Origin of the sequence: Pseudomonas anatoliensis, from assembly GCF_017976235.1 — a bacterium.
GTDB classification, from domain to species: domain Bacteria; phylum Pseudomonadota; class Gammaproteobacteria; order Pseudomonadales; family Pseudomonadaceae; genus Aquipseudomonas; species Aquipseudomonas anatoliensis.
The window spans coordinates 346,029-574,768 of the sequence record NZ_JACVHC010000001.1 but is presented as its reverse complement, the minus strand read 5'-3'; the positions used below and the strand labels follow the sequence as shown (position 1 = coordinate 574,768).

Here is a 228,740-nt window from a genome sequence, read left to right as displayed (position 1 = left end):
GACGACACGCGCATGGTCATGGTCGAGACACCGACCAATCCGCTGCTGAGCCTGTCGGATCTGGCCGCCATCGCGCGCATCTGCCGCGCACGCGGGATCATCAGCGTGGCTGACAACACTTTTGCCAGCCCGTACATCCAGCGCCCGCTGGAGTTGGGTTTCGACATCGTGCTGCACTCGACCACCAAGTATCTGAACGGTCACTCCGACGTGATCGGCGGGATAGCCGTGGTCGGGCAGAACGCCGATCTGGCCGAGCGCCTGGGCTTTTTGCAAAACGCGGTCGGTGCGATATCCGGGCCGTTCGATGCGTTTCTTACCTTGCGTGGCGTGAAAACCCTGGCGCTGCGCATGGAGCGTCATTGCAGCAACGCGCAGGATCTGGCGCAGTGGCTGGAACAGCAACCGCAGGTCAAACGCGTCTACTACCCCGGCCTTGAATCGCACCCGCAGCATGAACTGGCCAAACGGCAAATGCGCGGTTTCGGCGGGATGATTTCCGTGGACCTGAACAGCGATCTGGCCGGCGCGCGGCGCTTTCTGGAGAACGTGAAAATCTTCGCCCTGGCGGAAAGTCTGGGCGGTGTGGAGAGCCTGATCGAGCATCCGGCGATCATGACGCACGCCACCATTCCACCCGAAACCCGCGCGAAACTGGGGATTGGTGACGGGTTGGTCCGGCTGTCGGTGGGGGTTGAGGATGTTGAGGATCTGCGGGAGGATTTGGCGCAGGCTTTGGCTAAGATGTGATTCTTTGAAAGGGGCTGCATCGCAGCCCAACGGGGATAAATCCCCTCGCCACAGGGGTAAAAAACAAAGCCCGCACAATGCGGGCTTTGGTGTTTGAGTAGGCGGCCAGTGCTGGTCTCTGGCTTACAAGGTTTATCAGGCTTCTCACAGTACCGGGCCAAATTGAAAAGGTAGTGCCTCGGCTGCTTCACACGGCATAAGGGCTGGATCTCAGCGCGGAGATCTTTCTAACCGTGTACCCTTCGGAACGCGCCCCACGTCCCCTTGCTATCCGTTTGCGCATCAGTCTGCGTCTTCACCTACATCATTGAGCCTAGCAAACGGTCGCAGCGCTGCTGCGGTGTTTTTAGACTGATTTCCTTCTTGTCGCCGTTTGCAAGGAAGCGAAACGCCTATTAAGTCGCAACGCCCCTCACAAAATGCTGATCCCCCATGTAGGAGCTGCCGAAGGCTGCGATCTTTTGATCTTAAAAACAACATCAAAAGATCGCAGCCTGCGGCAGCTCCTACAGGTGACGGTGTGGGGTTATGGATCGACTTGCGCCATCAACTCCGGCACCGATTCCGGTCGCTTCGCATAGCGCTGTGCCAACACCGCGCAAACCATCAATTGAATCTGATGGAACAGCATCAGCGGCAGGATCAACACACCAATGGTGCTGCCGGCAAACAACACCTGCGCCATCGGCACGCCGGTGGCCAAGCTCTTTTTCGAACCGCAAAACAGAATGGTGATGCGGTCTTCCTGACTGAAACCGAAGGCCTTGCCCAGCAACGTCGCCGCCACTAGCACCAGTGCCAGCAAAATGCAGCAGACCACCACCAGCCCGAGCAATTCGATCAGCGGGATCTGCTGCCAGATGCCTTCGTTGACTGCCTCGCTGAACGCGCCGTAAACCACCAGCAGAATCGAACCCTGATCGACAAACTTCAGCCAGTTCTTGTTGCGCCCTACCCACGCGCCGATCCAGCGGCGGGCAATCTGACCCACGATGAAAGGCAGCAGTAACTGCATGCTGATTTTCAGGATCGCATCGAGGGTCGAACCACCTTCACCTTGGACGTCGAGCAGCAGCGTCACCAGCAACGGCGTGAGGAAAATCCCGAACAGGCTCGACGCCGCCGCACTGCAAATCGCCGCCGGAATGTTGCCCCGCGCCAGCGAGGTGAAGGCAATCGCCGACTGCACTGTTGCGGGTAACGCGCACAGGTAAAGCATGCCCATGTACAACGTGTCGCCGATCAGCGGCGACAGCAGCGGTTTCAGCGCCAGCCCCAGCAGCGGGAACAGCACGAAGGTCAGGCCGAACACCAGCAAATGCAGGCGCCAGTGACCGGCGCCGGCGATGATCGATTCCCGCGAGAGTTTGGCGCCGTGGAGGAAAAACAGCAGCGCGATGGCGATGTTGGTCAGCCAGCCGAAACCGACCGCGACCTGACCGCTGGCGGGCAGAAAACTCGCCAGTAGCACGACGCCGATCAGCGTCAGGGTGAAGTTATCGGGCAGGAATCTTGGGCGCGTCATGGTGTGTTCATCCGGGGGTTGCCAGTGCGTGCCGACGACTCTAACGTGAGCGGGAATTACCGACTAACGCCGAAGAGCCTGCAGATGCCGTCTAAAGGACATGAAAAAAGCATACGACGCAGCATTCCCGGGCTACCCAGCCTGCCGCGCCCGCTGTACGGACGCACTGAATCCCTGCCCAATCGCGCACTGACCCGACGCCACAGCCATCCGTGGGTGCAATTATCCTATGCGATTCAAGGGGTGCTCGAGGTCCAGACCAGTGCCGGACGCTTCGTTGCTCCGCCTGAGCGCGCTGTATGGATTCCGGCCGGTGTGCCGCATCGGGTATTCAGCTCGCCACACACTGAAATGCGCAGCCTGTACATCGATTGCAGCGTTGCCGGTTGGGCTGTCGAGCATTGTCATGTACTCGGTGTCAGCGATTTGCTGCGCGAACTGATCCGCGCCTTCAGCCTGGTTCCCGTGGAATACGATCAGTCCGGCCCACACGGACGGCTGGCCCAGGTGATCCTCGATCAACTGGCCGAAGCGCCACAGATCGACCTGATGCTGCCGCTGCCCCAGGACGCGCGCTTGCAACAGATCTACCAGAGCCTGGAGCAGCATCCCGAACAGCAAACCACCCTGAGCCATTGGAGCGAAAAATTCGGCGTCACCGAAAAGACCCTCACGCGCCTGTTCCTGCGCGATACCGGCCTGACCTTCCGCGCCTGGCGCCAACGCTTGCGCCTGCTCGGAGCGCTGACACCACTGGAAAAAGGCGAACGCGTCACCGACGTCGCACTGGCCTGCGGCTACGACTCGACGTCGGCGTTTATTGCAGCGTTTCGTCAGCAGTTTGGGGAAACGCCGGGGGAGTTTTTTCGTTGATCCGCGATCAGCCACGGGGCCGACACTTCGTTAATAACGAACTCTAACCCAGAAATAAACGATTTTTCTTTCGCCCAAACACGTCGCTAGCATGGCCTCGTCTGACCCTAATACAGCCAGAAACAGGGAGCGTGACATGCCAGAAACGAACATCAATATCGGCGAACCGTGGATGTGGGGCGCCTTCATCGTCTTCGTACTTGCGATGTTGGCACTGGATCTTTTTGTGTTCGGCGGGCGCAAGGCGCATCGGGTTTCAGTGCGCGAAGCCTTGGCTTGGGTGATCGCTTGGTGTTTGCTGGCGTTGAGTTTCGCAGGCCTGCTCTGGTGGTATCTGCACGGTGAATTCGGCGGCGAAATCGCCCGGCAGAAAACCCTGGAATTCCTCACCGGTTATCTGATCGAGCAGTCGCTGTCGATCGACAACATGTTCATCTTCGTGATGATCTTCAGCTACTTCGCCGTGCCGCCGGAGTTGCAGCGTCGTGTGCTGCTGTACGGCGTACTCGGGGCGATCGTGATGCGCGCGGTGATGATTTTTGCCGGAGTGTGGCTGGTGTCGCAGTTCGAGTGGCTGCTGTACGTGTTCGGCGTGTTTCTGATCATCACCGGGATCAAGATGCTGGTGTTTGCCGATCAGCAACCGGATCTGGAGAAAAACCCTTTGTTGCGCTGGGTGCGCGGGCATTTGCGCATCACCAGCGGCTTTCATGGCGAACGGTTTTTTGTCCTGCAAAACGGCGTGCGCTGGGCCACGCCGATGTTTCTGGTGCTGGTGCTGATCGAGGCCAGCGACTTGATGTTCGCGGTCGACAGCATCCCGGCGATCTTCGCCGTCACCACTGACCCGTTCATCGTCTTCACCTCGAATATCTTCGCGATCATGGGCCTGCGGGCGCTGTACTTCCTGCTGGCGGACATGGCTGACCGCTTCCACCTGCTCAAGTACGGTTTGGCGATTGTGCTGGTGTTCATCGGCGGCAAGATGACGTTGATGCCGTGGTTTCATATGCCGGTGGAATGGTCGTTGGCGGTGGTGGGTGGGGTGATTTTTGGGTCGGTGCTGCTGAGCCTGATCACGACCCGAGACCCAAAACGCAGCATTCAATGACACCACACAAAAACCTGTAGGAGTGAGCCTGCTCGCGATGGCGCCAGACCATTCAAAGTCGATGTTGAATGACATAACGCTATCGCGAGCAGGCTCACTCCTACAGGGAGGGTGGGTTAATTGCCGGACTTGATGCTGGTCCAGACCCGGGTGCGTACACGCTCAACCTTTTGCGGCAGTGGCTGCACGACGTAGAGGGTTTTCAACGCCTCGGGGGTCGGCGTCAGGTTCGGGTTGCCAGTGATTTCCTTGTTGATCAACGCCATGGAATCCTTGTTCGCATTCGGGTAACCGAGGAAGTCACTGATCGGCGCGATGACCTTCGGATCAAGCAAGGTGTTGAGAAACTCATGGGCCTCGGCGACGTTCTTCGCGCTCTTGGGAATCGCGAACGTATCGAACCAGATCGGCGCGCCTTCCTTCGGCAAACGCCAGTCGACCACCACGCCATTGCCCGCCTCTTTCGCGCGGTTGCCGAACTGATAGAAACTGCCGGAGTAACCGATGGCCACGCAGATGTCGCCGTTGGCGATGTCCGTCATGTATTTGGCCGAGTTGAAGTAGGTCACGTACGGACGAACCTTGAGCATCAGCTCCTTGGCTTTTTCGTAGTCGGCGGGGTTTTGGCTGTTCGGGTCGAGGCCCAGATAATGCAGGGCCAGCGGCAGAATTTCCGTCGGCGAATCAAGCATCGCCACACCGCAGGATTTCAGCTTTTCCATGTTCTCGGGCTTGAACACCAGATCCCAGCTGTCCACGGGCGCGTTCTCGCCAAGGGCAGCCTTGACCTTGGCCGGGTTAAAACCGATCAGCACCGTACCGACCATGTAGGGCACGCCGTACTGGTTGCCGGGATCGTTCTTGCCCAGCAGCTTCAACAGCTCCGGGTCCTGGTGCTTCCAATTGGGCAACTTCGACTTGTCGAGTTTCTGAAACACACCGGCCTTGATCTGGGTCTCGAGGAACTGGTTCGACGGCACCACCAGATCGTAACCGGAGTTACCGGTCAGGAGTTTGGCTTCCAGGGATTCGTTGGTGTCGAAGGTGTCCCAGGTCACTTTGATGCCGCTTTGCGCAGCGAAATCCTTGGGCACCGCCGGCAGGATGTAATCCGCCCAGTTATACACCCGCAGTTCGCGCTGCTCGGCCTGGACCGCGCTGGCCAACAGCGTCAGTCCACACACGGTGGCACCCAGAATACGTTTCATCGTGACCATGGTTGTTTTCCCAAAATGCGACGTGAGTTCGATGGTTTTTATGTTCTGTACACGGCAGTGGCTTTAAAGATAGCCAAGGGTAAAAAGGTCTGGCATTTCGTTGTGGTTTTGATTCTTGCTGACCGCGTAGATGGATCACAGTGGGCGACGGGCCAAAAGGGGATCGATGTGGCCAATTTGAATGACCACCGGGATGCGGAGGGAGGATGTATAGCACCGCTGTAATACTGTTCAGTCGCAAACAGTAGAAGCCAGGAGTCATTGTGGCGAGGGGATTTATCCCCGTTGGGCTGCGAAGCGGCCCCCCTCATCTAAAAGGGCGCCGCGTTCGCCAATTTTACGACTGCTTCGCAGCCGAGCGGGGATAAATCCCCTCGCCACAGCCCAGTTGCGCCGCCCTGCTCTGCTGGGTCTGGCCGCGTGTGGCCAGGCAGTAATACAACGGCACGGTGACCACCAGGCCAACCAGCCACGACAAGTCCGCACCGTCGACCAGATTGGCGTAAGGCCCGACGTACAACGAGGTGTTGGCGAACGGCAGCTGCACGACGATGCCGATGAAGTAAGCGACGATCGCGTGCAGGTTGAAGCGCCCGTAAATGCCGCCATCAGCGCGGAAAATCGAGGTGATGTCGTAGCAACCGCGCTTGATCAGGTAGAAGTCGATCAGGTTGATCGACGCCCACGGCACCAGCACCAGCAACAGCGCCAGAATCAGGCCGATGAACTCTGCAATGAAATCCGCCGACGCGCCAAGCGCCACCACGCAGCAACCGGCAAGGATCACGCTCGACAGCACTACGCGCACTTTGATGCTCGGCGTCCATTGGCTGGCGAAGGTCTGGATCGAGGTGATGATCGACAGCACCGCGCCGTACAGATTGAGGGCGTTGTGACTGATGATATTGAGCAGGAACAGCACCATCAGAATCGGCCCGAGCCAACCGGTGGACTGCTTGACCGCTGCCATTGCTTCGGTGCCTTCCGGCGTCGCCAGCACCGCCACCGCGCCGAAACTGAACGACAGAATCGTGCCCAGCGTAGCGCCCAGATAAGTGGCCCAGAACGGTTTGGCGATACCGATATCCGCCGGCAGGTAACGCGAGTAATCGGAAACATACGGCGAGAAACTGATCTGCCAGATGATCCCCAGCGACACCGTCGCCAACCAGCCAGACAGGTTGAAACTGCCGCGAGTCAGGAAATCCGCCGGCAAGTCATGAGCGAAGATATAGATGAAACCGGCCAGCAGCGCCCCGCCCATCACCCAGGTGCCAATGCGGTTCAGCGTATGAATGAAGTTGTAACCAATGACGCCAATCGCCGTAGCCGCCAACGCACCGATCAGAATGCTCAGCGGCGCCGGCACCGATGGTGCAATGCCGACGATTGATTTACCCGCCAGTACGATGTTGGAAATGAAGAAACCGATGTAGATGATCGCCGCAAAGAACACGATCAACAGCGCACCATAACGGCCGAACTGCCCACGGCTCTGGACCATCTGCGGAATGCCCATGCGTGGGCCCTGCGCTGACGCCAAAGCAATCACCACGCCGCCGATCATGTGCCCAAGCGCAATCGCCAGCAGCCCCCAAAGCAAATCGAGGTGGAACACCTGAACCACCATGGCGCCGGTGACGATGGGCAGTGGCGCAATGTTGGTGCTGAACCAAAGGGTGAAAAGGTCGCGGGCCTTCCCGTGGCGTTCCGCGAGTGGGACGTAGTCGACCGTGTGGTTCTCGATCAACGGATCTTGCCGGGACATCTGGGTCATATCTATGGACTCGAGTTTGTCTGTTCTTATCGTTGTATGAAGCCAAACCGGGGGAGCTTCGTGGCCGCCCCTCAGATGCAGACCATATTATGGTATTCCAAATATTCCACAAGACTGATCCGTAGTTTACGAAGCGATCTGATACGCCATCCTCGCTGATTCCGCGGTCTTCAGGTCACTGGAAAGCCCAATAAACGTTGAGTTTCCGACGAAAGCGCGACGTTTATCGATTCAGCTTGAAAGCCCTTGCAAAGAACAAATACTGGTATACCATCAGACCAATAAACACATAATAATCGCGTCACAACACCCGAGGACTGTCCAATGATCGATGCCGCCATCTACAAACAAGTCATGGGCTCGTTCCCGTCCGGCGTAACCGTCATCACCACCCTGGACGATGACGGCCAGATTGTCGGGCTGACCGCCAGCGCCTTCAGCTCGCTGTCGATCGATCCGGCCCTGGTGCTGTTCTGCCCCAACTACAGCTCCGACTCCTATCCGGTACTGATCAAGAACAAACGCTTCGCGATCCATGTTCTGTCCGGTGGCCAGCAAAGCGAGGCCTACGCTTTCGCCCGTAAAGGCAAGGACAAGGCGCAGGGCATCGAGTGGACATTGAGTGAGCTGGGCAATCCGATCCTGGCCAACGCGACAGCGGTGATCGAGTGCGAGTTGTGGCGTGAATACGAAGGTGGCGACCACGCGATCATGGTCGGTGCGGTGAAGAACCTGATCGTGCCCGAGCAGTGCGCCGGTCCGCTGGTGTATTGCCACGGCAAAATGGGCGCCCTGCCCGTCCTGGCCTGATCGAACATTTTCAGTCCTGTAAAAATGAACTGAAGGCCCCGTCTTGCTCGCGCGAACCTTGTAGGAGCTGCCGCAGGCTGCGATCTTTTGATCTGGTCTTTAAAGCAAAATCAAAAGATCGCAGCCTTCGGCAGCTCCTACAGAGTTCGCCGTGAGCTAGCGATGGCCCAAAATTTTGTAGCCACAACAAAAAGATCCGAGGAAACGTCATGAAATTTTCCCTGTTCGTACACATGGAACGCTGGGACGAAAGCGTCAGCCACCGCCAACTGTTCGAAGACCTGACCGAACTGACCCTGATGGCCGAGGCCGGTGGTTTCAGCACCGTGTGGATCGGCGAACACCACGCCATGGAATACACCATCTCGCCGAGCCCGATGCCGCTGCTCGCCTACCTCGCGGCCAAAACCACCACCATCCACCTCGGCGCCGGCACCATCATCGCGCCGTTCTGGCATCCGCTGCGGGTCGCCGGCGAATGCGCGTTGCTCGACGTCATCAGCAACGGCCGCATGGAAGTGGGCCTGGCGCGCGGTGCCTATCAGGTTGAATTCGACCGCATGGCCGGCGGCATGCCCGCATCAAGCGGCGGCCAGGCCCTTAGAGAAATGGTCCCGGTGGTTCGCGCCCTATGGAAAGGCGACTACGCCCACGACGGCGACATCTGGAAATTCCCCACCTCCACCAGCGTGCCGAAACCGATCCAGAAGCCCAATCCACCGATGTGGATCGCCGCCCGTGACCCGGACTCGCACAACTTCGCCGTCGCCAACGGCTGCAACGTGATGGTCACGCCTTTGATGAAGGGCGATGAAGAAGTGCTCGACCTGAAGAACAAATTCCAGACCGCGCTGGACAACAACCCAGATGTACCGCGCCCGCAATTGATGGTGCTGCGTCATACCCACGTGCACACCGCAGACGATCCTGAGGGCTGGAAAGTCGGCGCTAAAGCGATCTCGCGTTTTTACCGCACGTTTGATGCTTGGTTTGGCAACAAGGAAACGCCGGTCAATGGCTTCCTCGCCCCGAGCCCGGAAGAGAAGTTTGCCGGGCGTCCAGAGTTTGAACTGGAGAGTCTGCACAAGACGGCGATGATCGGTACGCCAGAAGAGATCATTCCGCGGATCAAGTACTACCAGGAACTGGGGGTGGATGAGTTCAGTTTTTGGTGTGACAACAGCTTGCCGCATGAAGAGAAGAAGAAGTCGTTGGCGTTGTTTATCAAGCATGTGGTGCCGGCGTTTCGCTGAAAACCTGGCAGAAAACCAGAACTGAAAAGGGGAGAATTCATCAGGATGAACGCTCCCCTTCTACTCCGTCGAAGACGCTGGTAACGACGGTTTTTCAGTGCTCCACGCCGAACCGGGTCGCTACCTCGTTCGCCGCCAACACGCGACCGTCCGCGGCCTTCAATTCAAGCTTGCAGAGCGGTTGGCGATTCTTCGCATCGACCATCACCGATCCCGCCTCTCCCGGCTCGTACATAAACTCACCGCCCCATTGCGACAGCGCGACAATCACGGTCTGCAAGGCTTTGCCGCGCTCGGTCAGCACGTACTCCTTATAGGCGCCCCCATCGGCCGCCGGCACCGTTTGCAGGATGCCCTGCTCCACCAGCGCCTTGAGGCGGGCGCTGAGCATGTTTTTGGCGATATCCAGATTCTTTTGAAAATCGCTGAACCGGCGTATGCCCTCCAGCGCATCGCGGATGATCAGCAATGACCACCAGTCACCGATCAGGTCCAGTGTCCGGGCAACCGGGCAGGCATTGCCCTGCAGGCTTTTGCGCTTCACGTCAACGTACTCCCTCAAACCAGTGATCGGCCTTGTGGCTCAGGGTTGCATCATACAACCCTGATGCGGAGATCCAACCCAGCACCTGCATACAAGTGAGCGGTTGCGATTGCGTGGATAGTGAAGGCTGCCTTTTCGGCAATCCATGCACGCCCTTCGAAAAACCCTGACGCAAGGAGTTTCCATGAGCACGTTCACCGCACAAGACGGCACCGAAATCTATTACAAGGACTGGGGCAGCGGTAAGCCCGTGCTGTTCAGCCACGGCTGGCCACTGGACGCCGACATGTGGGAATACCAGATGGAATACCTGAGCAGTCGTGGCTATCGCACCATCGCTTTCGACCGCCGGGGTTTCGGTCGCTCCGATCAACCGTGGACCGGTTACGACTACGACACCTTTGCCGATGACATCGCGCAACTGATCAATCATCTGGATCTGCGTGAAGTGACGCTGGTGGGTTTCTCCATGGGCGGTGGCGATGTCAGCCGCTACATTGCCCGGCACGGCAGCGAGCGCGTTGCCGGGTTGGTATTGCTGGGCGCGGTGACGCCGCTGTTCGGCAAGAAAGCCGACTTCCCGCAGGGCGTAGACACGTCGGTGTTCGATGGCATCAAGGCCGGTCTGCTGAAAGATCGCGCGCAGTTCATCGCTGATTTTGCCGCGCCGTTCTATGGCACCAATCAGGGCCAGACCGTCTCCGATGGCGTGCTGACGCAAACCCTGAACGTCGCCCTGCTGGCGTCGCTCAAAGGCACCGTGGACTGCGTGACTGCCTTCTCGGAAACCGACTTCCGCCCGGACATGGCGAAGATCGATGTGCCGACGCTGGTGATTCATGGCGACGGCGACCAGATCGTGCCGTTCGAAACCACCGGCAAACAGGCCGCCGCGCAGATCAAAGGGGCTGAACTCAAGGTCTATGCCGGCGCACCGCATGGTTTTGCAGTGACGCATGCGCAGGCGTTGAATGAGGATTTGTTGGCGTTCCTCAGCCGATAACCCAGGTCAATCAAACCTGACACTAACCTGTGGCGAGGGAGCAAGCTTCCTCGCCACAATCAAAGCTTCATTCTCAAGTGAAACAGCATCGCGTCATGCGGGCCTTCTGCATTGCGCTGTGGTATTTGTTGACGGTCTACAAATACCGGGAGAGGGACATCCAATGCTGCGAATTCTGGGCAAGGCTTCATCAATCAACGTGCGCAAAGTGCTGTGGACCTGCGCCGAACTGCAGATCCCGTTCGAGCGTGAAGATTGGGGCTCGGGCTTCAAATCCACCGACACACCTGAATTTCTCGCACTCAATCCCTGCGCCATGGTGCCGGTGATTCAGGACGGCGATTTCACCCTGTGGGAATCCAATTCGATCATTCGCTATCTGGTAGCGCGTTATGACGGTTCGCACCTTTACCCGACTGATGCGCGCGAGCGTGCGCGCATCGATCAGTGGCTGGACTGGCAGCCTTCGGAGCTGAACCGCTCGTGGTCGTATCCGCTCATGTCGCTGGTACGCAAGTCACCGGATTATCAAGACCCAGGCGCATTGGCCGCCGGCTGCCGAGACTGGTCGCGCAACATGGAAATCCTCGACCGGCAACTGGAGAAAACCGGCGCCTATGTCAGCGGCGAGCAGTTTTCCCTCGCCGACATCCCGATTGGCTTGTCAGTCAATCGCTGGTTCGAGACGCCACTCGCGCATCCGCACCTGCCAGCGGTAAATGCCTATTACGAGCGCTTGAGTCAGCGTCCCGGTTACCTGCTTTACGGTCGCAACGGCACGCCGTGATCAACGCTATTTCGCCTTGAACGCCTCACGCCGCGCCTGCCGTTCGGCGGCGTAGGCTTCTCGCGGTTGGCTGATCAGGTCTGCGCGCCGCAGAGGTTCGCCGCAGTGATCGCATAGCGGGCCCAAACCTGCGTCGTGATCACAGGTTTTGTGGGTCATGTTGACTGCCACTCCCTCTTCCGGTGCCTTGCACCAGGTTTCTCCCCACGCCCGCAACGCAATCAACACCGGATAAAACGCCTCGCCTTTCGCGGTGAGGTGGTACTCGTAGCGTTTTGGCCGCTCGTTGTACAAACGACGCTCGACCAACCCGTCTGCCTCCAGATTTTTCAGACGGGAGGCGACCATCTGCGGGGTGCCAGCGGTTTGCGCCTGGATCTCGTCATAGCGATGGCTGCCCATAAACAACTCGCGCAAAACCAGCACGGTCCAGCGGTCGCCTACGATTGCCTCCGCTCGCGCCACCGGGCACAGCGTGTCAGACGGACTATCGTTTATTGCCATCAGGGCTTGCCTCTTTCATCATTACTATGATTATCATATCAACATGGCAGCGGGACAAGCCCTGCGCACCGTTCAATCTCTTTGCCGGAGCAAACAGTCATGTTGCAACCTCGCTATCCGCTAGACAGAACCGCTTACTTATTGGTCGATCCGTACAACGATTTTCTCTCGGAGGGCGGCAAGGTCTTCCCGCTGATCAAACCGATGGCCGAACAGAACGGTTTACTCGACAACCTGCGCAAACTCGACCGCGCCGTGCGCGGCCTGCAAATTCCAGTAGTCATCGTTCCCCATCATCGCTGGGAAAAAGGCGATTACGAAAACTGGGATCACCCCACGCCGACCCAATGCAAGATCATGCACATGCACCATTTTGCCCGTGGCGAATGGGGCGGTGAATGGCATCCGGACTTCGCGCCGCAGGAAGGCGACATCGTCGTTCAGGAACATTGGGGCTCCAGTGGTTTCGCCAACACTGACCTGGATTTTCGCCTGAAACAAAAAGGCATCACTCACGTGATCATCGCCGGTCTGCTGGCCAACACCTGCATCGAGGCCACCGCCCGCTATGCTTCTGAACTGGGCTATCACGTCACCCTGCTGCGCGATGCCACCGCCGCATTCAAAGCGGAAATGATGCACGCCGCTCACGAACTCAACGGCCCGACCTTCGCCCATGTCATCGCCAGCACCGACGAACTGATCGCCAACCTCAACCCACACGGTGAAGCGCAATGAGCCGATCCGGTATTTGACACGGGTCGTATGCGTGGAAACTCTCGCGACCATCGCCGATGGCTTGTGCCAAAAACCACACTCACACACAGTGCCAATTACTCTTCGGCACGCACCACACCGCGCTCTTCAAGCAAGCGCACGAACATGCTCAAACTGCGCGACACCGTGCCCCGCCGCCACACCAGCCAAGTGGTCAGGTAGCGAAAATCTGCCGTCAGCGGCCAGACACTCACTGTCGCGCTGCCAGGCATGCTTTGCAGCATTTTGCGTGGCATCAGCGCCAGGCCTGCGCCAGCACTGACGCAGGCGAGCATGCCGTGATAGGACTCCATTTCGAAGATCTTGCCGGGTACGGCGGCGTCGGTGCTGAACCATTTTTCGAAATGGTGACGGTAGGAGCAGTTGGAGCGAAACGCATAGATGCTCTCGCCATTCACATCCGCCGCGCGCTGAACTGGCAGGTGATTGAGCGGTGCGATGATGACCATTTCCTCTTCAAACGCCGGCACGCCCTCCAGAGCCGGATGTAACACCGGGCCGTCGACAAATGCAGCGGCCAGACGCCCGGATAGCACGCCATCGATCATTGTCCCGGACGGCCCGGTGGACAGGTCCAGGTCGACTTTCGGGTGCAACTGGTTATACGCCGCCAGCAGCTCAGGGATGCGCACTGCGGCCGTACTTTCCAGCGAACCCAGAGGAAACGCGCCCTGCGGTTCTTCACCCGCAACCGTGGCCCGAGCCTCTTGCACCAGATCGAGAATGCGCCGTGCGTATTCAAGAAAACTCCAACCGGCCGGCGACAGGCGCAAACGGCTTTTCTCACGAATAAACAGATCGACGCCCAAGTCCTGCTCAAGCTGTTTGATTCGCGTGGTCAGGTTCGACGGCACGCGATGGATCTGCGCGGCGGCGGCGCTGATGCTGCCGTGTTCGGCAACGGCTTTGAAGATTTCCAGCTGCACCAGATCCATAGTCATTCTCTAATCGTGAAAGAAACGATCTTTATTATTCAGTTTCCAGAAAACAAACACCACCCTACTCTAGCTCCATCCTTTGAACACGCAGGACGACAGCCATGAGCCAGATTTCCAGCCAGACCCACGCCATTTCGATCAACCCCGCCACCGGCGAGCAGATCGGCCACTACGCGTTTGAATCCGCAGAAGCCCTCGATGCCGCGCTGACCCGCGCCGCCTTCGGCTTCGGCAAGTGGAAACGCAAGCCGCTGCAAGATCGCTCTCGCGCTCTGACCGCCCTCGCCGGTGCACTGCGTGAAACCGCTGAGGCCATGGCCACCATGATCACCCTGGAAATGGGCAAACCCATCGCCCAGGCCCGCGGTGAAATCGAAAAATGCGCGAAGCTCTGCGAGTGGTACGCCGAACATGGCCCGGCCATGCTCGATGCTGAAGCGACTCAGGTTGAAGACGGCAAGGCGCGCATCGAATACCGCCCACTCGGCCCGATCCTCGCCGTGATGCCGTGGAACTTCCCGATCTGGCAAGTGCTGCGAGGTGCCGTCCCAACGCTGATCGCCGGCAATACCTACGTCCTAAAGCATGCGCCTAACGTGATGGGCAGCGCTTATTTGCTGCGCGATGCGTTTACCCGCGCAGGCTTTGCCCCCGGCGTGTTTGAAGTGATCAACGTCACTACCGAAGGCGTCTCCAGCGCCATCGCCGACCCGCGCATTGCTGCCGTTACGCTGACCGGCAGCGTCCGCGCTGGCATGGCCATCGGCGCTCAGGCAGGTGCCGCGCTGAAGAAATGCGTGCTGGAGTTGGGCGGATCTGATCCGTTTATCGTGCTCAATGACGCCAATCTCGACGAAGCCGTTCAGGCCGCGGTGATCGGTCGCTACCAGAACTCCGGCCAGGTCTGCGCGGCGGCCAAGCGTCTGATCATCGAAGAAGGCGTCGTTGAAGAATTCACCCGCAAATTCGTTGAAGCGACGCGCAAGCTGAAAGTGGGTGATCCGCTGTCTGCCGATACTTACATCGGGCCGATGGCGCGTTTTGATCTGCGTGATGAACTCGATCAGCAAGTGCGCGACACCCTCGAAGAAGGTGCGACCCTGTTGCTCGGCGGCGGCAAAACCGCTGGGGCTGGCAACTACTACGAACCGACCGTACTGGCCGACGTCACCGATCGCATGACCTCGTTCAAACAGGAACTGTTCGGCCCGGTCGCCTCGATCATCACCGCCCGCGATTGCGCGCATGCCGTCGCGTTGGCAAACGACAGCGAATTCGGTCTGACCGCGACGATCTACACCGCCAATGTGCAACTGGCACAGCAACTGACCAGCGAGCTGGAAACCGGCGGGGTATTCATCAACGGTTATTCCGCCAGCGACCCACGCGTGACCTTCGGTGGTGTGAAGAAGAGTGGGTTTGGCCGTGAACTGTCGCACTTCGGCGTTCGCGAGTTCTGCAACGCGCAGACCGTGTGGCTGGATCGTAAATAATCCAGACACCACAAAACCACTGCAGGAGTGAGCCTGCTCGCGATGAGGGAGTGTCAGTGAACATTTGACTGGCTGAGACTGCGCTATCGTGAGCAGGCTCACTCCTGCATTTTTTGTATTTCAGGTCTGAAAATCAGTGAGCAGCACCGTTCGAGGTTTTTCGATTGTCAAAAACCGGCAGATCCCGCTGGATGAGCGTCTATAGTGATCAGGTCCCTGACTCGAGCGCTTTTCATGATCGCCCCCGAACAACTGATCATCTGCGAGCACTGCGATTGCGTGTATGAAAAAGCCGTGCTCGGCAAACATCAGAAATCCCTATGCGTACGCTGCGGCGGGGTACTCGAGCGCTTCAACGGACTGACCGTTGAGCAGCGTCTGGCCCTGACGTTCACGGCGGCGATGCTGTGGCTGTTCGCCAATTTCTATCCGGTGATGAGCATCAGCCTCAAAGGCCTGAAAAATAGCGCGACACTGTGGGATTCGGTGCTCGCCCTGAACCAGGGGCCGATCACGTTCATGGCGATGGTGGCCGCAATTTCGATCATTATTGCCCCGGCGTTTCAGTTGGTGCTGCTGATCTGGGTGCTGAGTTTCGCCCTTTCATCCCGACGCGCGCCAGGCTTCAAGGTCTGTATGCGCTGGCTGGAAACGCTGCGCCCGTGGAGCATGCTGGAAGTGTGTTTGCTCGGAGCGATGGTCGCCGTGTTCAAACTGGCCGGGATGCTTGATGTGCTGCCCGGTATCGGCCTGTTCGCCCTGGCCGTGCTGAGCCTGATGATGATCCGCATTGCCGGCCGAGACATCCGTGAACTCTGGGACATCTTATGAAGCGACCGGCGACCGCCAGCGAGCTCAACCTGTGCCTGTGCCACAGTTGCGGCCTGGCCTGCGACATGACCGACGAACCCCATGAGTGCCCGCGCTGTGATGCCCCGCTGCACCGGCGCAAAACCAATTCGCTCACCCGTACCTGGGCCTATCTGATTGCCGCACTGGTGTTTTACGTGCCGGCCAACTTGCTGCCGGTGATGAACACCACGATGCTGGGCAGCGGCGCCGACAGCACGATCATGAGCGGCGTGCTGGAGTTCTGGCAGCACGGCGCGTGGGACATCGCGCTGATCATCTTCATCGCCAGTATTGCCGTGCCGGGCGTCAAGTTCGGCGCCCTGACGCTGCTGCTGATCACCGTGCAGCGTGACAGTGGCTGGGCGCGTCGGGAGCGCTCGAAGCTGTTTCGATTTGTCGAGTTGATCGGCTATTGGTCGATGCTCGACGTACTGGTGGTTGCCCTGGTCGCGGCGCTGGTGAAATTCCAGGCGCTGGGCGATATCGAACCGCGTATGGGCATCCTGTTTTTCGGCATGGTCGTGGTGCTCACCATGCTCTCGGCGATGAGCTTCGACCCGCGACTGATCTGGGACAACGCGCCGGACGACGAACCGCTCAGCGACGCAGCCCCGCAAGCAGCACCTGCAACGGATGGCGCACAGCCCGATCCGACTGGCGCTTGACCTGGCTGCGGCACGAATATCCGGTGGCCAGCGCTTCGCCCTCCTGCTCCGGCGTGTCGATCTGGCGCGCCCACGATTGTTCGTAGATCACTGCCGACGTGTCGCGGTTGCGTGCTTCGTGGCCGTATGTCCCGGACATGCCGCAGCACCCCGTAGCCTGCGTGGTCAGTTTTAATCCCGCTCGTTCGAACACTTGCTCCCACTGCCGGGTCGCGGCCGGTGCATTGGTTTTTTCCGTGCAATGCGCCAGCAGACGGAAGGTCTCGGCGTTGCCTTGGGGTGCCTGCTCCGGCATCACATTGAGCAGCCATTCCTGCAGCAGCGCGACTTGCGGACATGCCTGCATACCGGGGACTTTCTGATATTCCTGGCGATAAACCAGGGTCATGGCCGGGTCCAGTCCCACCAGCGGCACACCAACATCCGCCAGTTCGCGCAACTGCCGCGCATTGCGCAACGCCGCACGATTGAAGGCCGTCAGAAAGCCCTGCACGTGCAGCGGCTTGCCGTTGGCACTGAACGGCGCCAGATAGACCTGATAGCCAAGCCGCGAAATCAGCTCGACCAGATCCGCCAACAATGGCGCTTCGAAGTACCGGGTAAACGCGTCCTGCACCAGCACCACGCTGCGCTCGCGTTGCGCCTTAGTCAGCGCAGACAAGGTCGGCACCGTCGCCGGCTGCACCTGCCAACGGCGCATCGCTGCGTGGAAATCGAAACGGCTGAGCAACGGCACATCCACCATGCCGCCCAGGCGTTCCAGCAGTTGTCGAACCACCAACGCGCCCATCAAACCGTTGTACAGCGCCGGAATCCGCGCCATATAGGGGATGCTGTATTCCAGCGAAGCGATCAGATAATCCCGCGCCGGACGCAGATAACGGCTGTGATACAACTCCAGGAATCGCGAGCGAAACTCCGGCACGTTGACCTTCACCGGGCATTGGCCTGCGCAGGATTTGCACGCCAGACAACCGGCCATGGCATCGTAGACCTCATGGGAGAAGTCTGGCGTTTGCGCGCGGCTGTTGCGCCAGCGCCGCCAAAAAGTGCTGAAAAACGCGGGTCGGCGAACGGCCTCCGACAGCACATCAACCTCGGCCTCGCCCTGCAATCGCAGCCATTCGCGGATCAACGACGCCCGGCCCTTGGGCGATTGCGCGCGCTCACGGGTGGCTTTCCACGACGGGCACATCGCGTCATCAGGATCGAAGTTGTAACAAGCGCCGTTGCCATTGCAGTGCATCGCTGCACCGTAGTCCTGCCAGACTTTCTCGTCGATCTGTCGATCCAGTTCGCCACGCAAGGTCACTTCATCGATCTTCAGCAGCTCAGCGCCAGTGTTGGCCGCCGTAGCGATTTTGCCCGGATTGAATTGGTTGAACGGGTCGAACGCGGCCTTCAGCGCTTGCAGCGCCGGGTACAGCTCACCGAAAAACGCCGGCGCATATTCCGAGCGCAGGCCCTTGCCGTGCTCGCCCCACAGCAGGCCGCCGTAGCGTTGAGTCAATGCGGCGACGCCATCGGACACCGGCCGCACCAGCGTCGCTTGTTGCGGGTCTTTCATGTCGAGAATCGGCCGCACGTGCAGCACACCGGCATCGACATGACCGAACATGCCGTACTGCAAACCATGGCTGTCGAGCAGATCACGCAACTCGGCGATGTACTCGGCCAGATGCTGCGGAGGAACGGCCGTGTCCTCGACAAACGGCTGCGGCCGCGCTTCACCCGCAACGTTGCCAAGCAAGCCCACGGCGCGTTTGCGCATGCCGTAAACCTTGTTCACCGCGGCATGACCTACCGCCAGCGTGTGGCCCAGACGCTCAACGGTAAGATCGTTGCTCAAGTGCTCAACGAACATCTCGACACGGCGCTGCAGATCCTCGGCATCGTCACCGCAGAATTCCACGAGGTTGATCCCCAGCGTCGGCCGTTCGGGGCTCTGTGGGAAATACTCGGCAACGCCATGCCAGACAATGTCCTGCATCGCCAGCAACAACACTTTCGAGTCGACGGTTTCAATCGACAGCGGCTTAAGCGCCATCAGCGCCCGGGCATCGCGCAACGCGTCCATAAACCCGGCGTAGCGAATGTTCACCAGCATCGTATGTTTGGGGATCGGCAACACGTTCAACTTCGCCTCAACCACAAAGCCAAGCGAACCTTCGGCGCCACACAGCACGCTGTTGAGGTTGAAGCGATTGTCCGCCTCGCGCAGGTGCGCCAGGTCGTAACCGGTCAGGCAGCGGTTGAGATCGGGAAAGCGCGCCTTGATCAGCGCACCCTGCTCATCAATGATCTGCCGCGCACAACGATAGACTTCGCCAACCCGATCCTCGCGGGCGCACTGTGCCTGGAGTTCACTCTCCGCAAGCGGCAGACCGTGCAGACGCTCGCCGCCGCGCAGGATCATATCGAGTTCGAGCACGTGATCGCGGGTCTTGCCGTAGGTGCAACTGCCTTGGCCGCTGGCGTCGGTGTTGATCATGCCGCCGACGGTGGCGCGGTTGGAGGTCGACAACTCCGGGGCGAAAAACAGCCCGGCTGATTTCAGCGCGGCGTTGAGTTGATCCTTGACCACCCCGGCCTGCACGCGCACCCAACGCTGCTCGACGTTGATTTCCAGAATACGGTTCATGTGCCGCGACAAGTCGACAACGATACCGTCGGTCAACGACTGGCCATTGGTGCCGGTACCACCGCCGCGCGGCGTGATTACCACATGTTGGTAAACAGGGTCGGCAATCAGCCGCGCGACCTTGGCCACGTCCTCAGCGTCCATGGGGAACACTGCTGCTTGCGGCAAGCGCTGATAGATAGAATTGTCAGTGGCCAGCACCACGCGACTGGCGTAGTCGGCGCTGATTTCACCACGAAAACCGCTGGCCTTCAGCGCATTGAGGAACTGCTGGTAATTGGAGGTTTGCGCGGTTACGGGCGACAGCTGGGCAATCATCGGTCAGGACATCTCGGTAAAAATCGGGCCGTGTGGCGGTGAACAGTTGTACGCAACGAATGATTGCGTCAGGCTCCGCCATCTCATGTTGCCCATATTCATTGCTGACGAACGCTGGGACAACCGTAAATTCGACCCACTATCAATGACTTTTACGAATGAATCCGCGCACGCTCACCCCTTCCATGTCGTTACTGCTGGCTTTCGAGGCTGCCGCGCGCCACGAAAGTTACACCCGCGCCGCCCATGAACTGTCGCTGACGCAAAGTGCGGTCAGCCGTCAGGTGCAAATCCTCGAGAAGATGCTCGGCATGCGTCTGTTCAGCCGCGAAGGCCGGCAAGTAGTCCTGACCGACGTCGGGCGCATGTATCAACGCGAACTCGCCGAAGCACTCGGGCAGATCCGCAGCGCCACTTTGCAGGCCATGGCATTTGGTTCGGGCATCCACAGTCTGCGGCTGGCGACGCTGCCGACCTTCGGCTCGAAATGGCTGTTGCCGCGACTCAAGGATTTCTACACCGCACATCCGGGTATGACCGTGCACTTGCACTCACGCATCGAAGCCATCGACTTTGATACCAGTGAAATCGACGCGGCGATTTGTGTGGGCGGCGGCGACTGGCCAGGGCTGAACGCCCTGCCCCTGCACACCGAGGAACTGGTAGTCATCGCCAGTACGCAGCTGTCCGCCGCCGAGCGCAACGACGCCGGGCAACACATCGCCGGGCAATTGCTACTCAACGTCAGCAATAATGCTCAAGCGTGGACAGAATGGTTCAGCCAGCACGACTTGCCGCATCGCAGTATGCGCATCGGCCCGAGTTTCGAAATGACTGCGCATTTGATTCAGGCGGTGCGGGCGAATATTGGCGTTGGCCTGGTGCCGCGGATTCTGGTCGAGGACGAACTGCTGAATGGAGAGTTGCTGCAACTGGGAGAGCCGATTATCAGTCGGCGCAGCTATTACCTGGTGTACCCACCGCGTAATGAAGCGCTGCCGTCGCTGAAGGCGTTTCGGGATTGGTTGGTGGAGACGCTTTGAAGCATCACGATGACTGCCGGGCAGTCATCAGGTTTCCAAGGATGGCTGGCGCTTCAGGGGTGGTGGCGCGCTCGGCCCTTTGATCAGTGGTTCCGCCAGTGGTTTTCCGTCTGCCCCCCTGAAAAGGCGCTCGTACTCCTTTGGCATGGGTTGTGGTGCTCTGGCGGTCATGATGAACCCTCTAATGCCGGGTTGAATTCAACCCATTTAACTTTCGCCGAATCTATCAGCAAAAATTCGGCACCAAAAGGCACCGATTTGCCATCTTCGTCGAGCCAATGCGGATCCTGCATCACAAACTGCCCATTGGCTGACTCAGGCGGCCACTCAACCGGCCAGCCAAGCACGCGCCTTTCGTCGGTCAAATGCAAAGTGATGAAGCGGTCATTTTGAACGAATGCGCTGAACCATTCGCTTGGGTAGGAAGATTGTTTCGTTACGTTTCTATTGCGCAACCATCCATGCAACTTGTCATTGGTGGCCAAACGACAGGCCAGCAGCCCAAGCAGCACCGAAGAAAAGAATGCCCACACTGCCTCAGCCTCTCCATTCCACTTTCCTACAGAAAATCCCTTTGCACCCACCCACAAACAGGCCACACCAATTCCTGCAACCGCCCCATGAATCACAAACGTGAAAATCAACGCCTGCACAATCTGGCCAAACGTATCCGGCCGCCTGAACGCTGTAAGCGAATAAAAAATCCACGTTGATAGAAAACCGGGAATCAGATACTGCAACAGCGGAATAACTTCTTTGACCAGATCATCCATGATCCGTGGCTCCTTGAAAGACATGTCGGCCTGATTTTCGGCCGGCACTCCAAAGCCTAGCGCACGCTAAAAAAATCCTCGCGAGCAACTGTCACAGCTCATTTCGCCGAACCGCCATCGCGTTGCAAGCCCCCAGAACAATGACCGACATTTCAGACCAAGCGCCCTTTTTAACTACCAACAGGCGAAAAAAAAGCAGAAACCGTTAAAGCGGTTTCTGCTTTTTTTGCACCCGACAATCGCTACAGGCAATCACGCACAGATTGGCGTAGCGACCCGGACTTGGCCCAAGGCGGGCCCTGGTACAAGGACACGCTGCTGCCGTCCTTGTATTTGACGATTTCGAGGATCTCGTCAGCCGTGATGATGCTCGGTGCGGTGATGCGGTAACCGTTGGAGATCGATGTCTGCGAGGTTTTCGCAACATCCTTCTGCCACAACGGTAATACGCACGCGGCATAGTCTTTGGGCGCCTTGCTGCTGGTCTTTCTGACATTGGGCTCACCCGGCACCAACGATGTCGGCAACGAGCACCCTGCCAACACGGCCAACGCCAGCCCCCCGATCCATATCCGCATGATGTTTCCTTTTGCTAAAAAAGTGAATGTACCGCCTAACAGACAACACATCCATCGTGGCATCGCGCCCGCTGTGGAGATTGGACAATTTTTTACACCCATTCAGCAGATCACAGACAAACCACGCGCGACGGGCGAAAAATGCGACTACTCTTTTTTACCGAGAATGTTCCGGAGGTGATCATGCGGCTCAACGAATATGAACACGAACTGCAACGCGACCTGCAAAGCGTTGCGTCGGATCTGCGCTGGTCGGCAGTCGATCTGAAACGCATCGCCGAGCAGTTGCGCAAGTCTGGCAACGAGGCTGACGCGCAGTCAGTACTGAGGTCCTGTGAGGTCTTGCAAAGCGATGAAGAGCGGCTGCAGTTGTATGCCAGGGAAGTGAAGGCACGGGCAATCAGTCGTACCAAAGTCCACTGACGCTAACTGTACCGCTGCAAACCAAAGCCCTGGCGTCAGCCGGGGCTGTTTTTTACAACCCGTCTTCTCGCCTCGCGCCCCTAAACACGCGTTTCGCGTTTTCTGTATCCGCTCGCCCACGCAATCCTGCCCAGCATTTGGCACTTCTCTCAATACTCGACGCTCCAACGTCAAAGGAACCTTTATCCAAAGGCCCGGCTCGAATATTGCAGTTTTATTTCTTTTTTGTGACAGCGGTAACAGGTAACCGATGAAAGTACGTGCAACCGTCATTTGCGAACAGGATCGACATATCCTCCTGGTGCGCAAACCCAGGTGCCGCTGGAATTTGCCTGGCGGCAAAGTTGAATCTGGAGAAACCCGGGCGGACGCTGCCGTGCGCGAATTGCAGGAAGAAACCGGACTGAATGCCGATGAAGTGCTTTACCTGATGGAACTGCAATACGGCGGAACCCGACATCATGTCTATGAGGCTTCGGTGCTAAACATTGAACAGCTGCGCCCGCAGAACGAAATTACCGATTGCATCTGGTTTCCGTTAGACGCGGTGCACAATCTGAATACCAGCGAGGCTACGTTGCACATCGTTCGGGCGTTTCAACGGCGTTTATAAACATCAACCGGCGAAGGCCCTGCGGCCGGCACTCATTTCTGTACGCAATTCGCCGATAAAGTTGGAAATGTCGCGGATCGTGACGAGATGTTCCGGGGAGACGCCATTGAGCAGTAACTCGACGCGTCCGCTGCCGGGTTCATAGACTTTGATTTGCAGCAGCCCCTGAGGCGTTGAAATGCAGTCGCATTTAAACGTGGGAAAGCCGGATTCAACAATGCGGCAAATGTCGGCAATGGCAAGCATGGCTGGGCGCCTCGCAGGCGTTGAATCGATCGATCCGTAGAGCATAGATGGCCGATGACTGCCCCGCTCCCCCGATAAACGCCAACCCGATCACACTTTTCATGCGTCCCGTCAGTGAGCGTCGTGATCCCAGATCCAATTCCATATGCCCGGCAACTGCACCGACTCAGAGCTCTGCTGGACTGTACGTGCCAGCGCAGCCTTCTCCAATTGAGCGTGATCGTCATAAAACGGCTTTTGCGCCAATCTCACGCCGGTGGCTGCGGCGCTGTCGAGCAGGATTTGCAGATATTCGCGCATATGCCGCGCGGTATAGCGGTTGAGATCATGAAAGGTCACCACCACCGGAATCACCCCATCCACAGCGGGAAACTCACCGAGGGCGATGCGCTCACGCACCTGCGATAGCTGCTGCACCATGTTCGCCCTTCGGCGCGGGCTGGCATTGAAGCCCCAGATCTTGCCGTCATTGGCACTCAGATCCGTGAGCAACACGCGCAAGTCATGCTGCTGATAAGCGGCGAAGGTGCGTTTGTCGTAATTCCAGAACGGCGGTCGCAGCAACTTCGGCGGCGCTCCGGTGATGGCGGCAATGTCAGCAGAGCCGTTGATCAGCGATTCGTTGAGTTCCTGCGGGTCGAGCAACCGATGGTTGGTGTGCCAATGGGTCGCTGTATGAAAACCGAGGACATGCCCCTCTTCAAACTCGCGCCGCATGATGCCGCGACCGATTTCGCTGTTACCAGCCCGGGGCGCACGCGTCTGGACGAAAAATAGCGCTTTGATGCCCGGCTGCACCGGGTTGTCCTTGAGGCTGTCGAGCACCGTCGCTGATGGATTCCAGAAACTCGAGGCGCTGGGGCCGTCATCGAACGTCAGCAGAAAACGCACGGGCGCTTGATCCTTCAGCCGGGATTCGGTTTGCGCGGTCATTTCAATGGGCGCGGCAATGCAGCCAGTCAGCACCAGGGCGATGACCGCTGCACAAAAAAGTTTGAATCCGGATGTCATGTTTTGCCTTGCGCCCGACCACTGCGTTCATGTTGTCGATTGGCAAAACTCCCTCGCCCTTATCCCATCCCTGCGCTCGGCTTCGCGAGCCGAGGTTGGATAAGGTACACAGGGTTTGGTTCCGGCGCTCGCTCAGTGCGCCAGTGCCTGCTTAAACGAGGTCAACTAAGCTGATATTTCCTACAGGAGATTCAGCCGATGTGCGGAAGACTCTCGCAGTACCGGGGCATTCACGATTTCGTCGCAGTGCTGAGCATTCCCGATGCGCTGATCAATCATGTCGGCGATGCGCCGCTGGCTCGCTACAACGCCGCGCCGACCACCGCGCTGGCGGTCCTGCATCAATACGAACAACGCGTGTACGCGGACAACCTGCGCTGGGGCTGGCGTCCGCACTGGGCAAAGGATCGCGCCGCACCGATCAATGCGCGGGTGGAGAAAGTCGCGCACGGGCCGTTTTTCCGCGCGATCTGGCGTCACCGCTTGATCGTACCGGTCGATAACTGGTTCGAATGGGTCGATGCCGAGGACAAAACCCGACAACCATGGCTGATTCGTCGGGTGGACAATGGGCCAGTTTTCTGCGCCGCCATTGGGCAATTTCCGACACCGGGTGCGGACGCTCGGGACGACGATGGCTTCGTCATCATCACGGCCGACAGCAAGGGCGGCATGCTCGATATTCACGACCGTCGGCCAGTGGTGCTCAACGCTGAAATGGCGCGCGAATGGCTCGACCCCGCGACGCCCGTGCAACGTGCCGAGCAGATGCTGCTGTTCGAAGGTGAAGACGCGGCGGCGTTTGAGTGGCACAAAGTCGACAAAGCCGTCGGCAACTCACGCAATCAAGGCCCCAAACTGATCGCTGAAGTGGCCTGAAAATTTGCCAGCGCCACACGTTCTCTTATGTAGGAGTTGCCGAAGGCTGCGATCTTTTGCTTTTCCAGATCAAAAGATCGCAGCCTTCGACGGCTCCTACAGGTGGCGCACAGGCTTTACAAATGGTGTTTCAATCTTGAGACAAACGTTAATAAAACAGTCGTTTGAGCGAACTAACCGCTTGTCTGACATTTCAATCGTCATACATACATTTACATTCGCTACGGATAGCATGCGCGCCGCATTTCCGTTTGGTATACCAGTTGACCAAAGAGTCAAGAAGCCAGGATTCCCCATAACTTTTACAAGCCTTGCAGAGAAATAAGTTGCGCGACGATTTTGCAATCAAACAGGTCAGTGGCCTGGAGTGTATTCATCTGTCCACGACAGAACGCTTTCAACTCGAATGTTTTATCGGCCATTACATCAAGACCCGAAACCTGAGTTCAGTCCCTGACATTGAACGTATCCTGCGCACCACCCTTGAGGGTTATCCCGGCCATGCTCCGGTGATGGTCAACGAGCTGAGCGCCTGGATCGACCGAACCCTGGGTTATCGGGCGGCACACCCCGATTTCAAGCAGTTGGAAGACCTTTGAAACGTCAAAGCCCCGTTGATTCGGGGCTTTTGCTATTCATCGTTCAAGGTTTTAGCGGGCGTTCCTGATCCCGATCCGACAGCTCTCTGCTGTCGTCATGTTTCCAGGTCTGCTCCTCTCTCCTCTTCTGTTGTTCGACCTCTTCTTCTGATGGCTCATCCTCATCATCCAGATGCGTTTTATCAGTTGCCATGTCCGCCTCGCTTTCAGAAGTAATTGATCACCGATAAAGCATAGCAATTGCGATAAATCGCGCCGTCCGTGAGGCGCCACTGGCGTACCATGGACCCCCTCACAAATGCGTCAGGGAGACGACATGCTGTACCGAATTGCAGCCGACGGGCTGGTGCTGTTTCATTTGCTGTTCATTCTATTCGTGCTGTTCGGCGGATTGCTGGTGCTCAAGTGGCCGCGGCTGATGTGGCTGCACTTGCCGGCCGCCGCGTGGGGCTTCGCGGTCGAGGTGTTGCACCTGACCTGCCCCCTGACCTACTGGGAAAACCTGATGCGCCACGCCGCCGGGCAAACCGAGTACGCCGGCGGTTTCATCGAACATTACATCTGGCCGATCATCTATCCGGCCGGGCTCACACCGCAGATCCAACTGGTGCTGGGCAGTGTGGTGCTGATGATCAACCTGCTGGTGTACGGGCGATTGATCCGCTCGTGGAAACTGCGCCGAGCCAGCCGTATTCCGTTTTAACGCGACGCAGGTTTCAGGGCCTCCAGCCACGCCGGATCAAGGCGTGGCTGGTCGACATCGAGCCCCAGCGCTTGCATCCGCTCCTTGTGCTGCTCGACTTCGCGATGCAACTGCGCATGATCGCTGGAGTTGCCATCCAGTTCATGCATCTGCGTCAGCCCCTGGTGATAGAAGCGCAATACTTTCATCGCGATCGGGTCATTCTTTTCCACGGCCGCCGTCACCTGATGCATCACATTGGTGACGCTCATCAAATTGCGCTTGAGCCGCCAGCCATACACCGCCGGCGCCATCCAGCTCTGATTCCAGAAACGCCCGCGCAACAACGCCCCCGTCAGCAAGAACGCCAGAAACACCCCGCCGACATTGAATCGCAGGTTATCGCCGTCAGGCTCGCCGAACAGCGCCACCGCCGCCGTCGAAAACAACATCGCCAGCACCAGGAACAGCACGGCGATGATCAGCGTGCTGCGGCGGGTCTGCTGGCGAAAAGTGGCGGCGTCCATCGGCTGAATCTCGAACATCACAAATGACTTCCTTGAGCGAGAAAAAAAGGTGCAACAGAAAAACGGGCCCGCGCATTATCGCCTCTGCGATGGATTTAGCTATGCTGGGGGCCCTTTTCATCTTTTCATCGTCCAACGGGGACATGGCGGTATAGCGCAGATCGTGCCATCTTCATTCATGGATACACACTATTCGGATGCCATCCGCCTGGTTTTGGGATGACATCGTTTTAAGGATCATTGCATGACCCAACGACACGTAATCAATGCTTCGGTCAGCCCCAAAGGCAGCCTGGAAACCCTTTCTCAACGTGAAGTGCAGCAACTGAGCGAAGCCGGATCCGGCAGCACCTACACCCTGTTCCGCCAGTGCGCCCTGGCCATCCTCAACACCGGCGCTCATGTCGATAATGCCAAGACCATTCTTGAAGCCTACAAGGACTTCGAAATCCGCATTCACCAGCAGGATCGCGGTGTGCGCCTCGAGCTGCTGAACGCTCCGGCCGATGCCTTCGTCGATGGCGAAATGATCGCCAGCACCCGGGAAATGCTGTTCAGCGCCCTGCGTGACATCGTCTACACCGAAAACGAACTCGACAGCCAACGCATCGATCTCAGCACTTCCCAAGGCATCAGCGACTACGTCTTTCATCTGCTGCGCAACGCCCGCACCCTGCGCCCGGGTGTCGAGCCGAAAATCGTCGTGTGCTGGGGCGGTCACTCGATCAACACCGAAGAATACAAATACACCAAGAAAGTCGGCCACGAACTGGGCCTGCGCAGCCTCGACATCTGCACCGGCTGCGGCCCCGGCGTGATGAAGGGCCCGATGAAAGGTGCGACCATCGCCCACGCCAAACAGCGTATTCACGGCGGTCGCTACCTCGGTCTGACCGAGCCGGGCATCATCGCTGCCGAAGCGCCAAACCCGATCGTCAATGAGTTGGTGATCCTGCCGGACATCGAAAAACGTCTGGAAGCGTTCGTGCGTGTCGGCCACGGCATCATCATCTTCCCGGGCGGTGCCGGTACGGCGGAAGAGTTCCTCTATCTGCTGGGCATTCTCATGCATCCGGACAACGAGGGCCTGCCGTTCCCGGTCATCCTGACCGGGCCGAAACATGCTGCGCCGTATCTGGAGCAACTCGACGCGTTCGTCATCGCGACCCTCGGTGAAGCGGCCAAGCAGCACTACGAAATCATCATCGACGACCCGACTGAAGTCGCGCGCCAGATGACCCAGGGCCTGAAAGCCGTGAAGCAGTTCCGCCGCGAGCGTAACGACGCGTTCCACTTCAACTGGCTGCTGAAGATCGATGAGGGTTTCCAGCGTCCGTTCGATCCGACCCACGAAAACATGGCCAACCTGAAACTGCACCGCGACCAGCCACCCCATGAACTCGCGGCCAACCTGCGCCGGGCGTTCTCCGGGATCGTGGCCGGTAACGTCAAGGACAAGGGCATTCGCCTGATCGAGGAACACGGCCCTTACCAGATCCGCGGTGACGCCGCGATCATGCAACCGCTCGACGCACTGCTCAAAGCCTTCGTCGCCCAGCACCGGATGAAACTGCCGGGCGGCGCGGCGTATGTGCCGTGCTATCGAGTGGTGGCGTAAGGTTCAGCCACACAAGCCCCCTGTAGGAGCTGCGGCACGCTGCGATCTTTTGATCTTGTTTTTAGAGGTCAAAATCAAAAGATCGCAGCGTGCCGCAGCTCCTACAGGAGTTTGTGTTGGGCAAAGATCTTGTGCTCAACGCAAGACCCTGTGGGAGCTGGCTTTCCAGCGATGACGGCCGAACGTACACCCTCAACCCCGCAGGCCCTCTCAATCCGTCAACCGCGCCGCCAGCGCCTTCGCCTGCAGCGCCACATCCGTCACCGCCGTACTCTCCCACCACATCCCGCGCAATGGCGGCCCGATCGCGAACAAGCGATTCGAAGCTTGCCCTTGATCGTTCACAACGGCTCCATCAGTTGCAGCAGCAATCCCTAACGCCAATGGACCCGGCTGCACCAATCCCCGCGCCAGCAAGTGCTGTGGCAACGGTCGCGCCACTCGACGCCAGTCATATTCGATACCGCTGGAATTGATCAGCGCGGCGCCATGTACCACGCAGGTTTGCGCTTCACCCCGCCGACGAATGCGAATACTCACACCACCCTGCGCGCAAGGCTCAAGGCCCTTGAACGAAGCCGCGTGAATCCGCAACCGCCCTTCGCTATGCAGACGCTCAACCAACTGCGCACTCAGCGGTGGCGAACGATGGTGATGGCTTTCCCACCAAGGCCGCACATGACGTACGAATTGTCGACGCTGCACGTCAGTCGCCTGGCTCCACAGTCGGCCGATGTGTGCTCGCACCGTGTCCAGCGGCGCTTGCCAGTCGATACCTTGTGCGATGGCGTCGCGACAATGCCGTCGCAGCTCGCGCAATAACTGTCGGGGGGAACGAATGCCATGGTCTTCAGCAAGGAAGTCCACCCACGCCGGCGGTTGTCGACGCACATGAGGCAGCAAGCCATGACGGGAAAACACTTCGATCGGCCCACGATGCCCAGCCTGCTCCAGCGACACCACCGCATCGACCATGGTCAGGCCGGAACCGATGATCAGCACGCTCGATTGCGCATCGAGCTGGCGCATGGCCGATACATCCCAAGGATCCAGCGCGGCAGCATTTAGACCGCTGGATTGCTTCTGCGGCGTGCGTGCGGCGGGGAACATGCCGGTGGCGAGCACTGCGTATGTGCCACGCAATTGCTGGCCATCGCTTAAGGTGAGCTGCACCGAATCCTTATTGATTTGCAGGTCGACGGCTTCTGCGCAGATGTGCTCGACGGTCGATCCCATCTGCGCACCAACATTGCGTGCTTCGGCTAAACGCTGCTGCACATAAACGCCGAACAATCCGCGCGGCGGGAACAGTTCACTGACCGGAACCTGCTGCTCGGCAGACTCGGGCCAGCCGCCCGCAGCGATGTGCTCGGCCAGCCATTGCGTCAGGTCATCCGGGTTATCCGGATCGACGCTCATCCGCGCCGCATTGCCATTGAGCGTGTGGCCCAACTCGACTGCACTGTAGGCCTCGCCACGGCCGAGTTCCGCGCGCGGCTCGATGACCAGAATCCTGCGCTGGCCTGGCCGACGCAACAACTGCACCGCCAGCATCGTGCCGCTGAGGCCACCGCCGATAATCAGAATGTCTGCGTGCTGGTTCATTCAAATCACCACATTGCGCACAAACCGCGCCGCCACATCCCCATCATTGCGATAAGCGTGGGGCTGATTACTGGCAAACATGAAGAACTCCCCCGTGCTGATCTGCTGCGCATGATCGCCGAGCATCAAGGTCAGGCAACCCTCGAACACATAAATCTGTTCACTCCAGCCATCGGCGTCCGGTTGCGACGGATAGACCTCGCCCGGTTGCAGGCACCATTCCCATTGTTCGACTTCGCGGGTTGCGGTGGCTTTCGACAGCAACACGGCTTTGCTGCCGGGGATGCTCCCGGCCCACGCCACTTCGTTGATGCGGCTCGGATCGCGCGCGTCGGGGGCCTGGATCAAATCGCTGAAGGCAACGTCGAGTGCTTCGGCGACGCGGTCGAGGGTGGTCAGGCTGACGTTCTTTTCGCCCGCCTCGATCGCCACCAGCATCCGCCGACTGACTCCGGATTTTTCCGCCAGCGCAGTCTGGCTCATGTCGGCAGCGTGCCGCAGGCGCCGGACGTTCTGGCTGACGTGTTGCAGGACGGAGGCGCGTTGGCTGGAATGTTTGTGCACTATATTGCTCACTCGGTGGGGTTGGGCAGTATACTGCGCAACATTTGGCGCATTGTGCGTCGCTCTTTCTCCCGCGCGCAAGGACATGACGTCAGTGAATCGTCCCGACACCTCCCCTCGTTTCTCCCGCTTCAGCAAGGCCGAGTGCGTGCTGGTGGTGATCACCATGATCTGGGGCGGCACCTTTTTGCTGGTGCAGCATGCGATGACCGTCAGCGGCCCGATGTTCTTCGTCGGCCTGCGCTTTGCCGCCGCTGCGGCCATCGTCGCGCTTTTTTCGTGGCGGCACCTGCGTGAGCTGACCCTGTTCGAACTCAAGGCCGGCGCCTTCATTGGCGTCGCAATCATGCTCGGTTACGGCCTGCAGACGGTCGGGTTGCAGACGATTGCGAGCAGTCAGTCGGCGTTTATTACCGCGCTGTATGTGCCATTCGTGCCGCTGCTGCAATGGCTGGTGCTGGGGCGACGACCGGGGTTGATGCCGAGCATTGGCATCATGCTGGCGTTTACCGGATTGATGCTGTTGTCGGGGCCGTCCGGAGCCTCGCTGAATTTCAGCCCCGGTGAAATCGCTACACTGATCAGCGCCGTAGCCATTGCCGCCGAAATCATTCTGATCAGCACCTACGCCGGCCAAGTGGATGTGCGCCGGGTGACCGTGGTGCAACTGGCAACGACCTCGGTGTTGTCATTCTTGATGGTGGTGCCGACTGGCGAAGCGCTTCCGGACTTTTCCTGGCTGCTGCTCGCAACGGCTTTGGGCCTGGGCGCGGCGAGTGCGGCCATTCAGGTAGCGATGAACTGGGCGCAGAAGAGTGTTTCGCCGACGCGGGCGACACTGATCTATGCCGGTGAGCCGGTATGGGCAGGGATTGTCGGGCGGCTTGCTGGCGAGCGTTTGCCGGCGATTGCTCTGGTGGGGGCCGGGTTGATTGTGGCGGCGGTGATCGTCAGTGAGTTGAAGACCAAGGCTAAGCATTCGGAGGAAGTGCTGGAGGATTTTGACCGCGAGACTGAGCGCTGAGGATCTTGAAGATCAAAAGATCGCAGCCTTCGACAGCTCCTACGTTGGAATGCGTTTTCCTGTAGGAGCTGCCGCAGGCTGCGATCTTTTTTCGCCCATGAAACAACGCTAAACACAAATATCCAGACTACTTTGTAGGATTCTGAGACATCCTGGCGTTTGGTGATCGGGGAGCTGGCACGTATGATGCTTCACAAACTTCCGCAGATTAGAAGCCTATGTCCCTGATAGTTCTACTGCTTCTGCCATTCATTGGCAGCTGTCTGGCAGCGGTGCTGCCACATAATGCGCGTAATACCGAATCCCTGTTGGCAGGCCTGGTCGCTTTGATCGGCGTCGTCCAGGTGGCGTTGTTGTACCCGCAGATTGCCCATGGCGGCGTCATTCGCGAAGAATTCATGTGGTTACCCAGTCTCGGGCTGAACTTCGTTCTGCGCATGGACGGTTTCGCCTGGCTGTTCTCGATACTGGTACTCGGGATCGGCTCACTCGTCTCTTTATATGCCCGCTACTACATGTCGCCAGACGACCCGGTGCCGCGATTCTTCGCATTTTTCCTGGCGTTCATGGGCGCCATGCTTGGCCTGGTGATCTCCGGCAACCTCATCCAGATCGTGTTTTTCTGGGAGCTGACCAGCCTCTTCTCTTTCCTGCTGATCGGTTACTGGCACCACCGCTCCGATGCCCGCCGTGGCGCCTACATGGCGCTGATGGTCACCGGGGCCGGCGGACTATGCCTGCTGGCGGGGGTCATGATCCTCGGCCATGTCGTCGGCAGCTACGACCTTGACAAGGTCCTGGCCGCCGGCGATCTGATTCGTGCACATGCCCTCTACCCAATCCTGTTACCCCTCATTCTCATCGGCGCCTTGAGCAAAAGCGCGCAATTCCCCTTTCACTTCTGGCTGCCCCATGCAATGGCGGCGCCCACGCCCGTCTCGGCGTATCTGCACTCGGCGACCATGGTCAAGGCCGGGGTTTTCCTGCTCGCACGCCTGTGGCCATCGCTGTCCGGCAGTGAAGAATGGTTCTACATCGTCAGCGGCGCTGGCGCGTGTACGCTGTTGCTCGGCGCGTATTGCGCAATGTTCCAGAACGACCTCAAAGGTCTGCTCGCCTACTCGACCATCAGCCATCTGGGCTTGATCACGTTGCTGCTGGGCCTGAACAGTCCGCTGGCCGCCGTTGCTGCGGTATTCCATATTCTCAACCACGCCACGTTCAAGGCCTCGCTGTTCATGGCCGCGGGCATCATCGACCACGAGAGCGGCACCCGCGACATCCGCAAGCTCAGCGGTCTGATCAAGCTGATTCCGTTTACCGCAACGCTGGCGATGGTTGCCAGCGCCTCGATGGCCGGCGTGCCACTGCTCAACGGCTTCCTGTCGAAAGAGATGTTCTTCGCCGAAACCGTGTTCATCAATGCCACGGCGTGGGTCGAAGCCGCGCTGCCGATTGTCGCAACCATTGCCGGTACATTCAGCGTCGCCTATTCGCTGCGTTTCACCGTCGATGTGTTCTTCGGCCCACCCGCCACCGACCTGCCCCACACCCCGCACGAGCCGCCGCGCTGGATGCGTGCACCGGTCGAGTTGCTGGTGTTTACCTGCCTGATCGTAGGGATTTTCCCGGCACAAGTGGTCGGCCCGCTGCTCGCCGCTGCCGCGCAACCCGTAGTGGGTGGCACCTTGCCGGAATACAGCCTGGCAATCTGGCACGGTCTGAACGCTCCGATGATCATGAGCCTGATCGCCATGTCCGGCGGCATCGTGCTTTACCTGTTGCTGCGTAATCAGTTCAGACACGGCCGCTTCAAATACCCGCCACTGGTGGGACGCTTCAACGGCAAGCGCCTGTTCGAGCGCAGCCTTGTGGTGATGATGCGGATGGCCCGGCGCGTGGAACGCCGACTCGGCACCCGACGCCTGCAAATGCAATTGTTCCTGGTGGTGTTGGCGGCGGTGCTCGCCGGGTTGATCCCGATGCTGCACAGCAGCCTGAGCTGGGGTGACCGGCCGAAGATTCCGGGCTCGATCGTTTTCGTGACCCTGTGGCTGCTGGCGATTGCCTGTGCCCTCGGCGCCGCGTGGCAGGCCAAGTATCACCGTCTCGCTGCCCTGACCATGGTCAGCGTCTGCGGCTTGATGACCTGCGTGACCTTCGTCTGGTTCTCCGCACCGGATCTGGCATTGACGCAGTTGGCTGTGGAAGTGGTCACCACCGTGCTGATCCTGCTCGGTCTGCGCTGGTTGCCACGACGGATCGAAGAGGTCTCGCCACTGCCGAGCACCCTGCGCAAGGCACGTATCCGCCGTCTGCGCGACCTGCTGCTGTCGATTGCGGTCGGCGCTGGCATGGCGCTGCTGTCCTACGCAATGCTCACGCGGCAGACGCCGAATGACATTTCCTCGTTCTACCTCAGTCGCGCCCTGCCTGAGGGCGGTGGCAGCAATGTGGTCAACGTGATGCTGGTGGACTTCCGTGGTTTCGACACCCTGGGTGAAATCACCGTGCTGGTCGCTGTAGCGCTGACTGTGTTCGCCCTGCTACGCCGCTTCCGCCCACCGAAAGAAAGCCTGCAACTGCCGGCCCAGCAGCGCTTGCTGGCACCGGACGTGGTCACCGACCTGGTCAACCCGCGCTCGGCCAGCGACACCGCGCTCGGCTTCATGATGGTGCCGGCGGTGCTGGTGCGTCTGCTGTTGCCGATTGCGCTGGTGGTGTCGTTCTACCTGTTCATGCGCGGACACAATCAGCCGGGCGGCGGGTTTGTCGCCGGGCTGGTGATGTCGGTGGCGTTCATCCTGCAATACATGGTCGCCGGTACGCAGTGGGTCGAGGCACAAATGAGTCTGCGGCCACTGCGCTGGATGGGCACCGGGTTGCTCTTCGCCACCGCCACCGGGCTTGGTGCGATGGTGGCTGGGTATCCGTTCCTCACCACCCACACCTGGCATTTCACCTTGCCGCTGCTGGGTGACATCCATATCGCCAGCGCGTTGTTCTTCGACATTGGCGTGTACGGCGTGGTGGTTGGCTCGACGCTATTGATCCTCACCGCTCTCGCCCACCAATCGGTGCGTGGTCACAAGAACGCGTCCCTGCCCAAGGCCGTCGCCAGCAAAGGAGCCGTCTGATGGAAGAAGTCATCGCAATCGCCATTGGCATTCTCGCCGCTTCCGGCGTCTGGCTGATCCTGCGCCCACGTACATTCCAGGTGGTCATGGGCCTGTGCCTGCTGTCCTACGCAGTCAACCTGTTCATCTTCAGCATGGGCAGCCTGTTCATCGGCAAGGAGCCGGTGATCAAGGATGGCGTGACCCAGGACTTGCTGCACTACACCGACCCGCTGCCGCAGGCGCTGGTATTGACCGCGATCGTCATCAGCTTCGCCATGACCGCGTTGTTCCTCGTCGTTCTGCTCGCCTCGCGTGGCCTGACCGGCACCGACCACGTCGACGGCCGGGAGCCTAAAGAATGATGGCAATGACTCACCTGATCGCCGCACCGATTCTGCTGCCCCTGCTGACCGCCGCGATCATGCTTATGCTCGGCGAGCGGCACCGGCCGCTGAAGGCGAAAATCAACCTGTTCTCCAGCCTCCTCGGCCTGTTCATTTCGGTGATGCTGCTGCAATGGACGCAAACCACCGGCGTGCCGGGCTCGATCGGCGTATACCTGCCGGGCAACTGGCAGGCGCCGTTCGGCATCGTGCTGGTGGTTGATCGCCTGTCGGCGCTGATGCTGGTGCTGACCGGAGTCATCGGCGTGAGCGCCCTGCTCTTCGCGATGGCGCGTTGGGACGGCGCGGGATCGAGCTTCCACGCGTTGTTCCAGATCCAGTTGATGGGTTTGTATGGCGCGTTCCTGACCGCTGACCTGTTCAACCTGTTCGTGTTCTTTGAAGTGCTGCTGGCCGCCTCTTATGGCCTGTTGCTACATGGCTCGGGCCGGGCACGGGTTTCGTCGGGGCTGCATTACATTTCGATCAATCTGCTCGCCTCGTCGCTGTTTCTGATCGGCGCGGCGTTGATCTACGGCGTCACCGGCACCCTGAACATGGCCGATCTGGCGCTGAAAATTCCGCTGGTTCCGGAAGCCGACCAAGGCTTGCTGCACGCCGGCGCAGGCATTCTCGCGGTAGCGTTCCTGGCCAAGGCCGGCATGTGGCCGCTGAACTTCTGGCTGGTGCCGGCCTACTCTTCGGCCAGCGCACCGGTAGCGGCGATGTTCGCGATCATGACCAAGGTCGGCGTCTACACCCTGCTGCGCCTGTGGACGCTGCTGTTCTCGGCTCAGGCCGGGGCCTCGGCGTTCTTCGGTGGTGACTGGCTGATCTACGGCGGCATGGTGACCATGGCCTGCGCAGCGCTGGCGATTCTTGCCGCGCAACGCCTTGAGCGCATGGCCAGCCTGAGCATTCTGGTGTCGGCGGGGATTCTGCTGTCGGCCGTCGGCTTCGCGCAGCCGAACCTGATCGGCGCGGCCTTGTTCTATCTGGTCAGTTCGACGCTGGCGTTGAGTGCGCTGTTCCTGCTGGCCGAGTTGATTGAGCGTTCGCGCTCGGCCAACGAAATCCCACTGGAAGACGAAAGCGAATTGCTGCCGCGACCACAGGAATCCCTGCAACCGCCCAAAGGCATCAACCTCGACGACGAACAGAAAGCCGTGGTCGGTCAGGTCATTCCGTGGACCATGGCGTTTCTCGGCTTGAGCTTCATTGCCTGCGCCCTGTTGATCATTGGCATGCCACCGCTGTCCGGCTTCATCGGCAAACTCAACCTGATCAGCGCGTTACTTAATCCGCTGGGATTGGGCACCGCCGCGCCGATTTCCAATGCGGCATGGGCGTTGCTGGCGCTGTTGATCCTGTCCGGCTTGGCAGCGTTGATGGCGTTCTCGCGTCTCGGCATCCAGCGCTTCTGGACGCCAGAAGAGCGCCCGTCACCGCTGCTGCGCAAACTCGAATGCGCGCCGATTTTCCTGCTGCTGGGGCTGAGCATTGTCCTGACCTTCAAGGCCGAACCGCTGCTGCGTTACACCCAGGCCACGGCTGATGCTTTGAATAATCCGCAGCAGTACGTCAATGCCGTGCTCGGCACTCGCGCCGTACCGAGCCCGGAAAGCAAGGCAGCCCTGCTGGAGGTGCAGCCATGAAGCGCGTATTTCCGGCACCGTTGCTGTCATTGGCACTGTGTATCTTGTGGCTGACGCTGAACCTGTCGATCAGTCCGGGCAACCTGCTGCTCGGCGCGATACTCGGATTCGCTGCGCCGTTGATGATGCGCAAATTGCGTCCCAAGCAAGTGCGTATCCGCCGTCCATGGACAATCGTGCGGCTGTTCCTCCTGGTTGGTCGTGATGTGGTGACGTCCAACTTGATTGTGGCGTGGGGTGTACTCAACGCAGGTCGCCGCCCGCCTCGTTCGCGCTTTATCAAAGTGCCGCTGGACCTGCGTGACGCTCACGGCCTGGCGGCATTGTCGATGATCTGCACGGTAGTGCCCGGTACGGTGTGGTCCGAACTGGCGCTGGATCGCAGCATTCTGCTGATACACGTTTGGGATCTGGATGACGAAGCGCAATTCATCGAGCACTTCAAGAGCATTTACGAGCGGCCGCTGATGGAGATTTTCGAATGAGCCCATTACTGTCGAACGCGATTCTGCTGACGCTGTTTCTATTCTGTCTGGCCATGGTGCTGACCCTGATCCGCCTGTTCAAAGGGCCATCGGCGCAAGACCGGGTACTGGCGCTGGACTATCTGTACATCGTTGCGATGCTGATGATGCTGACCCTGGGCATTCGCTACTCCAGTGACACTTACTTTGAGGCGGCGCTGCTGATCGCGCTGTTCGGCTTCGTCGGTTCGTTTGCCCTGGCGAAATTCCTGCTGCGTGGCGAGGTCATCGAATGAACGCGGAACTGTCTCTTTGGGTTGAGATTCCAGTGGCGATCCTGCTGGTGCTCAGCGGCGTGTTTGCCTTGATCGGCGCAATCGGGTTGTTGCGGATGAAGGACTACTTCCAGCGCATGCACCCTCCGGCCCTCGCGTCGACACTGGGAGCGTGGTGTGTGGCGCTGGCCTCGATCATTTGCTTTTCAGCGCTGAAGTCCGGGCCGGTGCTGCATGCCTGGCTGATCCCGATTTTACTGGCGATCACGGTACCGGTGACCACATTGCTACTGGCGCGCGCGGCGTTGTTCCGCAAACGCATGGCCGGGGATGATGTGCCGGCTGAAGTCAGCAGCCGACGAACAGAAAGCGGTAGCTAATCCGTTAAAAGACACAGTCCGCGGCAAACGCATTCCCCTGTAGGAGCTGCCGCAGGCTGCGATCTTTTGATCTGGCCTTCACCTCAAACCCAAGCCACCGCCAGCAACCCGCCCCCCAACACCGCACACAACGGCGAATAAACCCACGTATCCAGCCGCGCAAAACGTGAACCCTTCACTTCCTTGAAAAACCCCACCAGATGCGAATCACCAATCGCCCGGGCAAACATCAGCAGCGCAATCACACTGATCACCCACTGCAACGCCTTGTGATGTACCGGCGCCACGCCCCACCCGACCCGCAGACACACCAGCGCGGCAATCGCCAATAAAACAACCGCCACCACCAAGGTAATCCAGCCCGACGGTTTGAATGCCGGTCGCAACGTCGCCACCAAGCCTTCCTCCGGAACTTGCGGAACAGCCGCCACCGCCGCCCATTGCCCACCCAACGCCCAATACACATGCACCAGGCTGATCACCGCAAACGCTGTCACCAGCCATTGAGCCAACACAAAGGTCATGGTTGAAATCCTTGAAAGGGATTTGAACAAATCATCCTAGTCGCATTTTTTTCAAGTGCACGACCGATCAGCGGTACGGTAAAGTGCCGCCCCATGAAATTCTCCCGTTCCGATCGATCACTGCTGGCCTGGATGCTCTATTGCTGCGTCCTGTTCAACGTGTTCGCCTGCAGCATCGGTCACGGGCAAATGGTCGGCATGCAGCTCAACGGCATCGGCGGCCAGTTCTGTACAGTCGACCCGGCGACTCAAGCGCCGCGGGCCTCCAATCCCGGCGAAGAACAACTGCCGACGCTGTCCAAAGCCTTCGGCTGTCCGCTGTGCTCTGTCGGTGGCGGCATGGGCCCGGCGTTCAACTCCAGCCTGACCCTGGCGATCCTTCCAGAACAACACAGCCCGCCGCTGGCGCCCATCGCCAGCGCCGACCTCCCTGCCCGCCTTACCTGGCCATCGGCCAACCCACGCGCCCCTCCGCTCGCCTGAGTGTTCCTGCCTTTTTGATTTGTCAGCCCACTGCGCCAACGCGCGGCGTTTGCCTGTGCGCTGACTCCTAGACATGCATTCAGGATTCAATGATGAAACAACTCACTTTGCTGGCGAGCCTGTGCGGCTGCCTGTCCGTAAACGTCTGGGCGCAATCCACCCTGGATCTGGCGCCGATCACTATTGATGGCGAATCCGGCAGCGAGCCGGGCCTGAGCCTGGATCAATCCAGCGGCATGGCTTCGCGGCTCGGTTTGAGCCTGCGCGACACACCCGCCTCGGTGGCCATCGCCAATCGCAACGACATCGAGCGCCACGGCGCACAGAATTTCCAGGACGCCGCCAACACCCTGCCCGGCGTCAATGCCAGCGCACCGCCAGGCTTCGGCGGATTCGTCTCCTATCGCGGCTTCACCAGCAGCCAGATCACCCAGATGTTCAACGGCATCAACGTCTCCGGGGGCCTCGCCCGCCCTGTCGATGCGTGGATCTATGACCGGGTGGAGTTGGTCGGCGGCCCGTCGTCGCTGATCAATGGCGCAGGCTCGGTCGGCGGCTCGTTGAACTACGTGACCAAACTGGCGACGCGCGATGAACAGGCTGTTGAAGGCCGGGTCAGTTACGGCACCTACGACACCAGCGAAACCGCGTTCGGCCTCAACCATGCGCTGACCGATCCAGGCAGCGAGGTGCAGCACTACGCGCGCCTGGACGTCAGCCACAACACCAGCAATGGCTACATCGACCGACAGGAGCGCGAAGCCTGGAGCGTGGCGTTTTCATTACTCAGCGATCTCACACCAAACCTGTCGCATACCCTGGCCCTGGAGTATCAGGACGAGCATGAAGACAGTCCCTACTGGGGCACGCCGGTACTCAACCCCAAGGCCGGCGAGTTGAAGATCGATAAACACAACCGCTTCAACAACTACAACGTCGAGGACGGCCGCTACGAACAGCGGACAATCTGGGTGCGGTCGATCATCGACTACCGGATCAACGACACCACCACCCTGCGCAACACGCTGTATCACCTCGACAGCCAACGCGATTACCGCAATCTCGAAACCTACCAGTACAACGCCGACAACTCGGCAGTGAATCGTTCGACGGCGTATCAGGTGCGACACCAAGGCGAACAGAACGGCAACCAGTTCGAACTGCGCCACGACAACACTTTGTTGGGACTTGATACGACGTGGTCCGGCGGTTTCGAGTACAAGGTCAACCAAACCACCAACTCGCCGCTCAACATAAAAGGCGCGAGCACGGTAAACCCGAACCACTATCGTCCTGGGTATTTCTACGACATTCCCGGCACCAACCCCGAGCTGATCAGTGACAAGACCAACGAGGTCACCACCAAAGCGCTGTTCGTGGAAAACCGCTTGGCGTTGACCGACAAACTGTCGCTGCTCACCGGTCTGCGTTATGACGACATCGATCTCGACGTGACCAACCACCGCGTCGTGACCGCCGCCAATCCCAGGCACCTCAAGCGCAGTTGGGAGCCTGTCACGGGGCGTGCGGGCCTGACTTACCAGTTCACCCCTTCGGCCAACGTCTACGCGCAATACAGCACCGCGGCCGAGCAACCCAATGGCACACAGGACTTCGACGTATCGACCGGCAAGCAATGGGAAATCGGCAGCAAGTTCGACTACCTGAACGGGCGAGGCTCGGCGACTGTGGCGGCCTACACCATTGAACGAAAGGACTTCGCCGTCACCGATCCACTGGACCCGACCAGCAGTATTCCAGTGGGTCAGCAGACGTCAAAAGGCATCGAGATTGCCAGCTCCTTGCGCATTACAGACAGACTGCTGGCCGAGGGCAATTTCGCCTGGGTTGACGCGCAGTACGATGACTTCACCGAAAAAAACGCCGCGGGTGCCGTGGTTTCGCGCAAGGGCAACACGCCCACCAATGTCCCGGACCGGGTTGGCAATCTCTGGCTGACTTATGATTTTTCGCCGCAATGGCAAGGTGGGGTCGATGCGCGATACGTCGCATCGGTGTTTGCCGACAGCGCCAATACGATGACCGTGCCGTCGTACACGCTGTTCGGCAGCTTCCTCAGTTACAAGATCGATTCGCACACCACTGTCACCGGTCGGGTGCGTAACTTGACGAATGAGGTGTATGCCGAGTTTGCGCATGTATCGCCGGCGTATTACCTGGGTACACCGCGTACCTTCGAGTTGGCCGTACAAACCAGGTTCTAACCGAAAACGCTACTCACTGTAGGAGCTGCCGCAGGCTGCGATCTTTTGACTTTGTCCTTCCAAAGGCCAGATCAAAAGATCGCAGCCTGCGGCAGCTCCTACAGAATCAGCATCAGCATCAGCATCAGCATCAGCATCAGGATCAGGATCAGGATCAGGATCAGGATCAGGATCAGGATTTATTGCAGGCTGGCCGAAACCTTATCCGCCACATCCTTCGGCAACCACGCCTGCCACACATCCGGATGGGCCTTCATGAACGCCTCAGCCGCCTGACGCGGAGCGGTGTGCTTCTCGCTCATGTCGGCCAACGCCTTGTTCAGCGCATCAATCGGGAAATCAACCTTGCTGAAGAATTCGGCAATCTGCGGATACTGCTTCTGGAACGGCGTAGACACCCCAATCGACAGTTTCGACGCCAGCGAGCGGGTCGGTTTCGGGCTGGGATTATCGGCGTCAGTCAACGTCTTCCAGGCCTCGGCATCAAACGGCGGCTCTTCGAGCTGCACCAGTTTGAACTTGCCCAGCAACGGTGTCGGCGACCAGTAATAGAACAGCACCGGTTTGCCGCGACGAATGGAAGAACTGATCTCGGCGTCGAGCGCAGCACCCGAGCCGCTGCGGAAATTGGTGAAGTCGTCCTGCAAACCGTAAGCCGTGAGTTTCTGCTTGTTGACCACTTCTGAAGTCCAGCCAATCGGGCTGTTGAGGAAACGCCCCTTGCTCGGGTTTTCCGGGTCCTTGAACACGTCCTTGTATTTTTTCAGATCACTGACACTGCGCAAGTCCGGTGCCAGCGGCTTGATGCCCTTGGCCGGATCACCCTTGATCACGTATTCCGGCACCCACCAGCCTTCGGTGGCGCCTTTGACCGTATCGCCCAGACTCACGACTTTGCCTTCGGCCTCAGCCTTGACCCACACCGGGCTGCGCCCCGCCCACTCTTCACCTATGACCTGAATGTCATTATTGGCCAGCGCGGTTTCCAGGGTAATGGTAGTGCCGGGCAAGGTGTCGGTTGGCAATCCGTAGCCCTTCTCGACGATGATCCGCAATACATCGGTGATAAGGCTGCCGCTTTCCCAATTCAGGTCAGCGAAATGGATCGGCGCCTGCGCCGCCATCGTCGATTGCGCTGACGTCAGCAAGCCGAATGTCGCCACGCTGGCGGCCAATAACCGTCGAAATCCGTTCATGCATTGCACCTCGTGCTGTTCACAGCAATGGCAGGATGGCCTGACAGAAGACCGCAAGCCTCTGAATACTCAGTCAACTGACTGTAGACGAGGTTCCTGCTTTTTCAGGGCCGGGCCCCAGACGAGGTTAGCTTTCAGACTTTTCCTGCAAGCTTTGCAGCTCGCGTCTGACCATGCTGGCGTACTCCGCTGGACGCAACGCATAGATCTGCGAGGCCACCCATCCCAGCCACGCGCCTTGCAGCTCGGCCTTCAGGGCGAACAATCGCCCGGCCTCATCACGCGCATTGTCGATGTTCTGCGAATGAAAATCGGCGCGACTCAAACCGCCGATCACTCGCTGGCCTTGAAGGTCACCAATTCGCCCTTGCGCCATTTCGCGGCTTTGCCAGTGACGGCTTTCAGGGTCTTGGTCAGGCCTTCCTGCAATTGATCATTGGCGGCGAACACGGTCACCACGCTGTGACCTTCCTTGAACAGGATTGCATGACCATCAGCGGTATCAACGAAGGCGTAATCGCCAAGCCCATAAACCGTGAGTTTAATTTCACGAAAGCGGATATCCAGCTTGCCACCTTCACGGCTGGGCAAGACTGCTGCACTGAAGTGATCGCCGACCTTGAGCTTAAGCCCTGGTTTGTCATCGACCACCAACGCACTTTGCGTGTCGATCTCGGCAACGTAAATGCCTTCAGCGCTTTGCTCGGTGATGTAAACAAAACGCGATTGGAACTGCTTGACCAGCTTTGCACGCAAATCACCCAGCACGAACAAAGCATGCATATCGAGATTACTGACTGCCAAAGAAACATCCCCACATCTGAAAAACCGCACACGGGAAACGCGCACGGCAAAAAACGGCCAGGCCGATGGCACTGCCAATTGACTCAAATAAAAACCCGAACGGAGCAGAGCGCTCGTTCAACGCGAGGTTCGTAAGACTACTGGATTGTCACTCGCGAAACCCACTCCAATGTCGCCAAAGCCTGAAGGAAAAATCCTCGCCCGCCATGAGAGAAAGTTGACTACGAACTTTAGGGAAAATTCTCACGAAAAAAAGCTCTTTTCCGACATATCGCTTGCGAAAAATTGCTTTAGATAAGCGCTGTCGTCAACAGGTACTGGCGATTCTAGAGCAGCGATGCTCATTAAGACTACCCACAACGGCCTGTAAATATCGGCCAACTGATGAAAAGGACTTCATATGTGCACTCTGACTCATTTCGCCATGACCGCTGACGCCCGACTCAAATCGCCTGTGATCCTGCATATCACCGGTATGGAAGATCTGCCGGAATCCGTATCAAACGGCCAGACACCACGCTTTCAGGTGGTACCTGCAGGTAACGCCTTCTTTCACATCAAAGAAAAGTCGACAGGCCGTGTAAGAGGTTTCCGCGAGAATCATAACGAGGCATGCGCACTCGCCCGCTCACTCGAATTACAAATCGAACTCCTGGCCAGCGGCTGCCTCAGATAGAGAGAGTGTCGACTACGCCATCCCGGCGGGCGCAAAAGGAGCACACGATGGATCTGGAAACATACAATCTGAAAACCCTGTTCGATCAGTTGGGTCTGCCTTCAGAGGACACGCAAATCGACGACTTCATCGAACAGCATCCGCTGGACGCCAACACCAAATTGGTTGACGCGCATTTCTGGACGGAAGCTCAAAAACAGACACTTGAAGAGTGGATTGGCAAAGACGACGACAGGGCAATTGTCTTCGATGAACTGAACGTACGCCTGCACGACGGCAAGTGACCCGATCAGTGCAGGCTGTCGCCAACCTCCGCCTTCAACTGCGCGAGCCACGCAGCCCTGCACTCCTCGGCCTCATCGCGACTGGCGAACGCGGTGCCACGGCGCTCACCGTTGAGCAAAACCACCCAGCAAACGCTTTGCCCCATCGCGCGCAAACCGGGGGGCACGCCACTGCCGATCATCACGGCAACATCAACCCTGCATTGCATGCGGACCTCCGAAATTCATTAGCTACCTAACTAAGCGGGCATGTTAATGATTTCGCCACAGCGGAAACAGCAACCCTCGTGCACAGATTCATTGCACCAAACGTAACAATCGATCAGCGCGGACTTTCCGGTTTATAGCCCAAACGCAGACCGCCCCAGTGTCGGCCCTTTATCGTGATCGGCACTGACAGGTCGTGCATCAGTTCGCCGGTGTCACGCGTGTAGGTCTGCAACAACACCGGTTGCTGATGGCTGCCACAGCGAATCCCGGTGCGGTCGGCGAACTTGCGTTTAGTCCGGTTGTTGACCGCATCGACCTGCGCATCGCCAGTCAGTGCCTGGCTGAACACCTGATTGTGCGTCGGCACATACCCCTGCTGCGTGCAGGCAATGGCGAACACCAGACCTTCGTGACGCGGCAACAATGGCTCCTGAATTGCCGGCAGAACCTGATCGGTATAACGGTCGAATCGGGTTTGATACTTGGTCGGTTGAGTATTCGCGATTGCCTGATACTGGCGGTCGAACAGATCTTCGAGACTGATCCGTCCTTGCTCGACATCCGCCTCGAAACGCGCCGCAATCTGACTCGCCCCTTCGCGCGCCAGATCATAGATGCGCTGGTGATAGTCATCCAGACCGACTTCAGCCAGACGCTCGCTGATGGTTTCCGCCTGACCTTCCATCTGCACCGCCGCTTCGGCGAGGCGGCGGGTCTGTTGATCGCTGATCGCCAGATCGCTGCGCATCTGCTCGATGGCCTTGAACAGACTGTCGAGCTGCTCGCGATTGGTCTCGGCACCACGGGCGATTTCACCGACCTGACTTTCCACCCCAGCCGCCAGCCGAGCGATGTTCTCCAAGTGCTGGCCGGTGTGCTCGACCTGTTCGACGCCGGTGTGCAAGTCGCTGGACAACTCACGAATCTGCTCCACTACTTGTGCGGTGCGCCGCTGAATGTCGGCGACCATCTCGCCCACTTCGCCAGTCGCCGACGCCGTCCGCGCCGCCAATCCGCGCACCTCATCAGCCACCACCGCAAACCCGCGACCATGCTCGCCAGCCCGCGCCGCTTCAATCGCCGCGTTCAACGCCAACAGATTGGTCTGGCTGGCAATCGACTGGATCACCAAAGTCACACGTTGAATGTCATCGCTGCGCAGGCTCAAGGCTTCGATCAATTCACGACTGGCATTTGCGCGCTGACTGAGCTGATGCATACGCGAGATCGAATCGATCAATTCGGTACGCCCCGCCGCACTGCTGTGATGTGCCTCGCTGGCAGCTGCGAGTGCATCGCGGCTGAGCTGCGAAGTCGCGTGTTCGGTGGCGATCATCACCTCGGCGTTGCTGACAATCCGTGCCGCGGCATCGAGTTGCGATTCGAGTTTGCTCGCCAGCTCCTTGACCGAAAACGCCACGCCGGCCGCCGACAAGGCGTTATGGCTAGTGGTGTAGGAAAGGTCGCGAGTCAGTTCGGACATGGCGCTGCCGGTGTCGGCAGGCGGTGCATCGGGGACGGCTCGGGTGCGCAGGCGCGGCAGCCACACAATCAGCACCGCCAAGGGCATGCCAACGTAAAGCGACCACTCACCCAGCGTCATGCCGGCCAACAACAGCATCAGGGCGATGCTTTGCAGGGTCGGTGCGATCCAGCGGTTTTTCGGCAAAAGCACTGGTGCAGGCAAAGCCCCAACCAGAGATCCATCTCTCGTCATATCAACACCCCACGCTTGTTCTCATTATTGTGACTGCATTAAACGCCACTACAACGCCATTATCTATGGTCCGTTAGTCGCGGGGTCTGAGTCAGGTCAATGAAACAATCGGGGAATCGCAGACGAGCAAAAACAAAGATCGCAGCCCCTGCAACCCCATGTAGAGTTGCCGAAGGCTGCGATCTTTTCAGAACGACCCGCAATCGGCGGGTCGCCTCAGGAATCAGGCCTGACGCTGGTGCTTATCGATCTGCTCGTGACGCTCTTGAGCTTCGATGCAGTACTTGGTGGTCGGGCTGATCAGCAGGCGCTTCAGGCCAATGGCCTCGCCGCTGTCATCGCACCAGCCAAAACTGTCTTCCTTGATGCGCTCAAGGGCTTGTTCCAGTTGCGGCAGCATGCGCTGGTCGCGATCGATCGCGTTGACCAGCCAGGTGCGCTCTTCTTCAACCGAAGCCGCGTCCGCCGGATCAGCCGGGGTATCCAGGCTCTCGATGGCGATACGGTTTTGCTCAATGCGCTCGTGGGTTTCGACTTTCATGTTCTGCAACAGCTCTGCGAAGAAAGCGTGTTGCTCAGCATTCATGTAGTCATCTGCCGGCATGGCCAGCAACTTGTCCTTTGTCATTGATATCTCTATAAAAAAACGTGCATTAAGGCGAAATAGGGAGCGTTCCGGCGAACCGTGTCCGGTCGACGAAAAGGCATCGTTTATTGCAAATGCCACCCGGCACTCAATTTACGAGGGGCGGCAGTCTAAGGCCCGTTTCAGGCATCAGCAACTCTAAATACTGGGAATTTGTCCGACAAGGCCCGGAAAAGGCTCTGACACAGGCTTCATTGCGGTTATCGGAGTGCGTTTATAGCAAGAAATTCAGTCTAGCGGCTGTATATAGAAGACCAACGGCTAACCAAGCTGCGTTTGATCGCGATTTTTTCGCCTGCCAGTGCATCGTTTCAGCCAAGCAGACCCGGTAAACCACCACTAACATCAGCCACACCTCGCCACAGCGTTATCGATCAGCCAGAAGGATGACTTATGCCCCGCCCCGATCTGCCGGCCACCGACGAGCCCACCCTCGCCAGCCCCCCGATCACTGCCGAGCGTCTGCTGCAACTGATCACCGAGGAATACGAAACCCTGCCGCGCCAGCTTAAGCGCATTGCCAGCTACATGAGCCAGCAGAGCGACCGGATCATGGTCGACCGCATCAGCGACATCGCCCGCGAATGCGAAGTCCATCCGTCCGCCATCGTGCGCTTCTCCCAGCGTTTCGGCTTCAGCGGCTTCAGTGAAATGCAGGCGCTGTTCCGCACCGCCTACACCCACAAAGCCTCGCCAGTGCAGAACTATCAGCAACGCATCCGCAACATGATCGCCAACCAGTCGCAGAAAGCCAGCGACGGCGACCTCGCCCGCGAGTGCATCGACGCGACCCTCAGCGGCATCGAACGCCTGGGCCGCGAACTCGACGACATTGCCTTCGAAAAAGCCGTCGACCTGATCGTCAACGCCGACAACATCTATGTCGTCGGCGTGCGCCGCTCCTTCGCCGTCGCCGACTATCTCGTTTACAACTTGCAACACACTCAGAAACGCATCCACCTCGTCTCCGGCCTGGGCGGCAGCTACCGCGAACAAATGCGCAGCGTCCGCGAAGGCGACCTGGTCATCGCCATCAGCTTCACCCCCTACGCCAAGGAAACCCGACACTGCCTGCGCCACGCCCGCGAACAACAGGCCAACACCCTGATCCTCACCGACAGCCACCTCTCGCAACTGGCCAAACGCGCGAACAGCGTGTTGTTGGTCAATGAAGGAAGTGCGCTGGCTTTTCGTTCGTTGAGTGCGACGTTGTGTTTGTGCCAAGCATTGTTCGTGGCCGTAGCCTATCGACTGGAATTGAATGTCGATGAGATTCACGAACAAGCCGGATTCGACGACTGACAATTCCTTCAACCTCGGCTAGGTTATGCCTACCCCACCGGTTTGACTTGAAGGAACGCGTCATGAAACTGATCGGCATGCTGGACTCCCCTTACGTGCGCCGCGTGGCGATCTCCGCCAAACGCTTAGGGATCGACCTCGAACACGAGTCAGTCTCGGTGTTCCGCCACTTCGAGCAATTCCAGCAGATCAACCCGGTGGTCAAGGCGCCCACCCTGATCCTCGATGACGGCGTCGTCCTCATGGATTCGACCCTCATCCTCGACTACCTCGAAACCGCCTCCGGCAAAAGCCTGCTGCCGAAAGACCTGAGCCAACGCGCCCACGCCCTGCGCCTGATCGGCCTCAGCCTCGCCGCCTGCGAAAAAGCCGTGCAGCTCTATTACGAACGCAACCTGCGCCCGGCCGACATCCAATACCAACCGTGGGTCGAACGCGTCGAAGGCCAACTCGCCGCCGCCTTCACCGCCCTCGAACACGAACTCGAAAAAACCGGATTACCCACCGACGGCACGCTCACCCAGGCCGGCATCAGCCTCGCTGTCGCCTGGAGCTTCACCGACCTCGTCGTCCCCGACCAGATCGATGTGGCGCGCTACCCGCGTATCGCCCAATACACTGCCTACGCTGAGACGCTTGAAGCGTTCGTCAGCACGCCGATGTCCTGATCATGAGCGCACCTGAAACCGCGTCACCGGCACTGAAAGAGATCTTTAACACCGAGCGTTTGCAACACATCGCCACAGAAATGAGCGCTGTGTATCCGGCGTTCAAGGCCAAGGCTTTTTTGAAACACGCCAATGACGGACTCGCCGACCTGTCCGTCATGCAACGCATGGCCCGCGTCAGCGAAAGCCTGCACGCTGTGCTGCCGCTGGACTACGAAGATTCCCTCGATGTGCTGCGCGAACTCGCACCACGACTGAACAGTGGATTCGTCAGCATGTGCCTGCCGCACTACGTCGCCATCTACGGCGGCCACGCATTCGATACCTCCATGGAAGCCCTGAAGTATTTCACCACCTTCGGCTCCTCCGAATTCGCCATCCGCCACTTCCTGCGCAGCGACCTGGAACGCTCGCTGGAACGGATGCACGACTGGACCCAAGACGAAAACCACCACGTCCGCCGCCTCGCCAGCGAAGGCAGCCGCCCTCGCCTGCCGTGGTCGTTTCGGCTGGAATCGGTGCAGGCGGATCCGCAGTTGGCCGCCGGGATACTGGACCGGTTGAAGGCGGATGAGAGCCTGTACGTGCGCAAGTCCGTGGCGAATCACTTGAATGACGTGACCAAGGTGCATCCCGAGTGGGTGCTCGACACGATTGAAGGCTGGTCGCTGGAAAACAAACACACGGCGTGGATTGCGAAGCATGCGTTGCGAAGTCTGATCAAACAGGGGGATTTGCGGGCGTTGACGGTGATTGGTGCCGGGGGGAAGCCTGAGGTTGAGTTGTTGGATGTGAAAATTGAGCCGGCGGTGGTGAGGCTGGGAGAAGCGATTACGCTGTCATTTGTGGTGAAGTCGACGGTGGCTGAAGAGCAGCGGTTGGTGATTGATTATGCGATTGACTATGTGAAGGCGAATGGCGGGGTTTCGGGGAAGGTTTTCAAGTTGAAGACGGTGGTGTTGCCGGGGTTTGGGAGTGTGGTTGTGGGACGGAGGCAGGTGATTAAGGATTTTACGACGCGCAAGCATTTTGTTGGGGGGCATGGGGTGAAAGTGATGGTTAACGGGGAGGTGTTGGCAGCTACCGCGTTTAACATCATTGCGGGATGACGCCGTAAATGGATTTAGTGGGGCTGGAGAAGGTTGAACAGGTGCGAGATTGAGGGTGGGCCAGTTTTAGCCCAGATTAAGCCGCTATCCATCAAGGACTGCTAACGGTCGGAACAGGACGATGAAGTCCCAAGGTTTTTTCAACAAACGGAGTCCCCCTACATGGAAGTCATCAATCATTTGCAGCCAGAAGCGTGTGCAGGCATGGAGGAAATCCGACGCGAGATCGATGCCCTTGATCAGGCTGTCATTCAGCTGTTGGGCAAGCGCTTTCACTACGTACTCGCGGCCTCGAAGTTCAAGACCTCGGCGACTTCAGTTCGTGCACCAGAGCGGTTCAAGGCCATGCTATTAACTCGACGCGAGTGGGCAGAGGCGGAGGGCCTAAATCCGGATGCAATCGAGAAAATGTACAGCGACCTGGTGAATCACTTCATTGCAGAAGAGATGAAGCATTGGGCTGCTCAACAAGATGACACTTGAGACCAGTGGCCGGGGTCAGTCATGACAGGCAGCAATCGGCCAATACCGGACGTTCATGACGACCGCTTCCGCCCCAAAGGTGACAGTGGACGATCTGCGGTTGCTTCGACGCTTGTCAATGAGCAATATCAGTACTCGACAAGGAGACGTCCCCCATGACTCAACCAATGCTTCATTTGATGTCAGGCAAGATTGCATCCGGCAAATCGACGCTGGCCAAGTCCTTGGCATCTGAACGGTCGGCTATTCTAATGAGTGAGGATTATTGGCTCTCAAGGCTTTATCCTGACCAAATCCATTCAGTGGCCGATTACGTGCGGCTTGCACGTCAGATTCGGGCACTGGTGGGCCCGCTTGTCACCGATGTGCTGAAGGCTGGCGTGACTGTGATTTTGGATTTCCCGGCCAACACTCCAGAGGATCGGCAATGGTTATGCGGTCTGGCTGACGCAGCCGAAATTCCCCACTGTTTCCACTACATCGAAGTGGATGATGAGACCTGTCGGGGCCGGCTACATCAGCGCAATGGCCGCGCAGAGCATGAGTTTGCAGCAAGCGACGCTGAGTTCGATTTGATCACGAGCTACTTTCGTGCTCCGGATGCAGATGAGGGAATCCAGATTAAAATTCACCGCTTCTGAAGGGCAGTGATACCTGAGCAAATTATCTAAAAAGTCCGCTTTTGGCCGATTACAGCCATTCGTAACAGGCCACAATCGGCCAAGCACTCATGACGTCGTCCGGTAAACATCAAAACCCAGCGTGCTCTCGATAGTGAGCAGACAGGGCTGAACGCCCCCCTAACCTCATATCAGTGCTGACCCGCGTTTACATTCGAGGCTTTCACCTAAGCCACGGATCATCTCCATCAATGCCTTCACCCGCAGCGGCAAATTTCCGGCCGGGTACACCGCGTGCATCTGTGGGCTCTCGCCGCTGCTGGAGGTGAGTTTGTACTCCGGACAAACCCGGCACAGGCGCCCTGCTTCCACTTCGGGCTCCGCCATCCAGTCCGCCAAGCGGGCGATTCCGACGCCTGCCAGGGCTGCCTGGAATACCGCCAGACCGGAGCTGAAACGAAATTTGGGATGAACCCGAAAGCTGATGGCCTGCTCCTCACTGCGAAAATTCCACTCCTTGAGAATCCGTGGCGCCGTGTGCAGGATCAGCGAGTGCGACTCCAGTGCTTCGATGGAGTCGGGCATGCCGTTGCGCTCCAGGTAGTCGGGGCTGGCATACAGATAACGTGAGTAACTCCAGAGCGCAAAGCCGATCAATTCGCTGGATTGTGGAAACGCGCCGCGAATCGAGAAGTCCAGCTTGCTCTTGGCCGGGTCGATGATCTCATCGGTGAAAATCACATCGATGTTGACGTCTGGATAACGCTCGCAATATTGCGCGATCAACCGGGGCAATACCCCGTTTCCGAGAAACTCGGGGGCGGAAAAACGGATCCAGCCGGAGGCCAGGCCGCTGAGACCGGCCAGGTCTTCATCCACCTCACGTTGCAGATCGAGCATTTTGTACGCGTGGGGCAATAAGCATTCACCCGCTTCGGTCAAGCTCACGGCATTGGACGAGCGATTGAACAACTTGAGCCCGACACTTTCCTCCAGGGCTTGAACGGCGCGGGTCAGCGCGCTGGGGGAGCGCCCCAGAGTCCGTGCCGCGGCGACGAAGCTGCGCTTGCGAGCCACGGTCGCGAAGGCTTCAAGTTCCCCCAACATATTCAATGCCACTCTCCACCTCATTGCGTTTTTCACAACGCGGCATTGCAACACAAAAAAGTCCCTTCCGTTAACCTTCCCGCTCAACCCACAAGGATTGGGCAAACAGGAGCGCACGGACGTGTCGAAGCTGGATAAAGAAATCGGGAAAGCCGCAGCTTGTGTTGATGAAGTCATTCATGAATGGCTGGAAAAACAATCAGTGACTTCGATCCGACGGGAGATACCGCAAATTCATCTGTCGCTCGAAGAACAACACACACTTCAGGCCGGTCTGGCATTGCTGGACGTGACCGATAGCGCCTCGGGTATCCGCCACATGCCGATCCTGGGGCAGTTGCTGGAAAGTGTCCTGTGCGTCGAGAAAATCCAGCAGCTACGCAATTTTCCTAAATCCCGTGACGTGGCGATGATCGTAAGGGGGCTGCCGCTGGACCCGCAACTGCCCGCCACGCCCTATGACCTGGAGCCGGGTATCGAGAACTTGTCGACTCTGGCCGGAGCTATTTTGTCCGTGCTGCAAACGCTGCAAACCCGTCCGTTGGCGTACGAGGGTGAAAGCAGCGACACCGTGTTCCGTCACGTATCGCCCAAGCAAAAGCGAGAGACCGAAAAGAGCTCCTATGGCTCGCGTGCGGATCTGGACATGCATGTCGACAACCCTCACCTGCCTTTGACCTGCGAACCCGTCTCGCAGTTGTCGGCCTGTCCGGAGTACCTGTCCCTGACCGGCCTGCGCTGCGAGCTCGACGTGCCGACGCGCATCGTCGCCATTGACGAGGTGCTGGCCATTCTGCCGGCCTGGGTCGAAGAAGAACTGTCACAACCGAAATTCACCGTTCGCCGACCGGCCTCCTTCGGCAAACAGGGCAACGTGCTGGAAAACGTCCCCTTGCTGTACAGAAGCGCAACCGATGGCCTGTATTGCCGTTACAACAAAGCGAGTGTCGAAACGACCTGCGCCAGTGCGCAGTTTGCCCTCCAACTGTTCGCCGCCGCCGCCAATCATGCCGATGTCGTGCACCACATATTGCTGCAACCAGGCGACATGCTGATCTTCAAGAACCAGCAAACCCTGCATGCCCGGGATGGTTTTACACCCCGCTACGACGGCCGTGATCGCTGGATGTTACGCGTCTTCGGGGTCAATGATCCGGCTCGCGTGCTGCCGCTGGACCCTCATCAACCCTTTATAGTCAGAGCCTGATTCATGGTCGATATTGTCATCCTTTGCGTGTTCGCCTTTGCCGCCGGCCTGATCGATGCGGCGGTGGGCGGCGGCGGACTGATCCAGATTCCCGCGCTATTCAACGTGCTGCCCACCGCTCAACCGGCGGCGCTGCTGGGTACCAATAAGGTCGCGGCCGCCTGCGGCACCGCATTCGCGGCCCGGTCCTTCGTGCGCAAGGTGGTAATCGACTGGGGTCTTGTGATCCCCGCCGCCTGCGCGGCTTTTATCATGGCCTTCTTCGGAGCCGCCACGGTGTCGTTCGTACCCCAGTCGATGATCCGGCCGGCGGTGCTGGTGTTGATCGTACTGATGGCGATCTACACCTTCTGGAAAAAGGATTTCGGCGCCCTGCACAAACCCATGCACATCGGTACCAAGGAAAAACTGCTGGCGATCGTCATCGGCGGTGCCATCGGTTTCTACGATGGTCTGTTCGGTCCCGGCACTGGCAGCTTCCTGATCTTCCTGTTTATCCGCTGCTTCGCCTTCGACTTTCTTCATGCCTCGGCATCGGCCAAGCTTGTGAACATCGCGACCAACGTAGCGGCACTGATGTTCTTCATTCCGACGGGTAACGTGCTCTACCTGATCGCAATCCCCATGGCGGCATTCAACATCCTGGGCGCGCTCACCGGCACCTGGCTGGCGGTTCATAAAGGCGTGCCCTTTGTCCGGGCTCTGTTCCTGGTGTTGCTGGTGATTCTGATCAGCAAACTGTCCTACGACCTGTTCCTGTAAACCAGAGGAAAACTACATGCATCCCATGTTCGATCGCCTCGTGGCACTACTCGATGCCCGCTCAGCCTCCTACCGGGTGTTGATGCACGATGCCGAGGGCCAGTCGGCGCGCGTCGCCGAAATCCGTGGCACCGAGCCCGGCCAAGGCGCGAAGGCCATGCTTTGCTCCCTCAAGGGTCAGGCCGAACCCTATGCACTGGTGATACTGCCGGGCGACCAGAAGCTGGACATGAAGAAAGTCGGAGCGGCCCTGGGCGGGAAAAAAGCCGAGCTGGTAAAGGCCGAAACCGCCATGGAACTGACCGGGTGCCGGATCGGCGCCATCCCTCCTTTTGTTTTCGATGAGCGGATTCAATTGATCGTCGATCCGGCCTTGACCACACGCTACGCCGAAATAGCCTTCAACGCGGGGCGGCTGGATGCATCGATGGTGCTCGATACAAAGGATTATCTGGCGATTGCCATGCCTCGATTGCTGGATATCAGCCAGGCTTGAGCAGATGTTTTCAGGGACGGATTTATTTTCATACTTCTTAAAAAACGGATCTTGAAAAATGGATCAGTCTCCTGGGCTGTAGCCATCGGCGAGAAGCGGCTTTTCGCGGCCGACGGCAATCGGGCAATATCCGACATCAGAATATCTGGCCCACCCACGCAGAAGATGAGGCCGAAAAATGTGAGCATCGTTGCCGATAAGGAAATCGCCATGTCACCGAACAAGGCCTGTCCCGTCATCCTCTCCAGTTTTCCCGCCACCCATATCCTTCTGTTCCGCCATCCAACAGCAGGTGTACAACTGGTAAAAGGGACAATTGAGTCAGGTGAAACTCCAGCTCAGACCGCGCTGCGTGAATTGAGCGAAGAATCCGGCATAGGGGCTGCCTCGCTGGTCAGCGATATGGGCTGCTGGAATGCAGAGCATCTCGACCAGATATGGTCATTCCAACTGTGTTTCACGCAGGAATACTTGCCGCAGCAATGGAACCATCTCACGCTCGATGACCACGGCCATAGCTTCAGCTTTTTTTGGGCTCCATTCGATAATTTACCTTATGCCGACTGCCACCCGGTCTTCCGTCGAGCATTACGGTTCCTGACTGCCAAGTTGACAGCGAAAGGATATGTGTTGGCTCACGATCATTCGCAAAGCAATGCCCTCCTCACTACAATCTCGGCAGATCGACCAATCCAAAGGTGAACCGTGGAATTCAAACGGGACAGATTCAACGGCATCATTGTCGACGCCGCTTCGCTGCCGGACGACCCGCAAGCGTTGTGTGGCGCCGTCGACGCGTTAGTCGCCCTCATCGAGCACGAGCGCCTGGCTCTGGCCTGGGTCACACTGCCGATCAGCAACGCTCAAGGCATTCCGGTCTTCACCGCCGCCGGTTTCTCCTTCCATAGCTGTCTGACCGATCAGCTGACCCTGGTGCGCCGTCCATTCGAGCAGGCATTCGTCCCATTCATACCCACCCATACCATAGGGGCGGGCGCCATCGTCATTAACGACGCTGGGGAACTCCTCGTCATAAGGGAGCGAGGTACCACCGGGTTCAAGCTACCGGGGGGCCATGTAGACGCCGCCGAGCGAATTCAGGATTCGATCGAGCGCGAGGTGCTGGAGGAGACTGGGATCGAATCGAAGTGCGAATCCATCGTGGCATTTACCACCAAACACCCCTACCAATTTGGCAAATCGAACATTCACTTTATCTGCCGAATGACGGCCTTGACGCAGCGTATCAACGTACTGGACACCGCCGAGATCGAAGAAGCTAAATGGGTAGCGCTGCAAGCCTACCTGGCAGACTCTGGCAACAGCCTGTCCAACCGGCAGCTGGTCAGCGACGTAGCGTTCAGCCAAGGGCTCGTGTGCACCGAGTATTCCGCCAACATCGGGCTCCACAAAAAACAAGAGATTTTCACGGCGGCTTGCTGATTAATCGAAATAGCCGCCTCCACCTTCAGGTAATAGGGCTCGGTAAACGCCAACTCCCAAGACTCGGATTTGGGATCGGTTTTGCCTGAATAGCGGATCTGAAGATTGGCGTCCGGCCAAGAACAATGTGCATGGCAGCGTGATGCTCAGCTTCATTGGTCCACCGATTACCAACTTCCGTACGGGATGCCGTATTTCTCGATATAGCGCTTGGACTTTTCACTGACCGGGTATGCGTAACGCCCTTGGTTTTTGCCCTGACTAGGGCCTAACGGTTCGATCTCGGCTTTGGCTTTGCCCACTTTGACCGGACGGTGGCAGGAATCTCGAACAAATATTTGCACGACGCCTCCGGGAGCCAGGCCCAAGTAAATAGACGAGCTATAGCTAGCCTGTTCCTCTGGAGTCTCAGGGCATCGCTGATTAACGGAAGCCGTCATCAGTTGTCTCGCTTCTTCGGGCACATCCACCCAAACCTGATAGGTCTGCGGCTCTACAATGGATTGCCAGCGCACGTAAATGCGCTTAGGCAAATCTGCGCCGATCACAGCTTTTGCGGCTGCCCCTACAGCGTGCCAACCACGCGCGGATTCTTTACCGTTTTCTGGCTCCCCGCCGGCGGCCGTACCTCCTCCCGTGCGTTTGAACAGTTTGCCGTTTATGTCTTCGACGGCACTATCCTCAACCCACACCTTCATGTAATAGGGCTCGGTAAACGCGAGTTCCCACGACTTGGATTTGGGATCATTTTTGGCTGAAAGGGGGTCAGCAGCTTGGCAGCCGGCCATGATCAGTACGCACAGCAGTGTTACAAGAACTTTCATTACCAAAGCTTCCAGTCAGCAACGTGTGGGTGTTGCACGCGGATCGAGTCTTCCGTCGGGGCGTTGATGTAAACAGCCCTGATGCCGCTGCCATCTCTTCGACCGAGGGGATGGTTCCAGTTGGCGGACGTGTGAATGTACTTCAGTTTCAGAAGTTGGTCTTCTTGCTCTGTGACGGAGTAGTCACCCGCTAAAAATTTATCGCATAGACCTTGAAGCTCTGCGGGAATGGCCAGATCCGGGGTGTCTGGAATATCGTTGAGACGAGCGCCCTTTTCTTTCGCCAAACGGTGCATCACGCGCAAATAAACCCTGGACAACAGGCCGCTCACTGGGCGTTTAAGTTGCAGTGCTGCGTACACGCGTTTTTGACTTGGGCTTAGCCTGTCCTGCGGGCCATTTGGCATCGGATGCGCGTCAGGGGTCACAACTTCGAGCATGTCCGCAGGCCAGCCTTTGGCCAACCATTGGCTCTTGGCGCTAACAGCATCGCGGTAGATCGAGGTGGTAGTGACATCAGTATTCAGAGCCACGGTCAGTGTTTGCATGGGAGTGACCAGAACACATTCTTGCGCCTCTTCGAGGTATCCGCCTCCGATGTCAGAGTGCACGCCCGGAAGGGTTATTTCCAGATGATCGGCTTTGACGCGACTGAGTGCGAAGTTGGCTCGACACTCATCACGGGCGGACAATTGAACTACGTCTGAAAAAAATCGCCGGTCGAGATAAAGCTTGATGCCCGTCGCCACGGAGCTCTTGATGTTCCCAAAATTAGACCAGCCGGCAATCGATGGGACAGTATCGAACAAGCCGATAAATCCCATATTGATGTCGCTTTTATATTGGTCGTTGAATTTGGAACTGAAGGCTCTCGGCAAGTTTCGCAGAACGGTGCCAAGTGGTCCGCGACTGGTGCGGACTATCTCGTTGGCAAAATGGCGGGCCGCCGCCGCACCACGACTGAATCCGAAAGTATCGAAGGTCAGGGACGTAATTTCACTTCCAGGGTTATCAATTAACACCCGACTGATAGCTTGTTGAATGATTGGAAAAGAGGATTCGACTCTTCCAGCAACACCCGTTTCTCCGCGCCCAGTGCCCGCTCCGAACGTACTATCCTCTTCTCCGGATCGTGTGCCGATACCCTCGACATAGACGACGCGCGAGGTGCTCTTTTGCGAGCCCTCGCCTACCGCCTCTGGTATAGCGTCATATAAGTCGCTCAGTCTTTTCACATTGCTAAAGTCGTTACCGTAACTGCTGTCCGGATCACTCATGTACGGCATGCAACTAGCAGGAATATCCTCAGGCGCAATCGGATGCTGCGCACCACACAGCAACCCAGCCGCCGTGTTGTTCGCATTATTTCCAGTGCCATCAAAGAACACGCCAATCCGCAGCGCGATGCCGATTTTCTCAGGCTCGGGTGCGGGTTCTTTCCCGTGTTTTTCGTATTCAGCCCAGCGCTGGGCGTGGATATCGACGGGTTTGGCTTCTTCGTAGCGATAGTTTTTCGGGGGGTTGGGGACGTAGCCGCTCAATCCTTGATTCCTTGCTCTGATCCTTGAGAACGGCCCGAAGGGTGACAGCCGAGGCCTGGGGGCGCAAGGCATGGCCGTGTGCCAGCCCGGTTGAGACCGCGAGATGTGACGAGGGTTTCCCCTCGTCTTGGTGAAGGGTTATTTCGTGATTACGACGTTGTCCAGCGCTTGGTTTACGGCCAGTTCGCCGAGCATTACGACCTGCGCGATTCCCAGCGCAGTTTTGCGGTGGGAGATGTCCAGCATGGCGGCGAAGTTGTTGAGCATTTCGCTGGCCGAGCCGAGGGTTTCGCTGGCGTTGGCTAGCAGCGATTCGGTGTCGTACTTCGGGTTGGCGAAGTACATGCGGTCGGGCTCGTTGGTGCTGGCCATGATTTGGTCGGCAGGCTTGAGGTAGTGGTCGAGGGCGCGTTCGGCGGCTTCGTGAAATTTCCTGGAATCGGGGGATTCGTAGGGGGATGTGGGGTCGGTTTCTGGCGGGTTGGGCGTTACTTTGAACATGGTGAAACTCCTGATTTTTCACTAGGAGCTACCAGCATCACTTGCAGATGATGGGTGGCAGCTATGCGCGGGTCTGCAAGACCGGGAAACCAGGCACCCGGCAGACCCTAGGGTCTCCCGCACAAAGCCGCCATTGAGCGGACACAAATGAGTGTCCCTTGGCAGGGCTATGCGACTGGTTTCGGCGGGCTTGCAGACCCGATCACTGATGAGCAGTGACGGGAATCAAGTTACGGGGGGAGTTCCAGACGCACAAGCCGGCGGATTCTGGCTTAGTCGTAGCCGATGGCGCAAGACGTTGTAGGGCTTTGGTGGTTACTAGAGGCTTCGTTTAAACAGTGTCGGAATTGTCTGTTTATTTTGGTCTGGGATTCAGGTGGTGGCTGGGCCGGCGTTATCGCTGGCAAGCCAGCTCCCACAAGGTTTTGTGGTTGGTTTGGGATTTTTGGTGGCTGGTCTGACGTCTTCGCGAGCAGGCTCACTCCTACAGGGGTAGTGCCTGGCTTTGGACAGATGTTGGCTGGGCTGGCGTTATCGCTGGCAAGCCAGCTCCCACAGGAGTTGTGGGTTGCTCAGGATTTGTGGCGTGTCATCTGGATCAGGGCTGTTCGGCCGCCATCAGGTGCGGGGCGTTCTTCAATGGCGAATGGGACGAAGCCGAGTTTTGGGTAGAGCAACAAACCTGCGGTGTTTTCGTTGAAGCACGACAACTGCACTTCGTTAGCCTGGTACTTTTCGAAACCCAATGCAGTCATGGTTTCGATGATGTATCGGGCCACACCTCGGCCGCGGGCACTCGGCGCGACGATGACGTTGCCGACGCAGCAGATGCCGTTGTGTTCGGCGCGGTAGAAATTGGCGAAGCCGACAACTACACCATCATCTTCGAAAACCGTGGAGTCGAAGCGTTGGCTGATTGCGCTGTGCAGTTGTTCTTCCGTCAGCGGGTAGTTTGCTTTCGGGAACATGAAGAACAGTTCCTGAATGCCCTGCGGAAAACTGCAGACGGTTTTGACATCTTCGGCCAGTACGGGCCGGTGAGTGAAGTTCATCGCGCCCTGCCCTCACTTTTTGCCGTTGGCCAGATGATGCGCAACCAACGCATTGGCATGCCCGTGGCCCATGCCGTGTTCTTCCTTGAGCCACGCCACCAGTTCCATGTGTTTCTTGTCGCTGACGCCGGCGAGCAGGGTCAGCCAGTGGTCGATGGGCTGGCCGTACTTTTTCTCGATGGAGGGGAAGTACGACGCCGGGCCTTTTACTTTGTTGTCTTCGTTCATGCTAAACGCTCCGTGGGTCGCGACGGAGGGTCGGCGGACGCTCCTTGTCGGCAAGGCCTAAGCGTGGACGCGAAGTGCGGATCCGGCAACTGCCTTGCTCTACCAGACGCTGAAAAAACTGTAGGAGTGAGCCTGCTCGCGATCGCGGTGGTTCAGTCAACATCGATGCTGACTGAACAGGCGCCATCGCGAGCAGGCTCACTCCTACAGGGGGTTAGCGGGAACCTGCGCGCCCTGGCAGCATCCGCACCAGCGTGTTATCGCGCACCCAGTAATGGTGAAACAACCCCGCCACCGCATGCAGGCCAATCAGCCAGTAGCCGGTGCTACCGATCAGTTCATGCCAGTACTTCAGGCGTTTGGCGAAGTCCGGGTCGATGGCCACGGGGGCCGGTACGTAGAAGCCGAAGTACGGGAACGGTTTGTCGCCGGCGGCGAGCATCAGCCAGGCGAGGATCGGGGTGGCGATCATCAGGCCGTAGAGGGCGAGGTGCGTGAGGTGCGCGAGGCCGGTTTGCCACGCTGGGGGTTTGGGGGTGATCGGTGGGCGTGGGGTAAGGCGGCCGAGCACGCGGAGCCACACCAGGGCGAAGATGCTGGCGCCGAACAGGCCGTGAAAGCCCATCAGCAGGCCGCGCGCTTCGCTGCCCTTGAGCATGTAGCCCTTGATTTCGACGCAGGCGTAAACGCCGACGAACAGCACCAGCATCAGCCAGTGCATCGTGATTGAGAGTTTTCCATAACGGGTTGCGGCGTTGTCGCGAGTCATAAGATGCGCCTCGTGATTGTCGTGGATGACGGTCGATGGGGTCGACGGTCACGTTCCTTTGGCCGGGCGAACCGACGGTGTCACCCTGCCCGGCCAGTCTTAAGACAGTCTGAAGATCGGCCCGTGGATTAACCTTTTTTCACCTTCAGACTTCGTTAAGAAATGGCTCGGATACTTCGCTCAAATCTTTGAGGGAGGCGTTCTGCCCATGCCCGATTTCGACTGGAACATCCCCCTGCCCCTGCACTTCGGCCAAACCGAAGCGCCGCAGATGATGCTGACGAATACTTTGCCCGACGACGCACAACGAACAGCGTTCGAAGCGTTCATTCAGCAACGCTTTCGCAAGGCCCACGGCGCCGACATCCGCCACTTCATGCCCGAGCTGTTCGGCGTGCACAACGCCGCAGGTGAGCTGTGCGCGGTGGCCGGTGTACGTCGTGCCCATTTGGAGCCGCTGTTTCTTGAGCGCTATCTGGATGAGCCGATCGAACCACTGATCAGCGCGGCGGCGGATCGCCCGGTGACGCGCAACGGCATTGTCGAAGTCGGCAACCTAGCCGCCAGCGACACCGGCAGTGCGCGCCTGAGCATCATCGCCATCACCTATTTACTGGCCATGGGCGGTCTGGAGTGGGTGACGTTCACCGGCAATATCGGGTTGGTCAACAGCTTCCATCGTCTCGGCCTGAATCCAGTGACATTGTGCGCCGCAGACCCGGAGCGACTGGGTGACGAGCGTCAACATTGGGGCAGTTATTACGAAAGCAAACCTTGGGTTCACGTCGGCAACATCCGCGCCGGGTTTATCCATTTGCGCAATATCGGACTGTTTAACCGGCTGGGATTGCCGACTTCGATTGAAGGAGCTTTCCATGTCGCTTGAACTGCAACGTTTTCAGGAAACCCTGCGCAGCCATGCCGGGCGCAACGACAACGCGGTCGCGCTGTGGGGCGATACGCTGAAAATCGATTACACGACCCTGTACGCCGAGGTGCTGTATCGCCAGGAGCGTTTGCGCGATGAACATGTGCGAGTGGTCGCACTGGTGCTGGATAACGGCGTCGACGCGATGCTCTGGGATTTGGCGGTGCTGTTCGAAGGCCTGACCTGTGTGACGCTGCCGCCGTTTTTCAGCCCGGCGCAACGCGCCCATTGTCTGGAGCTGAGTCAGGCTGAACGGGTGATTGTCGAGCCAGAGCTGGAGGCCGAGTTGCTCGGCGCCGGTTATGTGAAGAACGGCGAGTTCTGGTGCCGCACATTCAGTGGACCGAACCGCATGCCCGCCGGCACCGCAAAACTGACCTTCACTTCCGGCACCACCGGCACGCCGAAAGGCGTGTGTTTGAGTGCCGAGAGTTTTTTGCGTGTGGCCCGTGAGCTGGATCAGGCCAGTGAACCGACTGATCCACAACATCATCTGGCCCTGCTGCCGCTGGCGATTCTGCTGGAAAACCTCGGTTGTTATGCGGCGCTGTATGCCGGTGCGATGTTGAGCCTGCCGAGCCAGAAAACCCTCGGCATTCAGGGCGCCAGCGGCGTCGATGTGCCGCGTCTGCTGGGCTATCTGGCCAGCCGTGCACCGGAGAGTCTGATTCTGGTGCCGCAACTGTTGCTGATGCTGGTCAGCGCCGCCGAACAAAAAGCCTTCAATCCACAAAAACTGCGTTTTGCCGCCGTCGGCGGCGCGCGGGTTTCCGAGGATCTGCTGCACCGTGCGCAACGTGTCGGCCTGCCGGTTTACGAAGGTTATGGCTTGTCCGAATGTGCGTCGGTTGTGTGCCTCAATCGCCCCGGTGCCCGGCGCCCAGGCAGCGTCGGCAGGCCCCTGCCGCATGTCGAAGTGCGGCTGGCCGAAGACGGCGAAGTGCTGATCAAGGGTTCGCCGCTGCTGGGTTACCTGGGGGATGCGCCGTACGCCGAAGAATGGTGGCCGAGCGGCGATCTGGGTGAGTTCGACCCGGAAGGTTTCCTCTTTCTCAAGGGTCGCAAGAAGCATCAGTTCGTCACCAGTTTCGGGCGCAACGTCAACCCGGAATGGGTCGAGTCGGAGCTGACCCAGCGCCGCCACATCGCCCAGGCCTTCGTCTACGGCGAAGCGATGCCGCACAACCACGCCCTGCTCTGGCCGCATCGCGCCGATTGCAGCGACGCCGATCTGGCCGCGGCCGTCGCCGAAGCCAACGAAGCTTTGCCCGATTACGCCCAGGTACACCGCTGGACGCGTCTATCCCAACCCTTCACCGCCGCCAATGGCTTGCTCACCGCCAATGGCCGCCCGCGCCGCGAAGCCATCGTCGCGCAATACCACGCCCAATTGACCGAATCCGTTATCTGCGAGGCATCCGCATCATGAGTTTTTTCGACACCCTGCAAGAAGCCACACAACGGGAACGCCACGAGCTGTTCAACCTGCCGATCATCGTTGATGCGCTGCAAGGCAAGGTCAGCCTTGAGAGCTATCGGGAATTTCTCGCCCAGGCCTATTACCACGTGCGCCACACGGTGCCGTTGATGATGGCTTGCGGCGCGCGTTTGCCGACACGCCTGGAGTGGTTGCGCAAAGCGGTGTGCGAGTACATCGAGGATGAATACGGCCATGAACAGTGGGTGCTCAACGACATTGCCGCCTGTGGCGGTGATCGTGATGCGGTGCGTGATGGTCAGCCGTCGCTGTCGATCGAGTTGATGGTCAGCTTCCTGTACGACCTGATCGCCCGGGGCAATCCGGTGGGGCTGTTCGGCATGGTCAATGTGCTTGAGGGCACCAGCATTGCCCTGGCCACCCACGCGGCGGGCAGCATTCGCGAGCGTCTGGGGTTGCCGGAAACGGCGTTCAGCTACCTCAGTTCTCACGGTTCGCTGGACATCGAGCACATGCAGACCTACCGCCGACTGATGAACCAGCTCGAGGACCCGCAAGACCAGGCCGCCGTGATCCACGCCTCGAAAGTCGTGTATCGCCTGTACACCGATATGTTCCGTGGCTTGCCGCGTGAAGTGCAGGCTCAACATGCAGCTGCATGAAGCGCGTGTTGTCCTGACCGGCGCCAGTGGCGGTATCGGCATGGCCATCGCCAGTGCCTTGTGCGCCGCCGGTGCGCGGGTACTGGCCGTGGCCCGGCATCAGGAAGCGCTGCTGCCGTTGCTTGAGCGTTATCCGCAAAATCTGTATTGGATCGGCGCCGACCTGACCTTCCTCAGCGACCGGCACAAAGTGCTGGTCGCCGCCGAAGCCATCGGCGGCATCAACCTGCTAATCAACGCGGCAGGGGTCAACCACTTCGCCATGCTCGAACAGCTCGATGACAGCGACATCAACGCCATGCTGGCGGTGAATGTCAGTGCGCCGATTTGCCTGACGAAACTGCTGTTACCGCTGCTCAAGCAGGCGGACAGCGCCATGGTGGTCAATGTTGGCTCCACTTATGGCTCGATCGGCTATGCCGGTTATGCCAGTTACTGCGCGAGCAAGTTTGCCTTGCGCGGTTTCTCCGAAGCGCTGCGCCGGGAGCTGGCTGACACGCGGGTCAGCGTTCTTTACGTCGCGCCGCGTGCCACCCGCACGTCGATGAACAGCACGGCCGCGCAAGCCTTGAACGATGCACTCAAGGCCAACGTCGATGATCCGCAAACCGTGGCGTCGGCGGTGATACACGCAATCGCCGGCGATCGCCGCGATTTGTATCTGGGCTGGCCGGAGCGGTTCTTCGTACGCCTGAACAATTTACTGCCGCATCTGGTGGATCGTGGCCTGCGCAAGCAGTTGCCGCTGATCCGACGCTTCAGCGAAAAAACCGACAACGAGACCCTCAAACCATGAAAAAAGCCTTCGCCTGCCTGCTGCTCGGTGCCCTCAGCCAATCTGTCTGGGCGCTGGACGCCGCCGATCAACAACGCCTTGCCGGGATTCAGCAGAGCTGGGCGCATATCCAATATGAAGTCGCGGAAAAACAGCGCGCCGCCGCCTTCGAACAGCTATCAACCGAGGCGACTGCCTTTACCACGCAACGCCCCGCCGTGGCCGAAGCGTGGATCTGGAAGGGCATCGTCACCAGCAGTTGGGCCGGTGCCGAGGGTGGGCTCGGCGCCTTGGGCAAAGCCAAGGACGCCAAGGCTGACCTGGAAAAATCCCTGACCCTGGATCCCAAAGCCTTGAATGGCTCGGCCTACACCAGCCTCGCCGCGCTGTACGACCGAGTGCCGGGCTGGCCGATCGGTTTTGGTGACAGCGACAAGGCCGAGCAATTGCTCAAGCAGGCGTTGCAACTGAACCCCAACGGCATCGACAGCCTGTACTTCTGGGGTGATCACCTCTACCGTGAAAAACGCTACGCTGAAGCCAAGGCAGCGCTGCAAAAAGCCCTGCAAGCCGCTCCGCGCCCAGGCCGGGAAAGCGCCGACGCCGGGCGCCGCAAAGAGATCGCCGCCCTGCTGGTGGACGTCAACAAGAAACTCGACTGAAGGAATGCGCGTGCGTTTATTACTGATTGAGGATGACGTCGCGCTCGGTGAAGGCATCCATCAGGCGCTGGGGCGTGAGGGTTACACCGTCGACTGGCTCAAGGACGGCGCCAGCGCATTGCATGCACTGCTCAGTGAAACCTTCGACCTGGCGGTACTCGATCTTGGTCTGCCGCGCATGGACGGCATCGAAGTGCTGCGCCGTTTGCGCGACAGCGGTTCGAATCTGCCGGTGCTGATTCTCACGGCCCGCGATGCCACCGAAGACCGCATCGCCGGGCTCGATGCCGGGGCCGACGATTATCTGGTCAAACCGTTCGATCTGGCAGAACTCAAGGCGCGTTTGCGCGCTCTGTTGCGGCGCAGTGCCGGGCGCGCTCAGGCGCTGATCGAACACGCTGGCATCAGCCTCAACCCCGGCACCCAGCAGGTCAGCTATCAGGGTCAACCAGTGGCGCTGACACCCAAGGAATATCAGTTGCTGCACGAATTGCTCTCGCCGCCGGGTCGGGTGATGACCCGCGATCAGCTGATCCAGTTGCTCTACGGCTGGAATGAGGAAGCGGAAAGTAACACTCTGGAAGTGCATATCCATCACCTGCGCAAGAAATTCTCCACCGACCTGATCCGCACCATCCGTGGTGTGGGTTATCTGGTGGAGGAGCGCCGATGACTTCAATCCGACGCCGCACGCTGACGCTGATCATCGGCCTGTTGCTAACCGGCCTGGCGGTGCTCAGCACATTCAACGTGCATGACAGTAACCACGAAATCGCTGAAGTCTACGATGCTCAACTGGCGCAGAACGCGCGTCTGTTGCAAGGCGTGATGCGCATGCCGATGGCGAGTACCGAGCACGCGCAATTGTATCAAGCGTTCAATCAGGCCTTGGGCGAAGCCAAGCCACGGGTTGATGGTCATCCTTACGAAAGCAAGATCGCCTTTCAGGTATGGAACCCCAAAGGCGAAGTGCTGGTACACACCGCCAGCGCGCCCTCCTTCACCGCACCGCCGACCCGACCGGGCTTCAGCGACGTGGTGGATTTGAAAGGCCGGCAATGGCGGGCGTTCATGCTGGAAGACAAGCAGAACGGCCTGCGCATCTGGGTTGGCGAGCGCGATGATGTGCGCGCCGATCTGGTCGACCGCATCGTCCGGCACACCCTGTGGCCGAACGTGCTCGGCAGCCTGATTCTGGCGGCGATGATCTGGCTCGCCATCGGTTGGGGCCTTAAGCCTCTGGCGAACATGGCCGCCACCCTGCGCGCCCGCCACAGTGGTTCGCTGGAGCCATTGCAACTCACGCCGCTACCCAGCGAACTGGAACCGATGCAGGCAGCCCTTAATCGCATGCTCGCGCAGATTCAGGAAGTGCTCGGCCGCGAACGCCGCTTCATCGCTGACGCCGCCCACGAAATGCGCACCCCGCTGGCGGTGCTGCGCGTGCACGCGCAAAACCTGCTGGAGGCCGGCACCGAGCAGGAGCGCCGTGAATCCCTGGAATTTCTGATCTCCGGCGTCGACCGCACCAGCCGTCTGGTCAACCAGTTGCTGACCATGGCACGCCTCGAACCGAAATCCGACCCGCCGCCGCTGCAACGCATCGACCTCAGCGAAACCGTGCGCAACAGCCTGGTGCAACTGACACCGTGGCTGCTGAGCAAACAGCTGGAACTGACCTTCGAGGACAGCGCCGAACCGTTCCACGTCATGGCCAGCGCCACTGCCATCGATATTGCCCTGAACAACCTGATCACCAACGCCGCCAACTTCTCACCGGAACACGGCGTGATCACCGTCACGCTGACTGAGGACAACGGCTTCTGCCATTTGCGTGTCGAAGATCAAGGGCCAGGCATTGATGAGGAGGATCGAGAGCGGTTGTTCGAACGTTTCTACAGCCGTGGCAATCCTCAGGGTGCGGGATTGGGGCTGACCATCGTCAACACCATCGCAACGCGTTTGGGTGGACGGATTACGTTGGTCAATCGAGCTGAGGGCGGCCTGCGCGCGACGTTGTCGGTACCACATGGACAATGATCGGCCAGGCCCGGCCCGCTTATCCTGAGCGTCAGCTGTGCAGGACCGCGGTGGCCGATGAGACCACCAGCAACACGGCCAAAATCCGGTTCAACCACCGCAACTGCGCCGGATTACTAAGCCATCGCGCAGCGCCCCGCCCCAGCAACGCCCAGATCGCGAGGCACGGCAACGACACCAGAAAGAACACCAGACACAGCGCATTCAGCCCTTGCCCTTGAGCGGTGAACACACTGATCACGGCAATCGCCATGAACCACGATTTTGGGTTGACCCATTGCAACAACGCCGCGCCAATCAGGCCCATCTCGGCTTTTTCTTCCCCAGCAGCGGCGCCGATGTCGGTGACCGGCGCACTGAAAATCTGCCACGCCAGCCACAGCATCCAGCACAACCCGAGGCCGCTGATGATCGGGCGTACGCCGGGCAGCATCAGCGTGCTGGCGCCGGCGCCGGCGACCCATACGAGTGAAGCGGCGCCAATACCGGCGCCGAGGATGATCGGCAGGCACGGTCGCCAGCCACGTCGGGCGCTGGTGCTGAGGACGATCAGATTGGTCGGGCCCGGGGTGATGGAGGCGACGAAGGCGAAGAGGATGAACGCAAGCATGGCACGGCCCTTTAGGAAGTCAGGGCCTACTTTGGCAATTGGCTGAGCGGCAGTCTTGAACGTTTGTTCAGCGGCGGATGATGCCTGTGGCGCGCTGTTGATAGGCGCCGGGGGTGATGCCGTAGGCGCGCACGAACCAGCGGCCGAGGTGGCTTTGGTCAGAGAAGCCAAGTCTGCTGGCGACGTCCACCGGTTGCACGCCGGCGGCGAGCATCTGGCGGCCACGGCTGAGGCGCAGCTGAATCAGCCAGGCGTGCGGTGCCAAACCATAAGCGGCCTTGAACGCCCGGGTCAGGCGGAAGCGGTCGGTGCCGCAGACTTGCGCGAGGGTGTGCAGGCTGATGTCTTGTTCGTGATAGGCCATGAGGTAATCCCGGGCCTGTCTGGCGATCAGCGGTGCCCGGTTGGCGGCGGATACCTGCGGGCGCTTGTACAAATGCGAAGCCAGGCGTTCGAGCAACGTGTCCAGCGCCACGTCACGGACCATTTGCACGTCTTGTTGATGCAGCGCGTTGAACGCAAACAACGTTGCCCGAGCCAGTTCCGGGTCGTCATTCAATACGCTGCCAATGCCCGGCAAACCGCTGCCGTAACTGCCCAGGTGCAAACCGTCCAGCGCCTGTTCCAGCCACGAAGGTTGCAGGTACAGCATGCGATAGGTGAAACCCTCAGGACTCGGCGCATCGCCGTCATGGATGTCGCCCGGTTCGAGCATGAAGACCTTGCCCGGCGTGCTGTCATGCCGAGCTCTGCGGCTGTTGAAGCGCTGTACGCCTTGCTCGGTGAAGCCGATCAGGTAGGTTTCGTGCCAGTGCGGATCGTACGCGTGCGCGTGCCCGGCAAAATGCGCGTGCAGGGTTTCGATGCCGGTGTCGCGGTCGTGGCTGAGGTTGATCCAGTTGCTCATGGCTTGCATACAGTGATGGGCTGCACGCAGTAATCCACAATCGGCTGCGTGCGGCTAGAAGGTTTGTGCAACGTTCGTCGGGTTGCCCCTCAAATCGAACGCTGGTTGACCCGCGCCATCAGTTGCTCGGCGCTTTCCTTGCGCTCCGAATAGCGATCAACCAGAAAGTCCTGGCGGTCACGCAGCAGCACGGTGAACTTCACCAACTCTTCCATCACATCGACGACACGGTCATAGAACGGCGACGGTTTCATCCGCCCCGCTTCGTCGAATTCCATCCAGGCCTTGGGCACCGAGGATTGGTTGGGGATGGTGAACATGCGCATCCAGCGACCCAGCACGCGCAATTGATTGACGACGTTGAACGACTGCGAACCGCCGCACACCTGCATCACTGCTAGGGTTTTGCCCTGAGTCGGGCGAACCGCGCCAAGCTCCAGCGGCACCCAGTCGATCTGCGCCTTGAACACCGCCGACATCGCGCCGTGGCGTTCCGGCGAGCACCAGACCTGGCCTTCCGACCACAGCACCAGTTCGCGCAGTTCCTGCACTTTCGGATGGTCGACCGGGACGTCGTCAGGCAGTGGCAAACCGGACGGATTGAAGATGCGCGTCTCGGCGCCGAAATGTTCCAGCAGGCGCGCGGCCTCCTCTACCAGCAAGCGGCTGAACGAGCGCTCGCGGGTCGATCCGTAGAGCAACAGAATGCGTGGTTTGTGTTCGCCCGAGGCTGAGGTTGGCAAGCCGTCGAACAGGGTTGAATCAAGATTGGGCAAGTGGTCGGACATTGTCAGTCCTCCTTAAAGCGTACCGATTCGGTCGAGTTCGAGTTTGAGTTCGTCGCGGCTGAGGCGGTTGAAAGGCAATGCCAGGAAGGCTTTGCAGCGTTGCTCGATGCGCGCCAGGGTGGCGTGGAAAGCAACGTCGATCGCCGCTTCGTCGCCCGTTGCTTCAGACGGATCTTCCAGCCCCCAATGGGCCTTCAATGCCGGCCCGAAATACACCGGGCAGCTTTCGCCAGCGGCTTTGTCGCAGACCGTGATGACGATGTCCGGCGGATTGCTTTCGAACGCATCGTTACCCTTGCTGTACAAGCCGTCGATGGCAATGCCGGCCTGCTGCAAGGTCGAAAGGCTGCGCGGCAACACCTGGCCTTTGGGGAAACTCCCGGAACTCAGCGCTTCGAAACCCGACGGCGCCAGGTGGTTGAACATTGCTTCGGAGAGGATGCTGCGGCAACTGTTGGCCGTGCACATGAACAGGATTCGCATGGGTTGCTCCAGCAGATATAAATGATTTAGCAGCACGCCGCTTCGCGGACAGGACGTCCATCCATCTTGTGCAGACGCGAGGCGTTGTCTTTGAGCCAATCGGCATTGGCTTTGCACGTCACTTGCAGGATTTCGCGAACCCAATCCGGCAGGTCCGGATTGAGGCGGTAATAGACCCATTGGCCTTGGCGGCGATCGAGCAGCAGACCGTTGCTGCGCAGTTGCGCCAGGTGACGGCTGATCTTTGGCTGGCTGTCGTCGAGGGCGCACATCAGCTCGCAGACACACAACTCACCCTGATCGGCAATCAACAGGGTGGCGCGGACGCGTGTCTCATCGGCCAGGCTTTTGAAGACTTCGGTGGGGGTGATCATGGGACCGGACTCGTACATATGGAAAACCGAATATACGGATATCCATATATCAGTCAACCCCTGATGTGAGTCATAGGATCAAAAGATCGCAGCCTTCGGCAGCTCCTACAGAGATCGGGGTAGGAGCTGCCGAAGGCTGCGATCTTTTGATCTTAAAGGTTCAGCAACAACCCCTGCTCCGCCTCACACAACCCCACCACATAATCCCAAACCACCCGCAACCGCACCGACTTGTGCAACTCGCGCCGCGTGCTGATCCAGTAACTGCGCTCGATGCTCTCATCCGGCAGCAATGGCACCAGATCCGGGTCGGACGCCGCCATATAACAAGGCAATACCGCAATGCCCAACCCCGAACGCGCCGCTTCCTGCTGAGCGATGACGCTGGTGCTATGGAACACAACCCGAGGGCTGCGGCAGAAGCTGTTGAGGAACATCAGCTCCTGACTGAACAGCAGATCATCGACGTAGCCAATCCACGCATGTCGCCCGAGGTCTTCGCGGCTGAGCAATGGCGGCGCGTTATCGAGGTACTTCTGGCTGGCGTAGAGCGCAAGTCGATAGTCGGTGAGTTTGCGAGTGACCAGCATGTCCGCCGCCGGGCGCTCCAGATGAATGCTGATTTCCGCCTCGCGATTGAGGATGCTGACGAAGCGCGGCACCGCGACCAGTTCCACTTCCAGGCCCGGGTAACGCTCGAACAGACCGATCATGCGACTGGCGAGAAACTTGACGCCGAGACCTTCGGTGACACCGACGCGAATCTTGCCCAGCGGTGCGGTGGATTGGGTGATTTCTTCCTGAGCCAGCAGCGCGACGTTTTCCATGGCTTCGGCGTGCTTGAGCAGCGCCTCCCCGGCCGGGGTCATTTCGTAGCCTTGGGCGTGCTGAACGAACAGCGCAGTGCCAAGGCTTTTTTCGATGGCCTCGATGTGACGGGCGACCGTAGCGTGGGTGGTGTTCAGACGGCGGGCCGCAGTGAGCAAGCGTCCGCTGCGTTGCAACTCGAGAAAAAACCGCAGGTCGTTCCAGTCGAACATGGCGTGTCCTTGTCAGCGAGGGTCAATCAAGGCTGTTCGAAAACGCACAGCGGCTGCGCAAAAACTAACATTCTTTTAACGAAAGCTAACAACTAGAGTGTTCGACAATAAAAACAAAAAGCGAGGTCAGGGAATGCAGACTTCCCTCGATGAATACGATTACATCGTGGTCGGCGCTGGCCCCGCCGGGTGTTTGCTGGCCAATCGGCTGTCGGCTGATCCACAGCAGCGCGTGTTGCTGCTCGAAGCTGGCGGACGCGACAACTATGCGTGGATTCATATCCCCGTCGGTTACCTGTTTTGCATTGGCAACCCGCGCACCGATTGGTGCTTCAAGACTGAAGTGCAACCCGGCCTGCAAGGTCGCAGCCTGAGCTATCCGCGCGGCAAAGTGCTTGGCGGCTGTTCTTCCATCAACGGCATGATCTACATGCGCGGCCAGGCCAACGACTACGACGGCTGGGCGGCGGAAGGCAATCCGGGCTGGGCCTGGAACGACATGCTGCCGCTATTCAAAAAGAGCGAAAACCACTTTGCCGGCAGCGCTGAATTTCATGGCGCCAAGGGTGAATGGCGGGTCGAACAACAGCGTTTGTCGTGGCCGATTCTGGATGCCTTTCGCAGCGCCGCTGAACAAAGTGGGATTGCCTCTGTTGAGGATTTCAATCAGGGCGACAACGAGGGTTGCGGTTACTTTCAGGTCAATCAGAAGGCCGGCGTGCGCTGGAACGCGGCCAAAGCCTTTCTCAAACCGATACGTGACCGGGCGAATCTGACGGTGCTGACCGGGGTTGAGGTCGATCGTGTTTTGCTCAAGGACGGTCGCGCCTCTTCTGTCAGTGCGCGTCATGAAGGCCTGGTCAAACAGTTCAAGGCGCGCAAAGAGATTGTGCTGTGCGCCGGCTCCGTAGGCTCGCCAAGCATTCTGCAGCGCTCCGGGATTGGCCCGCGACCGCTGCTGGAACGCCTCGGCATTGGCGTGATTCATGATTTGCCGGGGGTTGGCGGCAATTTGCAGGATCACCTGCAACTGCGCCTGATCTACAAACTGGAAAACGCCCGCACCCTCAACCAGATCGCCGGCAGTGTGTGGGGCAAGATGGGCATGGGCCTGCGTTATCTGTATGACCGCAGCGGGCCGTTGTCGATGGCGCCGAGTCAGTTGGGCGCGTTTGCCCGCTCGGGGCCGGAGCAGACGTCGGCAAACCTTGAATACCACGTGCAGCCGCTGTCGCTGGAGCGTTTTGGCGAGCCGTTGCACAATTTCCCGGCCTTCACCGCGTCGGTCTGTGATTTGCGTCCGCAGAGTCGTGGCCGCATCGAAATTCGCTCGGCGGATCCGCAAGAGGCGCCGCTGATTCAACCCAATTATCTGAGCCACCCCGAAGACCTGCGCGTGGCCGCCGACGCCATCCGCCTGACCCGACGTATCGTCAGCGCTCCGGCCCTGCAAGCGTTCAAACCAGTCGAGTATTTGCCGGGCGACAGCCTGCAAAGCGAAGAGCAACTGCACGAAGCGGCGGCGCGGATCGGCACGACGATTTTCCATCCGGTCGGCACCTGCCGCATGGGCGATGACGGCGATGCGGTGGTCGATGCGCAGTTGCGCGTACACGGCGTGCCCGGTTTGCGCATTGCCGACGCCTCGATCATGCCAAGGATCATCTCGGGCAACACCTGTTCGCCTACGCTGATGATTGCCGAGAAGGCCGCGCAGCTGATCCTCAACCCGGAAAAAAGGAGCCAAACCCAAAAACCCGAACTCACCGAAACCCTGTAGGAGCTGCCGCAGGCTGCGATCTTGTGACCTTGCTTTTGATTGTAAAAAACAAAATCAAAAGATCGCAGCCTGCGGCAGCTCCTACAGGGAACCGCGTTAATTCAAGGCATCGCGCAGCACCCGGACACGCAACACCAGTGGAACAACAAAAACAATCACTGTGAGGGAACCGATATGTCAGAACACGCTCAGCCGCTGGACGCCGCGTACAACGCGGACACCAGCCCGGATACACGCAAAGTCATCTTCGCTTCATCACTGGGGACGGTGTTCGAGTGGTATGACTTCTTCCTCTACGGCGCCCTCGCGGCGGTGATCAGCAAACAGTTTTTCGCCGGGGTCAACGACACCACGGCGTTCATCTTTGCGCTGATGGCGTTTGCCGCCGGATTCATCGTGCGGCCGTTCGGGGCGCTGGTGTTCGGTCGGTTGGGGGACATGATCGGGCGCAAATACACCTTCCTCGCGACGATCATTCTGATGGGCGTAGCAACATTTTGCGTCGGTCTGTTGCCGACCTACGCCAGCATCGGCATCGCCGCGCCGATCATTCTGGTGGTGCTGCGCATGCTTCAGGGCCTGGCGCTCGGTGGCGAGTACGGCGGCGCCGCAACCTACGTCGCAGAACACGCGCCGATGGGTAAACGCGGGTTCCACACCAGCTGGATTCAATCCACCGCGACCCTCGGCCTGCTGCTGTCGCTGCTGGTGGTGCTCGGTTGCCGCTACTTCACGGGCGACCAGTTTGAAGTGTGGGGCTGGCGGATTCCGTTCCTGCTGTCGATTGTGCTGCTGGGCATTTCCACCTGGATTCGCCTGAGCCTGCACGAGTCGCCGGCCTATCTGAAGATGAAAGAGGAAGGCAAAACCTCGAAAGCGCCGATCCGCGAATCCTTCGGCAAATGGGAAAACCTCAAAGTCGTGCTGATCGCCCTGTTCAGCATCAACGCCGGGCAAGCCGTGACCTTCTACGCAGCGCAATTCTACGTGCTGTTCTTCCTCACCCAGTTTCTGAAAATGGACCCGGCGCTGGCCAACACCTTGCTGATTATCAGCGTGGTGATCGGCGCGCCGTTCTTCATTTTCTTCGGCTGGCTGTCGGACAAGGTCGGGCGCAAACCGGTGCTGATGCTCGGCCTGCTGCTGGCGACGGTGCTGTACTTCCCGATTTTCAAATCCCTCGCGCATTACGCCAACCCGGCGATCGATCAGGCCAGCCGTCAGGCGCCAATCACGGTGCTGGCCGACCCTGCAACCTGCACCTTCCAGTTCGATCCGGTGGGCAAGGCGAAATTTGACAGCCCGTGCGACAAGGTCAAAACCTTCCTGGTCAAACAAGGCCTGCCCTACTCAAGCGCCGCCGCACCGGCCGGCAGCGCCGTACAGGTCAGTGTTGGCGACGTGAAACTCGACGGCTTCGATGAATCGGCCTTACGCGGCGCAATCACCCTCGCCGGCTATCCGCAACAGGCCGATGCGCAGCAGACCAACAAACCGATGATCGTCGCCCTGATCGTGGCGCTGATCATCATCTCCGCCATGTGCTACGGCCCGCTCGCGGCGCTGATGGTCGAACTGTTCCCGACCCGCATCCGCTACACCTCGATGTCGCTGCCGTACCACATTGGCAACGGCTGGTTCGGCGGATTTCTGCCAACGGTGTCGTTTGCTTTGGTGGTGTACACCGGGGATATTTTTTATGGGCTGTGGTACCCGGTGTTGATTACCGGGGTGAGCCTGGTGGTGGGGATGATCTTTCTGCGCGAGACGAAGAATATCGATCTGGACAAGAACTGAAAGTTGCCTCTCGCCACAGATGACCCTGTGGTGAGGGGCCCTGTGGCGAGGGGACTTATCCCCGATGGGTCGCGGAGCGGCCCCCTTAAAAAGGGCCTGCTGCGCAGTCCATCGGGGATAAATCCCCTCACCACAGAATCCCCTCACCACACAATCACCTCACCACAGAATTCACCCCCCCACTTGAACCTCCTCAGCGAGAGGTCAGGCATCTGCCTTGATCACCTCAAACTTCACCTGATCCGGATAAAACGCCACATAGTTTTTGATCTGATCGACCGATATTTTCGGTTTCTCGTAAGTCCACACCGCATTCGCCCCCCATGCCCCGGCACCTGCAGGCTGAAGTAATTGGCGTCGCCCTTGTACGGGCAGTAACTGGTGTGGTCGGTGCGGGCGAAATACTTTTCGTCGATGTCTTCGCGAGGGACGTAGTAAACCGGCGGGTAGTTGGCCTCGTTGAGGATCATCGCGTGGGAGGATGCGGCAACCTGGATGCCATGGAATTTCACCAGCAGGCAACCTGTAAGTTGTTCGAGGGTGATGACGGGGCTGGGGCCGGAGGTTTTCATGGGGCTCTCCTGATACGGCGAACAGACCGGTTCAGGTATAGCGCATGTGTCAGGTTCAGGTGGACTTCACGGCCGAACGGCAATCTTGAACGCTAACCGCGTCCCGACGATGCCAGTCACTTCCCGCAACCCTTTTATCTGTATATCCATACAGATAAAAGTTGCCCATGGGCGTAAGTGCGGCCATTCTGTGCACCTCTTCGGACATTGATCGACGTGGTGGTTATGCGGCTGTACCTCTGTGAAAAACCTTCTCAGGCCAAAGACATTGCGGCCGTACTCGGTGCCAGGCGCCGGGGCGACGGCTGCTGGCTGGGAACAGACGTCACGGTGACCTGGTGCATCGGCCATTTGCTGGAAACCGCTCCGCCGGACGCCTACGACGCACGCTACAAGCGCTGGGTACTGGCAGATCTGCCGATCATTCCGGACAAATGGAAAATGACCGTCAAGCCGCGTACGGCCAGTCAGTACAAAGCAGTCAAACGCCTGCTCGGCGAGGCCAGCGAACTGATCATCGCCACCGACGCCGATCGTGAGGGCGAGATGATTGCCCGGGAACTGGTCGAGCATTGCCGCTATCGCGGGCCGATCCGCCGCTTGTGGCTGTCGGCACTGGACGAGGCGTCGATCCGCAAGGCCTTGGCCGCGCTGAAGCCAGGTGCAGAGACGTTCAGCCTGTATCACTCAGCACTGGGTCGCTCCCGGGCCGATTGGTTGATCGGCATGAACATGAGCCGCCTATTCACCCTGCTCGGCCGACAGTCGGGTTATCAAGGTGTGTTGCCGGTCGGTCGAGTACAGACGCCGACGTTGCGCCTGGTGGTGGATCGTGATCGCAGCATCGCCGACTTCGTGCCGGTGCCGTTTTGGGCGATCGACGTGCAACTGCTGCACAACGGCACGCCGTTTACCGCGCAATGGCGTGCGCCGCCGGACGTCTGTGATGATCAGGATCGTTGTTTGAATCAGGCACTCGCGCAACAAGCCGCCGCCGCGATCGGCAGCGCCGCCACTGCTCGGGTCGTCAAGCTGCGCACCGAGCGCATGCGTGAAGTGGCGCCCCTGCCCTTCGACCTCGGTACGTTGCAGGAAGTCTGCTCGAAGAAACTCGGCCTCGGTGCGCAGGAAACCCTCGACATCGCTCAGGCACTCTACGAGACCTACAAAGTCGTCACCTATCCGCGCAGCGATTGCGGTTTTCTGCCGCTGAGCCAGCACGGTGAGGCACCGGGGATTCTCGCGGCACTGCGTCAGGCCGACCCGAGTCTCGAAGCGCTGCAAGGTTTTCTAGAGCCGCAACGTCGCTCCCGGGCGTGGAACGACAGCAAGGTCACCGCGCACCACGGCATCATCCCCACCGCTGCGGCAAAGAACCTTGAACGCCTGACGGGCAAGCACCGCGCGGTCTACACACTGATCCGCGCGCGGTATCTGGCGCAATTTCTACCCAACCATGAATACGACCGCACCCAGGCTGATTTCGATTGCGCCGGTGAAGCGTTGCGTGCGGTCGGTAAACAGATCATCGAACCGGGCTGGAAGCGCGCATTGCCCGAGGCACTGGCACCGAGCAAGGGCCGTGAAGCGCCGGCACCGCAAACCTTGCCGACGCTGAGCCAAGGTATCGACTGCGCCGTCGCTGATGTGAAACTCAAGGATTTGTGGACGCAGCCACCCAAGCCCTACACCGAAGGCGATCTGATCAAGGCGATGAAGAACGTTGCCAAACTGGTGGAAGATCCGCTGCTCAAACAGAAGCTCAAGGACACCACCGGCATCGGCACCGAAGCCACCCGTGCGTCGATCATTCAGGGTTTGCTTGATCGCGGTTATCTGGTGAAAAACGGCAAGGCACTTGCGGCAACACCGGCGGCGTTCAGCCTGATCGACGCCGTACCCCGAGCGATTGCCGACCCCGGCACCACGGCGATCTGGGAGCAGGCGCTGGACATGGTGCAGAGCGGTGAGATGAGCCTGGAAGAATTCGTCACCAAGCAAGCGGCGTGGATGAGCAAGCAGGTGACTCGCTGTTCTGCTCTGAGCCTGACCATCAGTGGCCCGCCCCCTGCCGGAAAGGCTGCTACGCCGTGGAAGAAAAAACGCAAATCAACGCGCAGCAAGACTACCGGCACAACCAAACGCACGGCCAAATAACAACGTTTCTTATGGTGAGGGGATCCTGTGGCGAGGGGATTTATCCCCGATGGGCTGCGCAGCGGCCCCTCTCTTGATTCAAATAAAGGCCTGCTGCGCAGGCCGTCGGGGATAAATCCCCTCGCCACAAAGTCAGAGTCCACAATATTGGAGTCATCACAGTGGGAGATTCGCCAAAATGCCCAACATCGAACTCCACCTCGCCCAGCGTGACGAACTGCAAATCATCGAAAACCTGATGCAGTTCTACGCGTACGACTTCAGCGAATGGCTGCCGCTGAAGCTCGCCGGGCATGGCTTCTTCGCCCTCCAGCCAAAAGACGCTTACTGGCGCCACCCGGCCACCCGCCCCTTTCTAATCCGCGTCGATGGCGAACTCGCTGGCTTCGTCACGGTGGATAACGAAACCCACATCGACGGCGCCGAATTCAACATCGGCTACTTCTTCATAACCCGACGCATGCGTGGCCAAGGCGTCGCGCAGTTTGTCGTCTCTGCCCTCTTGAGCCAAATCCCCGGTCGGTGGCAGATTTTCCATATCGACGCCAACCTGCCCGCACAGCGCTTCTGGGCCAGGCTGATGCCGGAATTGGCCGGCGCCGAACTCACCTTGAGCCATCGCGATGTAGACGGCTATCCGTGCACGTTCTATACCCTGCGCAGCCCCGTTTCCGTCGCCTGAACGGATCCGTTCTCATTCCAAAACAGCTTTGTCCGACAATATGTAGTGCTCAAAAATAATCACTACAAAACCGTTGACGGCGTCGTTTTGCTTTTGCATGATGAAGACGTTCCCCGATCGGGAACACGGGTAACACGCTTGAGCAAACTCGTCTGACCGCCGAGTTGTTTTTTCCGGATACACGCTGCCCACAAGGCAGATTGAAGAAGCTGACCTGGCCTGAACGTCCAGTACAAGGACGAGAAGCGCTGGCGAAAATTCTCAAGACGCTTGTGCGTCGACCCTGAAAACGTCGACAAGGGCCTCCCGGTTTTCGCTGCTTCTCCTCGTTGTGACGCTATCGCGTAGCAGTTATTCAACACGACTACATGCAACAGATGCACGACCCCGTACTTCAAACGGGCGACCGCTGACGTCCTGGTTTCGGTGCCAGGGATCAACTAACCGATGGGCTACCTGTATTAGCGAATCAACTTAGAAAGATCACCAAACTGGTCAAGGGGCAAAATCATGAATCTGAACAATCAACCTACTATCGAAGAACTGGCTCGTATGTTCGCTGCGCAAAAAGACAGCCTCGACAGCCATATTCTGTGGATCAGCAAGTCGGGCCAAGTGCATATCGACTGCCTGGCGCCCCACGCTGGCGAAGAAGAGTTCGACCGCAACAATCAGAACCTGCTGGCCCGCCTGAAGATGTACCGCCGCGGCCAAGGTTATGTCGGCAAAAAAGCCGCGGCCGACAAGGACTTCATCGGTAATGTTCTGCAGACGCTGAAACAAGCGTGGGACTCGATGCAGAACAAGAATGAAGTTCGGGTGATTGATCGGTTCTGCTAAGCCACAACTTCAACATTAAAAAGGGCCTGCTTCCCAATGGAAGCAGGCCCTTTTTTACTATCCCCTGTAGGAGCTGCCGAAGGCTCGGGCCGCAAAGGACGATCTTTTGATCTTGTTTTTAAAAACCAAAGTCAAAAGATCGCAGCCTTCGGCAGCTCCTACAGGTGGGGATGTGTTTTGAGGACAAGGTTGGTGAACGCCTGCGCCGCCGCACTGTGATAATTATTCTTGCGCCGCAACAACGCCGCCCCGCGCTGCGGCGCTTCGCTTTCTACCCGCAGCCTGCGCAAAGCGCGATCCTCAGTCGCAATCGCCTCCGGCAACATCGTCGCAATCGGCGAATGCCGCACCACCTCCAGCAGCGTACTGACCGAATTCACTTCAATACGCACCTTGGGCGTGATGCCGTGCTGACGGAAATACTCATCCACCGATAAGCGCGTGATGAAGTCCGGCGCCAGCAAGGCAAAATCCAGCTGTGCGATGTCATCCGGTGTCAGCCTCAACGTGCTGTCGTACAACGGGTGCTCGCGCCCGACCATGATTCCCAACACTTCGGTGAACGCCGGAATGCACTCGATATCGGCATTGCGCACCGGGGTGAAGGCAATGGCGATATCCAGAGAGTCATCCGCCAGCCCCGCCTCAATGTCATCCATCGACAACTCGAAAATTTCCAGATGAATTCCCGGAAATCGCGCCGTGTAGTCGCGCACCAGCGGCCCCACCAGATACGCCATGAACGTCGGTGTCATGGCCAGGCGCAAGGTGCCACGCGACAGATCCTTCACGTCATGCAGCGCCCGCTTGCCCGCCTCCAGCTCCACCAGCACCCGTCGCGCACATTCGATATAGGCCTCACCGGCGTCCGTTGGCTTGACCGACCGGGAGGTGCGATCAAACAGGTTCACCCCGAGGGTTTCCTCAAGTTGGCGAATCTGTTGTGACAGCGTCGGCTGTGACACATGCAGCGCTTCAGCAGCGCGGGTGAAGCCGCCGTGATCGGCAACGGCAAGCAGATAACGCAAATGTCGCAACAGCATCGTGCACACCATCTATAGGCAGGGCTTATACGAAGCATTGTATATGGGTCTTGGACGCTATGGGTCAATCAGCAGAAGATCAGTCCCACACAGCAAGCCAACCCCTGAAAGGAGTGACACCATGCAACAGTCCCACGCCTACAACGACACCAGCCTGGCCCTGACCACCCGCATTCTCGACGCCAAGGCAGGCAAAAATCTGTCGTGGCAGGATCTCACCGACGGCACCGGTCTGAGCCTGGCTTTCGTCACCGCCGCCCTGCTCGGCCAGCATCCGCTGCCGAAAAACGCTGCCCAAGTGGTTGGCGACAAACTTGAGCTGGATGCAGACGATGTATCGGCGATGCAGATCATCCCGTTGCGCGGCAGCCTCAGCGGTGTGCCGACCGACCCGACCATCTACCGTTTCCACGAGATGATCCAGATCTACGGCACCACCCTCAAAGCCCTGGTTCATGAGCAATTCGGCGACGGCATCATCAGCGCGATCAACTTCAAACTGGACATCAAAAAAGTCGAAGACCCGGAAGGCGGCTCCCGCGCCGTGGTCACCCTCGACGGCAAATTCCTGCCCCTGCGTCCGTTCTGATGCGTCCCGGCCCGCACCTCACGTGCGGGCCCACCGATCTCCATTGAAGAGGACATACACATGAAAGCCCTGATCGACGGTTTCCTGAAGTTCCAGAACGAAGCCTTCCCGCAACGCACCGAACTGTTCAAACACCTGGCGACCACCCAACAGCCCGGCACCTTGTTCATCACCTGTTCCGACAGCCGTGTCGTGCCGGAACTGCTGACCCAGCAAGAACCCGGCGAGCTGTTTGTGATCCGCAACGCCGGCAATATCGTGCCGTCCTACAGTCCGCATCCGGGTGGGGTTTCGGCGACGGTGGAGTACGCCGTGGCGGTGCTCGGCGTGACCGACATTGTGATCTGCGGCCATTCGGACTGCGGTGCGATGACGGCGATTGCCCAGTGCAAATGCATGGATCACCTGCCCGCCGTCAGCGTTTGGTTGCAGCATGCCGAGTCAGCGAAAGTGGTGAATGAGGCGCGGCCGCATGCCAGTGACGCGGCGAAATTGAGTTCGATGGTGCGCGAAAACGTGATCGCGCAACTGGCGAATATCCAGACCCATCCGAGCGTGCGCCTGGCGCAGGAGAAAGGCCTGCTGAATTTGCATGGCTGGGTGTACGACATCGAGACTGGCTCGATTGATGCGTTGTCCTCGGACCGCCGCACCTTTGTACCGCTGGCCGAGCAACCGGCAGTTTGCGCAGTTCAAGCAAAAGCCGCTGCCTGAACAGACAACAAAATTCCCTCGCCACACGTGCGATCTACACAATGAACAGCTCACCCCTGTAGGAGCTGCCGAAGGCTCGGGCCGCGATCGGACGATCTTTTGATCTTGCTTCTAAAAAACCAAAATCAAAAGATCGCAGCTTGCGGCAGCTCCTACACAAGGTACTCAGCGTTTTACGGTGAGGTTTGTTTGAGTCATGCGACTGCGGACAGTAAATACGCCATCCCCCGAAAGAATCGCACTGCGCGCAAACAAGCGTCCGCTCTCCCAGTTCGAAAGCCCCAGCTCCGGCTTGTTCAGCGCGTACTGGCCATCGACCCAACGGGTGATGCCGTTGCCCACGAACGGCGCATTGACTGCGTTGTAAAAACGCTCCTGAACCTGCGCACTTTCGCTGATCAGCGACACGGTGAATTGCGGGCTATAACGGTTGAACAGCGCAATCGCCTGATCCAGATCTTCAACGATCATCAGGCTGACTTCCGGCGTTTCCTCCCATTCCCACTCGCGGCCCAACGCGGATTCCGCCAGTGGTTCGGCCAGCGCTTCAGTCTGATAACCCTCGGCGCGATAAACCTGCACCGTCGCGCTCTGCCATTCAGTCGGCAGGCAATTTTCACTGCCTTCGACGATGTGCAACTTGCAGCCCTGCCCGCGTGCGGTGCCGGCCTGTTGTAACGCATCAAGGAACAGCGGCACCAGTTCAGCAGCACGTTCGCGCTGAATCAGGCAGACATTCAGGGTGTTGCAGACCTTGCGATCCAGCGAGTTGCGCACCACTGCCGCGAAGCGCTGAGCGTCAGCGTCTCGATCGGCAATCAACCACGCGCCACCGGTGCCATGCAGGCTGACCGCAGTCCCCGCCTGCTGCGCAATGCTGCCCAACTGACTGACCGCACGCCCCGATCCGCGAGCCACCGCCAGCGACAGGCGCCGATCGGCAAACATCGCCCAACCGGCCGCGTGATTGACGCTCTCGACCAACGACACGGCGCCCGCCGGAAGACCCGCCGCTGCCAGCGCCGGGTTCAACGCGTGAGTGACGATGGCTTGCGCCGTGCCCAACGCATCGCTGCCAATGCGCAGCACCGCTGTATTGCCGGTGCGCAGTACACCGGCGGCATCGGCGAATACATTCGGGCGACCTTCGAAGACAAACGCGACAATGCCCAGCGGCGAAACCACTTGCTCGACCTTCCAGCCGTCGTGCTCGACGCTGCTGATGACTTTGCCGCGCGTCGGTGGCGCATCACGCCAGGCCCGCAGACCGGCAATCATGTCGCGGCGCATGCGCTCATCGGCGAGCAGCCGTGTAGTGGAACGTCCGCGAGCCTTGGCGCGCTCGATATCGGTGAGGTTGGCGGCTTCGATCTGCGCCCAGCATTCGGCGGTTTGCAGACGTTGCGCGAACAGATCGAAGAATTGGCTGATCGCCTCGTCCGACACCGCCGACAATGCGCTAAACGCCGCAGCGGCGCGCTCGATCGCAACCGAGGCCGCTTGTTGATCCACGACCGGAATCAGCAATAACTCGCCACTCATCTGCTCCACCAAAAGATGGTCTCCGGGCTGAAAACGCGCAGCCAGTTCGGGGCTGACCACAGTGACGCGGTTACCAGCGAAAGGGATCGGCGTGCCAGCGACTAGACGTTCGAGCGCAAGAGACATGAAGCGGATTCACCATGCAGAGGGCGGCCGGAAAATGTATAGGATTCTTCGCTGAAATACACCTTCCGCAAACATGACCAACCCTGTGGGAGCTGACTTGCCAGCGATGAGGCCGGCACATTCAAAATTGATGTTGCCTGATACGCCGCCGTCGCTGGCAAGCCAGCTCCCACAGGTTTTTTCAGCGTTCGTGCTATAGGGTTAAAACACCGACCAGCCAATCCGCGAACTGAGCATCTCCAGCGCCGCCATCCCCGCCAGCGAATTGCCCGCGGCATTCAGCTCGGGCGACCATACGCACACCGTGAACTGCCCCGGCACTACCGCGACGATCCCGCCGCCGACGCCGCTTTTCCCCGGCAGACCGACGCGATAGGCAAAGTTACCCGCCTCGTCGTACAGACCGCTGGTAGCCATGATCGAGTTGACCTGCTGAGTCTGGCGCCGAGTCAGAATCTGTTCGCCGCTGTGTTTGCAATAACCGTCATTGGCCAGGAAGCAGAACGCCCGGGCCAGATCGATGCAGTTCATGCGCAGGGCGCAGTGGCTGAAGTAACTGCGCAGCACCGCTTCGACGTCATTGTGGAAGTTGCCGAAGGACTGCATCAGGTAAGCCATCGCCGCATTGCGCGCGCGGTGCTGATATTCGGAGTCGGCGACTTTGCCGTCGATCATGATCTGCGGGTTGCCCGACAGGCGCCGGACGAAGTCACGCATCGACAGGGTCGGTGCGGCGAAACGCGACTGGTTGATGTCGCAGATCACCAGCGCGCCAGCGTTGATGAACGGGTTGCGTGGGCGCCCGCGCTCGAATTCCAGCTGCACCAGCGAGTTAAACGGCTGACCGGACGGCTCATGGCCAAGGCGTTCCCAGATCGCTTCGCCGGAATGATCGATGGCCTGCACCAGGCTGAACACCTTGGAAATACTCTGCACCGAAAACGCCGTTTCGGCGTCGCCAGCGCAGTACATCTCGCCATCATTGCCGTAGACGGCGATGCCCAATTGATTGGCCGGCACGGTGCCGAGGGCGGGAATATAGTCAGCCACCTTGCCCTGCCCGATCAGTGGCCGGACAGCGTCAAGGATCTCGTTCAACAGCGCTTGCATGCCGGGTTCCGAAGTCTCGCCCCATGGGATTGCGGGGACACAGGGGCTAGACGCTGCGGGCGCGCGTCGAATCACACCGGCAGGCACCCGGCACAATGATCTAGGCTCAAGCGTTCAACCCTGCTATCGGAGAGCACCCATGCACCTCGAAGGCTCCTGCCATTGCGGCGAGGTTTCGTTCAGCCTCACCAGTGCCCACCCCTACCCTTATCAACGCTGCTATTGCTCGATCTGCCGCAAGACCCAGGGCGGTGGCGGCTACGCGATCAACCTCGGCGGCGACGCCACGAGCCTCAAGGTTCGGGGTCGCAAACACATCAGCATCTACCACGCACGAATGAAAGACGAAGGCGAAAAACGTGCTCACCGCAGCACCGCCGAACGGCATTTCTGTTCGCTGTGCGGCACTGGATTGTGGCTGTTCAGCCCGGAATGGCCGGAGCTGATCCACCCGTTCGCTTCGGCCATCGACACACCGTTGCCGGTGCCGCCGGAACACACTCACCTGATGCTGGGCTCGAAAGCGCCGTGGGTCGAGGTCGATGCCAGGCCCAAGGATCAACAATTCGAGCTTTACCCTGAAGAATCCATCGCCCAATGGCATGAACGCCTCGGGCTGACCCAATAAATCACGGATCCTTGGCGAGCATTTGCAAACGCAACCCAAGTGTAGGAGCTGCGGCACGCTGCGATCTTTTGATCCTGGTATTAAAGGCCAGATCAAAAGATCGCAGCGTGCCGCAGCTCCTACAGTTTTTTGTGTCTGCCCCGGCCAGCATCGTTAATCCAGATGCGCCCACGTCATCCGAAACGACGCTCCGCCCCATGGCGAATCGCCGACTTCAACCTGACCGCCATGGGACTGCGACACCCGCCGCACCAGCGCAAGTCCCAATCCAAAACCACCGGTACGCCGATCGCGACTGGCATCCAGCCGCGAGAACGGTTCGAAAATCTTCTCCCGGCCATGCACAGGCACGCCTGGCCCGTCGTCGTTGACCCGCACTTCGTAATAGTCCCCGGTGCGCACCAGCGTCACTTCCACGCGCTGCTCGGCATAGCGAATGGCATTGCGCAGCAGGTTGATCACCGCCCGCGCCATGAAGCGCGGTTCGATGCGCACCGTGTCGAGCCGGCACTCACCAATCAACAACTGCACCCCCGCCGCTTCCGCCTCCAGCGCCACGCTGCCGACGACGCTGTCGAGCCAATTGGCCGCTTGAATGTTCTCGCGCTTGATGACCGTCGCACCCCTTTCAAGGCTGGCGTAGGTGAGCAGTTCCGAAACCATTTCCTCCAGCTCGCCAAGGTCGGCGTACATGTCGGCAATCAGTTCGCGGTTCTGACTGGCGTCCGGCAACTGCTTGAGCTGGTCGAGTTCGAACGACAGCCGCGCAATCGGTGTGCGCAGCTCATGGGAGACGGCGTTGGTCAGTTCACGCTGATTGGCGATCAAGCCTTCGATGCGCGCCGCCATCAAGTTGAAGTGCTCGGCCAGGTCGCGGATGTTCGAGCGTTTGGACAACTGAATGCGCGCCGACAGATCGTTGTCGCCAAAGCGCTCTGCCGCCAGACGCAGCTTCTCCAGGTCACGCCAGTGCGGGCGCACCCAGAAAAACAGGACGATACCGATCAACACCGCCAGCATCCCGTAAGCGGCGGCGATGTAGAACGGCATCAGGCTCGGTTCCGGCGGCAGCTTGATGCTGAGCACCTGCGAACCGCCGTCTATGTTGCTGATGAACTGGGTGTAGTTGTCGCGGATCACCAGCACATCCTGCGCCAATTGGGCTTTTTCCTCTGGCGTCAGGGCCAGTTGATCGGCTTCGACCAGTTTCAGTGTAAGACCGTAATGCGGCCGTAAGCTCTCCAGTCGCTGCTCACGATCGGCGCCCTGCCGCCCGCGCAAATGATCTACCAACGACCACGCCTGACCGCGCACCGCCTCGCGGTTGTAGGCCTGCATCTGGTTGTCGAGCAACGCGTTGAAGGTGTGTTCGACCGTCTGCAACGCCAGCACCAGACCGACCGTCATCACCAGAAACAGCCCGAGGAATAACCGCAGCATCTACAACTCCCACGCAAACGGATTGAACAGATATCCCTTGCCCCACACTGTCTTGATGCACACCGGTTCGCGAGGGTTGTCCTTGAGCTTGTTGCGCAACTTGCTGATGTACACGTCGACGCTGCGATTGAGCCCATCGAAGGCAATGCCGCGCATGCGATTGAGGATGTCATCGCGCGACAGCGTATTGCCGGCGGCACTGGCCAGCAGCCACAGCAGCTCGAACTCCATGGTAGTCATTTCGATGATCTCGCCCCCCAGGCGCACTTCGCGGCAACTGCGATCAATGCTCAACTGACCGAATTCAAGGAAATGCACCACGCCGCTGTCCGGCACCTGCCGGCGCTGCAAGGCGCGCAATCGAGCCAGCAACACCGGCGGTTTGATCGGCTTGATCACGTAGTCATCAGCACCGGACTCCAGGCCCAGAATATGATCGAGGTCGTCTTCTTTGGCCGTCAGAATGACAATCGGCGTGTCCGACACACTGCGGATTTCCCGGCACACGTGCAGACCGCTCTGCCCCGGCAGCATCAGGTCGAGCACCACGACTTTGGGCCTGAACGCCAGAAAAGCCGCCACGGCGAGATCACCGCGATGCACCGTGCGCACCTCGTAGCCATGTTGTTCGAGGAAGTGTGCGATCAGTGTGGCGAGGCGCTCATCGTCTTCCACCAACAGGACTTTGCCAAAACCCAGGTTATCCATAACGACCATCTGCCAACCATCTGTGAAGTGGGCGGCATTATGGCGGCAATCAGGGGCGAGACGTTTATCCCAGGCAGCAAAAACCGGCCGCGGGGGCCGGTTTTCGGTGATGTTTCATACTCTTAAGAGTTTTTAACAATCACGAAACAACATCGCCGCCTGCATTTGAAATGCAACCCCCTGTAGGAGCTGCCGAAGGCTGCGATCTTTTGATTTTGATTTTAGAAGCAAGATCAAAAGATCGCAGCCTTCGGCAGCTCCTACATAGACGGTTTCACAAGGTTATACAGCGGCAGGCACGCCACTGTGAAAGCGGAATTCCGTATCCGGCGATTCGATCAACTCCTGCTCGGCGGCGCGGACTCTTTCGATCACCTGCGCAACATCCTTCGCCTCACCATATTGATAAGCCAGTTTCAGATAACCCTGAAAATGCCGTGCCTCGCTTTTCAACAAACCAAAGTAGAACTTGCCGAGTTCTTCGTCCAAATGCGGCACCAGTGCTTCGAAACGCTCGCAACTGCGCGCTTCGATAAACGCGCCGACCACCAGCGTATCCACCAGCTTCACCGGCTCGTGGCTGCGCACCACTTTGCGCAGGCTCGAGGCGTAGCGACCGGCGTGGAGCTGGCGCAATTCGATCTTGCGGCGTTTCATCAGGCGCATGACTTGTTCGTGATGCACCAGCTCTTCCCGGGCCAGACGCGACATCATGTTGATGAGGTCGACGTGGGAATGGTACTTGGCTATCAGGCTCAGCGCGGTGCTGGCAGCCTTGAACTCGCAGTTCTTGTGGTCAATCAGCAGGGTTTCCTGATCGGCCAGTGCGGCCTGGACCCAGGCGTCGGGAGTGCGGCAGCCAAGGAATTCGTGGATTTCGGGAAGGATCATGGGGCTCACGGCAAAAGGTGTTCGAGCGAAGGGCGCCGATTATACCGGCCTGCGGGCAGACCACCAGCGGCTGGCGTTGATATGCATCAAGTCGCAGGTGTTCAAGCAGCAACTATAGTTGTGCAACGCCGTGCCTTTTCTTTGCTGGAGACTCCGCTCATGCAAGCCATTCGCAGCATTCTGGTGGTCATCGAACCCGAACATTCGGAAAGCCTGGCGCTCAAGCGCGCCAAACTGATCGCTGGCGTGACCCAGGCCCATCTGCACCTGCTGGTGTGCGACAAGAAGCATGATCATGCCGGCATGCTCGGCGTGCTCAAAACCGCGCTGCTGGCGGACGGTTACAGCGTGACCACCGAACAGGCGTGGAACGAGAGCCTGCACGAAACCATCATCGATGTGCAGCAAGCAGAAGGTTGCGGGTTGGTGATCAAACAGCATTTTCCCGACAGCTCGTTGAAAAAAGCGCTGCTGACGCCCGCCGACTGGAAACTGCTGCGTCACTGCCCTACCCCGGTGCTCTTGGTGAAAACCTCAACTTCGTGGAAGGACAAGGTGATTCTGGCGGCGATCGACGTAGGCAATACCGATGGGGAGCATCGGCATCTGCACACCACAATCATCGATCACGGCTATGACATTGCCAGCCTGGCCAAGGCGCATCTGCACGTGATCAGCGCCCACCCGTCGCCAATGCTGTCGTCGGCCGACCCGACGATGCAGCTCAGCGAAACCATAGAAGCGCGATATCGCGAGCAGTGCCGGGCGTTTCAGGCCGAATTCGACGTTGATGACGCGCACCTGCATATCGAGGAGGGTCCGGCGGATGTGTTGATTCCGTTTATAGCCCACAAGCTGCAAGCGGCCGTCACGGTGATTGGCACCGTCGCGCGTTCCGGATTGTCAGGGGCGTTGATCGGGAATACGGCTGAAGTGATACTGGATGCGCTGGAGAGTGATGTGCTGGTGCTCAAGCCGCAGGAGGTTGAGGATCATCTGGTGGAGTTGGCGGTGAAGCACTAAAGATCAAAAGATCGCAGCCTTCGGCAGCTCCTACAAGGGAATGCGTTCTACCTGTAGGAGCTGCCGAAGACTGCGATCTTTTGCCTTCAAGCGCCAAAGGCGTCCTTAAGAAATCCTGGCGCGATGTAGCGCTCATAGTGCGCTTCAGACAGCAGGAAGAATTCCCGATCAATGGCATCGCGCAATTCCGGCAGATTCCATTCGCGAAACTCCGGCAGCAACACCATGCCGTAGGCTTCCAGATTAATGATCACCCGCGCGCCACGGGCAATCAGCTGATAGGCCCAGCAATATTCCGACTGATGCGGCACGAAGCGGATCTTGCGCTGTTCGAGCTGCTGGCGCAGCCGCGCCGGGTCGAAAATCTCGACCTTGCCCGCCATCACTTGTGACAGCAACTGCTCCAGACGCAGCCATACCGCACGCTTTTCCTCCTCGCCGTAACCATTCCAATTGATCACTTCGTGATGGAAACGCTTGCAGCCACGGCACACCAGATCACCGTAAACAGTGGAGCAGAGGCCGACGCAGGGAGTCTTGATGGTCTGATTGGGCATATAAAGTAGGCAAAGGCACTGAAACGCGGAACAGGTCGGCATGTTAGCCCTTTGTCAGGCATTGATCACCCCTCAAACGTCAGGGGCAAGCGCTGGCCCGGTGTTTGGACCGGCTACGCACAACGCCACCAAAGTCCAATAGAGCCCGACTTACCTTTAAATTTTTTTTGCCGTAGAATCAGCCAGCCTTTTAAGGCGCAAATGTCCGTTAGAAGCTGTTTTCAAAGCGTCACGAGCACAGTCGTTCCTTCAGAGCGGTGTTGGCGACGGGTTTTTCCAGCGGGGAAAAGCCCAACGCCAACCCTCATCAGCTCCCCCTCTGCAGGCGTAAAACTTTGAAAGCAGCTTCTGTAAGGAATGGTCGGTAATTCTGGCTAAGTGGCCCACAACGCCACGCAGCGCATGAGTACGAGCATTTCGCGACGAGCGTCCCGGACACCCATTTGGGACCACTGATGAGGGTAATAACTGTGCTTGAAGCCTACCGCAAACATATCGAAGAGCGTGCAGCACTGGGTATCGTTCCCCAGCCGCTTAACGCCGAACAAACAGCCGGCCTGGTTGAGCTGTTGAAGAATCCTCCGGCTGGCGAAGAAGCTTTCCTCGTTGACCTGATCACCAATCGCATTCCACCAGGTGTGGACGAAGCTGCCTATGTAAAGGCCGGTTTCCTGTCTGCTCTGGCCAAGGGCGAAGTCTCCTCCCCTCTGCTGGACAAGAAGCGCGCTGTAGAACTGCTCGGCACCATGCAGGGCGGCTACAACATCGTGACCCTGGTTGACCTGCTGGACGACGCCGAACTGGCGCCAGTCGCTGCCGCGCAACTCAAGCACACCCTGCTGATGTTCGATGCGTTCCACGACGTAGCCGAAAAAGCCAAGAACGGCAACGTTCACGCCAAAGCCGTGCTGCAATCCTGGGCTGACGGCGAGTGGTTCAAGAACCGCCCGACCCTGGCCGACAAGATCAGCCTGCGCGTGTTCAAGGTAACCGGCGAAACCAACACCGACGACCTGTCCCCTGCTCCAGATGCCTGGTCGCGTCCAGACATCCCGCTGCACGCACTGGCCATGCTGAAAATGGCACGCGACGGCATCGTTCCTGATCAGCAGGGCGCCATCGGCCCGATGAAGCAGATCGAAGAAATGCGCGGTGAAGGCTTCCCGATCGCCTACGTCGGTGACGTGGTCGGTACCGGTTCGTCGCGTAAATCGGCAACCAACTCGGTGCTGTGGTTCTTCGGCGACGACGTTCCTTACGTGCCGAACAAGCGCGCTGGCGGTTTCTGCTTCGGCAGCAAAATCGCTCCGATCTTCTACAACACCATGGAAGATGCCGGCGCACTGCCAATCGAGTTCGACGTTTCCAACATGCACATGGGCGACGTGATCGACCTGTACCCGCATGCTGGCAAAGTCTGCAAACACGGCACCGACGAAGTCCTGACCACCTTCGAAATGAAGACTCCGGTGCTGTTGGACGAAGTTCGTGCTGGCGGCCGTATCCCGCTGATCATCGGCCGTGGCCTCACCGAGAAGGCTCGCGCCGAACTGGGTCTGCCAGCGTTCGATCTGTTCAAGAAGCCGGATGCTCCAATTGAAAGCACCAAGGGTTTCACCCTGGCGCAGAAAATGGTCGGCAAGGCTTGCGGTCTGGCAGAAGGCAAAGGCGTTCGTCCTGGCACCTACTGCGAACCGAAGATGACCACCGTAGGTTCTCAGGACACCACCGGTCCAATGACCCGTGACGAACTGAAAGACCTGGCGTGCCTGGGCTTCTCCGCTGATCTGGTAATGCAGTCGTTCTGCCACACCGCGGCATATCCAAAGCCGATCGACGTGACCACCCACCACACCCTGCCTGACTTCATCATGACCCGCGGCGGCGTTTCCCTGCGTCCGGGCGACGGCATCATCCACTCGTGGCTGAACCGCATGCTGCTGCCGGACACCGTCGGTACCGGTGGTGACTCGCACACCCGTTTCCCGATGGGCATCTCGTTCCCGGCCGGTTCCGGTCTGGTCGCGTTCGCCGCAGCCACCGGCGTTATGCCGCTGGACATGCCGGAATCGATCCTGGTGCGCTTCAAAGGCAAAATGAAACCTGGCATCACCCTGCGTGACCTGGTTCATGCCATTCCTTACTTCGCTATCCAGAACGGTCTGCTGACCGTCGAGAAGAAAGGCAAGAAAAACGCCTTCTCCGGCCGCATCCTGGAAATCGAAGGCCTGGAAGGTCTGACGCTGGAACAGGCTTTCGAACTGTCCGACGCCTCGGCCGAACGTTCGGCTGCCGGTTGCACCATCAAGCTGTCGAAAGAGTCGATCACCGAGTACCTGAACTCCAACATCACCCTGCTGCGCTGGATGATCGGCGAAGGCTACGGCGATGCACGTACTCTGGAACGTCGCGCACAAGCGATGGAAGCCTGGGTTGCCAACCCTGAGCTGATGGAAGCCGATGCCGACGCCGAATACGCCGAAATCATCGAAATCGATCTGGCCGACATCAGCGAGCCTGTGCTCTGCGCACCAAACGATCCGGACGACGCCCGTCTGCTGTCCAGCGTTGCTGGCGAGAAGATCGACGAAGTGTTCATCGGTTCGTGCATGACCAACATCGGTCACTTCCGCGCTGCCGGTAAACTGCTGGATCAGGTCAAGGGTCAGCTGCCAACCCGTCTGTGGCTGTCGCCGCCGACCAAGATGGACGCTCACCAACTGACCGAAGAAGGCTACTACGGCATCTACGGCAAGGCTGGCGCGCGCATGGAAATGCCAGGCTGCTCGCTGTGCATGGGTAACCAGGCACGTGTAGAGCCAAACGCGACTGTCGTGTCGACATCGACCCGTAACTTCCCGAACCGTCTGGGCGACGGCGCTAACGTTTACCTGGCTTCGGCCGAGCTGGCGTCGGTTGCTTCGATCCTGGGTCGCCTGCCGACCGTCGAGGAGTACATGGAATACGCTGGCAAGATCGACAGCATGGCGGCCGATATCTACCGCTACCTGTCCTTCGACCAGATCGCCGAGTTCCGTGAAGCTGCTGCGAACGCCAACATCCCGGTCGTTCAAGCCTAACGTTACAACGCCATGAAAAACGCCGCCCATCGTGAGATGAGCGGCGTTTTTTTATGCCTGCAGAATCGCCGCCGCCTGCTCCGGCCTCATCGCTGGCAAGCCAGCTCCCACAGGGATTGCGGGTGTCTGCGCATTGGTGGGCATCACACAGAACCCTGTGGGAGCTGGCTTGCCAGCGATAGCGGTGTGTCAGCCACCATCGTATTTGAATGAGCCAACGCTATCGCGAGCAGGCTCACTCCTACAATATTTGGTGTGATGCCCACCATGGCGCAAACACCCGCAAACCCTGTGGGAGCTGGCTTGCCAGCGATAGCGCCGTGTCAGCCACCATTGTCTTTGAATGTGCCACCGCTATCGCGATCAGGCTAGCTCCTACATTATTTTGTGTGATGCTCACCATGGCGCAAACACCCGCAAACCCTGTGGGAGCTGGCTTGCCAGCGATAGCGCCGTGTCAGCCACCATCTTTTTAAATGAGCCACCGCTATCGCGAGCAGGCTCACTCCTACAATATTTGGTGTGATGCCCACCATTGCGCAGACACCCGCAATCCCTGTGGGAGCCAGCCTGCTGGCGATGGCGGTGTATCAGCCACCATCGTATTTGAATGTGCCACCGCTATCGCGAGCAGGCTCGCTCCTACAATATTTGGTGTGATGCCCACCATGGCGCAAACACCCGCAATCCCTGTGGGAGCTGGCTTGCCAGCGATAGCGCCGTGTGAGCCACCATCTTTTTTAAATGAGCCACCGCTATCGCGATCAGGCTCGCTCCTACGTGGCGGTTTCATCCAGACGAAAAAAAACCACTGCACACATCGTGTGCAGTGGCTTTTCTGTTGATCTTGCTTTACATCGTCAGTTTGTAAACCACCGCCGAAATTGCCACAAGACCTACCACGGTGACGAACACATTGGACGCTTGACCACGAAAGCGCGCCATCGCCGGCACTTTGCGGATCGCATACATCGGCATCAGGAACAGGATCGCCGCGATGACCGGGCCACCGATGGTCTCGATCATGCCGAGGATGCTCGGATTCAGCGTCGCCACGATCCAGCACACCACCAGCATGAAAGCCGCCACGATGCGATCCAGCGCCTTGGCGCCGGGACGCTTGCCGCTCTTGATGATCAGACCTTTCAGACCTTCACTGGCACCAATGTAGTGACCGAGGAACGACTTGGAAATCGCCACGAACGCAATCATGGGTGCCACGAATTCGATGGTCGGGTTGCTGAAGTGGTTGGCCAGGTACGACAGGATCGACAAGTTCTGGTCCTTTGCTTCAGCCAGTTGTGCTGGTGACAGGGTCAGCACGCAGCTGAACACGAAGAACAGCACCATCACCACCATCAGCAGGTGCGCACGACAAAGGATTTGCGAGCTGCGCTCATCGGCGTGGGTGCCGTAACGGCGCTTTTGATCGACCGCGAACGCCGAGATGATCGGCGAGTGGTTGAACGAGAACACGATCACCGGGATCGCCAGCCACAGCGTGTGCAACAGCTCCGACGGCGCAGGGACTTGCGACACGGTGGTGAGGATGCCGCCATTCCAGTGCGGAATCAGGTACACCGCGAGAAACAGCAGCGCGACGATAAACGGATAGACCAGCAAGCTCATCGCCTTGACGATCGCCTGTTCGCCACAACGCACCACTGCCAGCAAACCAAGAATCAGCACGAACGACAGCAACGCGCGTGGCGGCGGCGTGATGTGCAGTTGATGCTCGAGGAAACTGGCGACCGTGTTGGTCAGGCCGACGCTGTAGATCAGCAGGATCGGGAAGATGGCAAGGAAATACAGCAGCGTGATCAGCGCCCCGGCCTTGATGCCGAAATGCTCTTCGACCACATCAGTAATGTCGGCGCCTTCTCGACCGGACAGCACAAACCGGGTCAGACCGCGGTGTGCGTAGAACGTCATCGGGAAGGCCAACAGCGAGAGGATCACCAGCGGCCAGAAGCCACCGATCCCTGCGTTGATCGGCAAGTACAGGGTGCCGGCGCCGATGGCCGTCCCGAACAGTCCCAACATCCAGGTGGTGTCCTGGCGATTCCAGCTCGAAAGTTCAGCGGGTGCTGCTGCATCAAAGCGCTCTTCGACGCTATTGGCCTGATCATTCATCCGGTCGGATCTCCGCATTCCGGTCACTTGCCACTCGGTCAGGACGCGTCGGAAAAAACCGACAGACATGCTCCGGCCGAAACAGGGGCGCGATTCTCCGTGATAAATGAGCAGAAGCAAAGACTTAGCTGAGGAATGGTTGTGCGGAGCAGATCAGAGGGATGTCGTTTTTGGGAAATTAGCTGTCGGCGATGGGTACGTACAGTGTCGTTTTCTGGCAAGCACCAGCGCCGAATATGATGGGCGACTTGATCAGATCGATCGAGCCAGGATGAATCCAAGTGACATGCAAAAAATGCCGAACCCCAGCATCCCCCAGACTGGATACATATCGTCCTTGTCCTTGATACGCATTTTCTCAACCCATTCATCGTGCTCTCGATCTAACTGTTCAATCATGGCTTTGCGGTCAAATGTACTCATGTTGATTTCCTTTTTGGGTCATGGGCCTGACTGTTGAGAAGCGCGAACACTCAAAACTTGAAAAAAACGCCTGCTACTGCAGTGATTGCGGTCACCACCCCACCCAACACGGCGAGTGGATATAAATTCGTCTCCCTCTCTAGCTTTTTTGCTTCCGCTAGCAGCTTTTGTCTCTCAGCCGCGAGTTTCCGCGTTTCGTTCATTAGCCTTTGGAGTTCCAGATTGTCGCGATCATCCTGAAGCATGCGCCTTCCTTGGCTATTGGCACTGGCTGCCGAGCTGCTTTGTACCCTCATGATTTCCTATTCATCCCGTGCCAGATAGCAGATGAGTCCGGCGATTTCGTAGGCAAAATCCGCGAGTTGAGTAGGCCGCCTCATACAAAGTCGCTACTGAGATTACGGCGGGCCAATCGCCCTGCCACCGCCTGTGGTCTGCTCCGGCGGCGCCCGGTTATCGAGCACTTGATTGACAGCCGCCCAACACGACCAGCATGATCGACCTCATGAACCTTCGCTCGCTGCACTTCACCCGCACCACCACGACCGCCACCGGCGGGTCGTGGTGTTTGCGTCTGAGGTAAAAACCAGCGCAGCGAACCCAAGGCCCCGCCAGCAATGGACGGGGCCTTGTTGTTTCTCCCGTCCGTGCGGCATCAGCTACCCCGCTCGTCAAAAGGAGAAACACCATGTCTGCTGCGCTGTTGATCATCGATATGCAGGTCGGTCTGTTCCACGGCCCGGAAAAACCCCACAAGGGCGAACCGGTTCTCGCCAACATTCAGCACCTGATCAAAAAAGCCCGCCAACAAAACGTGCCCATCTACGCCGTGTGCCACACTGGCTCCCAGGGCTCGCCGGTTGCTGCTGGCAGTCCATTCTGGCAATTGCTGCCAGCGCTGGAGCTGGACGCTGACACCGACATTATCTTCAACAAGTCCAGACCCAACGCCTTCCTCGGCACCAAACTGGCGCAGCAACTCAACAGCCGAAAAATCGACGATCTGTACCTCGTCGGCATGAAGACTCAGTTCTGCATCGACGCCACCTGCCGCGCCGCCGCTGACCTGGGCTTCAAACCTGTAGTGGTCGCCGACGCTCACACTTGCATGGATACCCCGGTGCTGCCTGCTCAAGCCATCATCGAACACCACAACGCAACCCTCGGCGCCGGCTTTGCGAGGCTGATCGACAGCGCCGACGTGACCTTCTGACGAAGCGTCCGCGCGCTCCCCGTTTCAGCTCCTACACTGGCTGAAACGGGGCAGCGCTCAGCCATTGCCAAACAGCTCTGGAATCAGCACTCTGCTACGACTTCGCGACCGAACCGCCATTGTTCAAAGGAGCCGCGCAATGCCCGCCACCGTTCTGGTACTGGTTGAAACCATCAATGACTATCTGCCGATTCTCGAGCATCAAGGTTTTCACCTGATCCTTGCTCCCACCCCGGCCGAACGTGCGCAAGCCATTGCCACCCACGGTGTACGGATCGATGCAGTGCTGACCCGTGGCCCGCTGGGCCTGACCGCCGCTGAAATTGCCGCGCTGCCGGCGTTGAAAATCATCACGGTGATCGGTGCCGGTTACGAACAGGTCGACCTGCAAGCCGCCAGTGATCGTGGGATTACCGTGACCAACGGCGCCGGGGTCAACGCCTCGTCCGTGGCTGATCATGCGATGGCAATGCTGCTGGCGTTGGTGCGCGATATTGCGCGCTGCGATGGCGCTGTGCGTCGGGGGGAATGGCCGAAGATCATGCGTCCATCCCTGGCTGGCAAACGGCTGGGCATTCTTGGCCTCGGTGCGGTGGGTCTGGCGATTGCCAAGCGCGCCAGCCTCGGCTTCGACATGCAGATCAGCTACCACAGCCGCCAATTGCGTAGCGAGGTGCCTTATGCGTTCTGCTCGACCCCGACCGAACTGGCGCGAGCCTCGGACTTCCTGATCGTCGCGACGCCGGGCGGGATCGGCACTCAGCACCTGGTGACGCGTGCGGTGCTCGATGCGCTGGGGCCGAACGGTTTCATCATCAACATTGCCCGGGCCAGTGTGATCGCCACGGCAGACCTGATCACCGCGCTGGAGCAACGGCGCATTGCCGGCGCCGCGCTAGACGTCTTCGACCATGAGCCGCACGTAGCGGATGCGCTGAAAACCCTGAGTAATGTGTTGCTCACGCCTCACGTCGCCGGTCTGTCACCGGAAGCCACCCAAGGCACAGTAGAACTGGTGGGGAAAAATCTGCAGGCGTTCTTCTCCGGGCAACCGGTGCTGACACCGATTCAGTTACCGCCGAAAATCAGCAGCCAGCGCGTGCACTAAAGCACGCCAAGCAACGTCCACAAGCGCCGCGATTCAGCATCGGCGCTGATCAACTCTCCGAGCAATTCACTCAGCGGTTTGTTGCCCCACTCGACTCCACGCCGGATCAGATACGGCACTGGACTATGCGGTTCGGTGCGGGCGAGGTATTCGGCGATCAGCAGCAATTGGCGATAGGCCTCTTCGCGATTCGCAGGCTCACGAAAGGCCTGCGCGATTGGCGCGTCCTCGACGGATGGCGCAACGGCAGCAGGGACTTCGACCACAGGGGGGGGCGGCGCCGGTTGTTGTGGGTGCATGGCGATAAACTCCTGAACCAGCTTCAGTAACGCTTCAATGGTGTCCTGCAAGGGGCGCAGTCCCGGCGCCTGATCACCCAGATAGGCATCGCTCCAGCTATCGAGCCGTTGCAGGTGTTGCAGGCTCAGCAACAGGTTGCCCTGAGTGCGTAGCCAGAACGCCAGCGGCGTGACGCGAATCTGTTCGTTGAGTTTTTTCTGTTCGTTGCGCGCGGCTTCCGCTGAGGTCTTGGCGTTCTTGCTGTCGTTGGCCTGCACTTGCTGAACCTGCAAACGCCGCCAGACTTCAAGGGTATAAGCCTCAAAATCGCTGTTACGGCTGCCGAATAAAGGCACGCGGGTGAGCAACACTTCACTGTACCGACGCACCAGCCACTCCAGCGGAATAACCCGCCACGACTGGTCGCCATCCTCGGCGCGCGGATGCAAGTCTTCGGGGAAGCGCTCACACAGACCGGCGATCAGCGCCAGACTGCCGGGCAGGCCGTCCAGGGCCTGCAAATGCAACCACGCCTCGCCGAGCCAGGCGCTGAGCATCAGATCCTTGCTGCGCTCCAGCAATAACGTCGTGGTGAGTTTCTCGACATCGGGCCAATTCGCCCGCTTGAGTGTCGACTGCCAGACCCCGGTGGGCAGGCTGGCATCGTCTTCGCGGCGCAGGTCGCGCAACTGGTCGAACTCACGTTCATAGCGCAAATCGACGCCGCAAGGCGCGTCCGCACTGATCGGCGCGAGCAACTGATCAATCAGGTCCGGCAACGTAGTTGATGGCAGGCTCACAAGCCCTCCTTCCGGGATTCAAGGGCGGCGGTGCTGCCGGTTGCCTGAAACGGCGAGCGCGGCGCGCGGGTCGGCAACGGCGCAATCGACAAAGGCAGTTTCGAACCTTGGCTCATCAACGAAACGCGCACGAACATCCGTGTGAATTCGTTGGTGACGCTGTCGGGGGCGCCCGTTACCGGCAAACGCAGGGTCAAGGGGAAGTCGGTGTAGTCCATGCTTGGCTGGCGCTGCACCGAGAAATGCGCGCGCATCAGCCGCAGCAGCGACCACGGCCCGCCATACTCCCAACCGGCTTCCAGATCACGCACCACCAGGTTCGGTTGCAGCGGATCGTTGACCGGCCGCTCCTTGCCGTTGCGCGCCCAGCGCAGGGTCAGGCGCATCGGTTGGCCAACCATCCAGCGCAGGTTCGGTTGCTCGGCCGGCATCGGATAATTGATTTGCTGACTGCCGGCAAGCAAGCCCCAGGCAATCACCTGATCAGCGCCCTGCTCGTCATCACGATCGGTGCGCCAACGCACGTCCAGCTCAACGCCGAGAATGCCGCTCTTGTCGCGTACAAACAGCGGCGTCAGCCAGGTGCTGGCCTGCTTCAAGCGATTGAGAAAATCAGCCGCGGCCAGGCGTTCTGGAGTCTGATTGGTAGCCAGTCCGGCCTGGGCGATCGGCAGACGTTTGTCGATCAGTTGCAGAAAATATTCAACCCGCGCCGGATCGGCGTCTTGCATCTGCACGCCATTGGCGAACGGAAAGCGATCGGCCAGGTATTGGTTGAAGTAATTGGCCAATTCATTCCACGCCGCCGCAGCCTGTTGCACTTGCAGCATCTGGCAACGCTGCATGGCTTCCTGCTGCAACTCCACGCCGCGCATCGCCAGGGTGCCGCGCCCGCCAGTGAGGTTGGCGGTCTGCAACATTTGCAGGCAGGAATTGACGTCCATTTCAACGAAGTCTCGGCTGACCAGTTGCTCGATCTGCGCCGGCGAACTGGCCGGATTGGCTTCCTTGTACTTGAGCAGTTCGTCGTTGAGCGCGCTGAACTGTGTCACCCGTTCGTAATCGAGCGCCGACAGATTGGCTTGCTGGGTCGTCAGCCACTGCAACGAAGATGTCCGCCGCTCAGTGATGCCAAGCATGGTGTTGAATTGCTGCTTGAGGCTCAGTTTCAGGTCCTGCACATCGCTGGCACCGAACAGTTGCAGGCCGAGGTTTTTCGAGCCATCCCACTGGCTGATTTCGCTGCGTCCGCCAAACAGCGGTTGCTCGGTGACTTCACTCAACGCGTTGGTGATCTGCGCCAGGGCGCGGCGATTGAGTGCCGATTGCAGCTGTGTGGCCAGATCCGTGCGATGGACTTCGACGAACGCCTTTTGCAGGGCCATGGCTTGCTCGGCCTGCACGTTGAACACCGCATAAGGATGCGCCTGATCGTTGTGATCCTTGAGGCTCAACCACATTGCCTGGGCGGCGGCGCCCTCGGCGGCTTTAAGCAGCGCGCCGCGATAATCCGGCGGGATGCGCGGCAATTCTTCAGCGATATAGCGGCTGTAGTCGGCGAAGTATTTCAGTGATTCATTGAGGTCATCGCCATCGACGGTCTGGCCCTGCAAGTTGATGTTGTCTTCGCTGGCACGCAAGGCCGCTGAAACGAAGTCACGCTTGAACAGCGCCTGTATCGCGTTATCGAGCTTCACCACCTGTTCTTGCAGCGCCAACTGCCCACTGGCCTGCTGAACGAGAAGATTGTCGCGCGAGCCGACCTGGGCGATCCATTGATCACGAAAACTCTGCTGCAAGCGTGTCGCTTGTGTGTCGAGGTCCTGTTGCACCTGTGGCCCCAACAGCGAACTCTTGCCCACCTTGTCGAGAAAGTCCCGATAACCCGGCACGAGCTCCTGGCCCTTGCCGCGGCTCCAGGTCGAATTGGTCAGGGCAATCGCCGCTTGCAGATCGTCGACCAGCGCGGTCAGGTCTTCAAGCTCGGTCAGGCTGTTACCACTGCCGGCCTCCAATTGATCAAGGTGCAACTTGAGATAACCGGCCTTGCTGACAAAATTGTCGGCGAGAAAATATTGATCGAGCCAGCGCTGCATCAAGCCGGAAAAATTACTGACGATCAGCGGCCGGTCGGCGCTCAGGTCAAGCGCCTGCAAGCTGCCGTCCTCGCCCGCCACCAGCAGACGATTGTAGAAAGGCGCATACGCCAGGGTGCCTGCGTTGAGGTTCAGGGACAGCGCGTTATTGCTCAGTTGCACCAGATCTTCCAGCGGTGCGCGCTGATTGTTTTGCACCTGATTGAACAGTTGGTTTTGCTGTTCCAGACGCAGTGCCCGATTCACCAGATCGGTTGCCTTTTGATAGTTCTGCCACTGCGCCGGGTCGTCGCCTTCGACAGTGCTGCGCCGATCAGTGCTGCGGATCGCCTTGATTTGCGCCAGCTCCGCGCTCAGCAGTTGTTGCAGAGGCAGGATCATATGGCGCCGGGTGGACTGAAAAACTTCCTGTTCAAGCTGGTTGTCGAGCGAGGAGAACCACGACGTCGGAAACACCAGCGAAACGTAGTTCCAGTGCGGGGCGCGTTCCAGTACCCGCCAGAAAGCCTGCACGTTGCGCCGGGTCGAGTCGATTCGCTGCGCCTCATCGGTGACCGCCACGTAACTCTTCTGCGCTCCCTGCATCTGCCGCGCCAGTTCATGGGCATCCCTGACCGATGCGTGCCAGACCCACAGCATCGCCACCGCCCAGACCACCCCCACCACCAGCGCCACCCCGGCAGTCAGCCGTTGCCAACGTTGACGCAGGCGCAGCAAGCGCGGCACACCGTGCGCCAGTCCCTGTTCGCCAACCAGGCGCTGGCGCCACAATTGCCGGGCGAACGCGCTGCGCTGCAAGCCGTTGTCTTCCAGGCTAAAACCATTCTGCGCGTCTTCCCCCGCGACATTGGCGGTGAAATACACGCCGCGAAAACACGGCGCCTCGCCTTGCGCATTGCCCTGAAATACCGGCTCCAGCACGTTCTGCAAACCACGCCGTAAAGTCTCGAGACGGTCCGGCAAGGCATACAGATCGGCACTCAATTGCCCCGACAACGTTCCGATTTCAATCACCGCTTCGGCCACGGCGCGGTGCAGTTGATCCAGCGCCTGATCACTCCACGCGCCTTGCCACACGGCGTCGCGGGCGTAGGGCGACGACCAGCCCAGCGTGGCTTCGCGAGCCTCTTGCGGCAACGCACTGATCAGTTCCTGAAATCCCGGCAATTCCTCGAGCCCGGTCACAATCACGTAGACCGGGACGCTCAGGCCGAAGCGTTGCAGCAGGTCGATGAAACGTCGACGTGCGGCCAGACCTAACTGCGTCGCTTGTTCAAGATTGTCCAGGCGACTGACCGGCACCGTCCAGATCACCGCGTCCAGCGGCCGTTTGCTGCGCAAGCGCAGGATCAGGCCGAGCAGCCGCCACCAACTGCCGCGCTGCAAATGCATGCCGTCATCCGGCAGGAACAATGCCTGCGGTACCACCAGCACCGCGCCTTCGGGGTCCGACCACCAGCGCCCGAACCACGCCGGTTTGTCGGTCGGCTGCAAGCGCCACTCGCTGACCAGTTGCGTACCCTGGACCTCGTCACCGAGCATCAGCAGCCATGGCATCTGGTAGCGGTCGAGATTGCCCTGGTCGCGCTCCATATGGCGCACCGAGGCATAAAAACTGCGGATCGCTGCGCCGCTTTGAGTGCGCAGCCACCACACCGCCACGCCGATGATCACCAGCACCAGCAGAATGGCGACGACCCACGCGACAATCGTCAGCGGGCTCATGAGTCTTGCTCCGGCGCATCCACCACATCGCTGGTTTGCAATACCGGCGCCAACTGTTGGCCGATGTCACGCCACAACCAATGCCCGAGCCCGGTCAGTAACAGCACAATAGCCAGAATGCCCAACGCCAGACGAAAGCCGTCCGGCAGCGCGGTGCGTACCGGCATCTGCAACGGTATCGCCAGCGAGGGCTGCGCCAGTCGGCGGCTGACATCGGCGTACGTGGCTTCCGCTTGCCAGGCAAAGTTGAACAGCGCCAACCGCCATTTTTCCAGTTGTGCCTGGCTGTGCTCGCCGCGCAGACGGCCATGAAAGCCGAGAATCAGGCACTGCAAATACACGTTGGCCAGATCGCGGGTGGTCGGTTGCTGCTCGTCGAGCAGGGTTTGAATCGCCGCCGGCACCTGCTCGCCAGCCTGACGACTGGAATACAAACGCGACTCCAACGGTTTGTCCTGCCATGCGCCCTGCCCCGGCCACGGCGTGAACAGCAGGGTTTCGTCGACCAGTGCGACGAACGCATACACCACGGCTTTGACCTGTTCGGTGGCCGAGTCGCCGACCCGTGAATACGCGGTGCGCCACAGTCGTTGCGAGGCCTGCGTGGACAGCTCGACCACGGTTTCGACCAGTGCCGCTTCGTCCTCGCTGTCCTTGGGCAATTGCAGCCAATCCTGTTGCCATTGCTGCCACGCCTGCCGGAACGCGCTGCTCAACGGTGCGTCCTGCAACCCAAGGCTTGCGGCACTTCCTTGCGACATACGGCGTTCCTTGTGTGATCAGGCACTTTCGCTGTTCTGGGCGACAAACAGCACCACTTGCCACGGGCTGCTGGTCAGCTTCGCTGCTGGCGCGGCGATCATCAGCGGCAGTTGCGCGTCGAACCACGCGCCCTCGGCCGTGACCACGAACAGTCGCGTGTCCTCACCGACGCTATAGGCCACTTGCTCGGTGCGGCTCATGGCCTGGTGCGTCAAACCGCTCATGCGTTGGCGACTGAGCAAGGCGATATGCGGCGCAGAAGCGATGATCGCGCCGCGCAACCAGTCAATCGCCGCTTGCTCGCTGGCGCCGTTGGGCATGCGCAAACCGATAACCAGGCGCTGGCTCGGCTGTTCGTCCGGCAACTGGATCGAAAAGCTCTGCTCGCTGCGTTCGAACGGCAGACTGCGATAGCCGGCGCGGATCAGTTCGAGGGTGCTTTCGAGCCATTGCAGCACGGCGTCATAACCGCGCTGCAACTCGAGAAAATCCAGCGGCGCGAACGCTGGTACGCCGGCCAGCGGATCGAGCGCCGACCACGCGCCGGCAAGGCCCAGCAAATGCACATACAGGGTTTGCGGGTGCGCGATGCGGCTGTTCAGTGTGCCTTCGACTTCCGGCAGGCGCGCCCACAACGCGGTCAGCTGCCGACGGATTTCCAGCGCATCATCCTGATTGCCGGCCTGTTGCGCCTGACGCAGGCGACCGCCGAGAAACAGACATTTTTCCCGCGCCCGTGCACAGAGCCCTGCGATGCGTCGACCGAGGGCAGATTCCGGCAACAGGACGGGCGTCGGCGGTGTGTAGGCAAGCGGTAGAAAACCGCCGCCCTCCTTGCGGATTTTCAGCAATGGCAGGCAAATCGAATCGGCTCGGTTCAGTTGCGTGCACAGGCGTGGATTGGGGCGCCACACGGTGATCGTTTCGGGGAATTGACCGCTGGTGAGATCCGGCAACGCTTCACCGACCACCGATTGCAAACGGCCCCTGAGCGGCAGCAGTTGCCCGGCGCGCCACATCGGGCTGATCGCCAGATACACGGTGACAGTGGCATCGTCAGTGGCCTCGATCGCCGCGCTGACATCCAGCTCCAGCGTCTCGCCGACACCGGCCTGCACATCCACCGGCAAACCGTCGGGCAGCGTGCCTTGCAGCGACAACACCCGCACCACGCCTGCGCTCAGCGCCGAAGGGTCGAACTCCATGTGGCTGACGCCCCAGAACCACGGGTTGCACGCCTGCGCCAAATGCGCGCCGAGCGCTTCGGCCCGCAGCCCCTGCAACTGAAAATGCTGCGGCAGCAATTGCATGCCTTCATGCCAGCAGACCGCGTCGGGTAGCAGACTCATACGACTCCCTTCGACCATGCCGCAAGCCGGCGGCGGGCGGATTTTTTATTTGTCCTGGCTGACCAGATTCATCTCGCGGCTGTCGAATTTCAGCCATGCCTCGCGCTGATCGTCGAGGCGTAATCGGTGCGCTCCGGGAGTGTTATAGCTGGCGAAGACTAAAAGTCCAGCGGCCTTCTTGCCCTCCAGCGGGAAGGGCTGACGGTCGATGAATTGCCCCGGCACCAGCTCCAGTCCCCACACGCTCATCAGCTGACGATAGTCGCGTTGATACTGCTCGCGTTGAGCAAACCACTGACTGGCATTGATGCCGGACAATTGCTTGAGCAGGTCCGGGTCATTGACCGCGATGAAATCCACGGCAATCGGCGTGTCGTCATTGGCCTTCGGTGCGACGTCGAGAGTCAGGCTGTCGAGGTCCACCTTCGGCCCGAAGAAGGAACAACCCGTCAGCAGCACAAACCCCAACGTTAGAAAAAATCGTCCAGGCAAAATGAATTTTCCTTTTCGTGATTCTGTCCAAAAATGTTTTCGCTTGCTTTTTTATAGACCTGTTCTAGCGTCTTGGGTAGTTCGGTTCCTACAGCCGAATCCAGGAAGGTTTGTCAAAGGAACGACAGGTCATCTGCCTCCCTTTCTAACCTACGGTCCAGTAAGGGAAAGCGATGAACGGGCCTCCCCGATGCATTGCGCCCGCTCATCGCATCGGAGTCCGCCGACATGGCAGAAAGTACGCAACACAAGCTCGACCGGGTGCGTCCGCCCCGGGTGCAAATCACCTACGACGTCGAAATCGGCAATGCCATCGAGAAAAAAGAGTTGCCGCTGGTCGTCGGAATTCTTGCCGACCTGTCCGGCAAACCGCTTGAGCCATTGGCAAAACTGACCGAACGACGTTTTACCGAAATCGACCGCGACAACTTCAACGAAGTGCTCGCCTCGATTGCCCCGCGCGCCACGCTGCAGGTCAACAACACCCTCAGTGGCGATGACAGCAAGCTCAACATCGAACTCAATTTCAAACACATCGACGATTTCGACCCGGTCAACGTGGTGGAGCAAGTCACGCCGCTGCGACGTCTGTTCGAAGCCCGTCAGCGCCTGCGTGACCTGCTGACCAAACTCGACGGCAACGATGACCTGGACAAGTTGTTGCGCGACGTGATCGCCAACACCGAAGGCCTGCAGGAAATCAAATCGGCTCGCCCAGACACCGCTACCCCGGCTCCAGACGCCGGGGCTCCGGCCGAACCGCAAGCCTGATCGTCCACTTGAATAGAGGGAGAATTCGCCATGCCCGCCGCCGCCAAGAACCAAGCCAGCGACAGTACGACCGAGACACTTTCCCTGCTCGACCAGATCATCCTCGATGGCCGCATGGCCCACGATGACAGTCAGCAGGATTACGCCCGCGACATGCTCGCGGAGTTCGCCACCCAGGTGCTTGACGAAGGCATGGCCATCGACAAGGACACCGTGGCGATGATCAACGACCGCATCAGCCAGATCGACGAACTGATCAGCGCCCAGCTCAACGAGGTGCTGCACCATCCCGATCTGCAAAAACTCGAAGCCTCGTGGCGCGGCCTGCACATGCTGGTGAAGAACACCGAAACCAGCTCCCGGCTGAAACTGCGCCTGCTCAACGTCACGCAGAAAGAGCTGCAAAATGATCTGGAAAAAGCCGTTGAATTCGACCAGAGCGCGCTGTTCAAGAAGATCTACGAAGAGGAATACGGCACCTTCGGTGGCCACCCGTTCAGCCTGCTGGTGGGTGACTACACCTTCGGCCGGCACCCGCAGGACATTGGCCTGCTGGAGAAACTGTCGAACGTCGCCGCCGCTGCGCACGCGCCATTCATTGCAGCCGCCAGCCCACGGTTATTCGACATGAACAGCTTCACCGAACTGGCCGTGCCGCGTGATCTGTCGAAGGTGTTCGAGAGCCAGGAACTGATCAAGTGGCGCTCGTTCCGTGAGAGCGAAGACTCGCGTTATGTGTCGCTGGTGCTGCCGCACTTCCTCCTGCGCCTGCCTTACGGCCCGGATACTTCGCCGGTGGAAGGCATCAACTACATCGAGGACGTCAACGGCACCGACCACAGCAAATACCTGTGGGGCAACGCCGCATGGGCGCTGTCGCAACGCATCACCGAAGCGTTTGCCAAGTACGGCTGGTGCGCGGCGATCCGTGGCGCTGAAGGCGGCGGCGCGGTGGAGGGCTTGCCGGCGCACACCTTCCGCACCAGCTCCGGTGATTTGTCGCTCAAATGTCCGACTGAAGTGGCGATCACCGACCGCCGCGAAAAAGAACTCAACGACCTCGGTTTCATCGCCCTGTGCCACAAGAAAAACAGCGACGTCGCCGTGTTCTTCGGCGGCCAGACCACCAACAAATCCAAGGTCTACAACACCAACGAGGCCAACGCCAACGCGCGGATTTCGGCGATGTTGCCGTACGTGCTCGCCGCGTCGCGTTTCGCCCATTACCTGAAGGTGATCATGCGCGACAAGGTCGGCAGCTTCATGACCCGTGACAACGTGCAGACCTACCTCAACAACTGGATCGCCGACTACGTGCTGATCAACGACAACGCGCCGCAGGAAATCAAGGCGCAGTACCCGCTGCGTGAAGCGCGAGTGGATGTGACCGAGGTGGCCGGCAAGCCAGGCGCTTATCGCGCCACGGTGTTCCTGCGCCCGCACTTTCAGCTTGAGGAACTGACGGCGTCGATTCGTCTGGTGGCGACGTTGCCGCCGCCGGTTGCGGCCTGACCGCGGTGATATTGAATGGCAAAAACTGAGCTCTGGGGGAGCCCCCTCTCACAGGCCCACTGAATTACCTGTGGCGAGGGGATTTATCCCCGATGGGGCGCGCAGCGGCCCTGTTTTTTTGGGGTGGTTGCGCAGCCCATCGGGGATAAATCCCCTCACCACAGGGTCCGCGCTCCACGCACTGACCCATTTGCCCAATTTGAATTTTTCAGGAGTTTCAAGCGATGGATGCAATCATTCTCGACCTCGGCGGCGACATCAAAGGCGATAGCCTGCTCGAGGGTTTTGCCGACAAGATCGAAGTCATGTCCTACAGCCATAACGTGGCGATGCAGGTGACCAACGACGTCAGCAACTCGGAGCGAACCTCCGGCAAACCGCACATCGGCGAGTTCACCGTAACCAAGTTCGTCGACAGCTCGACGCCCTCTCTCAACGAATATTGCTGCGCCGGCAAACCGATTCCCGAAGCCATCATCACCATCGGTCGCAACGCCGCCGAAGGCAGCGGGCAGTTGATGCCCTTTATCGTCTACACCCTGACCAACGTGGTGCTGTCGAACGTCAGTGTCAGCGGCGGCACCGGTGGCAAACCGGTAGAAACCGTGTCGCTGAACTTCACCAAAATCAAATGGGAGCTCACCGCGCAGAAAGACGATGGCACCAAGGAAGGCACCGCCGCGTCGACGTGGGACATGGCCGCCAACAAGCTTGTCAGCTAACCCGGCATCGCGGCCATGGCAGGCACCGGCATACTCGCTCCGCTGTTCGAACGCCTCGCCTCCAGCGAGGCCGACGACACGCGGGAATTTGATCGCCAGGACTTGCTCGACTCGGTACACGCCGAGCTCGGGCGCCTGTTCAACACTCGCCGTGGCCCGCGCACGCTGACCAACCCACCCAGCGTGATCGACTACGGCATCGCCGACTGGAGCGCCCTGCAACAGCAGCGCAGCGATGACCGTCGACGCCTGGCGCGGGACATCCGCGAAGCCATTACTTACTTTGAACCACGCCTGAAACTGGCCGAGGTTCAGGTCAATCCTCTGCCCGCGCACCCACAGCTAATGAGCATTCGCTTGCTCGGCGAGCTGCGCAGCGGCGAGCAACACTGGCCGGTGGCGTTTGTCATCGAACCCGGCGGCCAAGGGCTGGAGGTGCGCCATGAGCGACTCGATTGACCCGCAACTGCTCGACTACTATCAGCGCGAACTGACTTGGCTGCGCCACGCCGGCAGCCAGTTTGCCGAGCGCTACCCGAAAGTCGCCCGACGTCTGCAACTGTCCCCCGGCGAATGCCCCGACCCGCATGTCGAACGCTTGCTCGAAGGTTTTGCGTTGCTCGCGGCGCGGCTGCAACGAAGGCTGGATGACGATTACGCCGAATTCAGCGATGCGCTGCTTGAACAGCTCTACCCGTTGGCCATGCGCCCATTGCCCTCCTGCGCAATCGTTCAGTTCGAACCAGACCCAGGCAAAGGCAATCTCGACGACGGCTATCCCCTGCCCCGCGATACGCCGTTGTTCGTGACCACCAGCAAAGGCGAGAGCATCCATTTTCGGACCACGGCCGCCGCGTGTCTGTGGCCCATTGAAGTGAGCGAAGCGCTGCTGCTGGGCAGCGACGAAGCCCAGGCGCTGACCGGTGTCGCGCAGTCGCGTTCGGCGCTGCGCCTGAGTTTGCGTTGCCTGGGTGAAAGCCAGTGGTCAGCGCTGGGTATCGAGCAACTGCGGATCCACCTTGCGGCTTCGCCCGTGGTCAATGCCTGCCTGTATGACTTGCTCGGCGCCCGGGCGGTCCAAGTGCTGGCAGGGTCGCCCGGCAGTGTCCCGACTGCGCTGAAAGGCTTGCCGAAAATCGTTGGTTTCAGCGATGACGAAGTCATGCTGCCCGATGAAGACGGCGTGCATCCGGGCATGCGTCTGCTGGCCGAATACTTCGCCTTCCCGGACAAATTCCATTTCTTCGACCTGCCGTTGAGCGGCGTCGCCAGTGACAGTCAGACGCTTTATCTGTACATCGTTTTCGACCGTGCGCCGACCAGTCGCCTGCATTTGCAGGCCAGTGATATCGCCCTCGGCTGCGCGCCGGTGATCAATCTGTTCCCGCGTACCTCCGAGCCGCTGCGCCCGGACGGCACCCGCAGCGAGTACCGTTTGATTGCCGACAGCCACCGCGAAAACAGCGTCGAGATCCACAGTATTCGCGGCATGCGCGCCAGTTCCCGCGCTGGCGTACAACGACTGCCGGCCTATTACGGCAGTCAGCACAGCGGCGGCGATCAACAACGTTATTGGCATGCTCGCCGGGTCAGCGGCATGACCCCGAACCGCCTCGGCAGTGACCTGCTGGTGAGCGTGGTCGACACCCGTTTTGAACCGCAAACCAATCTGCCCGATTACAGCCTCACCGCCGAGTTGCTTTGCACCAACCGTCACCTCGCACAGAGTTTGCAAGCCGGCACGCCGTTGGGTTTCGAGCGCCCCGGCCCGGTGGCGTGGGCGCGCCTGCGCAACCCGCCGAGCCCGCAGAGCATGCCGCGACTGGACGGCGATTCGCGTTGGCGGCTGGTTTCGCAACTGACCCTCAATCACTTGTCACTGGTCGAAGGCCCGCAGGCGCTCGATGCGCTGAAAGAGATTCTGCACCTGCATAATTTGCGAGATGAGACCAGCGCCATACGCCAGATCGAAGGTCTGTCGAGCCTGGGTTGCGAGCGGGTAATCGGCCATGTCGGCGCGGATGCCTGGCGCGGTTGGCGCAATGGTCTGGAGGTGCAACTGCAGCTTGATCCGCAGCATTTTGTCGGCAGCAGCGCAGTGTTGTTTTCAGCGGTGCTCGCACAGTTCTTTTCGGTGTACGCCACTGCCAATCGCTTTGTGCGCACGGTATTGATGCAGGACGACAAGGAGGTCAAGGCATGGCAACCCCAAGCCGGCATGCCGCTGTCGCTCTGACGTTGAGCCAGCGACTGCGCCGCGATCCGCAGGCGTTCGAGTGGTTGCAGGCGTTGCTGCTGCTGGAGCGCGAGCAGCCACAAGCCGCCTCCCTCGGCAGCGGTACCGCGCCGCAAGCCGAAGCGCTGAAGTTGCGCGGGCCGCTGACGCCGTTGTTCGCCGCCAGCCAGATCGAAAACCTGCGCGAAGAGCCCGGCGAACCGTTGACCCTCGACACACCGATCTTCGGCCTCGGCGGCCCCGACGGTCCCCTGCCCTACGCCTATCAGGAATGGCTGCAACAACGGGCGCGGGCCAAAGATCATGCGCCGGCCGCGTTCCTCGATCTGTTCCAGCATCGCCTGCTCAGCCTGCTGTACAAGGTGATGCGCAAACACCGCATCGCCCTCGGCTTTGTTACGCCTGGCACCTCGCCGGTGCAGGCGCAACTGCGCGCACTGACCGGGTTGCTGCCCAAATCCTTGCAGGAGCGTCAGGCCATTCCCGATTGCGCGGTGTTGGCCTGCACCGCGTTGTTTGCCGATGGTCGCCGGTCACTCGCCGGGTTCGCCGCGATTGTGCGTGAGCAGTTCGGCGTTCCGGTCGAGTTGAGCGCTTATGAAGGGGCGTGGCGCGAGATTCCACTGGCCAGTCGCAGTCTGATGAAGCCCGGTGGCCGCAATCTGCAACTCGGTCGCACGGCCGTCGCCGGGACACGCGTCTGGGATGAACACGCCGGTATTCGTCTGACCCTCGGGCCGTTGCCCTCGGCGCAGGCCGGGCGTTTTTTGCCGGACGGTGAAACCCATCCGGCGCTGGCCAGTCTCGCGGCGCTGTATTTCGGTCCGGATCTGGACGTGACCCTGGTGCTGCTGATACGCGGCGCCGGGCCAATGAAACTCGTGCGCCAGGCTCCAGTGCAACTGAGCTGGAACGGCGGTTTGCAACGCCAGGCCAGTCTCGCTGTGCAACGCATCGAAACCCGCCTACGTCAGCTGGAGATCACCTGAAATGGAACTGGCCAGCCTGATCGGGCGCCTCAACCCGGACAACCGCCGCGCCCTCGAACGCGCCGCGCAACGCTGCCTGCAACGGGGGCATCACTATGTCGAGATAGAGCACCTGCTGCTGGAACTGCTCGACATCGAGGGCGGTGACTTTGCTTTTCTGTTGCCGCGTTTCGGTCTGGAACGTGATGCGCTGACGGCGGAAATCAACAAGGCGCTGGAGCTGTTCAAATCCGGCAGCACACGCACCCCGGCGCTGTCTTCCCATACGCTGGGTTTACTGGAAGATGCCGTGGTGCAGGCCAGCGTGTTGGGGCTCGACAGCATTCGCTCCGGCCTGCTGTTGCTGGCGCTGATCGATCGCGAAGAACGCCGCAGTTTGTTGCTCAACAGCGCGTCGTCGTTGCTGCGCATTCCCAAGGAAGCGCTGCGTGCGAATCTGCTGGAGTGGACGGAAAACTCTCGTGAGCACGTCGGCCCGCGTTCCATGGCTTCTGGACACCCTGCGCCACGGCAGGATTCTGTGCTCGATCAATACACGCAAGACCTGACCGCCGACGCTCACGCCGGGCGCATCGACCCGATTGTGGGGCGTGACGGCGAGATTCGTCAGTGCATCGACATTCTTCTGCGCCGCCGCCAGAACAATCCGATTCTGGTCGGCGCACCGGGCGTGGGCAAAACCGCCGTGGTCGAAGGCCTGGCCCTGCGCATCGCCGCCGGTGATGTGCCGCCGTCGTTACAGGAAGTCAGTTTGCGCGTGCTCGACCTTGGCTTGTTACAGGCCGGCGCCGGGGTCAAAGGCGAGTTCGAACAACGGCTCAAAGGTGTGATCGACGCGGTGCGTAACGCCGACAAACCGATCATCCTGTTCATTGATGAGGCCCACACGCTGATCGGCGCGGGTGGGGCCGAGGGCGGCAGCGATGCAGCGAACCTGCTCAAACCCGCGCTGGCCCGTGGCGAGTTGCGCACCCTCGCCGCAACAACCTGGATGGAGTACAAAAAATATTTCGAGAAGGACCCTGCCCTCGCCCGTCGCTTTCAGCTTGTGCAGGTAGAGGAGCCGGACGAAATCACCGCCGTGGAAATGCTCCGTGGTGTGGCCGCCAAACTTGAACAGCATCACGGCGTGCAAGTGCTCGACGCGGCGATCCATGAAGCAGTGAAACTGTCGCACCGCTACATCTCCGGTCGTCAGTTGCCGGACAAAGCCATCAGCGTGCTGGATACCGCGTGTGCCCGCGTCGCCCTCGGCCAGCATGACGTGCCGCCACCGCTGGAAAGCCTGCGCCATCGGCAGAACAGCCTCAAGGATGAAGCCGATCGTCTGCGCCGCGAACAGGCCACCGGCCTCGATCACCGCGAGCGCATCACCCTGCTGGAAACCGAATCAGCCAGTAACGTGCAAGCCATCCGCGAACTGGAAACCCGCTGGAGCGAAGAACGCGTGGCCGTGCGCGAGCTTCTCGATACGCGCCGGGAATTGCTGGCGTTGAGCGAACGCGCCGACAGCGACAAACCTGATGAAGCCACCGACAGCCGCATCGATCATCTGGCCGCTGAATTGCTACGACTTGAAGCCGGACTGGACGCGATTCGGCAGGACGATCCGCTGGTGCCCGAGCAAGTCGACAGCAAAACCGTCGCCGCCGTGATTGCTGGCTGGACCGGCATTCCCGTCGGCAAAATGCTCGCCGACGAAGCCCACGCGGTACGCACCCTCGGCCAGCGCATGGGCCAACGCGTCATGGGTCAGAGCACCGCGCTGAATACCATCGCCCAGCGCTTGCAGGCCTATCGCGCCGGGCTGACCGATCCGCAAAAACCGGTCGGCGTATTTCTGCTGGTAGGCCCTACCGGCGTCGGCAAAACCGAAACCGCCTATGCGTTGGCCGACGCTTTGTATGGCGGCGAACGCAACCTGATCAGCATCAACCTTTCCGAGTATCAGGAGGCGCACACCGTCAGCCAACTCAAAGGTGCCCCGCCCGGTTATGTCGGGTATGGCAGTGGCGGCGTGCTGACTGAAGCGGTGCGGCGCAAACCCTATTCAGTGGTGTTGCTGGATGAAATCGAAAAGGCCCATCCGGATGTGCTGGAGGCGTTTTACAACGTGTTCGACAAGGGTTTGATGGAGGACGGCACCGGGTTGGTGGTGGATTTCAAGAACACCGTGATGCTGGCCACCAGCAATGTCGGTGCCGAACTGTTGCTCGAAACGGCAGTAGCGCAACTCGGCTCTGACGCCTTCAACGAGGCGCTGCATAAAGTCCTGCTGAAAACCTTCCGCCCGGCGTTTCTGGCGCGCATGACTGTGGTTGCGTATCGACCACTGGATGAGGCGACGCTGGAAGGGATTGTGTTGGCCAAGCTTGAGAAGTTGCGTGGTCGGTACAAAGCGGCGACGGGCAAGCAGTTCGAGTTTGATTCAGGGATTGTTAAAGCGGTGCTCGCCAAATGCAGCGCGGCGGGTGCTCGGGATGTCGAGAATGTGTTGATGACGCAGGTGACGGGGAAGTTGGCGGAGTGGGTGTTGGAGTGATCCCTGCAAATGAGGATAGTCGGTAAAGAAGGAGCAGCTCAATTGGCCAAATATATTGTTTTTAGCCGTGCGACAAACGACATCCAGATTACCTCCGATAAAAACGAGGATTACATCAGTGAAAATATCTACTTCACCGGCTATTGTTTCCCGGTCTGGTTTGACAAAGATGATAAAGCTGCACTGGATCAGATAAAGCCACTCATAAAAGTTCGCAGCGACCCACTACTTAAGGACGTGGAAGTGGTGTGCGATCAATTGATTGCGAAATACCCTGGATCAGGTTTCCTTTCCTTGGGCGCCAGCCCAAAACTGGTCAAGTGGCGAATGAAACAAAAAGGCGTCACCGTAAAAGCAGTGAATGTCAGCTCTATTGCCATCGGTGCGACTCCCTCACTGGCATTCACCACCTATCTGAACGGAAAACTTCCCACCCTGCCGAAAGATAAGCCCATTGTTGTGTTCGATTTCACGGACAGCGGAGCCAGCCTGTACCAAGTCAAAAGAAACGTGCAGGCTCTAGTGCCCGGTACCGAGGTAAAGACTGTTGCAGTAGGCCACTCGGAGAAACTGCTGAAGGGAATCAATAGAACATACAAAGACGATCTCGATCATATCTTCAACGAGACCATTCCCACTCTGTCGCGATTGCTATTCACCCAATCGACGAAAGGAACACTAGGACGTGCCAAGCCGAAAAACCCTTATGGCTCGTGGGCACAAAGCAATCGCGGGGCGGATCCAACGGCGGAACAGTATCGGCAGGCCAAAATTCAGTATCAGGCAGCCTTTACGGCAGGACGGTTTTTCTTCACGGAGGAGAATTTGATTGAGATCGTCACGACCATCGCCGAACAAACCGCCCCGGCCGAGGATGGTGCCGACGACTTTGAGGGAGGTTACGCAAGCGGTGACGATCATGACACGTTCTTTTAACGACGGAGCCTCTGGCGAATCAAGGCAGAACACGCGTACCACCGCGTGCCCCGATTTTTTCCCCGCCTATTTCTCCCTGGACAACAGGAGACAAAAATGACCAGCTGCTATTTTGCTCTCATGCAACGCCATCCCTTTCGAAAACAGGGCAACACCCTCCCGGCCGACTCTTACGCGCAACCGGAAATACGTGTTCAGCAAATTGAGGAGATGATCAAAAACGCCGAAGTCAGTATCACTTCCGAAAGTCTGCCGGCTCCAGATGTCAAAATAGCGATATGTCCAGAGCATTTCCTTGCACGACAGCATGGAAAAAAAATCGCCAGACCGACAGACGGAAGGTTTTTCAATGAAATGCACGAAGTAATACCCATACTCCAACAACTAACCTTGATCAGTCGGAGCAGACCTGACTGGTTGATTATCCCAGGCAGCATTACCGTGTTCGGTCTTAACCCTGTCAAATCAGGGGATCTGGAAAAAGACATTCTATACACCCACGACATGCTAACCAAGACAAATGACGCCGGTCATAACGCCACAATGCAGAATATTGCCTTACAGAAAGAACTGGACGTGACGCATTCATATTTAAAAAAACAAGGCGAACAGTTACTTCGACCGTGCTACAACATTGCCCCCATTTATCTTGCAGGAACAATAATAAAAATCAGACGAAAAAAGTTTGAAGCCTACGGAGAACAAGGCAGCCTCGACCTTATCGGTGAAGGGTCGGAGGCGGGTTTTTTCCCGATGAGCGATCCAAAGGCGGTTTTTGAGTTCAAAGGGCTGACCATAGGTGTTGAAATTTGTGTGGAACATGAACACGGTTTACTGAAATCCGAAGCACCTGATGGTCTTGATTTGCACATCCTTATTTCAAATGAGGTCACCCCCTTCACCGAACACGCAGCGCTTAAAGCAAACGGCGCGCTTGTGCATGTAGATACAAATTCCACGGGGGTTTACAGAAAAAACGAGCTGGTGGGTGCCTCTAACCCATGGGACTTCATCCCAAAAAACCACAGCGTACAAAAAAGTCATTTCGTCCGACAAAATGTTGGCGTCGAGGATGCTATTAGATTAGAGCTCGGAAAATGAACGCTCTTTTTGTTGTTTCTTGTCGAGATCTATCAGGCGAACGCAGTCTGTCAACGAATATCTCGTGCAAGAATTCGCGAAAAACATAACGCCGCTGTTTGGTACGGAATGCTTTTATTCGAGAGCACACTATGCCCCGCTCAACAGACTGCAATACCAGTATTTCACTGACCGCCTCTTCGCTGTCGGCGCTTTACCCTGAGTCGCTGACCGGCGACGAATCGCTCAATCTGTTGGGTGTACAAATCCTCAACGGCCTTAACGACGGCGCCTCGCTCACTCTGAGCAGCGCTATTGCCACACACGTCACCACCACCTTGCACAACGATGCGCAACTGCGTCCTTTCGATGCGCTGGTAGCGGAAATCCGCCAACTGCCGGCCGATGCCACCGCCGAGCGCTATCAACTTGTACTCAGGCCGTGGCTGTGGTGGTTGACGCTGGCAAGCAATAACCGCGTATTCCAGAACCTCGCCACCTCGGACATTGTCACCACGATCTTCAAGGCCCACGGTTTCACCGATTTCAAACTGTCGCTGACCGGCAGCTACACCCCGCGTGAATACTGCGTGCAGTACGGCGAAACCGATTTTGCCTTCGTCTCGCGCTTGCTCGAGGAGGAAGGTATTTTCTGGTTTTACACCCACGATGCCGGCAAGCACACGCTGGTTTTGGGCGATAGCAACGATGCCTTCGTACAGATTCCCAACGGCCCGACAGTCAGTTATCTGGGGCAAGGATTGGGCGAGCGTGAGTTGCACGGCATCCGTTCCGGGCAGGTGTGTTTGCAAGCGGTAGCCGGGGTGTATCGGGCGACGGATTATGAATTCACCACGCCGACCACCTCGCTGTACGACCAGGCTGAAGCGGTGGCCGGGCCGCTTTCAATGTATGAACATCCGGGCGGTTACAACGCCAAGGCGCGCGGCGATGCGTTGACCAAGCAGCGAGTCGACGGCCTGCGCAGTGAGGAAAAACGCTTTGTTGGTGAGAGCGACTGCCGTTGGTTGGTTCCGGGGCACTGGTTCACTCTCGACGGCCATGATGATGCGAGTCTGAATATCGATTGGGTAGTGACGCGGGTGACCCATGACGTCAGTCACGAGCGCTATCGCAACCGTTTCGAAGCGATTCCCAAAGCCACTCCGTTCCGTCCGCAGCGGGTCACGCCGAAACCACGGATGCACCCACAAACGGCGATTGTCGTGGGCAAGTCCGGCGAGGAAATCTGGACCGACGAATACGGCCGGATCAAGTTGCAGTTCCCGTGGGATCGCGATGGCAATAATGACGAAACCAGTTCCTGTTGGGTGCGCGTGGTATTGCCGTGGAGCGGCAAAGGGTTCGGCATGCAGTTCATTCCGCGGATCGGCCAGGAAGTCATCGTGACCTTTATCGACGGCGATCCGGATCGGCCGCTGGTGACCGGTTGCGTCTACAACGGCGACAACGCCCTGCCTTACGCGCTGCCGGCCAATCAGACGCAATCGGGGATCAAGACGCAGTCGTCCAAGGGTGGCGGCGGCTTCAACGAGTTGCGTTTCGAAGACAAAAAAGACGCCGAAGAGGTGTTTTTGCAGGCGCAGAAAGATCTGAATATCAACGTGCTCAACGACACCACCGCCACCGTCGGCCACGACGAAACCCTCACCGTGCAGAACGCCCGCACGCGCACGGTCAAGGACGGCGACGAAACCGTGACCCTGGAGAAAGGCAAACGCAGTGTGACCATCCAGACCGGCAGCGACAGCCTCGATGTGAAAGACAGCCGCACGGTGACGGTCGGTGCCGATCAGAACCACAGCACCGCCGGCAACTACACCGACAAAGTCACTGGCGATTACAGCCTGACCGTGGACGGCAACCTGACCATCAAAGTCAGCGGCACCCTGACCCTGCAAAGCGGTGGCAGCTTCACGATCAAGAGCGGCGCTGACCTGGCGACTTCGGCCAGTACCTCGATCACCCACAAGGCCGGCACCGCCCTGACCAATCAGGCTGGGACTTCACTGGACAACAAGGCCGGTACCACGCTGACCAACGACGCCGGCATCAGCCTGACCAACAAGGGCGCGGCCTCACAGACCGTCGATGGCGGCGGCATGCTGACCATCAAGGGCGGCTTGGTGCAGGTCAACTGACGAGAGACGCCATGGCGATCACACCACTGGATCTGCACCAGGATGACAAGCAACTCAAGGGCCGTTTGCAGGAAGGTCAGCTTGAGGGGCCGCTGAACATCAAGGATGACGGGCGCAAGCAGGCGGATTTGCAGTACAGCCACGGTGAATTGCAGGGTACTTCCCTGCTCTATCACCCCAACGGCAAGGTTTCGGCGCAGATGCCCTTCGTGCGCGACAAGCTGCAAGGGGTGGCGAGTTTTTATGCGCCTGAGGGTTGGTTACAGCGCAAGGCGACGTATCGGCGCGGGTTGCTGCATGGCGAGGCGTTCAATTACTTCCCCGACGGGCAAGTGGCGGAGGCCGAGTTCTATCGCGACGGGGTCCGTGAGGGGCGCTATCAACGTTTTCATTCGAACGGGAAAACCGCGGTAGAAGCACGGTACGTGAATGGGCAGTTGTTGGAGCCGGAGCAAGGGTTTGCCGAGGATGGGCGGCCGTTGGGGGCGGATGGCAAGCCGATTTCGCGGGTGCGCTGGTGGTATCAGCGCTGGATGGATCCGCAGCAGGCCTGAGGTTTTTCGGGTGACTGGAACGGCCCTTCGCGAGCAGGCTCGCTCCCACAGTTGATTGCATCGCTTTGCACTTGAAATGCACTCCACTGCTGAAAGACATCTCCCTGTAGGAGCTGCCGAAGGGGTGGTTGGTACTTCGGGGTCACGGAATCAACATCTGCATCTGCCCCGGCACGACAATCTTGATCACCCCCGCCCAGTTGCACATCAACGTGCTATTGGCGTCGATTGCCGGCATCCCGCCCAACAACAAGGTCGGCGCTCCACCGGGAATCCACGGTGTGGCCGTCGCCGGAATGCACGGCATCGGCGTCAACACCCCCAATGCCGCCGTGGTCGCCGCCGCCACCATCGGATTGGCCAAACTCATGCACACCCCGAACGGCAGAATGTTCACCAGCGGAATGTGATCCATGATGTTCGCCGCCGGTAATCCGCCGGTCAGCGTGCGGTTGACTGGCAACACGTTGAGCATCGCCGGCGCGGCGCCGAAGCTGCATTGCAATGTGGCGGTGGCACAGACTTGCGGACAGCCCATTTGCAGCCTCCTTCAGGGACACGACATACCCGCTAAACCTTAGTCTGCCACGGCCCGTCCTGCACATTCCCAAAGGTGATTATCCGGCAACACGCTAACCTATAAGACCGACCCGCGCTTGTGACCGACCGGGCGCACCATTAGATTAGCCAATGATGTCTGGCCTCCAAAATAAGCAGAAGGGATAAGCATGGCGCTTACTGACCAGTCCACCCGTATCCGCTCTGGCGAAGAACTCGATGCCAGCCTGATCGATCCGTACCTCAAGGCACACATTCCGGGCCTGAGCGGCTCCCCGGCGATCAGCCAGTTTCCCGGTGGTGCGTCGAACCTGACTTATCTGCTGGAATACCCGCAGCAGGAGTTCGTCCTGCGCCGGCCGCCGTTCGGCCACAAGGCCAAATCCGCCCACGACATGGGCCGCGAATTCCGCATCCTCAATCAACTGCGAGACGGCTTCCCGTACTGCCCCAAAGCCTATGTGCACTGCACCGACGAATCGGTGATCGGCGCCGAGTTCTACGTGATGGAGCGGGTCAACGGAATCATCCTGCGTTCAGAACTGCCGTCGGAACTGGGCCTCGATTCGGCGAAAACCGAAGCGCTGTGCAAGGGCTTCATCGACCGCTTCGTTGAACTGCACCAGGTCGACTACAACGCCTGCGGTCTGGGCGATCTGGGCAAACCCGAAGGCTACGTTGCCCGCCAGATCAAAGGCTGGAGCGAACGCTACGAAAAAGCCCTGACCCCGGATGCGCCGCACTGGGAAGCAGTCAAAGCCTGGCTCAACGAGAAGATGCCAGCCGACCACCCGACCTCGAGCATCGTCCACAACGACTATCGCTTCGACAACGTCATCCTCGACCCGCAAAACCCGATGCAGATCATTGGCGTACTCGACTGGGAGCTGACGACCCTGGGCGATCCGCTGATGGATCTGGGCAACACCCTCGCCTACTGGATTCAGGCGGACGACCCGGCACCGGTGCAACTGATGCGCCGCCAGCCAAGCCACGCACCGGGCATGCTGACCCGCCGCGAGTTCGTCGACTACTACGCCGAGCGTTCGGGCATCCAGATCGACAATTTCGACTTCTACTACACCTACGGCCTGTTCCGCCTGGCCGGCATCGTGCAGCAGATCTACTACCGCTTCTACCATGGCCAGACCCAGGACAAACGCTTCGCGCAGTTCATTCACATGAACAAACTGCTGGAGCAGATGAGCTTGCAGGTCATCCAGAAATCCAGCCTCTGATCCAGGCCCTCCAACAAGACTTTTCACAAGGGAATCCCATGTCCAAGACTCAGTTGTTCGACCTCGACGGCAAGATCGCTTTCGTCTCCGGCGCCAGCCGTGGCATTGGTGAAGCCATCGCCAAACTGCTGGCCCAGCAAGGCGCCCACGTGATCGTCTCGAGCCGCAAACTCGACGGCTGCCAACATGTCGCCGACGCGATCATCGCCGCTGGCGGCAAAGCCACTGCGGTTGCCTGCCACATCGGTGAAATGGAGCAGATCAGCCAGGTGTTCGCCGGGATCAAGGAACAGTTCGGGCGCCTGGATATTCTGGTCAACAACGCCGCGACCAACCCGCAGTTCTGCAATGTGCTGGACACCGACCTCGGCGCTTTCCAGAAGACCGTCGACGTGAACATTCGCGGCTACTTCTTCATGTCCGTGGAAGCGGGCAAGCTGATGCGCGAAAACGGCGGTGGCAGCATCATCAACGTCGCGTCGATCAACGGTATTTCGCCGGGCGTGTTCCAGGGCATCTATTCGGTGACCAAAGCGGCGGTGATCAACATGACCAAGGTCTTCGCCAAGGAGTGCGCGCAATTCGGCATCCGCTGCAACGCCCTGCTACCGGGTCTGACCGACACCAAGTTCGCCTCGGCACTGGTGAAAAACGACGCGATCCTCAAGCAAGCATTGACGCAGATCCCGCTCAAGCGCGTGGCGGATCCGAGTGAAATGGCTGGGGCGGTTTTGTATCTGGCGAGTGATGCGTCGAGCTACACCACAGGGGTTTCGCTGAATGTGGATGGTGGTTTCCTGTCCTGATTTTCGATCGTGATCCCTGTAGGAGCTGCCGAAGGCTGCGATCTTTTGATCTTGCTGTTAAAGATCAAAAGATCGCAGCCTTCGGCAGCTCCTACAGGGGTAAGGGGTTAGCCTGCGAGTTTGGGCAACTGCCAGCCAAAGTGCACCGCCAGCAACAGCCGAGACCTGCGCCCCGCCGGCGTTATTGAGTGACGCAACGGGTAGTGGTGATGTGCCGAGTCACCTGCTCGTCGACATAAGCATCGCCCGCCACCTCAGTGTTCTCGATGACCTGACAAGTACGTTCCGGCGGTGGAGGTGGCGCCACGGGTTGAGGCGGCGGCGGACTGGCACAACCGGCCAACAACGCCACACCAAAAGCCAACGACAACGGCGAACACACGCGTTTCCCAAGACTGTTCATAGGACGACCCGCGATAAAAGGGAGACAAACTTCCGCGACCGAACCGACCACGGAAAACCTGACCACTCATTCTTTATAGACGAGACCTTCGTGAGCGCCAGTAAACCGGTGGTATGCGGGGACATTGGCTGTCGATTTTGCTTTGGAGTTCGAGAGATCAAGGCTCAAATCTCTCGTCGCCGGTGAAGCCGCCATCGCTGGCAAGCCAGACTCCCACAGGGATTGAGTACATCTGCTGGAAATTAGCTGGCTGTCAGGCCTCATCGCCAGCAGGCTGGCTCCTACAGGGATTGAGTACACCCCTGGCAGATACAGGTCGGCTGTCAGGCCGCTATCGCCAGCAGGCTAGCTCCCACAGTTGCACCCGGGTACACAAGCCCAGAGGCCGCCATCGCTGGCAAGCCAGCTCCCACAAGGATTTGAGTACACCTGACAGACACAGGTCGGCTGTCAGGCCGCCATCGCCAGCAGGCTGGCTCCCACAGAAAAGCAAAAACACACCCCCCCACCACCCTCGCTTCTAACCACTCAACACAATGAGCGTTAGCTCGAGTGCAGCTCTTGATCTAAAGGCCCGTCGGGAGGCTGAGTGGAGGGATTCATCCGGGGAGGACATCGAAAGGAGGTGCAGCGAAGCAAACCGGAATCGATGCCCCGGATGGATTCCGGAGCGAAGGAACCCCGAGCTTTAGCGAGCGGGCCGGACGTCAGGGCACAGACCTTTTGGTTACTTTTGGGGCGTTTGCCAAAAGTGACCCGCCGTAAGGGCGGAACCCCAATCCGCCATCACCAAAAAACCGGATATTCACCCAAAACCACCAAGAACATGGTCGGCCCAGAGGCCGCCATCGCTGGCAAGCCAGCTCCCACAGGGATTGAGTACATCTGACAGACACATGGCGACTGACCGGACGCCATCGCTGGCAAGCCAGCTCCCACACACATGCCTAGGCCAAATCAGCATCCCGCGAAGAGCGCAAAGAATTACTCTCCAATTCATACCGCAATTCATCGATCAAAGCCGCCACCGACTCAGGCGTACGCAAGGCATTCAGCTTCAACCCACTGATCACCAGATCCACCTGCCCCGACACCGGGTGATAAAGCTTCACCGTCAGCGAATGATCCCCATCCACCGAACACTCACACGCCAGCGGCGCAAAACTGTGCTCAAGCTGGGCGCGCAACTGCGCAAGATTCATCATTGAGGCCATTCCTTAATCCGTTTCGAAGGGGCACGATCCCAAGCCAGAAAAGGCTCGTACCGCACCCCAACAGACTAAAAAAAGCCTCCTCGCCCCAACACATCAATTTGCACCCTTCCCACTAGTGCATTTGCACCTAACGTTGCCCCTTGGTGCGCCACTCACCGGAAAACAGCCCACGCTCCCGCGCCCACACGATCGCCTCACTGCGGCTATGCACATCGAGCTTGGAATACACCGTCGCCACATGATTACGCACAGTGTTCGGCGCCAGTTTTAGCCGCGCCGCAATCTCCTTGTCCGCCAGGCCTTCGCAGATCAGGCCAAGCACATCACGTTCCCGTGCCGTCAGATCGGTGAACGACACGCTCGGCAATTGCGGTGAATTGATGTTCTTCACATTCGCCAGTTTTTCGATCAGCGTACGACTGAACCAAGAGGCGTCTTTCATCACCTCCTCAATCGCCGCCACCAGTTCAAGCTCGGTGCGTTTGCGCTCGGTGATGTCCATCAGCACCAGCAAGTAGCACGGTATGTCGTGAATGTTGACGGTATCGGCGGACACAGCGCATTCCAGGATGTCCGCATCCTTTTTGCGCACGCGCAAATCTACCCGGTCTACCCGACCGCTTTTTGCCAGCGCCGTCAGCAGGCGGTTGCGGGCGCCCTCGTCGGCGATGAAGTCCAGTTGCGTCACGGTTTTGCCCAATACGTCATCACTGGTATAAGCCAGGGAATCGAGGAAAGCCTGATTGACGTCCATGATCTGCTGCTCGTCGGCCGTGCAAATCAGAATCGGCACCGGGGTCAGTCGAAAAGCCGTGGCGAAGCGTTCCTCGCTCTGGCGCAGCGCCACCTCAGCCCGGCGGCGCAGCTCCACATCAACGAAGGAAAACAGCATGCACTGCTCGTCGTTGAGCAACAGGGGTTGCCCGGCGACAATCACTTGCTTGCTGCTGCCGTCAGGCAGGCGCAGCTCGGCCTGCATCTGCGGAATGGTCGCGACGTCGCGCAGGCGCTGGATGGCCAGATCTCTTTTCTCGGCATGCTCGAAAATGTCTATTTCATAGGCCGAAGTGCCGATCACTTGTTCGCGGGTATAGCCAGTCATCTCCAGAAACCCTGGATTGACCTTGATGTAACGCAAGTCGCTGAGACGGCAGATCACCGCAGGCGCCGGGTTGGCGTTGAAGGTTTTTTCGAAACGCAGCTCTGCGTTGGCCCAATCGGTGACGTCGCTCATGATCAACACCAGCGACTCCGGCTGCCCTTCGCGGTCGGTCAGCACCATGCTGCGCACGCTGTGAACCCAGACACGCTCCGGATCATCCACCGCGAACACCTCGATCAAAACGTCGCTGAAGACTTCGCAACGCGCAACACGGCTGATCGGGTAACTCTCGGGCGGCACCAGATGGTTATTGCGATAGCGCAAACTAAAGCGCTTGGCGTACTCGTCGGCATTCACGCCCAACTCACCAATCCGGCTGACACCGTGCATGGCCAGCGCTGCTTCGTTGGCCCAGAGGATGCTCTGATCAAGTTCAAGCAAAATCACACCGTCGGACAGCCCGGCGATGATCTGCTGTAACTGACGACGATTGGTTTCGCGGGTCAGGACTTCCTGGCTCATTGGATCTCCACAAGTGATACGCCCATGTGAAGGTTACGACCGCACGGCACCGTGATCGTGCGCCGCTATTTTGCACAACACACATCCCCTGTATTCGCACGACAGACATCCCCTGTATTCGCACGACACACATCCCCTGTACTCGCACGACACGCATCCCCTGTACTCGCACGACACGCATACCCTGTACTCGCACGACACGCATACCCTGTAGGAGCTGCCGAAGGCTGCGATCTTTTGATCTTGTTTTTAAAAACCAAAGTCAAAAGATCGCAGCCTTCGGCAGCTCCTACAGGGGTTTAGGGGTTTTCGCGCAATTCACGCAAGGTATCGAGAAACAGCTTGAGCACCGGCGAAGCATCGTCCGCGCGATAGGTGGCGTACAACGGCACTTCCGGCAACGCCGGGGTCAAGTTGCGGAACACCAGTCCCGCCGGCGCCAACTGTTCGATGGACGCTGGCAACAGCGACACGCCAAAACCCGCACGCACCAGGCTGAGCAGGGTCTGCACCTCGATCACTTGCTGACGGATCTGCGGCGTGAAGCCGGCCTGAATGCAGCACTGGTAGAGGAAATTGGCAAACCGTGACTGCTTCAGCTCCAGCGCGACAAACGGCTCCAGCGCCAGATCCGCCGGGGCCAACACTTCGCGGCCAGCCAACGGATGATCCGCTGGCATCACCACATGAATCGGCTCGTAGATCAGCAATTCATTGCGCAGTTGCGGGTCGTCATAGCCCACGCGGAACACACAGGCGTCGATGCGTTTCTCCTTCAATGCCTTGACCTGCGCCGCCGGGGTCATTTCATGCAAACGCCAGGTGACTTGCGGATAGCGCTCGCGAAAAAGATGCAGCGCCTTGGGCAGCACGCCGACCATCACCGAGCTGATCATGCCGATTTCCAGCTCACCGAGCTGCCCGCGCCCGGTTTGCCGGGTCAGGTCCAGGGCGCGTTCAAGCTGTTCGAACACCAGCGGCGCCTGCTCCTTGAGCATCTGCCCCGCTGCGGTCAGCTCGACGCGATGATGACTGCGCTCGAACAGCGGCGTGCCGAGTTCCTCTTCCAGCAGACGAATCTGTTGGCTCAACGGCGGCTGACAGATGTGCAGCCGCTCGGCGGCACGGCCGAAATGCAGCTCATCGGCCAGGGCCATGAAATACCGCAGCAGACGCAGGTCCATGGCCGCTTACCCCAAACTCAACGGTGTCGAGCGCTGCCGCACGCCGGTCAGTGCGAACAGCGCATTGGCGATAGCCGGCACCACGGACGGGCTGCCCAGTTCACCAACGCCGCCGGGTTTACTCGGCTCACCGTCCAGCACAACGATGTCGGTGGCCGGCATGTCGGACATGCGCGCAACGCGATAGTCGTGGAAATTGCTCTGCACCACCCTGCCCTGTTTGATATCGAGCTTGTCAAACAACGCATGCCCCAAGCCCCACATCAGGCCGCCGTAGATCTGTTCCTCGACACCGCCCGGCGACACGGCCAAGCCACAATCGACCACGCAGGTGAGTTTCTCGACGCGGGCCTTGCCGTCTACCGTCGTAACTCGCGCTACCACTGCGATAAAACTGGTGTAACCCTGATTGGTCGCGATCCCCAGGGCCGTGCCCGGCGGCAACGGTTGGCCCCATCCGGCGCGCTCGGCGGCCTGCTTGAGCACCGCTACATGGCGCGGCCGCTCCTGCATGTTGGCCAGGCGGAATGCCAGCGGATCGGCACCGGCCGCGTGGGCCAGTTCGTCCATGAAGCTTTCCACGGCGAACACGTTTGGAATGAAACTCACCGAGCGATACCAACCGCTGGGCACGTTGCTTTCGTGCTTGACCCAATTCAGTTGCAGATGCGGTGGACGGTAGGCGAAGTCCCACGCTGTGATGGCTTCGGTGGTGCTGTAATCCATGTGATCCGGGCGCTGGAAGTAACCCGGTTCCCACTGCTCCGGCGAGGCGGGCGACACCGCGTGCAATTGCAATGCGCTGAGTATCCCCTGAGCGTCCAGCGCACCTTTGATCCGGTTCAGCGTTGCCGGGTGATAGAACAGCGCGTGCATTTCGTCTTCGCGGCTGTTGAGCAGCTTCACCGGCACAGCGGTTTTCTGCGCCAGATAGGCCACTTCGAACAACCAGTATTTGGCCTCCCGCGCACCAAAACTGCCGCCAGAGACCAACTCATGGATGGTCACGTTGGCCTTGTCGATCCCACACACGGTTCGCGCCGCTTCCAGCGCCGAGGACGGCACCTGCACGCCGCCCCAATAGGTGATGGCCTTGTCTTTCACTTGTGCGGTGATGCAGATCGGTTCCAGCGGGTTTTGCACCTTGTAGGGCATGGTGTAATCGGCTTCGAGCAGTTGCGCTGCGCCCGCCCATTGCCCGGCGACATCGCCTTGAGTCATGGCGTTGACGACTTGCGCTTGCGGATCGCCGATGGCTTTGGCTTGCGCGCTGAACAACTGGTCGCTGTCGAACCCGGCCAGCGCCGAATCACTCCACTGGATGTCCAGTAGCTTGCGCCCCTCCTGCGCCGCCCAGTACGTATCGGCCAACACCGCGACACCTTCCAGATTGCCGCCAAGCACGTCGGGCCGCCCGGGAATCGCGATCACTTTGCGCACGCCGGGCACCCGTAACGTTGCCGCCGAGCCCACGCTGAGCACTTTTGCTCCCACAACCGGCGCACGCTGGATCACCGCCACCAGCATCCCCGGCAACTGCACGTCGATGCTGTACTTGAACTGGCCGCAGACCTTGGCCGCCGCGTCGCGTTTATGGCGTAATTTACCGATGTACTTGAACTGCGACGGATCCTTCAGCGTGACCTTGTCGGGTGCCGGCAGATGCGCCGCCACGCCGACGAGTTCGCCGTAACCCAGGCTGCGTTTGCTCGTTGGATGAACGACCCGACCTTCCTCGGTGGAACAACTCTCGGGGCTGACTTTCCACTGCCTGGCCGCCGCCGTGATCAGCAACGCCCGCGCCGTGGCACCGGCCATACGCAAGCGGTCGTACTCCAGCGAAACGCTGGTGCTGCCGCCCGTGGAGAAGACTTTCCAGATCGGATGAATGTAGGTTTCGAAGAACGGATCTTCCGGAGTAATCACCTGAACGGTCATCGGATTTACGTCCAACTCCTCGGCCACGCACGCGGCTAGCGCGGTATGCGTACCGGTGCCGGAATCGTGCTTGTGCACCACCAGTTTCACCGTGCCATCGGGCAACACGCGCACCCAGGCATTGGGCTCGAATTCGCTGGCCGGGGCCGGGGCCTTCGGGTCTGTCGCCATGCCGCTCGGCAGATACAGGGCAATCGCCAGACCTGACGCGACCGTGACCGCTTGTTTGAGAAACACCCGGCGCGGCAGCTCGGCACAGCTATCATCGAGAAGGCTCATCAAGCCTCCTTCGGCGCAGTCGCCGCGCGTTTGATGGCTTTGTTGATGCGCCCGTAGGTGCCGCAGCGGCAGATGTTGCCGGACATGGCGTTGCGGATCGAATCATCAGTGACTGCCGCGCCAGTGTTGAGCAACGCCGCCGCCGACATGATCTGCCCCGATTGACAGTAGCCGCATTGCGGCACATCTTCGGCGACCCAGGCCAGTTGCAACGGATGGTTTTGCGTCGGCGACAAGCCTTCGATGGTGGTGATGCTGTGGCCCGCGACGGCGGCCAGCGGCAACTGGCAGGAACGCACGGCTACACCGTCCAGATGCACGGTGCAGGCACCACACAGGCCCATGCCACAACCGAATTTGGTGCCGGTGAGTTTCAACTGATCACGCAAGACCCATAACAAGGGCATGGAGGGGGACGCCTCATCCAGCTCGCGTCGTTCGCCATTTACCGTGAATGTAATCATTGTCAGGCTCCAAGAGAGCGGCCCGTCTTTGTGCGGGCCTGGTCACCGATTATTGGAAGCCACGGCAATCCCCGGCCAGCGACGATTTCTGCCAACCGGTGTAAGCAGGACTAACAACATGTACAAGCGATACCCGTCGGTGCAGTCCATGAGCGCGTTTATTCACGCGGCGCGCAGCGGCAGTTTTTCGAGCGCTGCGCGCAAACTCGATTTGACTCATAGCGCGATCAGCCAGCAGATCCGTGCGCTGGAAGATTTCATCGGCCAGCCGTTGTTCGTGCGTGAAGGTGGCGGCAGCAACCTGACGGACGCCGGGCAGTTGTTTGCCAGCGTGTTATCGGACGGGCTGGCGCAGATTGATCGGGCGTTGTCCTCGGTAAAAAACCGCAGCGTGGCGCAGCGGTTGACGCTGGATGTCGACAGTGAACTGGCGCAGAGCTGGCTCAATCCCCGCCTGCCCCAGTTGCTCGATGGCCTGCCGGATTACGAGGTGACGCTGCTGTCGATGCCGCGCAGTGATCGCAGCACGTTTGAACGGGTCGATCTGGCGTTGCGTTACGGATATGGCGATTGGGACGACTGTGAGATAACGCAAATCTGTGGCGACCGGGTGATGGCGGTGGCTTCGCCTGAGTTGCTGGAACGGCATGGTTTGCAGTTGCCATTGAGTCCGGCGCAAGTGCTTGAGTTACCGTTGCTGGGGTATACGCGGCGCTCGTGGATTCCCTGGCTGGATGCTGCCGGGATGACACCGGCCGAACCCACGGCACGGGTGATTTTTGATAACGCGGCAAATCTGATTGCCGCCGCCGAGGCTGGCGTCGGCGCGGGACTGGTGCGTGGATTACTGGCCGCCGATGCATTGCGCAGCGGACGGTTGGTGGCGCTGAACGAGGCGCAGATTGCGGCGCACTACAACCTCTACGCCGTGTGGCCACACGGGCAGGCTGAGCGCGTGGCGCCGGTGGTTGAGGTGATTAAAGAATTGGCCTTGCGTACACAAACTTGACGCTATCGCGAGCAGGCTCACTCCTACAGTTGGAATGCGTTCCCCTGTAGGAGTGAGCCTGCTCGCGATAGCGCCGGTGCAGTCTCTACAGAAGCAAAAACCAAAACCATATCGTTCAAGTATCACCACCGCGCCCAATTAATATTGTACGAACCCCTCCCCCCTTTCCAATACTCGCCCTCAGCAGCCACCCACCCGGGCCGGATGCGACCAGGCGAGGGAATGCGCGTGTCTTGCGCATAGAAATGGCCGATTGCCCGGGACGTGGTTGCCGAGAGCCGCAAGGCTCCCTTCCCCGCTATCAGGAGATCGACTTCAATGATCATCGATATCAGCTGCTATCCCACCGATCTGGTGGACCTCGCCTGGAGGCATGACGGAGACCCGTTCACCGGCGAGCGTCTGCTGGAGATGATGGATGGCCCCTACATGGTCAACGGCAAGCCTCGCCGCATCGACAAAGCCTTCATCCAGCCGCCGCAGGGCAACACCATCTACACCTGGACCGACGGCGACCTGACCGGCCGTGAATCCATCGACGCCTACATGGCCTACACCCTGAAAATGGTCCAGACCTACCCGGACCGGTTCATCGGCTGCTTCGTCTATAACCCGCGCTGCGGCGTGGAAAACGGCGTCGAGGCAATCGAGCGCTACGTCAAGGAACACGGCTTCAAGATGGTTCAGATGCAGGCCAACATGCACGCCTATCGCCCGGACCGTGCGCTGGACTGGGTGCGCCCCTGCTTCGAGAAATGCGCCGAGCTGGGCATCCCGGTCAAGCTGCACACCGGCGACGGGCCGTACAGCATCCCGTCGGAATGGGTGCCGATGATCAAGGAGTTTCCCAACGTCGATTTCATCATGGCTCACTTTGGCGTGCAGACCGGTGGCGTCTACGTGTTCGAACCGATGCAATGGGCGATGGAATTGCCCAACGTCTACTGCGAGTCGGGCTGGTGCCTGCAATCGCGGATCGTCGAATTCGCCAAGGTCCTGCCGACGCACAAAATCCTCTTCGGCACCGACACCCCGCCGAATGAACCGGGCATGTGGCTGCGTCTGCTCGAAGTGCTGTGTCATGAGCCGCCGCAGGGCCTCAACCTCGACGAAGACACCCTCGAAGAGTACCTGGGCAACAACACCGCGCGGATGATCGGCCTCGAGCCAACCCCGCCACCGCGTTCCGTTTCCGAAGCAGAGGCGCAACTCAAGCGCCCCGTCACCACTCAACTGGCCAGGAGCTGAACCGATGATCATCGACACCCATCTGCACCCCACCAACCTGGTCGACGAGGCCTGGCGCCACACCGGCGAACCGTTCACTGGCGAGCGCATGCTCAAGTTGATGGACGGCCCGTACATGATCAACGGCAAACCTCGCCGCATCGACATGGGTTTCATCCAGCCGCCACCGGGCAACACCGGTTATCGCGACGGCAACCGCCGTGGCCGTGAGGGCGTGCGCGACTACATGTCGTACATCGCCGAACTGTGCATGAAGTACCCGGACCGCTTCATCGGCAACTTCAACTTCAACCCGCGCTGGGGGCCGGAAAACGGTGCGGCGGAGCTGGAATTCCATATCAAGGAATACGGTTTCAAGATGCTCAAGCTGCACGCCAACATGCACGGCTATCGCCCGGACCGGGCGCTGGACTGGCTGCGTCCGGCGATGAAAGTCTGCGCCAAATACAACATCGTGGTGCTGATCCACACAGGCGATGGCCCGTACACGATTCCGACGATGTTTTACCCGATCATCCGCGAGTTCCCGATGGTCAATTTCATCATCGGCCACTTCGGTATTCAGACCGGCGGCAACTACTCGTTCGAAGCGTTCTGGATGGCGATGGACACGCCGAACGTGTACTGCGAATCGGGTTGGTGCTTCCAGTCACGGATCGTCGAGTTCGCCAAGGAGCTGCCGCGCAACAAGATTGTGTTCGGCACTGATTCACCGCCGAACGAACCGGGCATGTGGCTGCGTGAACTGGAGGTGCTGTGCTCGCCAGCGCCGCAGGGTCTGGGGATCGATGAGGATCATCTGGAAGACTACCTGGGCAACAACATTGCCCGGTTGTGCGGGATCGAACCGACGCCACCGCCCAAGGATCTGGTTGAAGCCGACATACGCCTGACCACGACGTACCTCTGACTTTACGCAAACCTTAGTGTGGAAATGGAGTTTTCTGTGGTGAGGGGATTTATCCCCGATGGGCTGCGCAGCGGCCCCAAAACCTGCCACCGCGTTGTATCAGGCAAACCGCGTTGACTGGTTTTACGACTGCTTCGCAGCCGATCGGGGATAAATCCCCTCGCCACAAAGGCCCTCGCCACAGGGGATCCGCGCACAGAGCACACAGCGACTTTACAGGCACGAAGATGACCCGGCGTTCGCTCGACCGGCAGGCCAACGGCTTGTCGATCGAACGCCCTCTCACCCCTGCGTGCCTGCTTTTTACGAGGTGAAACCATGACCCGTTCGACGCTCGGCGATTCTCAGGATTTTCACGTATTCATCGATGCCTATCGCCGCGAGTACCCGGACGATGTGCTGACCATCACCCATCCGATTTCTGCCGATCAGGACGTCACCGCCCTGGTCGACGCCCTCGCCGCCCAGGGCCGCGATCCACTGCTGATCTGCGAAAACGTCGGCAGCCTCGGTGTGCCGGTCGCGACCAACCTGTTCGCCTCCCGCACCCGCATCGCCCGGTTGTTCGGCGTAACCCCTGCGCAACTGCACGAAACCTTCCAGACCCGCGCCAACCAGCCAATCCCGCCGCGCTATGTAGAGAGCGGCCCGATCCTCGATGAGGTCTTCGAAGGCGAGGCGCTGGACCTGGCATTGCTGCCGATGCTCAAGCATTTCGACAGTGATCGCGGGCCGTACATCACCAACGCGATCATCATTGCCGAAGACTCGGTGACCGGCATCGCCAACATGAGCTACCACCGCTCGATGCGCCACGCCCGCCAGGCCCTCGCCACCAGTCTGCACTCACGCGGGCACCTGTGGCGGATGCTGCAAACCGCCCGCGAGCGCGGCGAAGAACTGCGCGTGGCGATGGTGGTCGGCGCACATCCATTGTTCATGCTCGCCGCTGCGGCGCGCCTGCCCTATGGCAGTGATGAACGCGCGGTGGCTGGCGGTTTGTTCGGTGCGCCGCTGGAGCTGGTGAAAACCCCGCGCTATGGCATTGGGGTTCCGGCGTATGCCGAGTTTGTGCTGGAAGGCGCCATTGATCCGGCGGCCTACGCCGAGGAAGGCCCGTTCGGCGAATTCAGTGGTTACTCCTCGGATCGCTCGACCAACAATGTGCTGCGCGTCGACACCCTCCTTCGCCGCAAGGATGCCTGGCTGGTTGACGTGATGGGCGGTCGTTACGCCGAACATCTGACGCTTGCGCGCCTGCCGCGGGAAGCGGAGATGAGCGAGAAGCTCAGGGCACGTTTCCCCGCCGTCACCGCCGTGCACTATCCGAACTCCGGCACGCATTTTCACTGCTACGTGGCGCTGGATCAGAGCCGCGACGGCGAGGCGCGGCAGATCATGCTGGCCCTGCTCGGCTGGGACCCGTATCTGAAAACCGTGATCGCGGTGGACAGTGATATCGACATCAGCGACGACAGCCAGGTGCTATGGGCGCTGGCCACGCACTTCCAGCCGCATCTGGATATTTTCACTATCGATGGTTTGCCGGGCAGTCCGCTCGACCCGTCGTCCTCGGTCAATGGCACCACCTCGCGGATGGGGCTGGATGCAACGCGCGGTTCCGGGTTTGACGGAATCAAGGCGCAGCTCGATCAGGACGTACTCGAACGCGCGCGGCAATTGCTCAAGGGGCTGGAATCGTGATCCGGCAACGGATGGTGGTCGGCATCAGCGGCGCGTCCGGCTTCATCTACGGCGTGCGCCTCCTGCAATTGCTCGCCGAACTGGACATCGAAAGCCACCTGATCATCAGCCGCGCGGCGCTGCTGACCATGGCCCACGAAACCGACTACAAACTGGCCGACGTTACTGCGCTGGCCAGCCACTACCACCGCGCCGATGACGTCGCCGCCGGGATCGCCAGCGGTTCGTTTCGCTGCCTGGGGATGGTCGTTGCGCCGTGTTCGATGCGCACATTAGCGGAGATTGCTACCGGCACTTCATCAGGGCTGATCGGCCGCGCCGCCGACGTCACCCTCAAGGAGCGCCGCACGCTGGTGCTGATGGCCCGCGAAACCCCGCTGACCCTCGCGCACCTGCGCAACATGACCGCCGTCACCGAGATGGGCGGGATCATCGCCCCGCCGGTGCCGGCCTTCTATGCCCGCCCCGACAACCTCGCGCAAATGGTCGACCACAGCCTTGGCCGCGTGCTCGACCTGTTCGGCCTCGATGCGGGCACCGCCACACGCTGGAGAGAAAACATAGAAACAACTGTAGAACCGAATCCTTGTGGTGAGGGGATTTATCCCCGATCGGCTGCGCAGCAGTCGTGAAGTCAGCACACGCGGTCAGCCTGAAATAACGCCAATGCAGATTTGGGGCCGCTTCGCGACCCAACGGGGATAAATCCCCTCGCCACACAGGTCAATTAAAGGAGCTTCATATGAACACCCCATTCAACGCCCCAACCCCGAACACCAAAATCCCGGTAACCATCCTCACCGGCTTCCTCGGTGCCGGTAAAACCACCTTGCTCAATTACATCCTCAAGGAAAACCACGGCCGCAAGATCGCCGTGATCGAAAACGAGTTTGGCGAAGTCGGTATCGACGGCGATCTGGTGCTGAGTTCGGAAACCGAAGAAATCTACGAGATGGTCAATGGCTGCGTGTGCTGCACCGCCGAGGTTCGCGAGGATCTGGTGCGCATCGTACGCGAACTGGTGGCGCGCCCGGTGCGGCTCGACCACATCCTGATCGAGACCAGCGGTCTGGCCGATCCGTACCCGGTGGCGCAGAGCTTTTTCATCAATGACCCAATTGCCGATGAAGTCGAACTCGACGCCATCGTGACCATGGTCGACGCCAAGCACATCGCCCAGCACCTGGAAGATCTGCAACTGGACGGCGTCGACAATCAGGCGGTCGATCAGATTGTCTGTGCCGACCGCATCGTCATCAACAAGGTCGACCTGGTCAGCGCTGAAGAAGTCGAAGCCTTGCGCGGCAAGATCCGTGGATTGAATGCCACGGCGGATCTGGTGACGTCCACCCACGCGCAAATCGACCTGACGAAGATCCTCGGCATCGGCGCTTTCGAATGCACGCAGAAGCTTATGGAAATCGGCGCTGAACCTGAGCATCACGATCACCACGACCATCACCATGAGCACACCATCGAAGAGCAGGATCACCAACACGACCCGAGCGTGTCGTCGGTGGGCATCGCCGTGGACGGCGCGGTCGATCTGATGGCGTTCCACCGCTGGATCAGCGAACTGCGCTCATCCCAGGCCGACAACCTTTACCGCATGAAAGGCGTGCTGGCGGTGGCCAACGAAGACCAACGCTACGTGCTGCAAGGCGTGCACAGCCTGGTGGAATTCCGGGCGTCGACCGCGTGGGGCACGGAGCCCCGCTCGAGCAAGATCGTGTTCATCGGCCGCGACCTGGATCGTGCGGCGCTGAACCAGGGCTTCGCCGCCTGCCTGGCAGGCTGAACAAGGCGTCGGAGCCGGTGGATGGCGGCTTCGCAGCACGAATGACTGATGCCCGCCGAGCACTGTAAATCTGTGGAATGAACTTTGTGGTGAGTTCCCTTGTGGCGAGGGGATTTATCCCCGATGGGGTGCGAAGCGCCCCCAAAACCTGCCAACGCGGAATATCAGACAATCCGCATTCACAGGATTTGCGACTGCTGCGCAGCCGATCGGGGATAAATCCCCTCACCACGGGCCCCCCACTGAACAAATGACCTCATTCCAACAAGGGATCTTCAGTGTTCCTGGATCAAAAGGCATCAGACGAATACCCCTCTCTACCGCATAAAAACAGCCAGAGGTGTTTCCCCATGTCGTCAGACACATCCCCATCGCAAAGCGCTTCCACCGTCCATCCCGTCGACCAGGTTTTGCCGGTGCGACAGATGCTCACCCTCGGCCTGCAACACATGGCCGTCTCGTACATCGGCGCGATCGCCGTGCCGTTGATTGTCGCCAGTGCCCTGAAAATGTCCCACGCCGAAACGGTGGCGCTGATCAGCACCACGCTGTTCTGTTCCGGCATCGCCACCCTGCTGCAAACCGTCGGGTTCTGGAAATTCGGTGTGCGCTTGCCGATCCTGCAAGGCGTCGCGTTCAGCAGCGTAGGCCCGGTGATCGCCATCGGTAGCAACCCGGAGGTGGGGTTTGCCGGCGTCTGCGGGGCGGTGATCGGTGCCGGGATTTTTACCATGCTGATAGCGCCGTTCGTGGGTCGATTGCGGCGGTTTTTCCCGCCGGTGGTAACCGGCTGCATCGTCACGGTGATCGGTTTGCAGCTGTTCCCGATCGCCTATGAATGGGTCGGCGGCGGGCGCAATGCGAGCAACTTCGGCGCGCCGGCCTTCCTCGGCGTGGCGGTGGTGGTATTGCTGACGATTCTGCTGGTCAACCGCTATGGCAGCCCGCTGCTGCGCAACATGGCGGTGCTGGTGGGCATGCTGGTCGGCGCCGGTCTGGCCTACGGTTTAGGCATGGGCAGTTTTCATAGCGTCGAAGAAGCGCCGTGGCTGACCGTGCCCTATCCGTTCTACTTCGGTTTGCCAACGTTCAGCCTGATCCCCATCGCGACCATGGTGGTGGTGATGATCGTGCAGATGGTCGAGTCGATGGGGTTGTTCGTGGCCATCGGCGACATCGTCGAAAAACCCGTCGAAGACAAACAGGTCATCAACGGTCTGCGCGCCAACGGTCTGGCCAGCACCATCGCCGGGATGTTCGCCGCGTTCCCGTTTATTGCCTTCATGGAAAACGTCGGCCTGGTGATCCTGACCGGCGTGCGCAGTCGTTGGGTGGTCGCGGTCAGCGGTTTGCTGATGTGCTCGGTTGCCTTGGTGCCCAAGGCCGGGGCGATCATCGCGTCGATGCCGACGGCCGCACTGGGCGGTGCCGGTATCGCCATGTTCGGCGTGGTCGCGGCGGCGGGGATTCAGACCCTGGCCAAGGTCGACTACGAGCGCAATCGCTACAACGTGCTGATCGTTGGTTTCACCCTCGCCGCCGCGCTGGTGCCGGTGCTCGCGCCAACCCTGTTCAAACAATTACCCGAGTGGTCGCAGCCGTTCCTGCACAGCAGCGTGGTCATCGCCTGCCTGGTGTCGGTGCTGCTCAACGCCGCGCTGAATGGCGTCAGCGTGCCGCAAACCACCGCCGCCAAATCCGCCTCGCACATCCTTTGACTGGAGCCTGCCCATGACTCAACTTCAGAATATCCTGATCAAGAACCCGGTCGCGGTCATGACCGGCCTGCGCGGTCCGCGTGCCCGAGCGGGCGCCGTGGACATCCGCGTGGTCAATGGTCGCATCGCCGAAATGGCTGCCGATCTTGCCGCGCAACCCGGCGAACGGGTGATCGACGCGCGCAACTGCGTGGTTTATCCGGGCTGGATCAACACCCACCATCATCTGTTTCAGAACTTGCTCAAAGCCGTGCCCGAGGGCCTGAATCAGGACCTGCAAGGCTGGCTCGCCAGTGTGCCTTACCCACGTTTGAACCGTTTCACCCCGCAACTGGCGCGGATCGCCGCGCGCCTGGGGATGGTCGAATTACTGTTGTCCGGCGTCACCACCTGCGCCGATCACCATTACCTCTACCACGCCCAGGGCAGCACCGAGACCGGCGACTTGCTGTTCGACCTAGCGGATGAATTCGGCCTGCGTTTCGTCCTGTGTCGGGGTGGCGCACTGGAGTCGGCCAGCGCCCATCCGGGTTTCTCCAAAACCGCGCTGCAACCGGAGAGTCTCGACCAGATGGTCGGCGATATCGAACGGCTGAAATCGCTGTATCACCAGGACACGCCGGACGCATTGCGCCGCGTCGTGGTCGCGCCCACCACGCCGACCTTCTCGCTGCCACCCACCCTGCTGCGCGAACTGGCCCACACCGCGCGCGGCCTCGGTCTGCGCCTGCACACGCACCTGTCGGAAACGCAGAATTATGTGAATTTCTGCCGGGAAAAATACAACTGCCTGCCCGTGGAGTTCGTCGCCGAACACGAATGGCTCGGCCCTGACGTCTGGTTCGCCCACGCCGTGCACCTGCAACCCGGTGAAATTCGCATGCTGGCGCAGACCGGCACCGGCATTTCCCACTGCCCGGTGAGCAATGCACGCCTGGGCAGTGGCGTTGCCCCGGTGCCGCAGATGTACGAGGCGGGCGTGCCGATCTCCCTTGGAGTCGACGGCGTCGCCTCCAACGAATCCGGGAGCATGGTCGGCGAAGCCAACACCGCATGGCTGATCCACCGCGCCGAACAAGGCGCCTCGGCGACGACAGCCGAAGATGTCATCCACTGGGGTACGGCGGGCGGCGCGCAGGTGTTGGGCCTTGGCGCCGTCGGTACCCTGGAAGTCGGCCAAGCGGCGGATCTGGTGATCTACGGCCTCGACCACCCACGCTTCTACGGCTTCCACGACAGGGCCGTCGCACCGGTGGTGGCGGGCGAACCGATCACGGTGAAATACAGCCTGGTCGGCGGGCGGATCGTCGTCGATAACGGCGTGATTCCGGGGCTGGATATCGAACGCATGCGCGCCGAGGCATGGGAGGGGGTGCAGGCGATGATGAAGGTCGACGACTGACCAAAATCCCCTGTAGGAGCTGCCGGAGGCTGCGATCTTTTGATCTTGATCTTGATCTTGATGTTGATCTTGATGTTGATGTTGATGTTGATGTTGATGTTGATGTTGAAAAACAAGATCAAAAGATCGCAGCCTCCGGCAGCTCCTACACGGGGTACGCATTCGCACGATACGGGTTTGTCGTCTAGGGTTATTACCTCATCGGACAGAGTCCCTGCCAGCAACACCGGGCTCTTGATCAAGGAGAGACTGATGACGTCCCGCCGCAACATCGAACAGACCTATCGCACTTGGTCCAGCCCCATTCTGCTGGAACTGAAAAAGCGCGAACACCAAATGAAGCCCGTCGAGCGTCAGGCGCTGGAGAACGTATTGGTGGAAAGAAGATTGCTCGACACTGGCAATCCTGAAGGCAGTGAGCGCCGCCAGAGCCCGGCGAATAAAAACGGATAATTACCTGTAGGAGTGAGCCTGCTCGCGATGGCATCGGCCCAACCAAAATTTGTGTCGCCTGACACACCGCTATCGCGAGCAGGCTCACTCCTACAATTTCCGTGGCATGGCTGAGGATTCAGCACACGCCCGAGGCCCCTGTGGGAGCTGGCTTGCCAGCGATGAGGCCGACAGCCATTACATCAATGTTGCCTGACCCAAGGCAATCGCTGGCAAGCCAGCTCCCACACTGATTGGCAGTGTTTTCACACTCTGAGGTCAACACAAAACCCTGTAGGAGTGAGCCTGCTCGCGATGGCGTCGGCGCAGCCAAAATTTGTATCGCCTGACACTCCGCTATCGCGAGCAGGCTCACTCCTACAAAGTCCGTGGCATGGCTGAGGATTCAGCACACGCCCGAGAACCCTGTGGGAGCTGGCTTGCCAGCGATAATGGCTCAGGTCAATCCAGTAATCCGGCGCTCTTTAGCAAATCGCCCAATCCCTTCGGCACCAATAGCGCCTGCTCGCTGAAGCTTGAGCTGTCATGCCAGCGCACGGTAAAGGGCGCGCCGTCGCTTTCGTGGCCTTTGATTTGCGCATGCGTGTACACACCTGGATCGGCAAACGACGCGTCGTAGACCTGGACGATCTCGTGTCCCGGTTTGCCGTTATAGATGAACAGGCTTTCCAGCGTGCCAAGCAGGCGCAGGTCCGTTATTGACTTGCCCAACTCTTCCTGCACTTCGCGCACGATCGCTTCGGCGCTGGTCTCGCCGAAATCGATTCCGCCGCCGATAGGCCGAAAGCAGGTTTGCTGGCTGACAGGGTCACGAAACTCGTTAACCAGAATGCTGCCGTTGTGGTGAAAAACACAGAGTGCGAGGGCGCGGATACGCGGTTCGGCCATGGGGGTAAATCCATTTACAGGTGTGAGGCGCGGCATTTAAACATGATTTGCGCGGCACACCTGTGGCCGTCATTTGCAGCACATCACCTCAGACCGGAGAAATCGTCGCGAGCATGCCAATCAGAACGGTGAGAACCAAAAATCCACCCAGAAAATACGCCATCTTGTTCATGTTGCTCTCCTTAATGCTGAGCTTGCGGTGCACTGGACGCTTCGGGATGAAGGACTGTCGCGAGTGACCGAACTGCGGGGGAAGTTTGATCCTGCATCTGAACCGAATACAGAGGCAGATTGAAACGAAAAAAGCGTATCAGATGGGATCTGATCTGTAGGAGCTGCGGCACGCTGCGATCTTTTGATCTTGTAAACAGGATCAAAAGATCGCTGCCTCGCTTCGCTCGAAAGCTCCTACAGGGAATGTCATAGAGCGATATCAGGCAGCGACATTAAACTTGCCCTGCCGGCGCTTTGATCTAGAGTCGAAGAACAATAAAAATCCAGAGGTGCAAATGACTGATCTGAACCTGCAACCCGTTGCCGCCGAATCCCTGAACCGCTGGCACGAGATGATCCGTACCGGCGACCTGAGCGCCCTGCCCGCGCTGCTTGATGCCAACGCCGTGTTTCGCTCGCCGATGGCGCACACGCCTTACCCTGGCGCGCAGGTCGTGGCGATGATTCTCAACACGGTGTTTGAGGTATTCGAGGACTTTGAATATCACCGCGAACTGGCGACAGCTGACGGTTTGAATGTGGTTCTGGAGTTCAGTGCCAAGGTGGGCGCGAAGGAACTCAAGGGCATCGACATGATTCGCTTTGATGAGCGCGGCAAGATTGTCGAGTTCGAAGTGATGGTGCGGCCACTCAGCGGCCTGCAAGCGCTGGGCGAAGAAATGGGCCGACGCCTCGGTGCCTACCTGGCTGCCGCCAAAGCCTGAACTCAGCACAATCCCCTGTAGGAGCTGCCGAAGGCTGCGATCTTTTGATCTTGCTTTTCAAAGCAAAGTCAGAAGATCGCAGCCTTCGGCAGTTCCTACATGAGGGCACAAAAAAAGCCCACTGACCGTCGCCGGTTCAGTGGGCTTTGTGCGTCAGGGATCTAGTTACAGAGCCATGTCACGTGCAGCGTTTTCCTTTGGTGCTTCAGCTTTTTCAGCTGCAGGCGCCGCCGGAGCAGCAACCTGACCGATCACTGGAGGCGTCGGCAGTTCGAGGATTTTAGCGGTGTAAGCCCACTCTGCAGCCACTTTGGCTGGATCGCTGTTCAGCTGAGTGCCGTAGCTTGGAACGATCTGGTGCAGCTTGGATTGCCACTCTGGGGTCGCGACTTTGTCTTTGAAGACTTTCTGCAACACGCTCAGCATGATCGGTGCAGCGGTCGACGCGCCTGGCGATGCGCCCAGCAGGCCGGCGATGGAGCCGTCTTGCGAAGCAACGATTTCGGTGCCCAGTTTCAGCACGCCGCCAGCCGCTTCATCACGCTTGATGATTTGCACGCGTTGGCCGGCCTGCCACAGGCGCCAGTCTTCGGCTTTGGCGTTCGGGAAGTATTCCTTCAGCGCGTCCAGACGGTCTTCATCCGACAGCATCAGTTGACCGGCAAGGTACTCGACCAGCGGGTATTCCTTGATGCCGACCTTGGTCATAGGCCAGATGTTGTGGGTGGTGGTGCTGGTCAGCAGGTCCAGATACGAGCCTTCCTTCAGGAACTTGGTGCTGAAGGTCGCGAATGGGCCAAACAGAATGACGCGCTTGCCGTCCAGGACACGGGTATCCAGGTGCGGAACGGACATCGGCGGTGCGCCAACCGAAGCTTTACCGTAGGCCTTGGCCAGGTGCTGCTCGGCGATGGTCGCGTTGTCGGTCACCAGGAACGAGCCGCCAACCGGGAAGCCTGCGTATTCCTTGGCTTCAGGAATGCCCGACTTTTGCAGCAGGTGCAGTGCACCGCCGCCCGCGCCGATGAACACGAACTTGGCGTCGGTTTCGGTTTTGGTGCCGTCTTTCAGGTTTTTGTAGCTGACGCGCCAGGTGCCGTCTTCGTTCTTGGTGATGTCCTGCACTTCGCTGGACAGTTTCAAGTCGAAATTAGGCTTGGTCTGCAGGTAGCCGGCGAACTGGCGGGTGATTTCGCCGAAGTTCATGTCGGTACCCAGCGGGCTCCAGGTGGCCGCGATTTTCTGGTTCGGGTCACGCCCTTCCATCATCAGCGGGACCCACTTTTTGATCACAGCCGGGTCTTCGGAGTACTGCATGCCGGCGAACAGCGGGCTCGCTTGCAGGGCTTCGTAACGCTTTTTCAGGAACTTGATGTTGTCATCGCCCCACACAAAGCTCATGTGCGGAGTGGTGTTGATGAACGAGCGAGGGTTCTTCAGAACGCCTTGCTGAACCTGCCAGGCCCAGAACTGACGGGAAACCTGGAACGCTTCGTTGATCTCGACGGCTTTCGGGATCGTGACGTTGCCTTTGTCGTCTTCCGGGGTGTAGTTCAGCTCAGCGAGAGCCGAGTGACCGGTACCGGCGTTGTTCCAGCCGTTGGAGCTTTCCAGGGCGACGCCATCAAGGCGCTCGACCATTTCCATCGACCAGGTCGGTTCCAGCTCATTGATCCACACACCCAGGGTGGTGCTCATGATGCCGCCGCCGATCAGCAGTACGTCGACTTTCTTGGCCTCTGCCGCATGAACGGAGGTCAGCCCCATCGACAAAGCCAGCCCTAGCAAGGCCGTGTTCACTTTTTTAAACATCTGTTGCACCTATGATAAAACGCCTTCCGCCCGCCTCTGTTATCTGCATGCGATCCGCTTTGATGACGCTCAGGCTGGCGTCGCAGATTCCGGCACACTTCAATTTTGACGGGTGGGCACACAAGGCCGACATGCCGCATCGACCTCAGTTAATGTCCCTTCTGAACTGACTTCTTATCATTATTGGCTCAGCTACTTGAGCGACAGGGATTCCATCTGCCCGCCCGTAAGGCAAGCAAACTGAATAAGGTCAAACCAAGTTGGCGCGCAGAATATCACGTCAGGGCAAACCCGCGCGTCTGTTCCCGACCTGAGAGTCTTTTTCCGCTCAGGGACTTATCGGCAGCCGGGCGCCGAACATGACCCTGATGATAGTTGCCGGCTGAAAGCTCTCTGCACTCAAGTGTAGTTACCTGTGTTGAAGCGCCTTGAGCCGCTGTGTAATCAATTAATAAGCTGCTACGTTGTACGATGACTGATGAATTCTATCGAGTAATCAGTCATCAACCTCATAACAACAAGGAAACAGCACTCATGACCAAGTCCCGCCTCCTGATCGGATTTCTTTGCGCCTTCAGCGGCTACGCCATGGCCGCCGCTGCCCCGGCCGAGAAGGATGTTGCCCAAGCGGTCGATCATCTGACCCAGGCGATGCTGCACAAAGACATTGCCGAACTGAATGCCCTCACCGCGCCCAACCTGACCTACGGCCATTCCAGCGGCAAGATCCAGGACAAGAAAGCGTTCATCGCCGATATCGAAACCGGCAAGAGCGCCTTCAAAACCCTGGAGATGCAAAACCAGACCATCACCCTGTCAGGCGACACCGCGCTGGTGCGCCATCACTTCTCCGCCCAAGCATTGAAGGGCAATGAAGTGATACCAACCGAGATCGAGAACTTTCAGATCTGGCAGAAGCAGGATGGCAAATGGTTGCTGGTGGGTCGGCAGGCTTTCAAGTTCTGATTGATGTGAATATGGCCTGAATGATTGTGGGCTGATATGGCCCCATCGCGAGCAGGCTCACTCCTACAGGGGTCGGTGGTGTTACGCACCAAACCTGTGGGAGCTGGCTTGCCAGCGATGAGGCCGGCACATCCAGCATCGATGTCGACTGACTCACCGCTATCGCTGGCAAGCCAGCTCCCACAGGGATTTGTGGTGTACGCAGGATACGTATACACCGCTTAAAAATGTGGGAATGAGCCTGCTCGCGATGACGGCCGACCGGACTCCACAAATCCACGCTCAACCATCACAACCGAAACCGATCCACCGACTGCGCCAACTGCCCCGCCAGGCTCGACAACTCATCCGTGGTATTCGCCGTTTGCCCAATCACTCGACTATTGCCCTCGGACATCCCCGCAATCATTTCCACCTGATGGGCGATTTCGTTACTGGCCAGGCTCTGCTCTCCGATCGTGCGGGTGATGTCGTTGACCAGTTGCGTGGTGCTCAACGTCGCTTCAAGGATTTCGCGAATCGCCCGCTCGACGTCGGCGGTCACCGCCATGCCCTTGTCGACCTGCGCCACGCCTGCCTCCATGCTACTGACGGCCTCGCGCGTGCTGTGCTGAATGCGTGCAACCATCGCGGCGATTTCCTGGGTTGATGCACTGGTTCGCGCGGCCAGACTGCGCACTTCATCAGCCACGACTGCAAAGCCCCTGCCCTGCTCGCCCGCCCGGGCCGCTTCGATGGCGGCGTTGAGCGCCAGCAGGTTGGTCTGGTCGGCAATGCCCTTGATCACCTGGATGATGTTGAAAATGCCTTCTGACTCCTGATCCAGTGTGCGAATAACCTGCGCCGACTGTTGCGCCGAACGAGCGATATCGTCCATGTCGCTCACCACCTGATGTATCACCTGGCCACCATTTTTCGCCAGGGACTGCGCCTGATTGGCCATGCCCAGAGCGCGTTCGGCGTGGCGGGTAATGTCCTCGATACTCGCGGTCATCTGGCTGGCGGCGGCAGCCATGGTCCCGGCGGCGGCGCTTTGCTGCTGGCTGCTGTCGGCAACCTGATGGCAGCCGTGGCTCAGTTGTTCGCTCATGCCGCTGACGCCTTGGGCATTGCGCCGCACCACATCGATCATGTTGCGCAGGTCCCGCTGCATGGTTGCCAGCGTGCGAATCAAGACGCTGGCCTCGTCCTTGCCTGAGGGCTCGACGATCGGCTCGCTGAGGTTGCCGTGGGCGATGCTCTCAGCGATGCGACTCGCAGACTTCAATGGCCCGAGAATACTCAGCATCACCCAGCGCCCCTGCGCCAGCAGCAAAAGCAAACTGGCGACCAACACAACGCCGAGTGCGATATTGGCATTGTGGATCGCCGCTTCAGTACCTTGGCTGGTCTGTGCCGTATTGGTTTCAATCAACTCACTCAAAGCGCCCATTTGCTCTTCGAGCTGACTGAAAACATTGTTGAAACTGCCGAGTTGCTGCTGCGCCGCTTCCGGGTTATCCAGCGCCAGCCCGACAATGCGCTCACCAGTGCTTATATACGTGTCGAGGCTGGGCTTGATCTGCTCCAGCGCCGTGCGCAATGCCGGGTTGATCGGCAGCTTGATGTTCTCGTCGAGCACTTCGCGAAAATGCCCCGCGTGTTCACCAATCGAAGCGCGTACCTCGGCCGCCGTGCTGGTGCTTTTACCCAGGCCCACCAGCATCGCCGAGTAGACATCGGCACGCAGGGCGTCGTGCATCATGTCGGCTTCCATGTGGTTGCGCAGCGCGCTCATGCTGACCGCGTTGTCGCTGACCGCCGTGGCCATCCGCAGGTTGCCGACGTAGCTGACCAGACTGACGATCAATGCCGTCAGCAGACTGGTAACAATCAGCAACACTAAACGCAGTTTGATCGTCACAGTGGAATCCTCTCTGGGTACGCTGAAAAAGCCCTTATCAGCCCTTCAGTTAAGCCTGTTTGCGCCGTTCTGCCGCGCCAGAACGTGTCAGCAGTTGTCTGCGCGAAGACGCAACCCCGGCAAAACTTTCGGAATGTGCGACGAGTCTCATTTTGCAACGTAGCCGAATCCAGCGTTCATCGCCCGTTAATGCGCATTGGTTATTGAATCGGCCTTCTGAAAATCGTGTAGCAAAAGGAAACGCTTATGAAACGCGCAGTCTGGTTGGGTTTGCTCGGCACCTTGGCCATCGGTACCGCTCAGGCGGCAACTGAAAAAGTCACCATCAATCTGGTTAGCGCTGACGGTGCACCGCAGGCAATCGGTGCAGTGACGATCAGCGAGACGCCTTATGGCCTGCTGTTCACACCGGATCTGAAGTCCTTGCCGGCTGGCGTTCATGGCTTTCATGTGCATGAAAACGGCAGCTGCGAGGCCGGCATGAAGGACGGCGTCAAAGGTGCTGCACTGGCCGCTGGTGGCCACTTCGATCCACAGAAAACCGGCAAACACCTCGGGCCCTATGCAGACGGTCATTTGGGCGACCTGCCGGCGGTTTACGTGACCGCTGACGGTATCGCCAACTATCCGGTGCTGGCGCCACGCCTGAAGAAAATCTCCGAAATCAAAGGCCACGCCCTGATGATCCACGCCGGCGGCGATAACCACGCCGACATGCCCAAGCCTTTGGGTGGTGGCGGTGACCGTATGGCGTGCGGCGTAATCTGATAGCCATCAGGCCGGGTGACTCGCGACAGTGTCACCCGTGTCTGTCATGCGCACCCTCAGGGAACTCCCGCCCCTCGCGCCCCTCTCACCTATGTAGTACTTCCCTTTTGCTTCGCGCTTGTGGAGGAATACCGTCATGCGCAAGTTAGTGCTCGTTTCTTCTTTACTCTTATGCCTGCCCGTGGGTACTGCTCTGGCCAAAGTTGATGCCGGAGATGTCGCGACCTCTGCAGGTGTCTCCGCGTCGCTGTATTCGACCTTCAAGGATCACAAAATGGTGATTCCGGCTCGTGACGACCTGTCTGCATTTGTCGCCAGTGGCGGGGCCATTCGTGGGGTTTATCTTGAATCGGTGCTGCAACAGGTGCGTCAGGACAATCCCGGCATCAATGCCAGCGATGAAGACCTGGCCAACGCGATTCTGGTGCATTACGAAGGGTTGAATCAGTAGCTGTCACGGACGAAGCCGCCGATGGACGGCAGCTGAAGGCGCATAGGCAAAATTGTCCGACGGCCTCTATGATGGAGGCCATGACGACTCCTGCGCCAATGCGCTCACCCTGCCCCCCCGGCGCCTGCAATTGCGGGCGCGACCCGTTGGTTGAGAAACCCGATGCAGATCTGCGCATCCTGCTGCTGACCCGCGAGCAGGAAAAAGTCTTGCTCGCACGACTGGAAAAGCTCAAAGACCTCGCCGATCTCCGACATCTGCAAAACCGCATGTTTGAGCAGTTGGGGATTCGTGTAGACATATCGCCCGGTTTTCACGAAGTCCGCACCATGCTCGGCATCGACATTCAGATTGAGGAAATTCCGGGACTGTGCCGCAAGACGCGCAAGTCGATACCGGCAGCCATTCGCCGGGGACTCAACAATAATCCCGAAATTGCCTTCGAACTGCTCAACGCCCACGACTTGCTGCGCGGTACCTGATCACTTCTTCATGCCCACCCGTTTACGCATCTCGGCAGTGATGCTCTGACGGGTTTTCTTCATGCCCGCCCAGGGCTCGTCGCCGACCTCCGCCAGCCGCTCATGGACGTTGTGGATATTCCACTGATTGCCACCCTTGATCTCGGCGACCTCCTCCCGAAACAGCGGCACCGATACCGGCAGGCCTTCGCGAGTACGCGCCGCATAAGTGCAAATAGTCGTGGCTCCGAGGCCGTTACGCAGGTAATCAATGAAGATCTTCCCGACGCGATTTTTCGGCCCGGACACCGCCGAGAAACGATCCGGCAACAGCTTGGCCATATGACTGACAATCGCGTGGCTGAAATCCTTGACCTCGTCCCAGCCCAGTTTGCGCGTCAGCGGCACCACCAGATGAATGCCCTTGCCGCCGCTGGTCTTGAGGAACGCCTTGAGCCCCAGTTCATCCAGCACCGTGAGGGTCAGCGCAGTGGCTTCGACCATGCTTTTCCACGGCAGCGCCGGGTCCGGATCGAGGTCGAGAACGAAGCGGTCGGGCTTGTCCAGGTCAACCGTGGTGGCGTTCCAGGTGTGCAATTCGACGGTGCTCATCTGCACCGCGCCAATCAGCGCTTCGGCGTTATTGATCAGCATCACCGGTTGGCCGGTGATGTCCTTGTCCAGCGTGGTGATTCCGGGTATCGCCAGGCGCTCGGCGTTTTTCTGGAAGAACAGTTCGCCGGCGATGCCATCCGGCGCGCGGACCAAGGCGACCGGGCGATCCTTGAGTTGCGGCAGAATCCATTCGGCGACGCTGGCGTAATACTCGGCCAACTGCATTTTGGTGGTACCACTGACGGCATCGATCACTCGATCGGGGTGGGTGATGCGCACTTTGCCATTGGCCAGGCCGAGCTGCGATGGCGCGGTTTCGGCCGATGCAGGTTTACTCGCCGCGGCTTTTTTCGCCGGTTTCTTCGCGGGGGCTTTCTTCTCTGAAGTCTTCACGGGCTTGGCTCGCTCCTCAGTGATGTCCTTCGCCGGTTTGTCATCGCGCAAACCATGAAACACTGCGTGACGCACCGAGCCATCCTTGGTCATTTCGGCAAACGCCACTTCTGCCAGCAACTTCGGCTTGAGCCAGTGCACGCCTTTGGCCTCGAAACCGCTGGGTGGATTGACCACTGCGGCGGTCTTTACCTGCAACGGTTTGAGTTGAGCGAGGATGCTTTTCAGCGTCGTTTCATTGAAACCGGTGCCGACCTTGCCGGCATAGCGCAACTCACCGCTGTCGCGATCGTGCAGCCCCAGCAACAATGCGCCAAACGCACTGCGCGCACCTTTGGGATCGGTGTAGCCGACGATGACGAATTCCTGACGATGTTTGCACTTGAGCTTGATCCAGTCACCGCTGCGCCGCGACACATAAGGCGAGCCGAGGCGTTTGCCGATCAGGCCTTCCATCTGCATCTGGCACGCGCTGTTGAGCAGCGCATCCGGGGTCTCATCAAAGGCTTCGGAGAACCGCAACAAGGGCTGCTCATGGGCGCCGAGAACCGTGGACAATGCCGCGCGGCGTTCCTCGACTGCGACTTCACGCAGGTCGACGCCGTTGAGATAGGGCAAGTCGAAAAGGTAATAGAGGATGTTGGTGCTTTTGCCGGAATCGAAAGCATTTTGCAGCGCCTGAAAATCCGGTACGCCCTGCTCGTTGGCAACCACCATTTCACCGTCGAGCCAGGCCGATTCCAGTCCCAGCGCGGCAATGGCCTCGGCCTGTTTCGGTAACTTGTGCGTCCAGTCGTGACCGTTGCGCGTGAACAGCTGCACCTGATCATGATCGATCCGCGCCATGATCCGGTAACCGTCAAACTTGATCTCGTAACTCCACTCGCCGGCCGGGGCGCTGTCGACCAAGGTTGCCAACTCGGGTTTGAGCTGCGCGGGGATCTTCGCCTTGTGTGCGCCGGCCAAGGTGCCCGAAGCCTTTTTGCGGGTCTTGGGGGCGGCCTTCTCCAGCGGTTTGACCTGCTTGGCCGCAAGCTTCGGTTTGTCGACCAACGTACGCTCGCTGAGCACGCTGTCCGGCTCGGCCACCAGCACGTCGTAGTCGTCCTGCGGGCGGGCGGCGCTGTCCTGATGTTTGATCAGAAACCAGTTTTCCTTTTTGCCCGGCATGTGCGTACGCACCAGATTCCAGATGCCGGCGAGTTTCTCACCTTGCAGTTCGAACTTGAGCTTGCCTTTGGCGTAGGCCTTTTGCGGGTCTTCCAGCGGAATCCATACGCCGCGATCCCAGACAATCACATCCCCGGCGCCGTAATGCCCTTCAGGAATACTGCCCTCGAACGTCGCGTAATCCAGCGGATGATCTTCGACATGCACCGCCAGACGCTTGACCTTGGGGTCGAGCGACGGCCCTTTCGGCACCGCCCAACTCTTCAGCGCGCCATCAAGTTCCAGACGAAAATCGTAATGCAGGTGCGAGGCGTCGTGCTTCTGGATGCAGAACTGCAAAGCGTGATCACCGGCCGTTTTCTTGCCCGAGCGCTTGGCCGCCGCCGGTTCAGACGTCGCCGAGAAATCGCGCATGCGGTTGTAGTCATCGAGGTTCCTGCTCATGGCGCACCTGCCTTGTTTCAGCCAATACGGGTCACGGTCAATGCGACCACGGCAATCCGGTCGACTCGCTGATAACCGGGGTTTATCAGTTCTTCACCGAACACATCCGGGTCGAGCTCGCGGTACGTCCAGCCAAAGCGCGATTCATCGAGTCGTGGCAACACGGTGTCGAGAAACGGGTCGCGACCATCGACCATCGCCACTCCGGTGTACAGCACCAGGGAACCGCCAGGAGTCAGCCGGTTGAGTGCCTGCTCGACGATGCGCAGCGACAACCCGGCGCCCAATGTGCCGCCGCCATGCCGGTAGGCGCGAGCGGCCGGATCAGCCATGTACGGCGGGTTGGCAACGATCAAATCGAAATCGCCGTCGACGCCTTGCAGAATGTCGCTGTTACACGCTTCGACGTTGGCCACTTCCGCCAGTGCCGCATTGATCGTGGTCAGGCGCAGCGCGGCGGGGTTGATATCCAGCGCCAGCACTTGCGCTTCACGACGGGCACGGGCGATCAGGATCGCGCCGACGCCGGCGCCACATCCGATGTCGACGGCGCGGTGGATCGGCGCGAAGTTCTGCTGCAAATGCGCGTGAATCAACTGCGCGAAACGGTAGGTGTCCGGGCCGAAAAACACCGAGTCGGCGGCATCCGTGGGAAACGCCGAATGTACAAACAACATATCGTCCAGGCTCGACCAGCGCACCCGACTCTTCAGATGCCCTTCGTACGTGTCGATGACTTGAGCGTCCAGCAGTTGCTGCTGCTCATCAGCGGACAACAAGCCCGGTTCAAACGGCCGTGACCAGCCAAAGACATCGCGCAGAGAGTCGGCGAACTGACCTTCGTCGCGCTGGTTGACCCGCTGATGGGTCAGCGGCGTCGGGGTGGTGAAACGGTAGCCGTCAGCCTGCAAGCGCCGGCCCAATTGCAGCAGCGCGAGGTCATGGGTGGACAGTTGATCTTCCTGAGTCATTGACGATTTCCTTAAGGCAAACGGGATTTGAGATCGATGAACCGGCGGGTCGCGAGCAACCCCGCCGGGTGCGCATGCCGGGCCGGCGCGAGCCATGGGATGAGCGTCGCCATTTGAGCGTGGCCATCCTGCCCTTGCAGCGTGTCGTTGAGCTGCTGCACATCGGGGTCCTGTTCAGGCACCTCGATCGGGGAGTTGGCGGGGGCGTGTCGACGTAACGCGGTGGGTTTGTTCGCGGGTTTCCAGTCGCCGGCAATCCAGTCATGCACCAGTTGTTTTTCGTAGGCGCTGAACACCCCGAACATGGCCGCGCCATCGCCGTCGATCAACTGCCAGAAACGGCTGGCCTGCGGGTCTTCGTGGCGTTTGATCCAGCCCTTGTTCTGGAGCGCTTGCAGGAAGCCGGGCAGATGCTCGGGTTCGGCCAGCCATTGGTTGACGGTCTTGCCTTCAAAGCGGCAATAGTCCGAGTGCATGTGCTGAGCGAACGGGCACTTGCGCTCCAGCATCGCCAGCAATTCGCGCTCAAGGTCGAAGCCTTCGATGATCGCGCGGCTACCCTGCCCCAGATCATTGAGCCGATAACCCAGCGATACCCGACGCAGAAAATCGGCGCGATCCGCCTCAAGCGGCAACAGATCCAGAACGGCCTGCACGGCTTTTTGCGCATGGCCGGTGCTGGCGTTGTCGATGGTCACGTGGAGGGTGAAATAGTACGGATCAATGCCCAACTCGCTGAGTTCGTAACTGCTGATCAGCAAATGCAACGGCAGTTGTTCGTAGCCGAGGTTGTAGCCGATTACCTCGGGCAAAAATTCATCGCCGCAGGCACCGAGAGCCAGTTGCAGCGCGCCCTGCAAATAGCGCTCATCTTCCAGTGGGCTGGCGTGGTCCAGATCATGCTCGGCCAGCAATTTGCGGTAAATCACCACATGGTTTTGCGCCGGATTACCCTCCCCCAGTTCTTCCAGATAGGTGCAGAGCAAACCGCTGAAACGTGGATCGCGCCAATGCTGCAGCAAGCCATACAGCCACGCGCCATCGACCAGTTTGGTAGGCGCAACCGCTTGCAGAAAGTACAGCGCATGAGCCTTGCTGGTGAAGAATTGCCGTGACCCACCGGCCTTGCGTTGTTGCAGATACTCGGCGTATTGCCGGGCGACGTCGGCGCAGTGCTCGGCCACCCAGGTGTGCCAGGCCGATGGATCGTGCGAGAGTTCCTCCGGCAACGCTGCGGCGCGTTGCAGTTGTTCGTTCAAGAACGCTTGCGCGAGGCCTTGGGAGTTCTCCTCGCGCAATAGCGTTTCGTAAATGCCACGCAGATTGCCGGCAGGTGTGATCGCTTGTGCTTGGGCCGGCACAGATTGCAAACGTGTCAGGACAGTCATGGCAATATTCTCGGTCGATTGGTACGGCGCTGTTTCGCGCCTCTACAGCAGCAGAGGGGCTGCGCGTGCCAAAAATTCAATCGACCTCAAAAACGCCCTGACGGACGGCGTTCCACCGTCGCTGACCACACTCCCCTGTAGGAGCTGCCGAAGGCTGCGATCTTTTGATGTTAGCTTCTAAAAATCAAAAGATCGTCCGATCGCGGCCCGAGCCTTCGGCAGCTCCTACAGAGTTACATGGTGCAACGGTTCGAAATCACGGAGGGCTGGGCCTCGGCTAACGTTGAGGGACTTGTATGCAATGGAGGGCAATGGAATGCCTGTAGCTGCAAAAGCGTGTGGCTTGCGCAAGGGGCGGTGTAGCGAGATGGGTCGTGTTTATCTGCTGACTGCGGTTGTGTATGAACGGCGGCCGGTGTTTTCAGACTGGCGTGTGGGGCGGTTGTTGGTTGAGCAGATGCGCGCTGTTGATGAGGAAGGAATGGCTCAGTCGCTTGCCTGGGTGGTGATGCCGGATCATTTGCATTGGCTGGTAGAACTGAGGCGCGGTTCGTTGGCTGAGCTTATGCGTCGCGTCAAATCGAGGAGCTGCCGGGCGATCAATCTGAAGTGCGGGAGTCAGGGGCGGCTGTGGCAGCGGGGTTATTTCGATCGGGCATTACGCAAGGAGGACGACCTGAAAGCGGCTGCGCGCTACATCGTCATGAACCCATTGCGGGCCGGATTGGTTCAGCGGTTGGGGGATTATCCACTTTGGGATGCGATCTGGCTTTAAGATCAAAAGATCGCAGCCTTCGGCAGCTCCTACAGGGGATTGGGGATTTCCTGCTTGGGGGTGCCGTCTGGTTTTAAGATCTAAAGATCGCAGCCTTCGGCAGCTCCTATACGTAGATCCCTGTAGGAGCTGCCGAAGGCTGCGATCTTTTGATGTTATGCCGTGCCGCTGGCCTGTTGTTCCAGATGCACCTGCAACTCGGGATCAATCCCCAGCGCCGCTGCCAGCTCGTCCAGATAAGTGCGTTCGGCATCTTGCTGGTCGTCCACCAGCAGGATGCTGGCCAGGTACATTTCGGCCGCCACCGCCGGGTCGTCGTTTGCGGCTTGTGCGACTTCGGCGGCATTGAGCGGCTTGGCGACTTCGGCGTCCAGCCATTGCTGTAGTTGCGGATCATCGGTGTGTTTGCCGATTTCACTGCTTATAAGATGTTTTTCCGTTTCGTCGATGCGCCCGTCCGCCTTGGCCGCAGCGATCAAGGCGCGCAACACCGCGTGGCTGTGCTCTTCGATTTCCGGGCCGGCGAGCAGATTGGCCGTCTGCGGCGTTTGTTGCGGTGCCGTGCTGGCCTGATTGCTTTGCCAGGCTTGATACGCCTGCCAGGCCATCATCCCCAGTGATGCCAGCGCCGCATAATTAGTGCCGCCGGAACGGCTTTGCGTGCCGCTACCCAGTGCGCCGCCCAACCCACCGCCACCGCCGCCGAGCAGCCCGCCGAGCAAACCACCCAACCCGCCAAGCCCGCCAACCGCGGCGCCGCCACGTGTACCTGTGGAATTTGCGCCACCGAGCAAGCCACCCAGCAAACCACCGAGGCCGCCCAAACCGCCACCGGCCGCCGCACCACTTTGTTGACCCGCCGCGCCCTGGCCCCGCAGCAGTTGTTCAAGCAAATCGCTGGTGTTCATGACGTCATCCTCAAGCATTGAGATTTACTGCGTCTGGCAACGATAGACCGCTGCGGGCGTTGCGCCAGCACCGTTTGGCCGATGCCGAAGCCGCTGAATTATTTCGCTCGCGTATTTTTTCGATGGACAGCTAAGATTCAGGGTAGGTGAACCTTATCCCGGCCCGACCGGTCGATAGCTGCAACCCGACCCGGTTTGCCGGCGCCCTTGCTGTCCAAGGGTGATACCCGGCTTGCTTTAATTTCTGGAGAACGCCCCCGTGATATCCACCGTCCACATAGCCAGGCTAAAGGCCTGGGGCGCCCATGGTTTTACCGCGACCGGCGTGGTCACTGCATTTCTGGCCACCCTCGCCCTGCTGGAAAACCAGCCCACCCACTGCCTGATGTGGCTGGGGGTGGCGCTGATCGTCGATGGCCTTGACGGCGCACTGGCGCGCAAGGTCAATGTGCAGTCGGTGCTGCCGAGTTTCGACGGCTCGGTCCTTGATCTGGTGATCGACTACCTGACTTACGTGTTCATTCCGGCACTGTTCATCTATCGCTACATTCCGCTGCCGGATTACACGCTGTTACTGACGGTGTCGCTGATTCTGGTGTCGTCACTGTTCTGTTTCTGCAACGTCAACATGAAGAGCAAGGACAACTACTTCGTCGGCTTCCCCGCTGCGTGGAACGTGGTCGCACTGTGCCTCTACATCATCGGCCCTGGGCCATGGATCACCTTTCTGACCGTCATCGGCCTGGCGCTGCTGACGGTGACACGAATGAAGTTCCTGCATCCGTTTCGCGTGCGTCGGTTCATGCCGATCAACATCGCCGTAACGGCGATCTGGCTGTTGTGCAGTCTGTCACTGGTGCTCAACCATCCGGTGATCAACCCATTGGTGATGGGTTTGTGGTTGCTGATGTCGGCGTACTTTCTGGGGATCTGCATTTGGCGTACGGCGCTGGAGTGGTTTGATCGGTCGCAGGTGAAGTAGTCCTTCACTTCAAAACATCTCTCATTGTAGGAGTGAGCCTGCTCGCGATTACGGTGTATCAGCCAAGTTTTATTTCGACTGAATAACCGCTATCGCGAGCAGGCTCACTCCTACACGGGTTCATCTCTGAATGCACTAGCGCTTGTTGATCACCACCTCAAGATACTCACTCGGCACCACCAGTGAGTCTTCCCCCGCGCGGTTTAACCGGTTGAGCAAATCCGCCAGATCACTTTCCAGCGCCTGACCGCTTTCCGGTGGCAGCGCGGCGAAAGCCTTGTGCACCGGCCCGTACCAGTGCCGAAAGATGTCGATGAAATGCGCCGCCGAGCGATAACGGAAATTGAATTCGCGCCGCGTTACCTGCACGACAAAATCCTGATCATCGAAATGTTTGTGCAGCCACACCTCCGTGCCCCAGTTCGACGGCGGCTGTGCGCCGGCCGGCGGTGGCAGATGCCGGCCGAGGGTCTTGAACATTTGCCCGACAAAACCTTCCGGGGTCCAGTTGGCCAGACCGATCCGTCCACCACGCCGGCAGACCCGTGCCAACTCGGCAGCGGCCTTGTCCTGATCCGGCGCAAACATCACCCCGAACGTCGATAGCACGGCCGCAAAACTGCCATCGGCGAACGGCAAGGCTTCGGCGTCGGCGACTTGAAACGTCACGTCCAGATGTTCGGCGCGGGCGCGATCCTGGCCGCGCTCCAGCAGTGCCGCGACGTAATCGGTCGAGGTGACCAGACAACCACGTCGCGCCGCCGCCAGCGTCGCATTGCCGTTGCCGGCAGCCACATCCAGCACGTCTTCATCGCAGCGCAGGTCGCAGGCTTCGGCGAGGTTTTCGCCGACAATTTGTAGTGTGGTGCCGATCACGGCGTAGTCGCCACTGGCCCAGGCGACTTTCTGGCGTTCCTTCAAGGCAGTCAGATCAATCGGGGTACTCATAACTACGAGCTCCGTTGTTTTAAAGGGCAGCGCCGAGGGCCCTGCTCAGCCACTATCGCGCCGAGTCAGGCCAGCGTCCCTGCCGGTCGTCTGGAGGCCTCGAAAACAGCCGTTTTGCCGATAAGTGGTGGAGATCTGTAAAGCGTCTGCAACAGATCAGGCATCAGGCAGCCGGGGCCTTGGCCTCTTCCAGCAACTGCTTGATCATCTGCTCCTGCGCTTCGTAGCGACCTTCACCGAAGTGGCTGTAACGCATCTGCCCCTTGGCGTCGATCAGGTAGTGCGCCGGCCAGTACTGATTGTTGAAGGCGCGCCAGATCGCATAGTTGTTGTCGATGGCCACTGGATAAGTGATGCCGAGTTTCTCCACTTGATCGCGGACGTTATCGATGATCCGCTCGTAACCGTATTCCGGGGTGTGTACGCCAATCACCACCAGGCCATCCTTCTCGTACTTCTTCGCCCAGTCCTTGACGTACGGCAGGGTGCGCTGGCAGTTGATGCAGTCGTAGGTCCAGAAATCCACCAGCACGACTTTGCCACGCAGGGATTCGGCACTCAGCTGCGGTGAATTGAGCCATTGCACGGCACCGGACAGCGACGGCATCGCGCCTTTACTCTCGTCCATCATCGAATCTGCGCGAACTTTGCTGACGAGGAAGTCGACCACTTTCGGCACGTTCTCCAGCACGTTTCTCTCGACGCTGGTGACGCCTTCGGACGACGTGCCGGCCAGCAAGGTTTTATCGGCGCCAGTGGAAATCACTGCCACAGCGGCAAGCACTGCGACACCTGCGCCGCGACGAAACCACCCGGTGAACGGAATCGAGGGTTTCAAGCGATTGACCAAACCACGACCAGCGAAGATCAACGTCCCCAGCGACAGCGCACTGCCCGCGCCGTAGGCCAACAGCAACAAGCTGGTCTGGGCGTTGGCGCCTTGCAGCATGGCGCCAGTGAGGATCACGCCGAGGATCGGCCCGGCGCAGGGTGCCCAGAGCAACCCGGTGGCCACGCCGATCATCACCGAACCCGTGGGCCCGGCCTTCTTGCTGGCGTCCGGGTCGAGGCGGTTGCCGAGCAACACAAACGGTCGCGCCAGCCAGTCACCCACGCGCGCCGAGATCAGCGACAGCGCAAACAGCGCCATGACGATCAAGGCGATGTGGCGGCCGGTGTTGCTGGCCTGAATCACCCACTCACTGCTGACCACGGCCAGACTGGAGATCAGGGCGAAGGTCAGGGTCATGCCGCCGAGGGTCAGCAGAACCGAGGAACGTTTACGGTCGGCGTTGGCGAACAGGAACGGCACCACCGGCAAGATGCAGGGGCTGAGCACGGTCAACAAACCGCCGAGGAACGCGATCAAGTACATAAAATCACCTTGGGTTGGCGAGGAGGAACCGAGAGACGTTGTTCATCGGTTCTGCCTGTAAAAAAGTGATATTCAGTTGCCGTCGTTGCAACCGTCAGCGAATTTGCTGTAATCGAGTACGCGGGTTTTGCCGGCCGAATCCAGATAGGTCATGCGCGCATCGACAATCCCGCAGGTCACCGAGTTGTCCTGGGTCAGCGAAACGACTTTCTGGATATCCAGGTGGGTGCCGTAGTTGTAAGTTTGCGCGGTGACTTCGGCTTCGGCGCGGGCCGACAGGGTGCAGATGTTCAAAGCGGCAAACAGGCAGGCGGCGATAACGGACGAGTTTTTCATGGCGTGTTCCTCATGGCTGCAAAGGGTTTGAGCCGAGGCGTCATGGAGTGCCTCGATGGAGCCTATTTGAGGCTCACGAGGTATCGCGCATGTGTCGGGAAATGGCGGCTAACCCTCGCTGTGTATCTGCGCCGCCCGGGGATACACAGCGATACAAAACCCTGAAAAATCGCTTTTTTGCGTCTGCGTGTATCGCTTGTAACGCCAGATACACTGCAATACAAAGGCAGGCAGGCGAGCACCCGAAGGCTCGATAGACTGCGTGACATTCCCCCTTTGCCAGAGGCCAGGCCCCATGGAACATGTCGATCACATTCTCATCGTCGACGACGACCGCGAGATCCGCGAACTGGTCGGCAACTACTTGAAGAAAAACGGCTTGCGCACCACCGTCGTCGCCGATGGCCGGCAGATGCGCAACTTTCTCGAAACCAACACGGTCGACCTGATCGTGCTCGACATCATGATGCCCGGCGACGATGGCCTGCAGTTGTGCCGCGAATTGCGCGTGGGCAAGCACAAGGCGACGCCGGTGTTGATGCTCACCGCACGCAACGACGAAACCGATCGCATCATCGGTCTGGAAATGGGCGCGGACGACTACCTGACCAAACCCTTCGCCGCCCGCGAACTGCTGGCGCGGATCAACGCCGTACTGCGGCGCACGCGCATGCTGCCGCCGAATCTGGTAGTCACCGAAGCCGGTCGCCTGCTGGCGTTCGGTCGCTGGCAACTAGACACCTCGGCCCGGCACCTGCTGGACAAGGACGGCACCATGGTGGCGCTCAGTGGCGCCGAATATCGCTTGCTGCGGGTATTTCTCGACCATCCGCAACGGGTACTCAGCCGCGATCAATTGCTCAACCTGACCCAGGGCCGCGACGCGGATCTGTTCGATCGGTCCATCGATTTGCTGGTCAGCCGTTTGCGCCAGCGCCTGCTCGATGACGCCCGTGAGCCGGCCTACATCAAGACGGTGCGCAGCGAAGGTTACGTGTTCTCGCTGCCGGTCGAGTTACTCGGTGCCCCGGCATGACACTTAACCTGCACTGGCCGCGCACGCTGGCCTCGCGCTTGTCGCTGATTTTTCTGATCGGGCTGATTCTCGCCCAGGCGCTGTCGTTCGGTGCGCAGTATTACGAGCGTTATCAGAGCGCGAAAAGCACCATGCTCGGTAATCTGCAAACCGACGTCTCGACGTCAATTGCGATTCTTGATCGCCTGCCGGCCGAGGAGCGTCCGGCCTGGCTCGAGCGCCTGGCGCGGAACAATTACGGCTATCTGCTGAGCGAAGGCGACGGCGGTATGCCGATCAAGTCCGCCGACGTGCCCATTGCGGTCACCTCAATCACTGAGGTCCTGGGCGATAAATACCCCCTGACCTTCACCGATATTCCCGGCCCGAAAAAGCATTTTCAGGGTCACCTGCGCCTGAGCGACGGCAGCCCGGTGACCATCGACGTGCGCCCCGCGATGACGCCACTGTCGCCATGGTTGCCAGTGGTGCTGCTCGGGCAACTGGCGCTGATGATCGCCTGCACCTGGCTGGCCGTGCGCATCGCCATCCGGCCCTTGACGCGGCTGGCCAACGCCGTGGAAACCCTTGATCCCAACGCGCACCCGATTCAACTGGACGAGAAAGGGCCGAACGAAGTGGTCTACGCCGCCCGTGCCTTCAATACGATGCAAGCGCGGATTGCCACCTATCTCAAGGAGCGCATGCAACTGCTGGCCGCGATCTCCCATGACCTGCAAACCCCGATCACGCGGATGAAACTGCGGGCCGAGTTCATGGACGACTCAGCAGAGAAGGAAAAACTGTGCAACGACCTCGGCGAAATGGAACACTTGGTGCGCGAAGGTGTGGCCTACGCCCGCAGCATCCATGGCTCGACCGAAGAAAGTCGGCGCACCAACATGGATTCGTTCCTCGAAAGCCTGGTGTTCGACTATCAGGACATGGGCAAAGAGGTGCAGCTTGTCGGCAAGAGTGAGGTGGTCGTCGACACCCGTCCGCACGCGTTGCGCCGGGTGTTGGTGAACCTGACCGACAACGCCTTGAAATTCGCTGGCGCGGCCGAAGTGTGGGTCGAAGCGAACAAGGGAAGGCTGTCGATCACCGTCATGGATCGTGGCCCGGGCATCGCCGAAGCCGAACTGGCGCAAGTGATGGAGCCGTTCTACCGCGTGGAAAACTCGCGCAATCGCAGCACTGGCGGCACAGGTCTGGGCCTTGCCATCGCCCAGCAATTGGCAATAGCCCTCGGCGGCTCGCTGACCTTAAGCAACCGCGAGGGCGGCGGGTTGTGTGCTGAACTCAAGCTGCCGCTCTAAACCCGCCCACCACAAATCCCCTGTAGGAGCTGCGGCACGCTGCGATCTTTTGATGTTGCTTTTAAAGTTCAAAACCAAAAGATCGCAGCCTCGTTTCACTCGACAGCTCCTACAGGGGGTTTGATGTGTTCAAGTAATACCGATTACGCCGTCTTCATGCATTTGCTGCAACAACGCCAATCCACTGGCCATGAACGACTCGTCTGCGAAATGCCTGGCCTCTTGCGCCAGACCCTGCAACTGCTCACGCCCGGTCAATGACGGCAACTCGCCGATGCGCTGCAGCAACCGCCACGCCAACGAGCTCAACTGTGAAAACTTCACGCTGAAATCCGCCTCCCGCCGTACCAGTAACAGCGTCGGATGCGCCGGGGCGGTTGAGGGCTGATAATCCGGGCCAAGCCGCTGCACCGGCCACGTGTAAGCCAAAGGCCAGGCGAGCGCCGAGACCCGCAATGGCCGTTCCAGCAACAAGCCTTTATCCGTCGCAGGCAAGGGATCGGCGTCGGATTGCTGCAAGACCATCTCCACCCATTCGTAATGCGCCAGCTCCAGCAAAAACGCGGGCCACGGCCCCTCGCTCAACACCGCAAGCTGCGAGGCGAGATAGTCGAGGAACGCCTCGGCGATCTCAGCAAACTTCGGCGTTTGCGCGCGGTAATCGCGCAAAAATCCACGAATCAATGTTTGCCAGCGTCGATCGCCGATGATCCGGATCAATACTGGAAAGGTGCCACTCAATAATTGCGAGAGATTGTTGAACACCAAGTCGCGGTACACATTGACCCGCGCGGTATTCATTTCAGCAGGAGGCACGTGGTGGTCGGGATCACGCAGATAACCCGTCAGCGCCCGTTGTTGCCGTTCAAGGCTATCCACGCTGAGCTCCTTCGCCTTGCAGACGGCGAATGGTCTGTAGCTCGGCGACCAGTTCGGCAAATGCCGGGAAATTGAAATCACGCTCCAGCAGTGTCGGCTGCGCGCCGAACCGTGCGTAGGCTTCGGCCAGCAACGACCACACCTGCGGTTTCACCGAGGCACCATGGGTGTCGATCTTGAGGCTGTCGGACTCATCGAAGTGCCCGGCCACGTGCATCCCGACCACCCTGCCCGGCTCGATCCGCGCCAGAAAATCCTGTGGATCAAAACCGTGGTTGATGGCATTGACGTAGACATTGTTGACATCCAGCAGCAGGTCGCAATCAGCCTCGCGCAACACCGCGTTGGTGAAGGTCACTTCGTCCATGTCCTGACGCGGAGCGGCATAGTAGGAGACGTTTTCCACGGCCAGGCGGCGACCGAGAATGTCCTGGGACTGGCGGATACGCGCGGCGACGTGGTGCACCGCTTCCTCGGTGAACGGCAAGGGCAACAGATCATAGAGATGGCCGTCGTCGCTGCAATAACTCAGGTGTTCGCTGTAATGCTCAACACGGTGATGATCAAGAAAACCCCGCACTTCCTGTAGAAAACCGCAGTCGAGTGGCGCCGTGCCGCCGAGCGACAACGACAAACCGTGACAGGACAACGGATAACGCTCGGCCAGTTCGCGTAACGCCGCGCCATGGGCGCCGCCGACGCCGATCCAGTTTTCCGGGGCGACTTCCAGAAAGTCGAAATCGCCGGTGGGGGCTGCTTGCAGATCTTTCAACAGACCACGGCGCAGACCCAGCCCTACGCTGGGTTGCCTTGATACATGAGGGGTTTGCATGGTGGCTGACCTCGGTGGTTGACCCACTCAGTTGAGCCGGTGGCTGTATCGGCACTGTGTTCAACCCTCCCGATATTTGCAGCCTCCTGTATCCCCCAGCCCCTCAGATACAAAGCAATACCCACCCTCTCGCATCAACACAGATCCCCTGTAGGAGCTGTCGAGTGGAACGAGGCTGCGATCTTTTGATCCTGATCTTATAAACAACATCAAAAGATCGCAGCGTGCCGCAGCTCCTACAGGAATTTCAGTGATTACAAATACGGCGTGCGTCCCATTCCAGGGCTAGACTCATTCATGACCCAGTCGAGGGGGCCGCAGGACTTTTGCCGTGACCTGCCTGTTTCCATGACCACCGCCCGGTGGCGCATGCCTCGACGCTCAACGCCGCCGGACTGTGATCCTGTTTCAGGAGCACACATGATGGACGAGGCCCGACTCAACGAATTCATGGGCAAACTGGTCAACGACATGGGCGGCGCGGCAATGCTGGCCAATGTCATCGTCGGCGAGGAACTCGGGCTGTACCGGGCGATGGCCGACAGTCAGCCGATCAGCCCCGAAGCCCTCGCGGCAAAAACCACCTGCAACCCGCGCCTGGTGCGCGAATGGCTCAGCGCTCACGCCGCCTCCGGCTACATGGAGCACCACGACGGGCAGTTTCGCCTGCCAGAAGAACAGGCCATGGCGCTGGCCGTCGAGGACTCGCCGGTTTACGTCGCCGGCGGTCTGGGGGTGGTGGCGTCGTTTTTCCACGACAAGGACAAACTGGTCAAAGCCATGCGCGGCAACGGCGCCCTGCCTTGGGGCGATCACCATCCGTGCATGTTCACCGGCACCGAACGGTTTTTCCGCCCCGGCTACAAAGGCCACCTGATCGCCGAATGGCTGCCGGCATTGAACGGTGTCGTGGCCAAACTCGAAAACGGCGCGAAAGTCGCCGACATCGGCTGCGGCCACGGCGCCTCGACCGTGATCATGGCCCAGGCGTATCCCAACTCGCGTTTCGTCGGCTACGACTTCCACGCACCCTCGATCACCGTCGCTACCCAGCGCGCCGAGGAAGGTGGGGTCAGCAGTCGGGCGACTTTCTTCCAGGGCTCTGCGAAAAACTACCCCGGCAATGACTATGACCTGATCTGCTATTTCGATTGCCTGCACGACATGGGCGACCCGGTCGGCGCGGCGCGCCACGCCTACGATTCGCTTAAAGACGACGGCACGGTGTTGCTTGTCGAGCCGTTCGCCAACGATACGCTGGACGACAACATCAACCCGGTGGGGCGGCTTTTCTACGCGGCATCGACGTTCATTTGCACGCCCAACTCGCTATCCCAGGAAGTCGGCCTGGGCCTTGGTGCGCAGGCCGGTGAAATGCGCTTGCGCAAAGTGTTTACCGAGGCCGGATTCAAGCAATTCCGGCGAGCGACGCAGACGCCGTTCAACCTGATTCTGGAGGCTCGCAAATAACCGCGATTCTGTGGCGAGGGAGCTCTCTCCCTCTCCACGGATGTCAGTGCTAACCTGCATGGCACTCATCGCTAATGGATGCCAGCCATGCTCGACAGCCCGATCCGCGAATACCTCGACACGCTGCAACAGGCGATGATTGATGGCGACTTTCTGGTGCTCACCGGAGCCGGCATCAGCACCCCCTCGGGCATCCCCGACTACCGCGACAGCGACGGCGTGCGACGTGGCCGGCAACCGATGATGTATCAGGAGTTCCTCGGCGCCCCCGAATCACGCCGCCGCTACTGGGCACGGGCGATGCTTGGCTGGCCTCGGGTGCGTCAAGCGCAACCGAATGCAGCGCATGAGGCGCTGGCCAGTTTGCAGCGTCATGGCAGGATCAGCGGCCTGATCACGCAGAACGTCGACACCTTGCACGATCAGGCCGGCAGTCATGATGTGATCGAACTGCACGGCAGCTTGCACCGCGTGCTGTGTCTGGATTGCGGTCAGCGCAGCGAGCGCGATTCGATTCAGCAACTGATGGAACAGCAGAATCCGTATCTGGCCGGCGTCGATGCAGTGCAGGCGCCAGACGGCGACACCCTGCTCGACCCGGCGTTTGAAGCACGTTTTCAGGTACCGCACTGCCCGTTTTGTGCGGGCGAGCGGATGAAACCGGACGTGGTGTTTTTCGGCGAAAACGTCGCGCAACCTACCGCTGCTCGGGCCATGGATGCAGCGCAGACGGCGGCGGGAATGCTGGTGGTGGGGTCTTCGTTGATGGCCTATTCGGCGTTTCGCCTGTGCCGGGTGATCGCCGATCGCGGCAAGCCGTTGATTGCGATCAATCTGGGCAAGACACGGGCAGATGATTTGCTGGATTTGAAGATTGAGGGGGCTTGCGAACAATTGCTGCCCTTGCTGACACAACACCTGACGACTGAACCCCGGTAGGCGTTGATGCAGGTTGCGGGTCCGTCAATTGCCGAGGTGACAAGCACATTGCGACAAGCCTTCAACCCAGGCAACCCTTGAAAGTCGTCGCTGGCTACTGTTTCAAATCATCGACCAGTTTGTTCATGACCAAGTCAGACACATGGGTAAATGCCTTTCGCAACGTCTCGGGATCGGTGGCGTATTGCTCAGGCGTATAGGCGATTGTGTTGGCGTCATTGAACACAGTAACCGTCTCGAAATTTCGCCACACCGCCGAGCCGTTGCGTTTGATTGAAGCCGTGGCGCCGATAACCGGATACAGCACGGTGCTGTAGTTCTTCAGGCACAGCCCCCATTGCGACACCAGAATTTCGATCTCGGCGTCGGCTGCTTCGCCTTCACCTACCAGGGTGAACAGGCGTTCCTGTTCTATCCGCTTGGCAAAACTTTGCCGGATCAACTTGCTCAGGTCGATATCGTTGTTTTTCATATTGTTGAGGATGGCCCGAGAAATATCCCCGGTCGCCACATCAGCCACTTGCGTCCCGGCGACGGCGCCGACGCCTGTCAGGGCCGTTGTCCCCACTGCCGACGCACCGGACGCCATGCCGGTCGCGGCCCCGACCCCGGCACCGAGCCCCGCTCCCCATGCCTGAGTCATGCTGGTGTACTTGAAGTTATCGACGGCAACATAAACCGGAAGCACTTTCAGAGTCTTGATCTGTTGCCGGTCTTCATTGCTCAGATCCTTGGTCACACAGCCAGAGAGCAATGCCAGTGCACAAACAATACCGACGAGAGTCTTCATGTCATTCCATTTATCAGGGCTTGGGTGGCAAGCATATCGCCCGAACAATCCGATTCTTGAATCTCCATGGACTCTACAGCCGGCGACTGCGCAACGTGCAAGCACTAAGATCTGAGCGGGTTGACCACACAGGCCATCAACCAAATCCCACTGTAGGAGCTGCCGCAGGCTGCGATCTTTTGATCTTGATTGTAAAAAACAAAGCCAAAAGATCGCAGCCTTCGGCAGCTCCTACAGGGGGATTGTGGAGGTCAGCTGGATTGTTACTCGGGGAAGGTCTGCAGGTACGCCAGCAAATTCTCAAGCTTCTCCTCATCACTCAGCCCCCAGAAAATCATCCGTGTACCCGGCACCACGCCTTTCGGATCTTTCAGATAAGCCTTCAGCGTTTCGTGGTCCCAGGTCACGCCTGAGTTTTTCATCGCATCGGAATACACATAGTTCGCCGACGTCCCGGCCGGGCGGCCGATGATGCCGTTGAGTTCCGGACCGAAACCCGGGCGGGCGGATTCGCCGACTTGATGGCAGCCGCCGCACAGGCGCGGGAAGATTTTTGCGCCGGCCTCGGGGTCGCCTGCTGCGTGGGCCGGTGCGCTGAGCAGGCCAGCGGTGAGGATCAAGGCGAGGGACAGTGAAGCGGGGTTTTTCATCGGACGATCCAAAGCAATTTGATGCGATTGCGCCAAGGCTAACATTTTGTGGCTCGGGATTTTGCTCCCTCGCCAAAGGTTCTACAGGTAAGCGCCGACGACTTTTCTGACGGTGATCAACGCTTGGCGCAACACGTTCATATCCACCGAACCCAATGCCAACCGAATCGCATGCGGTGTATGCGTCGCCACCGAAAACGGTTCGGCGCTGGTGACCGAAATCTGTTCGTGCATCAACTCCATGACAATCCGATCGGCGCGCACATCTTCCGGCAGCGGCAACCACAAGAAATACGAGGATGGATGTGCGAAATAGGGCAACCCGTTGAGCAACTCGGCGGCCAGTGCCTGACGAGCCTTGGCGTCATTGCGCTTTTGTTCTTCAAGCAAGGTGACGGTGCCGTCGTCGAGCCAGGCGCAAGCAATGGCGGTCATCACGCCGGGAGTGTTCCAGGTGGTGGCGCGGATGATTCGCTCCAGCGCCGGCACCTTGGCCTCCGGCGCAGCGATGAAGCCGACGCGCAAACCGGTGGCGATATTCTTGGAAAGTCCCGACACATAAACCGTGCGCTCCGGCGCCATGTCGACCAGCGCTGGCGGCGGGTTTTCCACCAGAAAGGCGTAGGCCGCGTCTTCAATGATCGTCAGATCATGCTGACGGGCAATCGATATCAACTGCTCGCGTTGCTCGGTCGGCAACACCCAGCCCAGCGGATTGTGCAGGGTCGGCATGCTGTACACCGCGCGCACCGAGCGGCTGCGACAGAGTTTATCCAGCGCCGCCAGATCCGGCCCGTGGTCACCGATCGGAATCGCCACCACCTCCAGATGCAGCGCTTCGGCCAGCACCTTGAACCCGGAATAAGTCAGCGCATCTGCCGCAATCACATCGCCCGGTTTGAGCAGTGCCATCAGCGTCACCGCCAGCCCTTGCTGGGCGCCGTTGACGATCAGCACTTGCCCGGCCTCAACGCTCACCCCGCGACTCAGCAGATGCCGCGCAACCGAAACGCGCTCGTGCTGGCGGCCGGCGTGTGGTTGATAGCGCAACAGCGCTTCGAGGTCACCGGACAGCGCCAATTGGCGCAACGCCGTGCGTAACAGCTCAGCCTGACCGGGCAATGACGGGTAGTTGAAATTGAGGTCGATCATGCCGACCGCGACATCCTTCTGATCGATGCCCTGCCCCGGCGACAACGAGGTTTCCCGCACAAAGGTGCCGCGCCCGGTTTCGCCACTGACCAGGCCCATCGCCTCCAGCTCGGCGTACACCCGCGAGGCCGTGACCAGCGCCAGCCCTTCGCTCATGGCCAGTTGCCGGTGGGTCGGCAGTCGTGTGCCGGGCGCCAAACGTCCCGAGCGGATGTCTGCCGCATAGGTATCAACAAGGTTCTTGTAGCGGGAACGTGGCATGTCGGGATGTATCCATGACAATTTTTTGATTGTCCTGATTCTCACTCCTAGGATTCGCCTGACGCAACCCCACTTCTGAGCGACCTCGTATGGAACGGACTTCAAACCTGGCTAACCCGACAATGGAAAAAACCAGCGGCTGGATCAACGGTTTTATCGGCGTGGTGATCTTCAGCGGCTCGCTGCCAGCCACGCGCCTGGCGGTGCTGGAGTTCGACCCGGTGTTTCTTACCGTGGTGCGTGCGGCCATCGCCGGGGTATTGGCGGTGGGTCTGCTGTGGCTTTTTCGCGAGCGCCGTCCGGCGCGCAGTCAGTGGCTCTCGCTGTTCATTGTCGCGATGGGCGTGGTGTTGGGTTTCCCGCTGTTGACCGCGTTGGCGTTGCAGCACGTGACGTCAGCGCATTCGATTGTTTTCGTAGGATTGCTGCCTCTGGCCACGGCGATTTTCGGCGTGCTGCGCGGCGGTGAGCGTCCGCGCTCGGTGTTCTGGTTTTTCTCGATTCTGGGCAGCGCTCTGGTGGTTGGATTCGCGTTATCCCAGGGGCTGACCGCTTCGCCCACCGGTGATTTGCTGATGCTCGCGGCGATCCTGGCCTGCGGCCTCGGTTACGCTGAAGGCGCCAAGCTGTCGCGCACCCTTGGCGGCTGGCAGGTGATCTGCTGGGCGCTGGTGTTGTCATTGCCGCTGATGACGGTGCTGAGTCTGTGGCTGGCGCCCGCCTCGTTCAGCAACATCAGCCTGTCGGCATGGCTGTGCCTGGCCTATGTCTCGCTGTTCAGCATGTTGATCGGATTCGTGTTCTGGTATCGCGGACTGGCGCAGGGCGGGATCGCGGCGGTTGGGCAGTTGCAGTTGCTGCAACCGTTTTTCGGCCTGGCGCTGGCGGCGACGTTGCTGCATGAACAGGTCAGCATCGGCATGCTTGCGGTGACATTGGGGGTGATTTTGTGTGTCGCCGGGGCGAAGAAATTCGCCAGGTAACGCTCAGATCCCGGCCTTCCACTCCCGAGGACTGAGGCCGGTTTTGCGGCGAAACGCGCGGGCCAGCGCCGAAGGACTTTCGTAGCCGACCTCTTCGGCGATCAACGCAATCGGCCGGCCTTCGCGCAGACGTTTCTGCGCCAGACTGACCCGCCAGCTCAGCAGATAATCGCCCGGTGTCTGCCCGACAACGCGGTGAAACTGCTCGGCAAATCCTGCGCGAGACAGGTTGGCAGCCGCCGCCAGATCGGCCACGCTCCATGGCTTTTCGGGCTTTTCATGCATCAGGTTCAAGGCGCGTGACAGGCGCGGATCGGCCAGCCCGGCCATCATCCCGGGTGCTTGATCACGACTATTGATGAGGTGGCGCAACAGCAGAATCACCAACAATTCGAACAACCGATCCATCACCGCCACACGTCCGCAATGGCCTTCGAAGGCTTCCTTGAACAGCCATTCCAGGGTGCTGGCCAATTCTGGAATCTCGGTGAGTGCGAGCACCAGATAATCCGGCAGCGCCGCCGCCAATGCATTGCCCGAACCGCCGTCAAACGTCAGCGTTGCGCAGACCAGTTTCGTCTCCATGGACGCGTCCGCAACCATGCGGTGGGCAAAGGGGCCGGGAAAGAAAATCAGCGACGGCTGATCGAGGCGGATCTCACGTTCATTGCCAGGCTTGAGCAGCAACTCACCCGCCTGCAACAGATGCACGTACCCACTCGGTTCACCCTCATGAACACCGACGCCGCAAAAGTCGCCGCTGTGAAACGTACCGGCATGCACAGCGAAATGGCTGAGCAACGTGGAAAGGCGATCCATGGGCGACTCCCGAGCGAATATCTGGACTATCTGCCGCATATCCTCGACGATTTGACGCCAAAGCACCACTAGCGCTGATTAACATCACCTCCATCGCCGGTGCACTTCGCACCGGATCTTCGGAGAATCACCATGAGCCGCATCAACGCCATCAGCCTGGAATCTGCCACCGACAGCACCCGCCCGGTACTGGAAGGCGTGAAAAAGAAAATCGGCTTCCTGCCCAATCTTTTCACCACCCTGGCCAAGGCGCCGGTAGCGCTTGAGACCTACGTACAAGCCTCGGCAATCCTCGGTAAAACCTCATTGAGCGCCAAGGAGAAAGAAGCGGTTTATCTGGCAACCTCGCAGGTCAACGGTTGCGATTATTGCCTGGCGGCGCACACCCTGTTTGCCGGCAAGGCCGGGCTGTCGGCGCAGGACATCGTCGCAGCACGTGAGGGCGAACTCAACGCCTACGCCGCCCTCGCCCAGCAACTCACGCAAAGCCGCGGCCACTTGAACGACGAACAAATCACCGCCGCCCGCGCTGCCGGAATCGACGACGTAAAAATCATTGAAGTGATCGCACTGGTCGCCGTGCAAACGCTGACCAACTACCTGAACAACGTGGCACTGACCGATATCGATTTCCCGGCGATCTAAACCTGGCCACACACAAAACCCTGTGAGAGCTGGCTTGCCAGCGATGGCGGTGGATCAGTCGACATCAATATTGACTGTGCCGGCCTCATCGCTGGCAAGCCAGCTCCCACAGGGTATCGCGCGTTGGCCGCTAGCTTGAGTCGGGCACGGTCAAATGTGGGAGTGAGCCTGCTCGCGATAGCGGTGGATCAGTCGACATCAATATTGACTGTGCCGACCTCATCGCTGGCAAGCCAGCTCCCACAGGGTTTTGTGTGTGGGCCGCGAGTTTGAGTCGATCACAGTCAAATGTAGGAGTAAGCCTGCTTTTCGCTCTTCACCACTCAACACAATGAGCGTTAGCTCGAGTGCAGCTTTTGATCTCGAAGGCCCGTCGGCAGGCTGAGTGGAGGGATTGGTCCGGGGGTGGGAGCGCAGCGACCGTTCGACGGAGTCGAACACATCGAGAGGAGGTGCAGCGAAGCAAACCGGAGGCGATGCGCCCGGATCGATCACGGAGCGAAGGAACCCGAGCCACAGCGAGGGCCGTACGTCAGGGTAAAGCCTTTTGGGTTACCTTTTCGGCGTTTGGAAAAGGTGACCCGCCGTAAGGGCGGAACCCCAATCAGCCCCACCCGCAGCAACGGATATGCCCCCCTCAATCGTGATCAACGCCACCGCGCTTAAGCAACTTCTTACAGCGCTCCGACAAATGAAACACCCGCAAATGCTTGCCCGCCTTCGCATAGCGCTCGCGCAGGGTCTTCAGGGCAGCAATGGCCGAATAATCAACAAAACTCAAATGCTGACAATCGAGCGTTACGAGCGCCGGATCATTGGCCGGGTCAAACCGATTGAGGAACGGCGTGGTCGAAGCGAAAAACAGCGTCCCGTGCAGTCGATAAAGTTTGCTGCCGTCAGCTTCCAGATGCTCATCGGCATACAACTCGCGAGCCTGCTGCCAGGCAAAATTCAGCGCAGCGATGATGATGCCGCACAACACGGCCGTGGCCAGATCGGTGAACACGGTGATAGTGGTCACGGCGATGATCACCAGCACATCGTTGAGCGGCACTTTGTTCACCACCCGCAACGACGCCCAGGCAAATGTCTGCTGCGACACCACAAACATCACGCCGACCAGCGCCGCCAGCGGAATACGCTCGATCAGTGGCGAGAGAAACAGGATAAACAACAGAATCAACACGCCCGCGACGATGCCCGACAACCGTCCGCGACCACCGGAGCTGAGGTTGATCACGGTCTGGCCGATCATCGCGCAACCGCCCATACCGCCGAACGCGCCCGAGACCATGTTCGCCGCGCCAAGCGCCACGCACTCGCGATCCGGGTAGCCACGGGTTTCAGTGATCTCGTCGGTAAGATTCAGCGTCAGCAGGGTTTCCAGCAAACCGACCAGCGCCATCAGAATCGCGTACGGCGCGATGATGCCCAGGGTTTGCAGGTTCCACGCAATGTCCGGCAAGGCGAAAGTCGGCAGGCCACCGGCAATGTGCGCCATGTCGCCGAGGGTGCGGGTCGGCAGGCCGAACAGATAAACCAGCAGGCCCACGCCAAGAATCGCCACCAACGCCGGCGGCACTGCGCGGGTCAGGCGCGGCAGGATGTAGACAATGGCCATGGTCAGCGCCACCAGCCCGGTCATCAGGTACAGCGGCGTACCGCTGAGCCAGTCTTCACCGCTTTTGAAATGTTCCAGTTGCGCCAGCGCAATGATGATCGCCAGGCCGTTGACGAAGCCGAGCATCACCGGGTGCGGCACCATGCGCACCAGTTTGCCCAGGCGCAGCAGCCCGAACGCCATCATGATCAAACCGCCCAGCAACACGGTCGCCAGTAGATATTGCACACCGTGCTGCACCACCAGCGCGACAATCACCACCGCCATCGACCCCGCCGCACCGGAGACCATCCCCGGGCGACCGCCGAACAATGCTGTCAGCGTACAAATGATGAAAGCGCCATAAAGGCCCATCAGCGGATTGAGGTGAGCCACCAGCGCGAAAGCAATGCATTCGGGCAACAGGGCAAACGAGGTGGTGAGTCCGGCCAGGACATCGGCGCGCAGACGTATCGGTTTCATGGCTTACCTGACTGAGCGGCCGCCGGGCGCGGCCGCGGATTTGCTGAACAGAGTGCAGCGGATAAAGAGGGTTGCGGATATTACGGAAATGTCCGGCATCGAGCCAGCAATACACTGACACATGGCGGCTCACGCCTTATGCTGGCGCGTTCCTGTACGCATCGAGTCCGAGCATGTCTGCATTTCTGACCGCCCCTGAGGTTTGCCAGCGACTGCGCGAGGCTGCGCTGGGCGTACTGGCGTTCAGCTGCGAGGCACGCACCGAGGCCGGACTGGTCACGGTCGATATCGACGGCTGGCGCCTGGTGCTGGATTTTGAAGGCGAACGGTTGCATCACTGTGAATACGCCCGCAACGGCGATGGTGATGAAGGTGCACTCGATAGCTGGCAGCGCTTCGGCACCGATCCGGTGAGTCTGCTCAGTACCTGGGAACTGGCGCAGATCGAACGGCTGCTGATTGAGTCCGGTCAGCCCTGCGCTTCTAACAAATGACAGATCCGGCAAAGCGCCAGCGCGCCGCGAGCTTTTCGTCGAGCCCCGAAAGGTAAGCGTCGGCACAAATGGCTTTTTCAGTTTTGCCGCTGGCGCTGGCGCAATCGAAACTGCTGGCGTTGACGAAGGGTGCAAAAGCGAGAGATGTCAGCAACAAAACGTGACGGGGGTTGAAAGGCAACATCGAGAGATTCCATTCTTCAGACGGCGGGCAGTATGCCAGTGCTGTCGTCGGAAATCCTCGGTGGGCGCAGGGGCTTGGCCGAACACAAATCCTGTGGGAGTGAGCCTGCTCGCGATGGCGTCCTGTCAGTGAGTGATGTTCTGGATGACAAACCGCTATCGCGAGCAGGCTCACTCCTACAGGTTTTTGTGGTTAGAACTGGATTTCTGCGGCGGGTTTTACATCGATCCGCGCCACCGAGCCGGTCAGGTGCGCCAGATCCTTGTTGTGCTCGCCGATGATGTCTTCGGCGCTCATGTTGCCGTTGTCGACGGTGGAATGGGCGTCGGCCGCCAGCACCACGTCGTAACCCGATTCATGGGCCTGGCGCACGGTGGCGTTGACGCAGTAATCGGTTTGCAGACCGCAGATCACCAAACGCTCGAAATCTTCGCTCGGCAGCAGTTTGCGCAGATCGGTCTGGTAAAACGAATCCCGGGTGGTTTTGCGAACGCGCAGATCTTGCGGGGCCGTCTCAAGCCCTTCCGCCAATTGCCAGCCTTCGGCACCGTGGGCCAGTGGACTGTCCTTTTCTTCATGCTGAATCAACACAACCGGAACGCCAGCCTTTCGCGCGCGGTTGCTGAGATTGTTGATGGTGTCGATTACGCGGTGGATGTCGTGGCATTGGTATTCGCCCGAGCACAGAGCGCGCTGGACGTCGATGATCAGTAATGCGGTGGTCATGATGGGCCTTCCTTGATCAGTCCTTGAAACAGGGGCGGACGTACGCCCGCCCCCTTTTTACGCCTCTCAGTAACCCAATGACAAGCCTGTATTGCGCCGTGGATCGTTGGCGCCGTAGAAGCGGTTTTTGCCGACCGGTTTACCGCCAAGCGACGGTGCGCCCACCAGAATCGCGGCGATATGGTTGGCATCCTGCGGCCCGGCGAACTTGTGGCCCCAACTCTCGAGAATCTTCTTCGTGTCGGGACTGGCGGCGAAGTCTTCGAGGTTGGTTTCTTCCGGCATCCATTGCTGATGGAAACGCGGCGCATCGACCGCTTCCTGCAAGCCCATGCCGTAGTCGATGACGTTGAGCATGGTCAGCAAAGTCGCGGTGATGATGCGGCTGCCGCCCGGCGTACCAACCACCATGACCACTTTGCCATCCTTGGTGACGATGGTCGGGCTCATCGACGACAGCGGTGCCTTGCCCGGAGCAATGGCATTGGCTTCGCCCTGCACCAGGCCGTACATGTTCGGCACGCCGACTTTCGAGGTGAAGTCGTCCATCTCGTCATTGAGGATCACCCCGGTCTTGCTCGCCATTACACCGGCACCGAACCAGTCGTTGAGCGTGTAGGTGACCGAGACCGCGTTGCCCCACTTGTCGACGATCGAATAGTGAGTGGTGTTGCTGCCCTCATGGGGCGCTGTGCCGGGTTTAAGTTCGGCGGAGACACCGGCCTTTTGCGGCTGAATGGCGTCACGCAGCTTGGTCGCGTAGTTCTTGTCCAGCAGGTGCTCGATCGGGTTCTTGACGAAATCCGGATCACCCAGATAGCTGTTGCGATCAACATAGGCGTGACGCATTGCTTCGATCTGATAGTGCATACCCTGGGCTGAATGGAAGCCCAGATCCTTCATCGGATAACCTTCGAGAATGTTCATGATCTGGCAGATCACCACGCCACCGGAGCTTGGCGGTGGCGCCGATACCACGTGATAGCCACGGTAATCACACTCCACCGGGGCCAGTTCGCGGGTCTTGTATTTGTCGAGATCGGCCTGGGTGATGATGCCTTTGTTCGCCTGACTGGAGGTCACGATGGCGTCGGCCACCCAGCCTTTATAAAAGCCGTCAGCGCCCTTTTCGGAAATGGTTCGCAGGGTTTTGCCGAGGTCTTTCTGCACCAGTTTCTGCCCGACCTGCATCGGCTCGCCATTGCTGAGGAAGATCGAGCCGGAATCGCGCATGTCCTTCTTGAACACGTCGGTGGCGTACTCCAGCAACTCGACGTCGCCTTGCTCCAGCTCAAAACCGTCTTCAGCCAGTTTGATGGCGGGGGCAATCATGTCCTTGCGCTGCTTGGTGCCGTACTTGCTCAGCGCCAGTTCCATACCAGACACAGTGCCCGGCACGCCGACGGCCAAATGGCCGCGGGTACTCAGCTCCGGGATGACGTTGCCTTCCTTGTCGAGGTACATATTGGCGGTGGCCGCCAGTGGGGCTTTTTCGCGGAAATCGAGGAACGTCTTGCGCCCGTCTGCCAATTGAATGGTCATGAAACCGCCGCCACCGAGGTTGCCCGCAGCGGGATAGACAACCGCCAGCGCATAACCGACCGCGACCGCCGCATCCACGGCGTTCCCACCGTTTTTCAATACATCGACACCGACATGCGTGGCCAGATGTTGCGCGGTGACCACCATGCCGTTTTCCGCGGCAACCGGTGCCACCGAGGCGGCGTGAGCCATGAGACAGCTGAGTGCCAGTGAGGTCGCTATCAGCGATTTGGCCAAAGGTTCGTACTTCATGAGTCGATCTCTTTTTTGTTTTTGGGGGCTGTGCAAAACAGAGGGGAACGCGTCAAGAGCAACAAGCAGTATGGTCGGGATTGCGTATTGCGCCTCCCCGATCAACCCGTATGCTGGGCGCTGTTGCCGCACCGATTCGGAGTTTGCTCGCATGTCTTTTACCTTCATCACCCTGCCCTCGCCGGTCGGCGAACTGAAGCTGGTCGCGAACGGCGCTCGACTGGCGGCCATCCTCTGGGAAAACGACCGACCGAACCGCGTGCGACTCGGGCCGATGACCCAAGCACCGGACAATCCGGTCCTGCTGAAAACCGCTCGGCAACTGGAAGAATATTTTGCCGGGACGCGCAATTGCTTTGAGCTCGAGCTGGATTTTGTCGGTACGGATTTTCAGAAACAGGTCTGGGCCGCCTTGCTGACTATCCCGTTCGGGGAGACCCGCACCTATAGCCAGATTGCTCAACAGATCGGCAACCCCGCGGCAGTGCGTGCAGTGGGCGCAGCGAATGGGCGCAACCCGATTTCGATTGTTGCGCCGTGTCATCGGGTGATTGGCGCGTCCGGGAAATTGACCGGGTTTGCCGGGGGGCTTGAGGCGAAGGAGCGGTTGTTGAGGCTGGAGGGTGGTGATTGGTCGGGAGCGGGTCAAACGGGAGATTTATTTTAATACGCGCAGAAAGATCAAAAGATCGCAGCCTGCGGCAGCTCCTACAGGGGAACACCGAAGGCTGCGGCCGTTGCTTTACAGGTTGAACAGGTTATTCATCGCCGCGTATTGCAGCAGCATGATGGTCTTGGCATCACAGATCTCGCCGCGATGGAAGGCTGCCAGCGCTTCATCGAATGACCACTCCAGCACCTCCAGTTCTTCGGTTTCTTCTTCCAGACCGCCACCGTCGCTGACCTTCGAGGCCGAGTCGTACTCGGCAATAAAAAAGTGCAGTTTCTCGGTCACCGAACCGGGGCTCATGTAGGCCTCGAATACCTTCTTCACGTCATGTACGCGATAGCCGGTTTCTTCCTCGGCCTCATCGCGAATCCGCTGTTCCGGGGCGGCACCCTCCAGCAAGCCGGCCGCCACTTCGATCAGCAGACCATCATGGCCGTTGACGAACACCGGCAAACGGAACTGCCGGGTCAGCACCACAGTGCGCTTCTCGCGGTTGAACAGCAAAATGGCAGCGCCATTGCCGCGGTCATACACCTCGCGCGTCTGACGCTGCCATTCACCGTTATTGCGGTGGTAGTCGAAGGTAATTTTCTTCAGCAAATACCAGTCATGGGACAACACCTGAGTGTCGACAATGTTGACCCGCTCGGCTGTGTCGCGCATGACGCCTGATCCTTTTTTCATCGAGAGGCCGCCATGGTCGAATAATCGCGCCAATTAAAAAAGCCCGGCAGCGCTACCGGGCTTGTTTATTTTCAGCTATCGAGCAGTTGCCGCAGCTGCCGTTATTTGAAGTCGACGTCGAACGCCTGATAGAAGGCGTTACCGGTGTTGGCAACGATCCACATCAGCACGATAACGTGATGGCCTTTCTTGCTCGCCGGCAGTTTCACCGAGTGGTTGACCTTGGCTTTCAGTTCTGCCGAATGACTGTAGTAAGGCACCTGAGTGTAGAAGTCCTCAAAGAACGGTTGTGCTTCCAGCTGCGCACGGGTGATGCGTAGTTTCGGATCCCAGCCGTCCTTGGTGATCAACCAGCGATAGCCACGGGTGGTGTGCGGCGCGGTGTACACCCATTTGACCTCGAGGATCTGACCCGGGGTGACATTGAGCAGCGGCCACGTGAATGGACGATTGAGTTTCTTGCTCATTTCCTCATGGGTGAAGTTCACGCAATCGCGCGCATCAGACTTGCCGCCGCTGAGAATGTAGCCGTCTGCGGGCGGGGCGACACTGGCGGAGTCGGTTTGGTAGGGTGACGGAAACGGTCCGGCAATCAGCGCCGGAAAGTTCTTGCCCCCTTCCATTTCATTGACCTGCCAGTCGCCCAGCAGCCCTAGATCAATGGCCACCGAGCCGCGGCTTGCTGGAGATGTGACGCGACCGTGTCGCAGTTGGGTTTCAGTGTTTGCCTGATTCATGTTTTTCACTCCGTTGATTTAAGAACTCTCCTTCCCGAGGAGAGGCCTTCAAGCTAACGGAGGTGATTTTTTTGTCCATCGGCGGTTTTGACGCGCTCGTCGACCGTCACGCTCAAAACACCAACAAACACTGTATGCATATACAGCACCCTGCGAAAACACCCACACCGCGTATGGCAAAAGGATTACACGCCGACGCTGCAAAAGCCGCCCTTCTCAACTCAACCTAACTGAGCGTTGAACTCCTTTTCGTATTCCCCGGCCAATTGTTCTTTCTGCTTTTCGCTAAGCAGTTTGCCGGCCATCTGGAAGAACTTCTGCTCCTCTTCCTTGAGGTGGTGATGGACCTTGTCCGAAAGCTTTTTGGCAGTCGCCAGCCATGCCGGGCTGGACATCTCGGTCTCGTCCAGCTCTTCCATCATTTCGTCCATCTCATGGTGCTCGGCGATGGCGTGCCGGCTAAGGTCAACACCGTTGTCGAACGCCATCAGCGGGATATAGAAGTGGCGTTCCTCGGCAGTTTCGTGGGCTTGCAACTCGGCTTTGAGCTGCTTGTACGCTTCGGCCCTTTCAGGGGTATCGCCACTGGTTTTGATCAGGTTTTCGGCGTAGCTGCGCTGGCGATCATGGCTTTCACGAAGGGCTTCGAAAATATTCATGGAGGGTCCTCATCAATCGCGTTCTGAAATGACGCTGTGAATGCTAGACCGCAGCGCGGGAGCGACGGTTCCACGGGGTTGAACGGGACTTGGAGGACACCCCTTGCGCAGGATAGGCTGGGGGCTCACACCACAAGGAAGTCCTGCATGAACTTGCGCATCGAGTTGTCGCAAAACCCCACGGAAGAACAACGTCAGGCCATTCTCCAGCCTTTGATCGCCTACAACGACGCCCAGACGGGTGGCTCGAAATCGGAGCCCTTCGCCCTGATGGTGCGCGATGAGCACGACGCGATTCTCGGTGGATTGTATGGTCGGGTGATTTTTCAGTGGATGTACGTTGAATTGCTGTCAGTCCCGGAGCAGGGTCGGGGACAGGGAATCGGCTCGGAGCTGATGGTCATGGCCGAAGCGATGGCCAGGGACAAGAACTGCCTGGGCATCTGGCTGGACACCTTCAGTTTTCAGGCGCCGGAGTTCTACAAGAAGCTGGGGTTCTGCCAGTTCGGGGAGATCGTTGACTATCCGCCTGGGCACAAGCGGCATTATTTCCAGAAGCGCTTGATGGGTTGAATCGACTGGCCCCATCGCGGGCAAGCCTGCTCCCACAGGTTTTGTGAGCGACACATACATTGTGGGAGCGGGCTTGCCCGCGATGGGGCCATTGAAGTCACCGCATAGGGCAACTGACTGACATTAGAGACAAGTCGCCAACGCCGCCAACCGTCGCTTGGCAACAAAATCATCCTTCTGCGCGTAGTAGTTCAACACCGTGCCGGAAGCATCCGTACTCACATCGACAAACGACTCCGCCGAGCGCGTGTACACCGTCGAACCGCCCTTCTTGCCCGGCTGCAGATAAGCCCCGGCATCGACGCCGAACACCGCTTCGTCCTGCCAGGCGAATTGCACGCACTGGGCCACGTTTTTTTCGGGTTTGTTCGAGGTCAGAACCTTGTTTGGGGTTTGGGTGCGGGCATTGTCCATCACCGAACCCGCGCAACCGGCCAGCACCGTCGCGGCCAACGCCACCATCAGAATTCGCATTGCATTCGCTCATTCACAAAAAAGCGGACTGTATCACCGCAGCAGCGGGAATCGTTCTGCTTTACTGCATTTATAGCGCGACACGCGCGGGCAGCTGCGGCAACCTAAGGTCATCAGCCTCACAAGGAAAACACATGGCGCCTATCGACCAGCGACATGAACACGCTCTGAAACTGTTTCTCGACGCGCACCCCGACTTGCGCGAAACCCTCGACCATCTCAATCCATTGCTGGCCCAGGCCAAAGGTGAAACCCAGGCGCAATATAGAGAGGAACGCCTGCACGAAGCGTTTGAGGCCGAGGCGGAAAGTCGAGGCTTGTTTGCCTGGGAACTGACCTTGCAACTGACGGCCGAGACGCCTGAAGAGTATCAGGCGCAACGTCTGGAAGTGCATCGCGAAGTCGCGGAAATGGCCGGGATGGATTGGCTGGAATACTGCGATCTGTATGGCATAGAACCGTAATCATTGCTCAAGGATATCCGCACCGATGCTGCCCTCAACCTCGACCCACCGTGCCAGTCCCGGCCATCTGCACAAGCAGAAATGGCGCGGTCGTGTGGGACTGGCGCTGGTGGCCAGCCTGTCGGTGCTGGCCGGGATGACGGATGCTATCGGCTTTATGGCCAGCGGCGATTTCGTCTCGTTCATGAGCGGCAATACCACACGCCTGGCCGTGGCGATCAGTGATGGCGACATGGGGCTGACGTTGCGTCTGGTCATTCTGGTGGCCACGTTTGTCCTCGGTAATGCCCTGGGCGTGGTGGTCGCAAGGCTGGGCGGGCGGCGAACGCTACCCTTGCTGCTGTGCATCGCCACCCTGCTCTGCATGGCGGCAGCGTTACCGATTGAGGCACAACTGCCGGCGCTGCTGGCGGCAATCATCGCGATGGGCATGCTTAACGCCGCCGTCGAGGAAGTGAACGGCCTTCCGGTCGGGCTGACCTACGTGACCGGGGCGCTGTCGCGATTTGGACGTGGACTGGGCCGCTGGATGCTCGGCGAACGCCGCGGCGGTTGGCGAGTGCAGTTGGTGCCGTGGAGCGGGATGTTCATTGGCGCGATTCTGGGTGCGCTACTGGAACATCATCTGGGGCTCAAGGCGATGTTCGTCAGCGGTTTGCTAGCGGCAGTGGTGGGGTTGCTGTCCCTGACAATTCCCCGACGCTGGCAATTGGGCTACATGCCCCGTTGAGAACACGATCCCCTGTAGGAACTGCGGCACGCTGCGATCTGTTGATCCTGCTTTTCAAGATCAAAAGATCGCAGCCTCGTTTCACTCGACAGCTCCTACAGGGTTATGGCCAGAAGCAACTTGGGTTTCGCGACTGCGCCGATAAAGCTTTATCATGCCCGCAGTTTTGCTGATCGAGTCCGTCATGAAGTTCGCCATTGCGCTGTTTTCCGCCGCCCATGCGCCCTCCTCGCGCCGAGCCCTGCTGTTTGCGCAGGCCGCACTGGCCGGCGGGCATGAGATTGTCCGGCTGTTTTTCTATCAGGACGGCGTCTACAACGCCTCTGACGCGGTGGTCACGCCGCAGGACGAGCTGGACCTGCCCAAACAATGGCGCGCATTCATCAGCGAGCAACAACTGGATGGCGTGGTGTGCATCGCCGCCGCCCTGCGCCGCGGGGTGCTGAATGCCGAAGAGGCCCAGCGCTATCAGCGAGATGCCGTGTCCGTCAGCGCACCATGGGAATTGTCTGGCCTCGGTCAGTTGCATGACGCGGTGCAAGACGCCGACCGCCTGATCTGTTTCGGAGGGTCTTGAGATGGCCAAATCCTTGTTGATCATCAGCCGCCAGTCGCCGTGGTCCGGCCCTGCTGCCCGCGAAGCGCTGGACATCGTGCTGGCCGGCGGCGCTTTCGATCTGCCGATCGGTCTGCTGTTTCTCGATAACGGCGTGCTGCAACTGGCCGCAGGGCAAAACGCCAAGGCTGTGCAACAGAAAGACCTGAGTGCCAACCTGCAAGCGCTGCCAATGTTTGGCGTCGAAGAGCTGTTCTATTGCGCCGACAGTGCCAGCGCTCGCGGCCTTGGCAAATTGTCGCTGGACGAAGCAGCACCGCTCGCCGCCGAGCAAATCACCGCCCTTATTGACCGTTACGACCAGGTGATCACCCTCTGATGTCGACTTTGCATGTGTTGTCTCATTCCCCGTTTGGCGACGATCGCCTGAGCAGTTGCCTGCGCTTGATCGGCAGCGCTGATGCGTTGCTGCTATCCGGCGACGCGGTCTACGCGTTGCAACCGGGTACCGCGCCGTTTACCGAACTGCAAAGCCGCCAGATCAAATTATTGGTTCTGGCCGAAGATATGGAGGCTCGCGCCATCGACACTCCGGACTGGGCCGAAGCCATCGATTATCCGGCCTTCGTCGAACTGTCGATTCACCACGACAAGGTCAACAGTTGGCTATGAATTCCATGACCGTCGGCGCCCGCACCATCGAACTGGACAAGGACGGCTTCCTCGTTGACCTCAGCGACTGGTCACACGACGTCGCCAGTGCCCTCGCTGCCGCTGAAGACATCGAATTGACCGCCGAGCACTGGGAAGTCCTCGAACTGCTGCGCAGCTTCTATGCAGAATTCCAGCTGTCCCCGGCCACGCGGCCGCTGATCAAGTACACCGCGCTGAAACTCGGCGTGGACAAAGGCAACAGCCTGCACCTGAACCGACTGTTCAAAGGCACCCCTGCCAAACTCGCCGCGAAACTGGCGGGCCTGCCCAAACCGACGAATTGCCTATGACCGACTATCCAGCGCTGACCCTCGAAACGCCCGCCGAGCATCCATTCGCCCAGTTCGTGCGAATCCTTGGCAAGGGCAAGCGTGGCGCTCGCGACCTGACTCGCGTCGAGGCCCGGGAAGCAATGGGCATGGTGCTCGACGACAAGGTCGAAGACACCCAGCTCGGTGCCTTTTTGATGCTGCTGCGACACAAGGAAGAAAGCGCCGAGGAAATGGCCGGTTTCACCGAAGCGCTGCGTGAGCGTTTGCAGGCACCAGCCTTGAATGTCGATCTGGACTGGCCAACCTACGCGGGCAAGAAGCGGCATCTGCCGTGGTATCTGCTGGCGGCCAAGTGCCTGGCGCAGAACGGCGTGCGCATCTTCATGCATGGCGGCGGCGCGCACACTGCCGGGCGTCTGTACAGCGAGCAACTGCTCGGGGAGCTGAGCATCCCTTTGTGCCGCAACTGGCAGCAAGCGGGTACGGCGCTGGACAACGGCGGTCTGGCGTTCATGCCACTGGTGGACTGGGCGCCGCAATTGCAGAAGATGATCGATTTGCGCAACACCCTGGGCCTGCGCTCGCCGATCCACTCGCTGGCGCGGATTCTCAATCCGCTGGGCGCGCGCTGCGGTCTGCAAAGTATCTTCCACCCCGGTTATCAAGCCGTGCACCGCGATGCCAGCGGTTTGCTCGGCGATACGGCGATTGTGGTCAAGGGCGATGGCGGTGAAATTGAAATCAACCCGGATGCTGACAGCCATCTCTACGGCACAACGGGCGGCGAGAGCTGGGACGAGGAATGGCCGCAATTGTCGGCGCAACGTCACGTCAAACCAGCCTCGCTGGATGTTGAGCATCTGAAAGCCGTATGGCGCGGCGATGTGGTCGACAGCTATCCGCAGATGGCCCTGATTTCGACCATGGCGTTGGCGTTACGCGGTCTCGGCCAGCCCCGTGAGCAGGCGTTCGAAACGGCCGAGCAATTCTGGGCGGCGCGGGACAAATCGATTTAACCGATCATTCGCGCCCGATCTTTGCGCTTTTTGTTCGAACTCATCGGAATAGACTCCACTCCAACGCTTATTGGTTTACGGAGTCTTGATCATGGGTTTACTCGTCGATGGCCGCTGGCAGGACAAGTGGTACGAAAGCAGCAAGGACGGCGCGTTCCAGCGCGAACAGGCGCAACGGCGCAACTGGGTCACCGCGGACGGCCAGCCAGGCCCGAGCGGCGAAGGCGGCTTTGCTGCCGAGGCCGGGCGCTATCATCTCTACGTTTCGCTCGCCTGTCCGTGGGCACATCGCACGCTGATCCTGCGCAAACTCAAAGGTCTGGAAAGCCTGATCGACGTTTCCGTGGTCAGCTGGCTGATGCTGGAAAACGGCTGGACCTTCGACACCGCGCTCGGCTCGACCGGCGACAAGCTCGACCACTTCGACTTCATGCGCCAGCGCTACACCGCCGACACACCGGACTACACCGGGCGCGTTACCGTGCCGGTGCTGTGGGACAAAAGACTCAAACGCATCGTCAGCAATGAATCGGCGGAGATCATCCGCATGTTCAACAGTGCATTCGATGGTCTGACCGGCAATGATCTGGACTTCTACCCGGCGCCGCTGCGTAGCGAGATCGATGCCTTGAACGAGCGGATTTATCCGGCGGTCAACAACGGTGTCTATCGCGCCGGGTTCGCCACCTCGCAACAGGCTTATGAAGAGGCGTTCGATGAAGTGTTTGCCGAACTCGATCACCTGGAACAGGTATTGGATGCCAACCGTTATCTGTCGGGTGAGTACCTGACTGAAGCGGATATTCGTCTGTTCACCACGATAATCCGGTTTGACGCGGTGTATCACGGCCACTTCAAGTGCAACCTGCGGCGGATCGCCGATTACCCGAATCTGTCGAACTGGCTGCGTGAGCTTTATCAGTGGCCGGGGATCGCCGAAACCGTGGATTTCCAGCACATCAAGAACCACTACTACGGCAGCCACAAGACGATCAACCCGACAGGGGTTGTGCCGAAGGGGCCGGAGCAGGATTTCACTGTGGCCCATGACCGGGCGCGGCTGAGCGGGAAAGGGGTTTGGTCTAAGGGCTAACCACAAAAGCAAAAGATCGCAGCCTTCGACAGCTCCTACATGAGAATGCGTTCCCTGTAGGAGCTGCCGAAGGCTGCGATCTTTTTGCTTTGACTCAGACTTGCGCCTGAGCCCCTTCAAACCACGCCAGTTTCTCGCGCAGCTGCACCACTTCGCCGACGATCACCAATGTCGGCGCATGCACTTCATGCTCCGCCACCAAACGCGGCAAATCGGCCAGCGTGCCAGTAAAGACCCGCTGATTGACCGTAGTGCCCTGCTGAATCAACGCCGCCGGGGTATCCGCCGAGCGACCATGCTTGATCAACTGCTCACAAATGACCGGCAAGCCCACCAGGCCCATGTAGAACACCAGCGTCTGCGCCGGCGCGACAAGGTCGGCCCACGGTAGATCGGTGGAGCCGTCCTTCAAATGCCCGGTGACAAATCGCACCGACTGCGCGTGATCGCGATGAGTCAGCGGAATCCCGGCATACGCCGCGCAACCGCTGGCCGCGGTAATGCCCGGCACCACTTGAAATGGAATGCCGTGGGCCGCCAGCTCTTCAATCTCTTCGCCACCACGGCCGAAGATAAACGGATCGCCGCCCTTCAACCGCACCACCCGCTTGCCGGCCTTGGCCAGATCGACCAGTTGCTGATTGATCTGATCCTGCGGCACGGCGTGATCGGCGCGGCGCTTGCCGACATAAACCCGCTCGGCATCGCGACGGCACAGGTCAAGAATCGCCGGTGCGACCAGACGGTCGTACAACACCACATCGGCTTGTTGCATCAGACGTAAAGCCTTGAAGGTCAGCAAATCCGGATCGCCCGGACCTGCGCCGACCAGATACACCTCACCGGTCGTGATGGTCGCTTCGCCGTCGATCTTGGCTTGCAACAGACGTTCGGCTTCAGAGCCTTGGCCGGCCAGTTGCCGATCGGCAATCGGGCCTTGAAAGACGTCTTCCCAGAACCCGCGACGCTGCTGCACATCCGGAAACAGGTTTTTCACCTGATTGCGGAAACGCGCCGCCAGACCGGCCAATTGGCCGTAGGTGGAAGGAATCCAGGTTTCGATCTTGGCGCGGATCAAACGGGCCAGCACTGGCGCGTCGCCGCCGCTGGAGATCGCGACGATCAGCGGCGAGCGATCGACGATGGCCGGGAAGATCACGCTGCACAAGGCAGGCGCATCGACCACGTTGACCGGCACGCAACGCCGATGAGCATCGGTGGAGACCTGTGCATTCAGCGTTTCGTCGTCGGTGGCGGCGATAATCAGCACGCAGCTGTCCAGATCCGCTTCGGCGTAACCGCGCAACAGGCACTCGCCACCGCTGGCGACCACCAATTCACGCAGTTGCGTTTCGATTTCAGGTGCTACCACCCGCAGCAGCGCACCGGCGTCGGCCAGCAGGCGGGATTTGCGCAAGGCAATTTCCCCCCCACCGACGACCAACACACGACTGCCGCGCAGGTTGTGAAACAGCGGCAGATATTTCATTTAGCCGATGACCTCAAGGCCACCCATGTACGGCTTCAGTACGTCCGGCACGCGGATCGAACCGTCGGCCTGCTGATAGTTTTCCAGCACGGCAACGAGGGTACGACCGACCGCCAGGCCAGAGCCATTCAGGGTGTGTACCAGCTCAGGCTTGCCGGTTTCCGGGTTGCGGAAACGCGCCTGCATGCGACGGGCCTGGAAATCGCCGCAGTTGGAGCACGACGAAATTTCGCGGTACTTGTCCTGGCTCGGGATCCACACTTCCAGATCGTAAGTCTTGACCGCGCTGAAGCCCATGTCGCCAGTGCACAGCGCCAGGGTGCGGTAAGGCAGGCCCAGCAACTGCAGGACTTTCTCGGCGTTGGCGGTCAAGCCTTCCAGCGCTTCCATCGAAGTCGATGGCTCAACGATCTGGACCATTTCAACCTTGTCGAACTGGTGCTGACGGATCATGCCGCGGGTGTCACGACCCGACGCGCCCGCTTCGCTACGGAAGCACGGCGTGTGCGCAACGAACTTGATCGGCAGCAGTTTCGAATCGACGATTTCGCCAGCAACAATGTTGGTCAGCGACACTTCGGCGGTCGGGATCAGGTACAGATCGGCTTCGCCTTCGCGGGCGATCTTGAACAGGTCTTCTTCGAACTTCGGCAGTTGACCGGTGCCTTGCAGCGCCGGGGCCTGGACCAGATAAGGCGTGTAGGCCTCTTCATAGCCGTGCTCGTTGACGTGCAGGTTGATCATGAACTGCGCCAGTGCGCGGTGCAGACGAGCAATCGGGCCACGCAACAGGGCGAAACGTGCGCCGGACAGCTTGGCGGCGGTTTCGAAATCCAGCCAGCCGAACTTCTCGCCCAGGGCTACGTGGTCTTTGACTTCAAAATCAAACGCAGTCGGCGTGCCCCAGCGGCGCACTTCAACGTTGTCGTCTTCGTCTTTGCCGACCGGAACGGATTCGTGTGGCAGGTTCGGGATGCCGAGGAGGATCGAGTCCAGTTCGGTCTGGATCGCGTCCAGTTCGACTTTACCGGCGCTCAATTCGGCTGCCATGCGCTCGACGTCCGCCATCAACGGCGCGATGTCTTCGCCGCGCTGCTTGGCCTGACCGATGGATTTGGAACGCGCGTTACGCTCAGCCTGCAGTGCTTCGGTGCGGGTCTGGACGGTCTTGCGCTGTTCTTCCAGCGCTTCGATGCGCGCGGTATCCAGGGCATAGCCACGGGAAGCCAGGCGGTCCGCTACGTCCTGAAGGTTGCTACGTAACAGTTTGGAATCGAGCATGTCGGTTTCTCGTTATCAAAGTTTGGTCAAAGACAGGCCGGCCCACGTTGCGAGCAGCCCGCCGAATACGCTGAGTGCCGCATAGCCCAGAGCCAGCGGTACTTGCCCGCTTTCCAGCAGGCGCACCGTATCCAGTGAAAAGGATGAAAAAGTCGTCAGCCCCCCGAGGAAGCCAACCATCAACCCGGCGCGTACCTCGATCGGCACTTCCGGGCGTATCAAAAACAGGCCGTACAACACGCCAATCAGCAGACAGCCCACGATATTAACGGCCAGCGTCGCGGTATAGAAGTGCCGCGGCCAATTGGCGGTGACCCAATTGCCGGTGGCGAAGCGCAACAACGTGCCGGCGACCCCGCCGACGGAGACCGCAACAATCAATGGAATCACTATTTTCTCCGCTGTCTTGGGCTTAAACGATCGAGTTGCGCGAGGTGATTGAGCTTTTCGCCGATCTTCAACTCAAGGCCTCGGGGCACTGGCTGATAGAACGGGATCGGCTCAAGCTCTTCCGGAAAATAGTCTTCGCCGGCGGCGTAGGCGTCCGGCTCGTCGTGGGCGTAGCGGTATTCATCGCCATAACCCAGTTGTTTCATCAATTTGGTCGGCGCGTTGCGCAGGTGCAATGGCACTTCCAGCGAACCGTTTTCCGCGGCGGCGCGCAGTGCGGTCTTGAAGCCCATGTACACCGCGTTGCTTTTTGGCGCGCAGGCCAGATAGGTGATGGCCTGGGCCACCGCCAACTCGCCTTCCGGGCTGCCGAGGCGCTCCTGCACTTCCCATGCAGCCAGACACAGGCTGAGGGCGCGTGGGTCGGCGTTGCCGATGTCTTCGCTGGCCATACGCACCACGCGCCGGGCCAGGTACAGCGGATCACAACCGCCGTCGATCATCCGCGCGAACCAGTACAACGCACCGTCGGGATTGGAGCCGCGCACCGATTTGTGCAGCGCGGAGATCTGGTCGTAGAACGCTTCACCGCCCTTGTCGAAACGCCGACGGGTGTCGCCGAGCAGGCTTTGCAAAAGTTCGGTGCCAATCTCGCTGTCATCTTCGGCAAGGTCGGAGGCGTTTTCCAGCAAATTGAGCAGACGTCGGCCATCACCATCGGCGGCGGACAACAACATCTGGAAGCCTTCGTCGTTCAACGTCAGGTTACGTTTGCCCAAACCGCGCTCTTCCGTCAGCGCGCGATGCACCAATTTACGCAGCGCCGCTTCGTCGAGGCTTTTCAGAACGTAGACGCGGGCCCGCGACAACAGCGCGTTGTTGAGTTCAAACGAAGGATTTTCAGTGGTGGCGCCGATGAAGATCAGCGTGCCGTCTTCAACGTACGGCAGGAACGCGTCCTGCTGGGACTTGTTGAAACGGTGCACTTCATCGACGAACAGAATCGTGCGCTTGCCGTACTGGCCGGCCTGCTGCTTGGCGATTTCAACGGCCTGACGGATCTCCTTGACCCCGGCGAGCACCGCCGAGACCGTTTCGAAGTGCGCATCCGAGACTTCCGCGAGCAACCGCGCCAGTGTGGTTTTACCCACGCCCGGCGGCCCCCAGAAAATCATCGAATGCAGAGCACCCTGCTCCAGCGCCTCACGCAGAGGTTTGCCGCGAGCCAGCAGGTGCTCCTGACCGACGTACTCGTCCAGATTGGTCGCACGCAAACGCGCGGCCAGTGGCTGGGCAATCGGTGCACTGCGAAACAGATCCATCACTTAGCGTTGAAACCTCTGATTTTCTGAAACCTGTTGATGACCCTGTGGCGAGGGGATTTATCCCCGATCGGCTGCGAAGCAGTCGCCGCTCTTGGGGCCGCTCCGCAGCCCATCGGGGATAAATCCCCTCACCACAAAAGCCCACCAGGCAGGCCTTTATCACAAAGCCCGCCTCCCACAGGTTCGGGGTTTATTCCTGAATAACGTCAGCGCCCTTAGGGATGTCGAACTTGAACTTCGAAGCCGGCACCGGCTCGTTGGCCTTCACCCCGGTGAACAGGATGTTGGTGCGCTGACCAACGCTGTCGATCAGTTGCATGTCGTTGAGCAGACCGTTGCGGAACGACAGGCGCAGGTTATCGAACAGCGTGTCCTTGGTTTTCGGCTTGAGGGTGAAGTCGATCACGCCGCCCGCCTCTTTCGCACTGATGTCGAAGCTCTGGCTGATCTTCGACACGTCACCGGACAGCAGCAGCGCCGGGGTCTGGGTCAGACGCTCGTCGAGCTTCTTGATGGTAGCCTGCTCAAGATCCGGGTCCCACAGGGTGACTTTCTTGCCGTCGGAAACCATGGTCTGCTCGGCCGGCGCATTGGTGTGCCAGTAGAACAGGCCCGGACGCTGCAACGTCATGTTGCCAGTGGTTTCCTGCAACTGCGTGCCGCCGCCATCGAGGGTCAGCTGCGAGAAGTTTGCGCTCAGGGTCTTGGATGTTTCCAGCAATTGGGTCAGACGCGCCACGTCCTTGTCATCGGCGTGGGCCGTGAGGGTGGTCAACGCCAGTACTGGCAACAGCATGCGGATAAGACGCATGGGAGTCCTCTTGAATACTCGTGGGAGAGCGGCGGAACATCATTGTCCCGCCTTTTGCTTTGTTATCAGTCGCGTACCGGGCCCGGGGCCAGGACTTCACGCGAACCGTTGGTGTTCATTGATGTGACGACGCCGGCCATTTCCATGGCTTCGATCATTCGCGCGGCGCGGTTGTAGCCGATCTTCAGCTTGCGTTGTACAGCGGAGATCGACGCGCGACGGCTTTCCAGCACGAACTGCACGGCTTCGTCATACAGTGCGTCCGCCTCAGGATCGTCACCGTCGCCGCCACCGCTGCTGCCTTCAAAGCCGCTGCCCGCCTCTTCGACACCGTTGAGGATGTCGTCGTTGTATTCCGGGGCGCCGCGCAGCTTCCACGCTTCGACCACACGATGGACTTCTTCGTCGGACACGAACGCACCGTGAACCCGGATCGGCAGACTGGTGCCCGGCGGCATGTAGAGCATGTCACCGTGGCCGAGCAGTTGTTCGGCGCCGCCCTGGTCGATGATGGTTCGCGAGTCGATCTTGCTCGATACCTGAAACGCCATACGGGTCGGAATGTTGGCCTTGATCAGACCGGTGATCACGTCCACCGACGGCCGCTGTGTCGCGAGAATCAAGTGAATACCCGCCGCACGCGCCTTCTGGGCGATACGGGCGATCAGCTCTTCAACCTTCTTGCCGACGATCATCATCATGTCGGCGAATTCGTCGACGACCACGACAATAGTCGGCAGCTTTTGCAGCAACGGTGCTTCGTCGTGAATGCTTTCGCGCTTGTACAGAGGATCGCTCAGCGGCTCGCCGGCGTCCTGGGCTTCCTTGACCTTGGCGTTGAAGCCGGACAGGTTACGCACGCCCATCTTCGCCATCAGCTTGTAGCGACGTTCCATCTCGGCGACGCTCCAGCGCAAGGCGTTGGCGGCGTCCTTCATGTCGGTCACTACCGGGCACAGCAGGTGCGGAATGCCTTCGTAGATCGACAGCTCGAGCATCTTGGGGTCGATCATGATCAGCTTGGCGTCTTCCGGGCCGGACTTGAACAGGATCGACAGAATCATCGCGTTCACACCCACGGACTTACCGGAACCGGTCGTACCAGCCACCAGCAAGTGCGGCATCTTCGCCAGGTCTGTGATGACCGGTTTGCCGCCAATGTCATGCCCCAGCGCCAGCGTGACCGGCGATTTGAAGTTGTCGTACTCGGGCGTCGACAGCACTTCGGAGAAGCGCACGATCTGCCGGTCTTCGTTGGGAATCTCGATACCGACGGTAGTCTTGCCGGGAATGACCTCGACCACCCGCACACTGGTCACCGCCAGGGAGCGCGCCAGGTCTTTTGCCAGGTTGGAGATACGGCTGACCTTGACGCCCGCAGCCGGCTGGATTTCGTAACGGGTGATCACCGGGCCCGGATGGATCGAGTCTACAGTGACTTCGACGCCGAACTCCTTGAGCTTGATCTCCAGCAAGTGGCCGACCGCTGCCAGCGACTCCGGCGAGTAATTGAGTTGTTTCTTTTCCGCAGGATCAAGGATCGAGATCGGCGGCAAGGTGCCTTCCACAGCACTGTCGACAAACAACGGTGCCTGTTTCTCTTTCTGCACGCGCTTGCTCGGCTCGGGCGCTTTGGTCGGCGCCGGGGCGATGACCGGCGGCACCTGTTTCTCGCGATCGGACATGTGCTTGCTCAGCGCCTGCTCACGTTCGATCAGGCGTTCCTTGACCTTGGCCTGTTCACGCTTGTCGGTGACTGTCGGTGCGACCACATCATGTACGCGATCATCGACTTCACGCAGTTGCGCAACCAGTTGCTTGCGCTCGGTGCGTGCCGACCACCAGCGGTTGAGCGCGCCCTGAAACAGTTCGAACAGGTCGAGGGTGATCTTGCCGGTGATGTCCATCACCTTGAACCACGACAGGTCGGTGAACACCGTCAGGCCGAACAGAAACAGCGCAATGAACAGCAACGTGCTGCCCTGAATATTGAATGCGTTCTTCGCCAGATCGCCAAGGCTTTCGCCCAGCGCACCACCCGCGCCGGCTGGCAGACCGGTGGCCGCGTGAAAATGGATATGTGCCAGCGCCGCGCCGGACAGCACCAGAAACACCAGACCGATCAGGCGCCAGGAGAACAGCCAGCCGCTCCACTGCCATGGCTCGTGGCGCTGACGGAAGATCTGATAGGCCTTGACCGCAAGCAACAACGGAAAGATGTAGGCGAAGTAACCGAGCACCATGAACAGGATGTCGGCGCTGTAGGAGCCCGCCGGGCCGCCGAAGTTCTGCACGTCGTCGATCTTGCTGTTGTGGCTCCAGCCCGGATCGTCCTTGCCGTAGGTCAGCAAAGCCATCATCAGGAACAGGCACAGCGCGCCGATGGCGATCAATGCACCTTCCTTGAGCCGGTAGTGCAACTGTTGGCGCCAGAGCGGAACGACTGTTTTTGGTGCTTCGGTGGATTTCTTCAAAACGCTACTTTTCCTGCGCCCGAGGCGCGTCCATCTATTGAATGACGATAAAAAACTGCCCAATCCAGGCAGGTAAAAAAGTTGACGGGCACAACTGAGACTACTTTTAACACTGAGCCGCGGCTTTTACATACACAGCTATAAACACGTCGCCCAGCGAATATTCTGTAACAGCCCGGCATTGTACGGGTTTGTGCGTCCGATGCCATGCTTCAGACCCGCAGCATTGAGCATAGCCAAGCGCACAAGACCTGCGACTCAATTTGAGCATGCATTGTCTTTTGTGACAAAGGCTTATGAGGTGTATTTGATGAACGTAGCGAAGCATTGACACCCAGCCCCTGCGAACTGCCGCAGATCGCCCGCCAGGCCCGCTGCAGACATGTTCCAGGCCGGCGCGCAGCGCTCGCTTACGACCGCATCCAGCGCGCCAAGTTGCAACACCGCGAATGTCGATCAGGATCGACACGACATTCGCCGCATTTCGCGGCACACTTTACTGCGGGCAGAACAGCCCGCACCGCCCTCCCCTTCTGCAAGCCTGGATGCCATGCTGACTTGGTTACAACGTAATTCCCTGACTTTTCCGCCGCTGGAAAAGGCCATGCGCGAACCCAACGGATTGCTCGCCGCCGGTGGCGACCTCTCCGCCGACCGCCTGATCCAGGCGTATCGCCATGGCTGCTTTCCGTGGTTTTCCGAAGGCCAGCCGATTCTCTGGTGGTCGCCTGATCCTCGCACCGTACTGTTTCCCGACGAACTGCATGTTTCGCGCAGTCTGGGCAAATTGCTGCGCAAGGAGCGCTATGAGGTGACTTTCGATCATGACTTCGAAGCCGTGATCCGCGCATGCGCCGCGCCACGGGATTACGCCGACGGCACCTGGATCACTGAGGCCATGCAAGACGCCTACGTTGAACTGCACCGGCGCGGCTTCGCTCATTCGGTGGAAGTGTGGGATCAGGGTGAACTGGTCGGTGGCCTATACGGGCTGGCGATGGGGCAGCTTTTTTTTGGTGAATCGATGTTCAGCCGCGCCGACAATGCCTCCAAGTACGGCTTTGCCACGCTGGTCTGGCATCTGCAAGAGTCAGGATTCGTGCTGATCGACTGCCAGATGCCAACCGACCACCTGCACAGCCTCGGCGCCCGGGCGATTCCCCGCCACGAATTCGCGGATTATCTGGCACGGCATCTGGATCAACCCAATCGTGCCACCTGGGTTTGCTGAGCGACTTTTGCGCGCGTGGCTTACACTTAATTCACCAGCTTATCCCGAGGGTTGATCATGACCGAGTTGGCGCGGTTGAAGTTCTATGCCACTCAGCCTCACTCTTGCAGCTATCTGCCCGAGGAACAGGCCACGACCCTGTTTCTCGACCCTAGTCAGCCCATGGATGTGCACGTCTACGCAGACCTGTCGGAAATGGGCTTTCGTCGCAGCGGCGATCATCTGTACCGCCCCCATTGCCAGAATTGCAATGCGTGCGTGCCTGCGCGCATTCCGGTGGCGCAGTTCACCCCGAATCGTCAGCAGAAGCGGATTTTCAAGCGCAACGCCGACTTGCAGATACAGCCGGCGAAACCGGGTTTCAGTGAAGAATATTTCGAGCTGTACCAGCGCTACATCGAACAGCGTCACGCCGACGGCGACATGTACCCGCCGAGCCGGGATCAATTCTCGACTTTTCTGGTGCGCGATCTGCCCTTCTCACGCTTTTACGAGTTCCGACTCGACGGACGGTTGCTGGCGGTAGCCGTGACCGATTTGCTGCCGAACGGCTTGTCGGCGGTTTACACCTTTTACGAGCCGGCCGAAGAACGGCGCAGCCTGGGACGTTTCGCGATCCTGTGGCAAATCGCCGAGAGTCAGCGCCGCGGACTTGAAGCGGTCTACCTTGGTTACTGGATCAAGAATTGCAAAAAGATGAACTACAAGACTCAATATCGCCCCATCGAACTGCTGATTAATCAGCGCTGGGTAATCCTGAACTGAAGACAAGCCGTAAACCCCTTGGCGTAAACACCATTTTTCGGGCACAATGCACGCCGCTTTTGCCTGGCGCAGTTGCACCGGGCCATTCATTGGATACCGAGGGCTTTACTGCATGTCGAAAGAAGACAGCTTCGAAATGGAAGGCACTGTCGTCGACACCCTGCCCAACACCATGTTTCGTGTGGAGTTGGAAAATGGGCACGTCGTAACCGCGCATATTTCCGGCAAGATGCGCAAGAACTACATTCGTATTCTTACCGGTGACAAAGTGCGCGTCGAGCTGACGCCCTATGACTTGAGCAAAGGGCGCATTACTTACCGCGCTCGCTAATCAGGTCAATACAAGACGCCCGGCTTTATGCCGGGCGTTTTTGTGTCTGGGGTTTTGGGTTTTGGGTGTATATCCGTTGCTGCGGGTGTTGCTGATTAGGGTTTCGCCCTTACGGCGAGTCACCTTTTCCAAACGCCGAAAAGGTAACCCAAAAGGCTTTGCCCCGGCGTACGGCACTTCGCTGAGGCTCAGTGTTCCCTCGCTACGGTGTCCATCCGGGGGCATCGACTACGGTTTGCTTCGCTGCACCTCCTCTCGATGTATGCGGCTACGCCGCACGGCGCTGCGCGCCTACCCCCTGATGAACACCTACGCTCGGCCTGCCGATGGGGCAAAAGATCAAAAGCCGAAGCAAGATCAAAAGCCAGATCAAGAGCCCCTCACCCTAGCCCTCTCCCGGAGGGAGAAGGGACTGACCGGGGTGCTTGGGCGAACTACGCCCACGTGCGATACCGAGTCGAACTCAGGCTTTGAAAAGCACACAAATCGGCTCCCTCTCCCTCTCTCTCCGGGAGAGGGTTGGGGTGAGGGGCGAATCCACTACAAAATCAAATCCGAACACCCGCTCCTCACCACTCAACAGGATGAGCGTTAGCTCGGCTGCAGCTCTTGATCTTGATCCACGGGCGACGTCGGAAGGCTGAGTGGAGGGATTGATCCGGGGGTGGGAGCGCAGCGACCGTTTGGCGAAGCCAAACACAGCGAGAGGAGGTGCAGCGCAGCAAACCGGAGACGCTGCGCCCGGATCGATCCCGAAGCGAAGGGACCCCGAGCCCCAGCGAGCGGGCCGCACGTAGGAGCAAGCGTTTTTTGCTTACTTTTTTTGGCGCTTGAAAAAAAGTGAGTCGCCGTAAGGGCGAAACCGTAATAAGCCATCACCGCAGCAACGGATATTCACCCAAAAAACCCAAACGACAACTAACAAAAAGGCGCCCGAAGGCGCCTTTCGCTTACAACAGGCCGTCAGGCCATCTCAGCCGTGGTTTCGAAGTCAAAGGTCATCTCACCATCCTTGATATCGATATGCACAACACCACCATGCTCAGCCAACTCGCCAAACAGGATCTCCTCCGCTAGCGGACGCTTGATCTTGTCCTGGATCAGGCGCGCCATCGGCCGTGCGCCCATTGCCGAGTCGTAACCACCGGCCGCCAGCCAACTGCGCGCCGCGTCGGTCACTTCCAACAGCACCCGCTTGTCTTCCAGCTGCGCCTGAAGCTCGGTAAGGAACTTGTCCACCACACTCTTGATAACCTCATGACTGAGGCGACCAAACTGGATAATGGTGTCCAGACGGTTACGGAATTCCGGCGTGAAGCTCTTCTTGATCACTTCCATTGCATCAGACGAGTGATCCTGATGAGTGAAACCAATCGAAGCACGCGCGGCAGTTTCGGCACCGGCGTTGGTGGTCATGATCACGATTACGTTGCGGAAATCCGCCTTGCGCCCGTTGTTATCGGTCAGCGTGCCGTGATCCATCACTTGCAGCAGCAAGTTGAAGACTTCCGGGTGCGCCTTCTCGATTTCATCGAGCAGCAATACGCAATGCGGCTGCTTGGTGATCGCCTCGGTCAACAGACCGCCCTGATCAAAGCCGACATAGCCCGGAGGTGCACCGATCAGACGCGATACGGTGTGACGCTCCATGTACTCGGACATGTCGAAGCGAACCAGTTCGATACCCAGCGCCTTGGCCAATTGTCGCGCGGCCTCGGTTTTACCGACACCGGTTGGCCCTGCGAACAGGAACGAACCGACTGGTTTGTCAGGCGACTTGAGGCCGGCACGGGACAGCTTGATCGCAGTCGACAGCGAATCGATCGCCGCGTCCTGACCAAACACCGTCAGCTTCAGATCACGCTCGAGGTTACGCAGCAGTTCCTTGTCGGAGCTGGTGACGTGCTTCGGCGGAATCCGTGCAATCTTCGCCACTATGTCTTCGACGTGCGGCACTTCGATACGCTTGGCGCGTTTCTCGACCGGTTGCAGGCGCTGGTAAGCGCCGGCTTCGTCAATGACGTCGATGGCTTTGTCCGGCATGTGCCGGTCATTGATGTAGCGCGAAGCCAGTTCGGCAGCGGCGCGCAACGCCTCATCGCTGTACTCGATGTTGTGATGCGCTTCGAAGCGCCCCTTCAGGCCGCGCAGGATGCCGATGGTGTCTTCCACCGACGGCTCGACGACATCGACCTTCTGGAAGCGTCGTGCGAGGGCACGATCCTTCTCGAAGATGCCGCGAAATTCCTGGAACGTAGTCGAACCGATGCAACGAATGTCGCCAGACGAGAGCAAAGGCTTGAGCAGGTTCGAAGCATCCATCACGCCACCCGACGCAGCACCGGCACCAATAATGGTGTGGATCTCGTCGATGAACAGAATGGCTTGCGGACGTTTTTTCAATTCATTGAGTAGCGCCTTGAAGCGCTTCTCGAAATCGCCGCGATACTTGGTGCCCGCGAGCAGAGCACCGAGATCAAGGGAATAAACAACGCTGCCAGCCAGCAGGTCAGGCACCTGGTTGTCGACAATACGCTTGGCCAGGCCTTCGGCAATCGCGGTTTTACCCACGCCAGCCTCGCCTACCAGCAGCGGATTGTTCTTGCGACGACGCGCGAGAATCTGCGCGACGCGCTCGACTTCCAATTCGCGTCCGACCAACGGATCGATACGACCCTGGCGTGCCAGTTCGTTGAGGTTGCTGGCATAAGCATCCAGAGGATTGCCTGAAGAAGAAGACTCACCGCCCTCGTCGTCCTGCATATCTTGTTCACCTTCAGAGTGATCGCCATGCCCCGGCACTTTGGAAATGCCGTGCGCGATGTAATTGACGACATCGATGCGCGCAACGCTCTGCTGTTTCAGCAGAAACACTGCCTGACTCTCTTGCTCACTGAAGATTGCAACCAGCACGTTGGCGCCGGTTACTTCACGCTTGCCCGAGCTCTGTACGTGGAAAACAGCACGTTGCAGGACACGCTGAAAGCCCAGGGTTGGCTGGGTTTCGCGATCCTCGTCATGAACGGGGATCAATGGCGTGGTGGAGTCGATGAACTCCTGCAGGTCGTGCTTGAGTTTGTCGAGGTTCGCGCCGCAGGCACGCAAAACGGTGGCGGCAGCCTCATTGTCCAATAGGGCCAGCAGCAGGTGTTCGACGGTCATGAATTCATGACGTTTCGAACGAGCCTCCTTGAAGGCAAGATTGAGGGTGACTTCGAGCTCGCGGTTTAACATAGCTTCACCTCATACCCAAGTGGTCGGCGATTAACCGTCCTTCTCGATTTCACAGAGTAGCGGATGCTGGCTTTCCCTGGCGTACTGGTTGACCTGCATGGCCTTTGTCTCGGCGATGTCGCGGGTAAACACTCCACATACTGCCCGTCCTTCTGTGTGAACGGCCAGCATGACCTTGGTCGCCAGCTCGCGATTCAGGTTAAAAAACACCTCGAGCACTTCGACGACGAAATCCATCGGTGTGTAGTCATCGTTGAACAAAACCACCTTGTACATCGGCGGCGCCTGTAACGCAGGCTTTGCTTCCTGAACAGCAACGCCCGCCGAATCGTCGTCGCGTTCCTCCGGGTGATCCTTTTGGAGAGTCGGGCGATCCTGATTGAATGTTAGTCGAATCTGGCTGATTGCATGCATGGAAAGAAAGGTTCGTCAGTTGTGCAAATACAGTGGTGGGGGCGGTTGTCCACGTTTTCAACTCCGACTGCCCGGTCACCTTGACTATCGGGAAAACGGTGTTACAACCAATAGAGCCCACAGTGGGTAAAAAAGATCCGCGGAGTCAATCCTTTTAACGGATTAGATTGCGGATGACTTGGATGATACTCCAGCGATGGAGTCTGTTGCAGAGGGATTTGAGCATGGCTGTCGGCAAGGTGAAATGGTTCAACAATGCCAAGGGGTTCGGTTTCATTAATACCGACGCCCGCGAAGGTCGCGATGAAGACGGCAAAGACATTGATTTCTTTGCGCACTACTCCGCCATCGAAATGGACGGGTACAAAACCCTCAAGGCAGGGCAAGTGGTGAAATTCGACATCGTGCAAGGCCCGAAAGGCTTGCACGCCGTGAAGATTGGAGCCGTCGATTCCGAAAAAGAAACGTCCCCCGTCGACGCCAAGCAACAAAAGGTAACCAGCTGACGCCCAGCACCTTCGGCCATAAAAAAACCGCCCGGCTCGATTATTTCGAGCCGGGCGGTTTTGTTGCAGGGTGTTGCTCTTACATGTGCGAGATCAGCGCATCACCGAAGCCCGAAGACGAAACCAGCTTGGCCCCCTCCATCAGACGTTCGAAGTCATAGGTCACGGTCTTGGCACTGATGGCGCCGTTGGTGCCCTTGATGATCAGATCCGCCGCCTCGGTCCAGCCCATGTGCCGCAGCATCATTTCTGCCGACAGAATCAACGAACCCGGGTTGACCTGGTCCTTGCCGGCATACTTCGGCGCGGTCCCGTGGGTGGCTTCGAACATCGCTACGGTGTCGGACAGGTTGGCGCCCGGCGCAATACCGATACCGCCCACTTCCGCTGCCAGGGCGTCGGAGAGGTAGTCGCCGTTGAGGTTCAGGGTCGCGATCACATCGTATTCGGCCGGGCGCAGCAGGATCTGCTGAAGCATGGCGTCGGCGATGGCGTCTTTGACCACAACGTTCTTGCCGGTTTTCGGGTTTTTGAACTGCATCCACGGGCCGCCGTCGAGCAGGGTCGCACCGAACTCTTCGGCCGCCACCTCATAGGCCCACTCTTTGAAGGCACCTTCGGTGAACTTCATGATGTTGCCTTTGTGCACGATGGTCAGCGAATCGCGGTCGTTGTCGACCACATATTGCAGAGCCTTGCGCGCCAGACGCTTGGTACCTTCCAGGGAAACCGGCTTGACGCCGATGCCGCAGTTTTCGTCGAAACGGATCTTGGTGACGCCCATTTCTTCTTTAAGGAATTTGATGACCTTGGTCGCTTCCGGCGAACCGGCCTTCCACTCGATACCGGCGTAGATGTCTTCGGAGTTCTCGCGGAAAATCGTCATGTCGACGTCGCCAGGCTTTTTCACCGGGCTTGGCACGCCTTCGAACCAGCGCACCGGGCGCAGACAGACGTAGAGGTCGAGTTGCTGACGCAGGGCCACGTTCAGCGAGCGGATGCCGCCACCGACCGGGGTGGTCAGCGGGCCTTTGATGGAAACCACGTAATCCTTGACTGCGTCCAGGGTTTCCTGAGGCAGCCAGGTGTCCTGATCGTAAACCTGAGTGGCTTTTTCCCCGGCGTAGACTTCCATCCAGGAAATCTTGCGCTTGCCGCCGTATGCCTTTTGAACTGCAGCATCGACAACCTTGATCATCACCGGACTGATGTCGACACCAATGCCGTCACCTTCGATGAAGGGGATGATCGGGTTATCAGGAACATTGAGAGAATGGTCTGCATTGACGGAGATTTTGTCGCCGACGGCTGGAACCTGAATCTTCTTGTAACCCATGCTGAACTCCATTGTTTGGATTGAACATCTGGCTTGGTTCGAGCGTAACCCAGTTAAATCAACACGCAAACCCTCTGTTCGCGGCGCAGGCACATCTGGTTTCGTACAAGCCTGAAAGCAAAGGGAAAAGCGCCAAACTCAAGCATTCGCGACGACTCTACGCCCCACCCTGCCCTGCGACCTTTAGACCAATGGACGAGAATCGTTGCATATGAACCATCGGCAGATTGCCAGCTACCTATGTATAATGCCGGCCGCTGACCACAGGGTCACGACGGCTGGCCTGTCTAGAACGAGACTTTCCGCCCTATAGCCAGGTTGTTATCGCAACCTGACTGCTCGACGCTCAACGATGCACCCAACATCACCGCGAAGATTCTCGACATTCGGTTCATGGATGACTTTGAACGAACGCGCTTACCCGGCGCCCCTCGAGTTTCTGCGCACGCTTAGCAAAGAAGAGAGAGTTAATCCGAATATGCCCACCCGCTCGAAGATCATCTATACCTTCACCGACGAAGCCCCAGCCCTCGCCACCTATTCCCTGCTGCCGATCATCGAGGCCTACACCGCCTCGGCCGATATCGCCGTGGAAACCCGCGATATCTCTCTTGCAGCGCGCATCCTGGCCAGCTTCCCCGAGCAACTGGGTGACAAAGCCGTAGCCGACCACCTCGCCGAACTGGGCGACCTGGCCGTTACGCCTGAAGCCAACATCATCAAGCTGCCGAACATCAGTGCTTCGGTTCCTCAGCTGCAAGCCGCGATCAAAGAGCTGCAAGCTCAGGGTTACAACCTGCCGGACTATCCGGAAACAGTGACCAGCGACGCCGACAAAGACGCCAAGGCGCGTTACGACAAGATCAAGGGCAGCGCCGTGAACCCGGTTCTGCGCGAAGGCAACTCCGATCGTCGTGCACCGCTGTCGGTCAAGAACTATGCGCGCAAGCACCCGCACAAAATGGGCGCCTGGGCCAAAGACTCCAAATCCCACGTCGCTCACATGAGCACCGGCGATTTCTACGGCAGCGAAAAAGCTGCCCTGATCGACGCCGCTGACGCTGTGAAAATCGAGCTGATCGCCAAAGACGGTACCGCTACCGTCCTGAAAGAAAAAACCACCGTTCAGGCTGGCGAGATTCTCGACTGCGCCGTGATGAGCAAAAACGCCCTGCGTGCGTTCATCGCTGCTGAAATCGAAAGCGCCAAGGCTCAAGGCGTGCTGCTGTCGGTTCACCTGAAAGCGACCATGATGAAGGTCTCTGACCCGATCATGTTCGGCCAGATCGTTGCCGAGTTCTATAAAGACGCACTGACCAAGCACGCTGACGTGCTGGCCCAGATCGGCTTCAACCTGAACAACGGCATCGGCGATCTGTACGCTCGCATCAAAGCCCTGCCAGCCGAGCAACAAGCGCAGATCGAAGCTGACATGGCAGCGGTCTACGCTGCGCGTCCATCGCTGGCGATGGTCAACTCCGATAAAGGCATCACCAACCTGCACGTGCCGAGCGACGTTATCGTCGACGCCTCGATGCCGGCGATGATCCGTGACTCCGGCAAGATGTGGGGCACCGACGGTCAGTTGCACGACACCAAGGCTGTGATCCCGGATCGCTGCTACGCGACCATCTACCAGGCCGTGATCGAAGATTGCAAAGCCAACGGTGCTTTCGATCCGACCACCATGGGCAGCGTGCCAAACGTTGGCCTGATGGCTAAAAAAGCCGAAGAATACGGCTCCCACGACAAGACCTTCCAGATCAAGGCTGACGGCGTGGTTCGTGTGACCGACAGCAAGGGCACCCTGCTGATGGAACAGGCTGTTGAAGCCGGCGACATCTTCCGCATGTGCCAGACCAAAGACGCGCCGATCCAGGACTGGGTCAAACTGGCCGTCAACCGTGCTCGCGCCAGCAGCACTCCAGCGATTTTCTGGCTGGACCCAATGCGCGCTCACGATGGCGTTGTGATCGAGAAAGTTCAGGCTTACCTGAAGGATCACGACACCGCAGGTCTGGACATCCAGATCATGGCGCCGGTCGACGCAATGAAGTACACCCTGCAACGCACCCGCGACGGCAAGGACACCATCTCGGTGACCGGCAACGTACTGCGCGACTACCTGACTGACCTGTTCCCGATCATGGAACTGGGCACCAGCGCCAAGATGCTGTCGATCGTGCCGCTGATGAACGGCGGTGGCCTGTTCGAAACCGGCGCCGGCGGTTCGGCTCCGAAGCACGTGCAGCAACTGGTTGAAGAGAACTTCCTGCGTTGGGATTCGCTGGGTGAGTTCCTCGCCCTGGCAGCCTCGCTTGAGCATTTGGGTGTGAACTACAACAACCCGAAAGCACTGGTGCTGTCCAAGACCCTGGATCAGGCCACTGGCCAGTTCCTCGACAACAACAAGTCGCCATCGCGCAAAGTCGGCAACATCGACAACCGCGGCAGCCACTTCTATCTGGCGATGTACTGGGCTCAGGCTCTGGCTGCCCAGACCGAAGACGCTGCACTGCAAGCGCAGTTCGCGACGCTGGCCAAGACTCTGACCGAGAACGAGGCAACCATCGTTGCCGAGCTCAACGCCGTTCAGGGCAAGCCAGTCGACATCGGCGGTTACTACCACGCCAATGCCGAGCTGATCAGCAAGGCCATGCGCCCAAGCGCAACCCTCAACGCGGCGATTGCTGCGCTGGTTTAAGGTTGTAAAGGGAACATCACAAACCCCGGCCAGGTGCCGGGGTTTGTGTTTTTGGCGAAGATCAAAAGATCGCAGCCTTCGGCAGCTCCTACACCGGTCCTTGTAGGAGCTGCCGAAGGCTGCGATCTTTTGATCTTCAATGCGCTGAAGACTTTACCGAGGAAACCCTATGGAATGGCTCCCCCACATCACCGTCGCCACCATCGTCGAGGACAACGGTCGCTTTCTGATGGTCGAAGAGCACAAGGCCGGCCGTAACGTGCTCAACCAGCCCGCCGGTCATCTCGATCCGGACGAGACACTGATTGATGCCGCCATTCGTGAAACCCTCGAAGAAACCGGCTGGGACGTCGAACCCACCGGCGTGGTCGGCATTTACCTGTACACCGCACCCAGCAACGGCGTGACCTATCAACGCGTCTGCTTCGTCGCCAAAGCACTGAAACATCACCCGGATTATCAGCTCGACGACGGCATTGTCGGCGCCAAGTGGCTGACCCGCGACGAATTAATCGAGCAGCGCGAACACTGGCGCAGCGAGCTGATCATCCGTTGCATCGATGATTATCTGGCCGGCCATCACTTCGGCCTCGAATTGATCCGCCCTTCTCTTTAGCCTTGAGGCCGCGAGCCTGATAGAATCGCGTCCTTTTTAAAGACACTCATTGAATCCCTATGCGTGATCCAGCCCCTTCTGACACATCCAAGAAGCGCGTCATTGTCGGCATGTCCGGCGGCGTGGACTCTTCCGTTTCCGCTCTCCTGCTGATCGAGCAGGGCTACGCGGTGGAAGGCCTGTTCATGAAGAACTGGGAAGAAGACGACGGAACGGAATACTGCACCGCCATGGACGACCTGGCGGATGCCCAGGCTGTCTGCGACAAGATCGGCATCAAGCTGCACACCGCCAACTTCGCTGCCGAGTACTGGGACAACGTGTTCGAGCACTTCCTGGCCGAATACAAGGCCGGGCGCACGCCGAACCCGGACATCCTGTGTAACCGCGAGATCAAGTTCAAGGCGTTCCTCGACTACGCCATGATGCTCGGCGCCGACCTGATCGCCACCGGCCACTACGTGCGCCGCCGTGACATCGACGGCCGCACCGAGCTGCTCAAAGGCCTCGATGCGAACAAGGATCAAAGCTACTTCCTGCACGCCGTCGGCGGCGAACAGATCGCCAAGACTCTGTTCCCGGTCGGCGAACTGGAAAAACCTGAAGTCCGCGCAATTGCCGAGAAGTACGAGCTGGCCACTGCCAAGAAGAAGGATTCCACCGGGATCTGCTTCATCGGCGAGCGTCGCTTCAGCGACTTCCTCAAGCAGTACCTGCCGGCACAGCCGGGCGAGATCAAAACTACCGAAGGCGAAGTCATCGGCCGTCACCACGGCTTGATGTACCACACCATCGGTCAGCGTCAGGGCCTGGGCATCGGCGGCCTGAAAGATGCCGGCGACGAGCCGTGGTACGTGCTGCGCAAGGATCTGGACACCAACGAGCTGATCGTCGGCCAGGGCAACAACCATCCGTGGTTGTTCTCCGGCGCCCTGCTCGCTTCGGAAATCTATTGGGTCAACCCGGTCGATCTGAGCCAGCCACGTCGCCTGACCGCCAAAGTGCGCTATCGCCAGAGCGATCAGGCCTGCACGCTGGAGCAGACTGCAACCGGCTACCGTGCCGTGTTCGATGAGCCGCAACGCGCGGTCACACCGGGCCAATCCGTGGTGTTCTATGACGGTGAAATCTGCCTCGGCGGCGGCGTGATCGAAGTCGCCGAGCCATGGAGCGGTCAGGCATGAGCCCGACTCAGGAGCAACTGACGGCGCTGGGCGGCGTATTTCTCGCCGCCGTGCTGGTCGACCGGATCGCCAAAAGCGGCCAGACCAGCGAAGCCGGCCTGACCTGCATGCTCGGCAGTCTGTTGGTACGCGACCCGAAAGACACGCTGGACGTGTACGGCGGCGACGACCTCAATCTGCGCGAAGGCTATCGTGCATTGATCGGCGCTCTCGAACGCGATCCGAGCACGTTGCAGCGCGAACCGTTGCGATATGCCCTGTCGATGCTCGGTCTTGAGCGCCAACTGGCCAAGCGCAACGACATGCTCGATGCGATCGGCAAGCGTCTGCCGCAGATCCAGTCGCAGGTCGAGCACTTCGGCCCGGCGCACGAAAACGTCATTGCCGCCTGCGGCGCGCTGTATCAGGACACCTTGAGCACGCTGCGCCAGCGCATTCAGGTGCACGGCGACATGCGCAACCTGCAACAACCGAGCAACGCCTCGAAGATTCGCGCCTTGCTGCTCGCCGGGATTCGCTCGGCGCGCCTGTGGCGTCAGCTCGGCGGCCATCGCTGGCAGTTGGTCGTCAGCCGGCGCAAGCTGCTCAAAGAGCTGTATCCGCTGATGCGCAGCGAGTAAATCGCCTGCAACAAACGCTTTGAAGTCTGTAACGCGTAATACGCCGGTCAGTTGGCAACGGACCGGCGGATTTTTTCATGTATGATACGCGCCCCATTTCGTTGCCCGACTGTCCGAGAACACCCCATGCAGCTTTCTTCGCTCACTGCGGTTTCCCCTGTTGACGGCCGCTACGCCGGCAAAACCCAGGCCCTGCGCCCGATTTTCAGCGAGTACGGTCTGATCCGTGCCCGTGTTCTGGTTGAAGTGCGCTGGCTCCAGCGCCTGGCCGCCCACGCCGGTATTCCTGAAGTGCCAGCCTTCTCCGCCGAGGCCAACGCCGTTCTCAATGAACTGGCTGAAAACTTCTCGCTGGAGCACGCCGAGCGCGTCAAAGAGATCGAGCGCACTACCAACCACGACGTCAAGGCGATCGAATACCTGCTCAAAGAGCAAGCTGCCAAGCTGCCTGAACTGGCCGCGGTCAGCGAATTCATCCACTTTGCCTGCACCAGCGAGGACATCAACAATCTGTCCCACGCCCTGATGCTGCGCGAAGGCCGTGATGACGTGATGCTGCCGCTGATGCGTCAGACCGCTGAGGCCATCCGCGAGCTGGCGATCCGTTTCGCCGACGTGCCGATGCTGTCGCGCACCCACGGCCAACCAGCCTCCCCGACCACTCTGGGTAAAGAGCTGGCGAACGTGGTTTACCGCCTCGAGCGTCAAATTGCTCAAGTCGCTGCCGTGCCGCTGCTGGGCAAGATCAACGGCGCTGTCGGCAACTACAACGCTCACCTGTCGGCTTACCCGCAGATCGACTGGGAAGCTAACGCCCGCGCCTTCATCGAAGACGAGCTGGGTCTGGGTTTCAACCCGTACACCACGCAGATCGAGCCGCACGACTACATCGCCGAGCTGTTCGACGCCATTGCGCGCTTCAACACTATTCTGATCGACTTCGACCGTGACATCTGGGGCTACATCTCCCTGGGTTACTTCAAGCAGCGCACCATCGCTGGCGAAATCGGTTCGTCGACCATGCCGCACAAGGTCAACCCGATCGACTTCGAAAACTCCGAAGGCAACCTGGGCATCGCCAACGCGCTGTTCCAGCACCTGGCGAGCAAACTGCCGATCTCCCGCTGGCAGCGCGACCTGACCGACTCCACCGTACTGCGTAACCTCGGTGTCGGCTTCGCCCACAGCGTGATCGCGTACGAAGCCAGCCTCAAAGGCATCAGCAAGCTTGAGCTGAACGCACAGAAGATCGCCGCTGATCTGGACGCTTGCTGGGAAGTTCTGGCTGAGCCAATCCAGACCGTGATGCGTCGCTACAACATCGAAAACCCATACGAAAAGCTGAAAGAACTGACCCGCGGCAAGGGCATCAGCCCTGAAGCGTTGCAGACTTTCATCGACGGCCTGGACATGCCAGCCGAAGCGAAAGCCGAGCTGAAACAGCTGACCCCGGCCAACTACATCGGTAACGCTGTAGCGCAAGCCAAACGCATCTGATCGACCGCTTGAACCGTTTGAGACGCCCGGCCGCGCCGGGCGTTTTTATTCCCGTCTGAAAAGTGCTTTTTTTCAATAGGTTACATATGAATTCCGATATTCCTCTTCAACTTCTGGGCGGCATCACGGCGCGCGAATTCCTGCGCGACTACTGGCAGAAAAAGCCACTGCTGATCCGTCAGGCGATTCCTGACTTCGAGAGCCCGATCGACGCCGACGAACTGGCCGGCCTGGCCCTGGAAGAAGAAGTTGAATCGCGCCTGGTGATCGAGCACGGCGAGCGCCCATGGGAGCTGCGCCGCGGCCCGTTCGCTGAAGACGAATTCAGCAAATTGCCGGAAAAAGAGTGGACCCTGCTCGTTCAGGCAGTCGACCAGTTCGTGCCGGAAGTCAGCGAGCTGCTGGAAAGCTTCCGCTTTCTGCCGAGCTGGCGCGTCGACGACGTGATGATCAGTTACGCCGCCCCGGGTGGCAGCGTTGGCCCGCACTTCGACAATTACGACGTGTTCCTGCTGCAAGGTCACGGCAAGCGCAACTGGAAAATCGGCCAGATGTGCGATTCCGAGAGCCCGCTGCTGCAACACGCAGACCTGCGCATCCTCGCTGAATTCGAACAGACCGAAGAATGGGTTCTGGAACCGGGCGACATGCTTTACCTGCCGCCGCGCCTGGCCCACTGCGGTGTCGCTGTCGACAACTGCATGACCTACTCGGTCGGCTTCCGCGCACCAAGCGCATCCGAAGTGCTGACCCACTTCACCGATTTCCTCAGCCAGTTCCTGACTGACGAAGAGCGCTACACCGATGCCGACGCGCAGCCAGCGGTCGATCCGCATCAGATTCAACACGACGCACTGGATCGCCTGAAGAGCCTGCTCGCCGAGCACATGAGCGACGAGCGCCTGCTGCTGACCTGGTTCGGCCAGTACATGACCGAGCCGCGCTACCCGGAACTGGTCGTCGGCCCGGAAGAAGTCGAAGAAGAAGACTTCCTCAGCGCCCTGCAGGATGGCGCCGTGCTGATCCGCAACCCAAGCGCACGTCTGGCGTGGTCGGAAGTCGATGACGACTTGCTGCTGTTCGCCAGCGGCCAGAGCCGCTACCTGCCGGGCAAACTGCGCGAGCTGCTGAAACTGATCTGCGCCGCCGATGCCCTGCATGTCGACAACCTCGGCGACTGGCTGAACGACGAAGACGGTCGTGGTCTGCTGTGCGAACTGGTCAAGCAAGGGAGCCTGGGGTTCGCCGATGAATAAGATTCGCGTACGTGTCGCAGATTGGCAAAAGGACATCGCCGAGATCCGCCGCATTCGTGAGACGGTATTCATCGCTGAGCAATCGGTGCCACCTGAGCTGGAGTGGGACGCGGATGACGCGAGCGCCGTGCACTTTCTGGCGTTTGAAGGCGACTTCCCGATCGGCACCGCACGACTGTTGCCCGACGGGCACATCGGCCGTGTGTCGGTGCTCAAAGACTGGCGCGGCATGAAGGTCGGTGATGCGCTGATGCAAGCGGTCATCGCTGAAGCTGAAGCGCGCGGTCTGAAGCAGCAGATGCTCAGCGCTCAGGTGCAGGCTACGGCGTTTTATGAGCGCCTGGGTTTCAGCCTGGTCAGTGAGGAGTTCCTGGAAGCAGGGATTCCGCATGTGGACATGGTTCGCCATTCAGCCTAACCGCTAGCTGAATGAAACCTTGTGGCGAGGGGATTTATCCCCGATGGGGCGCGAAGCGGCCCTAAAATTTTGGGTCTGCTGTGCAGCCCATCGGGGATAAATCCCCTCGCCACAAGAGCAATATGCAATCTTTAGCAAACGCCCCGACATCGAACGATGCCGGGGCGTTTTGCTGTCAACGATTCAACTTGCCCCACCCCGGGCCGACAAACTGGCAATATCAAGCCTTTCGAAAGCGGAGATAACGGACATGTCCCTACGCACCCTGCTCACCACCCTGCTGCTCGGCTGCAGTTTTTCGGTGATGGCAGCCACAGAAGTCGTCCCCCTCAAGTACCGCACCAGCGCCGACATGCTGCCGATGGCGCAAGACTTCATCGGCAAGGACGGCCAGGTCAGCGCCTATGGCAATCAACTGATCATCAAGGCCGAGCCGGACAAGATCGAGGAACTCAAGACGCTGATCACTCAGCTCGACACCGCGCCAAAACGCCTGCTGATCACTGTCGACACCAATGAAAACAACGGCCGTGGCGATGAAGGTTACTCGGTCAATGGCGCGCAGACCCGCATCATCAGCCGCAGCACCGCCAGCCGTGACGGCGGCGTCCAGCAAGTCCAGGCCACCGACGGCATGCCGGCGCTGATCCAGGTCGGCCAGAGCGTGCCGATCACCAGCAGCCAGAGCAACTCCTACGGCGATTACAACAGCCAGACCGAGTACCGCAACGTCACCCAGGGTTTCTACGTCACCGCCAGCGTCACCGGCGACATCGTTCACCTGGCAATCACGACCAATCGTGACCGTATGAGCCAGGAACGTCCCGATGTAGTGAACGTGCAAAGTACCGACACAACCGTCAGCGGACGCCTCGGCGAGTGGATCACTCTAGCCGGCGTCAATCGCCAGACTCAGGCCGACAAACAGGGCCTGGCCCGCAGCTACTCGACTCAAGGCCGGGATGACATGACCTTGAAGGTGAAAGTCGACGCCTTGGACTAAACCACCGAAAACTGACTGATTAGTCGTATTAGACGAAAGATGTAGTGCTTGAAAAAAAGCACTACAAAACGTTTGACGAGGTCAAAAAGCGAAGGCATGATGGCCTCGCTCCCGCTAATCAGAGGCCCTGGCAAGGGCCTTCGAAGCGATGTTCGCATCTACCCCGCGAACCGCTTCGTGTCTGTACCGCCCATAAGGTGTGTTTGACGAGGTTGCCGACTGGAACGAAGTTGTCCCGAGGGACGGAAGCGTAATTAGGTAACCCGGCTTCACGCTGTAGTTCGTACAAAGGCCCACGACGCCCGAATGCGCCCGCAGTCCGCCCTTACCTGCTCACTTCCCCTCGAGCCCATCGTTCATCCCGTCGCCTACCCCGCCGAATCCGACTTGACCGCCTAAGCTTCTGGTCAGCGAGCGCAGGAATTTTCCACCGCAGAACAACTTTTCATAAAAGACGCGACGAGGTTTATCTCCATGGCACTGACACGCGAACAGCAAATTGCAGCCCTCGAAAAAGACTGGGCTGAAAACCCGCGCTGGAAAGGCGTGACCCGCGCTTACTCCGCTGCTGACGTCGTCCGCCTGCGTGGCTCGGTTCAACCTGAGCACACTTTTGCAAAACTCGGCGCCGAGAAGCTGTGGAACCTGGTCACCCAGGGTGCCAAGCCGTCCTTCCGTCCAGACAAAGATTTCGTCAACTGCATGGGCGCCCTGACCGGCGGCCAGGCTGTTCAGCAGGTCAAGGCCGGTATCCAGGCCATTTACCTGTCCGGCTGGCAAGTCGCTGCGGACAACAACTCCGCAGAATCGATGTACCCGGACCAGTCGCTGTACCCGGTGGACTCGGTTCCAACCGTGGTCAAGCGCATCAACAACTCGTTCCGTCGTGCTGACCAGATCCAGTGGAAAGCCGGCAAAGGCCCTGGCGACGAAGGCTACATCGACTACTTCGCGCCTATCGTGGCTGACGCCGAAGCCGGTTTCGGCGGCGTGCTGAACGCCTACGAGCTGATGAAGAGCATGATCGAAGCAGGCGCCGCCGGCGTTCACTTCGAAGACCAACTGGCTTCCGTGAAAAAATGCGGCCACATGGGCGGTAAAGTACTGGTTCCTACTCAGGAAGCCGTACAGAAGCTGACCGCTGCACGTCTGGCTGCTGACGTTGCCGGTACACCGACCATCATTCTGGCGCGTACCGATGCGAACGCTGCGGACCTGCTGACTTCCGATTGCGACCCGTACGACCAGCCGTTCGTGACTGGCGAGCGTACTCAGGAAGGCTTCTATAAGGTTCGTGCCGGTCTGGACCAGGCAATCGCCCGTGGCCTGGCTTACGCACCGTACGCCGACCTGATCTGGTGCGAAACCGCCAAGCCGGATCTGGACGAAGCCCGTCGCTTTGCTGAAGCGATCAAGAAGGAATACCCGGACCAACTGCTGTCGTACAACTGCTCGCCTTCCTTCAACTGGAAGAAAAACCTGGACGACGCGACCATCGCCAAGTTCCAGCGCGAACTGTCCGCCATGGGCTACAAGCACCAGTTCATCACCCTGGCCGGCATTCACAACATGTGGCACAGCATGTTCAACCTGGCGCACGACTACGCCCGCAACGACATGACTGCCTACGTGAAGCTGCAAGAGCAGGAATTCGCTGACGCTTCCAAGGGTTACACCTTCGTGGCGCACCAGCAGGAAGTGGGCACCGGCTACTTCGACGACATGACCACCGTGATTCAGGGTGGCTCGTCCTCGGTAACCGCGCTGACCGGTTCGACCGAAGAAGAACAGTTCCACTGATTCTGCTTCGCCTGAGTAAACGGCCGTTGCGGACCGAATAAAAGCTAACCGCAGCGCTGCACATCTGACGCCCCGACTGGTTCGGGGCGTTTTTTTGCCTGCAGAAACCGCGTTACTCCCGTGTAGGAGCTGCCGAAGGCTGCGATCTTTTGATCTTGCTTTTGATGTTGAAAGCCCAAAGTCAAAAGATCGCAGCCTTCGACAGCTCCTACAGGGGGGGGCGATTACTCGGACATCGCAAACCCGTGCCAGACCTTTCTGAAAAAACATTGATCCAGAGCCGTATGGGCGTAGGAAAAATCAGCTAAAACGGACGCCGCCGCTACTTGCAGTAACGGGTATATAAGACAACTTCCCAACTACTGCGCCGCTAAATAGTTACAAAACCACCCCAAACGATATTAATTATCATTCAGCCATAACTATGTTCGTTACATTCCCGACAAAACATTATTCATTGAAAGCCGGCTAATGCCCGCAACGCATGGGCCTCAGGGCATTCGAGGTGCGCTATGTCCTTATTCCAATAAATAATTTCGCTATAGGAATTTTACTTGCTGGGTGTTTAGCCATAAAATCAGCGCGATTGATTGCTGCGACATATCGTCACTGCCTATTTCTTTATCAAGCTCAGAGACCTTTGCTCTCTGTTAAGGATTACCAGCATGCCCGAAGCGACAGGACTCATGGCCCACAACTGGGGCTTTGCCATTTTCCTTCTGGGTGTCGTCGGCCTGTGTGCCTTCATGCTTGGCGTTTCCAGCCTCCTCGGGTCAAAAGCCTGGGGCCGCAGCAAAAACGAACCGTTCGAGTCGGGCATGCTACCTACCGGTGGCGCCCGCTTGCGGCTCTCAGCCAAATTCTATCTGGTCGCGATGCTCTTCGTGATCTTCGATATCGAAGCCCTCTTTCTCTTTGCATGGTCTGTGTCCGTCCGCGAAAGCGGCTGGACCGGATTCGTCGAAGCTCTCGTTTTCATAGCAATTCTGTTGGCAGGTCTTGTCTACCTGTTCCGAGTGGGCGCCCTTGACTGGGCTCCGGAAGCTCGTCGCAAGCGGCAGGCGAAGCTGAAACAATGAGGCTTTGGCAATGCAATACAATCTCACCAGGATCGACCCCGATGCTCCTAACGATCAGTACCCGATCGGCGAACGGGAAACCGTTTCCGATCCGTTAGAAGATCAAGTTCACAAAAACATTTTCATGGGCAAGCTCGAAGACGTGCTGAGTGGCGCGGTCAACTGGGGACGTAAAAACTCCCTGTGGCCGTACAACTTCGGCCTGTCGTGCTGCTATGTGGAAATGACCACCGCCTTCACGGCGCCCCACGACATCGCGCGCTTTGGCGCCGAGGTTATCCGGGCATCGCCGCGCCAGGCCGACTTCATGGTTATCGCCGGTACCTGCTTCATCAAGATGGCGCCGATCATTCAGCGTCTCTACGAGCAAATGCTCGAACCGAAATGGGTTATCTCCATGGGTTCGTGCGCCAACTCCGGTGGCATGTACGACATCTACTCCGTGGTTCAAGGGGTGGACAAGTTCCTGCCGGTGGACGTCTACGTACCTGGCTGCCCGCCCCGTCCAGAAGCATTTCTGCAAGGCTTGATGCTGTTGCAGGAATCGATTGGCAAGGAGCGTCGCCCGCTTTCCTGGGTCGTTGGTGATCAAGGCGTTTATCGCGCCGACATGCCTTCGCAGAAGGAACAGCGCCGCGAACAGCGAATCGCAGTGACCAACCTGCGCAGCCCTGACGAAGTCTGATCCAGATCTGTTCTTACAAAGAAACGAGAAGCTGGCTTCATTCTTTACGTTGACCGAAAGCGAATAAATAACCATGACTACAGGCAGCGCTCTGTACATCCCGCCTTATAAGGCAGACGACCAGGATGTGGTCGTTGAATTGAACAACCGTTTTGGCCCGGAGGCGTTCACCGCCCAGCCAACCCGCACCGGCATGCCGGTGCTGTGGGTGGCGCGTGCCAGACTCGTCGAAGTCCTGACTTTCCTGCGCAACCTGCCCAAGCCGTACGTCATGCTCTATGACCTGCACGGCGTGGACGAGCGTCTGCGCACCAAGCGTCAAGGGCTGCCATCGGACGCCGAGTTCACCGTGTTCTATCACCTCATGTCGCTTGAGCGTAATAGTGACGTGATGATCAAGGTCGCCTTGTCCGAGAGCGACCTGAGCTTGCCGACCGTCACCAGCATCTGGCCGAACGCCAACTGGTACGAGCGTGAAGTCTGGGACATGTACGGCATCGACTTCAAAGGCCACCCGCACCTGTCGCGCATCATGATGCCGCCGACCTGGGAAGGTCACCCGCTGCGCAAGGACTTCCCGGCGCGCGCCACCGAATTCGATCCGTACAGCCTCAACCTCGCCAAGCAGCAGCTTGAGGAAGAAGCAGCACGCTTCCGTCCTGAAGACTGGGGCATGAAGCGTTCCGGTGTGAACGAGGACTACATGTTCCTCAACCTGGGCCCGAACCACCCTTCGGCTCACGGTGCGTTCCGCATCATTCTGCAACTGGACGGTGAAGAAATCGTCGACTGCGTTCCGGACATCGGTTACCACCACCGTGGCGCCGAGAAGATGGCCGAGCGTCAGTCCTGGCACAGTTTCATTCCGTACACCGACCGTATCGACTACCTCGGCGGCGTGATGAACAACCTGCCGTACGTGCTCTCGGTCGAGAAGCTGGCCGGCATCAAGGTGCCTGAGAAGGTCGACGTCATCCGCATCATGATGGCCGAGTTCTTCCGGATCACCAGCCACCTGCTGTTCCTGGGTACGTACATCCAGGACGTGGGCGCAATGACCCCGGTGTTCTTCACCTTCACCGACCGCCAGAAGGCGTACACGGTGATCGAAGCCATTACCGGTTTCCGTCTGCACCCGGCCTGGTACCGCATCGGTGGCGTTGCCCACGACCTGCCGCGCGGCTGGGAAAAACTGGTGAAAGACTTCGTTGAATGGCTGCCAAAACGCCTCGACGAATACACCAAGGCGGCCCTGCAGAACAGCATCCTCAAGGGTCGTACCATCGGCGTTGCCGCCTACAACACCAAAGAGGCCCTGGAATGGGGCGTCACCGGTGCAGGCCTGCGTTCGACCGGTTGCGATTTCGACCTGCGTAAAGCGCGTCCGTACTCCGGCTACGAGAACTTCGAGTTCGAAGTACCACTGGCCGCCAATGGCGATGCCTACGACCGCTGCATGGTGCGCGTTGAAGAGATGCGCCAGAGCATCAAGATCATCGACCAGTGCATGCGCAACATGCCGGAAGGCCCGTACAAGGCGGATCACCCGCTGACCACGCCGCCGCCCAAAGAGCGCACGCTGCAGCACATCGAAACCTTGATCACGCACTTCCTGCAAGTTTCGTGGGGTCCGGTCATGCCGGCCAACGAATCCTTCCAGATGATCGAAGCGACCAAGGGCATCAACAGTTATTACCTGACGAGCGACGGCGGCACCATGAGCTACCGTACCCGGATCCGCACTCCAAGCTTCCCGCATCTGCAACAGATCCCTTCGGTGATCAAAGGCAGCATGGTCGCGGACTTGATTGCGTACCTGGGTAGTATCGACTTCGTTATGGCCGACGTGGACCGCTAAGCATGAACAGCACGCTTATCCAGACAGACCGTTTCACCTTGAGTGAAACCGAGCGCTCGGCCATCGAGCACGAGCTGCATCACTACGAAGACCCGCGCGCGGCGTCGATCGAAGCCCTGAAGATCGTTCAGAAAGAACGTGGCTGGGTGCCGGATGGCGCCCTGTACGCGATCGGCGAGATGCTCGGCATCCCGGCCAGCGATGTTGAAGGTGTGGCGACGTTCTATAGCCAGATCTTCCGTCAGCCCGTCGGCCGTCACATCATTCGCGTCTGCGACAGCATGGTCTGCTACATCGGCGGCCACGAGTCGGTGGTCAGCGAAATCCAGAACAATCTGGGCATCGGCCTGGGTCAGACCACCACCGACGGTCGTTTCACCCTGCTGCCTGTCTGCTGCCTCGGCAACTGCGACAAGGCACCGGCGCTGATGATCGACGACGACACCTTTGGTGATGTGCAGCCTGCTGGCGTCGCCAAACTGCTCGAGGGCTACGTATGACCCTGACATCTTTCGGTCCTGCCAACCGCATTCAGCGGTCGGCCGAGACTCACCCGCTGACCTGGCGTCTGCGTGACGACGGCGAAGCCGTGTGGCTCGACGAGTACCAGGCCAAGAACGGTTACGCCGCTGCGCGCAAAGCCTTCGCCGACATGGATCAGGACGCCATCGTCCAGACCGTGAAAGACGCAGGCCTCAAAGGTCGCGGCGGTGCAGGCTTCCCCACTGGCGTTAAGTGGGGCCTGATGCCCAAAGACGAATCCATCAACATCCGCTACCTGCTGTGCAACGCGGATGAAATGGAGCCGAACACCTGGAAAGACCGCATGCTGATGGAGCAACTGCCCCATCTGCTGATCGAAGGCATGCTGATCAGTGCTCGCGCGCTGAAAACCTACCGTGGCTATATCTTCCTGCGCGGCGAATACACCACCGCCGCCAAGCACCTCAACCGTGCAGTGGAAGAAGCCAAGGCAGCTGGCCTGCTGGGCAAGAACATTCTGGGCTCAGGCTTCGATTTCGAACTGTTCGTGCACACCGGCGCCGGGCGTTACATCTGCGGTGAAGAAACCGCACTGATCAACTCCCTCGAAGGCCGCCGCGCCAACCCGCGCTCCAAGCCGCCCTTCCCTGCCGCCGTCGGCGTGTGGGGCAAGCCGACTTGCGTGAACAACGTCGAAACCCTGTGCAACGTGCCGGCGATCATTGCCGACGGCGTTGACTGGTACAAATCGTTGGCCCGCGAAGGCTCTGAAGACATGGGCACCAAGCTCATGGGCTTCTCCGGCAAGGTCAAGAATCCGGGTCTGTGGGAATTGCCATTCGGCGTTACCGGTCGCGAGTTGTTCGAAGACTACGCCGGCGGCATGCGCGACGGTTTCAAACTCAAGGCCTGGCAGCCAGGCGGGGCCGGTACCGGTTTCCTCCTGCCTGAGCACCTCGACGCACAAATGTACGCCGGCGGCATCGCCAAAGTGGGCACCCGTATGGGTACCGGCCTGGCGATGGCGGTGGATGACAGCGTCAACATGGTCTCGCTGCTGCGCAACATGGAGCAGTTCTTTGCCCGTGAGTCGTGCGGCTTCTGCACCCCGTGCCGCGATGGTTTGCCATGGAGCGTCAAGCTCTTGATGGCCATCGAAGAAGGCCGTGGTCAGCCAGGCGATATCGAGACCCTGCTGGGTCTGGTCGGTTTCCTCGGCCCGGGCAAGACCTTCTGTGCTCACGCACCGGGTGCCGTGGAGCCGTTGGGCAGTGCCATCAAATACTTCCGTCCAGAGTTCGAAGCCGGTATCGCGCCTGTCAGCGCCGCCGTCCCGCCTCTGGCAAGGCCGATCGTAATCGGCGCGTAAACGCTTAATAAAGGTGAAGGGCCCGTGCTCTTCACCTCCTGCGATGACGCCTTTCGAGGCTGGTTTGATTCGCACGGATAACAAGATTCCATTAGCCACGCCCGCTGACACCGGGCCAACGAAGACCTTTGAACCATGGCCACTATCCACGTAGACGGCAAAGCGCTCGAAGTCGACGGGGCAGACAACCTGTTACAGGCATGTCTGTCGCTGGGCCTCGACATTCCATATTTCTGCTGGCACCCCGCGCTAGGTAGCGTCGGGGCTTGCCGCCAGTGCGCGGTCAAGCAGTACACCGACGAGAACGACACCCGTGGTCGCATCGTCATGTCCTGCATGACCCCTGCCACCGACAACACCTGGATCTCCATCGAAGATGAAGAATCCAAGGCGTTCCGCGCCAGTGTTGTCGAATGGCTGATGACCAACCACCCGCACGACTGCCCTGTGTGCGAAGAAGGCGGTCATTGCCACCTGCAAGACATGACAGTGATGACCGGCCACAACGAGCGCCGTTATCGCTTCACCAAACGTACCCACCAGAACCAGCAACTTGGCCCGTTCATTTCCCACGAAATGAACCGCTGCATCGCTTGCTACCGCTGTGTGCGTTTCTATAAGGACTACGCTGGCGGCACCGACCTCGGTGTGTTCGGCGCCCACGACAACGTGTACTTCGGTCGCGTTGAAGACGGCACCCTCGAAAGCGAGTTCTCCGGCAACCTCACCGAGGTCTGCCCGACCGGTGTGTTCACCGACAAGACTCACTCCGAGCGTTACAACCGCAAGTGGGACATGCAGTTCTCCCCGAGCATCTGCCATGGCTGCTCGAGCGGTTGCAACATTTCCCCGGGCGAGCGTTACGGCGAACTGCGTCGCATCGAAAACCGTTTCAACGGTTCGGTGAACCAGTACTTCCTGTGCGACCGTGGCCGTTTCGGTTATGGCTACGTCAACCGCACCGACCGTCCACGTCAGCCGCTGCTGGCCGACGGCACCAAACTGGGCCTCGACGCTGCGCTGGATAAAGCCGCCGATCTGCTGCGCGGTCGCAACATCGTCGGTATCGGTTCGCCGCGTGCCAGCCTGGAAAGCAACTACGCGTTGCGTGAACTGGTAGGCGCCGAGCACTTCTACTCGGGTATCGAAGCGGCCGAACTGGAGCGCATCCGTCTGGTTCTGCAAGTGCTCAATGACAGCCCGCTGCCAGTACCGAACATGCGCGACATCGAAGACCACGACGCCATTTTCGTGCTCGGTGAAGACCTGACCCAGACCGCCGCCCGTATGGCGTTGTCGCTGCGTCAGTCGGTCAAGGGCAAAGCCGAAGAAATGGCCGACGCCATGCGCGTCCAGCCATGGCTCGACGCCGCGGTGAAGAACATCGGTCAGCACGCGCTGAATCCGCTGTTCATTGCCAGCCTGGCTGAAACCAAGCTCGACGACATCGCCGAAGAATGCGTTCACGCAGCTCCCGACGATCTGGCGCGCATCGGTTTCGCCGTGGCTCACGCTCTGGATGCCAGCGCACCGGCCGTTGAAGGTCTGGACGCTGAAGCACTGGAACTTGCCAAGCGCATCGCTGATGCCCTGCTCGCCGCCAAGCGTCCGCTGATCATCGCCGGTACTTCGCTGGGTTCAAAAGCCCTGATCGAAGCCGCAGCGAACATCGCCAAAGCCCTGAAGCTGCGCGAGAAGAACGGTTCCATCAGCCTGATCGTGCCGGAAGCCAACAGCCTCGGCTTGGCGATGCTCGGTGGCGAATCGGTCGACGCTGCGCTGCAAGCAGTGATCGATGGCAAGGCCGACGCTATCGTCGTGCTGGAAAACGATCTCTACACCCGCACCGCCAAAGACAAAGTCGATGCAGCCCTGAACGCCGCGAAAGTGGTGATCGTCGCTGACCATCAGAAAACCGCTACCAGCGATCGCGCGCATCTGGTTCTGCCAGCCGCCAGCTTCGCTGAAGGCGACGGTACTTTGGTTAGCCAGGAAGGTCGCGCCCAGCGCTTCTTCCAGGTTTTCGATCCGCAATACCTGGACGCGAGCATTCTGGTGCACGAAGGCTGGCGCTGGTTGCACGCCTTGCGCGCCACCTTGCTGAATCAGCCGATCGACTGGACGCAACTCGACCACGTCACCGCTGCCGTTGCTTCGAGCACCGCGCAACTGGCGCGTATCGTCGATGCTGCGCCGTCTGCCGCATTCCGCATCAAGGGTCTGAAACTGGCGCGTGAGCCGCTGCGTTACTCCGGTCGCACCGCGATGCGCGCCGACATCAGCGTTCACGAACCACGCACGCCGCAAGACAAAGACACCGCGTTCTCTTTCTCCATGGAAGGTTACTCGGGCTCTGCCGAACCGCGTCAGCAAGTGCCGTTTGCCTGGTCGCCGGGCTGGAACTCGCCGCAAGCCTGGAACAAGTTCCAGGACGAAGTCGGTGGTCACATCCGCGCTGGCGATCCGGGCACCCGCCTGATCGAAAGCACGGGCGATTCGCTGAACTGGTTCGCTGCTGCTCCGCGTGCATTCAATCCGGCGCCGGGTACCTGGCAAGCCGTGCCGTTCTTCCACCTGTTCGGCAGCGAAGAAAACTCTTCGAAAGCCGCGCCGGTTCAGGAACGCATTCCGGCGGCTTACGTTGCACTGGCCAAATCCGAAGCGGATCGCCTGGGCGTCAACGAAGGTGCACTGCTGAGCCTGAACGTGGCCGGTCAGACCCTGCGTCTGCCGCTGCGCATCAATGAAGAACTGGGCGCAGGTCTGGTGGCATTGCCTGCGGGCATCGCCGGCATTCCACCGGCATTCGCCGGCGTATCCGTCGACGGTCTGCAGGAGGCAGCGCAATGACCTGGTTCACCCCTGAAGTGATCGATGTGATCCTGACGGTCGTCAAAGCCATCGTGATTCTGCTGGCCGTTGTGGTCGCGGGCGCGTTACTCAGCTTTGTCGAACGTCGCCTGCTGGGCTGGTGGCAGGACCGTTACGGTCCGAACCGCGTTGGCCCGTTTGGCATGTTCCAGATCGCTGCCGACATGCTGAAGATGTTCTTCAAGGAAGACTGGACGCCACCGTTTGCCGACAAGGTGATCTTCACCCTGGCACCGGTTGTGGCCATGTCGGCCTTGCTGATTGCGTTCGCGATCATCCCGATCACCCCGACCTGGGGTGTCGCGGATCTGAACATCGGCCTGCTGTTCTTCTTTGCCATGGCCGGTCTGTCGGTCTACGCAGTGCTGTTCGCCGGCTGGTCGAGTAACAACAAGTTCGCCCTGCTGGGTGCCTTGCGTGCCTCGGCGCAGACCGTGTCCTACGAAGTGTTCATGGGCCTGGCCCTGATGGGCATCGTGGTGCAGGTCGGCTCGTTCAACATGCGCGACATCGTCGAGTACCAGGCGCAAAACCTGTGGTTCATCATTCCGCAGTTCTTCGGCTTCTGTACTTTCTTCATCGCTGGCGTCGCCGTGACTCACCGTCACCCGTTCGACCAGCCGGAAGCGGAACAGGAACTGGCTGACGGTTACCACATTGAATACGCCGGCATGAAATGGGGCATGTTCTTCGTTGGCGAATACATCGGCATCATCTTGATCTCGGCGCTGCTGGTCACCCTGTTCTTCGGTGGCTGGCACGGTCCGTTCGGCATCCTGCCGCAACTGTCGTTCCTGTGGTTCGCCCTGAAGACCGCGTTCTTCATCATGCTGTTCATCCTGCTGCGCGCCTCTATCCCGCGTCCGCGTTATGACCAGGTGATGGACTTCAGCTGGAAATTCTGCCTGCCACTGACCCTGATCAATTTGCTGGTGACCGCTGCGGTCGTGTTGTGGAACACGCCTGCAGTTGCGGTTCAGTGAGGATTTGACCCATGTTCAAATATATTGGCGACATCATTAAGGGTACCGGTACCCAGTTGCGCAGCCTGGTCATGGTCTTCGGCCATGGCTTTCGCAAGCGCGACACCCTGCAATATCCGGAAGAAGCGGTCTACCTGCCACCCCGCTACCGTGGTCGCATCGTCCTGACCCGCGACCCCGATGGCGAAGAACGCTGCGTAGCCTGCAACCTGTGCGCCGTGGCGTGCCCGGTGGGTTGCATCTCGCTGCAGAAAGCTGAAACCGAAGACGGTCGCTGGTACCCGGACTTCTTCCGTATCAACTTCTCGCGCTGCATTTTCTGCGGTCTCTGCGAGGAAGCCTGTCCGACCACCGCAATCCAGCTGACACCGGATTTCGAGATGGCCGAGTTCAAACGTCAGGACCTGGTGTACGAGAAAGAAGATCTTTTGATCTCCGGCCCCGGCAAAAACCCTGATTACAACTTCTATCGTGTTGCAGGTATGGCAATCGCTGGCAAGCCGAAAGGCGCTGCACAGAACGAAGCCGAACCGATCAACGTGAAGAGCTTGCTGCCTTAAGGAAGAACGATGGAATTCGCTTTCTATTTCGCATCGGGTATCGCGGTTGTGGCCACGCTTCGTGTGGTCACCAACACCAACCCTGTGCACGCCCTGCTCTACCTGATCATCTCGTTGATCGCCGTGGCCATGACCTTCTTTGCACTCGGCGCTCCATTCGCCGGCGTGCTGGAAGTGATCGCCTACGCTGGCGCCATCATGGTGCTGTTCGTGTTCGTGGTAATGATGCTCAACCTCGGCCCCGCCGCGGTTCAGCAGGAACGCGTCTGGCTCAAGCCCGGTATCTGGGCCGGACCGGTAATTCTCGCCGGTCTGCTGCTGGCCGAATTGCTGTATGTGCTGTTCGCTCACCAGAGCGGCCAGGCCATCGGCCACACCACCGTCGATGCAAAAGCCGTGGGCATCAGCCTGTTCGGCCCGTATCTGCTGGTGGTCGAACTCGCCTCGATGCTGCTGCTTGCCGCAGCCGTCACGGCGTTCCATTTGGGCCGCAACGAGGCGACGGAGTAATTTATGCCTGCTATCCCTCTTGAGCATGGTCTGGCGGTTGCCGGCATCCTGTTCTGCCTAGGCCTCGTCGGCCTGATGGTTCGTCGTAACATTTTGTTCGTGTTGATGAGTCTGGAAGTGATGATGAACGCCTCTGCACTGGCCTTCATCGTTGCAGGCGCCCGTTGGGGCCAGCCGGATGGACAGATCATGTTCATCCTGGTGATCAGCCTTGCAGCCGCCGAGGCCAGTATTGGTCTGGCGATCCTGCTGCAGCTGTATCGCCGCTTCCACACGCTCGATATCGACGCTGCCAGTGAGATGCGCGGATGAACCTAATCTTTCTGACTTTCGTATTCCCCCTGATCGGGTTCCTGCTGCTGTCGTTCTCTCGTGGACGCTGGTCGGAAAACCTCTCGGCGCTGATCGGCGTGGGTTCCATTGGCTTGTCGGCGATTGTCACCGCCTACGTCATCTGGCAATTCAACGTCGCGCCTCCCGAAGGCGGTCACTACACCCTGGTGCTGTGGCAGTGGATGGCGGTGGAAGGCTTCAAGCCTGACTTCGCGCTCTACGTCGACGGCCTGTCGATCACCATGCTCGGCGTGGTGGTGGGCGTAGGTTTCCTGATCCACCTGTTCGCCTCCTGGTACATGCGCGGTGAAGCCGGTTACTCGCGCTTCTTCTCGTACACCAACCTGTTTATCGCCAGCATGCTGTTCCTGGTCCTGGGCGATAACCTGTTGTTCCTGTACTTCGGCTGGGAAGGCGTGGGCCTGTGCTCGTACCTGTTGATCGGTTTCTACTACAGCAACCGCAACAACGGTAACGCCGCACTCAAGGCCTTCATCGTGACCCGGATCGGCGACGTGTTCATGGCCATCGGCCTGTTCATCCTGTTCCAGCAAGTGGGCACGCTGAACATCCAGGAACTGCTGGTGCTGGCACCGCAGAAATTCCAGGTCGGCGACTTCTGGATCACCCTGGCGACTCTGATGCTGCTGGGCGGTGCGGTCGGTAAATCGGCGCAACTGCCGCTGCAAACCTGGCTCGCGGACGCGATGGCCGGTCCGACCCCGGTTTCGGCACTGATCCACGCCGCGACCATGGTGACCGCAGGTGTTTACCTGATCGCGCGTACCCACGGTCTGTTCACCCTGGCGCCGGACATCCTGCACCTGGTCGGCATCGTTGGTGGTGTGACGCTGGTACTCGCCGGTTTCGCCGCTCTGGTTCAAACCGACATCAAACGTATCCTCGCCTACTCGACCATGAGCCAGATCGGCTACATGTTCCTGGCGCTGGGCGTTGGCGCATGGGATGGTGCGATCTTCCACCTGATGACCCACGCGTTCTTCAAGGCGCTGCTGTTCCTTGCTTCCGGTGCGGTGATCGTTGCCTGCCACCACGAGCAGAACATCTTCAAGATGGGCGGTCTGTGGAAGAAACTGCCACTGGCCTACGCCAGCTTCATCGTCGGCGGCGCGGCACTGGCTGCTTTGCCACTGGTAACCGCAGGCTTCTACTCCAAGGACGAAATCCTCTGGGAAGCGTTCGCCAGCGGCAACCACGGTCTGCTCTACGCAGGTCTGGTCGGCGCGTTCATGACCTCGCTCTACACCTTCCGCCTGATCTTCATCACGTTCCACGGTGAAGCCAAGACTGAAGCGCACGCCGGTCACGGTATTGCTCACTGGTTGCCACTGTCGGTGCTGATCGTGCTGTCGACTTTCATCGGCGCCATGATCGTTCCACCGCTGCACGGCGTACTGCCAGAAAGCGTTGGCCATGCCGGTGGCGAAGCCAAGCACAGTCTGGAAATCGCTTCGGGCGCCATCGCTCTGGCCGGTATCCTGCTGGCGGCCCTGCTGTTCCTCGGCAAGCGTCGCTTCGTGACGGCGATTGCCAACAGCGGCGTCGGGCGTTTCCTGTCGGCCTGGTGGTTCGCTGCCTGGGGCTTCGACTGGATCTACGACAAACTGTTCGTCAAGCCGTACCTTGCGATCAGCCACATCCTGCGCAAAGACCCGCTCGACCAGACCATCGGTCTGATCCCGCGTATGGCCAAGGGTGGACACACTGCTCTGAGCCGCACCGAGACCGGTCAACTGCGTTGGTACGCTGCTTCGATGGCTGCTGGTGCCGTGCTGGTTATTGGCGCCATCGTGCTGGTAGCGGTCTGATATGAACCTTGCGAATTTGCGAAAGGAAACGAGCCCGTCATGATTCTGCCTTGGCTAATCCTGATCCCCTTCATCGGCGGCCTGCTGTGCTGGATGGGTGAGCGCTTCGGCGCTACCCTGCCCCGCTGGATTGCGCTGATCACCATGTCCCTGTTGCTCGCGATCGGCCTCTGGCTGTGGGCTACCGGCAACTATTCATTTGCCCCGGCGCCTGGCGCCGATCCGACCTGGGCGCTTGAGTTCAAGCATATCTGGATCGCGCGTTTCGGCATCAGCGTGCACCTGGCCCTCGACGGCCTGTCGCTGTTGATGATCCTGCTGACCGGTCTGCTGGGTATCCTCTCGGTACTCTGCTCGTGGAAAGAGATTCAACGTCACGTTGGCTTCTTCCACCTGAACCTGATGTGGATCCTGGGCGGTGTTGTCGGCGTGTTCCTCGCCCTCGACCTGTTCATGTTCTTCTTCTTCTGGGAAATGATGCTGGTGCCGATGTACTTCCTCATCGCGCTCTGGGGTCACAGTTCTTCGGACGGCAAGAAAACCCGGATCTACGCAGCAACCAAGTTCTTCATCTTCACTCAGGCTTCCGGCCTGATCATGCTGGTGGCGATCCTCGGTCTGGTACTGGTCAACTTCAACAACACTGGCGTGATTACCTTCAACTACGCCGACCTGTTGAAAACCAAGATGTCGATGACCACCGAGTACATCCTGATGCTCGGCTTCTTCATCGCCTTCGCGGTCAAGCTGCCAGTCGTACCGTTCCACTCCTGGTTGCCTGATGCTCACGCCCAGGCGCCGACCGCAGGTTCCGTCGACCTCGCCGGTATCCTGCTGAAAACCGCTGCTTACGGCCTGCTGCGTTTCGCCCTGCCGCTGTTCCCGAATGCCTCGGCCGAGTTCGCGCCGATCGCCATGACCCTCGGTCTGATCGGGATCTTCTACGGTGCGTTCCTGGCGTTCGCGCAAACTGACATCAAGCGTCTGATCGCCTTCTCTTCCGTTTCCCACATGGGCTTCGTGTTGATCGGCATCTACTCCGGCAGCCAACTGGCCCTGCAAGGTGCAGTGATCCAGATGCTGGCGCACGGTGTTTCGGCAGCCGCACTGTTTATCCTCAGCGGTCAGTTGTACGAGCGTCTGCACACTCGTGACATGCGTGAGATGGGCGGTCTGTGGTCGCGTATTGCTTACCTGCCGGCGATCAGCCTGTTCTTTGCAGCCGCGTCGTTGGGCTTGCCGGGCACGGGTAACTTCGTCGGCGAGTTCCTGATCCTGATCGGTTCTTTCGCCAGTTGGCCTTGGATCACTGCGATTGCCACCTCCGGTCTGGTGTTCGGTTCGGTCTACTCGCTGATCATGATCCACCGTGCGTACTTCGGTCCGTCGAAATCGGATTCGATTCTGCACGGTATGGACGCTCGCGAACTGATCATGGTGCTAGGCCTTGCGGTGCTGCTGATTTACCTCGGCGTCTACCCGCAACCGTTCCTCGACACTTCTGCCGCCACGATGCATGGCGTACAGCAGTGGCTCGGCACCGCCTTCACTCAACTCGCTTCGGCCCGGTAAGAGCGCTATGGAATTCACGATTCAACACTTTATTGCGCTTGCGCCACTGTTGATCACCAGCCTCACCATTATCGTGGTGATGCTGGCAATCGCCTGGCGCCGCAATCACTCGCAGACCTTCCTGATCTCGGTCGCCGGTCTGAACCTGGCCTTGCTGTCGATCCTGCCTGCCTTGAAAGTCGCGCCTCTGGCCGTGACCCCATTGCTGCAGATCGATGCGTTCGCCTGCCTGTACATGGCGCTGATCCTGGTCGCCACCCTCGCCTGCGTCACGCTCGCCCACGCCTATTTGGGCGACGGCGGTTCGGGTTACCCGGGCAACCGTGAAGAACTGTACCTGCTGATCCTGATGGCCGCCGCCGGTGGCCTGGTTCTGGTCAGCGCGCAGCACCTGGCCGGGTTGTTCATCGGTCTGGAACTGCTGTCGGTGCCGGTCTACGGTCTGGTGGCTTACGCCTTCTTCAACAAGCGTTCGCTGGAAGCCGGCATCAAGTACATGGTGCTGTCGGCCGCCGGTTCCGCGTTCCTGTTGTTCGGTATGGCACTGCTGTACGCAGACGCTGGTTCGCTGAGCTTCACCGGTATCGGTCAGGCACTGGCTGCCACTGGTCTGCCTAGCCCGCTGGCACAACTGGGCCTGGGCATGATGCTGATCGGTCTGGCGTTCAAGCTGTCGCTGGTACCGTTCCACCTGTGGACGCCGGACGTGTACGAAGGTGCTCCGGCACCGGTCGCCGCGTTTCTCGCGACCGCTTCCAAGGTTGCCGTGTTCGCGGTGATGGTGCGCCTGTTCCAGATCTCCCCTGCTGCAAGCAGTGGCGTACTGAGCGACGTGCTGAGTGTGATCGCCGTTGCCTCGATCCTGTTCGGTAACCTGCTGGCCCTGACCCAGAGCAACCTCAAGCGTCTGCTCGGTTACTCGTCCATCGCGCACTTCGGCTACCTGCTGATCGCACTTGTGGCGAGTAAGGGTCTGGCGGTGGAAGCCATCGGCGTGTATCTGGTTACTTATGTGATCACCAGCCTCGGCGCTTTCGGCGTGATCACCCTGATGTCTTCGCCTTACAAGGGCCGTGACGCAGACGCGCTGTACGAGTATCGCGGCCTGTTCTGGCGCCGTCCATACCTGACCGCCGTACTGACCGTGATGATGCTGTCCCTGGCCGGTATCCCGCTGACTGCTGGCTTCATCGGCAAGTTCTACATCATCGCTACCGGTGTCGAGTCGCACCAATGGTGGCTGGTGGGTTCGCTGGTACTGGGCAGCGCCATCGGCGTCTTCTACTACCTGCGCGTGATGGTCACCCTGTACCTGATCGAGCCGAACCTGCGTCGCCACGATGCCGAGTTGCACTGGGAACAAAAGGCGGGCGGCGTAATGCTGCTGGCCATCGCCCTGGTTGCGTTCTTCCTCGGCGTTTACCCGCAGCCGTTGCTGACACTGGTTCAGCAGGCGGGTCTGGCGGGCTGATTGCTCGGCTGGATTTAGCTGCAAATGGAAACGGCACCTTCGGGTGCCGTTTTTGTTTTTGTGGATATACGTGCAGCACCGGTCCCTTCTGCGCCTGATACCTACCCTTCTGTAGTTGTAGGAAAGCCTTCAATCAGCGCAAGGAAAACTCATTACCTGCGATGGAAAATTCCCGGGAGCTGATTGCCAGACCCTCTTTTCCCAAAAAAACCGCTGAAATATCCCACGTCCCCTCAGCAAGAAACCCTCTCGGGCACACCAAATCCCCCAGAAAAATAACAACCGTGCCCCTCGGAAAAAGCCGCTGAATCCTGACTATCCCGCATTTCAATCACAAGATGATGTGTACGCATTTCACCCTCCCATCCATCCCGGAACTGAAACTTCCGGACATTTTTGACCCATCACAGCCCGCCTTATAGATTCGGTCCGTGCAAGCAAATGCACTTTCATCCAAAAAGAAAAAGGAATTGACCTATGGGCTACATGGCCAGCTGGAACGCCAACAAAATCGTTGAACTGGACGAGGAGCAAGCTCGCGATCCGGAGCACATCGAAGCACTGCAACTGAGTGAGGAAGAACTGGCCGAACTCGACGCGCAGTGAGTCAACGAACGGGGGTGAAAGCCCCCGTTCTTTTTGAGGATGGATAGCATGGACAGTATCAGGATGATCGAGCGAGAACTGACAGCAGATCAGGCATACCAGCGCATTCAAACTGAATTGAGTCGACTGGGAATGACACCCGCTACGCTCACCTTGGGTCAGGACGTTGTTGCGGTACAGGCGACCTTTACTGACAGCAAAGGTCTGCCTGTCGCGCGCGGCGCCGGCAAAGGTTATGCAGTTCAGGCAGCCATCGGTGCGCTCTACGAAACGCTTGAACACTATTGGACAGACTCGTTCCCGGTTGAGAATGCCCACGCTATTCCCGTGGACTACTTCGCAGACAACGCGATGTTCAACGAAGACCCGGTGCGACTCATTACCCGCCAGCAGAACCGCCGAATCGCCTGTCGACGCTACACCTGCCCTCAACGACACGACCCTTTTTATTACCCGCTCGCGCTGACGTCACCCAACACGCAGCAGTTGTTTGATCAGCAGACCGCGGACTGCCGCGCCTTGCGCCGTTACTCGAGCAACAGCGGCACGGCCATCGGCGCCAGTTACAACGAAGCCCTGCTGCATGCCATCAATGAATGCATCGAACGGGACGCTGTTTCGTTGTTTTTGCTGGATCATTTTTATTATCAGAATCACCCGCCAGTGCGCCGGATCACCCGCCCCGACCATGGCGATACCCTGGGCCAACTGTGGGCGGATGTCGAAAGGGAAATCGGCGCAGAGGTCGTGCTGGTGGATATCAGTACCGAATTCGTTGCGCGCACTTTCCTGGCTTTTTGCGCCACACCCGGTGCCCGGATTCATGTATTCGGTTCAGGTTGCTCCCTGGATCCGCGCCATGCTGCCTGGCGGGCGCTGACGGAACTGGTGCAGTTGCATCACGCCGCGGCGGGGCCCGAATACACGCAGCATTTGCTCAACGCGAAGCGCCACTTAAGTCCCTTCCCCCGACTATTGCGCTGCCTGCTATTCAATCCTGAGGATCTGCTGCATCGCTGCGCTCACTCCACGGTGACCTTGCCCGAGGCCAGCCCGCAAAGACCATTGCCCCTGCAGATTGAACAGCTGACTACCGATCTTCAACAACACGGGCGCCACCTCGGCGTATCCACTGTGCATCAAACGAGCCTCGGCACCAGCCTGGTCAATGTGGTGATACCCGGTCTGGAACGGTTCTTCGTCGTGTCCAGCGGCAACGTGGTGATTCCCCACGCCCGAGGTCGAGGGTTGGACAAACAGCTTCACGGAGTGAGCTCATGAACAACCAAGCCATCGTCTGCTCAAAGGGGCATGAACTGGAACTGGCAAAAAACCTGTCCGACCACATCACAAGCGCCGGCCCGATCGGTTGTTTCGTCGAATCGACTCGCAACGGCCTGCATCAGGTATTTATTCTGCGGGTCCGCGACCGTGACTGGGTCGGCCGCAAAGTCTTGCAGCGAGACCCTTGCAATCGCTGGGGCCTGAGCAGCCTGTTGAACCCCACCATGTTGCTCGGCCCCCACAGGCAGTCGCAATGGGGCAACGACGGCGTGTCGATCTATTTTCAAACATCAACGTTGAAAGAAAGAATCGAAGCCTTCGAAGCCGCGCTGAACAGCCCGGACAGCGAGATACATTTCCCCTTTGCTGTCATCGATGATTGTGGTGACGAGGCCGTTTGCCCCGCCGATTACTGGCAGGGAAACGAATTGCTGGCTGCGCAACTGAACGCAGACGAGTGCCACTTTCGCGAACACTGCGTGAGCGTACTTCGTCCATTGCTCAAACCGGACGACCTGGTTTACGACCCGGCCTGCTCGACAGGTGACTTCATCGCCCATCTGGCTGCCGAACTCACCGACGGCCGCTACCTCGGCACAGACCGTTCGGCCTCGATGATTGAATATGCGCAACAGCGTCACGCAACATCCACTGCGCAGTTTCGCGTGATGGAGGCGACAGCGTGCATCGACGCTCATATTCGCTGCGACGTGCTGATCCTTCGTTTCCTCAATGCCGAAGTCATGACCCGCCGCGAAGCACACAGCGCGTTTGAAAGCCTGGTGCGTTGCGTAAAGCCCGGTGGCACGATCCTCGTGTTTGGTCATACGCCGGTGTTGCTTGCCATGCCCTGGCTGGCTCACACCTTTGGTCTGGTGATTATTTCCAGTGTGGCGGCGCGCAGCGGGCGGCAAGAGTTGTTCCAGTTTTACCGCCTGACGCTTCCCGCCGCATGACCCGCCTCAACGGATACCTTCTCACCGCTGACGGCCATCAACTGTACTGGGAGCGCCACGGAACACGCGGTGGTGAGCCCGTATTCTTCTTGCACGGGGGCCCGGGTGGGCGCTGCAGCCGTCATCACCTGGAGTTCTTCGACCTGAGTTGCTTCGACGTGATTTTGATTGATCAGCGCGGATGTGGCCGATCACGCCCGTACGGGCAGACTCGCGACAACACCACCGCCCTGAATGTCGAAGACCTCAACGCCTTGCGCCTGCACCTTGGTTTGCAGCGCATCAGTTTGCTGGGTGTCTCCTGGGGCACCTGGCTGGCCATTCAATACCAGCAGCGATACCCCGCCACTTTGCTGAAAACCACGTTGGTGTCTGTTTTCGTTCCGTTTGCAGCGAACACTTACGCCTATGAAGAAGCAATAAACGCAGCCTTGCGCCATA

223 protein-coding genes and 2 pseudogenes (2 of these 225 cut by a window edge) are annotated in these 228,740 nt (G+C 59.3%); 134 read left to right on the top strand and 91 right to left on the bottom strand.

Features of this window, described 5'->3' with window-relative positions; translation table 11 throughout:
- Positions 1–750 carry the 3' portion of a cystathionine gamma-synthase gene (locus ICA16_RS02595; RefSeq protein WP_210699858.1) on the top strand. 423 nt of this gene lie to the left of the window's left edge, so 750 of the gene's 1,173 nt are visible here — the last part of the coding sequence; its start codon lies off the left edge, out of view; the stop codon is at positions 748–750.
- Between the two features lie 526 nt (positions 751–1,276).
- Here the strand turns inward: ICA16_RS02595 and ICA16_RS02590 are convergent.
- Positions 1,277–2,275: a bile acid:sodium symporter family protein gene (locus ICA16_RS02590; protein WP_150615378.1), complete on the bottom strand. Its 999-nt coding sequence runs from the start codon at positions 2,273–2,275 to the stop codon at positions 1,277–1,279.
- An 84-nt stretch (positions 2,276–2,359) separates the two neighbouring features.
- On the opposite strand from ICA16_RS02590, the gene ICA16_RS02585 reads away from it, so the two are divergent.
- Positions 2,360–3,148 (top strand): AraC family transcriptional regulator, encoded by a 789-nt coding sequence (locus tag ICA16_RS02585; protein WP_210552932.1) that lies wholly within the window; start codon positions 2,360–2,362, stop codon positions 3,146–3,148.
- 136 nt (positions 3,149–3,284) lie between these two features.
- Positions 3,285–4,259 carry a TerC family protein gene (locus ICA16_RS02580; protein ID WP_210699857.1) on the top strand — a complete coding sequence of 325 codons (975 nt, stop codon included), beginning with the start codon at positions 3,285–3,287 and terminating at the stop codon, positions 4,257–4,259.
- Positions 4,260–4,375: 116 nt separating this feature from the next.
- Here ICA16_RS02580 and ICA16_RS02575 read toward each other — a convergent pair whose 3' ends face one another.
- Positions 4,376–5,476, bottom strand: coding sequence for a polyamine ABC transporter substrate-binding protein (locus ICA16_RS02575; RefSeq protein WP_150602779.1), 1,101 nt, complete (start codon positions 5,474–5,476; stop codon positions 4,376–4,378).
- Positions 5,477–5,813: 337 nt separating this feature from the next.
- On the bottom strand, positions 5,814–7,253 hold the full coding sequence (locus tag ICA16_RS02570) for a purine-cytosine permease family protein (RefSeq protein WP_210699856.1): 1,440 nt from the start codon (positions 7,251–7,253) through the stop codon (positions 5,814–5,816).
- Positions 7,254–7,577: 324 nt separating this feature from the next.
- Between ICA16_RS02570 and ICA16_RS02565 the strand changes: the two genes are divergently transcribed.
- Entirely contained in the window at positions 7,578–8,063 is a 486-nt protein-coding gene (locus ICA16_RS02565) for a flavin reductase family protein (protein ID WP_047301703.1), read from the top strand.
- Between the two features lie 209 nt (positions 8,064–8,272).
- On the top strand, positions 8,273–9,316 hold the full coding sequence (locus ICA16_RS02560) for an LLM class flavin-dependent oxidoreductase (protein ID WP_210552935.1): 1,044 nt from the start codon (positions 8,273–8,275) through the stop codon (positions 9,314–9,316).
- A 94-nt stretch (positions 9,317–9,410) separates the two neighbouring features.
- Here ICA16_RS02560 and ICA16_RS02555 read toward each other — a convergent pair whose 3' ends face one another.
- Positions 9,411–9,860 (bottom strand): winged helix-turn-helix transcriptional regulator, encoded by a 450-nt coding sequence (locus ICA16_RS02555; protein ID WP_150602783.1) that lies wholly within the window; start codon positions 9,858–9,860, stop codon positions 9,411–9,413.
- Between the two features lie 184 nt (positions 9,861–10,044).
- On the opposite strand from ICA16_RS02555, the gene ICA16_RS02550 reads away from it, so the two are divergent.
- Both ICA16_RS02550 and ICA16_RS02545 read left to right on the top strand, forming a co-directional pair.
- Entirely contained in the window at positions 10,045–10,863 is an 819-nt protein-coding gene (locus tag ICA16_RS02550; protein ID WP_210552937.1) for an alpha/beta fold hydrolase, read from the top strand.
- A gap of 163 nt (positions 10,864–11,026) precedes the next feature.
- Positions 11,027–11,650 (top strand): glutathione S-transferase family protein, encoded by a 624-nt coding sequence (locus ICA16_RS02545; protein ID WP_210699855.1) that lies wholly within the window; start codon positions 11,027–11,029, stop codon positions 11,648–11,650.
- A 6-nt stretch (positions 11,651–11,656) separates the two neighbouring features.
- Here the strand turns inward: ICA16_RS02545 and ICA16_RS02540 are convergent, their stop codons facing one another.
- Positions 11,657–12,154, bottom strand: coding sequence for a winged helix-turn-helix transcriptional regulator (locus tag ICA16_RS02540; protein ID WP_210552939.1), 498 nt, complete (start codon positions 12,152–12,154; stop codon positions 11,657–11,659).
- A gap of 99 nt (positions 12,155–12,253) precedes the next feature.
- On the opposite strand from ICA16_RS02540, the gene ICA16_RS02535 reads away from it, so the two are divergent.
- A complete protein-coding gene (locus tag ICA16_RS02535; protein WP_210699854.1) occupies positions 12,254–12,892 on the top strand; it encodes a cysteine hydrolase family protein in 639 nt (212 codons plus the stop codon).
- Positions 12,893–12,987: 95 nt separating this feature from the next.
- On the opposite strand, the gene ptrR is transcribed toward ICA16_RS02535, so the two are convergent.
- The gene (gene ptrR / locus ICA16_RS02530) at positions 12,988–13,866 is read right to left on the bottom strand and encodes a putrescine utilization regulator PtrR (protein ID WP_210553197.1); all 879 of its coding nucleotides are present in this window, start codon (positions 13,864–13,866) and stop codon (positions 12,988–12,990) included.
- Between the two features lie 104 nt (positions 13,867–13,970).
- Here ptrR and ICA16_RS02525 point away from each other — a divergent pair, with 104 nt between their 5' ends.
- The 3 genes from ICA16_RS02525 to ICA16_RS02515 all read left to right on the top strand — a co-directional run bounded on the left by ICA16_RS02525 (position 13,971) and on the right by ICA16_RS02515 (position 16,879).
- On the top strand, positions 13,971–15,362 hold the full coding sequence (locus ICA16_RS02525) for an aldehyde dehydrogenase family protein (RefSeq protein ID WP_210699853.1): 1,392 nt from the start codon (positions 13,971–13,973) through the stop codon (positions 15,360–15,362).
- A gap of 234 nt (positions 15,363–15,596) precedes the next feature.
- Positions 15,597–16,193, top strand: a complete 597-nt coding sequence (locus ICA16_RS02520; protein WP_150615366.1) for a paraquat-inducible protein A — start codon at positions 15,597–15,599, stop codon at positions 16,191–16,193.
- On the top strand, positions 16,190–16,879 hold the full coding sequence (locus ICA16_RS02515; RefSeq protein WP_150615365.1) for a paraquat-inducible protein A: 690 nt from the start codon (positions 16,190–16,192) through the stop codon (positions 16,877–16,879). The genes ICA16_RS02520 and ICA16_RS02515 overlap by 4 nt, the downstream gene beginning before the upstream one ends.
- Here ICA16_RS02515 and ydiJ read toward each other — a convergent pair.
- Positions 16,812–19,838, bottom strand: a complete 3,027-nt coding sequence (gene ydiJ, locus ICA16_RS02510) for a D-2-hydroxyglutarate dehydrogenase YdiJ (RefSeq protein ID WP_210699852.1) — start codon at positions 19,836–19,838, stop codon at positions 16,812–16,814. The two genes, ICA16_RS02515 and ydiJ, sit on opposite strands and share 68 nt — an antisense overlap.
- A 158-nt stretch (positions 19,839–19,996) precedes the next feature.
- Between ydiJ and ICA16_RS02505 the strand changes: the two genes are divergently transcribed.
- Positions 19,997–20,881: a LysR substrate-binding domain-containing protein gene (locus tag ICA16_RS02505; protein ID WP_210699851.1), complete on the top strand. Its 885-nt coding sequence runs from the start codon at positions 19,997–19,999 to the stop codon at positions 20,879–20,881.
- A 167-nt stretch (positions 20,882–21,048) separates the two neighbouring features.
- Here the strand turns inward: ICA16_RS02505 and ICA16_RS02500 are convergent, their stop codons facing one another.
- Together ICA16_RS02500 and ICA16_RS02495 are read right to left on the bottom strand one after the other, a co-directional pair.
- Positions 21,049–21,654 carry a DUF6338 family protein gene (locus ICA16_RS02500; RefSeq protein ID WP_210699850.1) on the bottom strand — a complete coding sequence of 202 codons (606 nt, stop codon included), beginning with the start codon at positions 21,652–21,654 and terminating at the stop codon, positions 21,049–21,051.
- A gap of 242 nt (positions 21,655–21,896) precedes the next feature.
- Positions 21,897–22,232 carry a hypothetical protein gene (locus ICA16_RS02495; protein WP_150602794.1) on the bottom strand — a complete coding sequence of 112 codons (336 nt, stop codon included), beginning with the start codon at positions 22,230–22,232 and terminating at the stop codon, positions 21,897–21,899.
- 183 nt (positions 22,233–22,415) lie between these two features.
- Between ICA16_RS02495 and ICA16_RS02490 the strand changes: the two genes are divergently transcribed.
- Together ICA16_RS02490 and ICA16_RS02485 are read left to right on the top strand one after the other, a co-directional pair.
- On the top strand, positions 22,416–22,655 hold the full coding sequence (locus tag ICA16_RS02490) for a hypothetical protein (RefSeq protein WP_007910805.1): 240 nt from the start codon (positions 22,416–22,418) through the stop codon (positions 22,653–22,655).
- A 250-nt stretch (positions 22,656–22,905) separates the two neighbouring features.
- Complete coding sequence (locus tag ICA16_RS02485; RefSeq protein ID WP_150615361.1) at positions 22,906–23,268, top strand: NUDIX hydrolase; 363 nt, start codon at positions 22,906–22,908, stop codon at positions 23,266–23,268.
- Between the two features lie 3 nt (positions 23,269–23,271).
- Here the strand turns inward: ICA16_RS02485 and ICA16_RS02480 are convergent, their stop codons facing one another.
- Complete coding sequence (locus tag ICA16_RS02480) at positions 23,272–23,514, bottom strand: DUF1652 domain-containing protein (protein ID WP_150615360.1); 243 nt, start codon at positions 23,512–23,514, stop codon at positions 23,272–23,274.
- A gap of 111 nt (positions 23,515–23,625) precedes the next feature.
- Positions 23,626–24,525, bottom strand: a complete 900-nt coding sequence (locus ICA16_RS02475; protein WP_210699849.1) for a polysaccharide deacetylase family protein — start codon at positions 24,523–24,525, stop codon at positions 23,626–23,628.
- A gap of 198 nt (positions 24,526–24,723) precedes the next feature.
- Here ICA16_RS02475 and ICA16_RS02470 point away from each other — a divergent pair, with 198 nt between their 5' ends.
- Positions 24,724–25,404 carry an SOS response-associated peptidase gene (locus tag ICA16_RS02470; protein ID WP_210699848.1) on the top strand — a complete coding sequence of 227 codons (681 nt, stop codon included), beginning with the start codon at positions 24,724–24,726 and terminating at the stop codon, positions 25,402–25,404.
- Positions 25,405–25,730: 326 nt separating this feature from the next.
- Complete coding sequence (locus ICA16_RS02465) at positions 25,731–26,003, top strand: hypothetical protein (RefSeq protein ID WP_210552948.1); 273 nt, start codon at positions 25,731–25,733, stop codon at positions 26,001–26,003.
- A 43-nt stretch (positions 26,004–26,046) separates the two neighbouring features.
- Here ICA16_RS02465 and ICA16_RS02460 read toward each other — a convergent pair whose 3' ends face one another.
- The gene (locus ICA16_RS02460) at positions 26,047–26,196 is read right to left on the bottom strand and encodes a hypothetical protein (RefSeq protein ID WP_191626427.1); all 150 of its coding nucleotides are present in this window, start codon (positions 26,194–26,196) and stop codon (positions 26,047–26,049) included.
- Positions 26,197–26,319: 123 nt separating this feature from the next.
- Between ICA16_RS02460 and ICA16_RS02455 the strand changes: the two genes are divergently transcribed.
- Positions 26,320–26,706 (top strand): DUF2784 domain-containing protein, encoded by a 387-nt coding sequence (locus ICA16_RS02455; RefSeq protein ID WP_210699847.1) that lies wholly within the window; start codon positions 26,320–26,322, stop codon positions 26,704–26,706.
- Here the strand turns inward: ICA16_RS02455 and ICA16_RS02450 are convergent.
- On the bottom strand, positions 26,703–27,230 hold the full coding sequence (locus ICA16_RS02450) for a DUF3087 domain-containing protein (protein WP_150615355.1): 528 nt from the start codon (positions 27,228–27,230) through the stop codon (positions 26,703–26,705). The genes ICA16_RS02455 and ICA16_RS02450 overlap by 4 nt on opposite strands.
- Before the next feature lie 226 nt (positions 27,231–27,456).
- Here ICA16_RS02450 and ppnN point away from each other — a divergent pair, with 226 nt between their 5' ends.
- Complete coding sequence (ppnN, locus tag ICA16_RS02445) at positions 27,457–28,830, top strand: nucleotide 5'-monophosphate nucleosidase PpnN (protein WP_042559566.1); 1,374 nt, start codon at positions 27,457–27,459, stop codon at positions 28,828–28,830.
- A gap of 210 nt (positions 28,831–29,040) precedes the next feature.
- Here ppnN and ICA16_RS02440 read toward each other — a convergent pair whose 3' ends face one another.
- Positions 29,041–30,435 (bottom strand): FAD/NAD(P)-binding protein, encoded by a 1,395-nt coding sequence (locus tag ICA16_RS02440; protein ID WP_210699846.1) that lies wholly within the window; start codon positions 30,433–30,435, stop codon positions 29,041–29,043.
- Positions 30,436–30,999, bottom strand: coding sequence for a helix-turn-helix domain-containing protein (locus ICA16_RS02435; protein ID WP_210699845.1), 564 nt, complete (start codon positions 30,997–30,999; stop codon positions 30,436–30,438).
- Between the two features lie 85 nt (positions 31,000–31,084).
- Between ICA16_RS02435 and ICA16_RS02430 the strand changes: the two genes are divergently transcribed.
- From ICA16_RS02430 to ICA16_RS02400, 7 genes are all read left to right on the top strand, one after another.
- Complete coding sequence (locus tag ICA16_RS02430; RefSeq protein WP_210699844.1) at positions 31,085–32,023, top strand: DMT family transporter; 939 nt, start codon at positions 31,085–31,087, stop codon at positions 32,021–32,023.
- A gap of 218 nt (positions 32,024–32,241) precedes the next feature.
- Entirely contained in the window at positions 32,242–35,160 is a 2,919-nt protein-coding gene (locus ICA16_RS02425) for a monovalent cation/H+ antiporter subunit A (RefSeq protein ID WP_210699843.1), read from the top strand.
- Positions 35,160–35,504 (top strand): Na+/H+ antiporter subunit C, encoded by a 345-nt coding sequence (locus ICA16_RS02420; RefSeq protein ID WP_016775082.1) that lies wholly within the window; start codon positions 35,160–35,162, stop codon positions 35,502–35,504. Before ICA16_RS02425 ends, ICA16_RS02420 begins: the two co-directional genes overlap by 1 nt.
- Complete coding sequence (locus tag ICA16_RS02415; RefSeq protein WP_150615350.1) at positions 35,501–37,180, top strand: monovalent cation/H+ antiporter subunit D; 1,680 nt, start codon at positions 35,501–35,503, stop codon at positions 37,178–37,180. Before ICA16_RS02420 ends, ICA16_RS02415 begins: the two co-directional genes overlap by 4 nt.
- On the top strand, positions 37,177–37,665 hold the full coding sequence (locus ICA16_RS02410; protein WP_210699842.1) for a Na+/H+ antiporter subunit E: 489 nt from the start codon (positions 37,177–37,179) through the stop codon (positions 37,663–37,665). Before ICA16_RS02415 ends, ICA16_RS02410 begins: the two co-directional genes overlap by 4 nt.
- Positions 37,662–37,940: a K+/H+ antiporter subunit F gene (locus ICA16_RS02405; RefSeq protein ID WP_150602808.1), complete on the top strand. Its 279-nt coding sequence runs from the start codon at positions 37,662–37,664 to the stop codon at positions 37,938–37,940. Before ICA16_RS02410 ends, ICA16_RS02405 begins: the two co-directional genes overlap by 4 nt.
- Positions 37,937–38,299: a Na+/H+ antiporter subunit G gene (locus tag ICA16_RS02400; protein ID WP_064587971.1), complete on the top strand. Its 363-nt coding sequence runs from the start codon at positions 37,937–37,939 to the stop codon at positions 38,297–38,299. Before ICA16_RS02405 ends, ICA16_RS02400 begins: the two co-directional genes overlap by 4 nt.
- Positions 38,300–38,382: 83 nt before the next feature.
- Here the strand turns inward: ICA16_RS02400 and ICA16_RS02395 are convergent, their stop codons facing one another.
- Positions 38,383–38,823, bottom strand: coding sequence for a DUF3995 domain-containing protein (locus ICA16_RS02395; protein WP_210699841.1), 441 nt, complete (start codon positions 38,821–38,823; stop codon positions 38,383–38,385).
- Between the two features lie 93 nt (positions 38,824–38,916).
- Between ICA16_RS02395 and ICA16_RS02390 the strand changes: the two genes are divergently transcribed.
- The gene (locus ICA16_RS02390) at positions 38,917–39,306 is read left to right on the top strand and encodes a DUF2946 domain-containing protein (RefSeq protein WP_210699840.1); all 390 of its coding nucleotides are present in this window, start codon (positions 38,917–38,919) and stop codon (positions 39,304–39,306) included.
- Between the two features lie 92 nt (positions 39,307–39,398).
- On the top strand, positions 39,399–41,531 hold the full coding sequence (locus tag ICA16_RS02385) for a TonB-dependent receptor (RefSeq protein ID WP_210699839.1): 2,133 nt from the start codon (positions 39,399–39,401) through the stop codon (positions 41,529–41,531).
- Between the two features lie 179 nt (positions 41,532–41,710).
- On the opposite strand, the gene ICA16_RS02380 is transcribed toward ICA16_RS02385, so the two are convergent.
- From ICA16_RS02380 to ICA16_RS02370, 3 genes are all read right to left on the bottom strand, one after another.
- Positions 41,711–42,727, bottom strand: a complete 1,017-nt coding sequence (locus ICA16_RS02380; RefSeq protein ID WP_210699838.1) for an ABC transporter substrate-binding protein — start codon at positions 42,725–42,727, stop codon at positions 41,711–41,713.
- Positions 42,728–42,854: 127 nt separating this feature from the next.
- A complete protein-coding gene (locus ICA16_RS02375; protein ID WP_150602814.1) occupies positions 42,855–43,052 on the bottom strand; it encodes a hypothetical protein in 198 nt (65 codons plus the stop codon).
- Between the two features lie 8 nt (positions 43,053–43,060).
- Positions 43,061–43,531, bottom strand: a complete 471-nt coding sequence (locus ICA16_RS02370; RefSeq protein ID WP_338049884.1) for a hypothetical protein — start codon at positions 43,529–43,531, stop codon at positions 43,061–43,063.
- A 400-nt stretch (positions 43,532–43,931) separates the two neighbouring features.
- On the opposite strand from ICA16_RS02370, the gene ICA16_RS02365 reads away from it, so the two are divergent.
- Both ICA16_RS02365 and ICA16_RS02360 read left to right on the top strand, forming a co-directional pair.
- A complete protein-coding gene (locus tag ICA16_RS02365) occupies positions 43,932–44,207 on the top strand; it encodes a hypothetical protein (RefSeq protein ID WP_150615345.1) in 276 nt (91 codons plus the stop codon).
- A 47-nt stretch (positions 44,208–44,254) separates the two neighbouring features.
- Positions 44,255–44,491, top strand: a complete 237-nt coding sequence (locus ICA16_RS02360; protein WP_210552958.1) for a DUF2789 family protein — start codon at positions 44,255–44,257, stop codon at positions 44,489–44,491.
- A 5-nt stretch (positions 44,492–44,496) separates the two neighbouring features.
- Here the strand turns inward: ICA16_RS02360 and ICA16_RS02355 are convergent, their stop codons facing one another.
- From ICA16_RS02355 to ICA16_RS02345, 3 genes are all read right to left on the bottom strand, one after another.
- Entirely contained in the window at positions 44,497–44,700 is a 204-nt protein-coding gene (locus ICA16_RS02355; RefSeq protein WP_210552959.1) for a hypothetical protein, read from the bottom strand.
- Positions 44,701–44,813: 113 nt separating this feature from the next.
- Positions 44,814–46,037 (bottom strand): methyl-accepting chemotaxis protein, encoded by a 1,224-nt coding sequence (locus tag ICA16_RS02350; protein WP_414704731.1) that lies wholly within the window; start codon positions 46,035–46,037, stop codon positions 44,814–44,816.
- A gap of 604 nt (positions 46,038–46,641) precedes the next feature.
- A complete protein-coding gene (locus ICA16_RS02345; RefSeq protein WP_047301757.1) occupies positions 46,642–47,046 on the bottom strand; it encodes a TraR/DksA family transcriptional regulator in 405 nt (134 codons plus the stop codon).
- Between the two features lie 411 nt (positions 47,047–47,457).
- Between ICA16_RS02345 and ICA16_RS02340 the strand changes: the two genes are divergently transcribed.
- The 5 genes from ICA16_RS02340 to ICA16_RS02320 all read left to right on the top strand — a co-directional run bounded on the left by ICA16_RS02340 (position 47,458) and on the right by ICA16_RS02320 (position 51,267).
- Positions 47,458–48,366 carry a MurR/RpiR family transcriptional regulator gene (locus tag ICA16_RS02340; RefSeq protein WP_210699836.1) on the top strand — a complete coding sequence of 303 codons (909 nt, stop codon included), beginning with the start codon at positions 47,458–47,460 and terminating at the stop codon, positions 48,364–48,366.
- 62 nt (positions 48,367–48,428) lie between these two features.
- Positions 48,429–49,034, top strand: a complete 606-nt coding sequence (locus ICA16_RS02335) for a glutathione S-transferase (RefSeq protein ID WP_210699835.1) — start codon at positions 48,429–48,431, stop codon at positions 49,032–49,034.
- 2 nt (positions 49,035–49,036) lie between these two features.
- Positions 49,037–50,143 carry a DNA alkylation repair protein gene (locus ICA16_RS02330; protein ID WP_210699834.1) on the top strand — a complete coding sequence of 369 codons (1,107 nt, stop codon included), beginning with the start codon at positions 49,037–49,039 and terminating at the stop codon, positions 50,141–50,143.
- 162 nt (positions 50,144–50,305) lie between these two features.
- A complete protein-coding gene (locus ICA16_RS02325) occupies positions 50,306–50,626 on the top strand; it encodes an isochorismate lyase (RefSeq protein ID WP_115147427.1) in 321 nt (106 codons plus the stop codon).
- Between the two features lie 155 nt (positions 50,627–50,781).
- Positions 50,782–51,267 (top strand): P-loop nucleotide/nucleoside kinase family protein, encoded by a 486-nt coding sequence (locus tag ICA16_RS02320; RefSeq protein WP_210699833.1) that lies wholly within the window; start codon positions 50,782–50,784, stop codon positions 51,265–51,267.
- Positions 51,268–51,432: 165 nt separating this feature from the next.
- On the opposite strand, the gene ICA16_RS02315 is transcribed toward ICA16_RS02320, so the two are convergent.
- Entirely contained in the window at positions 51,433–52,365 is a 933-nt protein-coding gene (locus ICA16_RS02315) for a LysR family transcriptional regulator (RefSeq protein WP_210699832.1), read from the bottom strand.
- A gap of 109 nt (positions 52,366–52,474) precedes the next feature.
- Between ICA16_RS02315 and ICA16_RS02310 the strand changes: the two genes are divergently transcribed.
- From ICA16_RS02310 to ICA16_RS02290, 5 genes are all read left to right on the top strand, one after another.
- Entirely contained in the window at positions 52,475–53,560 is a 1,086-nt protein-coding gene (locus ICA16_RS02310) for a TauD/TfdA family dioxygenase (RefSeq protein ID WP_210699831.1), read from the top strand.
- A gap of 3 nt (positions 53,561–53,563) precedes the next feature.
- Complete coding sequence (locus ICA16_RS02305) at positions 53,564–54,322, top strand: sulfite exporter TauE/SafE family protein (protein ID WP_210699830.1); 759 nt, start codon at positions 53,564–53,566, stop codon at positions 54,320–54,322.
- A gap of 16 nt (positions 54,323–54,338) precedes the next feature.
- Positions 54,339–54,818 carry a YbaK/prolyl-tRNA synthetase associated domain-containing protein gene (locus tag ICA16_RS02300; RefSeq protein WP_150602826.1) on the top strand — a complete coding sequence of 160 codons (480 nt, stop codon included), beginning with the start codon at positions 54,339–54,341 and terminating at the stop codon, positions 54,816–54,818.
- 210 nt (positions 54,819–55,028) lie between these two features.
- Entirely contained in the window at positions 55,029–55,520 is a 492-nt protein-coding gene (locus tag ICA16_RS02295) for an NUDIX hydrolase (RefSeq protein WP_210700162.1), read from the top strand.
- Between the two features lie 3 nt (positions 55,521–55,523).
- Positions 55,524–56,261: an NUDIX hydrolase gene (locus ICA16_RS02290; protein WP_150602828.1), complete on the top strand. Its 738-nt coding sequence runs from the start codon at positions 55,524–55,526 to the stop codon at positions 56,259–56,261.
- A gap of 167 nt (positions 56,262–56,428) precedes the next feature.
- On the opposite strand, the gene ICA16_RS02285 is transcribed toward ICA16_RS02290, so the two are convergent.
- The 6 genes from ICA16_RS02285 to ICA16_RS02260 all read right to left on the bottom strand — a co-directional run bounded on the left by ICA16_RS02285 (position 56,429) and on the right by ICA16_RS02260 (position 61,176).
- Positions 56,429–57,085 carry a DUF2931 family protein gene (locus tag ICA16_RS02285; RefSeq protein ID WP_210699829.1) on the bottom strand — a complete coding sequence of 219 codons (657 nt, stop codon included), beginning with the start codon at positions 57,083–57,085 and terminating at the stop codon, positions 56,429–56,431.
- Positions 57,085–58,626 (bottom strand): phospholipase effector Tle1 domain-containing protein, encoded by a 1,542-nt coding sequence (locus tag ICA16_RS02280; RefSeq protein ID WP_210699828.1) that lies wholly within the window; start codon positions 58,624–58,626, stop codon positions 57,085–57,087. The genes ICA16_RS02285 and ICA16_RS02280 overlap by 1 nt, the downstream gene beginning before the upstream one ends.
- A gap of 138 nt (positions 58,627–58,764) precedes the next feature.
- Positions 58,765–59,127: a DUF6124 family protein gene (locus ICA16_RS02275; protein ID WP_150592205.1), complete on the bottom strand. Its 363-nt coding sequence runs from the start codon at positions 59,125–59,127 to the stop codon at positions 58,765–58,767.
- Between the two features lie 572 nt (positions 59,128–59,699).
- Positions 59,700–60,179 (bottom strand): GNAT family N-acetyltransferase, encoded by a 480-nt coding sequence (locus ICA16_RS02270; RefSeq protein WP_210699827.1) that lies wholly within the window; start codon positions 60,177–60,179, stop codon positions 59,700–59,702.
- Between the two features lie 12 nt (positions 60,180–60,191).
- Positions 60,192–60,407: a DUF4287 domain-containing protein gene (locus ICA16_RS02265; RefSeq protein WP_210699826.1), complete on the bottom strand. Its 216-nt coding sequence runs from the start codon at positions 60,405–60,407 to the stop codon at positions 60,192–60,194.
- A gap of 214 nt (positions 60,408–60,621) precedes the next feature.
- Positions 60,622–61,176 carry a cytochrome b gene (locus tag ICA16_RS02260; RefSeq protein WP_210699825.1) on the bottom strand — a complete coding sequence of 185 codons (555 nt, stop codon included), beginning with the start codon at positions 61,174–61,176 and terminating at the stop codon, positions 60,622–60,624.
- Positions 61,177–61,384: 208 nt separating this feature from the next.
- Between ICA16_RS02260 and ICA16_RS02255 the strand changes: the two genes are divergently transcribed.
- From ICA16_RS02255 to ICA16_RS02225, 7 genes are read left to right on the top strand one after another with little or no spacing between them, the layout of a single operon-like run.
- Entirely contained in the window at positions 61,385–62,062 is a 678-nt protein-coding gene (locus ICA16_RS02255) for a thermostable hemolysin (protein WP_210699824.1), read from the top strand.
- Positions 62,052–63,533: an AMP-binding protein gene (locus tag ICA16_RS02250; protein ID WP_210699823.1), complete on the top strand. Its 1,482-nt coding sequence runs from the start codon at positions 62,052–62,054 to the stop codon at positions 63,531–63,533. The genes ICA16_RS02255 and ICA16_RS02250 overlap by 11 nt, the downstream gene beginning before the upstream one ends.
- Positions 63,530–64,204, top strand: coding sequence for an iron-containing redox enzyme family protein (locus ICA16_RS02245; protein ID WP_150602836.1), 675 nt, complete (start codon positions 63,530–63,532; stop codon positions 64,202–64,204). Before ICA16_RS02250 ends, ICA16_RS02245 begins: the two co-directional genes overlap by 4 nt.
- Positions 64,191–65,000, top strand: coding sequence for an SDR family oxidoreductase (locus ICA16_RS02240; RefSeq protein WP_210699822.1), 810 nt, complete (start codon positions 64,191–64,193; stop codon positions 64,998–65,000). The genes ICA16_RS02245 and ICA16_RS02240 overlap by 14 nt, the downstream gene beginning before the upstream one ends.
- Complete coding sequence (locus tag ICA16_RS02235) at positions 64,997–65,641, top strand: tetratricopeptide repeat protein (protein WP_150602838.1); 645 nt, start codon at positions 64,997–64,999, stop codon at positions 65,639–65,641. The genes ICA16_RS02240 and ICA16_RS02235 overlap by 4 nt, the downstream gene beginning before the upstream one ends.
- 10 nt (positions 65,642–65,651) lie before the next feature.
- On the top strand, positions 65,652–66,314 hold the full coding sequence (locus tag ICA16_RS02230; protein ID WP_150602839.1) for a response regulator: 663 nt from the start codon (positions 65,652–65,654) through the stop codon (positions 66,312–66,314).
- Positions 66,311–67,681, top strand: a complete 1,371-nt coding sequence (locus tag ICA16_RS02225) for an ATP-binding protein (protein ID WP_150615321.1) — start codon at positions 66,311–66,313, stop codon at positions 67,679–67,681. The genes ICA16_RS02230 and ICA16_RS02225 overlap by 4 nt, the downstream gene beginning before the upstream one ends.
- Positions 67,682–67,712: 31 nt before the next feature.
- Here ICA16_RS02225 and ICA16_RS02220 read toward each other — a convergent pair whose 3' ends face one another.
- The 6 genes from ICA16_RS02220 to ICA16_RS02195 form a co-directional block, all read right to left on the bottom strand.
- Positions 67,713–68,291, bottom strand: coding sequence for a LysE family translocator (locus tag ICA16_RS02220; protein ID WP_210699821.1), 579 nt, complete (start codon positions 68,289–68,291; stop codon positions 67,713–67,715).
- 67 nt (positions 68,292–68,358) lie between these two features.
- Positions 68,359–69,198, bottom strand: a complete 840-nt coding sequence (locus tag ICA16_RS02215; RefSeq protein ID WP_210552985.1) for an AraC family transcriptional regulator — start codon at positions 69,196–69,198, stop codon at positions 68,359–68,361.
- Positions 69,199–69,287: 89 nt separating this feature from the next.
- The gene (gene arsH, locus ICA16_RS02210) at positions 69,288–69,986 is read right to left on the bottom strand and encodes an arsenical resistance protein ArsH (RefSeq protein ID WP_210699820.1); all 699 of its coding nucleotides are present in this window, start codon (positions 69,984–69,986) and stop codon (positions 69,288–69,290) included.
- A gap of 12 nt (positions 69,987–69,998) precedes the next feature.
- Entirely contained in the window at positions 69,999–70,469 is a 471-nt protein-coding gene (locus ICA16_RS02205) for an arsenate reductase ArsC (protein WP_210699819.1), read from the bottom strand.
- A 26-nt stretch (positions 70,470–70,495) separates the two neighbouring features.
- Positions 70,496–70,843: a metalloregulator ArsR/SmtB family transcription factor gene (locus tag ICA16_RS02200; protein WP_210699818.1), complete on the bottom strand. Its 348-nt coding sequence runs from the start codon at positions 70,841–70,843 to the stop codon at positions 70,496–70,498.
- A gap of 152 nt (positions 70,844–70,995) precedes the next feature.
- Positions 70,996–71,883, bottom strand: a complete 888-nt coding sequence (locus ICA16_RS02195) for a LysR family transcriptional regulator (RefSeq protein ID WP_210699817.1) — start codon at positions 71,881–71,883, stop codon at positions 70,996–70,998.
- 133 nt (positions 71,884–72,016) lie between these two features.
- On the opposite strand from ICA16_RS02195, the gene ICA16_RS02190 reads away from it, so the two are divergent.
- A complete protein-coding gene (locus tag ICA16_RS02190; RefSeq protein WP_210699816.1) occupies positions 72,017–73,663 on the top strand; it encodes a GMC family oxidoreductase in 1,647 nt (548 codons plus the stop codon).
- 174 nt (positions 73,664–73,837) lie between these two features.
- Positions 73,838–75,460, top strand: a complete 1,623-nt coding sequence (locus ICA16_RS02185) for an MFS transporter (RefSeq protein ID WP_150615314.1) — start codon at positions 73,838–73,840, stop codon at positions 75,458–75,460.
- 204 nt (positions 75,461–75,664) lie between these two features.
- Here ICA16_RS02185 and ICA16_RS02180 read toward each other — a convergent pair.
- Positions 75,665–75,930 (bottom strand): annotated as a pseudogene (locus ICA16_RS02180) (DUF427 domain-containing protein).
- Between the two features lie 327 nt (positions 75,931–76,257).
- Between ICA16_RS02180 and ICA16_RS02175 the strand changes: the two are divergent.
- The 3 genes from ICA16_RS02175 to ICA16_RS02165 all read left to right on the top strand — a co-directional run bounded on the left by ICA16_RS02175 (position 76,258) and on the right by ICA16_RS02165 (position 79,711).
- Entirely contained in the window at positions 76,258–78,189 is a 1,932-nt protein-coding gene (locus tag ICA16_RS02175) for a DNA topoisomerase III (RefSeq protein ID WP_210699815.1), read from the top strand.
- A 178-nt stretch (positions 78,190–78,367) separates the two neighbouring features.
- The gene (locus tag ICA16_RS02170; protein WP_210699814.1) at positions 78,368–78,871 is read left to right on the top strand and encodes a GNAT family N-acetyltransferase; all 504 of its coding nucleotides are present in this window, start codon (positions 78,368–78,370) and stop codon (positions 78,869–78,871) included.
- 510 nt (positions 78,872–79,381) lie between these two features.
- Positions 79,382–79,711 (top strand): hypothetical protein, encoded by a 330-nt coding sequence (locus ICA16_RS02165; protein WP_042559618.1) that lies wholly within the window; start codon positions 79,382–79,384, stop codon positions 79,709–79,711.
- A gap of 158 nt (positions 79,712–79,869) precedes the next feature.
- Here ICA16_RS02165 and cynR read toward each other — a convergent pair whose 3' ends face one another.
- Positions 79,870–80,754 carry a transcriptional regulator CynR gene (gene cynR, locus ICA16_RS02160; RefSeq protein ID WP_210699813.1) on the bottom strand — a complete coding sequence of 295 codons (885 nt, stop codon included), beginning with the start codon at positions 80,752–80,754 and terminating at the stop codon, positions 79,870–79,872.
- A gap of 121 nt (positions 80,755–80,875) precedes the next feature.
- Between cynR and cynS the strand changes: the two genes are divergently transcribed.
- Both cynS and ICA16_RS02150 read left to right on the top strand, forming a co-directional pair.
- A complete protein-coding gene (cynS, locus tag ICA16_RS02155; protein ID WP_210699812.1) occupies positions 80,876–81,343 on the top strand; it encodes a cyanase in 468 nt (155 codons plus the stop codon).
- A 60-nt stretch (positions 81,344–81,403) separates the two neighbouring features.
- A complete protein-coding gene (locus tag ICA16_RS02150) occupies positions 81,404–82,057 on the top strand; it encodes a carbonic anhydrase (RefSeq protein WP_210699811.1) in 654 nt (217 codons plus the stop codon).
- Positions 82,058–82,222: 165 nt separating this feature from the next.
- On the opposite strand, the gene ICA16_RS02145 is transcribed toward ICA16_RS02150, so the two are convergent.
- Together ICA16_RS02145 and glsB are read right to left on the bottom strand one after the other, a co-directional pair.
- On the bottom strand, positions 82,223–83,725 hold the full coding sequence (locus tag ICA16_RS02145) for an aldehyde dehydrogenase family protein (RefSeq protein ID WP_210699810.1): 1,503 nt from the start codon (positions 83,723–83,725) through the stop codon (positions 82,223–82,225).
- Positions 83,726–83,926: 201 nt separating this feature from the next.
- On the bottom strand, positions 83,927–84,835 hold the full coding sequence (glsB, locus tag ICA16_RS02140) for a glutaminase B (RefSeq protein ID WP_150592233.1): 909 nt from the start codon (positions 84,833–84,835) through the stop codon (positions 83,927–83,929).
- 139 nt (positions 84,836–84,974) lie between these two features.
- Between glsB and ICA16_RS02135 the strand changes: the two genes are divergently transcribed.
- Positions 84,975–85,463, top strand: a complete 489-nt coding sequence (locus ICA16_RS02135) for a GFA family protein (protein ID WP_210699809.1) — start codon at positions 84,975–84,977, stop codon at positions 85,461–85,463.
- A 153-nt stretch (positions 85,464–85,616) separates the two neighbouring features.
- On the opposite strand, the gene ICA16_RS02130 is transcribed toward ICA16_RS02135, so the two are convergent.
- The 3 genes from ICA16_RS02130 to ICA16_RS02120 all read right to left on the bottom strand — a co-directional run bounded on the left by ICA16_RS02130 (position 85,617) and on the right by ICA16_RS02120 (position 88,502).
- A complete protein-coding gene (locus ICA16_RS02130) occupies positions 85,617–86,903 on the bottom strand; it encodes an ATP-binding protein (protein ID WP_150615305.1) in 1,287 nt (428 codons plus the stop codon).
- Entirely contained in the window at positions 86,904–87,611 is a 708-nt protein-coding gene (locus ICA16_RS02125) for a response regulator (protein WP_210553199.1), read from the bottom strand.
- 282 nt (positions 87,612–87,893) lie between these two features.
- Entirely contained in the window at positions 87,894–88,502 is a 609-nt protein-coding gene (locus ICA16_RS02120; RefSeq protein WP_150602857.1) for a MiaE family protein, read from the bottom strand.
- 159 nt (positions 88,503–88,661) lie between these two features.
- Between ICA16_RS02120 and ICA16_RS02115 the strand changes: the two genes are divergently transcribed.
- Entirely contained in the window at positions 88,662–89,525 is an 864-nt protein-coding gene (locus ICA16_RS02115; protein ID WP_210699808.1) for a universal stress protein, read from the top strand.
- Positions 89,526–89,611: 86 nt separating this feature from the next.
- Here ICA16_RS02115 and ICA16_RS02110 read toward each other — a convergent pair whose 3' ends face one another.
- Complete coding sequence (locus tag ICA16_RS02110) at positions 89,612–90,082, bottom strand: DUF1289 domain-containing protein (protein ID WP_210700161.1); 471 nt, start codon at positions 90,080–90,082, stop codon at positions 89,612–89,614.
- A gap of 470 nt (positions 90,083–90,552) precedes the next feature.
- Between ICA16_RS02110 and acnB the strand changes: the two genes are divergently transcribed.
- On the top strand, positions 90,553–93,162 hold the full coding sequence (gene acnB / locus ICA16_RS02105) for a bifunctional aconitate hydratase 2/2-methylisocitrate dehydratase (protein ID WP_210700160.1): 2,610 nt from the start codon (positions 90,553–90,555) through the stop codon (positions 93,160–93,162).
- 852 nt (positions 93,163–94,014) lie between these two features.
- Here acnB and ICA16_RS02100 read toward each other — a convergent pair.
- From ICA16_RS02100 to ICA16_RS02090, 3 genes are all read right to left on the bottom strand, one after another.
- Positions 94,015–95,295 (bottom strand): HAAAP family serine/threonine permease, encoded by a 1,281-nt coding sequence (locus ICA16_RS02100; protein WP_150615304.1) that lies wholly within the window; start codon positions 95,293–95,295, stop codon positions 94,015–94,017.
- A 252-nt stretch (positions 95,296–95,547) separates the two neighbouring features.
- Positions 95,548–95,718, bottom strand: coding sequence for a hypothetical protein (locus tag ICA16_RS02095; protein WP_191626428.1), 171 nt, complete (start codon positions 95,716–95,718; stop codon positions 95,548–95,550).
- A gap of 50 nt (positions 95,719–95,768) precedes the next feature.
- Positions 95,769–95,963, bottom strand: a complete 195-nt coding sequence (locus ICA16_RS02090; RefSeq protein ID WP_150602860.1) for a hypothetical protein — start codon at positions 95,961–95,963, stop codon at positions 95,769–95,771.
- Positions 95,964–96,406: 443 nt separating this feature from the next.
- Here ICA16_RS02090 and ICA16_RS02085 point away from each other — a divergent pair, with 443 nt between their 5' ends.
- Together ICA16_RS02085 and ICA16_RS02080 are read left to right on the top strand one after the other, a co-directional pair.
- The gene (locus ICA16_RS02085) at positions 96,407–96,931 is read left to right on the top strand and encodes a cysteine hydrolase family protein (RefSeq protein WP_210552997.1); all 525 of its coding nucleotides are present in this window, start codon (positions 96,407–96,409) and stop codon (positions 96,929–96,931) included.
- A 139-nt stretch (positions 96,932–97,070) separates the two neighbouring features.
- Complete coding sequence (locus ICA16_RS02080; RefSeq protein WP_210699807.1) at positions 97,071–98,039, top strand: 2-hydroxyacid dehydrogenase; 969 nt, start codon at positions 97,071–97,073, stop codon at positions 98,037–98,039.
- On the opposite strand, the gene tssA is transcribed toward ICA16_RS02080, so the two are convergent.
- Genes tssA through ICA16_RS02055 form a run of 5 tightly spaced genes read right to left on the bottom strand, consistent with a single transcriptional unit; the run spans position 98,036 to position 105,542 of the window.
- Entirely contained in the window at positions 98,036–99,118 is a 1,083-nt protein-coding gene (gene tssA / locus ICA16_RS02075) for a type VI secretion system protein TssA (protein WP_150602863.1), read from the bottom strand. The two genes, ICA16_RS02080 and tssA, sit on opposite strands and share 4 nt — an antisense overlap.
- Positions 99,115–102,939 (bottom strand): type VI secretion system protein, encoded by a 3,825-nt coding sequence (locus ICA16_RS02070; protein ID WP_210699806.1) that lies wholly within the window; start codon positions 102,937–102,939, stop codon positions 99,115–99,117. Before ICA16_RS02070 ends, tssA begins: the two co-directional genes overlap by 4 nt.
- Entirely contained in the window at positions 102,936–103,700 is a 765-nt protein-coding gene (locus tag ICA16_RS02065) for a DotU/TssL family secretion system protein (RefSeq protein ID WP_210553001.1), read from the bottom strand. The genes ICA16_RS02070 and ICA16_RS02065 overlap by 4 nt, the downstream gene beginning before the upstream one ends.
- 18 nt (positions 103,701–103,718) lie before the next feature.
- A complete protein-coding gene (gene tssK / locus ICA16_RS02060; RefSeq protein ID WP_150615297.1) occupies positions 103,719–105,050 on the bottom strand; it encodes a type VI secretion system baseplate subunit TssK in 1,332 nt (443 codons plus the stop codon).
- Positions 105,051–105,095: 45 nt separating this feature from the next.
- Entirely contained in the window at positions 105,096–105,542 is a 447-nt protein-coding gene (locus tag ICA16_RS02055) for a type VI secretion protein (protein ID WP_210553002.1), read from the bottom strand.
- A 228-nt stretch (positions 105,543–105,770) separates the two neighbouring features.
- Here ICA16_RS02055 and tssB point away from each other — a divergent pair, with 228 nt between their 5' ends.
- From tssB to ICA16_RS02000, 11 genes are all read left to right on the top strand, one after another.
- Positions 105,771–106,313: a type VI secretion system contractile sheath small subunit gene (gene tssB / locus ICA16_RS02050; RefSeq protein WP_150602868.1), complete on the top strand. Its 543-nt coding sequence runs from the start codon at positions 105,771–105,773 to the stop codon at positions 106,311–106,313.
- A 30-nt stretch (positions 106,314–106,343) separates the two neighbouring features.
- Entirely contained in the window at positions 106,344–107,825 is a 1,482-nt protein-coding gene (gene tssC, locus ICA16_RS02045; protein WP_150602869.1) for a type VI secretion system contractile sheath large subunit, read from the top strand.
- A gap of 224 nt (positions 107,826–108,049) precedes the next feature.
- Positions 108,050–108,547 carry an Hcp family type VI secretion system effector gene (locus tag ICA16_RS02040; RefSeq protein WP_150602870.1) on the top strand — a complete coding sequence of 166 codons (498 nt, stop codon included), beginning with the start codon at positions 108,050–108,052 and terminating at the stop codon, positions 108,545–108,547.
- 15 nt (positions 108,548–108,562) lie between these two features.
- On the top strand, positions 108,563–109,006 hold the full coding sequence (gene tssE, locus ICA16_RS02035; RefSeq protein WP_210553004.1) for a type VI secretion system baseplate subunit TssE: 444 nt from the start codon (positions 108,563–108,565) through the stop codon (positions 109,004–109,006).
- Positions 108,990–110,783: a type VI secretion system baseplate subunit TssF gene (gene tssF / locus ICA16_RS02030; RefSeq protein WP_210699805.1), complete on the top strand. Its 1,794-nt coding sequence runs from the start codon at positions 108,990–108,992 to the stop codon at positions 110,781–110,783. Before tssE ends, tssF begins: the two co-directional genes overlap by 17 nt.
- The gene (gene tssG / locus ICA16_RS02025) at positions 110,747–111,772 is read left to right on the top strand and encodes a type VI secretion system baseplate subunit TssG (RefSeq protein ID WP_210699804.1); all 1,026 of its coding nucleotides are present in this window, start codon (positions 110,747–110,749) and stop codon (positions 111,770–111,772) included. The genes tssF and tssG overlap by 37 nt, the downstream gene beginning before the upstream one ends.
- A 1-nt stretch (position 111,773) precedes the next feature.
- Positions 111,774–114,314: a type VI secretion system ATPase TssH gene (tssH, locus tag ICA16_RS02020; RefSeq protein ID WP_210699803.1), complete on the top strand. Its 2,541-nt coding sequence runs from the start codon at positions 111,774–111,776 to the stop codon at positions 114,312–114,314.
- A 42-nt stretch (positions 114,315–114,356) separates the two neighbouring features.
- Positions 114,357–115,250: a hypothetical protein gene (locus ICA16_RS02015; protein WP_210699802.1), complete on the top strand. Its 894-nt coding sequence runs from the start codon at positions 114,357–114,359 to the stop codon at positions 115,248–115,250.
- A 96-nt stretch (positions 115,251–115,346) separates the two neighbouring features.
- Positions 115,347–116,351 (top strand): carbon-nitrogen hydrolase family protein, encoded by a 1,005-nt coding sequence (locus tag ICA16_RS02010; protein ID WP_210699801.1) that lies wholly within the window; start codon positions 115,347–115,349, stop codon positions 116,349–116,351.
- Positions 116,352–116,482: 131 nt separating this feature from the next.
- Entirely contained in the window at positions 116,483–118,492 is a 2,010-nt protein-coding gene (locus ICA16_RS02005) for a type VI secretion system Vgr family protein (protein WP_210699800.1), read from the top strand.
- Between the two features lie 11 nt (positions 118,493–118,503).
- Entirely contained in the window at positions 118,504–119,046 is a 543-nt protein-coding gene (locus ICA16_RS02000; protein WP_210699799.1) for a toxin-antitoxin system YwqK family antitoxin, read from the top strand.
- A 142-nt stretch (positions 119,047–119,188) separates the two neighbouring features.
- On the opposite strand, the gene ICA16_RS01995 is transcribed toward ICA16_RS02000, so the two are convergent.
- Positions 119,189–119,584 carry a DUF4280 domain-containing protein gene (locus tag ICA16_RS01995; RefSeq protein WP_210699798.1) on the bottom strand — a complete coding sequence of 132 codons (396 nt, stop codon included), beginning with the start codon at positions 119,582–119,584 and terminating at the stop codon, positions 119,189–119,191.
- 190 nt (positions 119,585–119,774) lie between these two features.
- On the opposite strand from ICA16_RS01995, the gene ICA16_RS01990 reads away from it, so the two are divergent.
- Positions 119,775–120,842 (top strand): phosphotransferase family protein, encoded by a 1,068-nt coding sequence (locus ICA16_RS01990; RefSeq protein ID WP_210699797.1) that lies wholly within the window; start codon positions 119,775–119,777, stop codon positions 120,840–120,842.
- Positions 120,843–120,880: 38 nt separating this feature from the next.
- Positions 120,881–121,648: an SDR family oxidoreductase gene (locus ICA16_RS01985; RefSeq protein WP_042559635.1), complete on the top strand. Its 768-nt coding sequence runs from the start codon at positions 120,881–120,883 to the stop codon at positions 121,646–121,648.
- A 181-nt stretch (positions 121,649–121,829) separates the two neighbouring features.
- On the opposite strand, the gene ICA16_RS01980 is transcribed toward ICA16_RS01985, so the two are convergent.
- The 6 genes from ICA16_RS01980 to ICA16_RS01955 form a co-directional block, all read right to left on the bottom strand.
- Entirely contained in the window at positions 121,830–122,051 is a 222-nt protein-coding gene (locus ICA16_RS01980; protein ID WP_210699796.1) for a hypothetical protein, read from the bottom strand.
- A gap of 947 nt (positions 122,052–122,998) precedes the next feature.
- A complete protein-coding gene (locus ICA16_RS01975) occupies positions 122,999–123,256 on the bottom strand; it encodes a DUF1652 domain-containing protein (protein WP_150602881.1) in 258 nt (85 codons plus the stop codon).
- Between the two features lie 136 nt (positions 123,257–123,392).
- A complete protein-coding gene (locus ICA16_RS01970) occupies positions 123,393–124,889 on the bottom strand; it encodes a helix-turn-helix transcriptional regulator (protein ID WP_210553015.1) in 1,497 nt (498 codons plus the stop codon).
- A gap of 299 nt (positions 124,890–125,188) precedes the next feature.
- Positions 125,189–126,073 carry a LysR substrate-binding domain-containing protein gene (locus ICA16_RS01965; RefSeq protein ID WP_210699795.1) on the bottom strand — a complete coding sequence of 295 codons (885 nt, stop codon included), beginning with the start codon at positions 126,071–126,073 and terminating at the stop codon, positions 125,189–125,191.
- Between the two features lie 6 nt (positions 126,074–126,079).
- Entirely contained in the window at positions 126,080–128,290 is a 2,211-nt protein-coding gene (locus ICA16_RS01960) for a xanthine dehydrogenase family protein molybdopterin-binding subunit (protein WP_210699794.1), read from the bottom strand.
- A complete protein-coding gene (locus ICA16_RS01955; protein WP_150602885.1) occupies positions 128,290–128,754 on the bottom strand; it encodes a (2Fe-2S)-binding protein in 465 nt (154 codons plus the stop codon). The genes ICA16_RS01960 and ICA16_RS01955 overlap by 1 nt, the downstream gene beginning before the upstream one ends.
- Positions 128,755–128,872: 118 nt before the next feature.
- Here ICA16_RS01955 and ICA16_RS01950 point away from each other — a divergent pair, with 118 nt between their 5' ends.
- From ICA16_RS01950 to ICA16_RS01910, 9 genes are all read left to right on the top strand, one after another.
- Positions 128,873–129,763 carry a LysR substrate-binding domain-containing protein gene (locus ICA16_RS01950; RefSeq protein ID WP_210699793.1) on the top strand — a complete coding sequence of 297 codons (891 nt, stop codon included), beginning with the start codon at positions 128,873–128,875 and terminating at the stop codon, positions 129,761–129,763.
- Positions 129,764–130,081: 318 nt separating this feature from the next.
- The gene (locus ICA16_RS01945; protein WP_042559644.1) at positions 130,082–131,011 is read left to right on the top strand and encodes an amidohydrolase family protein; all 930 of its coding nucleotides are present in this window, start codon (positions 130,082–130,084) and stop codon (positions 131,009–131,011) included.
- Positions 131,012–131,015: 4 nt separating this feature from the next.
- Positions 131,016–131,921, top strand: coding sequence for an amidohydrolase family protein (locus ICA16_RS01940; protein ID WP_034152486.1), 906 nt, complete (start codon positions 131,016–131,018; stop codon positions 131,919–131,921).
- A gap of 318 nt (positions 131,922–132,239) precedes the next feature.
- Positions 132,240–133,625, top strand: a complete 1,386-nt coding sequence (locus ICA16_RS01935; protein ID WP_210699792.1) for a UbiD family decarboxylase — start codon at positions 132,240–132,242, stop codon at positions 133,623–133,625.
- Between the two features lie 11 nt (positions 133,626–133,636).
- Positions 133,637–134,257 (top strand): UbiX family flavin prenyltransferase, encoded by a 621-nt coding sequence (locus ICA16_RS01930; protein WP_215731772.1) that lies wholly within the window; start codon positions 133,637–133,639, stop codon positions 134,255–134,257.
- A 110-nt stretch (positions 134,258–134,367) separates the two neighbouring features.
- Positions 134,368–135,423, top strand: coding sequence for a CobW family GTP-binding protein (locus ICA16_RS01925; RefSeq protein WP_210699790.1), 1,056 nt, complete (start codon positions 134,368–134,370; stop codon positions 135,421–135,423).
- Positions 135,424–135,773: 350 nt separating this feature from the next.
- A complete protein-coding gene (locus ICA16_RS01920; protein ID WP_210699789.1) occupies positions 135,774–137,141 on the top strand; it encodes a nucleobase:cation symporter-2 family protein in 1,368 nt (455 codons plus the stop codon).
- 13 nt (positions 137,142–137,154) lie between these two features.
- A complete protein-coding gene (locus tag ICA16_RS01915) occupies positions 137,155–138,543 on the top strand; it encodes an amidohydrolase family protein (protein WP_210699788.1) in 1,389 nt (462 codons plus the stop codon).
- Between the two features lie 252 nt (positions 138,544–138,795).
- Entirely contained in the window at positions 138,796–138,996 is a 201-nt protein-coding gene (locus ICA16_RS01910) for a hypothetical protein (protein WP_150615275.1), read from the top strand.
- A gap of 441 nt (positions 138,997–139,437) precedes the next feature.
- On the opposite strand, the gene ICA16_RS01905 is transcribed toward ICA16_RS01910, so the two are convergent.
- The gene (locus ICA16_RS01905) at positions 139,438–139,884 is read right to left on the bottom strand and encodes an NUDIX hydrolase (protein ID WP_210699787.1); all 447 of its coding nucleotides are present in this window, start codon (positions 139,882–139,884) and stop codon (positions 139,438–139,440) included.
- A 509-nt stretch (positions 139,885–140,393) separates the two neighbouring features.
- Between ICA16_RS01905 and ICA16_RS01900 the strand changes: the two genes are divergently transcribed.
- On the top strand, positions 140,394–140,822 hold the full coding sequence (locus ICA16_RS01900) for a nuclear transport factor 2 family protein (RefSeq protein ID WP_210699786.1): 429 nt from the start codon (positions 140,394–140,396) through the stop codon (positions 140,820–140,822).
- Between the two features lie 165 nt (positions 140,823–140,987).
- On the opposite strand, the gene mqo is transcribed toward ICA16_RS01900, so the two are convergent.
- Positions 140,988–142,634 (bottom strand): malate dehydrogenase (quinone), encoded by a 1,647-nt coding sequence (gene mqo / locus ICA16_RS01895; protein ID WP_210623690.1) that lies wholly within the window; start codon positions 142,632–142,634, stop codon positions 140,988–140,990.
- A 534-nt stretch (positions 142,635–143,168) separates the two neighbouring features.
- Between mqo and ICA16_RS01890 the strand changes: the two genes are divergently transcribed.
- The gene (locus ICA16_RS01890) at positions 143,169–143,600 is read left to right on the top strand and encodes a nuclear transport factor 2 family protein (RefSeq protein ID WP_150602895.1); all 432 of its coding nucleotides are present in this window, start codon (positions 143,169–143,171) and stop codon (positions 143,598–143,600) included.
- 289 nt (positions 143,601–143,889) lie between these two features.
- Here the strand turns inward: ICA16_RS01890 and ICA16_RS28390 are convergent, their stop codons facing one another.
- Both ICA16_RS28390 and ICA16_RS28385 read right to left on the bottom strand, forming a co-directional pair.
- On the bottom strand, positions 143,890–144,615 hold the full coding sequence (locus tag ICA16_RS28390) for a methyl-accepting chemotaxis protein (protein WP_401189283.1): 726 nt from the start codon (positions 144,613–144,615) through the stop codon (positions 143,890–143,892).
- 132 nt (positions 144,616–144,747) lie between these two features.
- Positions 144,748–145,503: pseudogene (locus tag ICA16_RS28385) on the bottom strand (MCP four helix bundle domain-containing protein); the annotation flags it as partial.
- A 246-nt stretch (positions 145,504–145,749) separates the two neighbouring features.
- Between ICA16_RS28385 and sodC the strand changes: the two are divergent.
- The 3 genes from sodC (at position 145,750) to ICA16_RS01870 (ending at position 147,204) form a co-directional block, all read left to right on the top strand.
- On the top strand, positions 145,750–146,271 hold the full coding sequence (sodC, locus tag ICA16_RS01880) for a superoxide dismutase family protein (protein ID WP_210699785.1): 522 nt from the start codon (positions 145,750–145,752) through the stop codon (positions 146,269–146,271).
- 136 nt (positions 146,272–146,407) lie between these two features.
- Entirely contained in the window at positions 146,408–146,722 is a 315-nt protein-coding gene (locus tag ICA16_RS01875; protein WP_150615266.1) for a DUF2388 domain-containing protein, read from the top strand.
- Between the two features lie 80 nt (positions 146,723–146,802).
- Complete coding sequence (locus ICA16_RS01870) at positions 146,803–147,204, top strand: hypothetical protein (RefSeq protein ID WP_210553031.1); 402 nt, start codon at positions 146,803–146,805, stop codon at positions 147,202–147,204.
- Here the strand turns inward: ICA16_RS01870 and ligD are convergent, their stop codons facing one another.
- The 3 genes from ligD to ICA16_RS01855 are packed head-to-tail and all read right to left on the bottom strand — an operon-like array spanning position 147,205 to position 152,164.
- Complete coding sequence (gene ligD, locus ICA16_RS01865; protein ID WP_210699784.1) at positions 147,205–149,805, bottom strand: DNA ligase D; 2,601 nt, start codon at positions 149,803–149,805, stop codon at positions 147,205–147,207. It lies immediately after the preceding gene.
- Positions 149,806–149,822: 17 nt separating this feature from the next.
- On the bottom strand, positions 149,823–150,776 hold the full coding sequence (locus ICA16_RS01860; RefSeq protein WP_150615263.1) for a methyltransferase: 954 nt from the start codon (positions 150,774–150,776) through the stop codon (positions 149,823–149,825).
- Between the two features lie 11 nt (positions 150,777–150,787).
- Complete coding sequence (locus ICA16_RS01855) at positions 150,788–152,164, bottom strand: iron-containing redox enzyme family protein (protein ID WP_210699783.1); 1,377 nt, start codon at positions 152,162–152,164, stop codon at positions 150,788–150,790.
- 316 nt (positions 152,165–152,480) lie between these two features.
- On the opposite strand from ICA16_RS01855, the gene ICA16_RS01850 reads away from it, so the two are divergent.
- Positions 152,481–152,939, top strand: a complete 459-nt coding sequence (locus tag ICA16_RS01850; RefSeq protein ID WP_210699782.1) for an REP-associated tyrosine transposase — start codon at positions 152,481–152,483, stop codon at positions 152,937–152,939.
- A 155-nt stretch (positions 152,940–153,094) separates the two neighbouring features.
- On the opposite strand, the gene ICA16_RS01845 is transcribed toward ICA16_RS01850, so the two are convergent.
- Positions 153,095–153,847 (bottom strand): tellurite resistance TerB family protein, encoded by a 753-nt coding sequence (locus ICA16_RS01845; protein WP_210699781.1) that lies wholly within the window; start codon positions 153,845–153,847, stop codon positions 153,095–153,097.
- A 259-nt stretch (positions 153,848–154,106) separates the two neighbouring features.
- Here ICA16_RS01845 and pcsA point away from each other — a divergent pair, with 259 nt between their 5' ends.
- Entirely contained in the window at positions 154,107–154,829 is a 723-nt protein-coding gene (pcsA, locus tag ICA16_RS01840) for a phosphatidylcholine synthase (RefSeq protein ID WP_042559811.1), read from the top strand.
- 135 nt (positions 154,830–154,964) lie between these two features.
- On the opposite strand, the gene ICA16_RS01835 is transcribed toward pcsA, so the two are convergent.
- The 3 genes from ICA16_RS01835 to ICA16_RS01825 form a co-directional block, all read right to left on the bottom strand.
- A complete protein-coding gene (locus ICA16_RS01835; RefSeq protein WP_210699780.1) occupies positions 154,965–155,777 on the bottom strand; it encodes a class I SAM-dependent methyltransferase in 813 nt (270 codons plus the stop codon).
- A gap of 163 nt (positions 155,778–155,940) precedes the next feature.
- A complete protein-coding gene (locus ICA16_RS01830) occupies positions 155,941–157,152 on the bottom strand; it encodes a cytochrome c biogenesis protein DipZ (RefSeq protein WP_210699779.1) in 1,212 nt (403 codons plus the stop codon).
- 72 nt (positions 157,153–157,224) lie between these two features.
- Positions 157,225–157,488, bottom strand: a complete 264-nt coding sequence (locus ICA16_RS01825) for a DUF2790 domain-containing protein (protein WP_210699778.1) — start codon at positions 157,486–157,488, stop codon at positions 157,225–157,227.
- A gap of 295 nt (positions 157,489–157,783) precedes the next feature.
- Here ICA16_RS01825 and ICA16_RS01820 point away from each other — a divergent pair, with 295 nt between their 5' ends.
- Together ICA16_RS01820 and ICA16_RS01815 are read left to right on the top strand one after the other, a co-directional pair.
- Positions 157,784–158,524, top strand: coding sequence for a response regulator (locus tag ICA16_RS01820; protein WP_150615256.1), 741 nt, complete (start codon positions 157,784–157,786; stop codon positions 158,522–158,524).
- The gene (locus ICA16_RS01815) at positions 158,521–159,822 is read left to right on the top strand and encodes an ATP-binding protein (protein ID WP_210553037.1); all 1,302 of its coding nucleotides are present in this window, start codon (positions 158,521–158,523) and stop codon (positions 159,820–159,822) included. Before ICA16_RS01820 ends, ICA16_RS01815 begins: the two co-directional genes overlap by 4 nt.
- Positions 159,823–159,951: 129 nt before the next feature.
- On the opposite strand, the gene ICA16_RS01810 is transcribed toward ICA16_RS01815, so the two are convergent.
- Positions 159,952–160,701 (bottom strand): HvfC family RiPP maturation protein, encoded by a 750-nt coding sequence (locus ICA16_RS01810; RefSeq protein ID WP_210699777.1) that lies wholly within the window; start codon positions 160,699–160,701, stop codon positions 159,952–159,954.
- A complete protein-coding gene (locus ICA16_RS01805; protein ID WP_210699776.1) occupies positions 160,694–161,533 on the bottom strand; it encodes an HvfB family MNIO-type RiPP peptide maturase in 840 nt (279 codons plus the stop codon). Before ICA16_RS01805 ends, ICA16_RS01810 begins: the two co-directional genes overlap by 8 nt.
- Positions 161,534–161,956: 423 nt before the next feature.
- Here ICA16_RS01805 and ICA16_RS01800 point away from each other — a divergent pair, with 423 nt between their 5' ends.
- Together ICA16_RS01800 and ICA16_RS01795 are read left to right on the top strand one after the other, a co-directional pair.
- Positions 161,957–163,003, top strand: a complete 1,047-nt coding sequence (locus tag ICA16_RS01800) for a class I SAM-dependent methyltransferase (protein WP_150615845.1) — start codon at positions 161,957–161,959, stop codon at positions 163,001–163,003.
- Positions 163,004–163,090: 87 nt separating this feature from the next.
- A complete protein-coding gene (locus ICA16_RS01795; protein WP_210699775.1) occupies positions 163,091–163,942 on the top strand; it encodes an NAD-dependent protein deacetylase in 852 nt (283 codons plus the stop codon).
- A gap of 94 nt (positions 163,943–164,036) precedes the next feature.
- Here ICA16_RS01795 and ICA16_RS01790 read toward each other — a convergent pair whose 3' ends face one another.
- From ICA16_RS01790 to ICA16_RS01780, 3 genes are all read right to left on the bottom strand, one after another.
- Positions 164,037–164,732, bottom strand: a complete 696-nt coding sequence (locus ICA16_RS01790; protein ID WP_210699774.1) for a hypothetical protein — start codon at positions 164,730–164,732, stop codon at positions 164,037–164,039.
- 263 nt (positions 164,733–164,995) lie between these two features.
- Positions 164,996–165,382, bottom strand: a complete 387-nt coding sequence (locus ICA16_RS01785; protein WP_150615251.1) for a c-type cytochrome — start codon at positions 165,380–165,382, stop codon at positions 164,996–164,998.
- An 81-nt stretch (positions 165,383–165,463) separates the two neighbouring features.
- Entirely contained in the window at positions 165,464–166,795 is a 1,332-nt protein-coding gene (locus tag ICA16_RS01780) for an aminotransferase-like domain-containing protein (protein WP_210699773.1), read from the bottom strand.
- 89 nt (positions 166,796–166,884) lie between these two features.
- Between ICA16_RS01780 and ICA16_RS01775 the strand changes: the two genes are divergently transcribed.
- A complete protein-coding gene (locus ICA16_RS01775; RefSeq protein ID WP_210699772.1) occupies positions 166,885–167,778 on the top strand; it encodes a DMT family transporter in 894 nt (297 codons plus the stop codon).
- Between the two features lie 3 nt (positions 167,779–167,781).
- On the opposite strand, the gene ICA16_RS01770 is transcribed toward ICA16_RS01775, so the two are convergent.
- Positions 167,782–168,597, bottom strand: coding sequence for an AraC family transcriptional regulator (locus tag ICA16_RS01770; protein ID WP_210699771.1), 816 nt, complete (start codon positions 168,595–168,597; stop codon positions 167,782–167,784).
- A 132-nt stretch (positions 168,598–168,729) separates the two neighbouring features.
- On the opposite strand from ICA16_RS01770, the gene ICA16_RS01765 reads away from it, so the two are divergent.
- Complete coding sequence (locus tag ICA16_RS01765; protein ID WP_210699770.1) at positions 168,730–169,242, top strand: carboxymuconolactone decarboxylase family protein; 513 nt, start codon at positions 168,730–168,732, stop codon at positions 169,240–169,242.
- A gap of 637 nt (positions 169,243–169,879) precedes the next feature.
- Here the strand turns inward: ICA16_RS01765 and ICA16_RS01760 are convergent.
- Positions 169,880–171,325, bottom strand: coding sequence for a SulP family inorganic anion transporter (locus ICA16_RS01760; protein ID WP_210553044.1), 1,446 nt, complete (start codon positions 171,323–171,325; stop codon positions 169,880–169,882).
- 173 nt (positions 171,326–171,498) lie between these two features.
- Between ICA16_RS01760 and ICA16_RS01755 the strand changes: the two genes are divergently transcribed.
- Positions 171,499–171,819, top strand: a complete 321-nt coding sequence (locus ICA16_RS01755) for a DUF7693 family protein (RefSeq protein WP_210699769.1) — start codon at positions 171,499–171,501, stop codon at positions 171,817–171,819.
- A 376-nt stretch (positions 171,820–172,195) separates the two neighbouring features.
- Here the strand turns inward: ICA16_RS01755 and ICA16_RS01750 are convergent, their stop codons facing one another.
- Both ICA16_RS01750 and ggt read right to left on the bottom strand, forming a co-directional pair.
- Entirely contained in the window at positions 172,196–172,729 is a 534-nt protein-coding gene (locus ICA16_RS01750) for a cysteine hydrolase family protein (protein WP_150604198.1), read from the bottom strand.
- A 66-nt stretch (positions 172,730–172,795) separates the two neighbouring features.
- Positions 172,796–174,523: a gamma-glutamyltransferase gene (ggt, locus tag ICA16_RS01745; protein ID WP_210553047.1), complete on the bottom strand. Its 1,728-nt coding sequence runs from the start codon at positions 174,521–174,523 to the stop codon at positions 172,796–172,798.
- 151 nt (positions 174,524–174,674) lie between these two features.
- On the opposite strand from ggt, the gene ICA16_RS01740 reads away from it, so the two are divergent.
- On the top strand, positions 174,675–175,190 hold the full coding sequence (locus ICA16_RS01740) for a methylated-DNA--[protein]-cysteine S-methyltransferase (protein WP_210699768.1): 516 nt from the start codon (positions 174,675–174,677) through the stop codon (positions 175,188–175,190).
- Between the two features lie 75 nt (positions 175,191–175,265).
- On the opposite strand, the gene ICA16_RS01735 is transcribed toward ICA16_RS01740, so the two are convergent.
- The 3 genes from ICA16_RS01735 to ICA16_RS01725 form a co-directional block, all read right to left on the bottom strand.
- A complete protein-coding gene (locus ICA16_RS01735) occupies positions 175,266–175,856 on the bottom strand; it encodes an NUDIX domain-containing protein (protein ID WP_210699767.1) in 591 nt (196 codons plus the stop codon).
- 122 nt (positions 175,857–175,978) lie between these two features.
- The gene (locus ICA16_RS01730) at positions 175,979–176,614 is read right to left on the bottom strand and encodes a lytic polysaccharide monooxygenase auxiliary activity family 9 protein (protein WP_210699766.1); all 636 of its coding nucleotides are present in this window, start codon (positions 176,612–176,614) and stop codon (positions 175,979–175,981) included.
- A gap of 221 nt (positions 176,615–176,835) precedes the next feature.
- A complete protein-coding gene (locus tag ICA16_RS01725) occupies positions 176,836–177,273 on the bottom strand; it encodes a hemerythrin domain-containing protein (RefSeq protein ID WP_042559835.1) in 438 nt (145 codons plus the stop codon).
- Between the two features lie 147 nt (positions 177,274–177,420).
- Here ICA16_RS01725 and ICA16_RS01720 point away from each other — a divergent pair, with 147 nt between their 5' ends.
- Positions 177,421–177,846: a GNAT family N-acetyltransferase gene (locus tag ICA16_RS01720; RefSeq protein WP_210699765.1), complete on the top strand. Its 426-nt coding sequence runs from the start codon at positions 177,421–177,423 to the stop codon at positions 177,844–177,846.
- Between the two features lie 123 nt (positions 177,847–177,969).
- Here the strand turns inward: ICA16_RS01720 and ICA16_RS01715 are convergent, their stop codons facing one another.
- A complete protein-coding gene (locus tag ICA16_RS01715) occupies positions 177,970–178,320 on the bottom strand; it encodes a hypothetical protein (RefSeq protein ID WP_150597235.1) in 351 nt (116 codons plus the stop codon).
- A gap of 134 nt (positions 178,321–178,454) precedes the next feature.
- On the opposite strand from ICA16_RS01715, the gene ICA16_RS01710 reads away from it, so the two are divergent.
- The 8 genes from ICA16_RS01710 (at position 178,455) to ICA16_RS01675 (ending at position 183,165) form a co-directional block, all read left to right on the top strand.
- A complete protein-coding gene (locus ICA16_RS01710; protein WP_150615844.1) occupies positions 178,455–178,784 on the top strand; it encodes a DUF6388 family protein in 330 nt (109 codons plus the stop codon).
- A 25-nt stretch (positions 178,785–178,809) separates the two neighbouring features.
- On the top strand, positions 178,810–179,514 hold the full coding sequence (locus ICA16_RS01705; protein WP_210699764.1) for a YoaK family protein: 705 nt from the start codon (positions 178,810–178,812) through the stop codon (positions 179,512–179,514).
- 184 nt (positions 179,515–179,698) lie between these two features.
- Entirely contained in the window at positions 179,699–180,091 is a 393-nt protein-coding gene (tusD, locus tag ICA16_RS01700; protein WP_210553053.1) for a sulfurtransferase complex subunit TusD, read from the top strand.
- A gap of 1 nt (position 180,092) precedes the next feature.
- A complete protein-coding gene (tusC, locus tag ICA16_RS01695) occupies positions 180,093–180,449 on the top strand; it encodes a sulfurtransferase complex subunit TusC (RefSeq protein WP_150615239.1) in 357 nt (118 codons plus the stop codon).
- Positions 180,449–180,742, top strand: a complete 294-nt coding sequence (gene tusB / locus ICA16_RS01690) for a sulfurtransferase complex subunit TusB (RefSeq protein ID WP_210553055.1) — start codon at positions 180,449–180,451, stop codon at positions 180,740–180,742. The genes tusC and tusB overlap by 1 nt, the downstream gene beginning before the upstream one ends.
- Positions 180,739–181,074 carry a TusE/DsrC/DsvC family sulfur relay protein gene (locus ICA16_RS01685; protein WP_210699763.1) on the top strand — a complete coding sequence of 112 codons (336 nt, stop codon included), beginning with the start codon at positions 180,739–180,741 and terminating at the stop codon, positions 181,072–181,074. Before tusB ends, ICA16_RS01685 begins: the two co-directional genes overlap by 4 nt.
- The gene (locus ICA16_RS01680) at positions 181,071–182,072 is read left to right on the top strand and encodes a glycosyl transferase family protein (RefSeq protein WP_210699762.1); all 1,002 of its coding nucleotides are present in this window, start codon (positions 181,071–181,073) and stop codon (positions 182,070–182,072) included. Before ICA16_RS01685 ends, ICA16_RS01680 begins: the two co-directional genes overlap by 4 nt.
- Before the next feature lie 91 nt (positions 182,073–182,163).
- Complete coding sequence (locus tag ICA16_RS01675) at positions 182,164–183,165, top strand: glutathione S-transferase family protein (protein ID WP_210699761.1); 1,002 nt, start codon at positions 182,164–182,166, stop codon at positions 183,163–183,165.
- 94 nt (positions 183,166–183,259) lie between these two features.
- On the opposite strand, the gene cysG is transcribed toward ICA16_RS01675, so the two are convergent.
- From cysG to ICA16_RS01645, 6 genes are all read right to left on the bottom strand, one after another.
- Entirely contained in the window at positions 183,260–184,654 is a 1,395-nt protein-coding gene (gene cysG, locus ICA16_RS01670) for a siroheme synthase CysG (protein ID WP_210553058.1), read from the bottom strand.
- Positions 184,655–185,935 carry a serine--tRNA ligase gene (gene serS / locus ICA16_RS01665; RefSeq protein WP_150604184.1) on the bottom strand — a complete coding sequence of 427 codons (1,281 nt, stop codon included), beginning with the start codon at positions 185,933–185,935 and terminating at the stop codon, positions 184,655–184,657.
- Positions 185,936–185,950: 15 nt separating this feature from the next.
- A complete protein-coding gene (gene crcB, locus ICA16_RS01660) occupies positions 185,951–186,325 on the bottom strand; it encodes a fluoride efflux transporter CrcB (RefSeq protein ID WP_150615234.1) in 375 nt (124 codons plus the stop codon).
- The gene (locus tag ICA16_RS01655) at positions 186,325–187,647 is read right to left on the bottom strand and encodes a replication-associated recombination protein A (RefSeq protein WP_042559848.1); all 1,323 of its coding nucleotides are present in this window, start codon (positions 187,645–187,647) and stop codon (positions 186,325–186,327) included. Before ICA16_RS01655 ends, crcB begins: the two co-directional genes overlap by 1 nt.
- 193 nt (positions 187,648–187,840) lie before the next feature.
- Positions 187,841–188,461, bottom strand: coding sequence for an outer membrane lipoprotein periplasmic chaperone LolA (gene lolA, locus ICA16_RS01650; protein WP_042559849.1), 621 nt, complete (start codon positions 188,459–188,461; stop codon positions 187,841–187,843).
- A gap of 65 nt (positions 188,462–188,526) precedes the next feature.
- Positions 188,527–190,935, bottom strand: coding sequence for a DNA translocase FtsK (locus ICA16_RS01645; RefSeq protein WP_150604183.1), 2,409 nt, complete (start codon positions 190,933–190,935; stop codon positions 188,527–188,529).
- Positions 190,936–191,485: 550 nt separating this feature from the next.
- Between ICA16_RS01645 and aat the strand changes: the two genes are divergently transcribed.
- From aat to infA, 3 genes are all read left to right on the top strand, one after another.
- Positions 191,486–192,166 (top strand): leucyl/phenylalanyl-tRNA--protein transferase, encoded by a 681-nt coding sequence (gene aat, locus ICA16_RS01640; protein ID WP_210699760.1) that lies wholly within the window; start codon positions 191,486–191,488, stop codon positions 192,164–192,166.
- A 57-nt stretch (positions 192,167–192,223) separates the two neighbouring features.
- Complete coding sequence (locus ICA16_RS01635) at positions 192,224–192,931, top strand: arginyltransferase (protein WP_150604181.1); 708 nt, start codon at positions 192,224–192,226, stop codon at positions 192,929–192,931.
- Positions 192,932–193,043: 112 nt separating this feature from the next.
- Positions 193,044–193,262: a translation initiation factor IF-1 gene (infA, locus tag ICA16_RS01630; protein WP_002553999.1), complete on the top strand. Its 219-nt coding sequence runs from the start codon at positions 193,044–193,046 to the stop codon at positions 193,260–193,262.
- Between the two features lie 963 nt (positions 193,263–194,225).
- Here the strand turns inward: infA and clpA are convergent.
- Positions 194,226–196,496 carry an ATP-dependent Clp protease ATP-binding subunit ClpA gene (gene clpA, locus ICA16_RS01625; protein WP_047301913.1) on the bottom strand — a complete coding sequence of 757 codons (2,271 nt, stop codon included), beginning with the start codon at positions 196,494–196,496 and terminating at the stop codon, positions 194,226–194,228.
- A 30-nt stretch (positions 196,497–196,526) separates the two neighbouring features.
- Positions 196,527–196,910, bottom strand: coding sequence for an ATP-dependent Clp protease adapter ClpS (gene clpS / locus ICA16_RS01620; protein WP_042559854.1), 384 nt, complete (start codon positions 196,908–196,910; stop codon positions 196,527–196,529).
- 224 nt (positions 196,911–197,134) lie between these two features.
- Between clpS and ICA16_RS01615 the strand changes: the two genes are divergently transcribed.
- Positions 197,135–197,416, top strand: a complete 282-nt coding sequence (locus tag ICA16_RS01615) for a cold shock domain-containing protein (protein ID WP_150615232.1) — start codon at positions 197,135–197,137, stop codon at positions 197,414–197,416.
- A gap of 79 nt (positions 197,417–197,495) precedes the next feature.
- Here the strand turns inward: ICA16_RS01615 and icd are convergent, their stop codons facing one another.
- A complete protein-coding gene (gene icd / locus ICA16_RS01610; protein WP_150597244.1) occupies positions 197,496–198,752 on the bottom strand; it encodes an NADP-dependent isocitrate dehydrogenase in 1,257 nt (418 codons plus the stop codon).
- A 478-nt stretch (positions 198,753–199,230) separates the two neighbouring features.
- Here icd and ICA16_RS01605 point away from each other — a divergent pair, with 478 nt between their 5' ends.
- The 26 genes from ICA16_RS01605 to ICA16_RS01485 form a co-directional block, all read left to right on the top strand.
- Positions 199,231–201,456: an NADP-dependent isocitrate dehydrogenase gene (locus tag ICA16_RS01605; RefSeq protein WP_210700159.1), complete on the top strand. Its 2,226-nt coding sequence runs from the start codon at positions 199,231–199,233 to the stop codon at positions 201,454–201,456.
- A gap of 169 nt (positions 201,457–201,625) precedes the next feature.
- A complete protein-coding gene (locus ICA16_RS01600; RefSeq protein ID WP_150604179.1) occupies positions 201,626–202,072 on the top strand; it encodes an NUDIX hydrolase in 447 nt (148 codons plus the stop codon).
- Between the two features lie 59 nt (positions 202,073–202,131).
- Positions 202,132–203,256, top strand: a complete 1,125-nt coding sequence (gene mnmA / locus ICA16_RS01595) for a tRNA 2-thiouridine(34) synthase MnmA (RefSeq protein ID WP_150604178.1) — start codon at positions 202,132–202,134, stop codon at positions 203,254–203,256.
- Positions 203,253–203,876: a high frequency lysogenization protein HflD gene (gene hflD, locus ICA16_RS01590; protein ID WP_150604177.1), complete on the top strand. Its 624-nt coding sequence runs from the start codon at positions 203,253–203,255 to the stop codon at positions 203,874–203,876. Before mnmA ends, hflD begins: the two co-directional genes overlap by 4 nt.
- Positions 203,877–204,002: 126 nt before the next feature.
- Positions 204,003–205,373: an adenylosuccinate lyase gene (gene purB, locus ICA16_RS01585; protein ID WP_150604176.1), complete on the top strand. Its 1,371-nt coding sequence runs from the start codon at positions 204,003–204,005 to the stop codon at positions 205,371–205,373.
- A gap of 86 nt (positions 205,374–205,459) precedes the next feature.
- Entirely contained in the window at positions 205,460–206,629 is a 1,170-nt protein-coding gene (locus tag ICA16_RS01580) for a ribosomal protein uL16 3-hydroxylase (RefSeq protein ID WP_150615229.1), read from the top strand.
- Positions 206,622–207,047, top strand: coding sequence for a GNAT family N-acetyltransferase (locus ICA16_RS01575; RefSeq protein WP_042559863.1), 426 nt, complete (start codon positions 206,622–206,624; stop codon positions 207,045–207,047). Before ICA16_RS01580 ends, ICA16_RS01575 begins: the two co-directional genes overlap by 8 nt.
- Positions 207,048–207,297: 250 nt before the next feature.
- Positions 207,298–208,050: a secretin N-terminal domain-containing protein gene (locus ICA16_RS01570; RefSeq protein ID WP_150604174.1), complete on the top strand. Its 753-nt coding sequence runs from the start codon at positions 207,298–207,300 to the stop codon at positions 208,048–208,050.
- 474 nt (positions 208,051–208,524) lie between these two features.
- Positions 208,525–209,850, top strand: coding sequence for an isocitrate lyase (gene aceA, locus ICA16_RS01565; protein ID WP_033057066.1), 1,326 nt, complete (start codon positions 208,525–208,527; stop codon positions 209,848–209,850).
- Positions 209,851–210,515: 665 nt separating this feature from the next.
- Entirely contained in the window at positions 210,516–210,929 is a 414-nt protein-coding gene (locus tag ICA16_RS01560; protein WP_003223812.1) for an NADH-quinone oxidoreductase subunit A, read from the top strand.
- A 10-nt stretch (positions 210,930–210,939) separates the two neighbouring features.
- On the top strand, positions 210,940–211,614 hold the full coding sequence (locus ICA16_RS01555) for a NuoB/complex I 20 kDa subunit family protein (protein WP_042559865.1): 675 nt from the start codon (positions 210,940–210,942) through the stop codon (positions 211,612–211,614).
- A gap of 73 nt (positions 211,615–211,687) precedes the next feature.
- Positions 211,688–213,472, top strand: coding sequence for an NADH-quinone oxidoreductase subunit C/D (gene nuoC, locus ICA16_RS01550; protein ID WP_047302093.1), 1,785 nt, complete (start codon positions 211,688–211,690; stop codon positions 213,470–213,472).
- 2 nt (positions 213,473–213,474) lie between these two features.
- Positions 213,475–213,972: an NADH-quinone oxidoreductase subunit NuoE gene (gene nuoE, locus ICA16_RS01545; RefSeq protein ID WP_042559867.1), complete on the top strand. Its 498-nt coding sequence runs from the start codon at positions 213,475–213,477 to the stop codon at positions 213,970–213,972.
- Positions 213,969–215,324: an NADH-quinone oxidoreductase subunit NuoF gene (gene nuoF / locus ICA16_RS01540; RefSeq protein WP_103306794.1), complete on the top strand. Its 1,356-nt coding sequence runs from the start codon at positions 213,969–213,971 to the stop codon at positions 215,322–215,324. Before nuoE ends, nuoF begins: the two co-directional genes overlap by 4 nt.
- A 135-nt stretch (positions 215,325–215,459) precedes the next feature.
- Complete coding sequence (gene nuoG / locus ICA16_RS01535; RefSeq protein ID WP_150615225.1) at positions 215,460–218,174, top strand: NADH-quinone oxidoreductase subunit NuoG; 2,715 nt, start codon at positions 215,460–215,462, stop codon at positions 218,172–218,174.
- Positions 218,171–219,178 carry an NADH-quinone oxidoreductase subunit NuoH gene (nuoH, locus tag ICA16_RS01530; protein WP_064390680.1) on the top strand — a complete coding sequence of 336 codons (1,008 nt, stop codon included), beginning with the start codon at positions 218,171–218,173 and terminating at the stop codon, positions 219,176–219,178. The genes nuoG and nuoH overlap by 4 nt, the downstream gene beginning before the upstream one ends.
- Positions 219,179–219,189: 11 nt before the next feature.
- On the top strand, positions 219,190–219,738 hold the full coding sequence (nuoI, locus tag ICA16_RS01525; RefSeq protein WP_129394527.1) for an NADH-quinone oxidoreductase subunit NuoI: 549 nt from the start codon (positions 219,190–219,192) through the stop codon (positions 219,736–219,738).
- A gap of 9 nt (positions 219,739–219,747) precedes the next feature.
- Positions 219,748–220,248, top strand: a complete 501-nt coding sequence (nuoJ, locus tag ICA16_RS01520) for an NADH-quinone oxidoreductase subunit J (RefSeq protein WP_042559872.1) — start codon at positions 219,748–219,750, stop codon at positions 220,246–220,248.
- A gap of 3 nt (positions 220,249–220,251) precedes the next feature.
- Positions 220,252–220,560, top strand: coding sequence for an NADH-quinone oxidoreductase subunit NuoK (nuoK, locus tag ICA16_RS01515; RefSeq protein WP_003223790.1), 309 nt, complete (start codon positions 220,252–220,254; stop codon positions 220,558–220,560).
- On the top strand, positions 220,557–222,410 hold the full coding sequence (nuoL, locus tag ICA16_RS01510) for an NADH-quinone oxidoreductase subunit L (protein ID WP_095189665.1): 1,854 nt from the start codon (positions 220,557–220,559) through the stop codon (positions 222,408–222,410). The genes nuoK and nuoL overlap by 4 nt, the downstream gene beginning before the upstream one ends.
- A 39-nt stretch (positions 222,411–222,449) precedes the next feature.
- Positions 222,450–223,982 (top strand): NADH-quinone oxidoreductase subunit M, encoded by a 1,533-nt coding sequence (gene nuoM, locus ICA16_RS01505; RefSeq protein WP_150592314.1) that lies wholly within the window; start codon positions 222,450–222,452, stop codon positions 223,980–223,982.
- Between the two features lie 7 nt (positions 223,983–223,989).
- Positions 223,990–225,453, top strand: a complete 1,464-nt coding sequence (gene nuoN, locus ICA16_RS01500) for an NADH-quinone oxidoreductase subunit NuoN (protein ID WP_150615224.1) — start codon at positions 223,990–223,992, stop codon at positions 225,451–225,453.
- Positions 225,454–225,930: 477 nt separating this feature from the next.
- Entirely contained in the window at positions 225,931–226,059 is a 129-nt protein-coding gene (locus tag ICA16_RS28275; RefSeq protein WP_263480701.1) for a hypothetical protein, read from the top strand.
- Positions 226,060–226,107: 48 nt separating this feature from the next.
- Positions 226,108–227,340, top strand: a complete 1,233-nt coding sequence (locus tag ICA16_RS01495) for a YcaO-like family protein (protein ID WP_210699759.1) — start codon at positions 226,108–226,110, stop codon at positions 227,338–227,340.
- On the top strand, positions 227,337–228,299 hold the full coding sequence (locus ICA16_RS01490) for a class I SAM-dependent methyltransferase (protein ID WP_210699758.1): 963 nt from the start codon (positions 227,337–227,339) through the stop codon (positions 228,297–228,299). Before ICA16_RS01495 ends, ICA16_RS01490 begins: the two co-directional genes overlap by 4 nt.
- Positions 228,296–228,740, top strand: partial view of an alpha/beta fold hydrolase gene (locus ICA16_RS01485; protein WP_210699757.1) — the 5' portion only. It continues 404 nt past the right edge of the window; 445 of the gene's 849 nt are visible here — the first part of the coding sequence; the start codon lies at positions 228,296–228,298; its stop codon lies beyond the right edge, outside the window. Before ICA16_RS01490 ends, ICA16_RS01485 begins: the two co-directional genes overlap by 4 nt.

Coding starts and splice junctions, on each gene's coding strand:
- ICA16_RS02590 (WP_150615378.1), bottom strand. CDS start 2,275: ATGACGCGCCCAAGATTCCTGCCCGATAACTTCACCCTGACGCTGATC.
- ICA16_RS02585 (WP_210552932.1), top strand. CDS start 2,360: ATGCCGTCTAAAGGACATGAAAAAAGCATACGACGCAGCATTCCCGGG.
- ICA16_RS02580 (WP_210699857.1), top strand. CDS start 3,285: ATGCCAGAAACGAACATCAATATCGGCGAACCGTGGATGTGGGGCGCC.
- ICA16_RS02575 (WP_150602779.1), bottom strand. CDS start 5,476: ATGGTCACGATGAAACGTATTCTGGGTGCCACCGTGTGTGGACTGACG.
- ICA16_RS02570 (WP_210699856.1), bottom strand. CDS start 7,253: ATGACCCAGATGTCCCGGCAAGATCCGTTGATCGAGAACCACACGGTC.
- ICA16_RS02565 (WP_047301703.1), top strand. CDS start 7,578: ATGATCGATGCCGCCATCTACAAACAAGTCATGGGCTCGTTCCCGTCC.
- ICA16_RS02560 (WP_210552935.1), top strand. CDS start 8,273: ATGAAATTTTCCCTGTTCGTACACATGGAACGCTGGGACGAAAGCGTC.
- ICA16_RS02550 (WP_210552937.1), top strand. CDS start 10,045: ATGAGCACGTTCACCGCACAAGACGGCACCGAAATCTATTACAAGGAC.
- ICA16_RS02545 (WP_210699855.1), top strand. CDS start 11,027: ATGCTGCGAATTCTGGGCAAGGCTTCATCAATCAACGTGCGCAAAGTG.
- ICA16_RS02540 (WP_210552939.1), bottom strand. CDS start 12,154: ATGGCAATAAACGATAGTCCGTCTGACACGCTGTGCCCGGTGGCGCGA.
- ICA16_RS02535 (WP_210699854.1), top strand. CDS start 12,254: ATGTTGCAACCTCGCTATCCGCTAGACAGAACCGCTTACTTATTGGTC.
- ptrR (WP_210553197.1), bottom strand. CDS start 13,866: ATGGATCTGGTGCAGCTGGAAATCTTCAAAGCCGTTGCCGAACACGGC.
- ICA16_RS02525 (WP_210699853.1), top strand. CDS start 13,971: ATGAGCCAGATTTCCAGCCAGACCCACGCCATTTCGATCAACCCCGCC.
- ICA16_RS02520 (WP_150615366.1), top strand. CDS start 15,597: ATGATCGCCCCCGAACAACTGATCATCTGCGAGCACTGCGATTGCGTG.
- ICA16_RS02515 (WP_150615365.1), top strand. CDS start 16,190: ATGAAGCGACCGGCGACCGCCAGCGAGCTCAACCTGTGCCTGTGCCAC.
- ydiJ (WP_210699852.1), bottom strand. CDS start 19,838: ATGATTGCCCAGCTGTCGCCCGTAACCGCGCAAACCTCCAATTACCAG.
- ICA16_RS02505 (WP_210699851.1), top strand. CDS start 19,997: ATGAATCCGCGCACGCTCACCCCTTCCATGTCGTTACTGCTGGCTTTC.
- ICA16_RS02500 (WP_210699850.1), bottom strand. CDS start 21,654: ATGGATGATCTGGTCAAAGAAGTTATTCCGCTGTTGCAGTATCTGATT.
- ICA16_RS02495 (WP_150602794.1), bottom strand. CDS start 22,232: ATGCGGATATGGATCGGGGGGCTGGCGTTGGCCGTGTTGGCAGGGTGC.
- ICA16_RS02490 (WP_007910805.1), top strand. CDS start 22,416: ATGCGGCTCAACGAATATGAACACGAACTGCAACGCGACCTGCAAAGC.
- ICA16_RS02485 (WP_150615361.1), top strand. CDS start 22,906: ATGAAAGTACGTGCAACCGTCATTTGCGAACAGGATCGACATATCCTC.
- ICA16_RS02480 (WP_150615360.1), bottom strand. CDS start 23,514: ATGCTTGCCATTGCCGACATTTGCCGCATTGTTGAATCCGGCTTTCCC.
- ICA16_RS02475 (WP_210699849.1), bottom strand. CDS start 24,525: ATGACATCCGGATTCAAACTTTTTTGTGCAGCGGTCATCGCCCTGGTG.
- ICA16_RS02470 (WP_210699848.1), top strand. CDS start 24,724: ATGTGCGGAAGACTCTCGCAGTACCGGGGCATTCACGATTTCGTCGCA.
- ICA16_RS02460 (WP_191626427.1), bottom strand. CDS start 26,196: ATGGCAACTGATAAAACGCATCTGGATGATGAGGATGAGCCATCAGAA.
- ICA16_RS02455 (WP_210699847.1), top strand. CDS start 26,320: ATGCTGTACCGAATTGCAGCCGACGGGCTGGTGCTGTTTCATTTGCTG.
- ICA16_RS02450 (WP_150615355.1), bottom strand. CDS start 27,230: ATGTTCGAGATTCAGCCGATGGACGCCGCCACTTTTCGCCAGCAGACC.
- ppnN (WP_042559566.1), top strand. CDS start 27,457: ATGACCCAACGACACGTAATCAATGCTTCGGTCAGCCCCAAAGGCAGC.
- ICA16_RS02440 (WP_210699846.1), bottom strand. CDS start 30,435: ATGAACCAGCACGCAGACATTCTGATTATCGGCGGTGGCCTCAGCGGC.
- ICA16_RS02430 (WP_210699844.1), top strand. CDS start 31,085: ATGACGTCAGTGAATCGTCCCGACACCTCCCCTCGTTTCTCCCGCTTC.
- ICA16_RS02425 (WP_210699843.1), top strand. CDS start 32,242: ATGTCCCTGATAGTTCTACTGCTTCTGCCATTCATTGGCAGCTGTCTG.
- ICA16_RS02420 (WP_016775082.1), top strand. CDS start 35,160: ATGGAAGAAGTCATCGCAATCGCCATTGGCATTCTCGCCGCTTCCGGC.
- ICA16_RS02415 (WP_150615350.1), top strand. CDS start 35,501: ATGATGGCAATGACTCACCTGATCGCCGCACCGATTCTGCTGCCCCTG.
- ICA16_RS02410 (WP_210699842.1), top strand. CDS start 37,177: ATGAAGCGCGTATTTCCGGCACCGTTGCTGTCATTGGCACTGTGTATC.
- ICA16_RS02405 (WP_150602808.1), top strand. CDS start 37,662: ATGAGCCCATTACTGTCGAACGCGATTCTGCTGACGCTGTTTCTATTC.
- ICA16_RS02400 (WP_064587971.1), top strand. CDS start 37,937: ATGAACGCGGAACTGTCTCTTTGGGTTGAGATTCCAGTGGCGATCCTG.
- ICA16_RS02395 (WP_210699841.1), bottom strand. CDS start 38,823: ATGACCTTTGTGTTGGCTCAATGGCTGGTGACAGCGTTTGCGGTGATC.
- ICA16_RS02390 (WP_210699840.1), top strand. CDS start 38,917: ATGAAATTCTCCCGTTCCGATCGATCACTGCTGGCCTGGATGCTCTAT.
- ICA16_RS02385 (WP_210699839.1), top strand. CDS start 39,399: ATGAAACAACTCACTTTGCTGGCGAGCCTGTGCGGCTGCCTGTCCGTA.
- ICA16_RS02380 (WP_210699838.1), bottom strand. CDS start 42,727: ATGAACGGATTTCGACGGTTATTGGCCGCCAGCGTGGCGACATTCGGC.
- ICA16_RS02365 (WP_150615345.1), top strand. CDS start 43,932: ATGTGCACTCTGACTCATTTCGCCATGACCGCTGACGCCCGACTCAAA.
- ICA16_RS02360 (WP_210552958.1), top strand. CDS start 44,255: ATGGATCTGGAAACATACAATCTGAAAACCCTGTTCGATCAGTTGGGT.
- ICA16_RS02355 (WP_210552959.1), bottom strand. CDS start 44,700: ATGCAATGCAGGGTTGATGTTGCCGTGATGATCGGCAGTGGCGTGCCC.
- ICA16_RS02350 (WP_414704731.1), bottom strand. CDS start 46,037: ATGATCGCCACCGAACACGCGACTTCGCAGCTCAGCCGCGATGCACTC.
- ICA16_RS02345 (WP_047301757.1), bottom strand. CDS start 47,046: ATGACAAAGGACAAGTTGCTGGCCATGCCGGCAGATGACTACATGAAT.
- ICA16_RS02340 (WP_210699836.1), top strand. CDS start 47,458: ATGCCCCGCCCCGATCTGCCGGCCACCGACGAGCCCACCCTCGCCAGC.
- ICA16_RS02335 (WP_210699835.1), top strand. CDS start 48,429: ATGAAACTGATCGGCATGCTGGACTCCCCTTACGTGCGCCGCGTGGCG.
- ICA16_RS02330 (WP_210699834.1), top strand. CDS start 49,037: ATGAGCGCACCTGAAACCGCGTCACCGGCACTGAAAGAGATCTTTAAC.
- ICA16_RS02325 (WP_115147427.1), top strand. CDS start 50,306: ATGGAAGTCATCAATCATTTGCAGCCAGAAGCGTGTGCAGGCATGGAG.
- ICA16_RS02320 (WP_210699833.1), top strand. CDS start 50,782: ATGACTCAACCAATGCTTCATTTGATGTCAGGCAAGATTGCATCCGGC.
- ICA16_RS02305 (WP_210699830.1), top strand. CDS start 53,564: ATGGTCGATATTGTCATCCTTTGCGTGTTCGCCTTTGCCGCCGGCCTG.
- ICA16_RS02300 (WP_150602826.1), top strand. CDS start 54,339: ATGCATCCCATGTTCGATCGCCTCGTGGCACTACTCGATGCCCGCTCA.
- ICA16_RS02295 (WP_210700162.1), top strand. CDS start 55,029: ATGTCACCGAACAAGGCCTGTCCCGTCATCCTCTCCAGTTTTCCCGCC.
- ICA16_RS02285 (WP_210699829.1), bottom strand. CDS start 57,085: ATGAAAGTTCTTGTAACACTGCTGTGCGTACTGATCATGGCCGGCTGC.
- ICA16_RS02275 (WP_150592205.1), bottom strand. CDS start 59,127: ATGTTCAAAGTAACGCCCAACCCGCCAGAAACCGACCCCACATCCCCC.
- ICA16_RS02270 (WP_210699827.1), bottom strand. CDS start 60,179: ATGAACTTCACTCACCGGCCCGTACTGGCCGAAGATGTCAAAACCGTC.
- ICA16_RS02265 (WP_210699826.1), bottom strand. CDS start 60,407: ATGAACGAAGACAACAAAGTAAAAGGCCCGGCGTCGTACTTCCCCTCC.
- ICA16_RS02260 (WP_210699825.1), bottom strand. CDS start 61,176: ATGACTCGCGACAACGCCGCAACCCGTTATGGAAAACTCTCAATCACG.
- ICA16_RS02255 (WP_210699824.1), top strand. CDS start 61,385: ATGCCCGATTTCGACTGGAACATCCCCCTGCCCCTGCACTTCGGCCAA.
- ICA16_RS02250 (WP_210699823.1), top strand. CDS start 62,052: ATGTCGCTTGAACTGCAACGTTTTCAGGAAACCCTGCGCAGCCATGCC.
- ICA16_RS02245 (WP_150602836.1), top strand. CDS start 63,530: ATGAGTTTTTTCGACACCCTGCAAGAAGCCACACAACGGGAACGCCAC.
- ICA16_RS02240 (WP_210699822.1), top strand. CDS start 64,191: ATGCAGCTGCATGAAGCGCGTGTTGTCCTGACCGGCGCCAGTGGCGGT.
- ICA16_RS02235 (WP_150602838.1), top strand. CDS start 64,997: ATGAAAAAAGCCTTCGCCTGCCTGCTGCTCGGTGCCCTCAGCCAATCT.
- ICA16_RS02225 (WP_150615321.1), top strand. CDS start 66,311: ATGACTTCAATCCGACGCCGCACGCTGACGCTGATCATCGGCCTGTTG.
- ICA16_RS02220 (WP_210699821.1), bottom strand. CDS start 68,291: ATGCTTGCGTTCATCCTCTTCGCCTTCGTCGCCTCCATCACCCCGGGC.
- ICA16_RS02215 (WP_210552985.1), bottom strand. CDS start 69,198: ATGAGCAACTGGATCAACCTCAGCCACGACCGCGACACCGGCATCGAA.
- arsH (WP_210699820.1), bottom strand. CDS start 69,986: ATGTCCGACCACTTGCCCAATCTTGATTCAACCCTGTTCGACGGCTTG.
- ICA16_RS02205 (WP_210699819.1), bottom strand. CDS start 70,469: ATGCGAATCCTGTTCATGTGCACGGCCAACAGTTGCCGCAGCATCCTC.
- ICA16_RS02200 (WP_210699818.1), bottom strand. CDS start 70,843: ATGATCACCCCCACCGAAGTCTTCAAAAGCCTGGCCGATGAGACACGC.
- ICA16_RS02195 (WP_210699817.1), bottom strand. CDS start 71,883: ATGTTCGACTGGAACGACCTGCGGTTTTTTCTCGAGTTGCAACGCAGC.
- ICA16_RS02190 (WP_210699816.1), top strand. CDS start 72,017: ATGCAGACTTCCCTCGATGAATACGATTACATCGTGGTCGGCGCTGGC.
- ICA16_RS02185 (WP_150615314.1), top strand. CDS start 73,838: ATGTCAGAACACGCTCAGCCGCTGGACGCCGCGTACAACGCGGACACC.
- ICA16_RS02175 (WP_210699815.1), top strand. CDS start 76,258: ATGCGGCTGTACCTCTGTGAAAAACCTTCTCAGGCCAAAGACATTGCG.
- ICA16_RS02170 (WP_210699814.1), top strand. CDS start 78,368: ATGCCCAACATCGAACTCCACCTCGCCCAGCGTGACGAACTGCAAATC.
- ICA16_RS02165 (WP_042559618.1), top strand. CDS start 79,382: ATGAATCTGAACAATCAACCTACTATCGAAGAACTGGCTCGTATGTTC.
- cynR (WP_210699813.1), bottom strand. CDS start 80,754: ATGCTGTTGCGACATTTGCGTTATCTGCTTGCCGTTGCCGATCACGGC.
- cynS (WP_210699812.1), top strand. CDS start 80,876: ATGCAACAGTCCCACGCCTACAACGACACCAGCCTGGCCCTGACCACC.
- ICA16_RS02150 (WP_210699811.1), top strand. CDS start 81,404: ATGAAAGCCCTGATCGACGGTTTCCTGAAGTTCCAGAACGAAGCCTTC.
- ICA16_RS02145 (WP_210699810.1), bottom strand. CDS start 83,725: ATGTCTCTTGCGCTCGAACGTCTAGTCGCTGGCACGCCGATCCCTTTC.
- glsB (WP_150592233.1), bottom strand. CDS start 84,835: ATGCAAGCGCTGTTGAACGAGATCCTTGACGCTGTCCGGCCACTGATC.
- ICA16_RS02135 (WP_210699809.1), top strand. CDS start 84,975: ATGCACCTCGAAGGCTCCTGCCATTGCGGCGAGGTTTCGTTCAGCCTC.
- ICA16_RS02130 (WP_150615305.1), bottom strand. CDS start 86,903: ATGCTGCGGTTATTCCTCGGGCTGTTTCTGGTGATGACGGTCGGTCTG.
- ICA16_RS02125 (WP_210553199.1), bottom strand. CDS start 87,611: ATGGATAACCTGGGTTTTGGCAAAGTCCTGTTGGTGGAAGACGATGAG.
- ICA16_RS02120 (WP_150602857.1), bottom strand. CDS start 88,502: ATGATCCTTCCCGAAATCCACGAATTCCTTGGCTGCCGCACTCCCGAC.
- ICA16_RS02115 (WP_210699808.1), top strand. CDS start 88,662: ATGCAAGCCATTCGCAGCATTCTGGTGGTCATCGAACCCGAACATTCG.
- ICA16_RS02110 (WP_210700161.1), bottom strand. CDS start 90,082: ATGCCCAATCAGACCATCAAGACTCCCTGCGTCGGCCTCTGCTCCACT.
- ICA16_RS02100 (WP_150615304.1), bottom strand. CDS start 95,295: ATGAATGATCAGGCCAATAGCGTCGAAGAGCGCTTTGATGCAGCAGCA.
- ICA16_RS02095 (WP_191626428.1), bottom strand. CDS start 95,718: ATGAGTACATTTGACCGCAAAGCCATGATTGAACAGTTAGATCGAGAG.
- ICA16_RS02090 (WP_150602860.1), bottom strand. CDS start 95,963: ATGCTTCAGGATGATCGCGACAATCTGGAACTCCAAAGGCTAATGAAC.
- ICA16_RS02085 (WP_210552997.1), top strand. CDS start 96,407: ATGTCTGCTGCGCTGTTGATCATCGATATGCAGGTCGGTCTGTTCCAC.
- ICA16_RS02080 (WP_210699807.1), top strand. CDS start 97,071: ATGCCCGCCACCGTTCTGGTACTGGTTGAAACCATCAATGACTATCTG.
- ICA16_RS02070 (WP_210699806.1), bottom strand. CDS start 102,939: ATGAGCCCGCTGACGATTGTCGCGTGGGTCGTCGCCATTCTGCTGGTG.
- ICA16_RS02065 (WP_210553001.1), bottom strand. CDS start 103,700: ATGTCGCAAGGAAGTGCCGCAAGCCTTGGGTTGCAGGACGCACCGTTG.
- tssK (WP_150615297.1), bottom strand. CDS start 105,050: ATGAGTCTGCTACCCGACGCGGTCTGCTGGCATGAAGGCATGCAATTG.
- tssB (WP_150602868.1), top strand. CDS start 105,771: ATGGCAGAAAGTACGCAACACAAGCTCGACCGGGTGCGTCCGCCCCGG.
- tssC (WP_150602869.1), top strand. CDS start 106,344: ATGCCCGCCGCCGCCAAGAACCAAGCCAGCGACAGTACGACCGAGACA.
- ICA16_RS02040 (WP_150602870.1), top strand. CDS start 108,050: ATGGATGCAATCATTCTCGACCTCGGCGGCGACATCAAAGGCGATAGC.
- tssE (WP_210553004.1), top strand. CDS start 108,563: ATGGCAGGCACCGGCATACTCGCTCCGCTGTTCGAACGCCTCGCCTCC.
- tssF (WP_210699805.1), top strand. CDS start 108,990: ATGAGCGACTCGATTGACCCGCAACTGCTCGACTACTATCAGCGCGAA.
- tssG (WP_210699804.1), top strand. CDS start 110,747: ATGGCAACCCCAAGCCGGCATGCCGCTGTCGCTCTGACGTTGAGCCAG.
- tssH (WP_210699803.1), top strand. CDS start 111,774: ATGGAACTGGCCAGCCTGATCGGGCGCCTCAACCCGGACAACCGCCGC.
- ICA16_RS02010 (WP_210699801.1), top strand. CDS start 115,347: ATGACCAGCTGCTATTTTGCTCTCATGCAACGCCATCCCTTTCGAAAA.
- ICA16_RS02005 (WP_210699800.1), top strand. CDS start 116,483: ATGCCCCGCTCAACAGACTGCAATACCAGTATTTCACTGACCGCCTCT.
- ICA16_RS02000 (WP_210699799.1), top strand. CDS start 118,504: ATGGCGATCACACCACTGGATCTGCACCAGGATGACAAGCAACTCAAG.
- ICA16_RS01995 (WP_210699798.1), bottom strand. CDS start 119,584: ATGGGCTGTCCGCAAGTCTGTGCCACCGCCACATTGCAATGCAGCTTC.
- ICA16_RS01990 (WP_210699797.1), top strand. CDS start 119,775: ATGGCGCTTACTGACCAGTCCACCCGTATCCGCTCTGGCGAAGAACTC.
- ICA16_RS01985 (WP_042559635.1), top strand. CDS start 120,881: ATGTCCAAGACTCAGTTGTTCGACCTCGACGGCAAGATCGCTTTCGTC.
- ICA16_RS01980 (WP_210699796.1), bottom strand. CDS start 122,051: ATGAACAGTCTTGGGAAACGCGTGTGTTCGCCGTTGTCGTTGGCTTTT.
- ICA16_RS01975 (WP_150602881.1), bottom strand. CDS start 123,256: ATGATGAATCTTGCGCAGTTGCGCGCCCAGCTTGAGCACAGTTTTGCG.
- ICA16_RS01970 (WP_210553015.1), bottom strand. CDS start 124,889: ATGAGCCAGGAAGTCCTGACCCGCGAAACCAATCGTCGTCAGTTACAG.
- ICA16_RS01965 (WP_210699795.1), bottom strand. CDS start 126,073: ATGGACCTGCGTCTGCTGCGGTATTTCATGGCCCTGGCCGATGAGCTG.
- ICA16_RS01960 (WP_210699794.1), bottom strand. CDS start 128,290: ATGAGCCTTCTCGATGATAGCTGTGCCGAGCTGCCGCGCCGGGTGTTT.
- ICA16_RS01955 (WP_150602885.1), bottom strand. CDS start 128,754: ATGATTACATTCACGGTAAATGGCGAACGACGCGAGCTGGATGAGGCG.
- ICA16_RS01950 (WP_210699793.1), top strand. CDS start 128,873: ATGTACAAGCGATACCCGTCGGTGCAGTCCATGAGCGCGTTTATTCAC.
- ICA16_RS01945 (WP_042559644.1), top strand. CDS start 130,082: ATGATCATCGATATCAGCTGCTATCCCACCGATCTGGTGGACCTCGCC.
- ICA16_RS01940 (WP_034152486.1), top strand. CDS start 131,016: ATGATCATCGACACCCATCTGCACCCCACCAACCTGGTCGACGAGGCC.
- ICA16_RS01935 (WP_210699792.1), top strand. CDS start 132,240: ATGACCCGTTCGACGCTCGGCGATTCTCAGGATTTTCACGTATTCATC.
- ICA16_RS01930 (WP_215731772.1), top strand. CDS start 133,637: ATGGTGGTCGGCATCAGCGGCGCGTCCGGCTTCATCTACGGCGTGCGC.
- ICA16_RS01925 (WP_210699790.1), top strand. CDS start 134,368: ATGAACACCCCATTCAACGCCCCAACCCCGAACACCAAAATCCCGGTA.
- ICA16_RS01920 (WP_210699789.1), top strand. CDS start 135,774: ATGTCGTCAGACACATCCCCATCGCAAAGCGCTTCCACCGTCCATCCC.
- ICA16_RS01915 (WP_210699788.1), top strand. CDS start 137,155: ATGACTCAACTTCAGAATATCCTGATCAAGAACCCGGTCGCGGTCATG.
- ICA16_RS01910 (WP_150615275.1), top strand. CDS start 138,796: ATGACGTCCCGCCGCAACATCGAACAGACCTATCGCACTTGGTCCAGC.
- ICA16_RS01905 (WP_210699787.1), bottom strand. CDS start 139,884: ATGGCCGAACCGCGTATCCGCGCCCTCGCACTCTGTGTTTTTCACCAC.
- ICA16_RS01900 (WP_210699786.1), top strand. CDS start 140,394: ATGACTGATCTGAACCTGCAACCCGTTGCCGCCGAATCCCTGAACCGC.
- mqo (WP_210623690.1), bottom strand. CDS start 142,634: ATGTTTAAAAAAGTGAACACGGCCTTGCTAGGGCTGGCTTTGTCGATG.
- ICA16_RS01890 (WP_150602895.1), top strand. CDS start 143,169: ATGACCAAGTCCCGCCTCCTGATCGGATTTCTTTGCGCCTTCAGCGGC.
- ICA16_RS28390 (WP_401189283.1), bottom strand. CDS start 144,615: ATGGCTGCCGCCGCCAGCCAGATGACCGCGAGTATCGAGGACATTACC.
- sodC (WP_210699785.1), top strand. CDS start 145,750: ATGAAACGCGCAGTCTGGTTGGGTTTGCTCGGCACCTTGGCCATCGGT.
- ICA16_RS01875 (WP_150615266.1), top strand. CDS start 146,408: ATGCGCAAGTTAGTGCTCGTTTCTTCTTTACTCTTATGCCTGCCCGTG.
- ICA16_RS01870 (WP_210553031.1), top strand. CDS start 146,803: ATGACGACTCCTGCGCCAATGCGCTCACCCTGCCCCCCCGGCGCCTGC.
- ligD (WP_210699784.1), bottom strand. CDS start 149,805: ATGAGCAGGAACCTCGATGACTACAACCGCATGCGCGATTTCTCGGCG.
- ICA16_RS01860 (WP_150615263.1), bottom strand. CDS start 150,776: ATGACTCAGGAAGATCAACTGTCCACCCATGACCTCGCGCTGCTGCAA.
- ICA16_RS01855 (WP_210699783.1), bottom strand. CDS start 152,164: ATGACTGTCCTGACACGTTTGCAATCTGTGCCGGCCCAAGCACAAGCG.
- ICA16_RS01850 (WP_210699782.1), top strand. CDS start 152,481: ATGCCTGTAGCTGCAAAAGCGTGTGGCTTGCGCAAGGGGCGGTGTAGC.
- ICA16_RS01845 (WP_210699781.1), bottom strand. CDS start 153,847: ATGAACACCAGCGATTTGCTTGAACAACTGCTGCGGGGCCAGGGCGCG.
- ICA16_RS01835 (WP_210699780.1), bottom strand. CDS start 155,777: ATGAGTACCCCGATTGATCTGACTGCCTTGAAGGAACGCCAGAAAGTC.
- ICA16_RS01830 (WP_210699779.1), bottom strand. CDS start 157,152: ATGTACTTGATCGCGTTCCTCGGCGGTTTGTTGACCGTGCTCAGCCCC.
- ICA16_RS01825 (WP_210699778.1), bottom strand. CDS start 157,488: ATGAAAAACTCGTCCGTTATCGCCGCCTGCCTGTTTGCCGCTTTGAAC.
- ICA16_RS01820 (WP_150615256.1), top strand. CDS start 157,784: ATGGAACATGTCGATCACATTCTCATCGTCGACGACGACCGCGAGATC.
- ICA16_RS01815 (WP_210553037.1), top strand. CDS start 158,521: ATGACACTTAACCTGCACTGGCCGCGCACGCTGGCCTCGCGCTTGTCG.
- ICA16_RS01805 (WP_210699776.1), bottom strand. CDS start 161,533: ATGCAAACCCCTCATGTATCAAGGCAACCCAGCGTAGGGCTGGGTCTG.
- ICA16_RS01800 (WP_150615845.1), top strand. CDS start 161,957: ATGGACGAGGCCCGACTCAACGAATTCATGGGCAAACTGGTCAACGAC.
- ICA16_RS01795 (WP_210699775.1), top strand. CDS start 163,091: ATGCTCGACAGCCCGATCCGCGAATACCTCGACACGCTGCAACAGGCG.
- ICA16_RS01790 (WP_210699774.1), bottom strand. CDS start 164,732: ATGAAGACTCTCGTCGGTATTGTTTGTGCACTGGCATTGCTCTCTGGC.
- ICA16_RS01785 (WP_150615251.1), bottom strand. CDS start 165,382: ATGAAAAACCCCGCTTCACTGTCCCTCGCCTTGATCCTCACCGCTGGC.
- ICA16_RS01780 (WP_210699773.1), bottom strand. CDS start 166,795: ATGCCACGTTCCCGCTACAAGAACCTTGTTGATACCTATGCGGCAGAC.
- ICA16_RS01775 (WP_210699772.1), top strand. CDS start 166,885: ATGGAACGGACTTCAAACCTGGCTAACCCGACAATGGAAAAAACCAGC.
- ICA16_RS01770 (WP_210699771.1), bottom strand. CDS start 168,597: ATGGATCGCCTTTCCACGTTGCTCAGCCATTTCGCTGTGCATGCCGGT.
- ICA16_RS01765 (WP_210699770.1), top strand. CDS start 168,730: ATGAGCCGCATCAACGCCATCAGCCTGGAATCTGCCACCGACAGCACC.
- ICA16_RS01760 (WP_210553044.1), bottom strand. CDS start 171,325: ATGAAACCGATACGTCTGCGCGCCGATGTCCTGGCCGGACTCACCACC.
- ICA16_RS01755 (WP_210699769.1), top strand. CDS start 171,499: ATGTCTGCATTTCTGACCGCCCCTGAGGTTTGCCAGCGACTGCGCGAG.
- ICA16_RS01750 (WP_150604198.1), bottom strand. CDS start 172,729: ATGACCACCGCATTACTGATCATCGACGTCCAGCGCGCTCTGTGCTCG.
- ggt (WP_210553047.1), bottom strand. CDS start 174,523: ATGAAGTACGAACCTTTGGCCAAATCGCTGATAGCGACCTCACTGGCA.
- ICA16_RS01740 (WP_210699768.1), top strand. CDS start 174,675: ATGTCTTTTACCTTCATCACCCTGCCCTCGCCGGTCGGCGAACTGAAG.
- ICA16_RS01735 (WP_210699767.1), bottom strand. CDS start 175,856: ATGCGCGACACAGCCGAGCGGGTCAACATTGTCGACACTCAGGTGTTG.
- ICA16_RS01730 (WP_210699766.1), bottom strand. CDS start 176,614: ATGAATCAGGCAAACACTGAAACCCAACTGCGACACGGTCGCGTCACA.
- ICA16_RS01725 (WP_042559835.1), bottom strand. CDS start 177,273: ATGAATATTTTCGAAGCCCTTCGTGAAAGCCATGATCGCCAGCGCAGC.
- ICA16_RS01720 (WP_210699765.1), top strand. CDS start 177,421: ATGAACTTGCGCATCGAGTTGTCGCAAAACCCCACGGAAGAACAACGT.
- ICA16_RS01715 (WP_150597235.1), bottom strand. CDS start 178,320: ATGCGAATTCTGATGGTGGCGTTGGCCGCGACGGTGCTGGCCGGTTGC.
- ICA16_RS01710 (WP_150615844.1), top strand. CDS start 178,455: ATGGCGCCTATCGACCAGCGACATGAACACGCTCTGAAACTGTTTCTC.
- ICA16_RS01705 (WP_210699764.1), top strand. CDS start 178,810: ATGCTGCCCTCAACCTCGACCCACCGTGCCAGTCCCGGCCATCTGCAC.
- tusD (WP_210553053.1), top strand. CDS start 179,699: ATGAAGTTCGCCATTGCGCTGTTTTCCGCCGCCCATGCGCCCTCCTCG.
- tusC (WP_150615239.1), top strand. CDS start 180,093: ATGGCCAAATCCTTGTTGATCATCAGCCGCCAGTCGCCGTGGTCCGGC.
- tusB (WP_210553055.1), top strand. CDS start 180,449: ATGTCGACTTTGCATGTGTTGTCTCATTCCCCGTTTGGCGACGATCGC.
- ICA16_RS01685 (WP_210699763.1), top strand. CDS start 180,739: ATGAATTCCATGACCGTCGGCGCCCGCACCATCGAACTGGACAAGGAC.
- ICA16_RS01680 (WP_210699762.1), top strand. CDS start 181,071: ATGACCGACTATCCAGCGCTGACCCTCGAAACGCCCGCCGAGCATCCA.
- ICA16_RS01675 (WP_210699761.1), top strand. CDS start 182,164: ATGGGTTTACTCGTCGATGGCCGCTGGCAGGACAAGTGGTACGAAAGC.
- cysG (WP_210553058.1), bottom strand. CDS start 184,654: ATGAAATATCTGCCGCTGTTTCACAACCTGCGCGGCAGTCGTGTGTTG.
- serS (WP_150604184.1), bottom strand. CDS start 185,935: ATGCTCGATTCCAAACTGTTACGTAGCAACCTTCAGGACGTAGCGGAC.
- ICA16_RS01655 (WP_042559848.1), bottom strand. CDS start 187,647: ATGGATCTGTTTCGCAGTGCACCGATTGCCCAGCCACTGGCCGCGCGT.
- lolA (WP_042559849.1), bottom strand. CDS start 188,461: ATGCGTCTTATCCGCATGCTGTTGCCAGTACTGGCGTTGACCACCCTC.
- aat (WP_210699760.1), top strand. CDS start 191,486: ATGCTGACTTGGTTACAACGTAATTCCCTGACTTTTCCGCCGCTGGAA.
- ICA16_RS01635 (WP_150604181.1), top strand. CDS start 192,224: ATGACCGAGTTGGCGCGGTTGAAGTTCTATGCCACTCAGCCTCACTCT.
- infA (WP_002553999.1), top strand. CDS start 193,044: ATGTCGAAAGAAGACAGCTTCGAAATGGAAGGCACTGTCGTCGACACC.
- clpA (WP_047301913.1), bottom strand. CDS start 196,496: ATGTTAAACCGCGAGCTCGAAGTCACCCTCAATCTTGCCTTCAAGGAG.
- clpS (WP_042559854.1), bottom strand. CDS start 196,910: ATGCATGCAATCAGCCAGATTCGACTAACATTCAATCAGGATCGCCCG.
- ICA16_RS01615 (WP_150615232.1), top strand. CDS start 197,135: ATGGCTGTCGGCAAGGTGAAATGGTTCAACAATGCCAAGGGGTTCGGT.
- icd (WP_150597244.1), bottom strand. CDS start 198,752: ATGGGTTACAAGAAGATTCAGGTTCCAGCCGTCGGCGACAAAATCTCC.
- ICA16_RS01605 (WP_210700159.1), top strand. CDS start 199,231: ATGCCCACCCGCTCGAAGATCATCTATACCTTCACCGACGAAGCCCCA.
- ICA16_RS01600 (WP_150604179.1), top strand. CDS start 201,626: ATGGAATGGCTCCCCCACATCACCGTCGCCACCATCGTCGAGGACAAC.
- mnmA (WP_150604178.1), top strand. CDS start 202,132: ATGCGTGATCCAGCCCCTTCTGACACATCCAAGAAGCGCGTCATTGTC.
- hflD (WP_150604177.1), top strand. CDS start 203,253: ATGAGCCCGACTCAGGAGCAACTGACGGCGCTGGGCGGCGTATTTCTC.
- purB (WP_150604176.1), top strand. CDS start 204,003: ATGCAGCTTTCTTCGCTCACTGCGGTTTCCCCTGTTGACGGCCGCTAC.
- ICA16_RS01580 (WP_150615229.1), top strand. CDS start 205,460: ATGAATTCCGATATTCCTCTTCAACTTCTGGGCGGCATCACGGCGCGC.
- ICA16_RS01575 (WP_042559863.1), top strand. CDS start 206,622: ATGAATAAGATTCGCGTACGTGTCGCAGATTGGCAAAAGGACATCGCC.
- ICA16_RS01570 (WP_150604174.1), top strand. CDS start 207,298: ATGTCCCTACGCACCCTGCTCACCACCCTGCTGCTCGGCTGCAGTTTT.
- aceA (WP_033057066.1), top strand. CDS start 208,525: ATGGCACTGACACGCGAACAGCAAATTGCAGCCCTCGAAAAAGACTGG.
- ICA16_RS01560 (WP_003223812.1), top strand. CDS start 210,516: ATGCCCGAAGCGACAGGACTCATGGCCCACAACTGGGGCTTTGCCATT.
- ICA16_RS01555 (WP_042559865.1), top strand. CDS start 210,940: ATGCAATACAATCTCACCAGGATCGACCCCGATGCTCCTAACGATCAG.
- nuoC (WP_047302093.1), top strand. CDS start 211,688: ATGACTACAGGCAGCGCTCTGTACATCCCGCCTTATAAGGCAGACGAC.
- nuoE (WP_042559867.1), top strand. CDS start 213,475: ATGAACAGCACGCTTATCCAGACAGACCGTTTCACCTTGAGTGAAACC.
- nuoF (WP_103306794.1), top strand. CDS start 213,969: ATGACCCTGACATCTTTCGGTCCTGCCAACCGCATTCAGCGGTCGGCC.
- nuoG (WP_150615225.1), top strand. CDS start 215,460: ATGGCCACTATCCACGTAGACGGCAAAGCGCTCGAAGTCGACGGGGCA.
- nuoH (WP_064390680.1), top strand. CDS start 218,171: ATGACCTGGTTCACCCCTGAAGTGATCGATGTGATCCTGACGGTCGTC.
- nuoI (WP_129394527.1), top strand. CDS start 219,190: ATGTTCAAATATATTGGCGACATCATTAAGGGTACCGGTACCCAGTTG.
- nuoJ (WP_042559872.1), top strand. CDS start 219,748: ATGGAATTCGCTTTCTATTTCGCATCGGGTATCGCGGTTGTGGCCACG.
- nuoK (WP_003223790.1), top strand. CDS start 220,252: ATGCCTGCTATCCCTCTTGAGCATGGTCTGGCGGTTGCCGGCATCCTG.
- nuoL (WP_095189665.1), top strand. CDS start 220,557: ATGAACCTAATCTTTCTGACTTTCGTATTCCCCCTGATCGGGTTCCTG.
- nuoM (WP_150592314.1), top strand. CDS start 222,450: ATGATTCTGCCTTGGCTAATCCTGATCCCCTTCATCGGCGGCCTGCTG.
- nuoN (WP_150615224.1), top strand. CDS start 223,990: ATGGAATTCACGATTCAACACTTTATTGCGCTTGCGCCACTGTTGATC.
- ICA16_RS28275 (WP_263480701.1), top strand. CDS start 225,931: ATGGGCTACATGGCCAGCTGGAACGCCAACAAAATCGTTGAACTGGAC.
- ICA16_RS01495 (WP_210699759.1), top strand. CDS start 226,108: ATGGACAGTATCAGGATGATCGAGCGAGAACTGACAGCAGATCAGGCA.
- ICA16_RS01490 (WP_210699758.1), top strand. CDS start 227,337: ATGAACAACCAAGCCATCGTCTGCTCAAAGGGGCATGAACTGGAACTG.